This is a genomic window from Botrimarina mediterranea, assembly GCF_007753265.1.
In the GTDB taxonomy this organism is placed as follows: Bacteria; Planctomycetota; Planctomycetia; order Pirellulales; family Lacipirellulaceae; genus Botrimarina; species Botrimarina mediterranea.
Genome location: NZ_CP036349.1, coordinates 4,998,574 through 5,229,259, shown reverse-complemented (window position 1 = coordinate 5,229,259; position 230,686 = coordinate 4,998,574). Strand labels below are relative to the sequence as shown.

Annotated in this window: 180 protein-coding genes, 1 tRNA gene and 1 pseudogene (2 of these 182 running past the window's edge); 65 read left to right on the top strand and 117 right to left on the bottom strand. The window is 65.2% G+C overall.

Going from position 1 to position 230,686, the window contains the following annotated elements; translation table 11 throughout:
• Both alaS and Spa11_RS20090 read left to right on the top strand, forming a co-directional pair.
• Positions 1 to 649: the end of an alanine--tRNA ligase gene (alaS, locus tag Spa11_RS20095; protein WP_145116096.1), read on the top strand. Its footprint begins 2,195 nt before the window's first position; only the last 649 of its 2,844 coding nucleotides appear in the window; its start codon lies beyond the left edge, outside the window; it ends in the stop codon at positions 647 to 649.
• Positions 650 to 1,033: 384 nt separating this feature from the next.
• Entirely contained in the window at positions 1,034 to 1,432 is a 399-nt protein-coding gene (locus Spa11_RS20090; RefSeq protein WP_231933051.1) for a hypothetical protein, read from the top strand.
• Between the two features lie 44 nt (positions 1,433 to 1,476).
• Here the strand turns inward: Spa11_RS20090 and Spa11_RS20085 are convergent, their stop codons facing one another.
• Positions 1,477 to 2,964 (bottom strand): endo-1,4-beta-xylanase, encoded by a 1,488-nt coding sequence (locus tag Spa11_RS20085; RefSeq protein WP_197529538.1) that lies wholly within the window; start codon positions 2,962 to 2,964, stop codon positions 1,477 to 1,479.
• Positions 2,965 to 3,181: 217 nt separating this feature from the next.
• On the opposite strand from Spa11_RS20085, the gene Spa11_RS20080 reads away from it, so the two are divergent.
• Positions 3,182 to 4,072 carry a phosphoribosylaminoimidazolesuccinocarboxamide synthase gene (locus tag Spa11_RS20080; RefSeq protein WP_145116089.1) on the top strand — a complete coding sequence of 297 codons (891 nt, stop codon included), beginning with the start codon at positions 3,182 to 3,184 and terminating at the stop codon, positions 4,070 to 4,072.
• Positions 4,073 to 4,153: 81 nt separating this feature from the next.
• Here the strand turns inward: Spa11_RS20080 and Spa11_RS20075 are convergent, their stop codons facing one another.
• From Spa11_RS20075 to Spa11_RS20060, 4 genes are all read right to left on the bottom strand, one after another.
• The gene (locus tag Spa11_RS20075; RefSeq protein WP_145116086.1) at positions 4,154 to 5,257 is read right to left on the bottom strand and encodes a DNA integrity scanning protein DisA nucleotide-binding domain protein; all 1,104 of its coding nucleotides are present in this window, start codon (positions 5,255 to 5,257) and stop codon (positions 4,154 to 4,156) included.
• Positions 5,258 to 5,468: 211 nt separating this feature from the next.
• The gene (locus Spa11_RS20070) at positions 5,469 to 7,475 is read right to left on the bottom strand and encodes a hypothetical protein (RefSeq protein ID WP_145116083.1); all 2,007 of its coding nucleotides are present in this window, start codon (positions 7,473 to 7,475) and stop codon (positions 5,469 to 5,471) included.
• A 243-nt stretch (positions 7,476 to 7,718) separates the two neighbouring features.
• A complete protein-coding gene (locus tag Spa11_RS20065; RefSeq protein ID WP_197529537.1) occupies positions 7,719 to 8,405 on the bottom strand; it encodes a HEAT repeat domain-containing protein in 687 nt (228 codons plus the stop codon).
• Between the two features lie 157 nt (positions 8,406 to 8,562).
• Complete coding sequence (locus tag Spa11_RS20060) at positions 8,563 to 8,925, bottom strand: hypothetical protein (protein ID WP_145116078.1); 363 nt, start codon at positions 8,923 to 8,925, stop codon at positions 8,563 to 8,565.
• 509 nt (positions 8,926 to 9,434) lie between these two features.
• Between Spa11_RS20060 and Spa11_RS20055 the strand changes: the two genes are divergently transcribed.
• The 3 genes from Spa11_RS20055 (at position 9,435) to Spa11_RS20045 (ending at position 13,576) form a co-directional block, all read left to right on the top strand.
• Positions 9,435 to 12,098, top strand: coding sequence for a hypothetical protein (locus tag Spa11_RS20055; protein WP_145116075.1), 2,664 nt, complete (start codon positions 9,435 to 9,437; stop codon positions 12,096 to 12,098).
• 131 nt (positions 12,099 to 12,229) lie between these two features.
• Positions 12,230 to 13,156 carry an ABC transporter ATP-binding protein gene (locus tag Spa11_RS20050; RefSeq protein WP_145116073.1) on the top strand — a complete coding sequence of 309 codons (927 nt, stop codon included), beginning with the start codon at positions 12,230 to 12,232 and terminating at the stop codon, positions 13,154 to 13,156.
• 108 nt (positions 13,157 to 13,264) lie between these two features.
• Entirely contained in the window at positions 13,265 to 13,576 is a 312-nt protein-coding gene (locus Spa11_RS20045; protein WP_145116070.1) for a hypothetical protein, read from the top strand.
• A gap of 77 nt (positions 13,577 to 13,653) precedes the next feature.
• On the opposite strand, the gene mqnE is transcribed toward Spa11_RS20045, so the two are convergent.
• The 4 genes from mqnE to ubiE all read right to left on the bottom strand — a co-directional run bounded on the left by mqnE (position 13,654) and on the right by ubiE (position 17,620).
• Positions 13,654 to 14,799, bottom strand: a complete 1,146-nt coding sequence (gene mqnE, locus Spa11_RS20040; protein WP_145116068.1) for an aminofutalosine synthase MqnE — start codon at positions 14,797 to 14,799, stop codon at positions 13,654 to 13,656.
• A gap of 103 nt (positions 14,800 to 14,902) precedes the next feature.
• Positions 14,903 to 15,934, bottom strand: a complete 1,032-nt coding sequence (locus Spa11_RS20035) for a 4-hydroxybenzoate octaprenyltransferase (protein ID WP_145116065.1) — start codon at positions 15,932 to 15,934, stop codon at positions 14,903 to 14,905.
• Between the two features lie 171 nt (positions 15,935 to 16,105).
• A complete protein-coding gene (locus tag Spa11_RS20030; protein ID WP_145116062.1) occupies positions 16,106 to 16,792 on the bottom strand; it encodes a UbiX family flavin prenyltransferase in 687 nt (228 codons plus the stop codon).
• An 87-nt stretch (positions 16,793 to 16,879) separates the two neighbouring features.
• Complete coding sequence (gene ubiE, locus Spa11_RS20025; protein WP_145116059.1) at positions 16,880 to 17,620, bottom strand: bifunctional demethylmenaquinone methyltransferase/2-methoxy-6-polyprenyl-1,4-benzoquinol methylase UbiE; 741 nt, start codon at positions 17,618 to 17,620, stop codon at positions 16,880 to 16,882.
• A gap of 237 nt (positions 17,621 to 17,857) precedes the next feature.
• Between ubiE and Spa11_RS20020 the strand changes: the two genes are divergently transcribed.
• The gene (locus Spa11_RS20020) at positions 17,858 to 18,616 is read left to right on the top strand and encodes a 2-phosphosulfolactate phosphatase (protein WP_145116057.1); all 759 of its coding nucleotides are present in this window, start codon (positions 17,858 to 17,860) and stop codon (positions 18,614 to 18,616) included.
• Positions 18,617 to 18,760: 144 nt separating this feature from the next.
• Positions 18,761 to 20,368: a glycine--tRNA ligase gene (locus tag Spa11_RS20015; RefSeq protein WP_145117081.1), complete on the top strand. Its 1,608-nt coding sequence runs from the start codon at positions 18,761 to 18,763 to the stop codon at positions 20,366 to 20,368.
• A gap of 159 nt (positions 20,369 to 20,527) precedes the next feature.
• Here Spa11_RS20015 and Spa11_RS20010 read toward each other — a convergent pair whose 3' ends face one another.
• The 8 genes from Spa11_RS20010 to larB form a co-directional block, all read right to left on the bottom strand.
• The gene (locus Spa11_RS20010) at positions 20,528 to 20,896 is read right to left on the bottom strand and encodes a DUF5684 domain-containing protein (RefSeq protein WP_197529536.1); all 369 of its coding nucleotides are present in this window, start codon (positions 20,894 to 20,896) and stop codon (positions 20,528 to 20,530) included.
• A 240-nt stretch (positions 20,897 to 21,136) separates the two neighbouring features.
• Positions 21,137 to 21,886, bottom strand: a complete 750-nt coding sequence (locus tag Spa11_RS20005; RefSeq protein ID WP_145116055.1) for a hypothetical protein — start codon at positions 21,884 to 21,886, stop codon at positions 21,137 to 21,139.
• Between the two features lie 116 nt (positions 21,887 to 22,002).
• Positions 22,003 to 22,395 (bottom strand): transposase, encoded by a 393-nt coding sequence (locus Spa11_RS20000; RefSeq protein WP_197529535.1) that lies wholly within the window; start codon positions 22,393 to 22,395, stop codon positions 22,003 to 22,005.
• 58 nt (positions 22,396 to 22,453) lie between these two features.
• Positions 22,454 to 23,317, bottom strand: coding sequence for a transposase (locus Spa11_RS19995; RefSeq protein ID WP_145113967.1), 864 nt, complete (start codon positions 23,315 to 23,317; stop codon positions 22,454 to 22,456).
• Between the two features lie 165 nt (positions 23,318 to 23,482).
• The gene (locus tag Spa11_RS19990; RefSeq protein ID WP_145116051.1) at positions 23,483 to 24,469 is read right to left on the bottom strand and encodes a DHH family phosphoesterase; all 987 of its coding nucleotides are present in this window, start codon (positions 24,467 to 24,469) and stop codon (positions 23,483 to 23,485) included.
• A gap of 172 nt (positions 24,470 to 24,641) precedes the next feature.
• A complete protein-coding gene (locus tag Spa11_RS19985) occupies positions 24,642 to 25,589 on the bottom strand; it encodes a bifunctional riboflavin kinase/FAD synthetase (protein ID WP_145116049.1) in 948 nt (315 codons plus the stop codon).
• A gap of 75 nt (positions 25,590 to 25,664) precedes the next feature.
• Positions 25,665 to 26,564, bottom strand: coding sequence for an NAD(P)H-hydrate dehydratase (locus Spa11_RS19980; RefSeq protein WP_145116046.1), 900 nt, complete (start codon positions 26,562 to 26,564; stop codon positions 25,665 to 25,667).
• Positions 26,561 to 27,280, bottom strand: coding sequence for a nickel pincer cofactor biosynthesis protein LarB (gene larB, locus Spa11_RS19975; protein ID WP_145116043.1), 720 nt, complete (start codon positions 27,278 to 27,280; stop codon positions 26,561 to 26,563). The genes Spa11_RS19980 and larB overlap by 4 nt, the downstream gene beginning before the upstream one ends.
• A gap of 480 nt (positions 27,281 to 27,760) precedes the next feature.
• On the opposite strand from larB, the gene Spa11_RS19970 reads away from it, so the two are divergent.
• A complete protein-coding gene (locus Spa11_RS19970; RefSeq protein ID WP_145116040.1) occupies positions 27,761 to 28,978 on the top strand; it encodes a PEP-CTERM sorting domain-containing protein in 1,218 nt (405 codons plus the stop codon).
• 133 nt (positions 28,979 to 29,111) lie between these two features.
• Positions 29,112 to 30,668, top strand: a complete 1,557-nt coding sequence (locus Spa11_RS19965; RefSeq protein WP_145116038.1) for an exonuclease/endonuclease/phosphatase family protein — start codon at positions 29,112 to 29,114, stop codon at positions 30,666 to 30,668.
• A gap of 210 nt (positions 30,669 to 30,878) precedes the next feature.
• Here Spa11_RS19965 and Spa11_RS19960 read toward each other — a convergent pair whose 3' ends face one another.
• The 6 genes from Spa11_RS19960 to Spa11_RS19935 all read right to left on the bottom strand — a co-directional run bounded on the left by Spa11_RS19960 (position 30,879) and on the right by Spa11_RS19935 (position 39,698).
• On the bottom strand, positions 30,879 to 31,703 hold the full coding sequence (locus Spa11_RS19960; protein WP_145116035.1) for an ExeA family protein: 825 nt from the start codon (positions 31,701 to 31,703) through the stop codon (positions 30,879 to 30,881).
• Positions 31,704 to 31,733: 30 nt separating this feature from the next.
• Positions 31,734 to 32,561, bottom strand: a complete 828-nt coding sequence (locus Spa11_RS19955; protein ID WP_145116032.1) for a P-loop NTPase family protein — start codon at positions 32,559 to 32,561, stop codon at positions 31,734 to 31,736.
• Positions 32,558 to 33,445 (bottom strand): hypothetical protein, encoded by an 888-nt coding sequence (locus Spa11_RS19950; protein ID WP_145116029.1) that lies wholly within the window; start codon positions 33,443 to 33,445, stop codon positions 32,558 to 32,560. The genes Spa11_RS19955 and Spa11_RS19950 overlap by 4 nt, the downstream gene beginning before the upstream one ends.
• 214 nt (positions 33,446 to 33,659) lie before the next feature.
• Positions 33,660 to 38,552, bottom strand: a complete 4,893-nt coding sequence (locus Spa11_RS19945) for an Lhr family helicase (RefSeq protein ID WP_145116027.1) — start codon at positions 38,550 to 38,552, stop codon at positions 33,660 to 33,662.
• A 47-nt stretch (positions 38,553 to 38,599) separates the two neighbouring features.
• Complete coding sequence (locus Spa11_RS19940; RefSeq protein ID WP_145116024.1) at positions 38,600 to 38,851, bottom strand: DUF3253 domain-containing protein; 252 nt, start codon at positions 38,849 to 38,851, stop codon at positions 38,600 to 38,602.
• 4 nt (positions 38,852 to 38,855) lie between these two features.
• Positions 38,856 to 39,698, bottom strand: a complete 843-nt coding sequence (locus tag Spa11_RS19935) for an Fpg/Nei family DNA glycosylase (RefSeq protein ID WP_145116019.1) — start codon at positions 39,696 to 39,698, stop codon at positions 38,856 to 38,858.
• A 171-nt stretch (positions 39,699 to 39,869) separates the two neighbouring features.
• Here Spa11_RS19935 and Spa11_RS19930 point away from each other — a divergent pair, with 171 nt between their 5' ends.
• From Spa11_RS19930 to Spa11_RS19905, 6 genes are all read left to right on the top strand, one after another.
• Positions 39,870 to 40,502 carry a sigma-70 family RNA polymerase sigma factor gene (locus Spa11_RS19930; RefSeq protein ID WP_145116016.1) on the top strand — a complete coding sequence of 211 codons (633 nt, stop codon included), beginning with the start codon at positions 39,870 to 39,872 and terminating at the stop codon, positions 40,500 to 40,502.
• On the top strand, positions 40,499 to 43,309 hold the full coding sequence (locus Spa11_RS19925; protein ID WP_145116011.1) for a serine/threonine-protein kinase: 2,811 nt from the start codon (positions 40,499 to 40,501) through the stop codon (positions 43,307 to 43,309). The genes Spa11_RS19930 and Spa11_RS19925 overlap by 4 nt, the downstream gene beginning before the upstream one ends.
• Positions 43,306 to 44,787, top strand: a complete 1,482-nt coding sequence (locus tag Spa11_RS19920) for a hypothetical protein (protein ID WP_145116006.1) — start codon at positions 43,306 to 43,308, stop codon at positions 44,785 to 44,787. The genes Spa11_RS19925 and Spa11_RS19920 overlap by 4 nt, the downstream gene beginning before the upstream one ends.
• Positions 44,788 to 44,869: 82 nt before the next feature.
• Positions 44,870 to 47,836, top strand: coding sequence for a PSD1 and planctomycete cytochrome C domain-containing protein (locus Spa11_RS19915; RefSeq protein ID WP_145116003.1), 2,967 nt, complete (start codon positions 44,870 to 44,872; stop codon positions 47,834 to 47,836).
• 107 nt (positions 47,837 to 47,943) lie between these two features.
• Positions 47,944 to 49,416 carry a DUF1501 domain-containing protein gene (locus tag Spa11_RS19910; RefSeq protein WP_145115998.1) on the top strand — a complete coding sequence of 491 codons (1,473 nt, stop codon included), beginning with the start codon at positions 47,944 to 47,946 and terminating at the stop codon, positions 49,414 to 49,416.
• A 288-nt stretch (positions 49,417 to 49,704) separates the two neighbouring features.
• Positions 49,705 to 51,621 (top strand): metallophosphoesterase, encoded by a 1,917-nt coding sequence (locus Spa11_RS19905; RefSeq protein ID WP_145115994.1) that lies wholly within the window; start codon positions 49,705 to 49,707, stop codon positions 51,619 to 51,621.
• Here Spa11_RS19905 and Spa11_RS19900 read toward each other — a convergent pair.
• Positions 51,594 to 52,094: a DUF1569 domain-containing protein gene (locus Spa11_RS19900; RefSeq protein ID WP_197529534.1), complete on the bottom strand. Its 501-nt coding sequence runs from the start codon at positions 52,092 to 52,094 to the stop codon at positions 51,594 to 51,596. The genes Spa11_RS19905 and Spa11_RS19900 overlap by 28 nt on opposite strands.
• Before the next feature lie 115 nt (positions 52,095 to 52,209).
• On the bottom strand, positions 52,210 to 53,343 hold the full coding sequence (locus Spa11_RS19895; RefSeq protein ID WP_145115987.1) for an SGNH/GDSL hydrolase family protein: 1,134 nt from the start codon (positions 53,341 to 53,343) through the stop codon (positions 52,210 to 52,212).
• A 365-nt stretch (positions 53,344 to 53,708) separates the two neighbouring features.
• Between Spa11_RS19895 and Spa11_RS23485 the strand changes: the two genes are divergently transcribed.
• Positions 53,709 to 56,699 (top strand): autotransporter family protein, encoded by a 2,991-nt coding sequence (locus tag Spa11_RS23485; RefSeq protein WP_261342274.1) that lies wholly within the window; start codon positions 53,709 to 53,711, stop codon positions 56,697 to 56,699.
• A 264-nt stretch (positions 56,700 to 56,963) separates the two neighbouring features.
• On the opposite strand, the gene Spa11_RS19880 is transcribed toward Spa11_RS23485, so the two are convergent.
• From Spa11_RS19880 to uvrB, 4 genes are all read right to left on the bottom strand, one after another.
• Positions 56,964 to 57,902, bottom strand: a complete 939-nt coding sequence (locus tag Spa11_RS19880) for a homocysteine S-methyltransferase family protein (RefSeq protein ID WP_145115983.1) — start codon at positions 57,900 to 57,902, stop codon at positions 56,964 to 56,966.
• Positions 57,903 to 58,040: 138 nt separating this feature from the next.
• On the bottom strand, positions 58,041 to 58,202 hold the full coding sequence (locus tag Spa11_RS23350; protein WP_231933050.1) for a hypothetical protein: 162 nt from the start codon (positions 58,200 to 58,202) through the stop codon (positions 58,041 to 58,043).
• 175 nt (positions 58,203 to 58,377) lie between these two features.
• Positions 58,378 to 58,623 (bottom strand): hypothetical protein, encoded by a 246-nt coding sequence (locus tag Spa11_RS19870; RefSeq protein WP_145115974.1) that lies wholly within the window; start codon positions 58,621 to 58,623, stop codon positions 58,378 to 58,380.
• A gap of 164 nt (positions 58,624 to 58,787) precedes the next feature.
• Complete coding sequence (uvrB, locus tag Spa11_RS19865; RefSeq protein ID WP_145115971.1) at positions 58,788 to 60,869, bottom strand: excinuclease ABC subunit UvrB; 2,082 nt, start codon at positions 60,867 to 60,869, stop codon at positions 58,788 to 58,790.
• Between the two features lie 339 nt (positions 60,870 to 61,208).
• On the opposite strand from uvrB, the gene Spa11_RS19860 reads away from it, so the two are divergent.
• Positions 61,209 to 62,231: a DUF1559 family PulG-like putative transporter gene (locus Spa11_RS19860; RefSeq protein WP_197529533.1), complete on the top strand. Its 1,023-nt coding sequence runs from the start codon at positions 61,209 to 61,211 to the stop codon at positions 62,229 to 62,231.
• A gap of 182 nt (positions 62,232 to 62,413) precedes the next feature.
• On the opposite strand, the gene Spa11_RS19855 is transcribed toward Spa11_RS19860, so the two are convergent.
• Positions 62,414 to 62,713 carry a MazG nucleotide pyrophosphohydrolase domain-containing protein gene (locus Spa11_RS19855; RefSeq protein WP_145115962.1) on the bottom strand — a complete coding sequence of 100 codons (300 nt, stop codon included), beginning with the start codon at positions 62,711 to 62,713 and terminating at the stop codon, positions 62,414 to 62,416.
• A 118-nt stretch (positions 62,714 to 62,831) separates the two neighbouring features.
• On the opposite strand from Spa11_RS19855, the gene Spa11_RS19850 reads away from it, so the two are divergent.
• The 3 genes from Spa11_RS19850 to Spa11_RS19840 all read left to right on the top strand — a co-directional run bounded on the left by Spa11_RS19850 (position 62,832) and on the right by Spa11_RS19840 (position 67,607).
• Positions 62,832 to 63,581, top strand: a complete 750-nt coding sequence (locus Spa11_RS19850; protein ID WP_145115958.1) for an ABC transporter ATP-binding protein — start codon at positions 62,832 to 62,834, stop codon at positions 63,579 to 63,581.
• 221 nt (positions 63,582 to 63,802) lie between these two features.
• Positions 63,803 to 66,169, top strand: a complete 2,367-nt coding sequence (locus Spa11_RS19845; RefSeq protein WP_145115955.1) for an ABC transporter permease — start codon at positions 63,803 to 63,805, stop codon at positions 66,167 to 66,169.
• Between the two features lie 235 nt (positions 66,170 to 66,404).
• On the top strand, positions 66,405 to 67,607 hold the full coding sequence (locus Spa11_RS19840; RefSeq protein WP_145115951.1) for an efflux RND transporter periplasmic adaptor subunit: 1,203 nt from the start codon (positions 66,405 to 66,407) through the stop codon (positions 67,605 to 67,607).
• 106 nt (positions 67,608 to 67,713) lie between these two features.
• Here the strand turns inward: Spa11_RS19840 and Spa11_RS19835 are convergent, their stop codons facing one another.
• From Spa11_RS19835 to Spa11_RS19785, 12 genes are all read right to left on the bottom strand, one after another.
• Positions 67,714 to 68,508, bottom strand: coding sequence for an ABC transporter permease (locus tag Spa11_RS19835; protein ID WP_145115947.1), 795 nt, complete (start codon positions 68,506 to 68,508; stop codon positions 67,714 to 67,716).
• Between the two features lie 93 nt (positions 68,509 to 68,601).
• Positions 68,602 to 69,678, bottom strand: a complete 1,077-nt coding sequence (locus Spa11_RS19830) for a type 2 periplasmic-binding domain-containing protein (protein ID WP_145115943.1) — start codon at positions 69,676 to 69,678, stop codon at positions 68,602 to 68,604.
• 181 nt (positions 69,679 to 69,859) lie between these two features.
• Entirely contained in the window at positions 69,860 to 70,669 is an 810-nt protein-coding gene (locus tag Spa11_RS19825) for a PspA/IM30 family protein (RefSeq protein WP_145115940.1), read from the bottom strand.
• Positions 70,670 to 70,763: 94 nt separating this feature from the next.
• On the bottom strand, positions 70,764 to 71,489 hold the full coding sequence (locus Spa11_RS19820; protein ID WP_145115936.1) for a hypothetical protein: 726 nt from the start codon (positions 71,487 to 71,489) through the stop codon (positions 70,764 to 70,766).
• Positions 71,490 to 71,816: 327 nt separating this feature from the next.
• Complete coding sequence (locus Spa11_RS19815; RefSeq protein ID WP_145115932.1) at positions 71,817 to 73,331, bottom strand: phosphate ABC transporter substrate-binding/OmpA family protein; 1,515 nt, start codon at positions 73,329 to 73,331, stop codon at positions 71,817 to 71,819.
• A 128-nt stretch (positions 73,332 to 73,459) separates the two neighbouring features.
• A complete protein-coding gene (locus tag Spa11_RS19810) occupies positions 73,460 to 74,392 on the bottom strand; it encodes a vWA domain-containing protein (RefSeq protein ID WP_145115928.1) in 933 nt (310 codons plus the stop codon).
• Positions 74,393 to 74,812: 420 nt separating this feature from the next.
• Positions 74,813 to 76,663: a hypothetical protein gene (locus tag Spa11_RS19805; protein WP_145115924.1), complete on the bottom strand. Its 1,851-nt coding sequence runs from the start codon at positions 76,661 to 76,663 to the stop codon at positions 74,813 to 74,815.
• A gap of 362 nt (positions 76,664 to 77,025) precedes the next feature.
• Complete coding sequence (trmB, locus tag Spa11_RS19800; protein WP_145115920.1) at positions 77,026 to 77,694, bottom strand: tRNA (guanosine(46)-N7)-methyltransferase TrmB; 669 nt, start codon at positions 77,692 to 77,694, stop codon at positions 77,026 to 77,028.
• A gap of 98 nt (positions 77,695 to 77,792) precedes the next feature.
• Positions 77,793 to 78,575 carry a rhomboid family intramembrane serine protease gene (locus Spa11_RS19795; RefSeq protein WP_145115916.1) on the bottom strand — a complete coding sequence of 261 codons (783 nt, stop codon included), beginning with the start codon at positions 78,573 to 78,575 and terminating at the stop codon, positions 77,793 to 77,795.
• Between the two features lie 177 nt (positions 78,576 to 78,752).
• Positions 78,753 to 79,265, bottom strand: a complete 513-nt coding sequence (locus Spa11_RS19790) for a 3-hydroxyacyl-ACP dehydratase FabZ family protein (protein WP_145115912.1) — start codon at positions 79,263 to 79,265, stop codon at positions 78,753 to 78,755.
• 134 nt (positions 79,266 to 79,399) lie between these two features.
• Complete coding sequence (locus tag Spa11_RS23655) at positions 79,400 to 79,498, bottom strand: 50S ribosomal protein bL37 (RefSeq protein ID WP_369299134.1); 99 nt, start codon at positions 79,496 to 79,498, stop codon at positions 79,400 to 79,402.
• Between the two features lie 278 nt (positions 79,499 to 79,776).
• Positions 79,777 to 80,700: a hypothetical protein gene (locus tag Spa11_RS19785; RefSeq protein WP_145115908.1), complete on the bottom strand. Its 924-nt coding sequence runs from the start codon at positions 80,698 to 80,700 to the stop codon at positions 79,777 to 79,779.
• A gap of 432 nt (positions 80,701 to 81,132) precedes the next feature.
• Between Spa11_RS19785 and Spa11_RS19780 the strand changes: the two genes are divergently transcribed.
• The 6 genes from Spa11_RS19780 to Spa11_RS19755 all read left to right on the top strand — a co-directional run bounded on the left by Spa11_RS19780 (position 81,133) and on the right by Spa11_RS19755 (position 92,820).
• The gene (locus tag Spa11_RS19780) at positions 81,133 to 83,352 is read left to right on the top strand and encodes a BBP7 family outer membrane beta-barrel protein (protein WP_145115904.1); all 2,220 of its coding nucleotides are present in this window, start codon (positions 81,133 to 81,135) and stop codon (positions 83,350 to 83,352) included.
• A gap of 477 nt (positions 83,353 to 83,829) precedes the next feature.
• Complete coding sequence (locus Spa11_RS19775) at positions 83,830 to 87,396, top strand: aminotransferase class I/II-fold pyridoxal phosphate-dependent enzyme (protein WP_145115900.1); 3,567 nt, start codon at positions 83,830 to 83,832, stop codon at positions 87,394 to 87,396.
• 118 nt (positions 87,397 to 87,514) lie between these two features.
• Positions 87,515 to 87,787, top strand: coding sequence for a WXG100 family type VII secretion target (locus Spa11_RS19770; RefSeq protein ID WP_145115895.1), 273 nt, complete (start codon positions 87,515 to 87,517; stop codon positions 87,785 to 87,787).
• A 119-nt stretch (positions 87,788 to 87,906) separates the two neighbouring features.
• Positions 87,907 to 88,488: a hypothetical protein gene (locus tag Spa11_RS19765; RefSeq protein ID WP_145115891.1), complete on the top strand. Its 582-nt coding sequence runs from the start codon at positions 87,907 to 87,909 to the stop codon at positions 88,486 to 88,488.
• Complete coding sequence (locus tag Spa11_RS19760; RefSeq protein ID WP_145115888.1) at positions 88,485 to 88,709, top strand: hypothetical protein; 225 nt, start codon at positions 88,485 to 88,487, stop codon at positions 88,707 to 88,709. The genes Spa11_RS19765 and Spa11_RS19760 overlap by 4 nt, the downstream gene beginning before the upstream one ends.
• Positions 88,710 to 88,842: 133 nt before the next feature.
• Positions 88,843 to 92,820: an FtsK/SpoIIIE domain-containing protein gene (locus Spa11_RS19755; RefSeq protein ID WP_197529532.1), complete on the top strand. Its 3,978-nt coding sequence runs from the start codon at positions 88,843 to 88,845 to the stop codon at positions 92,818 to 92,820.
• 9 nt (positions 92,821 to 92,829) lie between these two features.
• Here the strand turns inward: Spa11_RS19755 and Spa11_RS19750 are convergent, their stop codons facing one another.
• The 3 genes from Spa11_RS19750 to Spa11_RS19740 form a co-directional block, all read right to left on the bottom strand.
• Complete coding sequence (locus Spa11_RS19750) at positions 92,830 to 93,180, bottom strand: hypothetical protein (RefSeq protein WP_145115884.1); 351 nt, start codon at positions 93,178 to 93,180, stop codon at positions 92,830 to 92,832.
• A 380-nt stretch (positions 93,181 to 93,560) separates the two neighbouring features.
• The gene (locus Spa11_RS19745; protein ID WP_145115882.1) at positions 93,561 to 94,607 is read right to left on the bottom strand and encodes an SDR family NAD(P)-dependent oxidoreductase; all 1,047 of its coding nucleotides are present in this window, start codon (positions 94,605 to 94,607) and stop codon (positions 93,561 to 93,563) included.
• Between the two features lie 189 nt (positions 94,608 to 94,796).
• Positions 94,797 to 95,726 (bottom strand): DUF1559 family PulG-like putative transporter, encoded by a 930-nt coding sequence (locus Spa11_RS19740; RefSeq protein WP_197529531.1) that lies wholly within the window; start codon positions 95,724 to 95,726, stop codon positions 94,797 to 94,799.
• Between Spa11_RS19740 and Spa11_RS23480 the strand changes: the two genes are divergently transcribed.
• Positions 95,725 to 95,850: a hypothetical protein gene (locus Spa11_RS23480; protein ID WP_261342272.1), complete on the top strand. Its 126-nt coding sequence runs from the start codon at positions 95,725 to 95,727 to the stop codon at positions 95,848 to 95,850. The two genes, Spa11_RS19740 and Spa11_RS23480, sit on opposite strands and share 2 nt — an antisense overlap.
• Before the next feature lie 338 nt (positions 95,851 to 96,188).
• Here the strand turns inward: Spa11_RS23480 and Spa11_RS19735 are convergent, their stop codons facing one another.
• On the bottom strand, positions 96,189 to 96,884 hold the full coding sequence (locus Spa11_RS19735; protein WP_145115879.1) for an aspartyl/asparaginyl beta-hydroxylase domain-containing protein: 696 nt from the start codon (positions 96,882 to 96,884) through the stop codon (positions 96,189 to 96,191).
• Between the two features lie 272 nt (positions 96,885 to 97,156).
• Here Spa11_RS19735 and Spa11_RS19730 point away from each other — a divergent pair, with 272 nt between their 5' ends.
• The gene (locus Spa11_RS19730) at positions 97,157 to 98,611 is read left to right on the top strand and encodes a sodium:solute symporter (RefSeq protein ID WP_145115877.1); all 1,455 of its coding nucleotides are present in this window, start codon (positions 97,157 to 97,159) and stop codon (positions 98,609 to 98,611) included.
• Between the two features lie 75 nt (positions 98,612 to 98,686).
• Here the strand turns inward: Spa11_RS19730 and Spa11_RS19725 are convergent, their stop codons facing one another.
• Together Spa11_RS19725 and Spa11_RS19720 are read right to left on the bottom strand one after the other, a co-directional pair.
• Complete coding sequence (locus Spa11_RS19725) at positions 98,687 to 100,174, bottom strand: matrixin family metalloprotease (protein ID WP_197529530.1); 1,488 nt, start codon at positions 100,172 to 100,174, stop codon at positions 98,687 to 98,689.
• A 214-nt stretch (positions 100,175 to 100,388) separates the two neighbouring features.
• Entirely contained in the window at positions 100,389 to 101,864 is a 1,476-nt protein-coding gene (locus Spa11_RS19720; RefSeq protein ID WP_197529529.1) for a serpin family protein, read from the bottom strand.
• A gap of 292 nt (positions 101,865 to 102,156) precedes the next feature.
• Between Spa11_RS19720 and eno the strand changes: the two genes are divergently transcribed.
• Both eno and Spa11_RS19710 read left to right on the top strand, forming a co-directional pair.
• Positions 102,157 to 103,443: a phosphopyruvate hydratase gene (gene eno, locus Spa11_RS19715; protein ID WP_145115869.1), complete on the top strand. Its 1,287-nt coding sequence runs from the start codon at positions 102,157 to 102,159 to the stop codon at positions 103,441 to 103,443.
• A gap of 262 nt (positions 103,444 to 103,705) precedes the next feature.
• A complete protein-coding gene (locus Spa11_RS19710; RefSeq protein WP_145115866.1) occupies positions 103,706 to 103,942 on the top strand; it encodes a hypothetical protein in 237 nt (78 codons plus the stop codon).
• A 64-nt stretch (positions 103,943 to 104,006) separates the two neighbouring features.
• On the opposite strand, the gene Spa11_RS19705 is transcribed toward Spa11_RS19710, so the two are convergent.
• A complete protein-coding gene (locus Spa11_RS19705) occupies positions 104,007 to 105,395 on the bottom strand; it encodes an arylsulfatase B (RefSeq protein WP_231933049.1) in 1,389 nt (462 codons plus the stop codon).
• Positions 105,396 to 105,654: 259 nt separating this feature from the next.
• Between Spa11_RS19705 and Spa11_RS19700 the strand changes: the two genes are divergently transcribed.
• Positions 105,655 to 107,352 (top strand): prealbumin-like fold domain-containing protein, encoded by a 1,698-nt coding sequence (locus Spa11_RS19700; RefSeq protein ID WP_145115863.1) that lies wholly within the window; start codon positions 105,655 to 105,657, stop codon positions 107,350 to 107,352.
• Between the two features lie 477 nt (positions 107,353 to 107,829).
• Here Spa11_RS19700 and Spa11_RS19695 read toward each other — a convergent pair whose 3' ends face one another.
• From Spa11_RS19695 to Spa11_RS19685, 3 genes are all read right to left on the bottom strand, one after another.
• Positions 107,830 to 109,284, bottom strand: coding sequence for a transglutaminase-like domain-containing protein (locus Spa11_RS19695; RefSeq protein ID WP_145115859.1), 1,455 nt, complete (start codon positions 109,282 to 109,284; stop codon positions 107,830 to 107,832).
• A gap of 315 nt (positions 109,285 to 109,599) precedes the next feature.
• Positions 109,600 to 109,761: a DUF3309 family protein gene (locus Spa11_RS19690; protein WP_145115855.1), complete on the bottom strand. Its 162-nt coding sequence runs from the start codon at positions 109,759 to 109,761 to the stop codon at positions 109,600 to 109,602.
• 54 nt (positions 109,762 to 109,815) lie between these two features.
• Positions 109,816 to 110,307: a pyridoxamine 5'-phosphate oxidase family protein gene (locus Spa11_RS19685; protein WP_145115852.1), complete on the bottom strand. Its 492-nt coding sequence runs from the start codon at positions 110,305 to 110,307 to the stop codon at positions 109,816 to 109,818.
• Positions 110,308 to 110,497: 190 nt separating this feature from the next.
• Here Spa11_RS19685 and Spa11_RS19680 point away from each other — a divergent pair, with 190 nt between their 5' ends.
• The 3 genes from Spa11_RS19680 (at position 110,498) to Spa11_RS19670 (ending at position 114,084) form a co-directional block, all read left to right on the top strand.
• Positions 110,498 to 111,535, top strand: a complete 1,038-nt coding sequence (locus Spa11_RS19680; RefSeq protein ID WP_145115847.1) for a hypothetical protein — start codon at positions 110,498 to 110,500, stop codon at positions 111,533 to 111,535.
• Positions 111,536 to 111,601: 66 nt separating this feature from the next.
• A complete protein-coding gene (locus Spa11_RS19675) occupies positions 111,602 to 113,131 on the top strand; it encodes a YeiH family protein (RefSeq protein WP_145115843.1) in 1,530 nt (509 codons plus the stop codon).
• Between the two features lie 116 nt (positions 113,132 to 113,247).
• Complete coding sequence (locus tag Spa11_RS19670) at positions 113,248 to 114,084, top strand: hypothetical protein (protein ID WP_145115840.1); 837 nt, start codon at positions 113,248 to 113,250, stop codon at positions 114,082 to 114,084.
• 161 nt (positions 114,085 to 114,245) lie between these two features.
• Here the strand turns inward: Spa11_RS19670 and Spa11_RS19665 are convergent, their stop codons facing one another.
• Complete coding sequence (locus tag Spa11_RS19665; protein WP_145115835.1) at positions 114,246 to 114,671, bottom strand: hypothetical protein; 426 nt, start codon at positions 114,669 to 114,671, stop codon at positions 114,246 to 114,248.
• Between the two features lie 220 nt (positions 114,672 to 114,891).
• Positions 114,892 to 116,028 (bottom strand): succinylglutamate desuccinylase/aspartoacylase family protein, encoded by a 1,137-nt coding sequence (locus tag Spa11_RS19660; protein ID WP_145115831.1) that lies wholly within the window; start codon positions 116,026 to 116,028, stop codon positions 114,892 to 114,894.
• Between the two features lie 252 nt (positions 116,029 to 116,280).
• Here Spa11_RS19660 and Spa11_RS23110 point away from each other — a divergent pair.
• A pseudogene (locus Spa11_RS23110) lies at positions 116,281 to 116,472 on the top strand (type II secretion system protein); the annotation flags it as partial.
• Positions 116,473 to 116,994: 522 nt separating this feature from the next.
• Complete coding sequence (locus tag Spa11_RS19650; protein ID WP_145115823.1) at positions 116,995 to 117,585, top strand: hypothetical protein; 591 nt, start codon at positions 116,995 to 116,997, stop codon at positions 117,583 to 117,585.
• A gap of 197 nt (positions 117,586 to 117,782) precedes the next feature.
• Here Spa11_RS19650 and Spa11_RS19645 read toward each other — a convergent pair whose 3' ends face one another.
• The gene (locus tag Spa11_RS19645) at positions 117,783 to 118,895 is read right to left on the bottom strand and encodes a hypothetical protein (RefSeq protein ID WP_145115820.1); all 1,113 of its coding nucleotides are present in this window, start codon (positions 118,893 to 118,895) and stop codon (positions 117,783 to 117,785) included.
• A gap of 150 nt (positions 118,896 to 119,045) precedes the next feature.
• Here Spa11_RS19645 and Spa11_RS19640 point away from each other — a divergent pair, with 150 nt between their 5' ends.
• A complete protein-coding gene (locus Spa11_RS19640) occupies positions 119,046 to 120,053 on the top strand; it encodes a sugar phosphate isomerase/epimerase family protein (protein WP_145115816.1) in 1,008 nt (335 codons plus the stop codon).
• A gap of 598 nt (positions 120,054 to 120,651) precedes the next feature.
• Here the strand turns inward: Spa11_RS19640 and hisF are convergent.
• The 5 genes from hisF to Spa11_RS19615 form a co-directional block, all read right to left on the bottom strand.
• Positions 120,652 to 121,443 (bottom strand): imidazole glycerol phosphate synthase subunit HisF, encoded by a 792-nt coding sequence (gene hisF / locus Spa11_RS19635; RefSeq protein WP_145115812.1) that lies wholly within the window; start codon positions 121,441 to 121,443, stop codon positions 120,652 to 120,654.
• Between the two features lie 23 nt (positions 121,444 to 121,466).
• Positions 121,467 to 121,877: a GNAT family N-acetyltransferase gene (locus tag Spa11_RS19630; RefSeq protein ID WP_145115807.1), complete on the bottom strand. Its 411-nt coding sequence runs from the start codon at positions 121,875 to 121,877 to the stop codon at positions 121,467 to 121,469.
• On the bottom strand, positions 121,874 to 124,420 hold the full coding sequence (locus tag Spa11_RS19625) for a glycoside hydrolase family 9 protein (RefSeq protein WP_197529528.1): 2,547 nt from the start codon (positions 124,418 to 124,420) through the stop codon (positions 121,874 to 121,876). The genes Spa11_RS19630 and Spa11_RS19625 overlap by 4 nt, the downstream gene beginning before the upstream one ends.
• Positions 124,421 to 124,474: 54 nt before the next feature.
• Positions 124,475 to 126,598, bottom strand: coding sequence for an ATP-dependent DNA helicase (locus tag Spa11_RS19620; protein ID WP_231933047.1), 2,124 nt, complete (start codon positions 126,596 to 126,598; stop codon positions 124,475 to 124,477).
• A 76-nt stretch (positions 126,599 to 126,674) separates the two neighbouring features.
• The gene (locus tag Spa11_RS19615) at positions 126,675 to 127,685 is read right to left on the bottom strand and encodes an ABC transporter ATP-binding protein (RefSeq protein ID WP_145115803.1); all 1,011 of its coding nucleotides are present in this window, start codon (positions 127,683 to 127,685) and stop codon (positions 126,675 to 126,677) included.
• Positions 127,686 to 127,888: 203 nt separating this feature from the next.
• Here Spa11_RS19615 and Spa11_RS19610 point away from each other — a divergent pair, with 203 nt between their 5' ends.
• Positions 127,889 to 128,716, top strand: coding sequence for a protein transport protein sec23 (locus Spa11_RS19610; RefSeq protein ID WP_145115799.1), 828 nt, complete (start codon positions 127,889 to 127,891; stop codon positions 128,714 to 128,716).
• Between the two features lie 111 nt (positions 128,717 to 128,827).
• On the opposite strand, the gene Spa11_RS19605 is transcribed toward Spa11_RS19610, so the two are convergent.
• From Spa11_RS19605 to secA, 6 genes are all read right to left on the bottom strand, one after another.
• Positions 128,828 to 130,150, bottom strand: coding sequence for a 3-deoxy-D-manno-octulosonic acid transferase (locus Spa11_RS19605; protein WP_197529527.1), 1,323 nt, complete (start codon positions 130,148 to 130,150; stop codon positions 128,828 to 128,830).
• A gap of 19 nt (positions 130,151 to 130,169) precedes the next feature.
• Positions 130,170 to 130,511 (bottom strand): hypothetical protein, encoded by a 342-nt coding sequence (locus Spa11_RS19600; RefSeq protein WP_145115791.1) that lies wholly within the window; start codon positions 130,509 to 130,511, stop codon positions 130,170 to 130,172.
• 105 nt (positions 130,512 to 130,616) lie between these two features.
• A complete protein-coding gene (locus Spa11_RS19595) occupies positions 130,617 to 130,913 on the bottom strand; it encodes a type II toxin-antitoxin system RelE/ParE family toxin (protein ID WP_145115788.1) in 297 nt (98 codons plus the stop codon).
• Positions 130,901 to 131,134 carry a hypothetical protein gene (locus Spa11_RS19590; protein ID WP_145115785.1) on the bottom strand — a complete coding sequence of 78 codons (234 nt, stop codon included), beginning with the start codon at positions 131,132 to 131,134 and terminating at the stop codon, positions 130,901 to 130,903. Before Spa11_RS19590 ends, Spa11_RS19595 begins: the two co-directional genes overlap by 13 nt.
• Entirely contained in the window at positions 131,131 to 131,376 is a 246-nt protein-coding gene (locus Spa11_RS19585) for a hypothetical protein (RefSeq protein ID WP_145115781.1), read from the bottom strand. The genes Spa11_RS19590 and Spa11_RS19585 overlap by 4 nt, the downstream gene beginning before the upstream one ends.
• 332 nt (positions 131,377 to 131,708) lie before the next feature.
• Positions 131,709 to 135,407, bottom strand: coding sequence for a preprotein translocase subunit SecA (gene secA / locus Spa11_RS19580; protein ID WP_145115777.1), 3,699 nt, complete (start codon positions 135,405 to 135,407; stop codon positions 131,709 to 131,711).
• A 537-nt stretch (positions 135,408 to 135,944) separates the two neighbouring features.
• On the opposite strand from secA, the gene Spa11_RS19575 reads away from it, so the two are divergent.
• Entirely contained in the window at positions 135,945 to 137,348 is a 1,404-nt protein-coding gene (locus Spa11_RS19575; protein WP_145115772.1) for a tetratricopeptide repeat protein, read from the top strand.
• Positions 137,349 to 137,754: 406 nt separating this feature from the next.
• Here the strand turns inward: Spa11_RS19575 and Spa11_RS19570 are convergent, their stop codons facing one another.
• The 3 genes from Spa11_RS19570 to Spa11_RS19560 all read right to left on the bottom strand — a co-directional run bounded on the left by Spa11_RS19570 (position 137,755) and on the right by Spa11_RS19560 (position 140,800).
• On the bottom strand, positions 137,755 to 138,237 hold the full coding sequence (locus Spa11_RS19570) for a hypothetical protein (protein ID WP_145115768.1): 483 nt from the start codon (positions 138,235 to 138,237) through the stop codon (positions 137,755 to 137,757).
• 321 nt (positions 138,238 to 138,558) lie between these two features.
• On the bottom strand, positions 138,559 to 140,343 hold the full coding sequence (locus tag Spa11_RS19565) for a DEAD/DEAH box helicase (RefSeq protein WP_231933046.1): 1,785 nt from the start codon (positions 140,341 to 140,343) through the stop codon (positions 138,559 to 138,561).
• Positions 140,330 to 140,800, bottom strand: a complete 471-nt coding sequence (locus tag Spa11_RS19560) for a hypothetical protein (protein ID WP_145115764.1) — start codon at positions 140,798 to 140,800, stop codon at positions 140,330 to 140,332. The genes Spa11_RS19565 and Spa11_RS19560 overlap by 14 nt, the downstream gene beginning before the upstream one ends.
• Positions 140,801 to 141,197: 397 nt before the next feature.
• Here Spa11_RS19560 and Spa11_RS19555 point away from each other — a divergent pair, with 397 nt between their 5' ends.
• The 9 genes from Spa11_RS19555 to Spa11_RS19515 all read left to right on the top strand — a co-directional run bounded on the left by Spa11_RS19555 (position 141,198) and on the right by Spa11_RS19515 (position 151,383).
• The gene (locus Spa11_RS19555; RefSeq protein WP_231933045.1) at positions 141,198 to 141,668 is read left to right on the top strand and encodes a hypothetical protein; all 471 of its coding nucleotides are present in this window, start codon (positions 141,198 to 141,200) and stop codon (positions 141,666 to 141,668) included.
• 255 nt (positions 141,669 to 141,923) lie between these two features.
• Entirely contained in the window at positions 141,924 to 143,063 is a 1,140-nt protein-coding gene (locus tag Spa11_RS19550) for a phenylacetate--CoA ligase family protein (RefSeq protein WP_145115761.1), read from the top strand.
• The gene (locus Spa11_RS19545; RefSeq protein ID WP_145115758.1) at positions 143,053 to 143,610 is read left to right on the top strand and encodes a hypothetical protein; all 558 of its coding nucleotides are present in this window, start codon (positions 143,053 to 143,055) and stop codon (positions 143,608 to 143,610) included. Before Spa11_RS19550 ends, Spa11_RS19545 begins: the two co-directional genes overlap by 11 nt.
• A gap of 28 nt (positions 143,611 to 143,638) precedes the next feature.
• Complete coding sequence (locus tag Spa11_RS19540) at positions 143,639 to 145,060, top strand: aldehyde dehydrogenase family protein (RefSeq protein ID WP_145115755.1); 1,422 nt, start codon at positions 143,639 to 143,641, stop codon at positions 145,058 to 145,060.
• 78 nt (positions 145,061 to 145,138) lie between these two features.
• The gene (locus tag Spa11_RS19535; protein ID WP_145115752.1) at positions 145,139 to 146,281 is read left to right on the top strand and encodes an iron-containing alcohol dehydrogenase family protein; all 1,143 of its coding nucleotides are present in this window, start codon (positions 145,139 to 145,141) and stop codon (positions 146,279 to 146,281) included.
• A gap of 70 nt (positions 146,282 to 146,351) precedes the next feature.
• Complete coding sequence (locus tag Spa11_RS19530; protein ID WP_197529526.1) at positions 146,352 to 147,467, top strand: outer membrane protein assembly factor BamB family protein; 1,116 nt, start codon at positions 146,352 to 146,354, stop codon at positions 147,465 to 147,467.
• Positions 147,468 to 147,473: 6 nt separating this feature from the next.
• Complete coding sequence (locus tag Spa11_RS19525; RefSeq protein WP_145115743.1) at positions 147,474 to 147,875, top strand: GxxExxY protein; 402 nt, start codon at positions 147,474 to 147,476, stop codon at positions 147,873 to 147,875.
• 52 nt (positions 147,876 to 147,927) lie between these two features.
• A complete protein-coding gene (locus Spa11_RS19520) occupies positions 147,928 to 149,223 on the top strand; it encodes a coproporphyrinogen-III oxidase family protein (RefSeq protein WP_145115740.1) in 1,296 nt (431 codons plus the stop codon).
• Between the two features lie 276 nt (positions 149,224 to 149,499).
• Positions 149,500 to 151,383 (top strand): two-component system sensor histidine kinase NtrB, encoded by a 1,884-nt coding sequence (locus tag Spa11_RS19515; protein WP_145115736.1) that lies wholly within the window; start codon positions 149,500 to 149,502, stop codon positions 151,381 to 151,383.
• 58 nt (positions 151,384 to 151,441) lie between these two features.
• On the opposite strand, the gene Spa11_RS19510 is transcribed toward Spa11_RS19515, so the two are convergent.
• From Spa11_RS19510 to Spa11_RS19475, 8 genes are all read right to left on the bottom strand, one after another.
• Positions 151,442 to 151,933 (bottom strand): HEAT repeat domain-containing protein, encoded by a 492-nt coding sequence (locus tag Spa11_RS19510; RefSeq protein ID WP_145115731.1) that lies wholly within the window; start codon positions 151,931 to 151,933, stop codon positions 151,442 to 151,444.
• Positions 151,934 to 152,021: 88 nt separating this feature from the next.
• On the bottom strand, positions 152,022 to 152,693 hold the full coding sequence (locus Spa11_RS19505; protein ID WP_145115727.1) for an ABC transporter ATP-binding protein: 672 nt from the start codon (positions 152,691 to 152,693) through the stop codon (positions 152,022 to 152,024).
• Positions 152,694 to 152,984: 291 nt separating this feature from the next.
• The gene (locus Spa11_RS19500; protein ID WP_145115724.1) at positions 152,985 to 153,416 is read right to left on the bottom strand and encodes an acyl-CoA thioesterase; all 432 of its coding nucleotides are present in this window, start codon (positions 153,414 to 153,416) and stop codon (positions 152,985 to 152,987) included.
• A 104-nt stretch (positions 153,417 to 153,520) separates the two neighbouring features.
• Positions 153,521 to 153,796 (bottom strand): 30S ribosomal protein S18, encoded by a 276-nt coding sequence (gene rpsR / locus Spa11_RS23340; protein WP_231933044.1) that lies wholly within the window; start codon positions 153,794 to 153,796, stop codon positions 153,521 to 153,523.
• Positions 153,797 to 154,045: 249 nt separating this feature from the next.
• Positions 154,046 to 155,386 carry a glycosyltransferase family 4 protein gene (locus tag Spa11_RS19490; RefSeq protein WP_145115720.1) on the bottom strand — a complete coding sequence of 447 codons (1,341 nt, stop codon included), beginning with the start codon at positions 155,384 to 155,386 and terminating at the stop codon, positions 154,046 to 154,048.
• Between the two features lie 140 nt (positions 155,387 to 155,526).
• Entirely contained in the window at positions 155,527 to 157,173 is a 1,647-nt protein-coding gene (locus tag Spa11_RS19485) for a sodium:solute symporter family protein (protein ID WP_145115716.1), read from the bottom strand.
• Positions 157,170 to 157,400 carry a DUF3311 domain-containing protein gene (locus tag Spa11_RS19480; protein WP_145115712.1) on the bottom strand — a complete coding sequence of 77 codons (231 nt, stop codon included), beginning with the start codon at positions 157,398 to 157,400 and terminating at the stop codon, positions 157,170 to 157,172. The genes Spa11_RS19485 and Spa11_RS19480 overlap by 4 nt, the downstream gene beginning before the upstream one ends.
• A gap of 356 nt (positions 157,401 to 157,756) precedes the next feature.
• Complete coding sequence (locus Spa11_RS19475; RefSeq protein ID WP_145115708.1) at positions 157,757 to 158,734, bottom strand: ferredoxin--NADP reductase; 978 nt, start codon at positions 158,732 to 158,734, stop codon at positions 157,757 to 157,759.
• A gap of 491 nt (positions 158,735 to 159,225) precedes the next feature.
• On the opposite strand from Spa11_RS19475, the gene Spa11_RS19470 reads away from it, so the two are divergent.
• Positions 159,226 to 159,969, top strand: a complete 744-nt coding sequence (locus Spa11_RS19470) for a PEP-CTERM sorting domain-containing protein (protein WP_145115705.1) — start codon at positions 159,226 to 159,228, stop codon at positions 159,967 to 159,969.
• On the opposite strand, the gene Spa11_RS19465 is transcribed toward Spa11_RS19470, so the two are convergent.
• The gene (locus Spa11_RS19465; RefSeq protein ID WP_145115701.1) at positions 159,922 to 160,365 is read right to left on the bottom strand and encodes a Dabb family protein; all 444 of its coding nucleotides are present in this window, start codon (positions 160,363 to 160,365) and stop codon (positions 159,922 to 159,924) included. The genes Spa11_RS19470 and Spa11_RS19465 overlap by 48 nt on opposite strands.
• A gap of 156 nt (positions 160,366 to 160,521) precedes the next feature.
• Between Spa11_RS19465 and Spa11_RS19460 the strand changes: the two genes are divergently transcribed.
• Positions 160,522 to 161,625, top strand: coding sequence for an alkene reductase (locus Spa11_RS19460; RefSeq protein WP_145115696.1), 1,104 nt, complete (start codon positions 160,522 to 160,524; stop codon positions 161,623 to 161,625).
• Between the two features lie 232 nt (positions 161,626 to 161,857).
• On the opposite strand, the gene Spa11_RS19455 is transcribed toward Spa11_RS19460, so the two are convergent.
• Entirely contained in the window at positions 161,858 to 163,462 is a 1,605-nt protein-coding gene (locus Spa11_RS19455; RefSeq protein ID WP_145115692.1) for a bifunctional GNAT family N-acetyltransferase/carbon-nitrogen hydrolase family protein, read from the bottom strand.
• A 337-nt stretch (positions 163,463 to 163,799) separates the two neighbouring features.
• Here Spa11_RS19455 and Spa11_RS19450 point away from each other — a divergent pair, with 337 nt between their 5' ends.
• From Spa11_RS19450 to Spa11_RS19440, 3 genes are all read left to right on the top strand, one after another.
• Complete coding sequence (locus tag Spa11_RS19450; RefSeq protein WP_145106905.1) at positions 163,800 to 164,657, top strand: transposase; 858 nt, start codon at positions 163,800 to 163,802, stop codon at positions 164,655 to 164,657.
• 194 nt (positions 164,658 to 164,851) lie between these two features.
• Positions 164,852 to 165,658: an Fpg/Nei family DNA glycosylase gene (locus Spa11_RS19445; RefSeq protein WP_145115688.1), complete on the top strand. Its 807-nt coding sequence runs from the start codon at positions 164,852 to 164,854 to the stop codon at positions 165,656 to 165,658.
• A gap of 125 nt (positions 165,659 to 165,783) precedes the next feature.
• Entirely contained in the window at positions 165,784 to 167,202 is a 1,419-nt protein-coding gene (locus Spa11_RS19440; protein ID WP_145115683.1) for a DUF1570 domain-containing protein, read from the top strand.
• A 424-nt stretch (positions 167,203 to 167,626) separates the two neighbouring features.
• Here Spa11_RS19440 and Spa11_RS19435 read toward each other — a convergent pair whose 3' ends face one another.
• From Spa11_RS19435 to Spa11_RS19410, 6 genes are all read right to left on the bottom strand, one after another.
• Positions 167,627 to 168,388 carry a response regulator gene (locus Spa11_RS19435; protein WP_315851336.1) on the bottom strand — a complete coding sequence of 254 codons (762 nt, stop codon included), beginning with the start codon at positions 168,386 to 168,388 and terminating at the stop codon, positions 167,627 to 167,629.
• A 108-nt stretch (positions 168,389 to 168,496) separates the two neighbouring features.
• Entirely contained in the window at positions 168,497 to 169,189 is a 693-nt protein-coding gene (gene phoU / locus Spa11_RS19430) for a phosphate signaling complex protein PhoU (protein WP_145115679.1), read from the bottom strand.
• Positions 169,190 to 169,287: 98 nt separating this feature from the next.
• On the bottom strand, positions 169,288 to 170,079 hold the full coding sequence (pstB, locus tag Spa11_RS19425) for a phosphate ABC transporter ATP-binding protein PstB (protein ID WP_145117071.1): 792 nt from the start codon (positions 170,077 to 170,079) through the stop codon (positions 169,288 to 169,290).
• Between the two features lie 107 nt (positions 170,080 to 170,186).
• A complete protein-coding gene (pstA, locus tag Spa11_RS19420; RefSeq protein WP_145115673.1) occupies positions 170,187 to 171,068 on the bottom strand; it encodes a phosphate ABC transporter permease PstA in 882 nt (293 codons plus the stop codon).
• Positions 171,065 to 172,012 carry a phosphate ABC transporter permease subunit PstC gene (pstC, locus tag Spa11_RS19415; RefSeq protein ID WP_145115670.1) on the bottom strand — a complete coding sequence of 316 codons (948 nt, stop codon included), beginning with the start codon at positions 172,010 to 172,012 and terminating at the stop codon, positions 171,065 to 171,067. Before pstC ends, pstA begins: the two co-directional genes overlap by 4 nt.
• 35 nt (positions 172,013 to 172,047) lie before the next feature.
• A complete protein-coding gene (locus Spa11_RS19410) occupies positions 172,048 to 172,971 on the bottom strand; it encodes a PstS family phosphate ABC transporter substrate-binding protein (protein ID WP_145115666.1) in 924 nt (307 codons plus the stop codon).
• Between the two features lie 318 nt (positions 172,972 to 173,289).
• Between Spa11_RS19410 and Spa11_RS19405 the strand changes: the two genes are divergently transcribed.
• From Spa11_RS19405 to Spa11_RS19395, 3 genes are all read left to right on the top strand, one after another.
• A complete protein-coding gene (locus tag Spa11_RS19405) occupies positions 173,290 to 174,081 on the top strand; it encodes an ABC transporter ATP-binding protein (RefSeq protein WP_145115661.1) in 792 nt (263 codons plus the stop codon).
• A gap of 63 nt (positions 174,082 to 174,144) precedes the next feature.
• Positions 174,145 to 175,662: a PDZ domain-containing protein gene (locus Spa11_RS23105; RefSeq protein WP_197529525.1), complete on the top strand. Its 1,518-nt coding sequence runs from the start codon at positions 174,145 to 174,147 to the stop codon at positions 175,660 to 175,662.
• A gap of 184 nt (positions 175,663 to 175,846) precedes the next feature.
• Positions 175,847 to 176,044 carry a cold-shock protein gene (locus tag Spa11_RS19395; protein WP_145115658.1) on the top strand — a complete coding sequence of 66 codons (198 nt, stop codon included), beginning with the start codon at positions 175,847 to 175,849 and terminating at the stop codon, positions 176,042 to 176,044.
• A 265-nt stretch (positions 176,045 to 176,309) separates the two neighbouring features.
• On the opposite strand, the gene Spa11_RS19390 is transcribed toward Spa11_RS19395, so the two are convergent.
• From Spa11_RS19390 to Spa11_RS19330, 13 genes are all read right to left on the bottom strand, one after another.
• The gene (locus tag Spa11_RS19390) at positions 176,310 to 177,101 is read right to left on the bottom strand and encodes a DUF726 domain-containing protein (RefSeq protein ID WP_145115654.1); all 792 of its coding nucleotides are present in this window, start codon (positions 177,099 to 177,101) and stop codon (positions 176,310 to 176,312) included.
• 203 nt (positions 177,102 to 177,304) lie between these two features.
• The gene (locus Spa11_RS19385; RefSeq protein WP_197529524.1) at positions 177,305 to 177,949 is read right to left on the bottom strand and encodes a PEP-CTERM sorting domain-containing protein; all 645 of its coding nucleotides are present in this window, start codon (positions 177,947 to 177,949) and stop codon (positions 177,305 to 177,307) included.
• 128 nt (positions 177,950 to 178,077) lie between these two features.
• Positions 178,078 to 178,764 (bottom strand): PEP-CTERM sorting domain-containing protein, encoded by a 687-nt coding sequence (locus tag Spa11_RS19380; RefSeq protein WP_145115646.1) that lies wholly within the window; start codon positions 178,762 to 178,764, stop codon positions 178,078 to 178,080.
• A 212-nt stretch (positions 178,765 to 178,976) separates the two neighbouring features.
• Entirely contained in the window at positions 178,977 to 179,951 is a 975-nt protein-coding gene (locus Spa11_RS19375; protein ID WP_145115642.1) for a hypothetical protein, read from the bottom strand.
• A gap of 69 nt (positions 179,952 to 180,020) precedes the next feature.
• Complete coding sequence (locus Spa11_RS19370) at positions 180,021 to 181,307, bottom strand: NAD(P)/FAD-dependent oxidoreductase (RefSeq protein ID WP_145115638.1); 1,287 nt, start codon at positions 181,305 to 181,307, stop codon at positions 180,021 to 180,023.
• Between the two features lie 102 nt (positions 181,308 to 181,409).
• Positions 181,410 to 181,961: a hypothetical protein gene (locus tag Spa11_RS19365; RefSeq protein WP_145115635.1), complete on the bottom strand. Its 552-nt coding sequence runs from the start codon at positions 181,959 to 181,961 to the stop codon at positions 181,410 to 181,412.
• A gap of 210 nt (positions 181,962 to 182,171) precedes the next feature.
• Positions 182,172 to 182,990 (bottom strand): thiazole synthase, encoded by an 819-nt coding sequence (locus tag Spa11_RS19360; RefSeq protein WP_145115630.1) that lies wholly within the window; start codon positions 182,988 to 182,990, stop codon positions 182,172 to 182,174.
• A gap of 140 nt (positions 182,991 to 183,130) precedes the next feature.
• Positions 183,131 to 183,331: a sulfur carrier protein ThiS gene (thiS, locus tag Spa11_RS19355; protein WP_145115626.1), complete on the bottom strand. Its 201-nt coding sequence runs from the start codon at positions 183,329 to 183,331 to the stop codon at positions 183,131 to 183,133.
• Positions 183,332 to 183,405: 74 nt separating this feature from the next.
• Complete coding sequence (locus Spa11_RS19350) at positions 183,406 to 183,978, bottom strand: hypothetical protein (protein ID WP_145115618.1); 573 nt, start codon at positions 183,976 to 183,978, stop codon at positions 183,406 to 183,408.
• Positions 183,979 to 184,158: 180 nt separating this feature from the next.
• Positions 184,159 to 184,842 (bottom strand): zinc metallopeptidase, encoded by a 684-nt coding sequence (locus Spa11_RS19345; protein WP_145115614.1) that lies wholly within the window; start codon positions 184,840 to 184,842, stop codon positions 184,159 to 184,161.
• A 77-nt stretch (positions 184,843 to 184,919) separates the two neighbouring features.
• Positions 184,920 to 185,414 carry a hypothetical protein gene (locus tag Spa11_RS19340; protein ID WP_145115609.1) on the bottom strand — a complete coding sequence of 165 codons (495 nt, stop codon included), beginning with the start codon at positions 185,412 to 185,414 and terminating at the stop codon, positions 184,920 to 184,922.
• Entirely contained in the window at positions 185,411 to 186,013 is a 603-nt protein-coding gene (locus Spa11_RS19335; protein ID WP_145115605.1) for a hypothetical protein, read from the bottom strand. The genes Spa11_RS19340 and Spa11_RS19335 overlap by 4 nt, the downstream gene beginning before the upstream one ends.
• 320 nt (positions 186,014 to 186,333) lie before the next feature.
• A complete protein-coding gene (locus Spa11_RS19330; RefSeq protein WP_145115601.1) occupies positions 186,334 to 188,307 on the bottom strand; it encodes an ATP-binding protein in 1,974 nt (657 codons plus the stop codon).
• Positions 188,308 to 188,475: 168 nt separating this feature from the next.
• Between Spa11_RS19330 and Spa11_RS19325 the strand changes: the two genes are divergently transcribed.
• The gene (locus Spa11_RS19325) at positions 188,476 to 189,627 is read left to right on the top strand and encodes a Fic family protein (protein WP_145115597.1); all 1,152 of its coding nucleotides are present in this window, start codon (positions 188,476 to 188,478) and stop codon (positions 189,625 to 189,627) included.
• A 139-nt stretch (positions 189,628 to 189,766) separates the two neighbouring features.
• Here Spa11_RS19325 and Spa11_RS19320 read toward each other — a convergent pair whose 3' ends face one another.
• From Spa11_RS19320 to Spa11_RS19310, 3 genes are all read right to left on the bottom strand, one after another.
• A complete protein-coding gene (locus Spa11_RS19320) occupies positions 189,767 to 191,653 on the bottom strand; it encodes an AAA domain-containing protein (protein ID WP_145115592.1) in 1,887 nt (628 codons plus the stop codon).
• Positions 191,654 to 191,866: 213 nt separating this feature from the next.
• Positions 191,867 to 191,940: transfer RNA gene (locus tag Spa11_RS19315), tRNA-His, on the bottom strand.
• Between the two features lie 375 nt (positions 191,941 to 192,315).
• Complete coding sequence (locus tag Spa11_RS19310; protein ID WP_145115589.1) at positions 192,316 to 193,695, bottom strand: hypothetical protein; 1,380 nt, start codon at positions 193,693 to 193,695, stop codon at positions 192,316 to 192,318.
• Positions 193,696 to 194,019: 324 nt separating this feature from the next.
• On the opposite strand from Spa11_RS19310, the gene Spa11_RS19305 reads away from it, so the two are divergent.
• Entirely contained in the window at positions 194,020 to 194,214 is a 195-nt protein-coding gene (locus Spa11_RS19305; protein WP_145115584.1) for a cold-shock protein, read from the top strand.
• A gap of 859 nt (positions 194,215 to 195,073) precedes the next feature.
• Here the strand turns inward: Spa11_RS19305 and Spa11_RS19300 are convergent.
• The 4 genes from Spa11_RS19300 to glnA all read right to left on the bottom strand — a co-directional run bounded on the left by Spa11_RS19300 (position 195,074) and on the right by glnA (position 200,119).
• Positions 195,074 to 196,672: a Ppx/GppA phosphatase family protein gene (locus tag Spa11_RS19300; RefSeq protein ID WP_145115579.1), complete on the bottom strand. Its 1,599-nt coding sequence runs from the start codon at positions 196,670 to 196,672 to the stop codon at positions 195,074 to 195,076.
• Positions 196,673 to 196,986: 314 nt separating this feature from the next.
• Positions 196,987 to 197,220: a hypothetical protein gene (locus Spa11_RS19295; RefSeq protein ID WP_145115574.1), complete on the bottom strand. Its 234-nt coding sequence runs from the start codon at positions 197,218 to 197,220 to the stop codon at positions 196,987 to 196,989.
• Between the two features lie 406 nt (positions 197,221 to 197,626).
• Entirely contained in the window at positions 197,627 to 198,418 is a 792-nt protein-coding gene (locus Spa11_RS19290; protein WP_145115570.1) for a hypothetical protein, read from the bottom strand.
• Positions 198,419 to 198,706: 288 nt separating this feature from the next.
• Positions 198,707 to 200,119: a type I glutamate--ammonia ligase gene (gene glnA, locus Spa11_RS19285; protein WP_145115565.1), complete on the bottom strand. Its 1,413-nt coding sequence runs from the start codon at positions 200,117 to 200,119 to the stop codon at positions 198,707 to 198,709.
• Between the two features lie 607 nt (positions 200,120 to 200,726).
• On the opposite strand from glnA, the gene Spa11_RS19280 reads away from it, so the two are divergent.
• A complete protein-coding gene (locus tag Spa11_RS19280) occupies positions 200,727 to 202,910 on the top strand; it encodes a glutamine synthetase III family protein (RefSeq protein ID WP_231933043.1) in 2,184 nt (727 codons plus the stop codon).
• Between the two features lie 325 nt (positions 202,911 to 203,235).
• Here Spa11_RS19280 and Spa11_RS19275 read toward each other — a convergent pair whose 3' ends face one another.
• A complete protein-coding gene (locus Spa11_RS19275; protein WP_145115557.1) occupies positions 203,236 to 203,709 on the bottom strand; it encodes a Uma2 family endonuclease in 474 nt (157 codons plus the stop codon).
• Positions 203,710 to 203,934: 225 nt separating this feature from the next.
• On the opposite strand from Spa11_RS19275, the gene Spa11_RS19270 reads away from it, so the two are divergent.
• From Spa11_RS19270 to Spa11_RS19250, 5 genes are all read left to right on the top strand, one after another.
• The gene (locus tag Spa11_RS19270) at positions 203,935 to 204,942 is read left to right on the top strand and encodes a serine/threonine protein kinase (protein WP_145115553.1); all 1,008 of its coding nucleotides are present in this window, start codon (positions 203,935 to 203,937) and stop codon (positions 204,940 to 204,942) included.
• 25 nt (positions 204,943 to 204,967) lie between these two features.
• Complete coding sequence (locus Spa11_RS19265) at positions 204,968 to 205,516, top strand: DinB family protein (protein ID WP_145115549.1); 549 nt, start codon at positions 204,968 to 204,970, stop codon at positions 205,514 to 205,516.
• Positions 205,517 to 205,839: 323 nt separating this feature from the next.
• A complete protein-coding gene (uvrA, locus tag Spa11_RS19260) occupies positions 205,840 to 213,090 on the top strand; it encodes an excinuclease ABC subunit UvrA (RefSeq protein WP_145115545.1) in 7,251 nt (2,416 codons plus the stop codon).
• 427 nt (positions 213,091 to 213,517) lie between these two features.
• Positions 213,518 to 214,408: a hypothetical protein gene (locus Spa11_RS19255; protein WP_145115541.1), complete on the top strand. Its 891-nt coding sequence runs from the start codon at positions 213,518 to 213,520 to the stop codon at positions 214,406 to 214,408.
• A gap of 757 nt (positions 214,409 to 215,165) precedes the next feature.
• The gene (locus Spa11_RS19250; protein ID WP_197529523.1) at positions 215,166 to 219,806 is read left to right on the top strand and encodes a G8 domain-containing protein; all 4,641 of its coding nucleotides are present in this window, start codon (positions 215,166 to 215,168) and stop codon (positions 219,804 to 219,806) included.
• Positions 219,807 to 220,654: 848 nt separating this feature from the next.
• On the opposite strand, the gene Spa11_RS19245 is transcribed toward Spa11_RS19250, so the two are convergent.
• The 11 genes from Spa11_RS19245 to Spa11_RS19195 all read right to left on the bottom strand — a co-directional run.
• Positions 220,655 to 221,035, bottom strand: a complete 381-nt coding sequence (locus Spa11_RS19245; protein ID WP_145115533.1) for a hypothetical protein — start codon at positions 221,033 to 221,035, stop codon at positions 220,655 to 220,657.
• Positions 221,036 to 221,770: 735 nt separating this feature from the next.
• Positions 221,771 to 222,166, bottom strand: a complete 396-nt coding sequence (locus tag Spa11_RS19240; RefSeq protein WP_145115529.1) for a hypothetical protein — start codon at positions 222,164 to 222,166, stop codon at positions 221,771 to 221,773.
• A 103-nt stretch (positions 222,167 to 222,269) separates the two neighbouring features.
• A complete protein-coding gene (locus Spa11_RS19235) occupies positions 222,270 to 222,926 on the bottom strand; it encodes a hypothetical protein (protein WP_145115526.1) in 657 nt (218 codons plus the stop codon).
• 112 nt (positions 222,927 to 223,038) lie between these two features.
• On the bottom strand, positions 223,039 to 224,325 hold the full coding sequence (locus Spa11_RS19230; protein WP_145115521.1) for a DNA polymerase III subunit beta: 1,287 nt from the start codon (positions 224,323 to 224,325) through the stop codon (positions 223,039 to 223,041).
• A gap of 1,126 nt (positions 224,326 to 225,451) precedes the next feature.
• Positions 225,452 to 226,444 (bottom strand): DUF1559 domain-containing protein, encoded by a 993-nt coding sequence (locus tag Spa11_RS19225; protein ID WP_231933042.1) that lies wholly within the window; start codon positions 226,442 to 226,444, stop codon positions 225,452 to 225,454.
• Positions 226,445 to 226,504: 60 nt separating this feature from the next.
• Positions 226,505 to 226,936, bottom strand: a complete 432-nt coding sequence (locus tag Spa11_RS19220) for a hypothetical protein (RefSeq protein WP_145115513.1) — start codon at positions 226,934 to 226,936, stop codon at positions 226,505 to 226,507.
• 115 nt (positions 226,937 to 227,051) lie between these two features.
• Positions 227,052 to 227,240, bottom strand: coding sequence for a DUF2292 domain-containing protein (locus Spa11_RS19215; protein WP_145115509.1), 189 nt, complete (start codon positions 227,238 to 227,240; stop codon positions 227,052 to 227,054).
• Positions 227,237 to 228,358 (bottom strand): sulfate/molybdate ABC transporter ATP-binding protein, encoded by a 1,122-nt coding sequence (locus tag Spa11_RS19210; protein WP_145115505.1) that lies wholly within the window; start codon positions 228,356 to 228,358, stop codon positions 227,237 to 227,239. Before Spa11_RS19210 ends, Spa11_RS19215 begins: the two co-directional genes overlap by 4 nt.
• Before the next feature lie 44 nt (positions 228,359 to 228,402).
• On the bottom strand, positions 228,403 to 229,284 hold the full coding sequence (gene cysW / locus Spa11_RS19205; RefSeq protein ID WP_145115501.1) for a sulfate ABC transporter permease subunit CysW: 882 nt from the start codon (positions 229,282 to 229,284) through the stop codon (positions 228,403 to 228,405).
• A 16-nt stretch (positions 229,285 to 229,300) separates the two neighbouring features.
• Positions 229,301 to 230,137, bottom strand: a complete 837-nt coding sequence (gene cysT / locus Spa11_RS19200) for a sulfate ABC transporter permease subunit CysT (protein WP_145115497.1) — start codon at positions 230,135 to 230,137, stop codon at positions 229,301 to 229,303.
• A 55-nt stretch (positions 230,138 to 230,192) separates the two neighbouring features.
• Positions 230,193 to 230,686, bottom strand: partial view of a sulfate ABC transporter substrate-binding protein gene (locus Spa11_RS19195; RefSeq protein WP_145115492.1) — the end only. It continues 565 nt past the right edge of the window; only the last 494 of its 1,059 coding nucleotides appear in the window; its start codon lies off the right edge, out of view; the stop codon is at positions 230,193 to 230,195.

The window sequence follows — 230,686 nt, the reverse complement described above, 5'->3', positions numbered from 1 at the left end:
GCAGCAAGAGACCGTTGTCGAAGCGGTTGGCCGACTGCTCGCGCGGCAACGGGTGCTCAAGAAGAAACTTTCGGGCGGCGGGGCGGTGAAGGCCGAGGAGGCGCAGCTGCGTGGCGCCAAGCTCGACACTTACGCCAAGCGGCGAGCCGCGTTGATGGACGCCGCGCGGCAACTATCGGTCGCTCCGGCGGAGGTCGCCCCGCGTTGTGCCGCGCTGATGGCGGAGATCGAGAAGCTCGAAGCGCAGGTGAAGCAGCGTGACGCGGCCGGCCCGCTCGACGCCGACTCGCTCTTGGCGAAGGCCGAGGTCATCAACGGCGTGACGATCCTCATCGCCGAGACGCCGGGCGTCGCGGCGCCGTTGATGCGGCAGTTGATCGACGCGGTGCGCCAAAAGACGCAGCCCGCCGCGGTGCTGCTCGCATCCGCCGAAGGAGACGACAAGGTCACGCTCATTGCCGGGATTACCAAGGACCTCCAAGACCGCGGCGTCAGCGCCGGCAAGTGGATCGGCCCGGTGGCGAAGGCGGTCGGCGGCGGCGGCGGCGGGCGTCCCGACCTGGCCCAAGCCGGCGGCAAGGACCCGAGCAAGATCGCCGAAGCGATTCTCACGGCCCGCGAAACGATCGTCCCGATGCTCGGCGCATGAGCCGGTAACGATCAAGCTGGGCGCCAGCAGTGCAGTGTTGGCGAACGTTTTGAACTTTCGAAGGGATGGAACAGCTCGCCAAAGTTCGCTGCGCCGAAAAGTCGCGTCGGTTGCGCTTGAATTAGGGCGCGCCGAAGCGCTATCGTTGAGATAGAGCGAACGGCGGTTCCTTTCACTGGAGACACCTCCCGCGGAGGCAGGTCTTCGGTTGCACGTTGCGCGGGATCACCCATGCAGCGACACTCGTCCCAGCGCGCTTGAGGTCTGTACCGGCGCGTTCACTCCAGGCGGAGGTGCGTTATGAGCGTTATCGAGAAAGCCCCTGGCGCGGCCACGTTGGCGCCAACCTGCCGTTGCGAAGTCGTAGAGCGTGGACCCAACTGGTTGTTCGTTCGTGTCGAGCTTAGCGGCGAGCCGTGCGGCGTAGGCGATCGGTTGTGGGAGATCGCCCGGAGCCAGTTCGTTTACCGCTTGGTCGTTGAGTTCAACGCCGACGCACACGCCGACGCGGTGTATGGCAGCAAGCTGGGGCACGAGCTCGGCGCGCTGTGCGACCGTCTCATCGAACGGGGTGGCGCCCTGAGGCTGTGCGGACTGTCGCCCGAAGCGGCCCACGTGGTGGTCAGCGAGTCGGGCTGCCCGCGGCTGCACAACCACGCCACGACCCACGACGCCGTGTGGTGCGGTCCACGCTGCGACGGCGATACGGCCGCCGAGCAAACCGTTCACGCGCGGTTCGACGAAGAGACTTGGCGTACGCCGCCGCGGCCGCACGCGAAGTGACTTTGAGGCGAGCCGGCGACGAACATCGCCGGCTCGCCATTCAGCTAGTGCAGCAATCGCTTGCGCAGGTCTTTGAGCACCCCGACGATCGGGTTCTCCGCTTTCGTGCGATGGTAGAGCCCGCCATTTGGCAAGCGGTGCGGGCCGCTGTCGGTCAGTTGTGACCAGACGACCACCTGCACCGCGTTCTTGGCGATCAGCATTGGCAGCCGGCGCCGCGCCCACTCGGCTTGGAAGTCGGGCGTGAGTAGCTTGTCCTCTTCGTTCGCAGCAACGACTTCGAAACGCGAGTCCGCCGCGGGGTCTTCGAGCGTGTCACTAGGGAAGGCGATCGACAGCATCAGCGGCGACTCAAGCCGCATGTTCCACAGGTCCACGAGCCGGCTGAAGGCCAGCGGGTTGCGGAGTTCGGTCCCGAACGGCCGGTAGCCGATGTTCATCTCCAGGTCGAAGCCGGCGATGCCGAGGTCGGCGCGTTCGAGCGCGTCAGCGAAGTCGAGCGGCGAAAGTTCGGTGGGCTTGGTGGCGCGGTACTCGCCCCACGGTTGCTCAACGCCGACGACGACGGGCGTCGAAGGGTCGAGTTGCCGCACGAGCCGCACGGCGCTCGCGACGATCTGCAGCCGCTGCTCGTCGGAGAGTGACAGGACCCGGTCGCGGTTGATCTTCGAGGCGATGTGCCAGAGCTGGACCTTGCCGCGGTAGCGCTGGACGGTGGCGCGGACGTGGCCGAGCATGAGGGTGGTGAGCGTCTCGACGTCGCCCTCCCAGAGGTAGGCCCAGTCGGGGACGAGCTTGTCGTCGAACTCCAGCAGCGGCCCGAGGCAGACCCGCATGCCCGACGATCGCGCCCACTCGAGCGGCTTGTCGATGTCGGTCCAGTCGCGGCGGCCCTCGCTCGGTTCGATGACGCCCCAGCCGGCCGACACGTTGGCGAGGTTGAAGGTCTCGGCGATCTTGCGGGCCTTCGTGCCGCGCGGCGCCCGGTCTCCCAGCCGCACTCCCAAGAGGGTCGTGAGTCGCTGGCCATCCTGCATCCGCATGGCGAGCGCTTGCTCGGCGTAGAGTTCCGCTAGCTGGCAGCAAGCATCGGCCGCGATCTTCAGAGCGGTCCGTGCCCGCACGGCCGCGGAGGCGGGGTCGACGGACTGCGACACCGCGGCGCGGCCGACGTTGCGCGTCGCGTCGCGGATCGCCCCCAACACGGACTCGGTCGTGCGGAGTCCGAGCATCTCCCAGGCGGCGAGCTGGTCGCGGAGGCGGAACACTAGGCCGCGTGCGAGCTCGACCTCGAGATGGTAAGGCTTCTCGCGCTCCATGAGCGACGACGTGCCCACCAGCCAGTCGCCATGCCCCGGGATTGGCCAGGGGATCGAGAAGCTGCCCGAGGAGTCCTCGGGGCGTTCGACGACGATCTGGTTGCCGCTGAGGATGGTGCGTCCGAAGGTCGGACCCTCATCGATGCCGGCGACGTAGGCCCGCGCAAGCCTGTCTTCGGTCAGCAGGCTTTGGTCGTCGGCGACAAACCGCATCAGGCCCATCGGGGCGAACTCTATGGGCGAAGGTGGGCCAATTCTCGGCGGGGCGGGCAGCGGCAGGGGGACTCGCGGGTCGGCCCCGCCGGGGCGCCTGCGCAAGTGCTGTCTAGCAAATACGTTAGTAGGCGGATACCACAGTAACAACCGCCCCGCGGGAAGCCGTGCGTGTCTTCCCATCCTCTAGGCTCCAACCTCCAGCCTCTCCGCCCCCGTGTCTTCCTCCGACCTGCCCGGCTACGAACCCCGCCGCGGAAAAGTTCGCGACGTTTATGACCTTGGCGAGCATGTCCTCCTCGTGGCGAGCGACCGCATCAGCGCCTTCGACTGGGTGTTGCCGACGGCGATCCCCGACAAGGGCCGCGTCCTGACGCAGCTCAGCCGGTTCTGGTTCGGCCGCCTCGGCGTCGCGGCGCCGGTGGGCCATCACCTCGTGACCTGCGACGTCGAGGCGATGCGGCTTCCCGAGGGCGCCAATCTCGAGCGGCTCGCCGGCCGGTCGATGCTGTGCCGCAAGACAAGCGTCGTGCCGTTCGAGTGCGTCGCCCGCGGCTATCTTTCGGGGTCGGGCTGGAACGAGTACCGGTCGGGCGGCGCCGTCTGCGGCGTCGCGTTGCCGGCCGGGCTGGTGGAGAGCGACCGCCTCCCCGAGCCGATCTTCACCCCGGCCACCAAGGCCGAGTTGGGCGAGCACGACGAGAACGTCTCCTACGACCGCATGCAGCGAGACCTGGGCGAAGGCTTGGCTAGGCAGCTCCGCGACGCGACGCTAGCGATCTACTCAGCCGGCGCCGAGCACGCCGCGACGTGCGGCCTGCTCATCGCGGACACGAAGTTCGAGTTCGGCCAAACGCCCGACGGCGAGCTGTTGCTGATCGATGAGCTACTGACGCCCGACAGCAGCCGCTTCTGGCCCGCCGACAGGTACCAACCAGGCGGGGCGCAGCCCTCGTTCGACAAGCAGTTCGTGCGCGACTGGCTGCTACAGTCCGATTGGGACCGAGAGAGCCCGCCGCCAATGCTACCGGACGACATCGTCCAGCGGACGCGGGCCAAGTACGTCGAGGCGTACGAGCGGCTGACGGGGGAGACGTTTGCGTGGTGACGAACCTGTAGGAGGCGTCTCCGACGCCGATTCGGCGCACCCTATCGACCAGAGCGTCCCACAAGCGACGCCTCCACTCATTCACCCGCCCGCGTCGGCAGCGGCGTCGTCGGGCTTGGTCTCGGCGGCCGCCTTGGCGGCCTTGCCGCGGGGCGTCTTCGACCGCACCTTCGAGGCCTTCTTCTCGGTCGGCTTCTTGGCGTCGGCGGTCGCGGCGGCCTTTTCTTTGTCGCCGTCGTGCTCGGACTCGAACTCGCGCCAGGTCATCGCCCGTTCGAGCGGCTCGATGCGGAGGACGACCTCGCCCCCTTGGAAGACACGCACGGTGCCGCCCGAACTGCTCACCGCGACGGCGATGGCTTCGGTCGCCTTGGTGATCTGCGCGGCGGTCCAGTGGCGGGCGCCGAGGCCCTTGGACAGCGTGATGTCGGTCGAGGCCGGGGCGGTGATGTGCTGGGCGGCGGCCACCACCGTGCCGTTTGCTGAGATGATGAAAGCGCCGTCCATCTGGGCGATCTCTTTGACGCCGTCGCGGACCTTGGCGTCCGAGATGCTGCGTTCCGACGCGGGGTAGCCCTTCACCGGGTCGAAGCCCATCGGCTTCGACAGTTCGAGCGTGCGCTTGTGGTCGCCAACGACCATCAGCGTGCCGATCGGCTTCCCCTCACGCCCTTCGCGGCCGATCTCGACCGCCAAGTCGATGACCGCGCGGATGGTCTCCATCGGGATCTTGGTCTCGATCCGCCGCAAGTCGCGCACGGTGAGGCGGCCGAGGTGCTCGTCGAGGTGGATCAGGCTGAGTGAATCGATGACGCCCGGGTCGTAGCTGCTGTAGAGAGTGACGACCTTGGAGCCGGGCTCCAGCAGCTCGTCCGCGACCGCTTCGAGGAGGGCCTGGGTGAGCCGCTCGAAGACCGGGGCGTCATTCATGCCCAGGAGGATCGTGTCGAATCCGGGGCCGTTGTCGTCGTCGTGGGCGCCCGCCAGCTGGTCCTCGGAGTCCGCCGCCACCAGCAGCGTGCGGCTGCCAAAAGCTTCTTGGAGCTTGGCCCAATCGATGGGCCGTTCGGCGAGGAACAGGATGGCGTCGGCCGAGTGCTGGTCGGCGAGACCCGACGCAGCGGCGCAGAAGCCCTCGAGTTGGGGCGTGAACCGACGGGGTGCGGTAGCTCTCGGGGGCGCCATTCGATCTTGGTAGCCGACTCACGTCCGTGGGGTCGCCAGAGCGAACGACCCGCGCGGAACGCGGGCAAATCCCGCGCCGGGAAGCCGCTCCGTTCCACCAGCCAACCATACCCGATCCGAGTCGGGGCAATCAATCCGAGAGCGCGGCTCGCTTCGAGTCACACCGGTGAATCGCCACCATAGCAAACTCGAACCATGCTCTTTCGAACCGCTACCGCCGGTTGTTCGACGACCTCGACGGGCCGAACAGCCCCAGGAAGCCGGACGGCTGCGGCGGGCTGTTGCGCATCACGCCACGATAAATCGGGTACTCGCGGTACAGGCTCCCCGTCGGGTCAACGGCGGCGAGGACCTGGGCGTTCTCGGTGTCGTGCGGCCGGAAGACCCGCTTGTCGTACAGCACCAGGGCGTGAAGCGCGTGGCCGATCGAGCCCAGATGCCAGTCCTTGTCGGCGTTGCTCGCCAGTAGCTCGGTGAGGTAGTTCACGGCGCGGACGGTGCGGTACGACTGTAACTCTTCGTCATTCTGGGTGTAGGCAAGCCATTCGAGGATATGCCCCGTTGTGCGGAGCCGGCGCTCGAGGTCTTCCTCGGCGCCGCGGCCCGCAAACCACTCGGTGCTGAGGCTGCCGTCCTCGTTCTGTAGTTGGAAGGCGTAGGCTTGGTACTGGTTCACGAAGCGTGCCGCCTCGGCGTATTCGCCGTCGAGCGGCTCGCCACGGGCCTCGCGCCGGCGGTAAGCCAGACTCAGGCCCGTCAACCGGTGGGTGCCGCCGCACGCGGCGCCACGGATCGGCTGGGTGCGTTCTTCTTTGATCAGCCGCGGGATGTCCCAGGTCTCGCCCTGGTCGTTGACCCAGGTGGCGTCCGACGCCAAGTAGTGCCCCAGGCCGATCAGCTTGAACGTCAGCTCGGTCTTGGCGTAGCAGCTGCGCTGTTCGGACTCGATCAGGTCGCTGATCGTGAACTCCTTGCCGCCGACTCGGATCGGGTAATCGGGGCTCACGTTGCACTGGGCGAGCATGGCCAGGAACTGGCCTCGGTGCCCCTGCACGCCGACACCGACCTCTGCCTCGAGCTTGCCGTCGCGGTTGATGATCATCAGCTGCTGCCGCTTCGACGGGCGGTTGAAGCAGAGATGACCCACCAGCGTCATGTAGGGGCCGTTGGGGCCGCCGTCACGCACGCGGCTGTGCAGTTCGTAGCCCAGCATCGCGTGCATCAACTCCCACGGGTCGTGCTCGACCGTGTTGAGCGGCTTGCGGTAGTAGAACGAAAGCACCGTTCGGAGTCGCGAACGCAGGTTACGCATGTTGCGACTGAGCGGCGCTGGCGGCTGGATCGCCTGCGGCGGAGCGACGGCGGGCGCCGCGGCGAGCGGGCGCGTCGGCGCTTGTTGTTGGGCTTGCGGTTCAGCTTGAGGCTGTGGCTGTGCAGCGGCTTGCGTGGTTGGGGCCGCTGCGGGCTTGGGTGCAGCGGGCTTTGGGGTGACTGGCTTGTCGGCGACCTGCTTGTCGTTGGGGGGCTCGACGAAGGGCTGGAACGTCGGCTTTTCGACCGGCGCCAGTGTTGCGACCGGGCCCTTATCGGCGAGGCCTTTGTTGGCGGGGCCCCGATCTGTAAGCGGGGCGGCCGGCGTCGCCGCTGCGGTCCCGGGCGAAGGGCGGTGGGCGCGCAGCGGCAGCATCGGCGCGTCAGCGGCCTTGATCGAATCGACCTCCTCGGAGTCCTCGGCGTCCTGATCGTCGAGAGGCGCCGACTCCTCCGCGGGGGATGTGTTGTTGCCGGGCGTCGGGGAGGCGGGTGGCGCCGGCTGCGTCTCACGGACTTGTGGGGCGACCAGCGTTGGGGCCGTCACGAGGGGCTTCAGGTGCGGCTCGGTTTCGAGCTGCTTCGGCTCTTTCGCATCGGGCGTGCTTGGCGCGGCTGCCTTCGTAGCAGCGGCAGGCGCCGGTTGGGGCTCGCTTGTCGCCGGACGCCAGCTGAGCGATGGCTTCGACGCGATCTTCGGCGTTGCGCCGGAGAGGTCGATCTCGTCTAGGACTTTAAGCGGAACGACGTCGGCCAAGTCCTGGTGAGGCGTCGCCAGCACGGGGCCTTCGACCGCCATCGCCCACGACGGTGCGAGCGCGACCGCTAGCACGGCACGAACGACGCGACGCGACGCCGCGAAACGGAAAACCTGACCGACCGGCGCAAAGCGTTCGGTGAAATGCATCGGCCCGCAGCCCCCACTTTGATGCGACGCTAGTCCGCTGACTCTGCTAGCAGTAAAGCCGACAACGGCTCCACTGGGCGCAAGGTCTGACGCGCCTAGCTTGGGGTATCGGACGGAGCGTCCTCTGACGACAGTCATTCAACCGTCGCGGATTGTCGCACGCCGTAATTCAGCGCGGCGGAGTGCGCGAGCCTGCCTACCGCGTCGATGGCGTGGTTTGAGCAGACCGGGAAAAGCGGCGCGCTAGAAGAAGGGAACCCAGTCAGGAACGCGAGCAGCGACAGAGGTCGGCTCTCGCGCGGGCGGGGCTTCGCCGCGTGCTAGCGCAACGTAGGCGGCGACATCGCCGCCGTAGTCTTTGCCGGTGGCGTTGCGCATCGCTTCGACGCCGACCAGTTGCATCGCGGGATTCGGGTCTTCCAATAGCGCAAGCAGTTGTTCGGGTTTGGCGCCGTTGGGTTCTAGCGCCTGTGCCGCAGCGACGCGGACGTCGAAGGACTCGTCTTGTCGAACAACGCCTGTGAGCGGCTCGACCGCGCCCGCGGTCGGGCGGCTGGCGAGTAGGCGGCAGGCCGCTTCGCGCACGAAGGGGCTCTCGTCCGAGAGGCCGGCGATCAACGTCTTGCCGGCGAGCGTTGTGTTGAACTTGGCGGCCGTTTCGAGAGTCGCCTGCCGCACGAGCGGATCGGTTTCTTTCTCGAGCGGCTTGACCAAGTCCTGAACGATCGTCTGCTGATCGGGGGTGTCTTCGCCGGTGGACTTCTCGGCGAGCTTACGGATCTCGTCCATCCGCTTGGCGGCGACGACGTAGGTGGTCCGTTCCGGTTGATAGAACGGATTCAGTCCAGCCATCCGCGGACCGCCAGACTGGCAGCCCGTCATAGCGACGGCGGCGAGAAGGACGAGCGGAGTCGGTGTCGAAAGTCGCATAGAGCGCGGGCCCTGCCGGAGGCTCGGAGTCGGGGCGCCGGCGCAAGAGGCGGAACCTCGGCGCACGCCGGCAAGCGGCGGGACCGTAGCAAAGCGGCTCATCGACCGCCACAGCAGTCGAACGGCGAAGTCACGAACGAGCTCCACCTGGTGCTAGCTAGCGCTGCGGCATGTAGTTCCCGCAGGCGGGGCACTTCGCGAACCACATCGGCACGGCATGGCCGCACTTGCACTTGGTGTGGTGGCGAATCACTGACGAGCCCAGCAGGCTGCCGCTGCTGCTGGCGTCGTCGTGCAACGCGTCGTCGAGGACCGAGGAGGCGTAGTCGGCGGGTGACGCGTTGTGGGCGCGGACCTCCTCGGCGACCGCCCGTCGGTAGCTGGCTTCGGTTTCCTGGGAAGTCAACAGGTCAGGCACCAAGACGACGACCTGACAGCGAGGGCAGAGGCCCTTCCGGCCGGCGTACTTGTCTTTGACCTTGAAAGTGTGCCCGTTGGAACACTCGACTTTAATGCCCATGGTAACTGCTCTCCAACAGCGTCAGCCGCGGGCGCGCCGGAGGGGCGCTACTAACTTGCGATGAAGTTAGACCTGCGAAGACGTTAGGCGGATAAGGGAGTAGGTTGCCTCTTCCCCGTCACGCCAAGTGTTGTGGAGCCTTCGTACGCAACGCTTCGGCTGCCATCGATCGCAGCTCGATCCCAGTCGTTGATCTGAGTCGCTACGGCATTGGTTGATGAGCTGGCCGTGAGATCGCTAAGCAAATGGCGACCCCACGGCTATCTGCAAACTAGCGATCCGGCCAACGAGATGCAAGGAAACTCGCGCGGGATTGGCTCTACCGCCGGGAGCAGCGTGCCTGGTTCGCCCGCGGATTGTGGCGATTAGTGGCTAAAACGATTCGGGGGCCGATTGGCGATCGCTTATAATACGCACTTGCGAAACGAGTTACGTCCCTAAGCAAAAGCAGGCGCCGGCGCGGCGACGGCACGAGAGCGAGACCTAGAAGCCAATTGACCGCGAAGCTGATGGCAAACTGCCCCGACCGCCTCGACCGCCCCGCTTGCTGCCGCTGGTGGTCGGCTGGCCGCCGCCGCTGGTGGGTCGTGACGCTGCTGCTGGCGATCGCTGCTTTGCAGTCGGGGGGGTGCAGCTGCCGCAGCGAGACGCCCGCCGAGAAGGCCGCCCGGCTCGCCAAGGAGCGGGCCGAGAAGATCGCCCTGGAGGAGAAGCGGCTCGAGGAAGAGCAACGCCGCCGGCCGCTGGTGCTGGAACCGGCCCGGACGCTGCCTGCCGGAGAGGGGTCTGCCGGAGAGGGGTCTGCCGGAGAGGGGGCCGCCGCTTTGTTCGCTAAGCCCGGCCACTGGAACGCGGTGCTCCAGCCCGCCAAGGCCAACGCCGAGGACTTTGACGGCACAGTCAGCTACGAGGTGGTCGGCAAGGACAACGCCTCGTTCGACACCCAGGGGTCTCCGCTGCGGCTCGTCAGCCGGCGGCCGCTGGTCGTCGCCCGCGAGTCGCGGAAGACGGTGGACGCCCTCTTCTATTGCCCACCGACGGGGGGCGAGACGCCCTACCTGCGTTCGATCGTCCGCCAGCGCCGCACCGACTCCCAGCTGCAAGACGTGACCCCGGCCCTGCGGCCGTTGGCGGACCATCAGTACCACCTCGTGGTGCTGGCGAAGGAGCCGCAGCGTTACGCGTTCATGGATTCGCTCCGTTCGGTGACGGCGACGCTCCCCAGCGCGATCGACCCGACGGCGATCGACGGCGCCAAGGGCCGTCTGAAGGCGGACAAGAACTACCGCGTCGTCGCCGTGCCGGCCGACGTGCCTTCGGGCGAGGTGGCGCTTCCCGACAACGCGCTCGCTTGGACGTCGATCGCGTACGTGGTCTGGGACGAGGTCGATCCCGAGTCGCTGCAGCCGGCGCAACGGGAGGCGTTGATCGACTGGCTCAACTGGGGCGGGCAGCTCGTCATCAATGGGCCCGACTCGCTTGACCAATTGCGCGGCAGCTTCTTGGAGCCGCTGCTGCCGGCGATGGCCGATGGCGCCGAGGAGATCACCGCCAAGCGGCTCAACGAACTAGAGCAGGGCTTTTCCATCGGCGACCGCGGCTCGCCGCTGAACAAGGAGGGTGCTTGGTCCGGCGTCGCCCTCGTGCTCGCCGACGGCGCGCAGCCCGTGCGTGGCACGGCGGGGCTGCTGGTGGAGCGCCGCGTCGGTCGCGGTCGCGTCGTCGTCACCGCGATGCAACTTGCCGATCGCCGGCTGCTCAGGTGGTCGAAGGGCTACGACAACTTCTTCAACGCCGCTGTCTTGCGCCGCCCGCCGCGACGCTTCGTGCCGCGCGACCCGGCTTTTAACGACTATGGGTTGGAGGAGGTCGAAGGCGAAGAGCCAGAAGCCTCGCCGATCGCGGTCGTCTGGGCCGAGGGCGAGCCGGTGCGTCTCGACCCGCTCCGCAACACGGGCTGGCGGGGATTCGTGCGCGACACCCACGCCGATCCCGAGCAACTTGCGCTGACGCTCGCTGCCGACGACGAGGCGGCGTCGATTTACAATTCCTCCGGTGAGGCGATCGAGTTCGCCAACCTCAAGCCGGCGCCCGTGCCCGGCGGCGCTGGCGCGACCAATGACTTTGGCGCCGTGTCGAGCGCCGTGCGGGCGACGCTCCGCGAGTCGGCGGGCGTGTCGGTCCCCGGGGCGAGCTTCGTCATCGGTTGCTTGGCCGTGTATCTCTTCGTCCTGGTGCCCGCCAACTGGGGCTTCTTCGCCGCGATTCGCCGGCCCGAGTTGGCGTGGGTCGCCGCGCCGCTGATCGCGCTCGCCGCCGGCTGGGTCGTCATCCAGCAGGCGCAGCTCGACATCGGGTTCGTGCGGGCGCAAACGGAGATCGGCGTTCTGGAATTGCAACCCGACACGCCGCGGGGCTTGCTGACGCGTTACACGGCGCTCTACAGCTCGCTGTCGACGATCTATGAGCTCGAGTTCGACGCCCCCACCGTCGCCGCGCCGTTCCCGAGCCGTGAGCGCGATGAGAAAGACTCGATGGTAAGCACGCCGTCGATTGTGGCGTTCGTGCGCCAGGACAAAACGCGGCTCCGCGACTTGGCGGCGTCGTCGGCGACGACGGAGTTCGTGCGTAGCGAAGAGATGTTCGACGTCGGCGCCGCGAGCATCGCCGGGTCGAGCACGCCGGGCGCGATTCGCCTGGCGAAGAACCCCAGCGGCGGGCCGCGGCTCGAGAACCGCACGGGTTGGCTCCTGGAGGACGTGGTCGTCGTTGGCCGGCCGGACGGACTCAAGGGCGAGCCGCACCTCGAGGGGTGTTGGCTCGGGGACTTGGAACCCGGGAGCGTGGCGAACGTCGTCTTCCTGCCGACGGCTTCAACGAGCGGTGGCGAGCTGCCCTTCGTCGAACAGCGCCGCGCCGCCGCGAAACTCCGCGATGACGACGCCCCAGCGCGGCTCAACCTCGACAACCTGTTGCGGCTGGCGCTCGACCCGAAGCACTTCGAGCCCGGCGAACGGCGCGTCGTGGCGCGGGTGTCGCAGGTGATGCCGGGCCTGGAGGTGACGCCGAGCGCTTCGCAGAAGAAGGGGGCGACGCTCGTCGTCGGCGCCCTCGGCTACGGCCCGCTGCCGGCGCCGCGGCAAGACATCAATGGTCCCCTGGACGTTAACTGAGCCTCTAAGAATGGGACGCGGATTTACGCGGATGTAACGGATTCCGTTGGATTAGATTTCAAGCGTCATCCTCGTCAATCCATTCAATCCCCGTAAATCTGCGTCCCATTCTTAAAGTCTAAAACAAGCGCATGATCGAGATCCGCAACTTCGGCAAGCACTACGGCGACTTTGTCGCGGTTGAGAACCTTAACCTGTCGATCGGCAAGGGGGAACTCTTCGGCTTCATCGGCCCCAATGGCGCCGGCAAGAGCACGACCATTCGATTCCTCGCCACGCTCTTGCGACCGACGCACGGCGAGGCGACCGTCGCGGGGCACAGTGTCACCGACGACCCGATCGCCGTGCGGCGGAGCATCGGTTACATGCCCGACATGTTCGGCGTGTACGACGGCATGAAGGTGTGGGAGTTCCTCGACTTCTTCGCCGTCGCCTACGAGGTGCCACGCAATCAGCGGAAGGCGATCATCGGCGACGTGCTCGAACTATTGGACCTGACACACAAACGCGACGACTACGTCAACGGCCTGTCGCGCGGCATGAAGCAGCGGTTGTGTTTGGCGAAGACACTCGTCCACGACCCGCCGGTGCTGATCCTCGACGAACCGGCCAGCGGCCTCGACCCGCGCGCGCGGCTCGAGGTGAAGGCGCTGCTCAAGGAGCTGCGGAAGATGGGGAAGACGATCCTCATCTCCAGCCACATCCTCACCGAGCTGGCCGACATCTGCACGAGCATCGGTATCATCGAACGCGGCAAGCTGCTGCTGCACGGGCCGATCGAGAGCGTCTACCGCAAGATCCAGCAGCACCGGCGGCTCGAGATCCGCTTCACCGGCGACCCGGCGGCGGGCGTGAGCCTGGTGCGGAGCGACCCGCACGTGCGCTCGCTGCAAGAGGGCCCGCGCGGCGTGACGATCGAGTACAGCGGCGGGGAGACGGACGTCGCCCGGCTGATGCAGACGCTCGCCGCGGGGCAGGTGGGGTTGGTGTCGTTCGCCGACAAGGAGCCGACGCTCGAGGACGTGTTTATGATGGTGACGAAGGGGTTGGTGACTTGATTGCGGAGTTCGGATTGCGGATTGCGGAATAGAGTAGGTCGGCCGAAATCAGCGCAGGGTCCGGCCTACTATTGCCGTCTCGAATCGGTCGGCGTTAGGGGGTCCTGAATGAAGAACTACTATGCCATTGTCGTGCAGCGGGCCGTCGTCGCCGGCAAGCCAACAGGTTCGATTGATGTGTCGGCCTACTATTTTCTTGCCGAGTCGAAGGAAAACGTTCGAGCTGCGATCCATTCGCAGCACCCCTTTTCGTACGAAGGGGCGGAAGGCGATGAGGTGATATGGGAGCTGCTCAGGATTCTGTCCATTGATGAACGCTCCGAACTCATTTCGGGTGACGAAGTTACGGGATTCATCACGTCAGTGGACGAATTAAGTGGGTTCGTTGAAGACCCCGATGATTGTCGTGATGTAACTTGAGTGAAGTAGGTCAGGCTGTGCCTGACGCCCTGCCAATCGTTGTGGGGTAGATCGTCAGGCACAGCCAGACCTACTAACTAAACGCCCGCCGTGATCTTCTCGCCGAGCGTGAACCCTGCGGCCGTACGGTCGACACGGCGGTAGAGCGTGTCGCGCTCGATCGGCTCGCGGCCTGCTTCGCGGATGAGGCGTTCGATGTCTTCGACGCTCATTACCTCGGGCGTCGTGGCGCCGGCGTCGTGGTAGATCAACTCGTGGCGCACGGTGCCGTCGATGTCGTCGGCGCCGTAGGAGAGGGCGAGCTGCGCGGTGCCGACGCCGAGCATGATCCAGTAAGCCTTGATGTGGTCGATGTTGTCGAGCATCAGCCGCGCGACCGCCATCTGCCGCAGGTCCATCAGCGCCGAGGGCTTCTTGATGTTGTGTTCGATGCCGAGCTTGTTGTTCTCGGGGTGGAACGCGAGCGGGATGTAGGTCTGGAAACCGTTCGTCTCGTCTTGCAGCTCGCGCAGGCGGACGAGGTGGTCGATGCGGTGGCGAGGCTCTTCGATGTGGCCGTAGAGCATCGTGCAGTTCGAACGCAGCCCCAGCTCGTGGGCCGTACGATGGGTCTCGAACCAACGGCGGGTGTCGGCCTTGTGCTCGCAGATTTGCCGGCGGATCTCCGGATGGAAAATCTCGGCGCCGCCGCCGGGCAGGCTGCCGAGACCCGCCTCGCGCAGGTCCTCAAGGACCCAGCGGATCGACTTCTTGGTGAGCCGCGCAAACCAGTCGATCTCGACCGGCGTCCACGCCTTGAGGTGCAGCGACGGGCAGTTGTCGCGCAGCAGGCTGATCACCTTGCGGTACCAGTCGTACTTCGCCTGGTGGTGCAGGCCGCCGACGATGTGCATCTCGGTGCAGCCGTTGGCGACGGCCTCGGCGCCGCGCTCGAGGATCGCGTCGTCCTGCATCCAGTAGCCCTTCGCCTCGCGGAGGTCGCTGCGGAACGCACAGAACGAGCACCGATAAACGCAGATGTTGGTCGCGTTGAGGTGCGTGTTGATGTTGTAGTAGCCGGCGTTGCCGTTCTTGCGCTCGCGCACGAGGTTCGCCAGCTCGCCCAGCTCCGGCAGCGGAACCTCGGGCGACTCGAGCAAGAGGCCATCGTCAAAGGTCAGCCGCTCGCCGGCTTCGACCTTGTCGCGGATAGGTTTTAGGACTTCGGAGGAAGTTCGGAGCATCTCTTACTCATTCATTTGGAACCACAGATGAACACAGATGCACACGGATGGGATAGCGGCGGGACTATCTGTGTTGATCCGCGTTCATCTGTGGTTCCTGTTTTTAAATTATTAGGTCTAGCGTTCCAACCGCGAGCAGGCCGAGGCTGATCACGGCGTTGACGTGGAAGAACGCTTGGTTGACGCGCGCGAGGTCGTCGGGTCGCACTAGCGAGTGCTCGTAGACGAGCAGGCCCGCTACGGCGGCGACGCCGCACCAGTAGACCACGCCGAAGGGTGGGTAGACCAGCGGCACGAGGGCTAGCAGCACGACGGCGACGGCGTGGCAAGCCGCAGCGAGCCGCAGGGCGCCGCGGACGCCGAGCTTAGCGGGGACGCTCCGCAGGCCGACCGACTTGTCGTACTCGTAGTCCTGGCAGGCGTAAAGGATGTCGAAGCCGCCGACCCAAGCCAGCACCGCGGCGCCAAGCACCGCGGCAGGCAGCAGATCAAGCGGATCAGCCATCACCGCCTCGCCGCGGATCGCGATCCAAGCCGCAATCGGCGACATCCCCAGCGCCGCCCCGAGCCAGAAATGTGCCAGCGACGTGAACCGCTTCGCGTAGCTGTAACCGCACAGCCAGGCGAGCACGGGGACGCTGAGAGCGAGCGGCAGCCAGTTGGGGAGGAACAGCAGTGTGCTGGCGATGAAGCCGAGTGAACTTAGTAGGGTGAATGCCGTGACAGCCCCAACGCTCAGAATGCCTGCCGGTAGGTGGCGCCTCGCGGTGCGCGGATTCGCGGCGTCGAGCTTGCGGTCCACCAGCCGGTTGAACGCCATCGCGGCGCTGCGGGCGAAGACCATGCAGAGGAGGATGCCGACAAGCTGCTTCAAAGCAGTGTCTATAAATCCAACCATCGATAAGTGAGCAATCTCATCCGGCATTCTCATGCCATTGATTGCCATCTCTGGCCTGTAAGCGATTCTGATCTGACCGCCTGATTCAGTTGTAACGTAAGGTTTACCCAAGCCTTCAAGTAGTTTGTCGGCCGTAAGCGTCCAAGCCATCAGCGCCGCCAACAGCGCGAACGGCAGCGCGAACAGCGTGTGGCTGAAGCGGATGAGCGACAGGAGGTGGGAGACGGTCTTGAACATCAAAAGCCCCGCAGGGGCGGCAGCGCGTAGCTAGGGGCGCAAGCCCCTGGAAAGCGGGTGGTTTCTCGTTGGAGCCCCGGAGGGGCGACAGCACTATTGATTGCGTCGTTGCTGTCGCCCCTCCGGGGCTTTGAATTCGTCGTCGCCGTTACCAGGGGCTTGCGCCACTGGCTACGCGCTGTCGCCCCTCCGGGGCTCTTCCCCCCAGCGTTTCATCAATGCGTTCCGTACGCCGAGTTGGTCGCAGATCCGTGCGACGACGAAATCGACCAAGTCGGCGATCTGCGTCACGCCGTGGTACCAGCCCGGGGACGCCGGCAGGATCACGGCGCCGGCTTCGGCGGCGCGGCGCATGTTGTCGATGTGCGTCAGCGAGACTGGCGTCTCGCGCGGGACGAGCACCAGCGGGCGGCGTTCTTTGAGATGCACCTCGGCGGCGCGCTGGATCAGGTTGCTCGCCGAGCCGCAGGCGATGGCCGAGAGCGTCGTGCCGCTGCACGGGACGATCGCCATTCCGGCCGAGAGGAACGAGCCGCTGGCCATCGGGGCCATGAAGTTTTGGTGGTGGTAGTATGAAAGGGTTCCGCGTTGGGACGTTGGTTCGTGGGGCGCACCGAGGGCTTGCGCCACCGGCTCAGATCGAAGGAGCAGGGGGAATTTATGCGGGGCGATCGATGCTGCATCGAAGTCGTTGAGGTCGAGCTTCACGCCCAGCTCTTGCTCGATCACGGCGGCGCCACTGGGGCTGATCGCCAGATGCACGTCTCGCCCCGCGCGAAGTAGCACATCCACCAGCCGCACGGCATAAGCCGCGCCGCTCGCGCCGGTGATTCCAACGATGATTGGGAGTTCACTCATTACTTCTTGCAAATCAACCACAAAGGAACGAAGGAACAAAGGAAGGCTTGATGGATCGTTTCCTTCGTTACTTTGTTCCTTTGTGGTTCACTTCTTTTCCCCGACGTACAAGGTTGCGATGCCGAGGGTTAGTGGGTGGTAGCGAACATTCGCCAAGCCCGCAGAGGTCATGCGCTCGGTTAGTTGTTCGTACTCGTAGAATCCTTTGACGCTCTCGGGGAGATACTCGTACGCGGCGGTGCTGTTGCGCATCACGGCTTGGCCGATGCGTGGCAGGACGTTGCGGAAGTACCAGCCGTAGAACGCTTTGAAAGGTTGCCAGCGCGGGGTGGTGAACTCGAGCACCGCAACCTTGCCGCCGCGGCGGCAGACGCGGGTCATCTCGCGCAGGCCGGCGTCGGTGTCGCTGACGTTCCGCAGGCCGAACGCGGCCGTGACGAGTTGGTAAGTGTCGCTAGCGAACGGCAGCGAGTTGGCGTCGGCTTCGACCCATTCGATACGGTCGTTGAGCCCGCGTTTGGCGCCTTTGGCCTTGCCGAGCTGGAGCATCTCGGGACAGAAGTCGGCGGCCGTGATGCGGAGCTTGCCTCTGGCGGCGCGGTCGTACGCCAAAGCGAGGTCGCCCGTCCCTGTGCACAAGTCGAGGATCGGCGCGTCCGCCAGCGGTCCGGTCGTCGCCGGAGGAACGATCCGCGTCGTCCGCCAGCGCCAGTAGCGATCGACGTTGCCGCTGAGCAGGTGGTTCAGCAGGTCGTACCGCGGGGCGATTTCGCCAAACATCCGCCGCACCCGGTCGCCGGACTTGTCGACAGCGGCAACGTTGGACATGGCAGGGGCGGCTACAGGGGAAGGGCACGACACAAGAACCGTGGGAGGCTGCCCAGTTTAACCGCCAAGACGCCATGAGCGCCAGGGATCGCCAAGGGGGGGGAAGTTGGAAGAGAATGACGAAATCCGAATGACGAATGACGAACCTGCCGGCAGCGGCACGTCCCTCCGGCAGGTTCGTCATTCGTGCTTCGTCATTCAGAAGCTTCGAAATCACCTGCGTAGCCACCGAATTCCGTGCCCAACAGCCTCTCCGTCCATTACTTGCCGCAGTTTGTCGCCGAGACCGACCTCGCCGGCGCGACGGTGGTCGTCATCGACCTGTTGCGGGCGTCCACGACGATCTGCCAGGCTCTGGCTTCTGGGGCGCGGGACGTGACGGCATTTTTGGAGGTTGGCGACGTGGTCCGCGCGGTGGAGGGCCTGGACCGTGCCGAGCTGGTGCTGGCAGGCGAGCGGCATTGCACGCGGATTGAGGGGTTCGACTTGGGGAACTCGCCGGCGGAGTTCACGCCGGACGAGGTTTTTGACCGTCGCGTCTTCTTCACGACCACTAACGGCACTCGCGCTTTGCAGCACGCACGGCTGGCGGCGAAGGTCGTCGTCGGAGCGGCGGTGAACCTGTCGGCCGTGGTGGACGCCATCGCCGCGGACGAGGCGGTGCATCTGCTCTGCGCGGGGACCAACGGGCACGTCACGCGCGAAGACCAGCTCGCCGCCGGGGCGATCGGCAGCGAGCTGCTGACCCGCGGCCCCCGTGAACTGAATGATCAGGCCCGTCAGGTGCTCGGCGAATGGCAAGAGCTGCTCACCACCGCCCGGGCCCTCGGCCGCAAGCCCAGCGAGCAGTTCACGCTCGAACTTCACGACACGGCCGGCGCCAAGAACCTGCTGGCGATCGGCATGGAGGCCGACCTGGCAAGATGTGCAGCCATCGACGCCCTCGACGTGGTCCCGGTCTACAACCCGACCGACGGCCGGCTTACCCCCCTTTAGCCGAGTGGGCCCCCCTCTAGCCGGCGCGAACGCTCCGCTAGACTGGCGGGTCTACTTAGTCCCCCTCCCCACAAGGGGGAGGGGATTACTACTTCCTCACGCCTCAAGCCTCACCTCTCACAAGCGAAGCGCCCTCCCATGGAAATGGAAAAGCTGGTCTCGCTCTGCCGCCGGCGCGGCATCCTCTTCCAGTCGAGCGAGATCTACGGCGGGCTCAACGGCTTCTGGGACTACGGCCCGCTGGGCGTCGAGCTGAAACGCAACGTCAAAGAGGCGTGGTGGCGCGACATGGTTAGCGCGCACGACGATCTGGCGACGCTCCCCGGCGCGCCGAGCCCGTACGAGATGACGGGCCTCGACTGCACGATCATCATGCATCCGCAAGTGTGGAAGTGCTCGGGCCACTTCGACTTGTTCGTCGACAAGATGGTCGACTGCCGCGAGACCAAGAAGCGTTACCGCTACGACCAGGTGCGCGGCCGTTGGGTCGAGGCGAAGGGCGAGAAGATTTTCGTCACCACTGTCGCCGAGGATGAAGGCCCCGAGATCGAACGGCGTGCGCTGAAGCACTTCAAAATCCGCTCGAAGGACGCCGACCAGCTCGCTTGGGACGGCCCGTTGACGACGCTCGACAAGATCGACCTCGCCGACTTCACCAAGGCGCTCGCGCCCGAGGCGAGCGAGCTCGGCACGTTCACCGATCCGCGGGACTTCAACCTGATGTTCCCGACGACGATCGGCGCGCTCGCCGGCGAAGAGGGCCGGGCATTTCTGCGTCCCGAAACGGCGCAGGGCATCTTCGTCAACTTCAAGAACGTCATCGACAGCTCTCGAGTAAAGGTGCCGGTGGGCATCGCGCAGATCGGAAAGTCTTTCCGCAACGAGATCACGCCGCGGAACTTCACGTTCCGTTCGCGCGAGTTCGAGCAGATGGAGATCGAGTTCTTCTGTCACCCCAGCCAGTCGGCCGACTGGTACAAGTACTGGCGTGACCGCCGGATGAAGTGGTGGCAAGAGATCGGCCTCGCCGGCGACCGGCTGATCCTCCGCGATCACCACCCGGACGAACTCTCGCACTACAGCACCGGCACGGCCGACATCGAGTACGCCTTCCCCTTCCTCCCCGAGGGCGAGTATGGCGAACTCGAGGGGATCGCGCACCGTGGCGACTTCGACCTCCGCAGCCACATGGAGGGCAAGCTCGACCCGAATAGTTGTCCGCTCACGCTGCAGCTCGGCGAGGACGGCAAACCGGTCCACAAGGGCTCGGGCCGCGACCTGACGTACCGCGACGACATGACCAACGAGCGGTTCACGCCGCATGTGATCGAGCCCTCCGCCGGCGCCGACCGTGGCGTGCTCGCGCTGCTGTGCGAGGCCTACACCGAGGACACCGCGCCTGACGACAAGGGCGAGGACCAGACGCGCGTGGTGATGAAGTTCCACCCGCGGATCGCCCCGATCAAGGCGGCCGTCTTCCCGCTGGTGAAGAAGGACGGCATGCCCGAGGTCGCCCAGGACCTCTACCGGGCGATCAAGAAGAAGTTCCCGGCGTTCTACGACGAGAAGGGCGCCGTGGGCCGCCGCTACCGCCGCCAAGACGAAGCGGGCACGCCCTACTGCATCACGGTCGATGGTCAAACGCTGCAAGACAACACGGTCACGATGCGCGACCGCGACACGCTCGAGCAGGTACGGCTGAAGCTCGACGACGTGGTCGCGGAGATCGAACGCCGCGTGACGGGGGAGTAGCCGCAGATAAACGCAGATAGACGCGGATGTCGCTTGGCGAGTTGAGTCAACTCGCCAAGGGGCATCGGCCTTTATCCGTGTGCGAGACCGCGACACGAAAGGGCAACGGCGACAGATACTCGACTCGACACACTCGAAGTCGATAGCAACTCCGTTGTCCTAGACGCGCCGTGGACCTTGGTAAACCGATTTATCGAAGCCAAGGATCGGCCAGAAGATGAACGGAAGAAACGCCAGACCCAAGCCGAAGAGCTCGCTCTTTCCGTAGTTCCTGCTGACCCCCATCGAAATTGCAGCCAGCGCAAAAAGGCCGACAATTGGGATTACCAGAAGGAAGACCCACCAACCTGATTTGCCTCCGATCTTGCACATCGCGTAGTAGTTGTAGATCGGAATCAAGCAACTCCATCCGGGCTCCCGGGCTTTGTCGAACGCCTTCCAGCTCCCGGCAACGTACACAAGAAGAAATGCGGCGATACCGCTAAGCACCATCAGCCCAGCCAACGTATCAATGGCATCCTGGTCCATCGTCAAGTCTCGTGGTGGCTAGTAGAGGGGACAATCTTGTCAGTCCCGCGTTATCTCGAGTGCTCGGCTGGTACCATAGCTACGAGCTTCATTTGCCCATAACGAGTGACACGACGGCCGAAGCCGAACACCGCGTGACGGGAAAGCAGCCGCAGATAAACGCGGATGCGTCTTGGTGAGTTGAGTCAACCTACCATGACGCATCCGCGTTCATCTGCGTCCATCGGCGGCTAACTCTTCTTACCGCAGCCGTGAGGCGAGGTGGTCGAGTTGACCGCGGAGGTTTCCTAGCAGCATCTCGGCGGGCGCTTCGCGCGCCAGGTCGGCGAAGTACGACGCGGCGGACGGACTGTGGCGGGCGGCGGACTCTTCGGTCGTGCGGCGGAGGCGGCGTAGCTCGTCGTGCATCAGCGACAGCTTGCCGGCGGCGTGGCGGGCCGCGTTCCACAGCGACGAGAGCAGCTGCAGCAGGCCGACGATCAACAGGCCCTGACCGCCGAGCGCCGCGGCGACCGCGGGATTCCAGAGGTCTTCTTGTCCACCGATAAGCGACCACGCGCCGAGGCCGATACCGAGGCCGATACAGGCGGCGCCCGTCGATGCGAGCAACCAGGCGAGCACCTGACCGCGCGTCGAGAACGCCGCTCGGGCTGGCATCGGCGTCACCGGCGGCGCAGCGCGGTGTTCGACCCGCCGCACCGGCGCGCGATGCGGCGCCGCGAGCGCTTCGCTCAGGGGTGTGTGGGCGATGTCGGTGCGGAAAGTGCGTGACGCCTCACCGGCGGAGACAGTGGCGTGGGCCGAGCGCAGCGTGCGGTAGATCGCGCGGCGGGCCTCGTCGCCATCGTCGTCGCCATACGAGTTAGCGTTCGCTGTCGGCTGCGATTCGCTCGCCGGCGGCGGCGTGCGTTGGCAGCGGCTACAGCGCGGGCCGCTCGCGCCGGGCAGGCCGATGGCGGGCGTGTCTTGCTGGCAGTGGCGGCACCACATAGCGGGACGACTCAGGGACGAGAGGACAGGGGCTCATCGTCTGTGGTCGGCGCGGCGGCGCGCGAAACTTTAACGGTTGCGATGGCAAAGGCAGGCGAGCCGTAAGCGTCACAGGATTATGCAACTAGTAGCTGAGGGTTCTTTGCGAGCGAGCGGGTTCCGGCGATAAGGAGCTTGGCCTGGACCCAGTGTCGGACGCGGTGGAAGCGTCGGACCCAGGCGGGGAGCGAGGCGAGCCCGCCGCCGAAGGTGACCAGCGTCCCGAAGGAGGTCTCGATCGCCGTCCGCTGGCGGTAGAGAGCCGCCCCGAACGCCGTCCCCAACAGCTCGATGCTCCGCAGCCGACTGGGCGAATGTCGTTGGTGGCCCAAGCCTTTCCCCTTGCGTTTCTTCGCCACCAGCTGAAACCCTTCGGCTTGGGCCGCGTCGTAGAGCGGGTTGGCGTCGTACTCGGTGTCCGCCAGCAGGTAACCGCCGCCGGCAAGCCCTTCGATCAACCAGCGGGCCACGCGNGCGGCGGGTGGTGAGGAACTGAACAATCGGCGGCGAGCCGTAAGCGTCACAGGATTATGCAACTAGTAGCTGAGGGTTCTTTGCGAGCGAGCGGGTTCCGGCGATAAGGAGCTTGGCCTGGACCCAGTGTCGGACGCGGTGGAAGCGTCGGACCCAGGCGGGGAGCGAGGCGAGCCCGCCGCCGAAGGTGACCAGCGTCCCGAAGGAGGTCTCGATCGCCGTCCGCTGGCGGTAGAGAGCCGCCCCGAACGCCGTCCCCAACAGCTCGATGCTCCGCAGCCGACTGGGCGAATGTCGTTGGTGGCCCAAGCCTTTCCCCTTGCGTTTCTTCGCCACCAGCTGAAACCCTTCGGCTTGGGCCGCGTCGTAGAGCGGGTTGGCGTCGTACTCGGTGTCCGCCAGCAGGTAACCGCCGCCGGCAAGCCCTTCGATCAACCAGCGGGCCACGCGTTTCTCGCTGACGTTCATCGGTGAGAGGTCCCAGGCCAGCGGCATCGGCCCATCGCCCCAGATCACATGCAGCTTGTAGCCCAGCTGCTTGCCCCCGGCGCCACGGCCGTAGCCCGCGTCGGGGTCCTTGCTCACCAGACTCACCGCGAGCGCCTTGCCATCGATCTTCTTGACGATCCCCTGGCCCAGGTTCAGCAGCCCGATCAGCCGCTGCTCCACGGCCGTCAGCAGCAGCACGCAAGCGGGCTTACGCAAGCGTCGGCTCAGCGTGCCTTGCGTCGGCAAAGGTTGAGGGCAGAGGTCGGTGGGCCAGTTCTCGGGGCACGCGGCCCAGGCGGTGGGGCGGTCGTGGACCACCGCCCACAGGTAAACCACCACGATGTCGCCGGTGGAGTACCTCCAACTCCCCCATCCCACGTCCAACTGTTTCACCAAACGGTACAATAACCGCCAGAGTTCGCGTTCCATCGGATCGTCTCCCCCTGCAAGGAATAGAATCTCTCCATGCAGAATGGGACGCGGACTCCCTCTTCGCCATCGGACCGTGCTAGCCCTTGCATAATCCTGGTCAGCGCCCGGCGTGAAGCGGGTACCAGGCGTACTCCGGGCGCTGACGCTTACGGCTCGCCGTTCTCAATCGTGAAACTGTTCGACGATCGCTGCTAGCAGCGCGGCCTTGGCTTCGGCGATTGTGCCGCGATAGCGGACGCCGGCCGCTTTGGCGTGGCCGCCGCCGCCGAACTTTTCCGCCACGGGACGCACATCGACGATGGTGCGGCTGCGGAGGCTCGCCTTGATGAGGCCCGGCTCCATGTTCGCTAGCAGCACCGCGACCTCAACGCCCTCGACGCTCAAGAGGCGATTGACCACGTCCTCGGTGTCTGCCTGCGCGGCGCCAGTCGCCTGGAAGTCCTCGTCGGTCGCTTGTCCGAACGCGACGCGGCCGTCGAGTTCGAGAGCGATGCTCTCCATGATGCGACCGTGCAGCCGTACTCGGGCGGCCGTGTTGCGGTCGTAGAGTTGCTGAAAGAGCTCGGTGGGGTTGGCGCCGGCTTCCATCAGGCGGGCGATGGTGCGGTAGGTGATCGGCGTCACCGACGGGAAGCGGAACCAGCCCGTGTCGGTGGCGATCGCCGCGAAGAGGGGCATCGCCGCCTTGGGCGAGATGGGGACTTTGAGGGCGTCCATTGCCTCGACGATCAGCCGGCCCGTCGCTTCTGCCGTGTCGTCCTTGAGGACCGTGGCGCCGAGGTCGTCGCCGCTCTGATGGTGGTCGATGACGAGGCGCTGCGCAGGCGACGAGCGGATCACGTCCGCCATGGCGCCGAGTTGCCCCCACGCGCTGGTGTCGCAGACGATGTGCGCGTCGGCCTGATGAACGTCTTCGACGGTGACGCCCTCGCCCAATACCTCGACGCGGCCCTCGACATCAATAAAACGGATGTGCTCCGGCGGCGCGTCGGCGTTGATGATCCGCACCCGCTTGCCGAGCGACTCCAGCGCGTACAGTAGGCCCAGCTCGCTGCCGACGGCGTCGCAATCGGCGCGGGTGTGCGACGTGAGCGCGAACGAGTCGCACTCAGCGACGAGCTTGCGGAGCGGGGTCCAGTCGATGGGCATGTCTTTCGTAGTTCGGTTTTACCACGGAGGCACAGAGGACACTGAGGAATGACCAATGAGCAAATTCCAATGACCAATGAAAAGCGCCAACTCCAAACATTGGTCATTGGGGCTTGGTCATTTGTCATTCATTTACTCTGTGTTGTCCTCCGTGCCCTCCGTGGCTCTGTGGTTAATAGTTTTTGGTAACGATGGTCTGAGTCGCGGCGACATCTTTCTTTACCTGCTCGACTAGTTCGTCGGCGGAGGCGAAAGTCCGGATGTCGCGTAAGCGGTCGAGGAAGTCAACTTCTACCGGGCGGCCGTAGACGGTTTCGTCGCAACCGATGAGGTGGGCCTCGACCTTGGCGTGGACCTCGCCGAAGGTGGGGTTGGGGCCGATGTTGATCGCGGCGGGCCAAACGCCCATGGGGCCGTCGCGACCGACGAGCCTGCCGACGCCGGCGTAGACGCCCTCGGCGGGGAGGATCGTGTCGATGCCTTCGAGGTTGGCGGTGGGGAAGCCGATCTTCGCGCCGCGGCCGGCGCCGTGGGTGACGATGCCGCGGATGCGATAGGGCGCCGTGAGCATCGTCAGCGCGCGGCCCACGTCGCCTGTTTCGCCGATGAGGCGGCGGATACGCGAGCTGCTTACCAGCTCACCCCCTTCGCTGTTCGGCTCGACGACGTCGAGGCTCATGCCCGCCTCGGCGGCGAACTTGCCGAGGAGCGCGACGTCCCCTTCACGGTTGTGACCGAAGAAGAAGTTCGGGCCTTCGACGAGCGCCTTGGCGGCCATCGACTCGCGGAGCACGAGATCGAAGAACTCGCGCGTGGTGAGTCGCAGCAGCGCTTCGTCAGTGGGGTAGGCGACGACGTGATCGACGCCGAGCTTCGTCAGCAGCTCGGCCTTCCGCTCGGTCCACGTGAGCGGCGGCGGGTACTCGTGGGGGCGCAGCACCCGCACGGGATGCGGGTCGAAAGTGAAGACCACCGCCGGTCCTTCGATCTCCCGCGCGCGGGCGACGAGCCGCTCGGCGATCTTCGCGTGGCCCCGATGGACGCCATCGAAATTACCGATCGCCACGGCGCCGCCCCGGGCGTCGGCTGGGAGGTCGGCGAGATGGCGGGTGATGTGCAACGGGGGAGGGACGAGGGGTTAGGGGCTGAAGGGGCTAGGGGATAAGGGGGAACGCGTCGCGGTGTGCGGCCCTCCTCAGATATCGGCGCTGAGTTGGGTTAGCTTCGTCGTTTGATTCCAGGCTTCGGGCAGGTAATCGAGGAGGTCGGTGGCGGTGAGGGCGATGACGCCTAGCTTCGCCGCTGCGAGGTCGCCCGCCAACCCGTGGACGTGGGCGGCGAGCCGGGCCGCGGCGAAGGCGTCGAGGCCTTGGGCGAGCAGCGCCGTGATGACGCCGGTGAGGACGTCGCCGGTCCCGCCGGTCGCCATGCCGGGGTTGCCCGTGGCGTTGACCGCGTAGCGATCGCCATCCGTGATGATGGTATGAGCGCCCTTGAGAAGGACAACGGTTTGATCGCCGCCGAGCGATTGGACGAGTTCGGCGGTGCGGTCGCGGCGTTCTTCGGGGTGGTTGGGGTCGCTAAGCGGCGAGCCGCTGAGCCGCGCGAACTCGCCGGCGTGCGGCGTCAGGACGCGCGGGCCAGCGGGAGCGGCGCGGCTCGAGCCCATCAGCGCCAGCGAGTTGAGGGCATCGGCATCGACGACCATCGGCGTGGGAAGCGTCCACATCGCTCCCACCAACGAGTTAATCGCATCACTGCGGCCGAGGCCGGGGCCAATGGCGGCGGCGTCGGCGTCTTCGAGGAGTTTCGCGACGGCTTGCCCGGCTTTATCGACGAGGCGTTCGCCATCGTCCGCCAACGGCTGCGTCATGTACGCCGCGCAGAACGAGGCGACCGTCGCCTGCACGCAGCGCGGCGTCGCGACGCTCACGAGGCCCGCGCCCGAGCGGAGGCAAGCCATGCCCGCGAGCGCCGGCGCGCCGGCCATGCCGAGCGAACCGCCCACCACCAGCGCGCGGCCGTAGTCGCCTTTGTGCGAGGTCGCGAGGCGATCTCGGAGCGCGGGGAGTGGGTCGTGCGTGACGTCGATCACTTGGGCGCCTCTTGTTGGCGTAAGGCGACGTGTTTCTGAGAGGCAATCAGGCCCGCCATGTAACCCGCCTTGAAGCCCGCGTCGATGTTCACCACCGCGACGTTCGACGCGCAGCTGTTGAGCATCGACAAGAGCGCCGCGACGCCGCCGAGGTTGGCGCCGTACCCGACGCTCGTCGGGACGGCGATCACCGGGGATGAGACATAGCCCGCGACGACGCTCGGCAGGGCGCCCTCCATGCCGGCGGCGACGACGATCGCGTCGGCGGACTCGAACTCGGCGAGCCGTTCGCGCAAACGGTGCGGGCCGGCGACGCCCACGTCGTTGACGCGGGTGACGGCCAGACCCATCCAGAGGAGCGTCTCGGCCGCCTCTTCGGCGACCGGGAGGTCGGTCGTCCCGGCGGTGATGACAGCGACTCGGCCGATAGGTTCAGCCGGGGCTACACCTTGGGCGGTGGCGTTGACGGTCCGGGCGATCGCGTTGTGCCGGGCGGAGGGGAACCGCTCTAGCAGCAGCGCCGCGGCGGCGGGATCGACCCGGGTCGCCAGGGCCGGCTCGCCCCGGCTGAGCAGGGCGGCAAAGACAGCGGCGATCGCCTCAGGCGGCTTGCCTTCGCCGTAAACCACTTCGGGATAACCACATCGACGCCGGCGGTCGGCGTCGAGGGTGACGGCGCCATCGGCGAGGGGCAGGCTAGGGGGGGAGTCGGCCATCCCGCCATCTTAACTTCTCGACGCCGTGCTGGAGCGGGGGAGTACGGGGGCGGCGGGGGAGAGGACACCGCGGGTCGGTTCGACAAGATTTGATGAATTTGCCGACTAGGGCGTCGCGTTTTGTGCTGGCCTTAGTTACTATCCAGATGCTCCACGCGCCGTGCCGCAAGGCCGTTCCGCGGAGTCCAAATCGCTTCGTGATGCGGCACGGAATAGTTCACCGCCACAGGTAATAGGCCCAGGAGGGCTTTCAGACTGGGCAGGGTGGGCTCCGCAACGATCGGGACGCACGGCGGTGTCCTAGCAGATTTGGCCCACCGATTCGTAGCAAACGCGTCTCTTGGAGTCGGCCGCGGCGTCGCCGCCCTTCTCTGGAACAGACCTCCCTCCGATTGCTCCTGCCTTAGAAGCGGTCCGCCGCTTTTCGTTCCCCCCATCAGCCCGTTTCCTGCTGAGCTATTTCTACCTCAGGGATTGACCATGACGTTCACTCTTGCGAAGTCGGCCGCACTGGCTGCTGTGTTGGCGTTGCCGCTTGCGGCGGGCGCCCAGACCCCCTTTGCCGGCGAGGACTTCGACGGCGGCGCGACCAACGGCGGATTCAGCTCGACCGGGCTGACCTTCACCCCGAATAACGACGGCACGGGCCGCCCACGTGGCACCTTTGGAACTGGTTCGGGGTCGATCTTCGACCGCTGGGGTGAGGTGAGCACCGCCGACGCGGACAACCTTCCCTTCGGTGTTGTCGACGAGTCTCTAGATGGGTTCCCGGGCGACACGGCGGGCTTTGTTTCCGAATTCAAGACGGATGACTTCGTTTTGGGCGTCGATACAGTCAACAGCAACAACCCCGATGGGTCGGGCGCAGTTTCGGCGTCCATGTCATTCGATATATCAGGCCGCTCGAACCTAGTCATGTCGATCGACATGGGCATGCTCGGCGACTTCGAAGAGGCCGACTTGTACGAGTTCAACTACTCGATCGATGGCGGCCCTTCACAGCTTGCCTTTCGTGTCCAAGGCAAGACGGGTCCGTTCTACTCATGGACAATGGACGACGGCACGTTTGTTGATCGATTCACGAACACGTTCTTCACTCCCGCCGAGTGGCAAGACCTGATTGACTTCGGACCGACCCCGGGCGTGATTGATTATCACCCGGACGACGACGGCACCAACGGCGACACCACCCCTCAAGATGGCATCATCTCGGTGAACTTCGCCAGTGGTCCCGAGGATGTCCGCGCCTACCTTGACGGCTCCTTCGACACGGCCGAGTTCAACCCGCCGAAGGACCCACTCGTGGTCACTACGGGTGACGGCTCGCTCGTTGAGGAGCAATTGATCGCGGACTTCGCTACCTATACGACCGCGTTGGTTGGATCGGGCTCGACGCTCACTTTGACGATCAATGGCGTCTCGGACGGCGGCGACGAGTATTTCGCTTTCGACAACATCCTCCTCAGCGAGGCTGCGGGTCTGACCGGCGACTACAACAGCGACGGCAAGGTTGACGCCGCTGACTACACCGTCTGGCGTGACGGCAATTCCCCCGACAGCAGCCAAACGGGCTACGACGCATGGGCCGATAACTACGGCGCCACGTCGACGCCGCCGGCTGTCTCGGTTCCCGAACCGACGTCGCTGGCGGTCCTCCTGTCGGCTGCGGCTGGCCTCTTCGCCGCCCGCCGCCGTTAAGACCTGTCGCTGAGGTCTTCGGCTTCGGCCGGGTTGTCGTTGTTGAGTCCAATCGAGGCGGGGCGATTCGTCGCCCCGCCTTTTCTTTGTTGTTTGCTTCCTGTTTCAGTGATCCGTGGTTAGCGTGGCGGGTATGTCTCAAGTGATTCGAGTGGCCGTTCTCTGCGCGCTGTTGGCGCCTGTCGTGGCGTCGGCGCAGCTCCGCGTTGTCACCTACAACACGCTTGACAAGCCGTTCGACTCGACGGACTTGGCTCTCGCCCGGACCGTCTTCGAGGCGATTGCGACTACCCCCCGCAACGGCATAGCCAAGCGGCCCGATGTCATCGGGCTGCAAGAGCAGCGGACGATTGCCGCCGGCGTCTCGACCGCCAGCCAATTGGCCGACGCGTTGAACGATCTCTTCGGAGTGAGTTCGTACCAGGTAGCCATCTCGGGATCGGGCAACGACTTGATTGCCGCCGTGTACGACTCGGCGTCGGTGTCGCTAGAGGCGAACGTCAATGTCTTCACGACCGGCCCGCGTCCAACGCGTCGACTGGAGTTCCAGCCCGTTGGTTACACGTCCAGTGACGCCACGTTCTACAACTACGTCAGCCACCTCAAGGCCGGAAGCGCTGCGGCTGATCGCAACCTACGTGCGGAAGAGGCTGAGCGTCTTCGCAACAACGCGGACGCCCTCGGCGCCGGCGTCAACATCGTTTACTCAGGCGACTTCAATATCTACAGCAACAACGAGTCGACCTACCTCAACCTGACGGCGTCCGGAAATGGCGAAGCCTTCGACCCGCTCGCGTTGTTGTCGTGGCCGAGTGCGGCGAACGCGCAGCACCTGACGCAATCGACCCGCACGACATCGATCGGCGACGGCGGCGCCACCGGCGGCAACGACGACCGTTTTGACTTGCAACTCGTCACGTCGAGCCTGCTCGACGGCGAGGGCCTCAGCTATATCGGCCCGACCTCAACCGGGATGTCGGGGCTCGAGCACTCGTACCAAGCGTTCGGCAACGACGGCGTGTCCTACAACCAGCGGATCAACAACACGTTTGTCGGCCGCTCGCAGCCGGCGGCGGTGCTCAACGCGCTGCACGACTTCAGCGACCACCTGCCGGTGATCGCCGATTACCAGCTCCCTGCCGTGCTCGGCTACGCGCTCGACGAGATTCCTCTCACGCTTGAGCAAGGCGAAGAGTTTGCCCTCGGGCTGACGGTCACGAACGACGCCGACGTCGTCGCAGCGGTCGGCGCCGACGAGCTCGACTTCTCGATCTCGACCTCGGGCTCGATCACCGGCGCGTTCGCGGGGGTCGCCGCGGCGTTGTCGGCCGGGCTCAGCTACGACCTTTCGCTTGACACCTCCACGCTCGGGCTGCGCTCCGGCATGCTGACGATCTCGTCGTTGAGCCAAGCCGCGGAGAACAGTCTGGTGCAGGTCCCGATCTCGTTTGAAGTGATCGCCGCCGCTTTGGCCGGCGACTACAACAACGACGGCCGCGTCGACGCCGCGGACTACACGGTCTGGCGTGACGGCAACTCGCCCGACGACACGCAGGCCGGCTACGACGTCTGGGCGGCGAACTACGGCGCATCGATTCCCCAGAGCACGAGCGTGCCGGAACCGACCAGCGTCCTAATGATGCTCGCGCTCTTGGTAGGGTCCGCTGGGCGGACCGCACGAGTTGCGTAGCCAAACGTTTCGGATAGCGACGGCGATCACACGAACCGGGGGCTAAGGCCCCGCGGCTGATAAGTCGCGTCCGTGGAGGTGTTGATCGTGGCGCCCCCCGCGACTAGTGCCACGAACTCGTAGGGTCCGCTGTGCGGACCGCACGAAAGATTCACCGCAGGAGAGTCGGCTACGACTTCATGCCACGAGTTACGGTCCGCCCAGCGGACCCTACGTCCCCACCGCCACTAATTCGCGGTGCACGGCGTTGAGTTCGACGGGCCCCACTTGGGGCTTCTGCTCGGCGAAGCCGACCACCAACGCCAAGTCACACAGCCGGTCGATGCGGCGGGCGTAGCCTCCGGTCAGCACGTGCAGCTGACGCAGTGCCTCGGCGCTAAACAGGTCGCGCGTCGCGCCGGCGGCCGTCAGGCGATGGCGGACGTACGCGGCGGTCTCGTCGGCGGTGAAAGCGCGGAGCAGTGTTTTTACGTCGAGCCGTTCATCGAGCGTCGGCTTCCGTGAGACAGCCGACAGCAGGCCCATCTGGCCCACCAAGAGCAGCGTGAACGCCGCTGAGGAGCCGCTGCGGAAGTTCGTGATCAGCCGCAGGGTTTCGAGCGCGCCGCAGTCTTCGAGCAGGTGGGCCTCGTCGATGACGACCAGCTGCCGCTCGCCCGAGCCGGCGTTCGCCTTGGCGAGCGCTTCGAGGCGGCGGACCGATTCTTCGATCGTCCCGGTCGGCGAGGTCGAGACGGCCGGCGCGCCGAGGCGTTCGGCGAGGTAAGCCAACAGGTCGCGGCTCGACATCTCGGGGAAGACAACGTGCGCGAGCCGCACACCGTCCGCTTCGAGCGCAGCCGCCAGGCGGTTCACCAACAGCGTCTTACCGACGCCGCTGGGGCCCGCGAGCGCCGCGGCGGCTCGGCCCTGCCGCACCGCGTAGAGCAGCTTCGACAGCGCGCCTTCGTGCGCCTCGCCCGGGAAGTAGAACGCCCCGTCGGCGCTCCCCGGGTCGAACGGCATCGCGGCGAGTTGCCAGTAATCCAGGTACATAGTGGAACCGGTGGTCCGACGCGCGAGGCGTCAGGCGAAGGGAGCAAAGGTCTCGACGACCCCGGCGATATCCAGAGCGGCGAGCTCGGCTTGCGCGGCGGCGATCGCTCGCTCGTCGAACGGCGTCGTGTCGGCGAGCAGCGTCTGCACGCCGGAGTCCCGCAGCGACGCGGCGCTGTGAGGGCCGCCCGCGTCGATGAGCACCAGCTCGTGCGACGCCGCTAGCCGCGCGCAAGCGTCAGCGACGGAGGTCGTGGTCGCACTTGAGCCGAGGGCGATGACCGACAGCTGGTCCTCGCGGCTATGGATGGCGAGGTCATCGATCGAAGCCGCCCGCGGCTGGGCGCCCCGACGGACGCCGAGTTGCGACGCAGCGCCATCGGCGGTGAGATCAAGGATCGCGGTCGAGCCACCGACGCTGCCGACGACGCGGGCCAGGGCGAGGAGCAGCGTCGTGGCGCCGACGCTGGGCTTGGCGCCTACGATCGCGACCTGGGGCGCCGCCTCGGGCTTACGGTGTGCGAGGGTCGAGAGCAACTCGACGAGTCCTTCACGCCCGGCGTGGGCGAGCTGCTGCGCGACCGCGGGCCAGCTCAGCGTCTCAACTTCGAGCGCGGCGGCAAACGGACCGTTTGCCGCAGGCGCGGAGGTCGGCGCCGCCGGCGCGAGCGCGGGCGTGCGGCGTCGCGCCAGGTGCTGCGACAGCGGCGCGGCCTGCTTCGTGGCGATCGGCTTGGCGGCGATCGATTTAGCGGCGGGGGGCGTCGCCGGCGCGGCGAAATGCGGCCCGCCGAGCGCCGGCGCCGTGGCGTTGGCTTTCTGCAGAGCGGCGATGAACGCGCGGTCGGTGCTGGTCATCGGGTCGTTGTCGGCGGGTAGGCGGGGACTTCGGCGACTTCGACGTGGTTATCATCCGCCGGGAGGACTTGGCCCGTGAGTTTCGCGCCAGCGGGTCCACGCCATGCCGAAGCGGGGCCCGCGGCCGAGGCGATCGGCGTCGTGGTGGTCGCCATCGACGTCGAGGGCGTCGCGCTGGACGGCGCGTCGATGGGACGCAGATCGCCGGCGGGCTGTGTCGCGACAGACGTGGGCCACGACGAAGCAGTGCTATTCGCCGACGAACCAAAGACGCTCGCCGAGACCAGCGAGTCGTCGGCGCCATCGGTCGAGACTTGCGGCGCGACGTTCACGTCGGAAGTCGTCTTCGTGCCCCCGCGCAGGAGCACGACCGTCAGGCCCATCGCGGCGATCACCGCGGCGAGCACGATGACGCGCGAATAAGGAACGATCGCCGATTCGAGGTTCAGCAGCCACGAAGCCCAGGGGTCATCGACGACGACCTCGGCGGTCGGCTGCGCTGCCAGTTGAGCGGTTGCGATGGGCGCCGGTGAAGGCCGGCTGGCGGCGGGCTCTTCGTCGTCGAAGGACGTCGGGGACACCGTATCGATGCGGAGCGTCGCCGCGGGATTGGTCGGCGACGGGCGGCGCTCGACTGGGCTCACGCCGATTGCCGAACCCGCCATGGCTAGATCGGCGCCCGACTCGCCGAGGTGCACGCCATGCAAGGGCGACTCGGCGGCGTCGAAGCGCTGGATCGGCTTCGGACGCGTCGGCGTCGAAGTCGGCGCGACGCGCGGCAGCTTCGCTAGCAGCGACGGACGCGGGGCGGCCGGCGCGGGGGCGGGCTCAGCCGCGTTGTCCCCGAGGGAGAACGTGTCGAACGTAACGTACGGGTCGGTCATGGCTCGGTCCCGATCCTCGGGAGACAGAAGGCGCAGGGGCGCCGCAGGCGACGCGTCCTATCCCTCTGTGATCGGGTCCGGTTGGCGAGACCTTGAGGATTGCTCCAACAGCGAGGGCGATGGCGGCGCCGCTAGCAGCGCAAATGTGAGCCGTCGGCGCTAGCCGCGGGTGGCGCCACGGAACGGTACACAACCCGCGGCTAGCGCCGACGGCTCAAGACGATTTGGGCTTCGCGCCGTAGGGGACGCGCTTCGTTCCCGCCATGAACTCGCTGCGGCAGAGCATGCCGCGGGTGGTGGCGACGAAGCCGGCCTTTGCTAGCACCGGCGCGAGCGGCGAGGCGATCGCCGAACCGCCATCGATTTTGGTGAGCAGGATGGAACGCTGCTCTCGCGCGCGGGCGGCGAGGGCTTTGGCGAGTTGCAGCGCTTGGTACCCGCGGTCGGGCTCGGCTTCGGCGAGGAACGTCGTGAGTGACTGGCCCGTCTTGTTGAGGTAACCGAGCGCCTGCCCGTCGCAGAGCACGACCCGGCAACCGGCGGCGCGCTGGGGTTTGCCGGCTTCGTCGCCGCCGGGCGGCGGGGGCCACGGGAGGGCGACGCCGTACGGGTTGGCCGGGTCGGTCGCGGCTAGCACGAAGGTCGGCGGCTCGTCTTCGCGCGGGCGCGAACGCAAGAGTTCATCGGCGCCCGGCGCGGCGAACTGGGCGCCCCCTTGCCCATCGACGAAGTAACCGCGGCGCACCTTGCCCGCTTCCTCCATCGCCTTGAGCACGGGGTAAACGGCGGAGAAGCCCCCTTCGATTTGCTCGCGGGCGATCTGGTCGCGCGTCAGCACGCCGTGGCGTTCGACGAGCTGTGCGGCGAGGGCGGCGAGACGCTCGGTCGAAGTGACGCCGCCGTGGAAGCGGGCGAGCAGTGACCAGCGCCCGTCGGCGCCGGGGATGCGTTGCCGCCGACGCGAACGGAAGCCGGTGCGCCCACGCTTGGAGTTGGCGCCGACGACTTCCTTGGACGCGCTCGCCGATTGAGCAACCAGCGCCCGAAGCGGCGCTAGCGTGTCGTTGGTCACTTCGCCGCGCCACACGAGGCGCCACAACGCCGCGAGCACGTCATTGGGGAACTCTTTGGTCGCGCGGGCGATCTCGTCGAAGAAGAGCGCCCCACGCTCGGCGAGCAATTCGCGCACCTTGCGTTCGAGGGCGTCTTCGGTGTCGTCGGCGGGAATTGGAAGTCTGCCAAGCAGAGCGTACTGATCCGTCAGGTAGAGCGCGATGCGGCCGTCGCTCTGCCCGAGGCTATCGACGCCTTGCCAGACGATCTCGCCGGCGAGGAAGAGCTCGTCGAGCAACCCCGCGCGGTACTCCTTGACGCGGCTCGGCAGAACCTCGCGCTCGAGGTCACTCGCTGGGAGCGGCGCGCCTTGGAGTTGTTCGATCGCGTCGAGGACGCCGTCGAGCCCCTTGCGCGGCTGCGTGACGCCTTGCCACACGGGGAGGAACCGCGCGAGCGCCTCGGGCGGGACGGCTTCGACCTCCTTGCGGAGCTTGGCGAGCGATCGGCGTTTGATGGTGCGGAGCACCGTGGCGTCGCACCACTCACGGCCGCGACGGCCGGGGACAAACTCGCCTTCGACGACGCGGCCGACGTCACGCAAGCGTTCGAGCGCCGCCCGGACTACAGCCTCGCCGAGGCCGAGTCGCCGGGCCACGTCGGCGGCGGAGAACGGCGCGTGCGTTCTTGCGTAGCGCGACACGAGATCGCCGACGGGATCGGCGACACGTTCCAGAAACGCCCCGGGCAGACCAGCGGGCGGGTTGACGCCAAGGGCGTCGCGGAGACGGGCTGCGTCTTCGCTGGCGGCGTAGCGCGCTTCGCCGGCGATCCGCACCGCGATAATGCGGCGGGTGTCGTTTAGCTCGGCGAGCCACGTCTCGAGGTCGCTACGCGTCACCGCTTCGTGGTCGCAGCGCGCCCAGAGCTCGTCGGCCGTCAGGTCGCCGAGCGAGAGTAGTAGGTCGTGCACCGCGTCGATGTGGCGGCAGTAGGGGTCGGCGAGCTTTTGGAGTTCGAGCCCGAGCTGATCGATGGTGTCGCCGTCGAGCAGCTCACGCAGCTCGGCGCCGCCCAAGAGCTCACGCAACTGGGCGTGGTCGAGCGCGAGCGCGGCCGCGCGGCGTTCGGCGAGTGGCGCGTCGCCTTCGTAAATAAAATTGCCGACGTAGTTGAAGAGCAGCGACGACGCGAAGGGCGACGGCTGTTGCGACTCGACGGTCTCGACCCGCACGACCCGCCTCTCAACGTCGCGCAGCAGCGATACGAGCCCCGGCAGGTCAAACACGTCACGCAGGCATTCGCGGTACGTCTCGAGCAGGATCGGGAAGCTGGGGTAACGCGACGCTACGGCGAGCAGGTCGGCCGACTTGCGGCGCTGCATCCAGAGCGGCTGCCGTTTGCCGGGCTGTTGCTTGGGCAGCAGCAGCGCGCGGGCGGCGTTCTCTCGGAATCTCGCGGCGAACATCGCCGTCGAGCCGAGCTGCGACGTGACGCGGTCCTCGACCTCATCGGCGCGCGGCAGGAAGAGCTCAGTCGGCGGCGGCTGGGGCGATTCGGGCAAACGAAAGATCATGCCGTCGTCGGTCCAGCTGTAATCGACCTCGCCGAGTTCTTCTTCGCGTAGCCGCGCGGCGACGGCGATGGCCCACGGCGCGTGGACCCGCGCGCCGAAGGGGGAGAGGATGCAGATGCGCCAGTCGCCGATCTCGTCGAGAAACGCCTCGATGATGATCGAGCGGTCGGTCGGCGGCTCGCCGGTGGCGTCGGCCTGGTCTTGCAAGTAGCGGACGAGATGCGTCGCCGCTTCGTTATCGAGCGCGTGCTTAGCGACGAGGCGGTCGGTCGCCGCGTCGTCACCGTCCTTGCGGAGCGTCTGCGTCAGTTCACGGGCGAGCTCGCCGATCGCCTTGCCGAACTCGAGCGGCCGTCCTGGGCCCTCGCCGCGCCAGAAGGGCATCTTGCCCGGCTCGCCCGGCGCCGGCGCCACGAGGACGCGGTCCTTGGTGATTTCGAGGACGCGCCAACTGCTCGCGCCGAGCAAGAAGATGTCGCCGGGGTGGGTCTCAAAAACCATCTCCTCGTCGAGTTCGCCGACGCGGCTGCCGCCCGTGCCGCCCGGGCCGTCGCCGACGAGGAACACACCATACAAACCGCGATCAGGAATCGTGCCGCCGTTGAGGATCGCGAGCCGCTGCGCGCCCTTGCGCGGCGACACCGTTCCACCGAGACGGTCCCAAGTGAGCCGCGGGCGCAGCTCGGCGAACTCGTCGGAGGGGTAACGGCCCGAGAGCAAGTCGAGCACGCCTTCGAATGACGTGCGTGGTAGATCGGCGTACGGCGCGGCGCCGCGGACCGTGCAGTAGAGTTCGTCGACTCCCGTGCCGTCCTCATCGACCATCGCGACGAGTTGTTGGGCCAGCAAGTCGAGCGGGTTGCGTGGGTAAAAGGTCTCTTCGACATGTCCTTTGAGCATCCGTCCCGTTGCGCCGGCGCAGGCTAGAAGGTCGCCGCGGTACTTAGGGAAGATGACGCCGCTCGATAGGAGGTTCACGCCGCGGCCGCTGCGGCCGATGCGCTGGATGCCCGAAGCGATGGTCGGCGGGGCTTCGATCTGGATCACGAGATCCACCGCGCCCATGTCGATGCCGAGTTCCAAGGAACTCGTCGCAACAATCGCCGGTAGCGCGCCGCGTTTGAGACGGTCCTCGATGTCGGCCCGGGCTTCTTTGGAGATGCTGCCGTGGTGAGCGAGGCAGATTTCTACGGGCGAGAAATGTTCGGGCGTCGCGCCGTTCTCGACGGCTTCGGCGTGCTTCGCTTGGAGTTCTTCGTTCGCCAACTCGTTGATCGCCGACGCCAGGCGTTCGGCGAGTCGCCGGCTGTTGACGAAGATCATCGTCGAGCGGTGCGCGCGGATCAGCTCCAAGAGCCGCGGGTGGATCGCGGGCCAGATGCTCGGCGCCGAAGGCGCCATCGCCGCGCCGTCGAATCGTGGCGGGTCGCGGGGCGGTTCGCCATTCGGACTAGCGCCGTTCAGGTTGGCGGCCATACTCGGCCAAGCGTCGTCGGCGCCGCCGACGCTGCCACCCAGTTGCTCGTACTTCGGCGCGAGTTGCTTCGCCATCTCTTCGACGGGCATCTCGACGCGCAGCTCGAAACGCTTCGGCTCGGTGGCGTCGACGATCCGCACCGGCCGCGGGCGGACGGGCTCGTCGGGGTTGGTCGTCGCTTCGGCGCCGCCGAGGAGGCGGGCGATCTCGTCGAGCGGGCGTTGCGTGGCGGAGAGGCCGATGCGTTGGAGCGGTTGGTGCGCTTCCTCCCCCGACTTGTGTCGGGGGCTCTCAAGGCGGCGTAAGCGTTCTAATCGCTCAAGCGTTAGGAAGAGGTGGACGCCGCGCTTGGTGGGGACCATCACGTGGATCTCGTCGATGATGACGGTCTCCACGCTGGTGAGGATCTCGCGCGCCTTGCCCGTGAGCATCAGGTAGAGCGACTCGGGCGTCGTAATCAATACGTCGGGGGGATCGCGGAGGATGCGGGCCCGTTCGCGTTGGTCGGTGTCGCCGGTGCGGATGGCGACGGTGGGCTCGTGGTAGTCGGCGCCCAAGCGACCCGCAACGGCGCGCATGCCGGCGATCGGGGCGCGGAGGTTGCGGTCGATATCGACGCCGAGCGCTTTGAGGGGCGAGATGTAGAGGACGCGGACGCCGCGCTTCGGCTTCGTCTTGTTGTGGGAGGCGTCTCCAGACGCGGATTTCGCGCTGCGTCGTCGGACGGAATGGAGCGCGTTATCGGCGTCGGAGGCGCCTCCTGCAGATGAATTGCTGCTCGCCCGTGGAGTGAACATCAACCGATCGAGCGCCGCCAAGAACGCCGCGAGCGTTTTGCCCGAGCCCGTCGGCGCGAGCAGCAGCGTGCTCTCGCCCGACGCGATCGCCGGCCAAGCGAGTTGCTGGGCGCGGGTCGGCGCGGGGAAGGCCTCGGCGAACCACGTGCGGGTCGGCTCGTGGAACGCGGCGAAGGGGTCGGCGGGTGATTGGGTGTTCACCATCGGCTTCTAAGGGACACCGCGACACGGCTTTGCACAAGCGGGTAAGTCTATTCCCGCGGCAGCCGCAGGCGCACGGGTCCCCGCGCCGAAGTGATATCGATGACCTGGCCACGCTGTGTCACTTCGATTCGTCCCTGGCTTGCAAGTTGGGCCGCGACGGCTCTGGTGGCTTCCATGAGTCGCCGCCAATTGTCGGGGCGGACTTGGCGAGCGGGCTCGGAGGGACAGATGGTCTTGCCAGGGACGCGCTGGCTGAGCAGCGACAGGATGGCCTCCTCGATCGACGCGCTTGTGTCCATGCCCTCACTCCTGGCAGTTCGAGCAGGCGAACACCTTCCTGCCCGCCATCGTCCAAGCGTCGATCCCGCCGCCGCAATCGGGGCAAGTGGGCTTCTTGTAGATTCGCAGCCGCTCGTCGCGCGTCATCCGACTGCGAGGTTTCCCGATCTCGGCAGGGTCGGCGATGATGATGCGATTGTGCTTCACGCCGATCCGCATCAACTCGATGAGTTTGTCCCAGAGGGCGTCGAACTCCTCGGGCTTGATTTGGTTGCCGGGACGGTTGGGATGGATGCCGAGGAGGTGGAGCGTCTCGCAGCGGTAGATGTTACCGACGCCCGCGATCACTTCTTGGTTCATGAGCAGCGCGCCGATCGACGTCTTGCTGCGCTGGATGCGGCGCCAAGCCAGGTCAGGATCGGCGTCGTCACGCAGAGTATCGGGCCCCAGCCGCTCGACGGCTCGTTGGTAACCGGCGGCGTCGAGTAGTTCGCACCGATTGGGGCCGTTGAGGTCGAAAGCCGCGGCGTCGCCCACAACCCGCAATCGCACAGCGCCGCGAGGTTCGGGCCAGGGGTCGGCGCCTTTGCGGTGGTGAAGGCGGAACTTGCCGTAGAGCCCCAAATGGAGGTGGAGGATGTCGCCCCGAGCTTTCGGGGGGTCGCCCGTTGGTGACCGTCTCTGCTTGGGCGTCCAGTGGTAGAAAATGTGCTTACCGACCGCTTCGACCCGGTCGAGCCGCCGCCCGGTTAGCCAGCTGGCGCCGTCGGCGAATCGCCCTTGAGGACTGGAAACCGCCAGCCGCTGCCCGGCGAACAGCTTGGTGTGGTCGCAGGCGACGCGGTGCAGGGTATGGCCTTCGGGCATCGGCAAGGGGGCCCGCGGGGGCCGTTTGGGAGATTCGTCCGCTTCCTAACAGCATTGCAAGCAACGACTTAACGGCAACCGGAGAAACCCGTCACGGAAATCCGCGTGACGAGTAAACTGGAAGCCGGCCTTTACCCACTGGAGCCTGTGTCTTCCTGAACGAAGCTACTCATGACGAGCACTTCTGGATCCCTCGCCGCTGACCTGTTAGCCGACGCCCGGCGGGGCTCGGAGACGTCGCTCGGTAAGCTCATGCAGCTGCATGCCAGCTACCTGAAGCTCGTGGTCGCGTCGCAGCTCGACGATCGGCTGCGGGCGCGGGTGAGTTCGTCGGACGTCGTGCAGGAGACCTTCTACGAAGCCCACCGTGACTTTCCCGCTTTCCGCGGCGCTACCCCCGAGGAGTTCTTGGGCTGGCTGCGGCGGATCCTCATGAACAACCTGCTGCGGGCGGTCGAGCTGCATCTGAAGGCCGCGAAGCGCGACGTCCGGCGTGAGGTTTCGATCGACCGCGCCCAAGGGCCGGGGGATCGGTCGGTCGCGGCGATCGCTTCGCAGCTGCCTCATGTCGGGGATTCGCCGTCGGCGTCGATCCAGCGGCGCGAGAACGCCGACGCGTTGGGGCACATGCTCAACTCGCTGCCGGACGATTACCGTGAGGTGATCCGCCTTCGGCATCAGGAGGGACTCGACTTTTCCGAGATCGGCGATCGGATGGGCCGTTCGTCCGGCGCGGTGCGGATGCTCTGGCTGCGGGGCATCAAGCGGCTGCGCGGCCTGCTCGACGAGGGGTCGGAGGGATGAAGACCGATCATTTACGATTCGATGACGCGACGCGTTCGTTCGCCGCTGCGCCTGCCGAAGTAGGACTCGCGGAGGTCTCGGACAGCGATCAACGGCTGATCGCCGTCCTCGACGAGTACGCCGCCGCGCTGCAGCGTGGCGACGCGGATTCGCCCGAAGAGTTTGCGAAGCATTACCGCGACTGTGGCGACGAACTCGTCGGCTACCTGGACGGGGTCCGCGCGATTCATGCCGCGGTCGAGTCGGCCCGCGACCGTGAGGGGGACCTCACCGGGCCCGTTCGAAACGGCGTCGCGATCGATGGCGGCGGCAAGAGCGCGTCCGATCCCGCCGGCGATCGCCCGCCGCGTTCGATCGGCGACTACTACATCGTCCGCGAAGTCGGCCGCGGGGGCATGGGCGTTGTCTACGAGGCCCAGGAGCAATCGCTGCGCCGCCGCGTGGCGCTGAAGGTGCTGCCGTTCGCCGCGGTGCTCGACCAGCGGCAGATCTCGCGCTTCCGCAACGAGGCGCAAGCCGCCGCCGGATTGCACCACACGAACATCGTGCCGGTGTTCGCGATCGGGCAGGAGCGGGGCGTCCACTACTACGCGATGCAGTACATCGAGGGGCAGACCCTCGCCCAGGCGATCGCCGAGTTGCGGCGTCAGGTGGGGGCGGGCTCGTCGCCCGACGCCACGACCGCGCCGGAAGGGACGCTCTCGGCGTTGACGCCGCTGCCGATGAGCGTCGCGCCGAGCGAAGCGCCGCCGACGCTGGGGCAAGACCCGGCGTCGCCGTCGTTCTTCCTCGCCGCCGCGCGACTCGCCGCCGACGCGGCCGACGCGTTGCAGCACGCGCACGACCTGGGCGTGGTGCACCGCGACATCAAGCCCTCGAACCTGCTGTTGGACGAACGGGGCAAGGTGTGGGTCGCCGACTTCGGCCTGGCGCGGATGCAGACGGACCTCGGCGTCACCGCGACGGGCGACGTGGTCGGCACGCTGCGCTACATGAGCCCCGAGCAGGCCCGCGGCCGCGCGGATCAAGTCGATGGCCGCACCGACGTCTACGCGCTCGGCGCCTCGCTTTACGAACTGCTCACGTTGCAGCATGCGTGCCCTGGCGAAGACCGCGTACGGCTGCTGGAGAGCCTCGAGCGCGACGACCCGATCTTGCCACGGCGGCACAACTCGGCCATCCCGGTCGATCTCGAAAACATCGTGATGCGGGCGATGGAGAAAGACCGCGACACACGCTACGCGTCGGCCGGCGAGCTCCGCGACGACCTGCTGCGATTCCTCGACGGCCGGCCGACGATCGCGCGCCCGCCAAGCGTGGCCGACCGTGTCGGCAAGTGGATGCGTCGGCGTCGCAAGATGGTGGCGATTGCCGCGGCGGCGATGAGCGTCGTGGCGGTGGTCTCGACCATTAGCGCCGTGCTCGTTGCGGTGGCGCTCGAAGAGTCGGAGATACACCGCGCGCATGCGGAGCGCAACTACGAGCACGCCTTCGGGGTGCTTAAGCACTTCAGCGGGAACTTTAGCGACCAGCTCGCTTCGATACCCGGCGCCGAGCAGGTCCGGCAAGAAGCGCTTGAATACACCCTCGAGCACTTCCATTACTTCTTGGAGGAATGGGGAGGCGATCCCCGGTTGGGGGTGGCTGTCGCCGAGACTCGCGTCCACGCCGCCGTGGCGGCGGAAGGGCTCGGCGATTTCGCCGAAGCCCGACGGCAATACGACGAGGCGGTCGTGTTGTTGGAGGCCTTGATCGCCGACCGGCCCAACGACGCCCAAGCGACAAACTGGCTCGCGCGTTGCCTGACCAACCGCGGCCTGCTCCTTTCGCAACAGGGCGACAACGAAGCCGCCGAAGCCGAGTTGCGTCGGGCGGTCGATCTGCGGCGCAGCTTGCTCAACGAATCGCCGAACGACCCGGCGTTGATGGCCGACTTGGCGGCGGCGCTTTCGGACGCGGCGACGGTCGCGAAATCCGATGTCGCCACGGCGCGACGCGGTCTGGAAGACGCGATCGAGCTGCTGGGCGTCGCGCGTCGCGTCGATCCGAAAAACACCGGGCACACCCGACGGCTCGCCGTCGCGCACAACTCGCTGGCGACGCTCTTGCGGCAAGCCGACCCGGACCGCGCCGCTCAAGAGTGTGACCGGGCCGTCGAGAAGCTGTCGGCTTTGGTCAAGGACCATCCCAGAAACGACATCTATCGCGCCGACCTGGCGCTAGCGCTAGGCAACCGCGGCGCGCTCGCCGCCGATCGGGGGCAGTGGGCCAACGCGTCGGACGCGTACCGCGACGCCGCGGCGGAGTTGGCGCTGCTCGTCGAGCATTCGCCGCTCGTGCCGCGGCACCGCAGCGAACTGGCCGTCGCCCTGGCGAGCGAAGGCGCGTCGCTAGCGCGGCTCGGCAAACGCCACCGGTCCGACGCGGCGTTCGATCGGGCGCAGCTTGAACTAGAAGCGATGGTGCAGGCGTTCCCCTCGACGGACCGCTATACTCGGAGCCTCGCGGCGCTGTGGAACAACCGCGGCGTCGTCCTGCGGGACAGCGGGCGGCTCGACGAGGCGGCGGACGCGTTCGCCCAGTCGGTGCGTCTGGAAGAAGAGCGGATCGCTAAGTCGGACGAGCCCGGACCGACGCTGCTGGCGATGCTGTACGCCAATCAGGTTCAGTTGTTGGGACGGATGGGCCAGGTGGAAGACGCCGCCCGCGTCCAAACCAAACGCGAAGTCTTTCTTGATCAATCGTCATCGGTGAATAAACATACGTCCACGCCGGCGGTAGCGTCCGGCAAGGAAGGCGCCCTATGACGCACCCCCGTTCGCCCCACTACCGCGCGCTGCGCTTCGAGCGCAACGAAGACCGCCGGTTGCTCAGCGCGACGACGGCGTCGACGCCCGAGGCGCCGGCGGAGGAGACGTTCACCTACCTGCCGATCGCTTCGACGGGCTGGTTGAAGTTGGACTCGGATTCGCAGTTGCCGGCGATCGACTTCTCGACGTCTGGCGTCACCAATGTCGTCACGCGCGGCGATGCTCAATTCACGCTGAGCGGTTCCCTCGTGCTGGGCGGCTTGAACGCCACGACGGAGTCCTTCCGGGGCGACCCGACTTCGGTGCGATTGTCGGCCGATAGCGCCGTGGACCGGGCCGGGCTGACCGTCGTTTGGGGCGGGATTCACCAAAGCCAAGTTGCGACGCCGCTGCTCAGCGGAGACGCCGCCGGCGACTTCGTGAACTTGGACCCGGCGCTGACCGAAGCGATTCTCGCCACCTTGCCCGACCGCGAGCTGACGACGGCGGATCAACGCTCGGCGTTCGCCGAAGCGCTGCAACGCTTGCTGAACAAGAGCGAGGCGTTCGTCGGCAACGGCCGTCCCAACACGGATGGCTGGATCGGCGACGAGTTTGATACCTACCACGGCGACGGTGACGGCGTCACGGACACGGACCTGGGTTCGTGGTCGCAGACCGACTCCAACACCGGGCCGGCGACGCCGACGCTCGAGGGATCGTTGACGCGCGGCGACGAAGGCGACGCCAACGGTTCGCCCTACAAGTTCAACCAAGAAGCCGACGGCCTCGGCGGCGGGTCGCGGCTGTTGTCGAAGCTGCGTGAATGGTTCCGCGACGAGGCCGCCCAGGCGGCGACCGAAAGCCTCGACAGCCAGACGGTGCGGTCCCGCACGGCGGCCGCCCCGCTGGAACGGGTTACGGCGACGCCCGCCCCCGCCGCGGGAGTCGAGGCGCCCGGCGCCGGGATGATCGACTTGGCGGCCCTCCTGCTGCCTGCCGGGGCGGAAGAGGCGCCTTCGGTCGCCCTCGCCGCGTCGAGCCGTCCAGCGGACACCGGCGACATGGTCTCGGCCCGCGACGCCGCTCTGGCGGTCGAGTCGTGGGTGCGGACGCTGCCGGTCCCCGCCGAGCCGGACGGGGTCTTCGAAACGATCGCCCCCCCGGTCCGGGAGTCGGCCGTGGGGGTGCGGGACGAGGCGCCGGTGAAGCCGGAACTGCCGCGAACCCAGGCCGTGAAGGACCGGGGTTCGGCCGCGATTGAGACGCCGCGCGACGGAGGTCACCAGACCCCCCTCAGAGGCTCTGAGAGGCACGTAGAGCGGCTCGAAGAGGGGGAGGCGACATCTAGGTCACCTTACGTCGCCGCGTGGCTTACGACGCTCCTAGGCGGCGCCGTGGTGTGGGCCAACCGCCGCGGGGGGCGGAGGGGGGCTGCCGATTGCATCGAGACCCCCCGGCGCGATTTAAGCCGGGGTGGCCATTCCGAGGCGTGAGTCAGCGGCGGATCGTGTAAAATGGGTGGGATGGCGTGGGACGAGTCCCCCCGCCGCCTCCCCCTTGTCCGCCCGCTAGGCCATGCCCCTCTCGACCCGACCGGCCGTCGCCTGCGCTGTCGCGGCTGCGCTAGGGGTCTTCGTGGCGGTGGGCTTCAGTGCGGCAGACGAGCCGCGGCCAGAACCCGCAGTCCCCGTCGCCTCTAACGACCCCATCAGCTTCAACAAAGAGGTGCGGCCGATCTTCGTGCAGCACTGCCTAGCGTGCCACGGCGGCGTGAAGCAGGCCGCGGGGCTGTCGCTGGTGACGCGCGAAAAGGCCCTGGCGCCGACCGACTCGACCGACGCGGTGATCGTGCCGGGCGAGGTCGAGGCGTCGTACTTGATCGATCGTGTCGCCGATCCTGACGACGAGATGCGGATGCCGCCGGCCGAGCACGGGCGGCGGCTGAGCGACGACGAGGTCGCGACGTTGCGCCGTTGGGTTGCGGAGGGCGCGAAGTGGGAGGCGCCTTGGGCGTTCCGCGCGCCGGAGCGCGTTGCGGCGCTGCCGGGGGCTGCCGCCACCGACTGGGGCCGCAGGCGTATTGATGCTTTTGTTTTGGCGAAGCTTGAGAACGAGGGGCTGGAGCCTGCCATCGAGGCCGACCGCGCGCAATGGTTGCGACGCGTTTCGTTCGACCTCGTTGGGCTGCCGCCAATCGAGGCGGAACGCGTCGCGTTCGAGAGCGACTTGGCGCCGGGGGCGTATGAGCGTGCCGTCGATCGGCTGCTTGCCTCGCCGCACTTCGGCGAGCGCTGGGCGAGCGTGTGGCTCGACCTCGCGCGCTACGCCGACACGATGGGCTACGAACGCGACCCGCACCGCGACATCTGGCCGTGGCGCGACTGGGTCGTGGGCGCGTTCAACGCGGACCTGCCTTACAACGAGTTCCTGCTCAAGCAGACGGCGGGCGACTTGCTCGACCAGGCGACGATCGCCGACCGGCTCGCTACCGCGCTGCACCGCAACACCCAAACGAACGTCGAGGGCGGGACCGATGACGAAGAGTTCCGCTGGGCGGCGGTAGTCGATCGCGTCGATACGACCTGGCAGGGCGTCCTCGGCATGACAATGGGCTGCGCCCGTTGCCACGATCATCCCTACGACCCGCTCTGGCAATCGGACTACTACCGCTTCGCCGCGTTCTTCAACTCGACGCGCGACGCCGACCTCACCGAGGACTGGCCGGAACTCGCCGTGCCGAGCGACCCGACACGTTACGACGAAGCCGCCGCGATCGACGCCGAGCTATCGAGCGTCCGCCAGCAGGTCTACGAGCTCGGGCGGAACGCCGCGCAGCGCGAGGGCGTGTGGCGTCCGCTATCGATCGAGAAGGCGGCTTCGACCGGCGAGACGCAGCTCGAAGTTCGCGCTAGTGACAATCGACCCGAGATCGTCGCGGTGGGAACGGTGACGGACCGCTCGATTCATACGATCGAGTGCGCCGCCCCGGCGGCGCCGATCGCCGCGCTGCGGATCGACGTGACGCCGCTCGACCCGGCCGCCGCGCTGAAGCTGCCCGAGTATGGCTTCATCCTGTCTCGGCTGCGTGTGCTGATCGATCGCGCGGACAATGCGGACGAAGGAACGCAGAAGGTCAGCGCGACAACGGAACCCAGCGCCGACGAAGCGACCAAGACGCCCGAGGAAGAGTTGCTCTTCGTCGAAGTCCTTGCCGACGAGGCCGAGGGGTTCTTCAGCCCCCTGGAGTCGATCAACGACAGCACGGGGGGTTGGGGCGCCTACACACGGATGCGCAAACCGCGGTGGGCGGTGTTTGTGCTCGACAAACCGGTGACGCTCGGCGAGGGGGACCGCCTGCGCGTCGAGCTCAAGCACGACATGGCCATCGACGGCCAGGGGCCGCTGGTGATGCAGCGTTTCCGGCTTGCAACGACCGACAACGCCACCGTCGCCGCGTTGGCGAGCGACCAGGCGTTGCGGAAGCTACGCGAACGGGAGCTCGAACTCGTCACCCAGCGGAAGGCGATCCCCTCGACGGCCGCGCCTGTGCTTGTCGAACAAGCCGACGCGTTCCGTCGCAAGAGTTTTATGCTCGACCGCGGCGCATGGCTGTCGCCGACCGAGGAGGTGAAGCCGGCCGTCCCCGAGGAGCTACCGGGCAAGGCCGGCGACCGCCTTGCCCTCGCGCAATGGATGGGTTCGAGCGACAACCCGTTGACGGCGCGGGTGATGGTCAATCGGGTTTGGGCCGAGTTGTTCGGCGCCGGCATCGTCGAGACGCTCGACGACTTCGGTTCGAGCGGCGCCGAGCCCTCGCACCCCGACTTGCTCGACGACTTGGCGGCGCGGTTCCGTGACGAGATGGGCTGGCGCATCAAGCCGCTGCTGCGTGAGCTGGTGCTGTCGGCGACTTACCGCCAAGACTCGCGCATAACGGCGGAGTTGGCGCAACGCGACTCGACCAACCGACTGCTCGCCCGCGGGCCGCGCGGTCGGCTGCGGGCCGAGATGGTGCGTGACCAGGCGCTGGTGCTCTCGGGGCGCTTCAACGCCAAACTCGGCGGCGCCCCGGTGATGCCATTCCAGCCCGAGGGCGTTTGGCGGAGCGTCTACAACAACCAGACCTGGGAGACGGAGAAGAGCGACGAGCGGTTCCGCCGAGCGCTCTATACTTACTGGAAGCGGACCGCGGCGTACCCGAGCCTGGTGGCGTTCGACGCCCCGTCGCGCGACCAATGCACGGCCCGCCGGCCGACAACGAACACGCCGCTGCAAGCGCTGGTGACGCTCAACGACCCGGCGTACGTCGAGCTTGCCGAAGGGCTTGCGGACAGGATGCTCGCGCGCCCCGCCGCGTCGCCTGCCGAGCGGATCGCTTGGGCCGCGGAAGAAGCGGCGGGGCGGGCGTTGCCGAAGGAGAGCGTTGACGAATTGGTGAAACTCTACGAAGAGTCGCTGGCGCGCGAAGGCGCGGATGAACGCTTCGCGCTGACGGTCGTGGCGAACGTGGTGCTGAACCTCGACGCGGTGTTAACGAAGTAAACTTGATCCAACTCCCTGGGCTTACGCCGCGGGGCTCGCATGAAGAATCTTCGGTGGGTCACGACCCACCCTACAAATCCCCGAGGCGTACGCCACGGGAGGAACGCATGAATCCGCTCCAGCACCTCCACCGCCTGAACGCCGAGCGCGTTACGCGTCGCCACTTCCTCGCCGGAGGGATGGCGGGCTTGGGGGCGTTGTGGTTGGGCGCGGAGCGGGCGCAGGCTTCGTCGCAAGCGATCACGATCGACCCGTCGCAGCCCTGGGCGCCGCGCGAGCCGCACTTCGCGGCGAAGGCGAAGCGGGTCATCTACCTGCACATGGCGGGGGCGCCGAGCCAGTTCGAGTTGTTCGACCACAAGCCCGAGCTGAAGAAGCTCGACGGGCAGAAGTGCCCGACAGAACTTCTCGCCGGGCAGCGCTTCGCGTTCCTGCGCGGCGAGCCGGTTCTGCTCGGGCCGCAGTTCCCGTTCGAGCAGTGCGGCGAGTCGGCGCAGTGGGTCAGCGATCGGCTGCCCGAGTTCAAGAAGTCGGTGGACCGCGTCACGTTCATCCGCACGATGACGACCGACCAGTTCAACCACGCGCCGGCACAGCTCCTCGTGCACACCGGCTCGCCGCGCTCGGGGAGCGCGTCGATCGGCTCGTGGGTGACGTACGGCCTGGGGAGCGAGAACCAAAACCTGCCGGGCTTTGTCGTGTTGCTCTCGGGCGGGAAGAACCCCGACGTGGGCCAGGCGGGGTGGGGGAGCGGCTACCTGCCGAGCGTCTACCAGGGCGTGCAGTGCCGCAGCCACGGCGACCCCGTGCTGTTTTTGTCGAACCCCGATGGCGTCGACGCCGATCTACGTCGCCGCACGATTGAGGCGATCAATCGCGTCAACCAAACCACGCACGACGAGTGGGGCGATCCCGAGACGCTGACCCGCATCGCGCAGTACGAGATGGCGTGCCGGATGCAGCTCGAGGCGTCCGACGCGATGAGCCTCACCAGCGAGTCGCCGGCGACGATCGAGGCCTACGGCGCCGAGCCCGGCAAGGAGAGCTTCGCCAATAACTGCCTCCTCGCACGGCGGCTCGCCGAGCGCGGCGTGCGGTTCGTGCAGCTCTTCGATTGGGGTTGGGACACGCACGGCACCAGCGAGGACGGCTCGATCGACATGGGCCTGACGAAGAAGGCCCGCCAAGTCGACAAGCCAGTGCATGCGCTGCTCACCGACTTAGAAGAGCGTGGCTTGCTCGACGAGACGCTTGTCGTCTGGGGCGGCGAGTTCGGCCGCACGCCGATGCGTGAGAACCGCGGCGGGCAAGAGATGGCTTTCCTCGGCCGCGACCACCACGCCAAGACGTTCACGATCTGGCTCGCCGGCGGCGGCGTGAAGCGCGGGCACTCGCACGGCGAGACCGACCCGATCGGCTTCGGTCCGACGACGCGCCCCGTCGAGGTGCGCGACCTGCACGCAACGATGCTGAAGCTGCTGGGCTTCGACCACGAGAAGCTCATCTACCCGCTCCGAGGGCTCGATCAGAAGTTGACGGGCGTCGAGCCGGCCCGCGTTGTTGACGACCTCATTGCATAAAGATTCGCGCCTTGGCGTGAGTCCTTGTTTATCAAGTTGTGTATTGCTCTTAACGTAGTCTTAGCGCGACCTTGCGCAGCGATGGTTGCACACGTGGCGAGTGTCGCGTAGGGTCGCTGTCGCTTGAGATGCGGCGCCGATAGGCGCCCTTGTGGGAGGGGTCTCCAGACCCCGATTACGCGCACCATTCCGTGTGCGGCTAAGAGGCCGTAATCGGCGTCGGGAGACGCCTCCTACCGTTGATGCGGCGCGGCTTCTGACAGACAGCAACCCTCGGAACGACATCGGATGAAGAAACTCTTGTTGGCGATGTTCGGTTGCTTGGCCTCGGTCGCGGTCGCCCATGAAGGGCACGACCACGACCATGCGGAGGACGCCGCCGCGCAGGCGAAGTACCCTTCAGCGCTGGTGCTGCCCGCGATCGAAGGGCCTAAGCCTTGGTCCGACAAGCCGCACCTCAATGATCCGGATCGGTTTCAGATCGCGATCATGACCGACCGCACCGGCGGACACCGTCCAGGCATCTGGATGGACGCGGTGCGAAAGCTCAACCTGCTGCGGCCCGAGTTCGTGATGTCCGTCGGCGACCTCATCGAGGGTTACACCGAGGACCCCCAGCGGATCGACGAGATGTGGGAGGAGTTCCTCGGCTTCATCGACGAGATGGAGATGCGGTTCTTCTTTGTCGCCGGCAATCACGACGTCACCAACCCACAGCTGCACAAGCGTTGGCGCGAGCAGTTCGGGCGCGAGTGGTACTCGTTCGACTACCGCGGCGTCCACTTCCTGGCGCTGTGTAGCGAGGACCCGGGCCCCGAGCACATCAGCGAAGAGCAACTCGACTTCATCAAGACCGACCTCGCCGATCACGCCGACGCGCGGTGGACGCTCGTCTTCCTCCACAAGCCGTTGTGGACTTACGCCGAGCGCGCGATCGCGAATGGCGACGAGGACCCGACCAATTGGAAAAAGGTCGAAGCGATGCTCGTCGATCGGCCGCACACGGTCTTCGCGGGGCACGTCCACCACTACGCGCAGTACCAACGCAACGAGCAGCAGTACTACGCGCTGGCGACGACTGGCGGCGGGTCGCTACTACGCGGCAATGAGTACGGCGAGTTCGACCACGTTATGTGGCTGACGATGGAGCCCGACGGCCCGCACGTGGTGAACCTGCGGCTCGACGGCATCCTGCCCGCCGACGTGGTGACCGAGGAGAGCGCGAAGCGCTTCGGCGCTTTCTTGCGGCAGGTCCGTGTCGAGGTCGAGCCGATCTTGATCGACGACCACACCGGCTTCTCCGAGGGCGAACTATCGGTGAAGCTCGACAACGAGTTCGCCGAGGCGGTGGAGTTGACCGGCCGCATCGATGGCTTGCCACTGCGGGGCCTAACCGTTGAGCCCGACGGCCTCAAGATCGCCGCCGACAAGAAGTCATCCAACGAGCAACGCATCCGCATCCGCTTCGACGAGCCGATCGCGTTCGAGTCGCTGCAACGCGGCACGTTTACGGCGATCGTCCGCAGCAAGCCGACGGGCGACGGGGCGCCGCTCTCGGCCGAGCGGGTGATCCCCGTGATCATCGACCGCCGCCACCTCTGCCCGTTCTACGACGGCGACTTCACGCTCGACGGCGAGATCGAGCCCTGGCCCGAGCCCGCCTACGAGACGCCCGAGAAGCCGCTGTTGATCGGCCAGATCCAAGACTGGACCGGGCCGAAGGACGGCTCGTTCGCGTTCACCGTCGCGCAGGACGATGAACGGCTGATCTTCTCGGCGAAGGTGACGGACGAGAAGCTCGTCGCCGGCGACCGCCTCCAGTGGCTGCTCGACGCCCGGCCCGACTCGCAGCGGATGGCTGACCCCCGGCAGCGCGGCGGCACGTACCGGTTCTCGGTGACGGCGCCCGACGAGAACGGCGAGGCGACCGTCCGCGCGTTCGCCAACCGCGGCAGCCGCCGGCAGATGAAGGGCGTGAAGGGCGCCGCCCGCCGCGTCGATGGCGGTTACGAGGTCGAGCTGACCGTGCCGCAAAACGTCCTCGCCCGTCATCAGGGCGGCCAGCGCTGGAGCGAGTTCCAACTCGCCGCCATCCAGAGCGACGTCGACGACCCCGACCGCCCCGCCGCCGAGATCGTCTGGCGCGGCACATCCGACGCCCGCGCCCGAAACGCCAACTACGCGCGGTTCGAGCGCGTGGACTGAGCGGCGACTTGAGGCGTTGGCGTCGGCGTCGGTTCCAAGAAACGGAGGTGGTGCTGCGCGTGGATGACCATCAGGCGTTTCCAGTCGTCGAGCGTCAGGCCATCCAACAAGACATAGGGCGGGATCGGTTCGCGGCGGTCGCGCGCCTCGGCGAGCGTCGCGAGGCACCGGTCGATCGCCGACTCGTCGTCGCGGGCTTCTGCCGGCAAGACCGGCTTCGGAGCCGGCGCTCCCGAGATCATCGCGCCGCGCCACAGCGTCCACCTCGCCAACGGCCAGACCATTTTTCTTGCTAGCCAAGGCAGCCGTGGCATGCTGCCGTCCATGCCCACACGCATCACCTTGGTCAGGTGGTCGCTCATCTGCGACAGGCTCCACCGTCCACGCGGCGTGTAGCCGTGGTCACGCAGGCGCTCGATCTCGGCGATCGCGTCGTCCAGCGTGGCGAGACGCAGCGTACGGAGCTTGGGCATAGGCTGTGGCGTTCTTTGAGTACAAAACCGGGGGCTAAGGCCCCGCGGCTGATAAGCCATTGCCTGAGAACATCAGCCGGCACGCCTTAGCGTCCGGTTCTTCGGCTCCCACAACCTAACGCCGCCGCCAACTCGCTGCGAGCGCTGCGACAACTAGCCACACCCCCGCCGGCTCCGGCACGGCGACCGCCGCGGCGCTCATCAGGTCGCGCCATAGCGTGTAGTCCGCGGCGTCAACGCGGCCGTCGCCGTTGCCGTCGGCGGCGAGCGACGGCGTTTGCCCGGCAAAGGCGTTGAACGTCGTGCCGTAAGCGGCTCGCCAGGCGTCGTAGTCGGCGGCGTTAAGCATGCCGTCGCGGTTGTAATCGCCCTCGGGCAAGACCGCTCGGATCGCCGCTTCGCCGAGCAGGGCGTGGGCCTCGCGCGTCGGGTGGACGCCGTCCCAGAAGACATACCCCGGGGCGCGGTCGTAAGAGCTGCCCGGCACGTCCTGTCCTCGATCGACCGTATTGGTGAAACCGAGCGACGCGGCGTTGTCGAGATAGCTGCTGAAGAGCGACTCGACATCGAGCCGGTGAATCGTAACGGCGGGATTCGTGGTTTCGAGGGTCGAGTAGACATTCTCGAGCGCGTCGTTGTAGGTCGCTGCCAGGCTGCTCTTGGTGGCGGCTTCGCTTGGGTTTGCGCTGTAGTCGGGCGTGAGCCCTAGTAGTGGTAGGTTCACGCCGAGCAACTGGCGAGCGCCGGCATTGATAAGGCGGTTGATTTGCGTCTGCACGACGCCCGCGGGCGTCGCGGGGTTGGTCTCGTCGGCACGCAAAAAGTCATTTGCTCCGATAAACACGACGAACAGCGTCTGCGGGTCGGGCGTCGCGCCGTCGATGCGATTGAGGTACCTAGTTACCTGCTCGCTGAGCGAGTTGATGAACCACCCTTCAAGGCCGCCGGGGCCGTTGGTCTCGGCGCCGCCATAGGCGAAGTTATCCCCGCCAACGCCGTCGCGCGTGAGCGTCCCGAGGTCGAGGCCCATCGAGAGCCGTTCGGCGTAGACCGGCCCGTTAGAGAATCGGCCCATGTAATCGTCGGTGTCGATGAACAGCGAGGCGATGCTCGATGAGAACGTGTTGCCCACGTCCGACAGGCTGTCACCGAAGACGATGAGGTCGGTGTAAGGGCCGGCGAGCGCACCGAGCGGTGCAAGTGCGCACGAGAGCAGTGCTAGCAACCAACGAGTGAGTAGCAGGTTCATCGAAGCAACGCGCGGCGGAGAGGGCGTCTAGTGGGAAACGCCTAGCATATCACGTCGCGCGGCGGCGCGTGACCGTCCTTCATGGCGGGGCATGAGACGAGTTGACGAAAAGTCGGCGGGGATTTCCGCAAGCGCGTCGCATGCCGTTCGTTTTTGCCGGTCCCCATTTCGTCAGTGGGGTCGCCCGGATGGGGGGACGATGGCAATGCCTATGCCAGCGGGCCGTTGCGCCACAACGCCCCTGGCAGCGAGCGCACCGTTCGATCGGTTCGCGAAGCGGTGTCGCAGGGAAGCGTTCGGGCCAGTGGGTGTCAGCGACTTGCGTCCCTAACCACACAGGCCAACCAGTTAGGGAAGTCACGACGATGGCGATCAATTTCCGCGAGCTGTTTGCGTTGCGCGCCAAACGCTGGATGGTCCCCGCCGCGACGATCGCGGCCCTCGTGGCGGCGGGCGCGCCGCCGGCTTGGGCGGCGGATTACTTCGTGACGAATGCAACGGACTCCGGCGCCGGTTCGCTGCGTCAGGCGATCCTCGACCTCAACACGGCCGGCGCGGGGACGCACAGCATCGCGTTTAGCTCGTCGCTGGGAACGATCAGCATCGCCAACGACTTGCCGCCGATCCTCGGCACTGGCCAGAACATCACGATCACCGGCAACGGCAACACAGTCGATGGCGGCACCCAGCACGCGCTGCTGTTCATCGGCGGCGGCGTGGTAGAGGTGAGCGACCTGAACCTCAGCAATGGCCACGCGCAGGGCGGAAAGGGCGGCGGTAGCCAGTTCGGCGGAACGGGCGGCGGCGGCCTCGGCGCCGGCGGGGCTCTGTTCGTCAACGACGGCGCGACGGTGACGATCTCTGGCGTTGCCTTTACCGGCAATCAAGCTACCGGGGGCAGTGGCGGCGATCCGGCGTCAAGTGCGGTCGGCGGCGGCGGCGGCGGCGGCTTCCGCGGCAATGGTGGCGACTCAGCACCTTTTACATCAGGCGGAGGTGGCGGTGGCGGGTTCGGCGCCCCAGGCGGCACGGGTGACTTGTTTGGCGATGCCGGTGGCGGTGGCGGTGGCGTCTCCGCTCCGGGCGGCAACGCTTCCGGTTCATCCGCCGGCAGCGGTGGAGGAGGTGAGGGCGGCTCGGGGTCCTCGTCGTCCATCCCGGGAACCAACGGCCAGACCTACGGCGGCGGCGGCGGTGGGGCCGCTGTCAATTTCTCATCGGGCAGCGCCGGCGGCGACTTTGGCGGCGGCGGCGGCGGCGCCGGTCTGAGCGATGGCGGCAACGGCGGTTTCGGTGCGGGCGGCGGCGGCGGCGGCGGCGACGGCGCCGGCGCCGGCGATGGCGGCAGCGGCGGTTTTGGCGGCGGCAGCGGCGGCCGCGCCGGCGATGGCGGCAACGGCGGCAACGGCATGGGCGGCGCCATCTTCGTCCGCCAGGGCGGCTCGTTGACCATCGTTGACTCAGGCGTCAGCGGCTCGCAAGTGACGGCTGGCCAGGGTGGCTTTAACATGTCTCCCGGTTCCAACGGCACTACCGCCGGCGCGGGCCTGTACCTCCACACCGGCACGACGGCGAACGTCGAGGTCACCAACGGACAGACCTCCACCTGGGCCGACGACATTTCCGGCGATGGCGGACTCATCAAGACCGGCGCGGGCACGCTGGTGCTAGGCGGCGCGAACACCTACGGCAGCGCCACGCAGGTTAACGCGGGAACCCTCGTCATCAACGGCACGCACTCGTCCGAAGTGACCGTCAACGGCCTCGGCGCCCTGGGCGGAACTGGAACCCTCAATTCGTTTATCTCCAACGGCACGGTGCGGCCGGGCAACTCGATCGGCACGCTTGCCGTCAACAACGACGCCGAGTTTAACCCCGGGAGCACCCTCCAGATCGAGATCAATGACGGCGGAACTACCGCCGGGGTCAACAACGACTTGATCACGGCAGTCGACTTCAACATCAACGGCGGCACGGTGGTGGTGATCTCGTCAGGGACCGCCTACACCGCCGGCTCGACCTACACATTCCTCCAAGCCGGTCACAACGTAAACGGCACGTTCGATAGCATCAGCGACGACCTGGCGTTCTTCGACGCGGTGCTTGGTTACACGTCCGACACGGCGTTCTTCACGCTTGTGGCGAGCCAAGCGGACTTCCACACCTTGGGCCACACCGTCAACCAGCGGTCGCTGGGCTCGTTCCTCGACCACCTCCACCACCCGCCGCACGACTTGCAGGGCCTAATCGACCAGATGTCGCCGATGTCGACATCGCAGGTGCTGATGTCGCTCGACCAGTTGACGGGTTCGATCTACGGCTCGTCGCTGACCGCGAGTCAGCAGCACGCGACGTTTTATCTCTCGCAGCTAGCGCAGCGGCTGCGTGGCCGGATGACCCCCGGCGACCCGCTGTCGAGCTCGGGCTACGCCGACGCGTCGGACCAACAAGGCGCCGATTTCATGCTGGTGTCGTACGTGCCGGGCGGCGCGAGCGCTGCTTCCTCGTACCCGACGAACGTGACCAACCACCGTGCGTGGGTGACGGGCTACGGCATGGGCGGCTCGGCCGACGGCGACGGCAACGCCGACGGCTTCGACTACGGCCTCGGCGGCACGCAGTTCGCCATCGAGAAAGCGATCGCCGAGAACTGGGCGGCCGGCTTCTGGGGCAACACGGCGTGGGGCCAACTGAGCGGCGACACGCTCGCGCAGTCAACGGAACTCGAGAGCTACCACTTCGGCGGCTACCTCGTCGGCTTTGACGGCTGCGATTACTGGATCGCGCTGGGCGGCGGCGGCTACAACCACACTGCCTCGAGCCGCAACATCGGCGTCGGCGCCGTGGGCGGCGTCGCGCAGGCGAACGTGGATGGCGGGCAAGCCACGGCGTACTTAGAACGGGGCCGTTCGTTCTGCCACGCCGGCTGGACGACGCAGCCCTACGCGGCGCTGCAGTACGTCTACATCGGCCAAGAAGGCTTCACGGAGAACGGCGCCGGTCCGGCGAACCTGACCGTCGACGCGATGGACTCGCACTCGATGCGCAGCATCGTCGGCGGGCGGATCTCGACCGACATCGCCCGGACCTGCTGCCGGACGCTAACGCCCGAGCTGCGCGCCGCGTGGGTCCACGAGTTCCTCGACACCAACCAAGCGTTCACCGCGTCGCTACCCGGCGTCGGCGGCGGCTTCGCCGTGCAAGGCGTTGACCTCGGCCGCGACTGGGCCCTCTTGGGAACCGGCCTCAACCTGCAGATGGGCGCCTCGACCCGCCTCTTCGGCGGATACGACCTGCAAGTCAACGACTACCAAGCGATGCACATCGGCTCGGGTGGTGTGGAGTACGTGTGGTGATGCTTTCTAGCGCTCTTCGTTTTGCCGTAGCGTCTCGCGCAGAGGCGCGGAGACAGCAGAGTTGAAGATCTTGAAGGCTCACGCAAAGGCGCGAAGTCGCGAAGGGCACATAGGTGCGCGTTCGTCTACAGTCGCGGTCTTTCTTCTGCCAATCTTTGTCTTTGCGCCTTAGCGGCTTTGCGTGAGTCTTCGCTGCCGACCCTCTGCGTCTCCGCGTCTCTGCGCGAGACGCTACGGCAAAATGAAGTGCGCTATAGCGATCACTTAGCCGAAACACGCGGCGGCGATTGCGGCGATATGGCGATGATCGGTCCCGCAACAGCCGCCGAGCACCGACAGGTGCGGCAGCCTCTCACGCAACGAACCGACGCGGCGCCCCAAGTCGTCCGGGTCGCCGTCGTCGAGTTCGGTCATTGCCTCGAGCTCGGCGTGGCTGAGCGTCGAGGCGTTGGCCCGTAATCCGTGGATGCGATTTGTCCAAGGCTTTGAGCCATCGAGCACCTCCGCAAAGTGCGTCGGGTGCGCGCAGTTGACCATGTAGTAGGCGGGCGAGGCGCCCGTCGCCTCGTCAACCTGTTGGATCGCTTCGTCGAGCGGTTGGCCCGTCGGCAGTCGGCCATCGGTCTCGACGGTGAGCGAGATCGCCACGGGTATCCCGGCGCCACGCGCCGCGAGCGCGACGCCGATCGCCTCCTCGACGTAGTTGAGCGTGTAGGCGGTGACGAGGTCCGCTTCCGTGGCGGCGAGCGTTTCGATCTGCGTGCGGTGGTACTCGGCCGCTTCGTCGGCGGTCATAGCAGAATCGGCAATGTAGCCGTCGCCCCGCGGGCCGACGGCGCCGCTGATCGGCAGCGTTATTTCGCGCGACTTCTGCTCACGATAGCCCGCCAAGAAATCGATCGCCGCACGATTGATGCCGGCAGTGGGGTCGGGCGAGCCGGTAACGCGGGCGACCCAATCGGGGCTCGCCCGCCAGGTCGCCGATTCGAGCAGCAGCCCAACGCCGTGACCGTCAGCGATTTGGAGGTGTTGATCGAGATAACGAGTCAGCAGCGCCCGGCCTTCCTCGCTATCGAGCACCGGGAACGACGCGAAGCAAGGCAGATCAATCCCTTCCTGAAAGATCAGGACGGTCTCCATCCCGCCGTCGGTCAGGATCGGCTGGCCGGCAAGCTGCGGCAGGGCGTGGCGGTAACGGGGCATGACGAGGCCTTGGGGGGTTCGGAAGGGGGCGTCCGATCCAAGGCCGGATTGTAGCGGCGGCGTCACGCAAAGTCGCGGAGGCGCGAAGCGGCGAAGCTGGCCTAAATTGCGACTGGGCGTCTAGGCGTGGGACAGCCCCTACTCCGCCAGCCGTCCCCGCAGGCCTCGCTTTGTCAGCAGTCGCTGCCCCGGCCGTCGAATGCCGAGGATGACGACCGTGTCATTCGTCACGGTGTAGAGGGCGCGGTTGATTCGGAGGCTTGCTGTCCGATTAATGACCTGCCGAACTTCGACATCCACCAGCGAGTTCTCCGGCGCCGACCGTGTGCCAGGGCATTGAGCCGTAGCGTCGCGAGCAACTCGACAAACCCTTCGAACCACTGTTCGGCGGTATCTGGGGCGCGTTCGGCGATCCAGTCGGTAGTCGCCCGCAACTCCGTTGCAGCCGTCGCCGTGTAACGGAGCTGGTACGCCATCAGTTGGCGCGCCAGCCGTGGCTCTGGCGGATGGCGTCGTTAGCGATATCAAAGTCTTCGGTGCGGCCGGCTTCGAGATCGTCGAGGCTGAGTTGCAAAGCGTCAACGCTCTGGGCAATCTCGGTAGGCAACGGGTGCTCGGATCGCCAGAGGGCAATCATCTCCTCGGGGAGCGCGCTATCGCCAGCGGCGAGCCGATTCGCCAAGAACTGGCTGAAACCGTGGAGGTCCTGCGTCGTGTCCATGGCTGATAGTTTAGTTTGCGTCGCCGAGTGAATGCAACAGAAGTGAAGCAGTCAACGCCACGCCAGCTTTGCGCCTTGGCGGCTTTGCGCGAGTCTTCTCGTAGTTCGGCCCTGGGCTGCCGCCCTCGGCTGAGGCTGATGTGTAGCGATGCGAGAAGTGATCGCTAGACGCCCTTCTTCGGCCGTGGCACCTTCGCCTTCTTCGTACCTCCGCGTTTTCCTTTGCGGTTTTTGCCGGCGCTCTTGATGCCCGCCTCGACGCTCTTGATGCTCTGGCCGATCGACTCACGCATCTTCTCAATCCGGTCGCGGAGGATCGCGGCGCGTTCGAACTCCATCTGGTCGGCCGCGTCGTACATCTCCTTTTCAAGCTCGTTGATGTACTCCTCGGTGACGTACTGCGTTTCGTCGTCGCGGCCCACGGCGGCGTTCGCGCGCTGATGGGCGGCAGCGTCGGACTCAATACCGCGGCGGATCGCCTTCTTGATTGTCTCAGGCGTAATGCCGTGCTCCTTGTTGTACTCTTGTTGCAGCGTCCGGCGCCGTTCGGTCTCGTCGATCGCCTTCTGCATGCTATTGGTGACCTTGTCGGCGTAAAGAATCACCTTGCTGTTGATGTTACGGGCCGCGCGGCCGATGGTTTGCATCAGGGAAGTCTCGCTCCGCAGGAAGCCCTCTTTGTCGGCGTCAAGGATGGCGACCATCGACACCTCCGGCAGGTCAAGGCCTTCCCGCAACAGGTTCACGCCCACAAGGCAGTCGAACTTCCCTAGTCGCAAGTCGCGCAACAGTTCGACGCGTTCGAAGGCGTCAAGCTCAGAGTGCAGCCATTTGCAGAGGACGCCTTTCTCCGTGAGGTAGGCCGACAGGTCCTCAGCGAGTCGCTTAGTGAGCGTCGTCACCAACACACGCTCGCTCTTCGCGGCGCGTTCCTTGATCTGTTCCAAGAGGTGCGGCACCTGCCCCCGGGCGGGCGATAGTTCAATGATTGGGTCCAATAGACCGGTGGGGCGGACGATCTGCTCGACTACTTCGCCGCCGCAACGCTCCAGCTCGAAGTCCGCCGGCGTCGCCGAGACATAGACGCACTGGCCCACGCGCTCTTGCCACTCCTCGAACTTCAGCGGACGGTTGTCAAGCGCGCTGGGGAGGCGGAAACCATGTTCGACGAGCGTCGTCTTCCGCGCGCGGTCGCCGTTGTACATCGCGCCGACCTGGCTGACGGTGGCGTGGCTTTCATCGACGAACAGCAGGTAGTCCTTGGGAAAGAAGTCAAAGAGCGTATTCGGCGGATCGCCCGGCGCCTTGCCCGACAGCGGCGCCGAGTAGTTCTCGATGCCCGGGCAATATCCCATTTCGAGCATCATCTCGATGTCGTAGCGCGTCCGCGCGGAAAGACGCTGGGCTTCGAGGAGCTTGCCCTCGTTCTTGAAGAACTCGAGGCGCCCCGAGAGCTCGAGCTTGATCTGATTGATCGCCTTTTCGATCCGCTCCTCGGGAAGCACAAAGTGCTTGGCCGGATAGATGTAGATCTGCTGGAGGTGGTCGATCGCCTGGCCGCTGGTGGGGTTGATGATCGACAGCTTCTCGACCTCGTCCCCCCAGAACTCGATGCGGTAGGCGAACTCCTCGTAGGCGGGCCAGATCTCGACCGAGTCGCCGCGGACGCGAAACTTGGCGCGTTCCGGGTCGGTGTCATTGCGGTCGTACTGGATGTCGATCAGCTTGGCCAAGACTTCGTCGCGATCGACGATGTCGCCGACCGCAAGTCCAACCATCATCGCCTTGTAGTCGTCCGGCGAACCCAAGCCGTAAATGCACGACACGCTCGCCACGACGATCACGTCCTGCCGGCTCACCAGCGAGCTGGTCGTCGCCAGCCGCATGCGGTCGATCTCTTCATTGATCGACGCGTCCTTCTCGATGTAGATGTCCCGCTGAGGGATGTAGGCCTCGGGCTGGTAGTAGTCGTAGTAGCTGACGAAGTAGCTGACCGCGTTGTTGGGAAAAAACTCCTTGAACTCGCTGTAGAGCTGGGCGGCGAGCGTCTTGTTGTGTGACAGAACCAGCGCGGGCCGCTGCAGCTCCTGGATGACGTTCGCCATGGTGAACGTCTTGCCGCTGCCGGTGACGCCCATGAGGCACTGCTCACGCTTGCCGGATCGTAAGCCATCGACGAGGGCCTTGATCGCCGCGGGCTGGTCGCCGGCGGGCTGAAAGTCGCTCTGGAGTTGGAACTTGGGCACGGCGAGAGATGGCGGAAGTCGGGTTGCGGATGGCGGAGAGGTCTTCGATTGGAACCTATCGAGGGGGTGGCGCGAACTGGCGAAGCCGCGTCAACCCGGGACAGCGCAGGAAGGTCTCGCGAACGCGTCTCGAATTTGCGGTCGGAACAGCACGTCTCTTTGCATCGTTGCGGCATTGCGTGAGACATCCCACCGTCTCCACGAGCTAGCAAAATCAGTAGCGTCTTCGGGGTCCAAGGCCGCGAGTCGTCTTTGTAGTCTAGGCGTTGGGGCCGCCCCGGTGTGTCTGTTCTTCACCGGAAACTGCGTGCCCTTTCTTCCTTTGAGGCACGGCTTGTTGTGACTACTTCGAATCGAAAGGCGTTCGGCTTCACGCTCGTGGAGCTCTTGGTGGTGGTCGCCATCATTGGCATCCTCGTTGCGCTGCTGCTCCCGGCGGTGCAAGCGGCGCGTGAGGCGGCGCGGCGTTCGGAATGCCAGAACAACCTCAAGCAGATCGGTCTCGCCTGTCTGAACTACGAGTCGTCACGCAACGGCTTGCCGCCCGCGTCGTCGAACTCTCCCGCCGAACGGCTCAATGGCCTCGGCTGGCAGGTCTACATCCTGCCGTTCATGGAAGAGGCCGCCGTCTCCGCGGACATTCACACGAATTACGCCGAAGACGCCGAGACGCTCGAGCTCGCCAACAGCACGGCGATCTCGCAGTACACGTGCCCCACCGACCCAGAGGTCGAGCAGGTCCGCGGACGCAAATACGATTTCCGTGTGATGTCGTACGCCGGCGTGCTCGGGTCTTACTTCAGCCGCTCGGGTGTTACCGAGTGCCTCCGCAGCCGTGGCGACCAATGCGTCGGCGACGAGGCGAACGTCAGCGGAGACTTCGGACCGGTGAACACGGACGGGCTGATGGTGGTTGACGCGTTGACGCCGCTCCGCAAGGCGATCGACGGGCTCAGCAAAACGGCGATGGCCGGCGAACGCTGGTACCAGCTCCGCACTTGGACGTTCGGCAGCTACTACAGCGCCAACGACACGCCCTCGGCGCCGGGGCCGCCGCGCGGGCCGCAGCAGAAGACGGCCGTCTCCGCGGCGAAGAACTTCGACCGCCGTATCCCGCCGAACGCCGACCTCGACCAAGTGGGCTACTATCGGCTGCACCTCGAAGAGGACCGCCCCGCGCTCCCCGCGGGAGCGGAGAAGTCGGTCCGTTACAACAACCTGCCGTTCGGCAGCTTCCACCCGGGCAACACGATGTTCGTGTTCGGCGACGGCAGCGTCCGCGGCCTCGCCGACGACATCGACATGGACGTGTACCTGGCGATGGGTTCGCGCAACGGCGAAGAGGTCGTGAGCGAAGAGTAAGGTTGTAAAATAACAGACGAGAATTCGCCCGTGGCTAGCGCGCTAGCCACGGGCTTTTTTATTGGCGGTAAACCTGGCTGCGGGAGGAGTCTCCAGACCCAGATTTCGCGCACAGCGCCGTGTTCGGCCGGGACACCGTAATCGGCGTCGGGAGACGCCCCCCACAGGCCGAGGTCTACCGGCTACGGCTTCTCTGAATCCGCGCAAACGCAAGCCATGCGCCCGCACCCGGGGCACCCGCTGCCGTACTTCGCTTGGATCGCCTCGGTGAGATCAACACCGGCGACGTTGGCGATCGTGGTGAGCCACGCCAGGACGTCGGCGAACTCGCCCTTCTGCTCTTCGAGCGTGCCTTCTCGGAGAGCCGCTGCTAGCTCACCGACCTCTTCCATCAGCCACATGAACGTCCCATCGACGCCCCGGGCGACGTCCTTCTCGTGGTACATGTCGCGGATGAGCTGCTGGAAGTCGCCGAGGTGCATGTTGGGGAGGGGCTAGGGGCTAGGGACGGGGGGCTGTGAGCCGTGTCGTTCCGACGCACCCCCACGCCGTTATACTACAGCGACCTCCCCGGCCCCAACGTCCCCGCTCTAGCAGCGCATGGCAGCTCGCAATCCCGCTGACAAGGCGCCCGACAGCGACGTGAAGCAGGCCGTCTTCTCGGCCCGGTCGGTCATAAAGACCTACAAGATGGGCGAGATCGAAGTCCACGCACTCAACGGCGTCGATCTCGACCTCTGGCCGGGCGAGTTCGTCGTCCTCCTCGGCCCCTCGGGGAGTGGCAAGAGCACGCTACTCAACATCCTCGGCGGTCTCGACGCGCCGACCTCGGGCGATGTTTTCTATCGCGGCGAAAAGCTGACGGCATTCAACGACACGGCGCTGACCCGCTACCGCCGCGACCACGTCGGCTTCGTCTTCCAATTCTACAACCTGATCCCGAGCCTCACGGCGCGGGAGAACGTCGCCCTCATCACCGAGATCTCCCCCAACCCCCTCGATCCTACCGAAGCTCTGAAGCTGGTGGACCTCGATGATCGGATGAATCACTTCCCGTCACAGATGTCGGGCGGCGAACAGCAACGCGTGGCGATCGCCCGCGCCGTAGCGAAACGCCCCGACGTGCTCCTCTGCGACGAACCCACCGGCGCGCTCGACGTTCATACGGGCGTCCTCGTGCTCGACGCGATCCAGCGCGTCAACGCCGAACTCGGCGCCACGACCGCCGTCATCACCCACAACGCCGTGATCGCCAAGATGGCCGACCGCGTCATCCACATCAGCGACGGCCGCATCGCCGGCGAAGAACACAACGCAACAAAGATCGCCGCCAGCGAGCTTGAGTGGTAGTTCTGCTTTTTTGAACCACAAAGTAACGAAGGAACAAAGGAAGCATACAGACAGATGTAGGGTAGGTCATGACCCACCAAGAACCCTAAACAAGCTCCGCTGCTGGTGGGTCGCGACCCACCCTACGGCTATCTGATCCTGATCTCTTTCCATCCATTAAATCTGCGTGCATCCGCGTCCCATTCTTCTTAGTGCCCCTTCGTGCCTTCGTGGTGCACAAAATGATCTCCGCGCTCGATAGAAAGCTGCTACGCGACCTGCGCGGGATGCTCGGGCAGGCGATCATGATTGCGCTGGTGGTGTCGGCGGGGATCGCCACCTGGATCGAGTCTCGCACTCTGCTGGCGTCGCTCGAGACCACGCGTGACCGGTTCTATGAGCGTCACAATTTCGCGGATGTCTTTGGCAAAGCGAAGCGAGCGCCGAACTCATTGAGGACGCGCCTCGCCGACCTGCCGGGCGTCACGCGGGTCGAAACCCGCCTTGTTGAGGGGGTCAACCTCGATGTGCCGGGGCTCGACGAACCCGCTGTCGGAACGTTGATCTCGCTACCCGAGGGACGCGAGCCTTCACTGAATCGCATCTATTTGCGCCGCGGCCGGTTGCTCGCTCCGGGGCGTGACGACGAGGTGCTCGCCAGCGAGAAATTTGTCGACGCCAACAACCTCCGTGTCGGCGATTCGGTCACGGCGATCCTCAACGGCCGCAAGAAGACGCTCCGCATCGTCGGCGTGGTGCTGTCGCCCGAGTACGTCTTCATGGTGAAGCCGGGAGACCTCGTGCCCGACGCGAAGCGCTTTGGCGTCTTCTGGATGCAGGAGGAGGCGCTCGAAATGGCCTTCAACATGGAGGGCGCCTTCAATGACTTGTCGATCGGCTTAGCCCGCGACGCCAATCTCGAACAGGTCATCTTCCAAGTCGATAATCTGCTGGCGCCCTACGGCGGCGTCGGGGCGTACGGCCGCAAGGACCAACTCTCTCACCTCTTGCTCACCAGCGACATCGACGGTCTCAAGGTCCACGGCACCGTGGCGCCGACCATCTTCCTGTCGGTCGCCGCGTTCCTCCTCAACGTCGTGCTCAGCCGCGTGCTCGCGCTGCAGCGCGAGCAGATCGCCGCGCTGAAGGCGTTCGGCTACTCGAACGTGCAGATCGGCTGGCACTTCTTGAAGCTGGTGCTGATGATCATCCTGCTCGGCGCCGCGATCGGCATCCCCGGCGGCGCGTACCTTGCGCGGGTGTTCACGCAGATGATCGCGCAGGTGTACCAGTACCCCGAGCTGATCATCGTCATCAAGCCGTCGGTGATCGCCACGGCCATCACCGCGGCCGGCGGCGCGGCGACGCTCGGCGCGATCGGCTCAATCTGGCGCGCCGTGCGGGTCGCCCCGGCCGAGGCGATGCGGCCCGAGCCGCCGGCGTCCTTCAAGCCGACGTTCTTTGAACGCATCGGCTTCGGTCGGTACGTGCCGAACGTCGCCCGGATGATCATCCGCCAGCTCGAACGCCGCCCGATGCGGAGCGTGATCTCGATCTTCGCCATTGCTTTGAGTGTGGCGATCATCGTCGTTGGGCAGTTCGTCCAAGACGCGATCGACTTCACGATGGAGCAGCAATTCTTCCGCGTGCAGGCGTTCGATATGATGGCGGCGACCATCGAGCCCGACTCGCCCGACATCCTGCACGAGTTCCGCAACGTCCCCGGCGTGCTCCGCGCCGAACCGCTACGCACCGTGCCGTCCCGGCTGCATAACGGGCAACGGCAACGCCGCGTGGCCCTGTCGGGCCTCTCGGAAGAGGGCCAGCTGATGCGGCTGGTAGACAGCTCGGGCGCAGTCTATGCACCACCGCGTGGCGGGCTGATGCTATCGCGGAAACTAGCGGCCCTGCTCGACGTCGAGCCCGGCGACTCGGTGCGGGTCGAGACGCTCGAAGGCAAACGCCCCGACGCCGACCTGCCTGTGGTCTCGCTGATCGACGACCTCCAAGGACTCAACGCCTACACGACGCTCGACAACCTCAACCGCTTCATGGGCGAGGGGCCGCGCGTCAACGCGGCTTACCTGCAGACCGACTCGCTCTACGAATCGCAAACCTTCCGAGAGCTCAAAGAGATCCCGAAGGTGGCGAGCGTTACCGTCAAACGCAACGCCTTGGAGAGTTTTCAAGACACGATGGCGAAGAACCTCGGTACCATGAAGAAGATCAACCTCTTCTTCGCCTGCGTGATCGCGGTCGGCGTTGTCTACAACAGCGCCCGGATCGCCCTCAGCGAGCGCTCGCGCGAGCTGGCGACGCTGCGCGTGGTGGGCTTCACCCGCGGCGAGATCTCGACGATCCTCTTGGGCGAGCTCGGCCTCTTGACGCTTGTGGCGCTGCCGTTCGGCTGGCTGATGGGCTACGGCTTCGCTTGGGGGCTGACGTCAATGGTGGACCAAGAGGTGTTCCGCTTCCCACTGGTGGTGGAGCGATCAACCTACGGAGTAGCAACCTCGGTGGTCCTCGCCGCCTCAACTGTCTCCGGCCTCCTGGTGCGACGCAGCCTCGACCACCTCGACCTTATCGCTGTCCTTAAATCACGTGACTAAAAGATGAACCGCCAAGACGCCAAGAGCGCCAAGGATCGCCAGGATGGAAGAAGCAGGAACACTTATTGCCGCTAATTAAGGCGAATGAGATGAAATCATTAGTGCTGATTAGCGGTGAGTAGTGTTCTTCTCTTCTTACCCTTGTAGCGAAAGAACAACAGGCATAAAGGGCCTTCAATGCGTCCATAAGATTCCTGGCGATCCTTGGCGCTCCTGGCGTCTTGGCGGTTACAAAATGCAAAATTGGCTCGGTAAAGCGTTCTTCCTCACCATCGGCGGGCTCGTCGTCGCGGGTCTCGTGCTCGCGTTTTGGCCCGAGCCGACGCCGGTCGAGATGGCGCAGGCGAAACGGGACACGGTGCTCGTCACCGTCGATGAGGACGGCAAGACACGCATCAAGGACAAGTACGTCGTCTCGGCGCCGCTGTCGGGGCGGCTCTTGCGGATCGACCTCGATCCCGGCGACACGGTCGAAGCGGATAAGACGGTGCTCACCGTGCTCGAGCCGCGCGACCCCGAGTTGCTTGACGCGCGGACGCTCGCTCAGACCGAGGCCCGTGTCCACGCGGCGCAGGCGCTGCTGGCGAAGACGGCGATCGAGATCGAACGCGCGATGATCGAGGCCGACAACGCCGAGTCGGAGATGATGCGAGTCCGTCAGGCCGCTTCCGGAGGCGGCCTGACGCAGAGCGAGCTCGAGACGGCCGAGACGCGTCACAAGATGGCTGCCGAGGGGATCCGTGTCGCGCAGTACGCCCGGGAGATCGCCGAGTTCGAGCTCGATCAAGCCAAGGCGGCGCTGATCCGCTCGCAACAGAACGGCCCGTCCGAGGTCGAAGAATGGGCCTTCCCTATCCGGTCACCGATCGACGGGCGCGTCTTACGCGTCTTCCAAGAAAGCTCCGCCGTTGTGACGGCAGGCACCCCGCTGCTCGAACTCGGCGCGCCCTCGGACCTGGAGGTCGAGGTTGATGTGTTGTCGAGTGACGCGGTGGCGATCCAGCCCGGCGACCGGGTGATCCTCGAACGATGGGGAGGCGCCAGGCCGCTCGAAGGCCGCGTGCGGCTGATCGAGCCGGCGGGCTTCACCAAGGTCTCGTCGCTCGGTGTCGAAGAGCAACGCGTCAACGCGATCATCGACCTAGTGGACCCACCCGACCAGCGCCGCGACCTGGGCGACGGCTTCCGCGTCGAAGCCCGCATAGTCACGGACGAAGCGAAGGACGTCGTCACCGTCCCCGCGAGCGCGCTGTTCCGTCAAGGCGACCGCTGGTCAGCCTTCAAGGTCGTGGAGGGCGTCGCGAAACTCACGCCCGTCACCGTCGGACGCCGCAACGACACCCTCTGCGAGATCACCGAAGGGATCACCGAGGGGGACACCGTGGTCATCCACCCGAGTGACCGCGTATCGGACGGCGTGCGGGTGAGAGAGTTGTAGGGCTACTTTGTAGGAGGCGTCTCCAGACGCCGATTACGCGCACCATGCCGATTCGGCTAGGACAACGTAATCGGCGTCGGGAGACGCCTCCTACAGTTGTAATTCCCTAAGCCCTGAACCACGGACAGAGCCAACGCCTCAGCCGAATCAGCACCCCGTCGATCACCAGCCCCGCGACCGCCAGGATCGCCAGATAGGTGTAGACGACGTTCATGTTCTGCAGCCGCGACTGCATCCGCAGCGTGTAGCCGAAGCCGACATCCGCCAGCGCGAACTCCGCCGCGATCAGGAAGACCATCGCCGGGCCGACCGAGAGCCGGGCGTTCTCGATGATCCTTGGCAGGATCTGCCGCAGCACCACTTCCCAGACCACTTCGAAGTGCGACGCGCCGAGCGTGTACGACTTGTTGATCGTGTGCTCATCGACGTCCTGCTGCGCCGCTTGAGCGATCGACTGGGCCAGCGTCGGGAAAATGCCGAACGCGATCAGCGCGACGAAGATCTGCACGCCGGTCACGCCGAAAAAGACGAAGTAGACCGCGAGCATCGCGGTGGGCGGGATCTTGGCGAAGAACGAGATCGGCGGCAGCAAGAGGGCCTCGACGGCAGGGAAGCACCCCATCGCCAATCCGACAACGAACGCCAACAGCACGCCGCCGCCCACGCCCAGGCCAAGCCGCCACGCCGACGCGCGCACGTCCTCGAAGAACTCGATGCCCCCCTCGTGGTTGATCATCCGCTGCCAGCCCTCGACGAACTGCGAGAGGTTGGGCAGCGTCTTGTTCTTCGGGTTGGCGACGTGCGCCCGGTGCGACATCCATGCGTAACCCCCCACCAGCGCCGCCACGGCCACGGCAAAGAGGGCGACGCGCGTCGTGCGGCGGATCGGTTGGCGGATCATACGATGAATTGACGATTCGCCCCTTCACTTAGCCCCCGGTCATTGACCGGGGGCTAAATAAGGGACACGGATTCCCGGCGCGACACGCGAAGTTCACTTCGCGTCGTACGCCTTCATATACGACGCATCAAAGTTGAGCTGCGCCGCCGCGTCACCAAAGCCCACTGTCGGCTTCTCGCTAACGATGTCGTGCGTGACACAGAACTCGACCACCGCGGGCATCGTCGTTCCTTGAAACTCCTCCTTCTCGAAGAGGCCAACCCCCGCGTCGGGCGTGGCGTACATCTTGGTCTCTTGGACGACGATCTCCATGTCCTCGGCGCCGAGGCTGCTGAACTTCTCACCCAGCGCTTTGAGCGTCGCTTCGCGCGTGTCGGCGGCGTCGAGTTGCTTATTCACTTCGTAGAACGCCTTCAGCACGGCTTCGACGCACTTGTCGGCGCCCGGCTTGCCGAGCGCGTCCTTGCCGACCACGACCATGTCGATGATCTCTTCGGGGATGTCTTTCGAGTCGAACATCCGCTTCGAGCCGTCGCGGTCGCGGAGCGTCTGCAGCACGAACGGGTTCCACACCATGATCGACTTCACCGCATCGTCCCCCGTCTGCATGGCGAGGGCGGCGTTCGCCGGGTCCATGTTCTTGAACTCGAAGTCATCCGGGTTCTGCCCGGCGACCTCGAGCCCGCGCTCGAAGGCGTATTGCGAAACGGACTTCTCCAGCCCGTAGGTCGGCGTTCCCTTCAGCGCCTCGATCGAATCGATCCCGACGGCGATGCACGCGTCGGCGCCGGCGCTGGTCGAGGTCGGCAGCACCGCGACCGAGTCACGTCCCGTCGCTGGGGCGAGCGCGTCCATGTTCGTGATGCAGACGGCGTCCACCGTGCCATTGGCGTACTGGCTAAGGCAAGCCTCGTAGTCGGCCTGCACCAGGACGATGTCAACGCCTAGCTCTTTCTCGATCGAACCCATCTCACCCTCGGCCTTGTTGAGCAGGCCCTTCTCATGAGCGACGCCGAAAACGCTCCAACTCGGATATTCGCTCCAAGCAAGACTGAGCACCGGCGCGTCCTTCGGCGGCGTCGCAGACGAGCCGCCAGGCGTTGTCGTCGACTGCTTAGTGCAGCCGGCAAGGGCCACGAGGACGAGTGAGCAAGCGAGTAGTGATCGCATGGCTTCTCCTGGTAGGGTCCGCTGTGCGGACCGTGGATTGGATTCTGCGGTGGTGAGGGTTCAACGACCAGATTGATTGTGGGAGGGGTCTCCAGACCCCGATGACGGTATCCATTCCGATGCGGGGTAGTGCGCGTAATCGGCGTCTGGAGACGCCTCCCGCAATTCAAACGACTCTTCGTCAGCCTTCGGGGATTCTTGTCTTATCCGCGGCGGGAGAATCCGTGTCGGGCTTCTGTGCGATGCCGATGAGGGCGTCGAACTCGTCGTTCGCTTGGCTGTCGGACGCGTACTGCAGGAAGTCGTTCTCGGCCTGCTTGGTGTCGAGGCCCGCCAGCTCGCGGCTCACCCGCGCCCCCGCCGAGGCCTTCTGCCGTAGTTCGCGCAACTCACGCAGCTCTTCGCTGGTCTTGTCGTCGGCGATGCCCGACATCAGGTCGGCGATTTCTCTCTCTTCCTTTGCCGAAAGGATCGTCGCGACGGCGTCGTGCTTCTCCTCGGCCAGCTTCTCCAGGTCGCGCATCTGCGTTTGGATCTGCACCTTGTGGCGGTTGACGTTCTCCACCAACTGCTCGAGGTCCGTCTCGATCTCCGCGACGCGAGCCTGTTTCTCGGCGAGGGTGCTCGAAAAGTCCTTGAAGGCCGCTTGGCACTTCAGGTACTCGGGGTCGTTGCGCGTCGCCTCGGGGTCGCCGTTGTGCTGCGCGGCCACCTGCTGCGCCTTCGCCGCCGCGCCCGCCTTGAGCTTCTCCAGCCGTTGGATCTCTTCGGTGAGGCCCTTGAGCTTCTGCTTCTTGGTCTCCTCCTGGGCGACCATTGCCGCGATCGCGTCCTTGTATTGATTGATCCGCGCGCGCTTCTCGTGGATGATCCGGTCGTAGTTCGCCGAGACCACCCCCGGGTTCATGCGGAGCGTCTCGCTCGCCTTGTCGATGCGGAACGTGACCAGGTACCAGACCGCACGGGCGTACTTGCCGATGGCTCGGAACATAGGAAGCCTTTAGGGGTTAGCTGTTAGCCGTTAGCGATTTGAAAGCAGTTAGCCCTGGAATAGCTAACCGCTAACAACGAATCGCTAACAGCTCCTACTCAAACTCTTTCTCGTCATAAACCCGCGACTCGCCTAGCGACTCCATCCGCTCGTCGGCGCGGCGGGCGACTTCGATCGTGGCGTCGAGTTCCTCACGGAGTTTAGCCAGGTCCTCGTTGTCATTGTTGTCGCGTTTGGCTTGCAGGGCGTTGTAGCGCTCGACCGTCCGCATCAGGTGATTCACCGTCAGCACCACCTCGTCCACCGCGGCGCTGCGTTGTTCGAGCAGCGGCGCCCGCGTGCCGGGGGGCAGCTTACGCGATTTCTCCCATAGCTCGTGCGAGTATTCCAGGTGCCGGACGGATGCGTCAAACAGCCGCCGCACGTTGTCGCGGATAGCGATCGTCGCGGCGCTGCGGGGCGGGTCCTCTTCGAACAGCTCGTGCAAAGCCCGCAACCGCCGCAGACACTCTTCGTCGCGCTCGTCGCTATCTTGGGTCAATTTCATCGCCAGGGCGTCGAGATGAGCCCGGCGGTCGGCCTGCTTCTTGGCCTCTTGGTAGTTGTGCGCCTGCTCGGTGAGCTTCTCGACGCCAAAGATCAACCGCGAAGCCTGGACCCCCGCGCCGATCAGCACCCCGGCGAGGCCGATCAGGTTGAGCGTCAGGTTCCCCCCCGCGCCCCAAGAGAGCATCCAGGCACTCAGGCCGGCCACGGTCGGGACGAGCGTCCACGGGGACACGAAGAGGTCGAGCAGCACCTTCTTCTTAACTTCGTCCATCAGGTGACGCGGTTCTCAACTCTTCTTGGTGGTGTGCGGATTGCAGGAAAGTAGATAGGGGGATGAATGGAGATAAGGGGGATGGACGTTGCAGGGGCGGGGTGATTCCGGATGGCGATCCTTTTCATGCTTGTGCTCTTGTAGGAGGCGTCTCCGACGCCGATTGCGGTGTCCTTGCCGTACTCGACATGGTGCGTCATCGGCGTCGGAGACGCCTCCTACAAGGACTCCCGTTGAAGGATTTTCTTGCCGAGCTACTAGCCCAATCAGAAGACCATCCCCCGTATCCCCCCTTCATCCCCCTATCTCCTTTCCTGCATTGCGTCCTCAATAGGAAGGCTCACCCAACACGAAGGTAACCGAAGTTTCGCCACTGGGGTCGACGCCGATCGCGCGGAGTCGGTCTTTATCGACGCCGTGGCTGACGAGGTAGCTCTCGACCGCTTTGGCCCGCTGCGACGCGAGCCGCTTGTTGGCCTCGAGGTCTCCCTGCCGCGACGCGTTGCCGCGGACCGTGACATAGTAACGGGTCGAGGCGAGCACGCCAGCGAGCGCGTCGAGCTGCGACTGACTCCGCTCGGTGAGTCGGTCGGTCCCTCTTGCGAAGACCAGCGTCGGCGCCCGGGCCGTGCCGACCGCCGTCAGCGCGTTCCACTGCTTGTCGGTGAGCGCCGGCAGCCGCACGCCGCGGACCTCCTCGCCCGAGGCGCCGGGCTGGAACCCCTGCAGGTCGTCCCACACCGACGCCAGATAGAGGTAGTTGGGATTGCCGTCCGTGGGGTCGGCCGCGATCGCCCCCGTCTCGATCAACACCGCCGTGATCGACGCGATCATGTCTTCCAAGAGCGGCAGCGACGCGCTGTCGGCCTTCCCCATGTGGGCGAGGTTCTCGCGCGCGTTCTTCCACCACACGCCGTCGACCAGCCGCTCGGCCTCTTCGCTGGTGAGCTTCGTCCCGCTCTTGGCCGCGTCGCGTTTCACGAGCTCGACGCGCGCCGCCTCCTCGCGAAACGCATAATTTGCTTGGAAGTAAGCCTTCACGACATCGACGACCGTGCCGCGGTTCTTCGCTACAAAATCGTCGCTTGCCACCAGCACGTCGGTGATCGCCGCCGGGAACCGCGAGCTATCGACCACAACGTGCACCTTCGGGTTCTTGAGCATCTGCGTGACGTACGGCTCCCAAAGCACGTACGCCAACCGATCGACGGGCCGCGCGTCCTTGTAACGCGCCACCACGGCCGCGGCGTCCTTCACCTTGGTGAACGGGTCGCTGGCGAGCTGGTCGAGTTGGAAACGCGACATCACCACCCGCGCGAGCGTCTCGCTCGGCGAGTCGGGCGTCAGCACGAACCGCGTGTCGGGGTGATTGAGCGCGTCGATGTTGGGGATCGTCTCCTTGTAGGCGACGATCGCGTCGGCGCCGACCGTCTCGTCGAGCAGCGCGACGATCGTTGCCGGCAGTTGCCCCGCGTCCGCGCTCGTCTTCACCAGGGCGTCGATCGTGAACACCGCCATATCGGCGTCGCCCCGGCGCAGCGCTTCGAGCCGTGCGGGGTAGTCGGCGCCGTCGTCGGTGATCGTCAGCCGGACGCCCGTCTTCCGCATCTCCTCGGCGAATTCCGGCGAACGCAGCACGGCGTAGCCGCTGAAGCCATCCAGCGCGAGCTTAACCTGCGAACGGTACAGGCTTTCGGATCCGCCACGCTGCCGCTCCTCGGCCTCACGCTCCGCTTGGGTCTTGGCGACCGCCGGCGCAAAGACGAACCGCCAGACGCCGACCCCAAACCCGAGGATGACGAGCCAGACGATCGCGACGGCGAGGAGTTTTGCTTTGGACAACGGTTTGTAGGGGAGAGCTGATGCTGTAGGAGGCGTCTCCAGACGCCGATGACGGTGTCTTGGATCGAGCCGGTGGCGGTTGTATTTAGCCCCCGGTCAATGACCGGGGGCTAAATGACGGGAAGTCGTTAGCGATAGCGGTTGGATTTCTTCTTGGCGGACAGCAGGCGGGTGACGATGAAGAACGCGATCACGAGGAAGATGAACAGCCGGGAGAATCCGCCGCCGTTCTCGGGCGCGTTGGGTTGGGGCGCCGGTTGTGGATTCGGAGCCGCTTGCCAAGGCGCTGGCGGCTTAGCGGCGTCGCCCCTCGCAACCACCCCCGTTCCGTTCAAGGGCGTGTTGGGCTGAGTCGCCAGCGCCGTCAGCGACGCGGCCGCGATCTCCGCCGGCATCGGGGCGAGGACCTCGAAGTCCGACTCTTGGAACAGGTCCTGCGCACGCCCCGAAGTCTCGCCGAGCACCACCGCCGAGATCGCCTGTTCGAGCGACGCCGGGTCCGTGGCGTTGCGGTAGGTATTCGCGCGGGTGGCGAGGCTGTGCTGCTGCGCCATCGAGACGCCGATCACGTCCACTAGCACGCCGCGCGCTTGTACTTCGGGCAGATAGCGCTGAACGAGATTGCCGTCGGTCGCCTCGCCGTCGGAGACCACCAGCAGCTTGTAGTCGCCGTAGCGGTTTGCTTCGCGCGCGGCGAGCAGCGCGTCGGTCGCCGTCTTCATCGCGCCGCCCAGCGGCGTCGGTCCGCCCGCCATCACGCGCTCGATCGCTTGTCGGGTCGCTGCCGGATCGACGGGCCCGAGCTCCAGCAGCCAATCCTGGCCGACCCGTGGCGGGTTGAGCAGCAGCACGCCCACCTCCGCGTCGGCAGGCGCGCGGTCGAGCACCGTTTGTAGCGAACGCTTGGCCGCGTCCATCCGCGTCCCGCCCCCCGGCATCCGCTCGGCCATCGAGCCCGAGTTGTCGAGGATCACCACGACGTGCAGCCCCGCATCGGCTATTGCCGCGGAAGCCAACGCCGCCGTGAGTATCGCGAAGCTAACCGCCAACCATCGGTGCATTGGGTTCGCTCGCTGTGAGGAAGTTGAACTTAGTGGAAAGCGACTCGTCGTTCACACCGACGACTAACGTCGCCGGCTCGCCGCAACTCGTTAAATCGCAAGCTCGCTCAGCGCTTTATCCCCCTCCCTTTCAGGGAGGGGCTAGGGGAGGGTCGGCGGCGTCCAGCGCATCCTCGCTCAAACAGCTATTGGTTCTTGAGCAGTTCGGTACACAGAGCTAACACAGCCCGAAACGTTTCACCCTCCCCCTCGTTTCCCGAGGAAGGGCCTCCCTGAAAGGGAGGGGGACCAAAGCGTCTCCTTGTTACGCCGCGCACCAATCGACCATCCCCAATATCTCCTCGCGATGCGGTTGCATGATCATGCGACGCATGTGCTGCAACGCTGCTAAGCCGCAAGCGCCCCCGTCCCCATATCCCCTCAGAAATCGAAATCCGACTCCTGCAGCGCCTCCGGGTTTACCTTCACGATCCGGAACTCGACGCGCATGTTCTGCTTCGCCTCGGCCATGCTTGTCGGCTTGGCGATCACGGGGTCGGAGATGCCGGCGCCCACAGGTTGCAGCTGCGACAGGTTGACAGCGATGTCTTGCTTGCGGGCGTAGGCGGCGATCGCTTGGCGGACCGCGTCGGCGCGGGCGAGCGATAGGTTTAGCGCCGCCTGCATCGTCTGCTGGGGGCTGTCGGCCGAGCCCTCGAACGCGCCGGTTTGAATCAGCTGCACCATCTGGTCCATCTGCGAGAGGTCGAGCTCGCGCGACTGGCCGCCCGAGTTGATGAAGTAGCGGTAGTCGCCCTGCGTGCCGGTGCGGCGGAGGATGCCTTTCTCCAGTCCCGCCTTCACAAGCTGCACCAGCGTCTTGGTCGGGTCGCTGTGGCCGCGGATCACGACCGCCGCGCCGCCGAAGGTGCTCGCCGACTTCAGCGCCCGATCGAACTCGGCGCCGTACCGATCGACCGAGAAGTCGGTCTGGTTGGGCTCGAAGGCGATCGTGAAGCTGACGATCGTGTTCTCGTCGAGGTCGTCATCGAGGAACTCGCCGACGCCCTCGCCCTCGACAATCATCTTGGGCTTGGCGTAGGCGACGCCCGCCATGACTGCGATCTTCTGGTAGTCGAGCCCCGCGGGGTCGAACCCATATCGCCCCTTCGCGTAACCCCACTTTGTCGCTAGGTCGAGGGACGAAGCCAGCTTGGCGTTGAAGCCGTTGAGGTTGCCCGACTGTTCGAAGAACGCGATCTGGCCCGGCAGGTTGACGAAGCGGCAATCGAGCAGCAATCCGTGCGCGTCGACCTCGAGCGTTGGCAGCACCTCTTCGCCGAAGATCGTCTGGCACATCGCGAGCAACTTGCGGTACTCCGGTGACAGCTTCTGAGACTCTTCGAAGCCGTCACGCAGGGGTTTCACCACATCGGCGCCGCTCAGATAGCCGGCGACGAACTTCTCGACGAAGGGCCGGTTCGCCTTGAACCAGTCGCTCCGCACCGCGTAGACGTCGGCGATCGAGCGCGACATGTTCTGCGTTGAGACCAGCACGTGGGCGCCGCTGACGGTCCCTTCGGCGCCGGTCCCCTTCGAGTCGAGGCCGCCGGTGAGGCCGATCATGTCGGGCGTGATCACACAGCAAGCGTCGATCGACGCGTCGCTGCGGAACTTCTCGGCCGCGCCGCTTGGTCCGGTGAGGTCTTTGACGAAGACGATCTCAACATCGTCGTTGGTGAACTGCGCCGCGGCGAGCGCGTCATAAAGCAGGCCGACGTGCGGTCCGCCTTGCTGACACGCGACGCGAACCTTCTTTCCTGAACGTTTGAGATCGTTCAGCGTCTTCAAGCCTTCCCGCGCGACGATGTGGTCGCCGGCGCTCCACGAGAGCTGCAGGATCACGACCGGCTTGGTGCGCGGGTCCTTGCCGATCACCTCGCTCGCTTGGGCGAGCATGCTGAACGTGCCGCGGAGGAACGGCGTCTTGCCGCCGACGTAGTCGCGCACTTGTTGGACGAAGTCGTCGCCCGCGGTGAGCTTGAGCTTCAGCCCCGAGCGGCCGTAGATCGAGTCGCCCGTCGTCTCGAGCCCGCCGTTGGCGTAGAACGTCGCCGCGTCGCCCCCCCACGTGATGTAGGGGACGTTCACGACGCCACGGTCCTGCACGGGTTGCACCGAGAGCGGCCCGGTGATGCCCGAGAACAACTCCTGCGCGACAGCCGAGCTGCCCAGGCAGACGGCGAGGCAAACGGCAAGGGCGAACGCAACAAAACGCGACCAGCGCGGCATGGCAGCGACTCCAAGGATTGAGTGCGACAGCGTCACCAAGCAAACGTCAGCACGACCAAGCATCAGCGCGGCGAGCCGGGAGCGTCAGCGACCGGAGGGCACCCGGCGCCCGCTTCCCTCCGGTCGCTGACGCTCCCGGCTCGCCTCCGTGTCGTAACGGCTCTTCGCCGACGACGACCGAATCTTGGGCTGATTTTACCGCACCGCGCGGCTAAAACCTAAGACGAAGTGAGAGGAGTTTTTGGCAGGAATTAGAGGAGCAACAGCATGGCTGGGCGGGGTGTTTACAGAACCGGGGGCTAAGGCCCCGCGGCTGATGAGCGCCCGCCACGATTAGCCGCGGGGCCTTAGCCCCCGGTTCTTCAACCGCCTAGCTTCACGAACTCCGACCGGTACACCGGCTCGCCGTTCTTCCGCGTGCGGCGTTCGAAGTGGGTGTGGAAGTCGAGGTCGTGCTCGCTCTCGGGTTCTTCCACGGGGTGCGGGCCCGTCAGCGGCAAGCGAGGCGACGCGGCGCGCATCGCGTCGATGATCTCGAGCGTCGAGACGTAGTACTCCTCGACGTCGGTCCAGAAGTGCAGCACGCCCCCCGGGCGCAGCGTGCGGCCGACGTCGGCAAGGAACGCCTCGTTCAGCACGCGGCGCTTGCGGTGCCGGGCCTTCCACCACGGGTCGGGGAAGTATACGTGCACCGCTTCGAGCGAGGCGTCGGGCACGAGCTCACGGAACACCCGCAGCGCGTCGCACGCCGCGATGACGCCGTTCGTGCGACCGTCCCGCAACAGGTTCGCCGCGGCGAAGCGGGCGTACTTGAAGGCGACCTCGATGCCCAAGAAGTTGTGCTCCGGGTTCGCCGCCGTCGCGCGGCGCAGGAACAGCCCCTTGCCGCTGCCGACCTCGATCTCGAGCGGACGATCCACGTCGAAGAGCGAAGCCGCGTTCTCCCACGGGTTCGGCAAGTCATCGAACGACAACAGCTTCCCGGTGAGGTCGAGACCTTCGTGAACGTTACGAACAGCGCGGCGGCCCATGAGGAGAGGGGCTAGGGGCTAAGGGGATAAGGGATTTGGGACAGAGCATCAGGGCGATTCCTTCCCTTAGCCCCTCAGCCCCTCAACCCCTAGCCCCTCTAAAAATCAAACATCTCGCGGCTCTCGGTCCGCCAGTCTTTGTCGGGGGGATGGGCGCCGATCGTCAGCAGCGGCATCAGCACCAGGCCGGCGACGAAGCCGCCGATGTGCGCCCAGAAGGCGACCGACGCGTTCACGTCGGCCGGGGCGCCGAGGCCCTCGACGCCCATCAGCATCTGGATCAAGAACCAACCGCCGAGCACGACCAGTGCCGGCAGGTCGAACAGGAGCGGGATGCCGATGAAGATCAGCGTCCGCACTTTCGCTGTTGGGAAGGTGATCGCGTAAGCGCCGAGCACCGCCGCCACCGCGCCCGACGCGCCGATGACCGGCTGCGTGCTCATCGGGTCGATCGCCCACTGCGCGAGCGTCCCCAGCAAGCCGCCGACGATGTAGAAAAACGGGTAGACGAACCGCCCGAGCCGGTCCTCGACGTTGTCGCCGAAGACCCACAGCATCCACATGTTCGAGAGCAGGTGCAGGATGCCGCCATGCATGAACATCATCGTCAGCAGCGTCGGGTAAACCTCTTCGGCCTTCGTCGAGAGCTGCACGACGAGCACCTGGTTTCCCGGCATCTGGTTCTGCGAAATGACCGGCGCCGGGTCGTCGAGCCGCGTTAGCCGCTGCGGCACGAAGCCACGCTCGTAGACCGCGCGGACGAATCCCTCGGGCCCGTTCTGGACCGACACCCAGAAGCAGAACACGTTGGCCACGATCAGCGCGATCGTGACGATCGGCAGCCGGGCGTGCGGGTTGCGGTCGTAGAGCGGAAAGAGCATGCGGGGCCTACGGCGGGACGGAGGCGATTCAACGCTGGGGCAGGGCGGTGTCTGTATGCTAACCGCAAACCGCTTGTGCGGAGGGGCGAGGGGCTAAGGGGATGAGGGGCTAAGGGAACGCGCAGGCGTTCCTCCGTCTTCCCTCAGCCGCTTAGCCCCTCAACTCCTAACCCTTTCCTACAACCCCGCAGCGCGGAGGGCTTCGACCGGGATCGGGATGCCGATCAGCTGGCCCTCGCAGACGAGGCCGCCCTTCACGAAGCACTCGAAGCGGCTGCGGATCATGCGTCCCTTGCGGGCCTGGATCAGCTGGTTGGCGATCACGAGTCGGTCACCCGGCACGACGGTACCGCGGAAGCGGACCTCGTCGAGCCCGCCGAAGCCGACCATCTCGCAGCCCAAGAGGTCGTACCGCTGCGTGAAGTACGACGCCAGCTGCGCCGCCGCCTCGCACATAATGACACCGGGCATCAGCGGCATGCCGGGCATGTGCCCGGGGACCCAGAACTCGTCCTCGGTGATGTCCTTGTAGCCCGCGACCGTGTTCGTTTCGAGGCACTCGTAAACGACCGCCGTCAGCTGCTCAATCGCGCCGCGTTGAGGGATCAAACGACGGATCTCTTCGATGCCAGCGACCTGCTGGCTGAAGTCGAGCGAGTTCGGGTCGAGTATCGGGTCCTTGGCCGGCACGGGGGCCTCCGATCCGAGGGATGGGGGACGCAAGCAAAAGCGAAACGAACCGCCAAGGGGCGATCCGTCGAGCGGGGCGGCAAACACCCCAGATTCAGGTCAAAGCGACGCAACGGCGTGGTTACGACCCGCTATCAGGTTTTCACCTTCTGGCGACGCGACTTGCGCGGACGGCTGCAAGCCGGGCGGGCGCCGTGGTTGGCCTTCTTCACTTTGCGATTGGGCTTGGCCATCGCTGGTTCCTTGGAGGTAGCTAGCTGGGTAAATAGGGGAGCCCCGTAATCTACCAGACACATTCGGCCAGGGCGAGGCCTCTCAACCGCATGTTTCTACGTGAGCCGTCGGCGCTAGCCGCGGGTGGAAGTGGCCAGTTGCTCAAGAGTCCAACGGCGGCGCCACCTGCGGCTAGCGCTGACGGCTCACACGGCCTTAGCCGCGGGCGCCAGCCAGCGGCCGGAGGTGGGATGCGGCCGCTGGCTACCGCCCGCGGCCGAGACCCCCGTGATGCCCCCTACTCGGCCAAGTCCCAAGCCGTCACCCATTGCTTGCCGGTCTGCCGCAGGCCGAAGCGCTCGCGGAGATGCTTGTCCATGTCGGTCAGGTGCCCGGCGCCATAGAAGACGGCGAACGACTTCTTCCCGGCGGCGACTTCGCGGTCGAGCACGTCCAGGGCGGTGCGGTTCCGCTCGTGGATCAGGGTGGTCCCCTTCTCGCCGCCGAAGCTGGTAAGCAGCCCGTCCAGCTGGGTCAGCTGCCCGGCGAGGGCCATCTTCATCCTCCGGGGACGGTCCTTCGAGAACATCGCCTTCATCAGGTCGAACTCGGCCGACTCACCCTTCGAGGCGGTCTTCGTCTGCTCGGCGATCCCCTGGCCCATCATCCGGAAGTAGAGCTTCAAGAACCCCTCGTCGCGGGCCTCCATCGTGGAGAACAGCTGCTCGGGCGACATGTCCGCATGGACGAAGTTGGGCCGGGTGTAGTCGACGATCTCCAATTGATGTTCTAAGTCCAGCAGCCCCTTCATGCCGTTTTGCATGGCCCCGAGCGGGTTGTCGCTGCCGACCCGGCCCCCCTTGGGGACGACGGTCCCCTCCGGCGCGACCAGCTCGAAGAGCACCGCGTCGTAACCCTCGAACCGCTTGTTGAGGTCGCGGTAATAGGCCCGGTCGCCGACATGGATGGCGCCCACAAGGTCCACTCGCACCGGCCCGGCGGCGCCGGGGGGCGTCCCCTCATAGCGGCCAATCGCCGTCTGAAGAGCCGTAACGCTGCCGTCCTTGTCCGTTAGCGACCGCACCCACTCGTCATCCCCACCCGCCGCTTGCGGCTTAGCGGGGGCCTCGGCGGTCGCCGCCTGCTTCTGACCCCAAACCGGCGCAGCCGCCGCCAAGGAGAGCAACAGCGGCAGAAAACGTCCCGGACGGCGGATAAACACGGCAGGGCCTCAAGGGGCAAGTAAGAGCAGGGGGCTACCTCCATTTCTACCACCCTCAGGGCCACGGGGTAGCGGGAAAGTACGACCGGGTGAGCCGTCGGCCCTCGGGCCGGTGGGACGAGGGGCTGAGGATCTAAGGGGCTAAGGGGCCGCGCAGGCGGCCCCCGTGTCTTTCCCTCAGCCCCTTAGAACCTCAGCCCCTCAGCCCCTCCTCTGCTGCCACCCGCGCTAGCGCCGATGACTCATGGCGCCGCTAGCGGCGCCAGCCTGTACGACCGAAAAAACCGGCAAGGTTTGCCACTGCCCCTCAACTGTTGCGACCGGCCTCACCGATACGAATAGCACAGACCGAACCGGGCGCTGCCGCGCAAGTGCGACGCGCCCGCCCTCTTCGCGATCATCCGAGCGAAATAGCCCGTGCTGAGGAAGCCGATGTCCGCCTCGCGTAAATGCCTGCTGGCCGCCGCCCTGTGTGGCGCCATGACGCCAACCGCTACGACCTGGGCCCAGGGTGGCGCCTATGGGGCTAAGGCGATTGTCGAACACAACGACCTCCGTTGGTTCGAGCCCGTCGAACTCGACATCGACGGCCAAATGCCGCACCGCACCGCGGGGTGGTTCGCCACAATCGACAAGCTCTACTGGGCGACGAACAATCCGCGAGTCGAGATCGGCCAGGAAGGCAAGACGGTCGACAGCGAGCGGATCTACCGCGCCCCCAGCAACGACCTGGCGCTCAGCGCGTTGCAGCAGATCGAGTCTCTCGACTTCATCGACAGCTTGTCGGAGAACCTCAGCTACACCGGCGTCCAGTTCGTGATCGCGAACACCAGGGGCACCGACTCGCTGACCGACGATATCAAGTCGCCGTTCGACACCTCGACCTTCACAACGGTGGCCGACCTCAGCGCCGCGATCACGGCCTTCAATACCGACGCCGCCAATATCGCGAACAACCTCACGGTCCGTGTCGGCGGTGAGCCCACTCCCTACCAAGTCCGTAACAGCATCCGCGACGCGATGCCTGACGCCGGTTGGGCTTGGGGTGAGCGGTACTCGTTCGGCTACAGCGACGGCGAACAGGGCTGGATGGTCGAAATCCTCGACGGGCCCGAGTCGAACGCCGGTGGCACCTGGGGCGCCGGCGAAGCCTCTCCGTACACCAGCCAATCGGGCACGGCCGTCTACGGTCCGGACCCGTACTACCTCGGCGACCTCGAGGACGACGACGGCGACGGCGAGGGCGACGGCGACGGCCCGACCAACGACCTCTTCGCCCTGGGCTTCGGCAGCGTTGCGGTCAACTTCAACCTGCCTACCCCCGACTTCCTGAACGGTTATCGCGACTACTTCAACAACTCGTCCGGCGCCGCTGGTGGCACCCAGACCGGCCCGATCATGTACATCGGCAACTACGGCGCCTTCGAGGACGACACCTCGCCGTTCGACATCACGGGCAACCCCGGCTTTACGGTGGTCAACGTCCAGGACGCCCTCACGGCAATCAGCACCTACAATCTGCAGGCCAGCGACCCGCCGACCGTGGACCCAAACGAGACCATCCTCCAGCAGCAAATCAATATCATTCTGGCTGACGTCAACCAAACCCAGACGATCATTAACGGGCTTGAAGACGAGGAGAACGAAGTACTCGATCTCTTGGCCGCTAACGTGTTCAACACGGTCGCTACCCTGCAAGCCGCTCAGAACGCGCTGGCCAACGCCAACGCCGGGATGGTGCCGCCGAACCAACTCGATGCCGAAATCGCCGCGGTGTCACAAGCCCTGGCCGCCTTCAATACGGCCTTGGCGGGAATTGTCCTGGAAGTCGAGGAAGGCGACGGCGAGGGCGACGGCACGGGCGACCTCGACACGCGTCTGGCCGACGACCTCGACGGCAACGGCCAGGCCGGCACCTTCCGCGTCCTCGCCGACATCGACGGCGACGGCGTCATCGAGCCGGGTGAGATCATCGCGATCATCAACAACTTCGGCGACCTCCACACGTTCAACATCTTCTTCGACCAGGTCACGATCCGTAACCGGACCGAGATCGATGGCGTCGAGCTGATGCGGATGCACGATATCTCGACCCGTCACAAGCTGGAGCAAGGACGGTTCGACGACATGCGGTTCACCTACGGCGTCCGCTTCCTGCAGATCAAGGACGACTTCTACTTCCAAGGCCTGGGGAGCATCCTCGGACGCACCTCGGTCGATACCGACGTCGAGAACCAGATCGTCGGCCCCCAGATGGGCCTTCGCTGGACCCGTGTCGATGGCCCCTGGAACTTCAGCCTCGAGGCCCGCGGCATGGTCGGCTACAACATCGTCGATGTCGATCAGTACGGCCTCTTCGCCGAAGAGGCGATCCCCGGCGCCCTCAACCGCTCGGCGACGGCTCGGACCACCGCCAGCGTCGACGGCAACCGCTTCGACGAGTTCTCGCCGATCGGCGAACTGCGGGCTCAGCTCAAGTACCGCCTGGCGGATTCGATCTCGCTCCAAGCCGGTTACACCGCGAAGTTCGTCGGCAACATCCACCGCGGCAGCACCGCCACGGCTTGGAACGCCCCGGACTTCGGCATCTACGACCGCAAGGGCGACCTGTTCACCAACGGTCTGAACCTTGGTGTCGAGTTCCGTCACTAAGAACCGCCAGCGGACATGACGACAACACGAGGGGCGGGCCGCCAACGGCCCGCCCTTTTTTTTGTTAGTAGCGGCCAGCTTCTTGGTCCCCAGTGGGCCCCTGATGAGCCGTCGGCGATAGCCGCGGGTGTAAGTGGCTACCCGTGCGCACCCGCGGCTAGCGCCGACGGCTCAAGCAGCCTGGCCGACCCGACGGGAAAGGCCTCGGCCGCCGCCTGCGGCACGTCTGCGGGTTACTCCGGCGGCGCCGGCTGGCTCGGCGCTTTCTCACCGCTAGCAGCAAACATGACGCTGGATCGGGCGTAAGAACGGACGATTCACTCCCGATGAGCCGCTAGCACGCTCTCCGTAGGATGCGGGTTGCCGTAGTGGGTAGCTGGATATTACCTAACCCATCCAGTTTAATGCGGCTTCCGAGCGACTGCCGATCCTGCGCGAGGCGCGGGGGGCAAGGCCTGTCCTCACGAAGAGAAACCCGTGTCGAACTACGATCCTACGTACAACTACGGGCTCACGCCCGACATCGTTGACCTCGTCGGCCTGCTGCGTCAGCGGGCGACCACGCTGGGTCAGCAGCGCGCTTTCACCTTCCTCATCGATGGCGAGCAGCAGCGCGAGCACCTGACCTACGCCCAGCTCGACGCCCGCGCCCGGGCGATCGCCGGCTACCTGCAGAGCCGCGGCATGGCGGGCCAGCAGGCCCTCTTGCTGTACCCGTCGGGCCCGCAGTTCATCGCGGCGTTCTTCGGCTGCCTCTACGCCGGCGTCGTCGCCGTGCCCGCCTACCCGCCGCGGCGGAACCGCAACCTCGAGCGCATCCGCTCGATCATCGGCGACTGCCAGCCGCAGATCTGCCTGACGACCGACGACGTCCTGGCCCGCATCGAGCCGGTCTTCTCCGACGCGCCCGACCTCGCGGCGCTGGAGTGGAAGTGCACCCGCGAGCTCGGTGAGGCCGAGGCCGCTCAGTGGACCGATCCAGAGATCGACCCCTTCACACTGGCCTTCCTCCAGTACACCTCCGGCAGCACCGGCGCGCCCAAGGGCGTGATGGTCAGCCACGGCAACCTGCTCCACAACACCCAGCTGATCTCGCGGTCTTACCAGACCCGGCCGGACGGCATGGGCGTCACGTGGCTGCCGCTCTACCACGACATGGGCCTCATCGGCGGCATCCTCCAGCCGATCTACTTCGGCCGGCCCACGCACGTGATGACGCCGACCCACTTCCTGCAGAAGCCGCTGCGCTGGCTGCGGGCGTTGTCCGACACAGGGGCGTCGATCAGCGGCGGCCCCAACTTCGCCTACGACCTCTGCGTCGAACGGATCACCGCCGACGAGAAGAAGTCGCTCGACCTCAGCCAGTGGGAGATCGCCTTCAACGGCGCCGAGCCCGTCCGCGCCGACACGATCGAACGCTTTACCAAGGCGTTCGCGCCGTGCGGCTTCCGGCCCGAGGCGTTCTACCCGTGCTACGGCCTCGCCGAGGCGACCCTGATGGTCACGGGCGGCGACAAGTGGCTCGCGCCGCCGATCCGCGCGTTCGACGCCGCCAAGATGAACGAAGGCGTCGCCGAGACCGTCGAAGCCGGCGCCGAGGGTTCGGTGCGGTTGGTCAGCTCGGGGCACAGTGCGCCCGACCAAGAGGTCGTCATCACCGACCCCGAGACGCTCGCCGAACAACTCCCGGGCAACGTCGGCGAGATCTGGGTCCGTGGGCCCAGCGTCGCGCAAGGATACTGGGGCCGTGAGGACGCGACGCGCGAGACCTTCGGCGCCCATCTGGCCGACGGCCGCGGGCCCTTCATGCGCACCGGCGACCTCGGCTGTTTCCATGTTGGCGCCAATGGGACGCCCGAGTTGTTCGTCAACGGCCGCCTCAAGGACCTCATCATCCTCCGCGGCGTTAACCATTACCCGCAGGACATCGAGCGCACGGTCGAAGAGGCCCACGAATCGCTGCCGGTCGGCGCGGGCGCCGCGGTGTCGGTGGGCGTCGATGGCGCCGAGCAGCTCGTCATCGTTCAAGAGGCGCCGCGCGACCGCGACGCCGACCTCGCCGAAGTCTGCGCCGCGATCCGCAGCCAGCTCGGCAAGATTCACGAGGTGAGCCCGCGCGAAGTGGTGCTCATCAAGCCGAACTCAATCCCCAAGACCTCCAGCGGCAAGATCCAGCGCCACGCCAGCCGCATCGCCTACGAAGCGGGTGAGCTCGAAGTCGTCGCTGTTGGCAAGACCGATGGCTCGGTCGAGGTCCACCGCGAGCGCCGCCGTCGAGATCACGACGATGCTCCCGTGGTGAAGGCGCCCGCTAAGCCGCAAGCGAAGGTTGAAGTCGCTACTTCCGCAGGCGCCGCCGCGTCGAGCGACGGCATCGTCGATCGCGTCATGGCCGTCGTCCGCAGCGTCGCCCAAGAGCGCGCCGCGAACCTGTCGCTCGACACCGACATCGCCGGCATGGGGCTCGACTCGCTCGAGCGGATGGAGATCGTCGCGGCGCTGGAGCAAGAGTTCGGCGGCCGCTTCAACGAAGAAGCCATCCTCTCGATGGAGACCTGCCGCGACGTCGTCAAGCAGGTCCGGGTGCTGCTGAATCTGCCCGAGGGAAACGACTCGGCCCCCGAAGGAAATCGTGTGGGGGAGTCCAGCAGAGGTTCGACCCTCCCGCCGCCAACCCCGGCGGGCCAAGCGAATCGCGTCTCCGGCAATGGATCGCCCACGCCGAAGGCGAAGAAGGAAGTGGCCGCCAGTGATTACATCTTCGCCGAGTCGGCCGAGTACCGCCGTCTCAAACAGACGATGGAGCTGGCGACCGCCTCGGGCCTGAAGAACCCTTACTTCACGCAGCACGAAGGGATCACCAACGACACCACCACGATCGGCGGCAAGAAGTACATCAACTTCTGCAGCTACAACTACCTCGGCATGTCGGCCGAGCCGTCGGTGATCGACGCGGGGCAGCAAGCGCTCGAGCAGTACGGCGCGAGCACCTCGGCGAGCCGCGTCGTGTCGGGCGAGAAGACGATCCACCGCGAATTGGAGAAAGCAATCGCCGACTTTATCGGCGTGGACGACGCCATCGTCATGGCGAGCGGCCACTGCACCAACGAGTCGGTCATCGGCCACCTCTTCGGCCCCGGCGACCTGATTCTCCACGACGCGCTGGCGCACAACAGCATCATCCAGGGCTGCAAGCTCTCCGGCGCTCTGCGGCGGGCCTTCCCGCACAACGACGCCGTCGCGTGCGGCAAGCTGCTCGAGCAGTACCGTCACGAGTACCGCAAGGTGCTGATCGTCATCGAGGGCGTCTACAGCATGGACGGCGACTACGCCGACATCCGACCGTTCGTCGAGCTGAAGGAGAAGCACAAGACGTACCTGATGATCGACGAGGCCCACTCGATCGGCACCATGGGCCCCACGGGCCGGGGCATGAGCGAGTTCTGGAACGTCGACCCCGCGCGGGTCGATCTCTGGATGGGCACCATCAGCAAGGGCCTCGGCAGCTGCGGCGGTTACATCGCCGCGAAGCGCGAGATCATCGAGTACCTCAAGTACACGGCGCCGACATTCGTCTTCTCCGGCGGCGTGTCGCCGGCGAACACCGGCGCGGCGCTCGCGGCGCTGCGTCTCTTGGACGCCGAGCCCGAGCGTGTCGCCAAGCTGCACGCCAACGCCGAGCTGTTCCTGACACTCGCCAAGAAGGCGGGCTTCAACACGGGACCGGCGAAGGGGACGGCGATCGTGCCGATCATCACCGGCGACTCGCGGATGGCGTTGGCGATGTCGATGGCCATGTTCGAGCGCGGAGTCAACGTCCAGCCGATCCTCCACCCCGCGGTAGAAGAGGCCGCCGCCCGGTTGCGGTTCTTCGTCACCTCGGCGCACAGCGAGGAGCAGATCCGCCGGACGATCGACCTCTTGGTCGAGTCCCGCGACGAAGTCGTGAAAAAGCTCGCCACGGCGGGCCCGGCGGCAATAGCCCCCATGCCGAGGGGCGAAACGATGATGGCCGCCTCGACCGGCGTCGCGACGCCCGCGTAAGCGGGGCCTCGTGTCGATGTGGTGGTATAATCGAGCGTAGTTCCTCCGGAAGCGTCAGCGCCCGGAGTGGACCCGGAACCCGCTCCCCACTCGACTACACCAGCCCCCGCGTCCCGCGATGTCCCAAGCAATCGTCGACCCGAACGAGCTGCGCCGCTTCGCCAACAACCTGCGGCGGTTCAACAGCGAGCTCGAGGAACGCATGACGTCCCTCGGCGCACAGCTGCACGCCCTGGGCACGAGCTGGCGTGACCAAGAGCACAAGAAGTTCGTCGAGGACTTCGAGCAGCAAGCCAAAGCGATCAAGCGCTACATCGAAGTCACCAACGAACACGCCCCGTTCCTGATCCGCAAAGCAGAACGGATCGAGGAGTATCTGCAGCAGCGCTGACGCTTTGGGACGAGGGGCTGAGGGACGGGGGACGAGGGAGTTTGTGGCGTACTCCCCCGGACTATCAGCTTCGTCTTTCCCTCGTCCCCCGTCCCTAACCTCTCGTCCCTCCCACTCCTATGCCCGCCCAGGTCCGGTCGTTCGACGCGATCCAGCTTGTCCGTGACGAGCTGTTGAAGTTTGGGCAGCGGTCCAACGATGGGATCGACGAGCTTGCCGGCGAGATCCGCCGGGTGGTGGATTGGGTCGAGCACGACCGGCCCGCGTACTGGAAGATGCGCGTCAGCAAGGCGTACGACGGCGTCACCGAGGCGAAGAGCGACCTGCACCGCTGCTTGATGTACCCCATCAACGACGAACAGCCCTCGTGCGCCGAAGAGCGCGCGGCGCTCAAGAAGGCCGAAGCCCACTTGGCGTACTGCCGTGAGAAGCAGGAGCGTGTCCGCAAGTGGGCGTTCACCCTCCGGCACGAGCTGCACGAGTACGAAGGCCGCATGGCCAAGCTGCGGTCGATGGTCGAACTCGACACGCCGCGCGTCGTCGCGATGCTCGACCGCACGATCATGTCGCTGGAGAAGTACATCAGCGGCTCGGTCGGCGGCCCGGCGGTTCGTGAGTCCAGCAGCGAGGCGGCCGAAGAGACGCCGCCCGCCGCTACTTCGGAAAAGAAGCCGCCAACCGATACCGGGGCCGACCCATGAAGACCTGCGACCTCGACACGGGCGCCAGCCGGCTCGTCCGCGGCATGAAAGAGCTCCACGCCGCCTGGGAAGAGGCGTCCGAGGACTGGAACGACGAGGTCTCCGCCGCCGTGTTCAAGGAGCACATTGAACCGATGGCGCCGATTGTAAAGTCTGCGCTGGACGCGATCGGCCGGATGCGCAACCTTCTCCAGGAGGCGCAGCGCGACCTGGAGGGGTGAGTCCTTAGCGGTCTGGTAGAGTAATTGGTAGCGTGCTCGGATCGCTCGACGCCGATTTAGCCCCCGGTCAATGACCGGGGCTAATTGCAACGCACCACCAAAACGCATCCCAACTCACAACGAGCCAATCCTCTTGTCGCTGCTCTCGACCCATCGCCAGATCGAACTGATGGCGGCGCTGCGGCGCGCGGCGACCGAGCGGCACGTCGAAGAAGAACGCATCGGCCGGGCGCGCGATCAGGCGCTGAAGGAAGCCGCCCTGCGGCGCAACAAGCGACGCCGCGACGTCGAGGAGGCCAACCGGGTCGAGCGCGAAGGGATCGACACGGGCGCCGATGGCCGCAAGTCGATGCTGCTCGCCTCGTACGAGGCCGAGCGCTCGCGCGTTCAAGCCGAGTACAAGTCGCGGCGCGCGAAGGCCGAGGCCTACGCAGCGCGAGTCCGTAAGGAGGCGGAGCTCGAGAAGAAAGAAGCCAACTGGGAGATCCTCACACTCTACGACGCGGCGCGAAAGAAGCCGCCGGAGAAGTTGAAGGACCTGCGGAAGCGTTTGGCCCAGCTACGCAGCGAACTCGACACGATCGCCTCCGAAGCGGTGGAGATCGCTCGCAGTCGCGGCGTTCGACAAGCGGAGCACCGGATCGGCGTCGCTCCGCCCGAGACGGAGATCGGCGCCGCGGAGGGCGAGAAACCCGCGGTTGACGACGCGACCTGCGCCGCCGCCGAGGCGGATCTCGCCGCCGCGATCAACGCCGCCCGCGACGCCGCCCAAACGCTCTATGACCAGTGGCTGCCACGGCTGCTCGGCGGGCCGCTCCCCGGCGGTGTGTTTCTTTTGGTGCTCGGCGCGCTGCTGCCAATCGCCGCGACGATGTTTGGCTGGGCCGACTGGCGCGTCTACGCGATCGGTGTGGGCGCCGCCGCGATGGCTTCGGCGGCGACTTACCTCGCCTTGGCGTCGAAGGCCCGCAAGCAGACCGAGGAAGGCTTCGCCGGCGCCAAGGCGGCGCTTGGCGACGCCGAGCAGAAGCTCTATGCGACGAACACGCTCGGCGGCTTGCGCGCCAAGCGCGAGTTGATCGAGCTGCGCGAGCGGCGCGACGCCGACCAGAAGGCCGCCGCCGAACGGGCGAAGCGGAAGATCGACGAAGCCGCGGCGCAGAGCGCGGCGGAGCTGACGCAGATCCAGCAGCACTTCCCGGCGAAGCTCGCCGAGATGCGCGACCGCCACGAGGCGTCGCTCGCCGACCTTCATCAAGAGAACACGTCGAGCGTCTCGGAACTGACGGCCCGTCGTGACGGGCGCGTCGCCCAGATCGACGCCGACTACGCCGCCGACGTGAAGACGATCGAGGAGGAGTACGAGGCGGGTTGGCAACAGTTGTTCGAGCGCTGGCTCACCAGCTACGACGACGTCCGCGCCGAGTTGCGCGACATGCGCGCCGAGTGCCAGCGGCTCTTCCCTGACTTCGCAACGACCGACTACCCAACCAAGCCGACCGGCGACGGGGCCGAGGGCTGGCGCCCGCCGAGCGAGCCGCCTGAGGCGATCGCGTTCGGCAAGACGGTCATCGACCTCGCCGAGATCGAGCACGGCCTGTCGGAAGACGAGCGCCTCCGCCCGCCAGAGACGCGGCTCGAGGCGCCGGCGCTGATGAACCTCGCCGAGCACCCGACGCTGCTGGTTACCGCCGGCGGCGAGGGCCGCAAGCAGGGCGTTGAGCTGCTGCGCGCGATGATGCTCCGCCTCCTCACCGCGATGCCGCCGGGCAAGGTGCGGTTCACGATCCTCGACCCGGTGGGTCTCGGCGACAACTTCCAGGCGTTCATGCACCTGGCGGACGCCGACGAGCAACTCATCAACGGCCGCATCTGGAGCCAGCCGCGTGACATCGAGGAACAACTCGGACGGCTCACCAATCACATGGAGACCGTGCTGCAGAAGTACCTGCGGAGCGAGTACGAGACGATCCACGAGTACAACGCCCAAGCGGGCGAGGTGGCCGAGCCGTTTCAGGTCGTCGTCGCGGCGGGCTTCCCGAATAACTTCAGCGAGCTCGCCGGCCGGCGCTTGGTGAGCCTCGTGACGGGCGGGCCACGGTGCGGCGTTTACACGCTGCTGGGCGTCGATAGCGGCGTCCGCATGCCGACCGACTTTCGACTCGATGAGATCAAAGAGAACGCTGCGTGGCTCGACTGGGAGCCTCAGACGCGGGGTGGCGGGCAGTTCGTCTGGCGGCGCCCGGCGCTCGAGCACTTGCCGCTCGAGTTAGCGAACGAGCCGCCGATCGAGCGTGAGATCGAAGTCCTCAAGCGCGCCGGTCAGGCGGCGAAGGACGCGGTCCGCGTCGAGGTGCCGTTCACGATCGTCGAGCCCCCAGCCGGGCAGATGTGGACCGAGAAGTGCGGCGACGAGCTGCGTATCCCCGTGGGCCGCGCGGGCGCGAAGAACCTGCAGTACGTGCGGCTCGGTAAGGGCACGTCGCAACACCTCTTGGTCGCCGGTAAGACGGGCTCGGGCAAATCGACGTTCCTTCATGCGCTCGTGACCAGCGCGGCGATGCACTTCAGCCCCGACGAGGTGGAGTTCTACCTTGTCGACTTTAAGAAGGGCGTCGAGTTCAAGTCGTACGCCACGCACCGCTTGCCGCATGCGCGGGTGATCGCGATCGAGAGCGAGCGCGAGTTCGGCCTCAGCGTGCTGGAGCGACTCGACGAAGAGTTGCGTGTCCGCGGCGAGAAGTTCCGTTCCGCCGGTGTGCAGAACCTCGCCGACTACCGGCTCAAGCGGCCCAACGAAAAAGTCCCGCGCGTGCTGCTGATCGTTGACGAGTTCCAAGAGCTGTTCGTTGAGGATGACCGCCTCGCGCAAGAGTCCTCGCTGCTGATGGACCGCTTAGTGCGGCAGGGGCGGGCGTTCGGCATGCATGTGATCCTCGGCACGCAGACGCTCGCCGGCGCCTACTCGATCGCTCGCAGCACGCTCGGGCAGATCGCGATCCGCGTGGCGTTGGAGTGCAGCGAGGCGGACGCCCACCTCATTCTCAGCGACGAACGCAACACGGCCGCGCGGTTCCTCAGCCGCCCGGGCGAGGCGATCTACAACGCGCAGAACGGCATGGTGACCGCCAACGAGCCGTTTCAGGTCGTCTGGCTCCCCGACCGCGAGCGCGCGGGCAAGCTCGACCGCATCGACGAGCACCGGCACGAACTCGATCTGCCGCGGCCCGAGGCGATCGTCTTCGAGGGGGACGCGCCGGCCGACCCGCTGAAGAACGTGCCGCTCGAAGCGTTGCTGACGGGCGCCGCCCCGCCGCTCAAGCCGGGCCGCACGCCGCACGCCTGGATCGGCGCCGCGGTGGCGATCAAGCCGCCCACCTCGGTCGAGTTAGGCCGCCACCCCGGCGCCAACCTGTTGTGCGTCGGACCCCACGAGGGCGCGGCGCTCGGCATGCTGACCACGGCGGTCGTCTCGCTCGGCGCCGCCGACCCGGCGGCCCGGCTGGTCGTCTTCGACGGCTCGCGTCCCGGCGAAGAAGCCGAGGGCGTCTGGCAGCGCGTCGGCGACACGCTGGCGGGCGACGCGAAGATCGTCGATCAAGCGGGCGTCGCCGCGACGATGAACGAGTTGTCGGAAGAGCTAGCGGCGCGCGAGGCCAAGCTCGATGACTCTTCCGCGCCTGCGCCCCCGCCGATCTATGTCGTGCTGCACAACGCGGGTCGCTTCCGAGAACTGCGTAAGCGCGAAGACGATTTCAGCTTCGGCATGTCGAGCGACGGACCGAAGAAGCCCGACGCGGTGCTCGGCGACCTCCTCAAGAACGGCCCGGCGCTGGGCATCCATGTGATCGTCTGGTGCGACTCGTACAACAGCGCCGGACGGCTGTTCGACCGCCAAACGATGCGCGAGTTCGCGCTGCGGGTGGTGATGCAGATGTCGGCGGCCGACTCATCGCACCTGATCGACAGCCCCGCCGCCAGCGACCTGCAGATGCACCGCGCGCTGCTCTACAACGACGAGACGGGCCAAGCGGAGAAGTTCCGGCCGTACGGGGCGCCGAGCGATGAGTGGTTGGAGCGGATGAAGGAAGCGGCGACGCAGCGGGCGTGAACTGTTGCGTCAGCTCAGATACCATTCGATCAATTCGACAAATGACTGCCAACGTGCTTTTATCTTGCCTGCTTCAAGTTCGTCGAGTTGGTTCACCGCTACATCGTAGACTTTGCCATCGACCTTAGAGTAAAGGATGAAGCCTTCGCCCTCTCCAGAGGTGAGGCACACAAAGTTCTCGGAGATTCCGTAAGTATCTCGACCAAAGTCGGTCGCTTCGATGATCTGTGACGTGGGTGAGCACAAGTCGAGAAGCTCATGCGATCGATTGCTCAGAACTCCGGAGAGATTGTAATTCTGGAAGAACTCTCGTACTTGTTGATCACCGCTGAGACCGAGCACGTCCAAGTATTCGGGCACTTTCGGGAGATCGTCCGACGATCGCTCTACGGCCCCCTTTTGGCCGCTCAATGCTAGCTTTATTGAATCTGGTATCAACTCTTTATCCTCCGGTTGCAGTTGCCCTTAGTTGGCCCCGCCTATCGTGAGCAGACGACCCAGCATGCCGTTTGACGAGTTCGAACGACTGTCGTGGTCGCGAAGCGACAAGAAGCGATGGGGTCTCGGTCACCTCCTGTGTTGCGCCCCCGACAATCGCTCGAAGGAATTTATCACAAAGGCATTCCTTTTCGCTCGCGATAGTCGGGGCCACCCTTGCATATAACTACGCCCCCTGCACTTAGCCCCCGGTCAATGACCGGGGGCTAAGTGGGCAACTAGTTGGGAAGTGTAATCAGGGACTATGTCGCGTCGGCTGGTCGCGGTCGTAACTCGTTGTTGCGTTTCGCGGCGGCTTCGGTGAGTTGCGTGAGGAAGGACGGGGACCACTCACTAAAGCTCTCGTAACCATACGCCGACTCTTTGCCGATGCCGCCCATCTCGGGGAGGAAGCGGTTCACGAGGGCCAGCGACTCGCGGGTAAGGCTCGGGAAGAGCGACTGGAGCGTGACGCCCACGTTCAGCGGACCCCGGAGGAGGACCTCGCCGTCGCCGTGGCGGCAGGCGTCGATCGTTTGTCGGGCCGCCGTCCGGGCGTCCATCGACGCGATCGGTAGCGAGTCGCCGATGCTGAACCAGGCGTACTCCTTGCGGTGCTGGCCTTTGAAGGTCGCGTTGCGCGGGCTGCCGGTCCGCATCAGGCTGGGGCAGATCGTGCTGACGAGGATGCCGTCCTTGGCGAGTTCGGCGCGCAAGCCGTTCGAGAGGCCGACGGCGGCGAACTTGCTGGCGGCGTAGGGCAGCATGTGCGGCACGGCGCGCTTGCCGCCCATCGAGGCGATATTGACGATCCGCCCAAAGCGTCGTTTGCGCATGCCGGGCAGCACGGCGCGCGTCGTGTGCAGGATGCCCCAACAATTGACATCCATCGACTTGCGGAAGTCTTCCTCGGTCATCGCGTCGAGCGGCCCGACCTCGATGATCCCCGCGACGTTGAACAAGAGGTCGATCGGACCCAGCGCCGCCTCGGCTTGGCGGACGGCCGCTTCGACTTGCGCCCGATCGCTGACGTCGCAGATGAAGGTCTCCACGACGCCGCCCCGTTGCCGCAGTTCGGACTCGGCGCTGAGCAAGTCGGCGTCGGTGCGGGCGAGCAGAGCGACCCGGACGCCCGCATCGACGAGCTCCCGCGCAAGCACGAGGCCCAGGCCACGCGACCCACCGGTGATGATGGCGGTCTTGCCGGCCAGCTCAATGCGGCGACTGCGACGCACCATCGCCTGCATGGCGACCACTGTGGCGGCACCCAGACCAGCGGCTGCTAAAGCGGATCGTGCGAGACGGTGCATGTCGAGCGGCTCCTGTACGTTACGGCGGAGCGACAAGTGGTCGCAATCTACCGAGCAGCCGGGAGCAAATTGCATGCCTCGACTGGTTGAGAGGGCCGTCCGTCGTCACTCGTTGCAACAGATCAACGGCTCGCCGCACGACCGATCTAGCCCGCCGCCGTAGCGCCGATCCGCGGTCCGCGTAGCTGCTCACTCGTCCTCAATCACTTCTCCGTCGGCGATCGATGCGAGCTTGGCGAGCGATTCCTTCGACGTGTCGTTGGAGAGCGGCTCGACGTGCCCGTCGAGATAGGCGAACAGCGTCACCCCGGGGTGTGGGCCGCCAAAGCATTCACGAGAGACCTCGCCATCATTCAATTTTACGCCCTCTGCCCGCAGACCGTGCGAAGGAACGCCGAGGACCGTCGTTGGATTGTCCGCCGCGAAGAATGCCGTGTCGCCCGCCCAGTAATCGAGTTTGTCCTCGGGAGTTCCTTCCGGAGCCACCGCGAGGTGGCGTTCGCCGATCGCGAGCGTGTGGGAGAGGCCATCAAGGACGCGCCGCGCCGCGACCTTCGAGTAGGTGAAGATCGGGCCCGCCTCTGCCGGGTCGAGGCGGTAGTCGAACGGCCGCGAGTCGTCCGGCGTTTCGGCGAGTCCCACCAGCAGCCGACGACCGGCGTTGGCCGCGTAGTCGCCCGACGCGCCGGCCTTACGCACGACTGACGTGTGGTCGTCATTGTCGAAGTCACGGTCGGCCGTCGGCGTGCGGCGGCTCGGGCAGTTGAAGACCGTCACCGGTGTCCGCATCGCGACCGCGTTGGCGTCGGCATCGACCCGCTCACCTTCGACGAATGCGTCGTGCACGGCGGTCTCTTCGAGCTGCGGCAACAACGCGAAGGCCCACGACACGCCGAACTGGCGGGTCTCGCTGCGTCCGCTGGGGAACGCGCCGATCTGATCGTGGTAGGACATGGCGGCGAGACTGAATTGCTTCAATTGACTTGTGCACTGCGAACGCCTTGACGCCTCGCGAGCCGCTTGCACGGCAGGAAGCAGCAAGGCGACCAGAATGCCGATGATGGCGATAACGACAAGGAGTTCAACAAGCGTAAAGCCAAGGCGGATCGCGCGGCGCATGGCGCACCTCATTGGATGGGGGCAGTGCGTCGCGAGAGCAGCGTACGACGCGGCGGGTTACTTTGAAGCGGCGACGTTAGTCGCCGTCAGAACGGCCAGCTACCCCTATGCGCTCGGCGTCTAAAGAAACAACGCAGGGCGTCCAACTCCCGTTAAGCGACGGTATTTGCGGCGCACAGGGGCCCAAAAGCCAACGTGCGCAGTCGCACACTAGAGCGATCTATCCACTTGACAAGCCCGCGATGAAAATCGCGTGCCTTTTGCACATATCGTTACGCGCGAGGATTTACGACACCGGTATCAACTCCGCATTGATCTTCTTGCGGAATAAGCGCCACACGCGGTCTAACTGCCGCTGTACTTTGAGTTGATAAAGTAGCGATAGCGATGGCGTTCTTGCTCTGCTGCCGTCCTCGGCAAGCGATGTCGGTTGTGGCGCTACCCGCGGCTAGCGCTGACGGCTCACAACTCCGGCGCCTTGCCTTCGGCGATCTTCTTGCCGTAGCGGCGTCGCAAGTACGTGCGCGTCACGAGGCGGTTCACTCGGTCGCGCACCAAGGGGAGCGGGCGGAAGATGTCGATGATCAGCACGACACGGACTTGGTCGGAGTGGTTGACGACTTCGTGTTCCCAGTAGTCGCAGAAGAGGAGGCCCTCGCCTTCCCGCCACGTATGCCAGTAATCACGCACGCGCATCTGCGGCGGGTTGTCGGTCGGCACGAGCAACGGCAGGTGGTAACGCAAGTAGCCCGCGTAGGGGCTCTCGTGGGCGGGGACCGACTTGTGCGGTTCGAGGATGCTGAAGAACGCCTGGAAGAGGTCCGGCGTCGCGTCGAGCAGCGCGCACGTTTGTGGGCAGCGGCGACGGTTCGCTTCGGGCTTGGCGCCCATCGCGTAGAGCATGAAGACGCGCCAGCTCGCGGCGCCGTCCGCCTCGGTCGAGAGGTGCGACCGCCCGGGGTCGATCTCGTGGTACTTGGGGATGTCCTGGCGGTCTGGCAGGATGCCGACCAGTTCGGAGCGGATCGCCGCGACGGTCTCGGGCGTCTCGAACCGCCGGAGGGCGGGCGCCACGGCGTCGATGTCGTAGGTGACCGGCCGCGAGTCGCCGCCGACGCCGCGCCAGAACCACCGGTTGAGTCGCTGTTGAAAGGTCATTCGAGATCACGAGCCCCGTCGAGAACCGCTACGCCGCCCGGCGCTTCTAGGCTAATTCGGCGATAAGCCAGGGTCGAGATGAACGAAACGGCGGCGGCCCCTCACGTCGGCAGAACGGCGGGAAAGGGGTCCGCTTTCGGCGTGTTGCCGGGGCAGCTTACGGTCTAGGCTACTGGCGTCGGCGGCGGTTGAGTCCTACGGGTTTTGATCCCAGCCGTGTTCGGTACGCCAGCCAGCCCACACAGCTCAAGCCTCACGCGCCGCGATTGACGATGCCCCAGCTCCCGTACCTCGACCTGTCGATTGTCGTCGCGTACTTGGCGGTGGTGTTTGCGGTCGGCGTGTGGTTCAGCCGCCGCACGGTCGATAGCGACGAGTTCATGACGGCGGGCCGGTCGCTCCCGGGTTGGGCGATCGGGCTGTCGATGTTCGGCTCGTATGTCAGCAGCATCTCGTTCTTGGCGAACCCCGGGAAGGCTTTCAGTTCGGACTGGAACGCGTTCGTGTTCTCCATCGCCGCGCCGATCGCCGGCGTCATCGGCGCGTATTGGTTCGTGCCGTTCTTCCGGAGCTCCCAAAGCGTTTCGGCGTACGAGCACTTGGAGCACCGATTCGGCCGCTGGGCACGCACTTACGCCACGGTCTGTTTCCTGCTGACGCAGCTCGCGCGGACCGGGACGATCATCTACCTGCTCGCGCTGGTTGTGGCGCCGCTGACGGGTTGGTCGATCGCGTCGACGATCGCGCTGACCGCGGGGCTGATGACGTTTTGCTCGTTCGCCGGCGGCATGTCGGCCGTCATCTGGCTCGGCGTGTTGCAGAGCATGGCGCTGGTGGGAGGCACGCTGCTTTGCTTGTTTGCCGTCGTCGGTCAGACCGACGGCGGGGTCGCCACGGTTGTCGAGCAGGGCTGGGAGGCCGGCAAGTTCTCGCTCGGCAGCTGGAGCCCCGACCTGACGGGACCGACGGTGTGGGTGGTGCTGCTCTTCGGTATGGTCACGCACCTGGGGAATCTCGGCGTCGATCAGAGCTACGTGCAGCGCTACCTGACGGCGAGCAGCGACCGCGAAGCGTCCCGCGGCGTGCATCTGACGATGGCGCTCTACGTCCCGGTGGCGGCGATCTTCTTCTTCATCGGGACGGCGCTGTGGGTGCTGTATTCGCAGCGGCCAGAGTTGTTGCCCTCAGACATCGCTGCGGACCAAGTGTTCCCGCACTTCATCGCGACGCGTTTACCGCCGGGCGGGGCGGGACTCGTGGTGGCGGGGATCTTCGCGGCGTCGATGGACTCGAACCTCAACGCGATGGCGACGCTCACGCTCTGTGATCTTTACAAGCCGTACCTGCGTCCCGAGGCGAGCGACCGCGAATCGCTGCTAACGCTGCGATTCGCGACGCTCTTCTGGGGCGTCGCCAGCGCAGCCGTGAGCTACGCGCTGATCGGCGCCGAGTCCGCGCTCGATGCGTGGTGGCTGCTCGCCGGCGTCTTCTCGGGCGGCGTGCTGGGGCTCTTCTTGCTCAGCATCCTCTCACGCCGGGCCACGAATTTTTCCGCCGCGGCGGCTACCGTGATCGGCGTGCTCGTCATCCTCTGGATGACCTTCTCAACTTTGGTCGAGGCGCCGTCCTACTTGCAGAATCCGCTGCACGCCAACATGACGATGGTCGTCGGCACGCTGGTGATCTTTTTGATCGGGGACTGGTTAGGCAAGCGTAGCGACTTGTAGGAGGCGTCTCCGACGCCGATTACGGTATCCATCCCGAGACGGCGTGGTGCGCGTAAACGGCGTCGGAGACGCCTCCTACAGATAAGGCTGCCGCCGGCGCGGGCGGCACATCGCGACGAACGCCAACACCAATGCGGTAGGCTCAGGAACCGCGACCCCAAGGCTGCTGAGCGTCTGGCCGTAGTGCGTCTGCCACAGCGCGAAGTCGGCGCCGTCGACGAGGCCATCGCCCGTGTGGTCGGCGCCGGTGTAGGCGGCGAGCGATTGGCCGTCTTGGTCTCGCCAGATGGTGTAGTCGGCGGCGTCGACGATCCCGTCGCTGTTGAAGTCGCCCGAGAGAGGCGGCAGCAGCGAAGCCGCCGACAGGTCGAGCTGGTAGAACTGCACCACCTGCTCTGTCGGCCCAATCGGGCCGCGGACGCGGGCGAAGTAGGTCCCCGCTTCATGGAGCGCGTAGTCGGCGATTGTTTCGACGACGCCCGCGGCGCCCAGTGCGGCCTCGGCGAGCAGCGTGACGCCATCCGTTGCGAACAAGGCCAGCGAGAGGTCGTTGGTGGTCGTGGTGGTAAAGACGGTGGCGCTCTGGTTGTAGGTGGCGCCGCGTGGCGTCATCGACACCGTCAGTCGCGTCGGTTCATCGATCGTGAACGAGAAGAAGTCGATGTCGTTCTCGTTCGCGATGCTGACGAAGTCGGTCTCCGTCGGGTCGATCAGGGCGCCGTTGCCGCCAGCGCCGATGGTTAGTGGCGCGCCCACTTCGAGATAGCCGAGCGGCGAAGCGAGCGCGGCGGTTTCGTTACGTCCGGCGGGCGCCTTCTCGAGCGCGTCACCGTAGAACCAGTGGATGCCGCGCAAGTCATCGTGTTGCGGGCCGTCGATTGAGGAGTCGATCGTCGGCTCGAGCAGGAAGTTGGCGTTGCTGCTGGTGGCGTGGTCGAGGCCGAGGCCGTGCCCCGCCTCGTGCATGATCGTGTTGCGGAGCAGGCGGTAGTCGTTCGCGCTGTCGCCAAGAATGCCGGCGAGGTCGTCGGTGTCGATCGCCATGTCGCCGCCGTCCGTGGCGAAGTAGTTGTAAGCGAGGGTGCCGCCAACGCCGTCCATACCGATGCCGCCGATCCGCACGTCGCCGCGGACGCCGGTCAGGCCGACGCCCGAGCCGTGCAGCTGCGCCGTGTCGTTCGGTTCGTAGATGTAGGTGACCCCCGAGAGTTCACTCCAGCGCGAGAAGGCTTGGTCGAAGTAGGTGAACCACGGCCGCTGCGTCAGGTCCGATCCGCCCGGCCCGGCGCCGAAGGCGGCGTCGAACTTGGCGATGAGGTCGCTCGACTTGGTTGCCGCGGGGTTGTCCGCGCGACGGACCGCTGTGCCGTCGGGGACGAAGCTCCAAGTGAGCTGAATGGGGTCGCCCGCAACGCCCGGCTCGCCACTAGCAAGGAGCTGCCAGCGCGAGGCGGCAGCGGTCCCGCCGGCAGGGACAAACGCCAACGCCGGGCAAGCCGCGATCGCCATCGCCAAGGCGGCGAGCCATTGCGGACGGACGAAACACGGCAGCGGTGCGATCACGGGAGCCAATCCTGGGGGGCGGCGCGGACTGCGGGGCGCCGGCCGCTCCATTATCACAGGCGACGCCCCCAGCGCCCCTGGTTAGGACGTTTCCTCGGGGTCTGTCCAGAGAGGTTCGCCCGGTCGGCGGCGGATTTATCCACCCAGACGGCGCAGGAGGCCCCTCAGGGAGGGGCTCCCATTACCTTGAATGCGGGGTCCCGATCTGACGGGCCTAACTCCGCATGCGGCCTGCTGCCGCTGCCAGAACGAGTCCGGCCAGGACGAACCCCGTCGGTTCTGGGACGGTCAGCTCGGCGAGACGAAGACCCCCGCCACCGCCGCCGGTGGGATCGCCCATCCGGCCGAGGAACAGCACGGCGCCGGTATGGGTGTCGCGGATCGCGAATAGGAAGGAGCGATCGACGGTGAAAACCGTCGGAGGCTCGTAAGGCTGGTAAGCGGAAGTGAGTACGACCGTGACCGCCGTCGCCGCGGCTGCCTCGGTTCCGGACTCGTTCACGTCGATGAACGTCTTGTGGTAGACGCCGCCGATGGAAAAGCCGCCATCCGCCATGTCGGAAAAATCGGCGCTACTGAACGCGGCTTCGACGCCCAGCTGCTTGAGCGGATCGTCGAGGCGCTCGGTTGATTCGAACGAGAATTTAGGCAGCGACACCACAACCTCTTTCGTCCGCATCGCGTCGATATCGGCCGCGAACTGTTCGGAAGAGTAGCTTGACTCCAGCGCTGTGAGGCCGTCGATCTCGTCGGGCAGAGCGATCACCATCGACAAGTCGTCGCCGGCGTAAGGCATCTCAAGCATCCGATAACCGTCGAAGTCGCCGTAGCGGAACTTATTCCGTTGGTGCATCGTGGGTACGAGACTCACTGCGCCATGGGCGTGGTAGAACGCCTCGTCCCGCGTCGCCGACTCGTGGAAGCCGTGCTTCCAGTCGCTGTTGAGATAGAGGGCGTTCACGAGCACGAGTGAGGTGGCACGCGAGACGGACCCGTCGGGAAGCAAGTTCTTGATACGGTCATTGGTTTGGTCCTCAACCCAGCCGTTGATGTGCTGCCGAGCTGGATCGGGGTTGTTGAAGAAATCGAGCCGCTCGACCGCCGCGCCGTATTGGTCGCGCGTGACGGCGAGAAAGTCGTCCTTCATCCGCAACTGCTCGCTGGCGAACAAGCGATTGACGACGCGCATCTCGCGCCCGTCGCGTTCGACGTTGAGGTCTTGGATCAGCGCGCCGAGCCCGGCGTGCGTGTCGGCGTCAAAGCCAAAGACCGCCTCCATCTCCGCAGCCGTCCGCCCGGCGGAGCCGGCGTAGGTCATCCCGAACGCGCTCTGGATGCTCATCGGCGAGACCAGCAGGTTGTCGTCGTCGCTCTTGGTCGTTCGCAGGTTGCGGAAGAGGTCGAACCCGAAGTCGTTCACTCCACCCACAGCCGACGCGGTCGCCGGCGAGACGGCGGGTCGAACGTGGGCCGGGAGGATGGGTTTGGTCGGCGGGGTCGGTTCAGACTGTCCCGGCCAGGTGACAACTGGCGGCTGGAGCTCCCCCGACCATTCCGGGAAGTCCCAAGACCCGTCGAGAAGCAGGTCGGGATTCTCGATCGTCGTCAAATCGAGATACGAGGGCTTCTCGAGAGACGCACCTTCACTAGCGAAGGCGGGGTTTACGACAACGGCAACCATCAATGCCATGGCGGCGAAACAACGTTGCGTTGAGACCAGAAGAGCCATGCCGATCGAACCCGAGGGAGAGCTTAGGAAAGGGGCTACCGCCTAAGAGGCCGACTATCACGTGCCGCGCAACGCTTGGGGGGGAGTTTTCTACGGGTTTTGGCCCGCTCGACAGGGGGCGCCCGGGGCCTAGAATGGCGGCTCTCTCAGCGGGTTCGGATGACGAGCGGGGGGGCCTCAGGCGGCCCCGGGCTCGCACGGCGAGCCGGCTCACCGCCCAACAAGCCTCACCCCAAAGCCTCAAGGCCCTCCCATGAGCACCATCGTCGACATCCACGCCCGCCAGATCCTCGACAGCCGCGGCAACCCCACCGTCGAGTGCGACGTGACCCTGTCCGACGGTTCGCAGGGCACCGCCGCCGTCCCGTCCGGCGCAAGCACCGGCGCCCACGAGGCCAACGAGCTGCGTGACGGCGACAAGTCGGTCTACATGGGCAAGGGCGTCCTCAAGGCCGTCGAGAACGTCAACGACATCCTCGCCGACGAGCTGATCGGCATGGACGCCCTCGACCAGGTCGGCCTCGACCAGCGGATGATCGAGATCGACGGCACCGCCAACAAGTCGAAGCTTGGCGCCAACGCGATCCTCGGCGTGTCGCTCGCCACGGCCCGCGCCGCGGCCAACTACTGCGACCTTCCGCTGTTCCGCTACCTGGGCGGCTCGAACGCCCGGCTGCTGCCCGCGCCGATGATGAACATCCTCAACGGCGGCTCGCACGCGGACAACTCGGTCGACATCCAAGAGTTCATGGTGATGCCGCTGGGCTTCGACAACTTCAGCGAAGCGCTGCGTTGCGGATGTGAGATTTTCCACCACCTCAAGAAGGTCCTCAGCGACAAGAAGCTGAGCACCTCGGTCGGCGACGAGGGGGGCTTCGCCCCGAACCTCGGCGCCAACGCCGAGGCGTTCGACGTGATCCTCACCGCGATCGAGAAGGCCGGCTACAAGCCCGGCGAGCAGGTTTGGTTCGCGATGGACTGCGCCGCCACCGAGTTCTTCGACACGAAGAAGGGCGTCTACACGATCGACGGCAAGGAACTCGACCCGGTCGGCATGACCGATCTCTTGGCCTCGTGGGTCGACAAGCACCCGATCTGCTCGATCGAGGACGGCTGCAGCGAAGACGACTGGGAAGGCTGGAAGCTCCTCTCCGACAAGATCGGCGACAAGTGCCAGCTGGTGGGCGACGACCTCTTCGTCACCAACGTCACGCGCCTGCAGCGCGGCATCGACGAAGGGATCGGCAACAGCATCCTCATCAAGGTGAACCAGATCGGCACGCTTACCGAGACGATCGACGCCATCGAACTCGCCCACGACAACGGCTACACGTCGATCGCATCGCACCGCTCGGGCGAGACCGAGGACAGCACGATCGCCGACCTGGCCGTCGCGCTCTCGACGGGCCAGATCAAGACGGGCTCCGCCAGCCGCAGCGACCGCATGGCGAAGTACAACCAGCTGCTGCGGATCGAAGAGCAACTCGCCGGCGCCGCGGTGTACGGCGGGCCGAAGTTCGTGAAGCGGATTAAGAAGTAGAACCGCTCGGGAAGAAATTCATCGCGAAGAGCGCCAAGAAACGACAAGGGCGGGCCGGCAGTTGTCGGCCCGCCTTTTTTTGTTGGCGTTCTGCTAGACGATCAGCTTTCAAAGCGACAGGGCTGCTTCCCTGTAGGAGGCGTCTCCGACGCCGATTACGCGCACCACAGCGATTCGGAATGGATACCGTAATCGGCGTCGGAGACGCCTCCTACAAACGAGCACAATTGCCTTATCTACCAAATCCGCTAAGAGTAAGGAAATGGATAAGCCTGATGACCTCGACGACGACATGCGCCCGGAATACGACCTTGAGAACATGGAGGTCATAGCCGTTGGCAAGTACGCCGAGCGGATCCGCAAAGAAGGTGTGAAGGTCACCATCGAGCGTACGGTCGCTTTCGACGAGGATGTCGAGAAGGCATTCCCCACCAGCGAAGCGGTGAATCAAGCGCTGCGAAGCCTGATGAATGCTCAGGCGCCTTCAACGACTCCGTAGCGGCGTCGATTAGTGTTCCTGTTCAACCATCCCGCTGCCGTTGAACGTTGGCGGCTGAACGGACTCATCGTTCAATCGCCCAGTCCTTCGGCGCCACAAACCCTTCCCGCCCTTCGGCGTACCCCGGCATTCGCTCCTTCGAGGCGAGTGCTTCGTACCGCTTGAGCGCCTCGCATAGTTCCGCTGCAACCTTGGGGTGCTCGTCGGCGATGTTGGTTGTCTCGTTCGGGTCGTCGGTGAGGTCGAAGAGCTTGCCGTCTTTGAGTTTCCACTCTTGGCTCACGATGGCGTTCTGGCCCAAGTAAATTGTGCGGTCGGGCGCGGCGGCTTGGCCGGTTAGCATTGGCAGGAGATCAACGCCGTCGAACGGTTGGTGCGATGTAGAATCGTCGGTCTTTGCGGCAGCGAGCAGCGTGGGGAGTACATCGACGTAGGCGGCAAGCTCCGTCGAGCGACGGCCGCCTTCGAACTTGGCGGGCCAGCGGACGATCGCCGGAACGCGGACGCCGCCTTCCCAAACCGTGTGCTTGGCGCCTCGGAGTGGTTTGTTGTTGCCGCCCAGTTGCACCTCACCGCCGTTGTCGCTGAAGACCCAGACGAGTGTGTTGTCGGCGAGTCCGCGCTCTTCGAGGCTGTCGAGCACGCGGCCGATCGCCGTGTCGAGCGCCGTGACCATCGCGCTGAAGGTGGCTCGCTTTGTGGCGCCGCGGCCCCGACGGCCATACTCGCCGCGATGGGGCAATCGCTTCTGGCCCTCCTCGAAGCCATACGCTTCGAGCGCGTCGGGCTCGGCTTGCAGCGGGGCGTGGGGCGCGTTGAACGGCAAGTAAAGCAGGAAGGGCGCGGCGCCGTCGGACGCCTCGATGAACCGCACCGCTTCGTCGGCCAGCAACGTCGTGGTGTAACCCTCGTCGCGGCTCGATTCAAAGCCGCGGTGCCAATCGAGCTCTCCTTCGCGGAGGTGCGTGAAGTAGTCGATGGCGCCGTTGTAGTGGCCGTAGAAGGACGTGAAGCCGCGTGACAACGGGTGATGGGCTCGCCGCGCGTGGCCCAGGTGCCACTTGCCGACGCACGCCCGGCGCTCGTAGCCCGCGGCGGCAAGCAACTCGGGCAGGCAAGCCTCGTCGGCAGGAATGCCGTAGTCGCGCCACGGCGCCATCACCGTGTTGCGCATCCCGAAGCGGTGCGGGTAACGGCCCGTCATCAGCCCGGCGCGGGTCGGCGTGCAGATGGGGCACACGTAGAAGCGATCGAGCTCGACGCCCTCGCGCGCCAGCGCGTCGAGACGCGGCGTGCGGATCGGGCTGCCGTGGTAGCCCACGTCGTTCCAGCCGAGGTCGTCCGCGACGATGACGACGATGTTTGGCGCCTCTTCAGCCGCGGCGCCCAACGCCAGCGCCGATTGGAGAAGCAACGCGAAAACGGCGGCGACTTTGGCGGATCGAGACATCATGCTGATAAACCCTGTGAGCCATATCCTTTTAGCGGAGCCGAGATGACTCGTTCAAGCTTAACACACCCAGGTCGGCGACGCCTCCGACGCCTTCCACGGTGAGCGACTCCATCGCTTTGCACCGCTTCCAACCTCTCGCACGCGTTAGAGAGGGACAGGCCACATGAGCCGGGTCTTCCTCAAATCTGCGGCGCGGGCTGGACGGCATGGCTATGATGGGCGGCAACTTGATCCCTTCCCGCTTAACCGTGGTGTGACCATGTTTCGCTTCGTACAGGGCGGCTTCGTGCAGGGCTGTTTGTCGCTGACGGCGGTGTTGGTTGCCGCGGAGTTGCGGGCCGAGCAGCTTGTCACCCTGCATTCGGGCGCCGAGGTCGTCGGCGAAGTCGCGTTCGAGGGGGATGACTTGGTCGTCCGCGTCGGCGGAGCGGCGCTCCGCTTGCCGCAAGCGAAGGTCGCACGGATCGCCGCTCACACCGCGATCGAGGGCCCCGCGGCCGACAACCGCGCGCAACGGCTGCTGCTCGAGTGGTTCGAGGGCCAGGCCCTCAAGGGGGACAACGAGGTCACCGACCCGGGCGTGCTCGCCGAGGCCAACCGCTTGGCGCCCGAGGACGCACGGATCGCTTACTGGTACGCCAAGAGCCTTGTCGGCGCCGGCGAAGGGCGTTTGGCGCGGGAGGCGTTCATGGAGCATCGCGCGGCGATTGTCGACGCGTACCCTGCGCAGTCGTCGGAGCTGCAGCGTCGCATCGCCGAGCGCTGCGCGATCGAAGAGCGGCCGACGGCGTTCGTGAAACGCTACGACCAAGTCCGCAAGCAACTCGGCAGCGGCGTCGGGCTGCCGTCCGACGAGACGCTGCTGGCCGCCGCTTTCCGCTTGGTCGATCAGAAGGGCGACGCGGTCCCTGTCGAGTCGCTTGCCCCACTGGGGAGTGATTCCCGCGTCGAGCCCTTCGCGGACGGTTGGTTCCTCTGCACCTACATGGCGCGAAACTCCTCGCGCGACGAGACGGTCAAGCTGCGGCTCACCGACCCGGCCTACGCCTCTCAGGAGTTCGAGATTCAAGGCGGCGCGACGACGGTTCGCGACGCCGGCGAACTGCGCGCCGAGAAGCGAGGCGACAAGGACTTGGTGAAGACGCGTTTCGCGATCCGCGGCGCCGACGGCGAGCCGCTGGCGGGCGCCAGGCTAACGCTCCGGCCCTCGCAACCAGCGCGGGGCGGTCCGTCGCTGATGCAACTGACCACGTCGTCGAGCGGCGTCGCCACGAAGGAGTTGTTCCCCGGCGATTACTTCGTCAGCGCGATCGCCAGCGACCACCTGCCCGACTCACAAACCTTTCGTGTCGAAGCCCCCAGCGGTGGGGCGGCCATGCGGGCGCCGGAGCCCGTTGAGTTGCGGATGGTGAAGGCGATTAACGGCGCCGTCCGGGTCGCTTGGCGGATCGTTGAAACCGACTCAGCTGACGAGAGTGACAAGGCCGACGAGAGTGACAAGGCCGATGAGGATGGCGAGGGTGACGAGGCCGAGCAGGTCGCCGACCTCAAACTCGTCAATGGGCAGTTCTCGCACATGGGGCTCCCCGGGATGTGGTTAAACATCCGGCAGTCGAAAGAGGGGCTCTTCTTCTTAGCCGCCGACCCACGCCTGATACACCGTCCCACGCCTGGCGGCGAGGCGTGGACGCGGGTGGTTGAAGAGGGCTTCGACGAAGTCGATTTAGGCAATCTCACGAAACTGAAGGAGACCGGCGACAAGCCCAAGCGGGTCGCCGTCGAACCGGCACGTGTCTTGATGCCGATGCCCTACCGAATGGGCTCGCCCATGGAACTCAAGCCCGGCAGCGTTTACGTGGGTAAGACTCCGCTAATGATCCCGGGCGGCGGTCCGCCGACGATCAAGATGCTCCGCTACAAGTTCGTGTTCGAGCCCGCCGACGACACGAAAGAGTAGCCGCCTCAAGACACGCTCGATCCACCGCAGCGTCTGAGCCGAGGGCTCGCGATTCTTTGCAACGTTGCCGCAAGTTGGAATCGTAGCGAAAGAACCGGACGTTAAGGCGTGCCGGCTGATCTGGTAAAGACTTATCAGCCGCGGGGCCTTAGCCCCCGGTTCGTGTCCTTTTGATCAACGCTACTCGTCAGGCGATAAATCTCTAACGGTCGCCGCCGACAATAAATTCTCGCCCCCCCGGCTCAGACGTTCACGGACGGCCCCCGGTCCGACCCCTCTGTCGGAGGGGGGTAGGGGGCCCGCGCCGACGCCCCCTGGCTTAGTCGTGGACAGGCGTTTAGAGCCGCGTAGAGGGTCGTTAGACGCGTTTTGACGCCTCGCTAAGGGTTTCCCAAGCCTCCCTTCCGAACGCCGTAGAAGGGCCTTCCAGAGCCTCCTAGAGGGGCGCCTGGGGAGCCACCCTTTTTGGGGGTCGTGTCACTCGACCCGCTTCGTCTCGACCTTCAGGTCCCACCGCCAGTCGTCGAAGTACAGGTTGTGGCCGTCGATCTCGATCTCTCCGCGCTGGAAGTCGTTCGGCTCGGCGCGGAGGCTTGTGGCGGGCGGGTCGAGCGGGCGGGCGTAGTCGAGGTTCACGATCAACCGGTACGGGTCCATGTGGCCGCAGAAGAAGTCGCGGACCTTGGGGTCATCCGACTTCTGCAACCCGTACGAAGCGTCCACCGGGAGCCAGCCCCACGGCTCGACATAGAACTCGGCCCAGTCGTGCATGTTCTCTTCGCCGGGCTTCGTGCCGAAGCCCGACTGCCACCGCGCCGGCACGCCGACCGCGCGGCAGAGCGTGACGAACGAGATGTTCTGCACGCCGCAATCGCCGCAGCGCATCGTGAGGCCCTTGAGCGACAGGCTCGGCACGGCGCCGTACTCCATCTCGCCGATCCAGGTGATGTTCTTCGAGACCCAGGTGAACAGCCGCTGCGCCTTGCGGAGCGGGTTGCTCTCGTCGCCGACGATCGAGGCGGCGAGTTGGCGGACTTCGGAAGTTAGCGCGATGTGCGGCAACCGTTCGGCGGTGTATTGGCGGTAAGTCTCGCCGCCCTGGCCGTAAGGCTTCACGGCGGCGGGGTCGAGGTCGGGGCAGTACGCAGCGGTGACGAAATCAAACTCGACCGCCAGCTCCGGCGGCTTCGCATCGGCGCCAATTGTCTCTTCGAAGTAGACGGTGCGGTGCGGCGAGCCATTCGGCGCGGTGTGCTTCACCTCCGGTGAACTGCTGACGAGTCGCACCTGCGATTGATGGCGATACTCCTGCGGGAACGGGAGCCACGCCCGCACCGTCGCCCCCGGGACGACGCGGTCGCACGAGTCCTTCACCGTCACCGTGTAGGTGACGTGGTGATGAACGGGATAAACCTCGTCGGCGCCGGTGCGCTCGCGCTCGGCGTAGACTTCGCGGATCACGCTCGGCAGGTCGAACCGCGGCTTGGGCTTCTCGCCCCGCGCTTCGAGCGCGGCGTCGCGGCGCCGCTTGGCGTCGTCGTTGAGCCGCGGCAGGTTGGACGCGCCGCGGCGGAAGTAGCGTAGGTCGCCGTCGATCACCCGGTGGTGCAAGTCGCCCGACTCGGTCCAGCGCTCGATGTCCTCGGCGGTTGCATCGGGAATCGTCTCTCGGACCTGATTCAGCACCTCCGCTTTGCTGAGGGGAAACTCCCGCCGCATGCGGCGGATGGTTTCGAGCTGCACAGCGGCGTCGCCGGTGATTGGCGCTGCAACATCATCGACCTGCGCTTGCAGCAGCGCCTCGGCCTTGGCGTACTCGCCCTTATCGACAAGAAACTTGATCGCCGTCTGGTTGGCGATCGCGCCGTTCATTTCATATGCAACCACCAGCAGGCAAGCCATCGCCGAGACTCGCACGAAAGTCTGAAGCACGTTATTCCTCACCCGATCGGACTTGTCGTCATTCAGCGAATTAGCCACCGCACAGGGCCGCCGTGCGCTGGCGTTGATTCTAGTCGGGCGTGATCGCTCGGTTTTGCTGCGGCCTAACGCTTCTGCGCAGAAGAAAAGCCGCCCGGAAGCGATGCTCCGGGCGGCATGGGGTCAGCGCGATATCGCTATCGGTTGCTTGTGCGCTCGTTAACCACTGAGCCACCGAGGACTCCGAGGACACATAGAGATAGCCCCCACTGTGCGTTTCTCCGTGCCCTCGGTGGCTCCGTGGTATTTCACAAGGCGCCCACGACCTTAGATCCGGCCCATCAAGACCAGGATCAGCACGATCACCAGCACGAGGCCCAAGCCCCCGCTGGGACCGTAGCCCCAGTTCCGGGCGTGTGGCCACGCCGGCGCCGCGCCGAGCACGAGCATGACAAGAACGATCAGCAGAATCAGACCGAGTGGGGACATGGCCCACCTCCTTTGATGAATGGTTAGACCCGTCCCTAGGACGAACTCCACAGCTTACGGCAGCTCAACCTTCGCGTTGACGTCCTCTGGGATCTCAGGTTCTTCACCCCGCCAGTAGGCTTGGCCCGCGCGGATGGCGTAGCTCAAGCCCTGTAGCCAGCTGTTGTCCCAATACTGCCCGTGTGTCGCTTTGACGTGCAGAAGCGCTAGCTTGGGATCATCCGGGCCGTCGGGAAACCAGACTTTCCATGATTCATTCCAGAGCTCATTGATCTTCGAACGGCTACGGTTGATCTCTGCGGGACCATTTAGAGTCAAATAGCGTCCCGAGTCTTGGAAGGCGACCAGCACATCGGGGTGGCTCTGAATGTCGTCCGTCTTAGGAGTATCGACCTGGGTGCAGAACCAAATGTCGGCGTCGGAATCAATCGCCGCCACATTCATCGGTCGCGCCGTGAGGACTTTGTCGGGCCCTTCGGTAACGAGCATCCCGACAGTAAAGGTCTCGAGGATGTCCTGGAATCGTTCGCGGGGAGGTTTGGGCATGTCTTGCTCCTGTTAGGGTTGTTTCCTCTATGGAGCAAACGGGGCGCCAACGGACAAGGGAATTAACGTGCGACAAAAAGCCCGCGATATTCATACCCGGCTGCCAGTTGGTGGGGTTACAATCCGCCCGGCGTCATATCGCTCCCTCGGGAGCATCGGCGGAAGCACCACTCTTCGGGAGACACAGGCAATGGCGATCGGACGTGCATTCGTGGGTCTGGCAGCGATCGCTGTCCTCGCATCAGCGGCGCTCACGACGGCGACTGCTGAAGAGCCCAACGAAGATTTCTTTACCGCGACGATCCTGCCGCCGGGTGTGCTGCTCGTCGAAGACGAGTTCGGTTCCTCCGGTGGCGCCAACCCCGACACGATCGTTGGCTCGCGCGGGTTCTTTGGCGATATCGAATTCTACGACGACGACGCCAGCCCCTACGGCGACGGTCATGCATCGGCTCTTTATGGCGTCCCCACCAACAGCGGGTCGATCGACTTTGCGGTGACCGGCTACCCCGACGAGTTCTTCTTCGGCGGGCACAGCGAGTCGGGCAACTACGAGGCCTACGTCACGGTGTTCGATTTCTTCGGCGATGAAGTCGATAACTTCACGATCTCGGGCATGCTCTCACCCGGCGCCGTCGATGATCATAGCTTCAACGATTTCGAGTGGCTGAACGGCTCTTACAATGTTGAGATCAACAACGCGCTCCAAGTCGGTGACGTCGACTTCTTTACCTACACCGGCCTGACTCCAGGCGAGGCGTTTACCGTTGAGACGCTCGACCCGACCGGCGCCGGCATCGACACCGTGCTCGCTTGGTTCAACGAGTTCGGTAGTCAGATCGCCTTCGACGACGACCATGACTTGGACACCTCGTACGACGGCAGGCTCTCTCTGATCGAGGGCGTTGTGCCGGAGGATGGAACGTTGACGTTCGGCGTATCGGGCTATCCTGACTACGACTTCGTCGGCGCCCACGACGAATCCGCTAGCTATGAGTTGCTCGTGACGATTCCTGACGAAGGCCTCGCCGGCGACTTCAACGGCGACTTGGTCGTCGACGCCGCCGACTACACCGTTTGGCGCGACCAGGGTGGTACGCCCACCGAGTACGCCGAGTGGGCCGACAACTACGGCGCGACGGCCGCGAGCAACGCGGTTCCGGAGCCGTCAACGGCGTGCCTGGCGTTGGGTCTGGCGGCGCTTGTAGCGAGCGGCGTTCGGCGATAAGACCTGCCGTAACGGGGCGGGATTCGTGACGCCCCACGCAGCTTGTCGCACGAGATCGACCCGTTGATGCCCAAACTCACTGAAGACTGGCTCGCCGTCGTGTTCGGCGGGCTACTACTGCTCATCTCGTTTGGCGCTGTGCTTGCCGCGGGAGGCGACGCCGGCGTCTTGAAGCCCTGGCTCACGACACCCGGCGCTTGGGAAATCTCGCCTCTCCCTGCGTTCGGCGTCAGAACGTTCGGCATCGCGGGCGCCGCGGCTGTGTTGGCGATCACGTTTGGCGCGGCGTCACGGCTGGCGGATGGGACGCCGCTGCGACGCTTCCTTCCGGCGTTCGGCGCTGTCTTCCTGCTCGCGCTGGTCGCGTATCTCGGCGAAGAGCAGAAGACCTTCAACTACTGGGGCCTCGCCTACCCGCTGTGGGCGATCGTGCTGGGGCTGCTAATCTCCAACACGATCGGCCTGCCCGATTGGGTGCGCCCCGCGGTGCGGACCGAGCTGTACATGAAGGTCGGCCTCGTGCTGCTCGGCGCCGAGGTCTTGCTTGGCAAGCTCTTGGCGCTGGGGCTGCCGGGCATCGCGGTGGCGTGGATCGTCACGCCCGTTGTGCTCTGCACGACCTTCTGGTTCGGCCAGCGCGTGCTGCGGATCGAGTCGCCGTCGCTCAATATGGTCGTGTCGGCCGACATGTCGGTGTGTGGCGTGTCGGCCGCCATCGCGACGGCCGCCGCTTGTCGAGCGAAGAAGGAGGAGTTGTCGCTGGCGATCGGCCTGTCGATGGCGTTCACGGTGGTGATGATGCTCGTGATGCCGCCGGTGATCCGCGCGATGGACCTGCCGCCGGCGGTCGGCGGCGCGTGGATCGGCGGCACGATCGACTCGACCGGCGCCGTCGGCGCGGCCGGAACGATGCTCGCATCGAAGGACGATCGGACGGCATTGGATACCGCCGTGACGATCAAGATGATCCAGAACGTGCTCATCGGCGTGGTGGCGCTCGGCGTCGCGACGTACTGGGTGACGGTCGTCGACAAGCGATCGAATTCAAACATTTTGGCGAGCCCCCGACGTGAGTCGGGGAAGGAGGCGCCGAGCAACACCCCCGATTTACATCGGGGGCTCGCCACCCCCTCAGGGTTCGCTGGCGCCCTTGCCGAAATCTGGCGGCGCATGCCCAAGTTCATCTTGGGCTTCCTCGGCGCTTCGATCGCCTTCTCACTGCTCAGCGAACTGCACCCCGACGGCGCGGCGTTGACAAAGGCGACGCTCACCGGCGCCACCAAGACGCTCCGCGGTTGGTGCTTCGCGCTGGCGTTCGCGTCGATCGGTCTGGAGACCAACTTCCGCCAACTCGCCGGCCCGCTCCGCAGCGGCAAGCCCCTGGTGCTCTACGCCTGCGGCCAGTCGCTGAACCTCGCGCTGACGCTGGCCATGTCCTGGCTGATGTTCGGTGTCCTGTTCCCACCCGCAACGCCGCCACAAGCAGCGACGACCGACCAACCAGGCCTCAACGTCGCCGAAGCCGGCGTCGATCCCTCGGCGATGTACTGGACCGATCACCCACGGGCGTGGGCCGTGTCGGATGGGAAGCGGTAGTTCTGAAGGCAATCGGTGACGCCCCTTCTTTTTGCTGTTCCAAGCGCCAGCAGAGTGCCGATCGGAACGGTTAGGCAGAGTTCGCCGGGGGGCGTCCTGACTTGTGAGTCTTGTTGATGTCCCGCCTATTGATGGGTGTCGCGATGGCGATTGCTTGCGTCGCAAGCGACGCAAGCGCCGGTCTTCAGAGCGCCATGGCCACGGCGCTGTCGGGCTTACGGGCGTCCGATACGACCACCGATCTTACGCCCGCGTCCCCACGCCTGCCTTACTTCTGGGACCTGGGGCCGGTTCCTGACGGGACGCTCTTCGTCGATCCGATCAGCTCGACCCACGGCGCAGCAGCTTACGCGGATGGTCCCCAGCTGACTTACGACCCGAGCACCGGAGCGGCGTCGCTGTTTGCGCCGCCGATGCTCAGCCCGGCGGATGAGTTTGGCATCCGGAGCTACCATTCGCCGCGAAGCGTGACCTTGTTGTTCGGCGAGTCGCGGGTCGCGAGTCCCGAGCTGCCGCGATTGACGTCGTTTGAAAGGCGCCTCCTCAGCGGAGTCAGCGAGGAGGCCTCGTTCGGGGCGAACGACTACGGGCCGGCGGGGTTCGAGCTCGCCATGGGCGGCACACACGCCGTCGCCGACGTGTTGGCGATCTCAACCTTCGGCGGCTTTCGGCTCGATTTTCCAAGGTTGCTCGAGCCCGGATTGGACGCCGCGACCTTCGCGGTTCCCATGCCTCCGACGCCCCAACCTGGCGGGCTAATTGTGATGTCGATCAACGCTCCGCTGCCGGCCGTCGGTGCGGTCGTCGAGTACGGGTACTCGCTTGGCTCGTTGGGCGCCTACTTCGGCGGGCAATCCGTTCTTGCCAAAGCCATTCTCATTCCCGAGCCCACGACGGCCGCCATCGGCTTTTGGGCGGTGATCTTCGTCGGCATGATGCGTCGTCGTTGCTAGCAAGAGAATGATACAGTCAAACGAAAAAAGCCCGGCGACGCGTTGGCGTCGCCGGGCTTCGCTGCTTCGTAGGCACCTTCGCCACGGGTTGCGGGCGGTTGGGGCCGGGCTCGGCGGATCGCTGCCGATCAAGCGATCGGGGCGAGCGGCCGGCACGCGGCTTAGTAGCAACCCCAGTAGCTGGTCACCATCGGCAGGCAGTGCGTGTAGGTCGTGACGACCGGTTGGCAGGAGTACAGCGGGCGGTAGCAGTGGTTGTAGCCGTAGTTCACATAGCGGCCGTAGTTGTGTCGGCCGTAGTTGAAGTGGCCGAAGTTGCGGTGGCCTCCCCAGCGGCCCCAGCCGCCGCCACGGTTGCCGCCGAAGCGACGGAAGCAGGCCTCGATCGCGTCGGAATCTTCGCCGGCCTCTTCGGCCATCTGGTCCATATCGAGGCCATCGAGGTCGATCGCTTCGACGTCGGCGGCCGAGTCGTTGATCGACGCCACGTCCATCGATGAGAGGTCGTCCATCAGGTCGCCGGCGAAGGCCGGACCGGTCAGGGCGAAGGCGGCAGCGAAGGCGAGAGCAAGGTTCTTGATCGACATGATTGATTTCTCCGGTTGGCAGCGAGATTGCGTTGGTAGGTCGTCTTCGGGGTCTGCCGAGCCCGTGAGGGCGACCGTTTGTTTCGTCTCTAACCGACGAAGCGGCGGCCGCCGGCGGGTGTTACCAACCGATTCGGAGAAACTTCACTAGCGGCGAGAAACGCCGAGGAAAGGGCCGTCAGGAACCGGAGCCCCGCACGAACCAACTACCAACTACCGCTCAAACGTCTTCTTCATGCCCAACCCCCTCGTCCGTCTCGAGGTCATCCTCCGAGTCGTAGGGCGGTTCGTCAGTAACGAGCAGGTTCGTCGCCAAGTCCCCAAGCACGCGGTTCAGCGGGTGACTGAACGGCAGGTTGCCGAGCGTCTTGACGATGCCCCGCGCGCCGGGGCCGGGCTGGCTCTCTTCGAGGACGCCGAGGTGGCAGATCGGGTCGCCCGGCGCGATCGACGGCAGCGTCACGACGCCGAGCACCATCGAGTCATGCTTGGCGTAGAGTCGTTCGATGACAGTGCCGACGAGGCTCGTGTTCGTGGCGACGGGGCTGCCGGCGAGGACGGTGTCGCCGGGGCCGACGTGCATCTGCAAGAAGCCGCCGTGGTCGGCGCGGACCCATTCGGTGCGGCGCACCTCGACTTGATACGGCGGCGGCACAGGCGGTTGGTCGATCATGCCCAAGTACGCCAGCACGTTCTTCACGCCACGCACCGCGTACTCGACGACCGTCGGCTCGACCTTCCAGACCTCGCCCCCTTCGAGAATGATCGTCGGCTTACCAACGAGACACGCCTCGCGTCGCAACGAACCCTCGGGCCCCTGACCATCGACAATGATCTCCGAGCCGAAGGCGCGCGCCAGCTCGGCGACGCGCGGGTCGGAGAGGTCGGCGCGTACGTTCGGGAAGTTGGTCCGCCGCACCGCCGCGGTATGCAGGTCGATCAGGTAGTCGCAACGGCCGACGATCTCGTCGAACAAGATCCGCGCGAGTCGGCTAGCGAGGCTGCCGCCGTAGGTGCCCGGGAAGCAGCGGTTGAGGTCGCGGCGGTCGGGCAGGTAGCGGCTATGGCGGTCGAACCCCAGCAGGTTGACGATCGGCGCCAGCATCAGCGTGCCGCGCTGGAGTTGCAGCGACGGATCGCCGATCAGCTGCCGCACGGCGCCCGTGCCGTTGAGCTCGTCGCCGTGCAGCGCCGCCGTGACGAAGAGCGCCGGCCCGTCTTCCAACCCGCGGCGCACAAAGACCGGGATCGGCAGCGTCAGGCCGGAGTAGCTTTCGGAGACGGCGAGCGATACCTCCACCGAGGTTCCGGGCGGGACAGTCACAGCGCCCCAAACGTGGGGCAGGGGGGCGGGCATCGGGAGGATTCGATTGCGGTTACGGATTTTCGGATAGCGGAACGGAAGCGGAGCGACAGCGAGTCGCGTCGTGCCGACGCGTTAGTAGCAAGCACGACTCACCGCCACCGAACCGCCCCTTCTACCCCAATCTAACAAACGCAGCGACGGCGAAAATTCCGCGGCGCCTAGGAACGTCATCCTGGTTGAACTGTCGGCGGGCGGCAGCGACGCCGCGCGCTCTCCCTTTAGGCCTCATGGGTCCCGCTCATTATGCGCCGTCACGGTTTCACGCTGGTCGAGTTGTTGGTCGTCATCGCCATCATCGACATCCTCGTCGCGCTGATCCTGCCAGCGGTGCAGGCGGCGCGCAACGCGGCCCGACGCACCGAGTGCCGCAACAACCTGCGGCAGGTCGGCTTGGCTTTCGAGCAGTACCTGCAAACGCAAGGCAAAAACCCGGCGTTCCCCGACTCGCCGCGACTACCGGTAACCGTCAATCCGCTCGATAGGCCGGGGCTCCCCGAGGTGATCGGCGACTACGCCGAGAACTCGGCCGACCTGTGGCGCTGCCCGAACGACCTCCACCGCGACGGCGCCCTGCAAGTTGACGCCGACGCCAACGACACCAGATGGTTGGCGATGTTTGGCCAGACGAGTCAGATCGGCTACTTCGAGACCGAAGGAACCAGTTACGAGTACCCCGGTGACCGCCTCGGCGGCAAGACGCGCCCGCAAGTGCTCGCCGACCGCCGCAGCGGCGAGCAACGTAGCTCGACACAGGTGTGGATCGTCTACGACTACGAGTCGGTCCACGGCCCGAAAGGACAGGACGGCTCGCGCAACTTCCTGTACCTCGACGGCCACGTCGATGCGATGGTCCTTGCCGAAGAGTGACGCAATCTTGAGCCGTAGGCGCTAGCCTCGGGTGGCGTTACGAAGAATCATCCGTCAGAAGGCGTTGAAACCAGCCTCGCAAAATCAATCATGGACAACAGAAAGAAATCCGCCATCGTCATCGTCGCTCTCTTGCTGATCGCACTCGGCGTGTGGGCGTTCCGCGGAGACGGAGTCGATCCCGCAGTCGCGGCGCTCGAGGCGCAGCGCGACGTGATGTTCTCTCCGAACGCCACCGACGCCGACCGCGCGGCGTTCCGCGCACAGATCGAAGCGCTCACCGACGAGCAGCGTCGGCAGTTCTTTGAGCGCGGGCGCCCTCAGATGCAACAGCAGATGCAAGAACGTATGAACGAGTTCTTCAACCAGACTCCCGAACAGTTGCGGCAGGAAGCGGCCCGGCGCGCCTCCGACATCATTGCCGACCGTGCCGCCCGTGACGATGATGCGGATCTTGGCCCTGGCGGTCCGCCCGACGGGCGAGGGCAGATGACCGAGGCCGAGCGCGACTCGCGTCGCAAGCAGATGCTCGACAGAATACCTTCGCAGACCCGCGCTCAATTCAGCGAGTTTCGCAAGATGATCAACGACGAACTCAAAGCCCGCGGCCAAGACGAGATGTCCGGCCGCGACATGCGCGCGATGATGGGTGGCCGCGGTGGTCGTCGAGGCCCAGTTTGATGTCGAGCGAAGCCCGGCCTTTGTCCCCCTCCCTTCCAGGGAGGGGCCAGGGGAGGGTGAAACGCGTCCGGCGGAGGAGCGATCAAGGTACCGTCACGACTTGCTTCGGAAATAAGATCAAGATCGTCACGGACAACAGCAGACTCTCCCCCCACTTGATTGGAGAACGGCCTCCCTAAAGGGGAGGGGATACGGGCTCACCGCGTAAGCCATAGAAACGGCGTCCCCGCTTCATCAACTCGCAGGTCGAGCCCCAGCCGCGCTTGCGAAGCCAAGTTGTCGAGCAGGCTCTTGTAGAACGTGCGCTTCTTAGGAAATCGCACCTCGACAGTCGCCGGGTTGATCGCGTTTGTTCGTAGCACGAACTGATCCCAAACCATCGGCAGCGGCTTGTCCTGCCACTTCACCCGTGGGCCGAGCGCCTCGAACGCCTCGGCGAGCGTGTAGCCCTCGACCTCAACGGTCAGGAATTCCATCAACCCCGGCGCCGTCTGCGTCGGCGTCCCCTCGGGCTTGTAACCCACGGGCCAAGGGTCCTTAGCGTCACGCAAAGCAACAACCCTTAAAATCATCGGCGAGCCCCCGGTGTTAACCGGGGGTGTGAATCGATCACGGCGCCCACCCCCGGTTAACACCGGGGGCTCGCCAATCGCCCTGGCTTCGGGCCGCAGCGCAAGCCCCTCCTGCTTCAGCACCGCGGCGAGCGCCGTCCCAACCGACAGCCCCTCGGTCGTCGCCGCGACTTCCGACTTCGTGCGAAGCACTTCACGCACCGCGCCATCGACCTCGATCTTCAACCGCGCTGCGCGCTCCGCCGCGTTGACGGCGTCGCCGAGCGTCGCCCCTGCGGGCAGCTTCGGCAGTGGCGTCTGCAGCCGCGTGAAGAGGTCGGTGAACTCGGCTTCGGTGAGGCCATACTTGCCGCGCGGGACGGTGACGGCCTCGGCGCCACGCGACGCCAAGCGGTTAAAGTACTCTTTCAGTTTCGCGCCGTCGGTGACGCGGAATCGCTCGGGCCCATTCGACCCCGGCAGCACCAGCTGGCCTTCGCGCGTCAGCACCGCATAGACCTTCACCAACGGCGTCCCACTCGGCGTTTCGCCCAGTTCCTCAATCCGCGGCTCGGCCGACCCGCCTGAAACGATCCGGGTCGAACCGGCCCCCGCCTCGTCTAGCCGTTGAAGCCACTCCCGCGGCGCGGTACCGTGCGGCGCCGCGAGGCTCGTGATCTCCACCGACGGACCGGCAGAAGCCGCCGCTGTGAGGAAGAAGCTGACCGCCGCGATTACAGATCCTTTTCGATTGCTCATAATTATAACTTTAGCACGGCTAGCGGCGGCAATGACGAAGCACGAATGACGACTGACGAACCTGTCGGCAGGGCTATCCCCCTCCGACAGGTTCGTCATTCGGGCTTCGTCATTCGTCAATTCCACCGGGTAGCCATCTGGAGAACCGAAATGCCGCGCCTTGTCACGCTCTTCACCGGCCAGTGGGCCGACTTGCCGCTCGAGACGCTCTGCCAGAAGGCGGCCGATTTTGGCTACCAGGGGCTCGAGCTAGCCTGCTGGGGGGACCACTTCGAGGTCGATAAGGCGATGGCCGACCCGGGATACGTCGATGAGAAGCGCGACCTGCTCGCCCGCTACGGACTCGAGTGCCACGCGATCAGCAACCACCTCGCCGGGCAGGCGGTCTGCGACCAGATCGACCACCGCCACCAGTCGATCCTCCCGCCGCGGCTGTGGGGCGACGGCGACCCGGTGAAGGTCAACCAGCGCTGCATCGAAGAGATGAAGCAAACCGCCCGCGCGGCGCAGCGCTTCGGCGTGAAGGTCGTGAACGGCTTTACGGGCTCGTCGATCTGGCCGTTCCTCTACTCGTTCCCCCCCGTGCCCGAGTCGATGATCGAGGAAGGCTTTGCGTTCTTTGCCGAGCAGTGGAATCCGATCCTCGATGTCTTCGACGAGTGCGGCGTGAAGTTTGCGCTTGAAGTGCATCCCACCGAGATCGCCTTCGATATCTACACCGCTGAGCGCGCGCTCAACGCGGTCGGGCGGCGTGAGGCGTTCGGCTTTAACTTCGATCCGAGCCACCTGATCTGGCAGGGCGTCGATCCGGTCGAGTTCATCCGTTACTTCCCGGACCGCATCTACCACTGCCACGTGAAGGACGCGATCGTCACGCTTAACGGCCGTAGCGGCATCCTCGCCAGCCACCTCAATTTCAGCGACCCCCGCCGCGGCTGGGACTTCCGCTCACCGGGCCACGGTGGCGTCAACTTCGAAGAGATCATCCGCGCGCTGAACGTTGTCGGCTACCAAGGCCCGCTCTCGGTCGAGTGGGAAGACAGCGGCATGGACCGCGACCACGGCGCCCGCGACGCGGCCGAGTTCGTCAAGAAGATCGACTTCGCCCCCAGCACAATCGCGTTCGACGCCGCGATGGCCGAACAGGGAGACGCCTAGGCGAGCCGGCGACGCAAGTCGTCGGAGGAACGGCGTCGGAGGTTTCGCGCAGAGACGCGGAGACGCAGAGAAGGAAGGTTCACTTATAGGCGCCAAGCTGAAAGGAATTTCGATGCTTCTTGCGAATGCAGAAGGCCCACAGACTTTCTTGCTCTTTCTCTTCTTGCCGCTATTTATCTGCTTATGGATCTTAGTTTCCTACATTGGCTCAGCTTTAGGCGGGTGGTCTGCACTGGCTCAACGATACCGCGAAGAGTTCCCACCGGAAGGTAAAAGTTATTGGATGCGTTCCGCTAAGATTGGCTCGATCTACTACAGATCATGTTTGGCCTTTTGTGATTGTGACAAAGGATTAGGGATCTCCATCTTGTGGATATTTCGGTGTGGGCATCCACCACTCTTCATCCCGTGGGAAGCGTTTCACAATGTCAGGCAGGAGAGTGAAGGATTCATCTCCTACACTGGAGCCGATGTCGGATGTCCAGCCTTGGCTCATGTTTGCTTGCCTCACTGGCTGGAGGAACGCATCAAGCAAGCCAACGTTGCGAAGGCCGACTGACCTCCTCTGCGTCTCCGCGTCTCTGCGCGAGACTTTCAACTAAGCCAGCATCCGCACCGGTACGCCGCGGTCCGCCATCAGGCGCTTCGTCTCGGCGATTGTGTACTCGCCGAAGTGGAAGATGCTCGCCGCCAAAGCCGCCGACGCTTTGCCTTCGAGGATCGCGTCGGCGAGGTGCTCGGGCTTGCCGGCGCCGCCGCTGGCGACCACCGGGATCCGCACCGCTTCGGCGACGGCGCGGGTGATCTCGAGGTCGTAGCCGTCCTTCGTGCCGTCGGCGTCCATGCAGGTGAGGACGATCTCGCCGGCGCCGAGCCGCTCGACCTCCTGAGCCCAAGCAACCGCCTCCAGCCCCGTCGGCTTGCGCCCACCGGAAACAAACACCTCCCAAAACTCCTCGTCCCCCGTCCCCCGTCCCCCGTCCCTCCGTACTCTTTTCGGGTCGATGTTGACGACCGTCGCGCAGGCGCCGAATGCCCGCGACACTTCGGTAATCAGTTCTGGCGTGTGGACCGCGGCCGAGTTGATGCTCACCTTCTCGGCGCCGGCTTGGATCAACCGCCGCACGTCGTCGAGCGTGCGGATACCGCCGCCGACGGTGAACGGCATGAAGCACTCCTCGGCCACCTTGCGGACCATGTCGGCCGTGATGTCGCGGCTCTCGTGGCTGGCGGTGATGTCGAGGAACACCAGCTCGTCGGCGCCCTCCGCCTCATAGCGCTTGGCGACATCGACGGGGTCGCCCGCGTCGCGGAGGTTGACGAAGTTCGTGCCTTTAACAACGCGACCACGGTCCACGTCGAGGCAGGGAATCACACGGGCGGCGAGCATGGAGGTGTTTGCGCAGCAAAGGATCAGCCCCAGCGGGGCAGGGTCCAGCAGGACTTATGTTGCGTCATGCCGATGCGTGGATAGTAATCCACCGCCGCCGGCGCGGCGAGGAGGATCAGCGAGCTCTTCGGCCCCGCCGCTTCGTGCGTGAGGCGGATCAGTTCTTTGCCGATGCCTTGCTTCTGGTAGGCGACATCGACGGCCAGGTCGGAGAGGTACGTGCAGTACGAGAAATCACTGATCGCCCGACTGACGCCCACCAAGTGTTCAACGTCCCAAACGGTGACAAGAATGCTCGCGCCGCGGAGCATCCCTTCGATCGTGGCGAGGCTGTCCACAGGACGCCGTGCGGCGAGCCCCGATCGCTCGAGCACGTCGATAAACTGGCTGGCGTCGATCGGCTCCGACGACGAGTAACGAAGCGTAGGACTCATGGCGTGGCGGCTTGCGGGCTGCCGAGCAACTCGTCCACGCGGGCGAACGCATACCCCCGGGCGATCAGCTCGTCGAGTAGCGGGCCGACGTGCGGCGGCATCTTGTCCTTGCGATCGCTGCCAAGGTGCAACAGCAGTAGGAACCCGTTGAGGCCGTCGGGTTCGCGCGCTTCAAAGTCGAGGATCTCTTGGGCGATCTGCTTCGAGGGGCGGAATGACCTGTGGCTTTCGGGCGCCCAGTCACGGTTCGAGCCGCTGCCGGGGGTGAAGTTGAAGAGCACACAGCCCATCTCGCCGGACCACTTCGAATGCTGATCGATGTAGTACTCGTAGGGCGGAATGAAGTAGACGGGCGAAGTTTGGCAGGCGCCAAGCTTACGCAACTCGGCGAGATTCGCTTCGAGGTCTTCTTTGAACTCACGCTCAGTGACGAGAGATCTGCTGCGGTCTTCCCATGGGGCGTAGAGCAAGTGGGCGTGCGAATGCGGGCCGAGATAGTGGCCGCCATCGATCATCCGCCGCAGGATCGGCGCCTGATCGGCCATGGCGAGATAGTCGCCCGTTACGAAGAACGAACCACGCAGCCCCCGATTCTCCAGCGCGTCGAGAATCGTCACGGCGCCTTCGCCGTACGAGCCGCCGGTAAAAACCATCGCCAGTCTTTTCTCATCGCGCGGCCCGCGGACAACGCCACCTTCCGACATCGAGAGTTGCTTTTGCCTCGCGCTGCGTCGCGGCGAGGTCGGGTCGGGCGTGCCGAAGTGAGCCATCAAATAGACGGCGCCGGCGGTGCCATCCATCGTTGGCTCGTTGGTCGAGTAGTCGCCGATGTCGTCATGGTAGACGACGAAATCGTTCTGGAACTCGGCGAACTCGTCGGGGTTCTCGAGGTGCAACCCCTTCAGCGAGTTGTAGACCTCCGCGTAGACGGGACCGTCGACGAGGCCGCCCGGCACGTCCATCTTGCCGAGCTTCCACAGGCTCGTGTGCACATCGATCGGCCGCTCGCCGTCGCGCGGGATGCCGGTGAACATCGAAGTTCCCCATGGGTTGCGCCCCAATAGCCAGTCTCGCTGCGCGAGCAGGTGGTCATGGTGCTGCCTGTCGCCCGTCATTTGTTCGTACAACAAGACTTGTGTTGCAAGGGCGGTCGCTAGGTTGTTCGAGCACCAGATGAACGGCACGCCAATACCGAAGGCGTTCTGCTCCGCCCGGGCGACGGTGGCGTCGATACCCGAGCGGTAATAGCCGGCGAGCTTCCCTTGGAATTCCTTATCCACAAGCGGATAGAGCGCAAAGTGCCCGATATTGATGAAAGGGTACATCTGGTAGTGCCCTGCTTTCTCGAGCGGCATCCACGACGTGTCGCCGATGATCTCGGCGTATCGCTTTGCGTCGTCGAGATAGTCGACTTCGCCCGTTGCTTTAAAGAGCTCGGCGGCGCCCCACTCCATGTCGTCGGCCCACGTGTCCTCTTCGTAGCGATACGGCGCGCCGTAGGAGTTGCCCTGCTGGAAGCCCTCGTGCCGCTTGCCGAGCGAGTAAACTTCCTTCGCCGCTTGCAGGCAGCGGGCCGCATAGACATGATCGCCGAGCTCGGTCCGCCAGATCCGCGCCGCCATCGTCATCGCGGCCGCGTAACGTCCGGCGAGGTTCGCCATACCGGTCGATTTGCTCTGATACTTGGCGAGGCCTTGCGGCTTACCATCGGCGGCGTAGGCGACCCGGTAGCTATTAGGCCCCCAGCCGTAATCCGACGAGTCGTCGTTGGGCCACTTCCAACCGTTGTGGTCGCGGTCGTCGGCGACTTGGTGGTAGAGCTCATCGGGCGTTGGATGGAGCTTGAGCATCCAGTCGAGCCCCCACTTGGCCTCGTCGAGCACGTCCGCGATTCCGTTCGCGCGCGGGCGCCCCATGTCATCGACGATGTCGCCGAACTTGTCGGGCTCAAGTTCGTACGCCAACAGCATCGCGGCGGTGGCGAAGCTGCTGGTGATGAGGTACTTGAGTTGGTCCCCGGCGTCGTGCCAGCCGCCCGAGGCGTCGATGAACGACTCCGCCGGCCGTGGCCCGTATGCCGTGCGGCCGTCGAGTCGATGACACGCCATGTCGAGGTACGGGTTGTAACCGCACCGCTGCTGCCGCATGAATAGCAGCAGGTCGGCTTGATGGTTGCCGTAAGCGTCGTCGCCGATGCGAAAGCTTGTTGACCTGGCGCCCGAGTCGAGCCGCAATTCGTAGTTACCCTCCGCCGTGACCTTCGAAAAGTCGGCGACGTAGTAATGTTCGAACTTCCCCCAACCCGGTGCTGGAGACGAAGCGAGCTTGCCCTCGTAGACGGATGCGCCAGTCTCTGAGTGGACGACAGCGAAGCCGTCTTCGACACGCTCGTGGGAGAAGACGACGGCGACCTTCGTGTCCGCTGGCAGGTACCCGACCAAATTGACACGAACATGAGACTTCGGCGACTCGCTATCAGCCGTCAGAGCAGGGCTCTGGCAAGCGACGATAGCCAGAAGTACAGCGATCGATCGAGGCAGCATCGGGGGGCGGGCTCAGGGGGAAGCACGAAAACACCCCTCGAAACTAGTCGCCGCTCACCGGGCTTTCAACGCGGCGCCGCTCTCGCGCCGGCAATCCGGCAGGCTTTCGAGGAAAAGACGGCCGTACGACTTCGTCTCGATCCGCGGGTCGAGCACCACAACGGTCCCGCGGTCGCGCTTCGTGCGGATCAGCCGGCCGAAACCCTGCTTGAACTTCAGCACCGCCTCGGGGAGTTGGTAGTCGTTGAAGGGATTGCCTCCCGAGGCGCGGATCGCTTCGAGGCGGGCCTCCAGGAGTGGCCTGTCGGGGACGCTGAACGGCAGCTTGGTGATGATCACCATCTGTAGGGCGTCGCCAGGAACATCGACGCCTTGCCAGAAGCTGTCGGTCCCAAGCAGCACGCTGCGCGGGTTCGCCTTGAACTCCTCGACCATCTGGCTGCGCGGCACGCCGTCCGCTTGCGACAACAGCCGCAGGTTCCACTCGGCGAGGAACGGCGTCAACGCGCTAGCGGTGCGGCGCAGATGCTCGTAGCTCGTGAACAGCACGAACGCCCGGCCGTCAGTCTCGGCGACGTGTTGCTCGATGCGGCGCACGCAGGCGCGCTCGTAGGCGGTGCGATCCTTCGTCGGGTCGGGCATGTCGGCATGTGTCACCAACCGCGCCTGCTCGGCGTAGTTGAAAGGGCTCCCGAGTTGGATCGTCTCGCACTGGGTTAAACCGATGCGCGACTGAAAGAACTCAAAGCGAGAGTCACCCGAGAGCCGAGTCGTCCCGACCTCGGGGCCCCGGGCGCCCGCTCCGGCCAGGGTCGGGTTGACTCGGCTCTCGCCCTTACTCGCCCCGACGGCAAGCGTCGCGCTCGTCAGCACCACCGTCGAGACCGTATCGAAGAGCTGCTCACGCAACGCCGGGCCGATATCGAGCGGCGCCGCGCCGAGCGACACGCGCGGCTGGCCGCGGCGCGACGTGCGGGCCTCCATCCAATAGACGGCGCCGTCGTCGGCCTGCGTCCGCCACGACTCGATCGCGCCGGCGAGGCCGTTGAGGCGGTCGTGTGCGGCGATGTAGTCCTGCCGCTCGACGTCGTTCTTGATGCTGTCGGCCGCGTGCTTTAGCCGGCGGGCGAGCACGAGCAACTCGGCGCCGAACGTGGCGTCCACAATCTCCGCCTTGTTGACGCGGCCATTGGGCGGCCCTTGCCGTGCGCCCCACTCCCACAACGCGCCGAAGAACTCGTCCGCCGCCGCCCGGCAATTGTCGACCTGCTGTTGTGCTTCAAATAGTTTCGGTCCAACGAGCAAGCCCTTCTGCGTGCGGTCGTTGTACAGTCGGTTGAGTAAATACTCGACCTGCCCCGCCGAGACGCCGAGCCCCAAGTGATCACCCGCGACGGCTTCGACCGTGTGCGCTTCGTCGAGGACGACGATGTCGTAGTCGGGCAGCAGACTCGCCCCCTGTTGCCTTAGCGCGATGTCGCTGAACAAGAGGGCGTGGTTGACCACCAGCACCTGGGCGTTCTGCATCCGCCGCCGGGCGGCGTAGTAGTGGCACTTGGCGTAGGTCGGGCAGCGGCGCCCCAGACAATTGCTGCTGTCGCTCTGCACCTCGTCCCAAACGCCCGGGTCGGGCGCACGGGCAAGGTCCGCCAGCGAGCCGTCGCCGGTCTCCGCCGACCATTTCTTGAGCTCACGCAAATCGGCAATCTGCTCGTCCCGATCAAACAGCGTCCCGGCGCGGTTCATGGCCGCGTCGAGGCGCCGTAGCGAGACGTAATTGCGCCGCCCTTTTACCAACACCGCCGAGAACTCCCGCGGGATGACCGCGTTCAACAGCGGCAGGTCCTTAGCGATCAGCTGCTCTTGCAAGGCGATGGTGTGCGTCGAGATCACAACGCGACGCTGCTTCTTCGGCTTCTCCGAGCCATTGGCGGAAGCCTGCGGTTGCGGCTCGCCTTGGTTCTCCGTCGCGGCGAGAATCGCCGGCGCGAGATAGGCAAAGCTCTTTCCGACGCCCGTCCCCGCCTCGGCAATCAGATGCCGCTTCCGCCGAATCGCATCCTCCACCGCCTCGGCCATCGCCAACTGCTCCGGCCGGTCCTCGTAATTGGACAGCCGCCGCGCGATCGCCCCCCCGGGACCAAGAATATCACGGGCTCGGAGGGGGGTAGTTTCCATACTTCCTTACGCTTTGTCCTTCAAACCCTGGGCCCTTTAACCCTGGCGATCCCTGGCGCTCCTGGCGTCTTGGCGGTTACACCTTCGCCAACTCTTGCGAGTTGCTGACATCCGTCGCCGTCGCGAACATCTCCGCGATCACTTCTTCCAGCGGTGGGTCTTCGACGCTCACGTCGGCGACCTGGTAGCTCCCCAGCACGCTCGACAGCACCGCGGCGATCTTCTCGCGCTCGACCTTGATCCGCGCCTTCGGCGGTTCGGCGGTAAGCAATTCGCCAAAACGCTCGAGGTCGGTCGGCATCTGATCATCGGCGAACTGCAATGTCAGGACCTTATGTCCGCTAAACCGATCGACGATCCCCGCCAGCGACCCGTCGTACATCAGCCGTCCATGCGCGATGATCACCACCCGTCGGCACAGCGCGGCGATGTCCTTCATGTAGTGGCTGGTGAGCAGCACCGTCGTTCCGCGTTCTTCTTGATAGTGCTTGAGGAACTGTTGGATGTTGTGCTGCGCGACGACGTCGAGGCCGATCGTCGGCTCGTCAAGGAACAGCACCTCGGGTCGGTGCAGCAACGCCGCGATCAGCTCCATCTTCATCCGCTCGCCGAGCGACAGTTCACGCACCGGCTGGTTCAAGAGCTTCGTCACGTCCAGGAGGTCGGTCAGTTCGGCGGTCGTCCGCTCGTACTCGTCGGGCGGCAAGCGGTAGATCTGCTGATGGAGCCGGAACGACTCGGCCGCGGGCAGGTCCCACCACAGCTGGTTCTTCTGACCCATCACCAGCGCGAACCGCCGGCGGTACTCGTTGGCCCGCTCCCACGGCGTGAAGCCCATGACGGTCGCCTTGCCGTCCGTGGGACTGATGACTCCCGACAGTAGCTTGAGGGTTGTCGTCTTGCCGGCGCCGTTGGGGCCTAGGAACGCGACGAACTCCCCCGCCTCGACGTCGAGGTCGATGCCGCGGACCGCCTCCACTTCGCGGAACTCACGGTGGAACAACCCCTGGAACGAGGCGAGCAGCCCCTCCTGCTTTTGATAGACGCGGTAAGACTTCCGCAAACCGCGGATCTCGATGATGGCCATGCGAAGATTGTAGAGGCCCCAGCGGGCGACGGACAGCGAGCCCTGAGGCGAGCCGTCAGCGTCAGCGCCCGGAGGGTTGCGGGTACCCGGCGCGCTCCGGGCGCTGACGCTCCCGGCTCGCCTACGCTCGCCGTCTTTGCCCCCCACCCCCACGCCGTTACGCTGGGGTCTCCTTTCGGCTTCCCACTAACCCGCGTCGCTGCATGAGTCTTCTGAACCGGCTGGAGAAGAGGCTGGGGCCCTACGCCCTGCCGAATATCACGCTCTGGTTCCTTCTCGGCCAGGTGATGGTCTACTTCGCCCAGTACGCGGGCCCGCTGGCGGACAACGGACGCGGGATGCGGATCGCGGAGCGGCTGTCGCTGATCCCCACGGAGGTGCTCGCCGGCGAGTGGTGGCGGCTGGCGACGTTCCCGTTCCTCGCGCCGCTCTCGCAGTGGCCGCTGCTGATCCTCTTCTACTTCTATCTCTTCTACCTGATCGGCACGACGCTCGAGAACGTCTGGGGCGCCTTCCGTCTCAACGTCTTCTTGCTGCTCGGCTACGTCGCCACCATCGCGGCTGCGTTCCTCACCGAGGCGATCCAGCCGGGCGCCGGCGCGTTCACTTACGAGTACGTCTACGGGAGCATGTTCCTGGCGTTCGCCCGGCTCTTTCCTGACTTCGAGATGATGCTGTTCTTCATCCTGCCGGTGAAGATCAAGTGGCTAGCGCGGATCCAGTGGTTCTTCTATCTGTTGACGCTCGTCTTGGGGACGTGGCCAGACCGCCTGATGGTGCTCGCCGCGGTCTTCAACTTCGTGGTCTTCTTCGGCCGCGATATCTGGCGAGACGCCAAGTACGGCCACCGCCGGATGCAACACAAAGCGAAGACGCTCAAGGCGCCCGAGAAGGTCGCCCACGAGTGCCGCGTCTGCGGCCTCACCAGCGCGATGGCGCCCAAGGCGTCCTTCCGCTACTGCTCACAATGCGCGGGGCAGTGCTGCTATTGCCCGGACCATATCCGGGATCATGAGCATGTGGTGGAATGACGAAGCGCGAAGCAAGAATGACGAAATCCGAATGACGAATGACGAACCTGCCGGTGGCGGCATGTACCCACCGGCAGGTTCGTCATTCGTCATTCGGATTTCGTCATTCCCCTATGCCGCCATTCGCTGCCGCGCCGCCGCTACGCCCATCAGTTTGTCGATCGCATCGGCGGTCCGTGCTGTGGCGCCGAGTTGCGTCGAGACGAGCGCCCTGGCGCGTTCGCCCAGCGCCTTCGCTTCTTCGGGCATCTCTAGGCAGGCATTGACGAACGCTTCCAGCGCCGCTTCGTTCTCGACGACGCGCGCGCCGTCGGCGTTGAGGAGCGAGGCCACGATGTCGCGGAAGTTTTTCGTGTTCGGGCCGAAGCAAGTCGCCACGCCGTAGGCGGCGGGCTCGATCATGTTCTGGCCGCCACGGCTGCCGAGGCTGCCGCCGACGAAGCCGAGGTCGGCCGTGCCCCACCACGCGCCGAGTTCGCCGACGGTATCGATCAGAAGGATCGAGGGGCTAGGGACGGGGGACGAGGGATTCAGTTGGCTGCGACGTTTCCAATCCAGACCGCTCTCGTTTAGCAGGCGGGCGACCTCATCGAAGCGCTCGGGGTGGCGGGGGACGAGCACGAGGCGTAGCTCGGGGTGTTCCTCGATCGCCTCACGGAAAACCCGCAAACAGATCGCTTCTTCTGGCGCCTGCGTGCTCCCCGCGAGCCACACCGTCTCGGTCGCGCCGAACCCGGCAAGGCGCTTCAGTTCCCGCGTCCGGGCGTTGCCCCGATTCGTCTCCGCCCCGTCGTACTTGAGCGACCCCGTGACGTGCGTGTTGCGCCGCTTCGCGCCGAGGTCGATAAACCGCTCGCGCGTCGGCACGTCTTGGATCGCAAGCAGGTCCACCGATCGCAGCGCCCGCTGCACCAGCGGCCGCACCTTGCGGTAACCGTTGTAGCTGTTCTCGCTGAGCCGGCCGTTGACGATGGCGACCTTCGCGCCGTGTCGCTTGGCGGCGTCGATCAGGTTGGGCCACAGCTCGAGCTCGGCGAGCAGCAGCAGATCGGGCCGGACACGCCGCATCGCTTCGTCCACCGCCCATGAGAAATCGAGCGGGCAGTAGAACACCGTATGAGCGGCGCCGTACTTCTTCCGCGCGAGTTCGTAACCCGTCTTCGTTGTCGTCGAGACGACGATCTCCCAATCGGGATGGCGCTGCCGCAGCTCGGCGATCAGCACGCCGAGCAGGTTCACCTCGCCGACGCTCACCGCATGCAGCCACACGCAGGACCGGTCGCCCGTCCGCACGGGGACACGGCCCAGCAGCTTCTCGGCGTACCCTTCGCGGTACTTGCCGGTTCGCCACGCCGACCAAGCGATGGCGGGTGATGCCGCCGCGATCGCCCCGGCGTAAGCGGCGTTGAGTGACCAGCGCGTCAGGCGAGACATTCCCTCTCCTCCGACCGACTTAGCGCGAGTAACGATCGCCGACAACCGATTGGTTGGCGACGGCCGCCTTGAACGCGTCGCCATCAAAATCGACGGCGGGCTTCGCGGCGGGCGCGGCGGGCGCCGAGTTGGCGTAGCGGTCGACGCTAGGCGTCGCCGGACGGGCCGCGGCGCCGGCGACCGGCTTGCTGACGCTCGTAGCCGCCGGCGTTGCCGATGGCGCCGCGGCTGCTGGCGCGGGCGTCGCGGCGGCTTGCGTGGCGCCTTCGGTGGGCGCCCCGCCCGAGCAGCCAGTGAACAGGATCAGGGCCGGCCCCACGGCAAGGACGCCGGCCGAAAGGCGATAGCGAGAGAAGGACATAACGCCACTCCATCGGCGAAGACGCGCCCGCGCGACCGAAGCGCAGCGCAACAGACGATTCGTAGCAGAATCACCGCGGCGGAGAGAAGAGCGATTCGCGGTCGACTAGAACCGCATCCGACGAATATCCATGGCGCCATGAATAACGGCTAGCACCCGAACACCGTCATCCGCATCCACTTCGTAAATGATCTGGTACTTGCCGTAGAGCTTGGACCGCACTTCGCGCGGGTCCCACTTCGGCAAGCGACCGCCGATCCGAGGATGATCGCCGAGCATCTCGACTTGCTGGAGAATCCCTTCGAGAGTGCGGACGGCTGCCTGAGGACTAACTTCTCCCAGGTAGCTATCAATCAGCTGCATCCAGTCGAGGGCTTCCTCGGACCAGACTACTTTCGCCACGACCGGACCCTCGCCACCGCGTCCTCGTGGCTCACCGTCCGCCCCGCATCGACATCCGCCAAGCCCCGCTCAACGGCACGGGCGGCGATGAGTTCCCGCAACAGCTCGTCGTAGGAACTATCCGCCGGCTGCCCTTCGATGATCGCGATCATCTCGTCACGAGGGAGCAAGGCCGATACGGCGACGCCGGTAGAGTCGGCAGGCGGATTCGTCGGAGTCATCTTCTCACCTGCGGTGCGCCGTAGAGGTTGTCCAATTGCATCGCCCGGTCAACGTCGATATGGACGCCTACGTCGGAGTAGTCTCCGGCCATTGTAGTCAGTGGCGGCGTCAATTCGAGCACCGTGACGCGCTGCTCCAACTCCACCAACTGTGCCCGCAGAACAATCACCCACGAAGCCAGGGCGACGACAAGCGCCAGCAGAGGCCCAATCGTTAGCAGCGTCGCAAGGCGGAATCGCATCGGCATGGTCGGCTGTCTCTATTTCAGGAAGGAGCCGCAGATGGACGCAGATAAACGCGGATGTCTAACAGGACGGAATATCAGGTGATCGGCAAGTCGATGCGCGGGACGGGCTGAAGATTCTCAGCTGGTGGGACAGAGACGGGCTGCTGCTGTTCGTAAAATTGCCGCTGGCGCTCGAGCGCTTCCCACTTCGAATGGCTAGCGTTCCAAGCGAGGAGGCCTTGCAGGATGCAGATGAAGCATAGGAAGTAATTTGTTCTTCTTAGTCGTCTGGCTTTCTCAGGCGAAAGCCATCCGTGTTCATCTGCGTCCATCTGCGGCTCCCTTCCTCAGGCAGCAGAACCCGACCCCGCCCGCAAGCAGCACTGCTTGTACTTCTTCCCGCTGCCGCAGGGGCACGGGTCATTGCGGCCGACTTTTTGGTCGCGGTTGCGGATCGGCTCGGGCTTGGCGTCGGACTGCGACTGCGTCGGGTCGTCCGGGTCGGCCTGCTGCTCTTGTTGGCTCGCGGCTTCGCTGAGCGTGCTGGCCGACTCGTGCTTGGCGGTCGCCTCGGCCCAGGTGTTCGACACGAAGTCCTCGTTGAGCTGCTCCATGCGGAACACCAGGTCGGTGACGTAGGCCCCGACCGAGTCCCACATCTGCTCGAACATCCGCATGCCTTCGCGCTTGTACTCGACCTTCGGGTCGACTTGCGCGTAGCCCCGCAGGCCGACGCTCGACCGCAGGTGGTCCATCGCCAGCAGGTGTTCCTTCCAACCCTGATCGAGCACTTGCAGCAACAGCTGCCGCTCCATGCGACGCATCTCGGGGCGGTAGCGGTCCTCGACCATCCGGTCCACGAGGCGCGTCGCTTCGGCGCGGGTGAGCTTGGCGAAGGCCGCCGTGTCGAGCGCGTCCCCCGTCTCGTTCTCGAGCCAAGCGGCGAACTCGGTGAGCTTCTCCTCGGCGCCGCCGATCGACGCCAGCGTCGCCTTCGAGTCGGCCGACTTGAACAGCATCTCGACGCGGCTCTGCGCGTCCGCCGCGACCTTCGCCGCATGGGCGTTCGACTCGCGGCTGTACTCGATGAGCTGCTGGCGGATCTCTTCGCGTTGCTTGCTCTTGAGGTCGTCCAACGAGACGTTGACGCCGAAGCGGCGCGACGACCAATCGACCAACCCGTCGCGGTCGAGCGTCTGTTGCTTGGCGCCGAAGCGGTACATCGCCGCCAGGACCGGGTACTCCGCCTCGCGGGCGTCGTAGGCCTGCTCGGTACGCTCGTGAGCGACCTGCTTGATCTGGTCCGGCTCCAGCGGGGCGAGCTCCGCCGGGTCGAGCAGCACGCCGAACTTGTCGCGCATCCAGGCGCACGCCGAATCAACGCCGAAGCTCGGCTTCAGCAGCGGCTCGCCGCCCGACAGATCGACCTTGGCGAGCGCTTCGTTGGCCCGTTCGATCAGTTCGGTCGAGAGGTGATCGCGGCCGACCTTCTTGAGGTCGCGGTCACGCAGGTTGAGGCCGAACCGGGCGTTGGCCCACTTGGTGATCGCGTCCCAGTTCCATTCCGCCTCGTCGTCGGCCGGCAGGTTCTCTTCGATGGCGTCGAAGATCTGCGCCTCGGCTTGGCGTTCGGCCTCGTCGTGGGCGAGGCGGTCGGCCTCTTCGAACGACAGGTTACGGAAGTCACGCGGGTCGAGCTCGACGCCGAACGCCTTGCCGGCGCCGGCGGAGAACGACTCGATGCCGTACTTCGCGTCGAGCAGCACGTCGAGGCGCTGGTCGATCTGCTCGTGGATCATGTCCAGCAGCAGGCCGCGGGTGTTGGCGCCGTCGAGGATCTGCTGGCGGTAGCCGTAGACGCGCTGCCGCTGCGAGTTCATGACCTCGTCGTACTCGAGCAGGCTCTTCCGCGCCTCGAAGTTCATCTCCTCGCGCTTCTTCTGAGCGCCTTCGATGCGGCGTTGGACCATGCCCGACTCGATCGGCTCGCCGTCCTTGAGGCCGAGCGACTGCATCATCTTGCGGACCCAATCGCCGAAGAAGATTCGCAGCAGGTCGTCTTCGAGCGACAGGAAGAACCGGCTCGAACCGGGGTCGCCCTGCCGGCCCGAACGGCCGCGGAGCTGGAGGTCGATGCGGCGCGCCTCGTGGCGTTCGGTGCCGATGATGTAGAGGCCGCCCAGCTCTTTGACTTCCTTGCCCTGCGTCTTCATGCCGAACTCTTGGTCGATCGACTTGACCAGTTCGTCCCACTCTTCGTTCGGCACGTCGAGGCGCGAGGCGTACTTCTCTTGCAGGCGGGCCCACGCCATGGTCTCGGGGTTGCCTCCCAAGACGATGTCGGTGCCACGGCCCGCCATGTTTGTGGCGATCGTGACGACGCCCAGCCGGCCGGCCTGCGAGACGATCTCCGCCTCGCGCTTGTGCTGCTTGGCGTTGAGCAGCTCGTGCTTGACGCCGCGTTGCTCGAGTAGCCGCGACAGCCGTTCCGACTTCTCGATCGACACGGTGCCGACGAGGATCGGCCGACCGGGGAGCTGGACGTGCTTGACCTTCGACTTCTCAAAAGTCTTGGTCTCTTTCTTCGCGGCGAGCTGAAGCTCAACCTCGGTATCCGTTTCCTTGATCAGCGTGCCGATGAACCACTCGCCGTTCTTCAGCTCGACGGTCGTGTGCTTGTTGACGCGCTCGATCTCGTCGGCGAGCGCTTCGAACTTCTCCTTTTCGGTCCCGTAGATCACGTCCGGGAACTCGATGCGTTGCATCGGCCGGTTGGTGGGGATGCCGATGACGTCGAGCTTGTAGATCTGCCAGAACTCTCCGGCCTCGGTGAGGGCGGTGCCCGTCATGCCGCTGAGCTTCTTGTACTGCTTGAAGAAGTTCTGCAGCGTGATCGTGGCGAGGGTCTGGTTCTCCTGCTTGATCTGGACGCCTTCTTTGGCCTCGACCGCCTGGTGCAAGCCGTCGGACCACTGGCGGCCTTCCATCAGGCGGCCCGTGTGCTCGTCGACGATCACCACGCGGCCGTCGGCGACAACGTAGTTCACGTCGCGCTTGTAGAGGTGGTGGGCCTTGAGCGAGTTGTCGATCAGGTGCGGCCATTGCATGTTGCCGGCCGTGTAGAAGCTCTCGACGCCGGCGAGCTTCTCCGCCTCGCGGACGCCTTCCTCGGTGAGGTTGGCCGTGTGCTCTTTCTCTTTAACCTCGAAGTGCAGGCCGGGCTTCAGCGCGCGGGCGACGCGGTCGGCTTTCTGGTACTTCGTGACGTCGTCTTGGGCCGGGCCCGAGATGATCAGCGGCGTCCGCGCCTCGTCGATGAGGATGTTGTCCACCTCGTCAACGATCGCGTAATGCAACCTCCCTTGCGCCTGCTGCGCGTGCTTCGGGAAGCGGTCGTCGCCGAGCGCCGCCACACGCATGTTGTCACGCAGGTAGTCGAAGCCGAACTCGTTGTTCGTGCCGTAGGTGATGTCGCAGGCGTAGGCGTCCTGACGCTCGTCGGGCTCCATCCCCGAGTAGATCGCGCCGACGGTGAGGCCAAGGTTCGTGAACAGCGGGCCCATCCACTCCATGTCGCGGCGGGCCAAGTAGTCGTTCACCGTGACGACGTGAACGCTCCCGGCGAGCGCGTTCAGATACGCCGGCAGCGTCGCGGTGAGGGTCTTGCCCTCACCGGTCACCATCTCGGCGATGGCGCCCGAGTGGAGGATCATGCCGCCGATCAGCTGCACGTCGTAGTGCTTCATGCCGAGGAACCGCGTGCCCGCCTCGCGGCAGACGGCGAACGCTTCGACCAGCAGGTCATCGAGCGTCTCGCCTTGCTCCAGCCGCTTGCGGAAGAGCACTGTCTGCTCGCGCAGCTCCTCGTCGCTCATCGCCGCGTACTTTGGCGCCAGGGCGTTGATCGCCGCGACTTTCGGGTCCAGCTTCCGCAGGTTGCGGGCGTTGGCCGAGCCGAAGATGCCCGTCACGGTCCGTTCAAAGCGGCCGAGGACCGCGTTGATGATCGTGCCGAGGGTTTCCCAGATGCGTTCGAGCAGCTCCATGGCGAGCCTGGACTAAGTAGCGGTGTGCGGGGAGAGGGAGGCGACGCTGGGATTGCGGTAGCGGAGGGAGCTCCAGGCTCACCTGCCAAACTGGCGGACCCTCCCGCACTCTCGCACCCTGGCGGGCGGTGTGGCGGAGGGGGGACGGTTCAGCGCATGCCTCGCGGCTGCGTCGCAAGCGTCGGCGGGGCCGATGGGCCCTGCTTTGTGTCGTAACTACTTGTGGAACAAAAGTTTATCGCAATTTGAAGGCAGGGTCAACGCTGGATTTAGCCACCCCCCTGGAGAGGTTGCCAACTCCGCATAACCGCTCGACTCGGCAGCCGATACGCCCTGCGGCGGGCTTTTCATGTGCAATGCCCGTTCCACCACCGTGCCCGAAGTCCAACCTTGCGGTAAGCTGTGACCACCAGACGGGGGGAACTCCGTCCTGCCGACCGGCGACTTAGGTGGCGGAAGCCGCCCTAAGTCTCGGCATCCCATCACTTTTCATGCGATAGCACCCGACCCTTCCAGGGCTTGCCTCAAGAGGACCCCATGTCCGCTGTCAGCCGAGTTTTCTTCCCGCTCCGCGTCGCTGCTGCGGCGGGCTTCGCCGCCCTCGTCCTGTCAGGGGCAGCCGTCGCTCAGCAGGCCCAGCCCGAAGCCGCCGAAGGCGCGATGGGGGCGATCGACATCGCCGCCCTCATCGGTGATAGCGTCAGCAACCCCAGCGACGCCCGCTACAGCGACGTCGCCGAGGCGATCCAACGGTTCCGCAACCGCGACCAGCTCTCGGCCCGCACGTTCCTCGAGCGAGCGGTGCAGAAGGACCCGAAGCTGCCGCCCGTCGGCGTGCTGATGGCCAAACTGCAATTGCTGTCGGGCAACGCCGCTGGCGTGCGGCCGGCTCTTGAGCAAGCCGTCCAAGAGGACTCGGCAGGTGATCCGGAGCCCTACCTGCTGCTCGCCGAAGAGGCCCTCGCCGGCGGGCGGACCATCGAGGCCGACGCCCTATTCGACAAGGCCGTCTCGATGATCCAGTCCTACGACGCCAACGCTAAGCGCAAGCGGCAGTTCGAGATCCGCGCCTACCGCGGCCGGGCCATCATCGGCGAGCGTCGCCAAGACTGGGAGCAGGCCGAGAGCGACCTCCGCAAGTGGATCGAGCAAGACCCCGAAGAGCCCAGCGCCTACCAGCGGCTCGGCCAGGTGCTGTTCCAGTTCCAGACCGACGCCAAAGACGCCGAGGGCTTCGCGGCTTTCAAGAAGGCCAAGGAGCTGAACAAGGAGTTGCCTAGCCCGTACGTCTCAGCGGCGCTGATGTACAGCCGCAACGGCAAGACGGACCGCGCCATGCAGTCGTTCGAGAAGGCGTTCAGCGAGAGCGGCACAGACCAGACGACGCTGATCGCCTACGCGCAGGCCCTCGTGAAGGCCAACCAGTTGCAGAAGGCCGAGACGGTGCTCAAGAAGGCTCGCGAAGTCGCCACCAACGTTGACAGCGTCTGGCTGCTGTCGGGCGTCACCGCCCGGATGGCTGGCGACAACAAGGCGGCCGAGCAGTACCTGATGCGCGCCCTGTCTCTGTCGCCGATGAACCGTGACGTGCTCAACCAGCTCTCGCTGGTGCTCTTGGAGTCCGAGGCCGAAGGCGCCAAGGCCCGCGCCTTGCAGTTCGCTCAGCTCAACCAACAACTGAACCAGAACAACCCGGACATCAACGTCACGCTCGCCTGGGTCCTGTTCCAGAACGGCGACGCCCGCAACGCCACCGCCGCACTCCGCCAAGGCCTGCAAGGCGGCGCGCTGAGCCCCGACGGCAGCTTCCTGCTCGCCAAGATCCTCCTCGTGCGCGACGACAAAACCAACGCCAAGCGTCTGCTCGAGTCGGCCCTCAAGAGCGACCAGGGCATCTTCGTCGAACGCAAAGAAGCCGAGCAGATCCTCGGCACTTTGTAGGGTCCGCTGTGCGGACCGTAGTTCTCGCGCAGAGACGCGGGAATTTGAACAATAAGTCTCACGCCAAGGCGCAAAGCCGCCAACAACGTGAAAACTCAAACTTCGCGCCTTTGCGTGAGTCCTCCGACCACTTACGTGGCCGGCTCGACTTGGTCCCTCTGCGACTCCGCGTCTCTGCGCGATTCGTTTCGGCCCGCGCAGCAAAAAAGGTCGTGACAGGCCGATCCGTCGACCTGCCACGACCTTTGTCCTGAAGCAAAACACGAGCCCGTGTTTCGCCCTCCCGTCTCCGTCATCGGCATGACGATCGGCGCGGGTAAAGCGAAAGTGACGCGCCCGGTCAGGAGGCTGGTCTGGCGGTGACGACTGGCGAATTTAGAGAAACTTCGCCGCCTGCGGAGGGTGACTAGTAGCCTCTCTCGGGGTCGATCATGATCTTCCGCTGCAAAGATTGCAGGGCGTCGATCCACACCCCGCCCTCCGCAGCAGGCGCCGCCGGCGCGGCAGGCAAGGGCGCCAGCTCTCGACGTGGCGGCGCCGTGGGGTCGATTGACACGACGCCTAGCACGACGGCGGTCTCTTCCTCCATCCCGTCCGGCAACCGCTCGACTTGGCCCAGCCGAGGCTCCGTGCCGCCGATGTACGGCGTCCGGCGGCAATGCAGGTCGTTGAGGCAGGGGCAGTTGTAACGCCCGTCACACTCACCGATGCGCTCGGGGTCCCCCTGCCAGTAGACGTTGTGGCTCCGCATCGAGGTCGAAGACGCCAGCGGCATGCCGTTGGTGTAGGTCGTCACCGGATTCAACAGGCAGTTCCCCGCCATGCTCATGCCAGGAAACGCAGCGACCGTCAGCGCGGTGCGCAGCACGAGAAACGTAGTGGCGTTCATACCATTGGTTCCGCAGGAGGCGGGGCCGCGCCGAGCGGTCGGCGGCGGCATGCGGGGGGAGGGCCCTCAAGCATTACCGCGCTGTCAATGGCAAGCGCGATGGGCGGGGAGCGAATAGCGACCGGCTGTGCGTCGCGAGCTTCGCTAAACGGATCTGATGGAAGAGTTTGCGCTTGAGTAAAAGGTTACGCAGAGGAAATATTCGCTCGTGGCGCCCTCTGGTTGCTGACGCTCACGGCTCGCCGGTGAGCGATAGGCGAGCCGTGAGCGTCAGCGGCCGGAGTGAATCACCAGCGACTCAAAACCCGAAACCGTAAACCCTTACGCCGCCCCGCGCGCCGAAGGCCCGCGTAGCGGAAACAACGCAAACAACTCGTCGCGCGATAGCCCCGCCGAGCCGGCGCCGACGCCGTCGCGGAAGACCTCGTCGAACAGCTCTCGCTTCTGTTGCAGCACCTGATCGATCCGGTCTTCGATCGTCCCGGTGGCGAGCATCCGCGTCACCGTCACCGGCCCCGCGGCGCCGATGCGGTGCGCGCGGTTGATCGCCTGGTCCTCGACGGCCGGATTCCACCAGCGGTCGAAGAGGAACACATAGCTGGCGAACTGCAAGTTGAGCCCCACGCTCCCCGCGCCGTAACTCATCAACAGCACGGGGCAGTTGGGATCGTTCTTGAAACGATCCAGCACCGCGTCGCGGCGCTTGTGCGGCACGCGGCCGTGGTACTGCTCGGTCTCGTAACGCAGGCCCGACTTGCCGAGTCGCTCGGCGATCCGCTCGACCGTATCGACCCACTGGCTGAAGACGATCGCCTTGCGGCCCGAGGCGACGCACTCTTCGAGGTCGGCTTCGAGTCGGTCGAGCTTCGCGCTCGCGCCGGTCACGGGGTCGAAGTTGCAGACCTGCTTGAGTCGCAGCACGAGCTCGAAGACATGGTGGATGGTAAGCTCGCGTCCCTCGGCGCCGTCCAGCTCACGGAGGCGGATGACCCCTTCGTCTTCGGCGCGTTGATAGGTCTCCCACTGTTCGGGCGAGAGGTCGATCGACGCGTCGTGGATCATCTTCGGCGGCATGTCGTCGAGCACGAGGTCCTTCGTGCGTCGGATCACGCTGTCGCGCACCGCGTCGCCGACAGCGCGCGGCGTCATGCCCGGACGTAACAGGCCCGGCGAGACGAACTCGAAGATGCCCACGAGGTCATCGAGCGAGTTTTCGATCGGCGTCCCCGTCAGCGCCCAACTGCGGCTCCGCACCAAAGCGCGGACGGCGGAGCTGGTTGCGCTGCCAGGGTTCTTGATGCGTTGCGACTCGTCGAGCAGCACGAGGTCGTACGGCCGCTCGGCCGCGATCGCCGCGTCGCGCACCAGCGTTTCGTAGCCGACAAGGGTGACCACGGAGGTATCGTTTCGCCAGGCGAACTCCCGCCGCGCCGGCGAGCCTTCGACGATCGTGACCGACAACTCCGGCGCCCACAGCCGCAGCTCGCGGCGCCAGTTGGTCACCAACGGCTTGGGGCACACCAGCAGCACCCGCCGCGCTTCGCCACGATGCGCGAGCACCCGCATGGCGGTGATCGACTGCATCGTCTTGCCGAGGCCCATCTCGTCCGCCACGACGGCGTGGGTCCGCGGGCACAGGAAGGCGACCCCCTCCATCTGGTACGGGAACGCATCGAACGGCAGCGGTAACGATTCGGCCCGCAACAACGCTTCGATCGGCGGCTGCAAGACGCACATCAAGCGGTCCTCAAGCTTCACCATATCCGCCGGCGGTCGCACAGGGGTGCGCCGCGCTGGGCGTTCGGTCGCTTCCGCGGCGTCGGTGCGGGGCTTGCGCGGCAGGCTTGGCGACATCTTGCCGGCGAGCCACGCCTGACCCTCCGGCAGCACCGCGCCGTGCGTCTTGATGGCGAGCGACGGCCGCGGCATCGACAGCACGTCGAGCACGCGACCACGCAGCGACGCGGCGTTGTACGAACGCGTTGGCGCGAGCGGCCGCACGCAGCCATCGCTTAGGTCTCTAGAAACGCAGTGCGAAAGCTCATCGCACGACCAGCTCGTGACCTGCACGCTCGCCGCCGGCGTGTCGGCGTCATGCGGCGGCACGTTCGTCGCCTCCGGTCACCAGGCGTTGCGCCTCGCGGATCGCTTCGCGGACACGATCAAAGGGCTCGGCCGGGTCGATGGCGTCCGCGAGCGCCGCTAGCGATTCGGGGAGCGACGCGTTGATCGGCGTTTCATCGTTAAGGATGATTGTCTCAACCCCCGCAGCGCGCCCGGCGCCGGCGGTCGGCTCGTCGAGCACCAGCAGCACCGAGAGCGGCAGTTTGCACTTGCCAATCAGGGCGCCGCCGATCTGCTCGCCGCAGACGAAGTCGCGTAGCGTCGGCCCGAACAGGATCTGCTGCGCTCGGCTCGGCTGGACCGGCTCGGTGCAATGGAACTCGAGCGGCCGGCCACGGTCGCAGACGACCAGCAGGCCGCCGGTGTAGCCGTGGAGGTCGTCCTCCACCACCAAGAGGTAGCCAAACGCAGCGGGTCGCGGATCACGAGGGGCCGTCACTCGGGAGTCTCGTCGGAGGTGGCAGGCACGGGAGCAGGCACAGCAGGGACGCCCCGCTAGCACGGTGGCGGCGTCGTCCCTCCGATAAAGAGATCGGGACGCGGGACCGACCCGCTTTAGGCGTCCGCGTTTTCGTTGCGACCCGTTCTATCGGCGCCAGCGGCGCCGCCGCTGGTTTGGCGGCAAGAAAAGCTCTTGAATGACCTCAAGTCGTCGCGCCGGATGCTGGATCGGCCCGACGGGCCTCGGTAGACTGGCTGGATCGCTGTCGCTGCCTCCCGAGGCGCCGACGGCGGCGCCCGGCCCCCATCGCAGGGGGTCGCCAGCCTCGCTAGCCAGCCAATCAAGCCCCGCCGCACTGCCGGCCGCGCTTTCCTCTAGTAGCCGTCGCCGTTTGATGAGCGAAAAAAGCCTGTTGCCGCACCTCTTTTCGCAGCTCGACGTGACGACCGGCGCCCAACGCCCGACCCACGTGACCGCCCAAGACGAGCAAACGGAGTTGCTGCGGGACGTTCTCGCCGCCCAGGACCGCACCAACGAGTTGCTAGAAGAGCTGGTGGGCGCGCTCACCTCTCAGCAGCGCCGCCGCCAGGAAGAGATGCAGCGCTGGCGCGACGCCAACCCGCAACTCGCCGAGAACTGCCGCGAAGCGGCCGAGGTCCTTAGCGAGGTGCAGGTCGATTACCTCGACCGCCTTACCGAAGACGTCAAAGACAACGGCTCGGAAATGGCCTACGGCGACTTCCTGCTGACGGAGTTCGTCGATCGCTACGGCCCGCGGTTGGCCCACCTCAACGGCGTCATCCAGGCGCTAGCCCAACTCGGCGGCTGCCAACCAGCCCCCGCCGACGAAGAGCAAGAGGACTAAGGTTCGGTCTGAGTTTCAAAAGCCGATTCCATGCGAGCCGGGTGGCGTCAGCCCCCGGAGTGAAACGCCGTTTCAAATAGGTCAATGGCCGAGTTCCTCCGGGGACTCACGTCTCCCGGCTCGCACGAAGCCCTTTCTGGCTTCGAACTCGGTATGACGGCTCGCGCCCGGTCTGCCCGGTCGGTTGCCGGCCGGGGGCCTCTCTTCTATCGTGCGAACGTCTGTTCGTTCGTTTTGGCCCCGCTGTAGTGCGCTATGTCCGCCGCTCCCGCCGTTTCTTCGGATGATCTGCCTTCGGACGACGCCGTCGCCCAGGCCCGCGCCGCCCTCGACGCCCATGCGGTCGAGATCGTGCAGTGGCATTTCCACGAATCGACGGGGTGTCCCTTCTGGCTGGAAAAAAAGAAGGAGCTGAAGTTTGATCCGCTCACCGAGGTGAAGTGCTTCGAGGACATCAAGAAGTTCCCTGACTTCGAGGACGAATGGCTCCGCGGCGGGCCCGTGCGGCGATGGGTCCCCCAGGCCTACGCGGACAAACCGATCTATGTCTTCGAGACCGGCGGCACGACGGGCATCCCCAAGAGCCGCATTGCGATCGATGATTTTAGGACCGACTATTCGAACTTCAGCGACACGCTCCCCGACAAGTACTTCCCGCCGGGGAGCAACTGGCTGATGCTCGGACCGAGCGGTCCGCGTCGGTTGCGGCTGGCGGTCGAGCACCTCGCCCAGCACCGCGGGGGCATCTGCTTCTGTATCGACCTCGACCCGCGCTGGGTCGTCAAATGCCTCAAGAAAGGCCAGATCGACCACGCCAACGACTACAAGAAGCACTGTATCGATCAGGCGATCACGATCCTCACCGCCGGGCACGACGTCCGGTGCATGTTCGGCACGCCGAAGCTGATCGAAGCCCTCTGCCTCGAACTCGAAGAGCGCGGCACGAGCCTCGCCGAGGCGGGCGTCACCGGCATCTTCTCCGGCGGCACCGAGTTCACGCCGCAGTGGACGAAGTTCTGCGTCGAAGAGCTCTTCGGTGGCCCGCCCGAGGAGAGCGGCGTCTACATGACGCCCACCTACGGCAACACGCTGATGGGCCTGGCGTGCAGCGAGCCCGTCACGAAAGCCAACGGCTACAAAATCACCTACCACGCCCCCGAACCGCGCGCGGTGCTCGAGGTCGTCGACTTCGACAAGACCGACGAGGTCGTCGGCTACGGCGAAACGGGCCGCTCGAAGCTGACAACGCTCACCAAAGAGTTCTTCGTCCCCGGCTTCCTCGAACGCGACGAGGGCGAACGCGAACCGCCCCACGCCATGTACCCCTGGGACGGCATCAGCGGAGTCCGGCCGTTCAGCCGCTTGGCGGGCGGGACAACCGTGGGTGTGTATTGAACTCGTGGGGGCAAAGTTTGGAGCAAGATCAATGAGAGGGGGGATCGGTGCGTGGTTGCAGCGTCTCGGGTATTTGTCGAAGTATCCGCCTCCCAGCAATAAGGCAGCTGGCTCAAGAGCAATTGCCGCGGTCTCTGTATGCGACGTAAGCCACATCTTCGAAAAGTATGGGCTTGATGCGGACAAACCCTCTTCAGAGTCTAGGCGTAAAGCCATGGAGGAATTGGAATCCTGGGCAATCAGCGGAGAGCAAGAAGCCCAAGAATCTCTAGCGGAATTGTATGCTGAACCAGGGCCACTCAGGGATCCCAGCAAGGCGTACTTCTGGTTTCACATCGCCTTCAGCTTCAAAGGAAACGGTTACTCGACCGAATTCCGCAACAAAGAAAAATCGCCACTCTACTGCGGACCTGTCGGCGACTTTCGAAATGAGGCTCAAGTGTGCGAATTGGTTGATGAATTGGGTCTGGCGCAAATCCAACTGATAGACCAAGAAGCACGCGCTTGGCTCCAAGCGTTTCAGGATTCGTTAGACGTACAATCTTGATTAAGAAGCAAACAATAGTGGTTTAAGAATGATCGAACTGAAATCCATCCGCTGGGGCGAGCCCTACGAGTCGCTCGAGGTGGACGAGGTCAAGCACTTCTACACGGGCGAGCCGGTCGCACGCGTGCATTGCGTCGGCGGCGGCATCATCCAGCGCGACGGGAAGAAGGCGAAGAACGCGCGGCGGGCACTGCAAGCCATTCCGCCGGCACAGTTGGTGAATCGGCTCAAGAAGGCGGGCGAGCTGTTCGAGTCAGGAACGCTCACCATCGGCGACACAAAGCAATCGCCGCAGGACTTCGTCCGCACTCAGTCGGCGACCACGGGCATGCCGATCGCGATGTGCCAGGCGAACGTCGGCAAGAACGCGTTCGTGATGAAGAACATCGACCGCATCCTCGACTGCCTGACGCGCGGACTGTCGCTCGACATCCTCGCTCGCGGCTACGGCGAGGAGAACCGGGGCGTCACCGTGAGCTATCAGGCAGAGTGTGACGCGCTCGGCGCCGTGTTGCCGTCGAACTCGCCCGGCGTTCACACGCTGTGGCTGCCGGTGATCGCGCTGCAGATGGGCCTGGTGCTGAAGCCCGGTTCGAGCGAGCCATGGACACCGTACCGGGTCTTCGCCGCGATGACCGAGGCGGGCATCCCGCCCGAAGCCTTCTGCCTCTACAACGGCGCTGGCGCCGACATCGGCGGAGCGATCCTGTCGAGCTGTCGCCGCGCGATGATCTTCGGCGGGCCGCAGACCGTTGCCCAGTACGCCGGCAACGAGAAGGTGCAGGTCCACGGCCCCGGCTACTCGAAGGTGATCTTCGGCGACGACTGCGTCGATGATTGGGAGAAGTACGTCGATCTGATGGCGGACAGCGTCTACCGCAACGGCGGTCGCAGTTGCCTCAACGCCAGCAGCATTTACGCGTCGCGCCACACCAAGGCGATCGCCGAGGCGATCGCCGCGAAGCTCGGCCCGATCGAAGTGCTCCCGCCCGACGACCCGCAGGCGGGCCTCGCCGCGTTCACGATCCAAGGCGCCGCCAAGTCGATCTGGGGATCGATAGAAAACGACGCCAAAGCCCCCGGCGTCACGCACGTCACCGAGCAATACGGCGACCGGCTCGTTGAACGCCCGCCGGTCGCCTACCTCCGCCCGGTCGTGCTGCACCACGCATCGCACGAGAGCGAGACCCGCAACAAAGAGCAGATGTTCCCGATGGTGAACGTCGTCGAGTGCCCGCAAGACAAGATGCTCGCCGCGATGGGCCCAACGCTGATCTGCTCGGCGATCACGAACGACGAATCCTTCCGCCGCGAGTTAATCAACTCGATCGACATCGACCGACTGAACCTCGGCCCAATTCCGACGCCGCAGGTGGATTGGTTGCAACCGCATGAGGGCAACTTGATCGAGTTCCTCTACCGCAGCCGCGCTCTCCAGGTAGCAAATTGATAAGTAACCACAGATGAACACGAATGGACACAGATGTTGTCCTATCCGTGTTTATCTGTGTCCATCTGTGGTTCCTCCATGAAGCCCTTCGATTTCCACTGCCCAACTCGCATCGTCTTCGGCCCCGGCCGAGTGGCGGAGCTGGGCACATTGACGGCGGAGCTTGGTGTCAAGCGGGCGATGGTGGTGTCGGATCCGGGTATCATCCAGGTAGGGCACACGGGACGTTGTGTTGAGTTGCTGAATGCCGCGGGCGTTGAGACGCTCGTCTTCGATGGCGTGCAGGAGAACCCCACAACCGACAATGTCGATCGCGGCGCCGAGGTCGCGCGCGACTATCGGCCCGACGCGATCATCGCCGTCGGTGGCGGCAGCAGCATGGACTGCTGCAAGGGGATCAACTTCGTCTACTCGTGTGGCGGGCGGATGCAGGACTACTGGGGCGTCGGCAAGGCCACGGGGCCGATGCTGCCGATGATCGCTGTGCCGACGACCGCCGGCACCGGCAGCGAAGCCCAGTCGTTCGCCCTCATCAGCGACGCCGAGACCCACGTCAAAATGGCGTGCGGCGACAAGCGTGCCGCGTTCCGTATCGCCGTGCTCGACCCCGAGCTAACACTGACGCAGCCGCCACGGGTCACGGCTCTGACGGGCATCGACGCGCTGAGCCACGCCGTCGAAACGCTCGTCACGAAGAAACGCAACGAGATGTCCCTCAACTTCAGCCGCACGGCCTGGCGGCTACTTTCGACGGGGCTAGAGCGGCTCATCGACGAACCTAACAATAGGGAATGTCGCGGCGACGTGCAGCTCGGCGCATGCATAGCGGGCCTCGCGATCGAGACCTCGATGCTCGGCAGCGCCCACGCCGCCGCCAACCCGCTAACCGCTGCTTTCGGCCTGCCGCACGGAGAAGCCGTGGGCCTGATGCTGCCGCACGTGGTGCGTCACAACGGGAGGCTCCCTGAAGTCGCCCAGGCCTACGCCGAATTGGTCGCAGCAACCGGCGAGCCGGTCGGCAATCCCGTTAGCCAGCTCGCCGACCACCTCGACTCCTTGCGACATCGCTTTGGCCTAGCGGGTAGAATCGCAGAACTCGGCGTCGCCCGCGAAGCGCTCCCCCAACTCGCGGCCGACGCGGCCCGTCAATGGACGGGTACGTTCAACCCCGTTGAAATGGGCGAAGATGACTTCCAACGTCTTTACGAAGCGGCCTTCTAGAAGTCTCACGCAAAGGCGCGAAGGCGCAAAGGAACTGAAAGTAAGAACCTTTGCGCCTTCGCGCCTTTGCGTGATCGTTGCTTTTCTGTTCTTAGGAAGTGTTGCCAACGCCGATTGGCCCTTCGCTCGGGGCGGGGCCGAATCGACTGGCGCCACGGACGTGTCATTGCCGGATGAGCCGCAGGTCGTGTGGACCTACGAGGCGGGCGAGACCTCGCTCGAAGCGACGCCGGTCGTCGCCGACGGCATGGCCTACTTCGGCGATTTCGATGGGACGATGCATGCGGTTCGTGTCGCGGACGGGTCGCTGGTTTGGAAGCGGGTGGCGAGCGAGAACGGATACACGTCGCCGGCGGCGGTGGACGGCGAGGCGCTGTACGTGCCCGACATGAACGGCGTGGTCGCTTGCCTCGCGACCGCCGACGGCGCCGAGCGCTGGTCGTTCGACGCCGAGTCGGAGATGTACGGCGGACCGCTGGTGCATAAGCTCGCTAGCGGCGAGTCGCTGGTGCTCGTCCCCACCGAGGCGGGCACGCTCCACGTGCTCGACGCGGCGACGGGCAAGGAGAAGTGGAGCTTCACAATCGACGCGCCGCTGCGGTGTACGCCAACGGTCGTCGGCGGGAACGCCTTGCTCGCCGGCTGTGATGGGAAGTTGCACACGCTCGATCTCCAGACGGGTAACGAGACCGGCGCTTGCGACATCGGCGACCCCACTGGCAACACGGCCGCGGTGGTGGGCAGCGTGGCCTTTTTCGGCACCGAAGCCGGCGCGTTCCTCGCCGTCGATGCCGCGGACCCGGCCAAGCCCGTTGTGAAGTGGACCTACCGCGACCAGCGTTCGCGGCAGGGCATCCGCACCGCCGCCGCAGTGACGAAGGACGCGGTGGTCTATGTCAACCAAAGCAAGGTGGTCTTCGCTCTCCACCCCGACAGCGGCGACATGCTCTGGAACTGGCGCACCCGCAGCGGCGTGGACGCCTCGCCGCTACTACTCGGCGACGGCAAGGCGCTTGTCGCCACCTCGCGCGGTCAAGCGATGCTGCTGCATCCGGTGAAGGGCGACCCGGTGTGGGAAGAAGACTTCGGCGGCGCATTCATCGCCTCCCCCGCTGCCGCGGACGGCGTGGTCCTCATGCCCAACACCGACGGCCGACTCTACGCCCTCGGTGGCAAGAAGGAGTAGCCGCAGATGAGCGCTGATGAAAGCAGATGGCCCCTTGAGGAAGTTACCGAGACCGTTATTGGCGCCGCATTCAAAGTATCGAATGAGTTGGGAGTGGGCTTTCTTGAGCGGGTTTATGAGAACGCTCTTGCTATAGAATTGCGGGAGGCTGGGTTAGTTGTCGAACAGCAAAAGCCCGTCAAGGTTCTCTATCGTGGCGTTATCGTTGGAGATTATCAGATCGACCTACTGGTAGAGAATCGTCTGGTGCTCGAACTTAAGCACGCGAGCGGGCTAACCGACGCCCACCTTGCCCAAAGCCTCAACTATCTCAAGGCAACAGGATACGAGCTCGCCCTTGTGATCAATTTCGGAACCTCAAGAGTCCAAGTAAAGCGAGTCATCCGCTCCCGCAATCATCACCAATAATCATCCGCGCCCATCCGCGCCAATCTGCGGCTAACTTAATCGGCGGCGAATCATGTCCGAAGCGACCAAGACCGAAGTCGGCTCCTACTTCATCAGCAACTACCCTCCTTTCTCGCAGTGGTCGAAAGAGGCGGTAGAGGACGCGGTGGCTGCGCTGGGGTCGCCGCCTTTAGCTGACACGCCGTTAGGGCTCTACTTGCACCTGCCGTTCTGTCGCAAGCGGTGCAAGTTCTGTTACTTCAAGGTCTTCACCGACAAGAACGCCGCGGAGGTCGAGCGTTATCTCGCCGCGCTCTCCAAAGAGATCGAGCTGGTGAGCAAGCAGCCCGTCATGGGGGGGCGTCCGTTCCGGTTTGTTTACTTCGGCGGCGGGACGCCCTCGTTCTTGTCGAGCCGTCAGCTCACACGCCTCGTCGATCGTCTGCGTGAGAACATCGACTGGTCGCTCGCCGAGGAAGTCACCTTCGAGTGCGAGCCCGGCACGCTCAGCGAGGCGAAGGTCGGCACGCTCAAGGAGATTGGCGTGACGCGGTTGTCGCTGGGCGTCGAGCACTACGACGACAAGATCCTCCGCGACAACGGCCGCGCGCACGAATCGATGGAGATCGACCGTGCCTGGCCCTGGATCGAGGCCGCCGGCTTCGACAGTGTCAACATCGACCTCATCAGCGGCATGGCGGGAGACACCACCGAGAAGTGGCAGGCCGCCGTCCGCCGGGCGATCGACATGAACCCCGGGAGCGTCACGATCTACCAGATGGAGCTGCCGTTCAACACGGTGATCTCCAAAGGCGTGCTCGCCGGCGAAGAGTCGCCGATCGCGCCGTGGCAGCAGAAGCGCGACTGGCTCGATTGGGCTTTCGACCAGCTGCTCGACGCCGGCTACGAGCAGTCGAGCGCTTACACGATGGTGAAGCCAGGCACGAAGTTCAGCTACCGCGACAATCTCTGGCGCGGAAGCGACCTCTTGGCCACTGGCATCGCCAGCTTCGGCCACGCATCGGGCGTCCACTACCAGAACCACCCCGAGTGGGAGCAGTACCTCGGCGCGCTCGAGGCGGGCCAGCTTCCGCTCGGCCGCGCGCTGCGGATTACGCCGCACCAGGCGCTGGTGCGTGAGATGGTGCTGCAACTGAAGAAAGGCCATATCGCGCCGTCGTACTTCCAAGAGAAGTTCGGCGTCGCTATCCGCGACGAGTGGGCCGACGTCTGGTCCCGCTACGAGGGGGACGGCCTCGTGACATTCGACGACGACGCGATCCACCTCACCCGGGCGGGCTTGTTGCGAGTCGATTCTTTGCTCCCGGCGTTCTTCGAGCCGGAGCACCAAGGGGTGCGTTACACCTAAGGTCTCATTGTTTGGACCTATAGTCGGTCTTCGCTGTGGGAAACCACCTTCGGTTTCCCGATAGGGCCGATTTGCGAACGGCGCGGAAGTAGGGATTTCGCTGTGTGGATAGCGACCATCTAGCGCACGCGACTGCGGGAATCACGTCGCTAGCGCGTTGCTGTTAGAGGCTCCGCGCCGAAGGCTGGACTTCTAACGCGGGGATCGCTACGCGACCTAAGTTTAGGCATTGCTTCCCCTAAGAATGCCGCCGGTCGTTACGCCGAATCGAACACGATGTTACCCCACGCCCTCGATCCCGCATCGTCGCTCCGTCGCCGTTACTTGCTCGGCAAGGTGGCGATTGTGTGTCTCTCCATCGCTTCGGTTGCTTCGCTCGAATGGGCGCTGCACGCTTGCAACCGCGACGCGATGATCTTCCAGACGGTGCTGGGCCAAGTGACGCAATGCCAACGCTTGGCTTCCGCGATCGACGCAATGCCGGCGGCAACGTTGCAACCGGACACTACGCCCTCTGGCTTGGAGTACACGCGGGTGCGCGACGAGCTCGTGCAAGGTCACGAGCGCCTAAAGTCACAACTAGCAACGTCGCTCATCGACAGCACCGCCCAGCGTGACTCCCTGCTGATGCGGCTCGACGCCGCCTTCGCGCGTCTTGCCAAAGTCGATCCGCAGAAAGCGCTCTCGGAAGCCGAGGCTGCCGACGCCGACTACCTGCTGCTTGTCGAAGAAGTCGGGCGGCAGTTCGTCGCAGAGACGGTAAACCGAACCGAGCTGCACAGCGGTGTCGGAATCGGACTGCTCATCGCGTCGCTGATCTTGACGGCGTTCGTGGCGGTGCTCGTGTTCGAGCCGGCGGTCCAGTCCATCCGCCAGTCCTACGACGCGATGGTGACGCGCAGTGGGGCGATTGAGTCCAAGAACGTCAAGGCCGAGGAAACCGCACGGTCGCTCCGCGAGTCGCTACGGTTCAACGACGCGATCTTGCAGACCGCCGCCGACGGCATCGTCGTTATCGACCGGCAGGGCAAGATCCTTTCGGCCAACCCCTCCGCGCATCGGATGTTCGGCCTCGAACCCGGCTCGCTCATCGGCTCGGAGGTGACGACGTTGATGGGCTCCTACGACCGTGAGCACCACCACGAATACATCGCCAAGTACGAGCAGACCGGCGCCAGCAGCGTCATCGGCCAAACGCGCGAACTGGTCGCCCGCCGCGGCGACATGGACTTCTTCCCGATCGAGTTGTCGGTCGCTGTGATGGAGTGGGACGGCCGCCGTGCCTACACGGGCTTTCTCCGTGACGTTTCGGAACGCCGTGATCTACAGAACCGGCTGGCTCAGGCGGAGAAGCTTGAGTCGATCGGTCGCCTCGCCGCGGGCATCGCTCACGAGATCAACACGCCGTTGCAGTTCATCAACGCCAACACACAGTATCTCGGCGAGGCGTTCCCATTGCTTGCCGAGGCCGCGGCCGGAGGCACGGCGACCCAGCCGGAGAAGCTCGAGAAGATCGCCTCTACGATCCAGGATGCGATCAACGACAACGTCGTCGGCATTGCCCGCGTCAGCGAGATCGTCAAGGCGATGAAGGAGTTCTCGCACCCCGGCGAGAAGTTGAAGTCGATCGGTTCGGTCAATACCTGTGTGCAGAGCGCGGTGACAATTACGCGAAACCGCTGGAAGGGCGTCGCGGACCTCGAGTTGCAACTCGACGAAGACCTCCCTGCCTGCGACGTGTACGTCGCCGAGTTGAACCAAGCGCTCTTGAACCTGATCGTCAACGCCGCCGACGCGATCGGCGAGGCCAACGGCAGCGAGGCCGAGCCAGGCAAGATCACGATCCGCACCTGGGCCGACGCGGAGACCGTGAATCTCGTCGTGGAGGATTCCGGTCCGGGCGTTCCCGACGAGGTCTTGGCGAAGATCTTCGACCCCTTCTTCACGACCAAGGGGGTCGGCAAGGGAACCGGTCAGGGCCTATCGATCGCCCGCGACATCATCGTAAAACTGCACGGCGGCGTCTTGGCCGTCGAGAACCGTCCCGAAGGGGGGGCCAGCTTCACGATCCGCCTGCCGCTGAGCACGCAGCCGTCGCCGCTCCCCGAAGAAGATCCCGCCGCGCCGAAGTGCCCCTTCGCCAAAGCGTCGCTCGCTTGATTGTTGCGAAAGGTTGAACCCAAAAGGCTAGGTTCGCGGCGCCCAACCGTCGCTTGGGCTAGCCGCCCAGGTTCGCCAGCGCGGTTGAGGCGAGTCGCTTGATGCGCGGCGTGGGTCCCGATTCGGCGATTGCACGGAGCGTCCCCTCGGCGGGCTTCGCGTCGGCGCCGAGTTTGCCGATCGCCCACACCGCGCGCTCGCGAACCTCATTGAGGGCGTCGTCGTTCTTCGCGGTTTCCTCGAGCGGCGCGAGAAACGGCGTGGCGGCTTCGCCCGACCGGCCGAGCATCGTCGCCGCCCAGTACGCCACGTTCTCGTCGGGCGACGCCACCAACTTGGCGAGCTCGGGCAATTGCTCAACCGGGGGCGGGCCTAGCTCTTCCAACGTCCCGATGCAGAGGTCCACCAGCGCGGGGTTGCCACAGGCGGTCACCAGCGCCAGCGCGGCGGGCGAGGCGTCGGGGCCGAGCGTCGCCAGTTCTTCGGCGGCGGCCACCCGGCGGGAGGGCTTGTCGGTCAGCAGAGCCACGGCGAGTTGATCGACATCCATTTTTAAGGAAGTTGTCGCGGATCGGGTTTCTACGAGTGAGATTCGTCACGCCGGCCCCGGTTGCTTCCCGTCGGCCAGCAGCTTTCCGTTAAGACAGTAGCTGTCCTTCGCACAGGCGTGCCGTGCGGCCCATGCGGGCGGCGAACTCGGGGCTATGGGTGGCGGCGATTAGCATGCCTTCTCGCTCGCTCTGAATCGAGAGCAAAACGTCGGCGACCGCGTCGGCGTTGCGGCCGTCGAGGGCGCCCGTTGGCTCGTCGGCGAGCAGCAGCAGCGGGTCGCGAACCAAGGCCCGGGCGATCGCCGCCCGTTGCCGCTCGCCGCCGGAGAGCTGGGCCGGCCGATGCGTAAGCCGCTCACCGAGCCCGACGCGACGCAGCAGTTCGGCGGCCCGGTCGGCGTCTTCGCTGGTCGCCTTGCCGTCCGACAACAGCGGGGCGAGGACATTCTCCAGCACCGTGCACTGCGGCAGCAGGTAGTGGTCCTGGAAGACGAAGCCGATCGACTTTGCTCTGAACCGGGCCTGCTGGCGTTCGCTAAGCGAAAACGGATCGACCCCGCCGATCTGCACCGACCCGGACGTGGGCTCATCGAGCGCTCCCAGAATCGCCAGCAGTGTGCTCTTCCCCGAACCGCTCGGTCCGACGACGGCCAGGCTCTCACCCCGGCTCAACTCCAACTCAACCCCATCCAGCACCACCAGCGGCTCCGCCGGCGTGGGGTAACTTTTCGAGAGGTGATGAACGACGAGATCAGGCATGCCTCTATTTTGGCGTCGCTTGCAGGGAAGGAGATAGGGGGGATGTTGGTGATAGGGGGGATCGCAAGCGGACGGCGGAGCCGTTCGCTGATCAGAATCAAACGCATCTTGCGTCGCGCTTGGCTATTTGGAGATTAGGCGCCAGCCGCATAGCGGCTGCCCGCGCAAATCTCTTCAGAACAGAGAGCAAGTGACTGCGGGTGAAGGATGGACCCTACGCAGGACGTTGAGAATCGCTCCGCGATCCCCCCTATCACCAACATCCCCCTATCTCCTTTCCTAACCAACGCCTCACTGAGCGTACCGGCGCAGGAGGGCGACGATGTCGGCGGGGATCGGGATCGGTTGGGGCTTGGCGCCGTCGTGGAGGCGGCAGCAGACGCTCGTCATCTCGCCGACGGCCAGCTCTTCGCCATTGCGGGAGAGGTGAAAGCCGTAGGTGACGCTCGTCGTGCCGAGCTTCTGGACCACCACGTCGATATCGACCTCGTCCTCGCAGCGCGCCGGGCTGTGGAAGTCGCAACGGGCGCTGACGCGCGGGAAGCTGATCTTGGCGTCGCCGCCGTCGGGGTCATTGATGCCGAAGACTGAGAGACCCAGGCTCCGCAGCAGGGCGTGCTCGGCGCTTTCCATAAAACGGAAGAAGGCCGAGAAGTGCATGATGCCCGCCATGTCGGTGTCGGAGAACTCGACCATCCGGCGTGTGCGGAAGGGGGCGGGCATAGCTCAAAATCCTGCACAAGAAATGCAACTGGCCGCCGCTGAACATCGCCAGCGACGGCCAAAGTTGCTTGAATCAACTATCCGACAATTAGTCGGCCCGATAATCAGTCGGCAATGTAGGGCATCAGCGCCATGAAGCGAGCCCGCTTGATCGCCGTGGCGACCGCGTGCTGGCTCGAGGCGTGGCAGCCGCTCTTGCGACGGCTGACGATGCGGCCGTGGCGGTTGGTAAGCTTGGTGAGCAGCTCGATGTCCTTATAGTCCACGTACATCGGCGTCGGCTTCACGCCATCGACGTACAGCGGGTCCTGGCGGACCGTCTTGACCTTGTTGCGACGCTTGGTGGGGGCGCGGCGGATACGCTTTTTGCCGAAGGCCATAACAGTAACTAGCGGGTGCAGGATGGACGCATAAGGCCGCTCCCGGAGCGGTCGAGCCCCATATCTTAGCGGCATCGACGGGGGGCACAAGGGCGGCAGGGCGGGCGTTTTTGGGGCGGGGACCAGCTTGGTGGGTCGCCGCGGGCTGCCGGCTACGGCTGCGAACCACGGAAGAAGAGCCATCTGGTTGGGTCGAAGCCGCGGGCGGAAGCCAGCGGAGCCTCGCCAAGACGCTCCCCCTCTAACCCTCTATCGGCTCCCCACCAGCCCCCGATACACCGCCAAAGTCTCGTCCGCCATACGGCCCGCATGGAACCGCTCACGCACCGCTGCGGCTCCGGCCTGTCCGAAGGCCCGTCGCGCCGAAGGGTCGCTCAGGAGCCGTTCTAGAGCCTCTGAGAGGCCTTCTGGGTCATGTGGCCGGTGGAGGAGGCCCCCGCCGGTCGTGGCGACCATCTCCGGAAACGACCCGTGCTCCGGCAGCACCACCGGCACGCCCACCGCCATCGCCTCCAGGGCCGGCAGCCCCTTGGCTTCGGCGTAGACCGTCGGCGTGCTGAACACGTCCAGCGACGCCAGCAGGGCGTACTTCTGGGCCCGATCGAGCTCGCCGTGATAGCGGAACCGCCCCGCGAGCGCCCCGAACTCCGACTTCTTCCGCAGGTCGATAAGGTAATTCCGATCCCCCGCGCCCAGGTAGCCGCCGGCATGCAGCTCAAACGCTAAATCGGGCCGCCGCTCCGCCAACCGCTCGCAAGCCTCGACCAGCAAGTGCAAGCCCTTCTCCCGACAAACCCGCGCGAAGTACCCCACACGAAGCGGTGCTCTATCCGCGTCACCCACCGCACTTAGCCCCCGGTCATCGACCGGGGGTTCGTCCCGGTAAACGCGCCCTACCACGCCCGCCAAATCCAACCCATGCGGCACCACATGCACCTTATCCCGCTCCACCCCCAAGTACCCCGCCATGAAGTCGGCGTAGTACCCATTGAGCGCCGTGAACCCCGCGACCTCCGCCGCCCGCTGCCGTAGCAGCGCCCGGGCTTCTTCGTAGTGCGGCGCCGTCAGCCCTTCGAGGAACAGGTCCTCACCACTCAACGCACAAACCACAGGCGGCCCGCAGCGCAGGGCGATTCGTCGGGCCATCCCCAGCAGCATCGAGTTCGACAGGTGCACCACGTCGGGCTTCGCTTCATCGACGAGCCAATCGACGAGCTGATCGAGTTGCCGGGCTTGGTTCCCTTCCTCGCCCCGGAGCATCGAAACCGTGAGCGCTCCGAGCTTCGCCGGATCAACGCTTCCCGCGCCGCTGGTGGCGAACTTGAGGAACCACTGGCTATCGACAAGGTTCTCCAGCCACCGCGGCGCGCGGCGGAACCAGGGCGACACCTGCTTGAGGTACGAGTTCACCCCGCCAAAGAAAACGCGATCAACCGGCGCGCTCGGCTCGTCGGTCCGCAGCGGCGTGTAGGTCGGCACGAGAAACACGTCCTCGCCCTTCGCCCGCAGCGCGTTGGCGAGCGTGTTGTCGTGCAAACAACTCCCGCAATACATCCCTGCGGCGCCGGCGGCTAGGTAGGCAATCCGCATAAGTAGGGAACCACGAAGGCACGAAGGACACGAAGGGAGCTACCGTTCCAGCATGCCAAGTATTCATCAACAACGAGCCAGAATCCATCGATGGACTTCATCGTGGTTGTTGTCCTTCGTGTCCTTCGTGCCTTTGTGATTCAATTCTTCACGGGGAAGAACTTCGCCAAAGTCGCTTCCGAAGGCTTGGGCGTCAGCAACGACACCACTACCAGGGCGAAGGTCGACGCCAGGAACATCGGCACGACGGGCATCACCTCGTACGTCGCGCCGCCGAGGGGGACGGGGATCGCGTAGGCCTCGTCCCGGGCGTAGTCCGACGCGTCGAGTAGGTAGAACCACACGGCGATCGTCGTCAGCACGCTGGCGTAGGCGCCCCACTTAGTGAGGCCCCGCCAGTAGAGGGCGGCGAAGCAGAGCGGGAACAGGCTCGCAAAGCCGCTGAAGCACCATACGCCCAAGGCGAAGACGGCGCCGGGCTCGAAGAGACTCAGCGTGTACGTCACCGCGACGATCGCGACGATGAACGCCCGGGCGATCCACGTCACCTGCGTGTCGGTGAAGCGGTCCTTGCCCGCGTAGTGCTGGGCGACGTCGGTCGTGAACATCGTTCCCAAGCAAAGGAACTGGCTATCGAGGCTCGACATGATCGCCGCCAGCACGCCCGCCGTTAGCAGCCCTGCGAGCAGGTCGCTGCCGGTGCTGCGGACCATGAAGGCGAGCACTTTGTTGGGGTCGGCGGCGACCGGCGGCGGCACGTTCACCAGCGCCCCCGCGGCCCACGCCCCCATCAGAACGCACGGCGCCCAGACGATCATGATGAAGATCGGGTGCATCACGACCGACAGCTTGAACGTCGAAGCCCGCTTCGCCGTCAGCCAGTGCTGGAAGAGGTGCGGGAACATCCCCACCGACAGCGGCACGAGCATGTAGGTGAAGAACTTCGTGGGCGAGATGTTCCCTTCGCGGATACGCTTGATGTCGGGGATGCTGGCGCTGAGTTTCTTGAGATTGGCGACAAAGCTGTCCTCGCCGCCGAGCTGCTGCGTCAGCAAGTAGAACATCACAACGCCCAGCACCATGAAGACCGAGGTCTGGAACCCGTTGGCCCACGCCGTCCCGCGCATGCCGCCAAAGAAGACGTAGCCGAGCACGACGGTGCAGATCACTAGTGAAGCGATGTGCCGCGGCAGGCCGCCCTTCGAGCCCGTGGCGCCGGCGAAGCCGTCGCGCTCGCCGGTCTCGGCGTTGAGCGAGCCGTCCTCGAAGAACGCCGGGAACGTCCCCTCGGCAAACGTCGCGCCCTGCACCTCGCCATCGACGACGCGGCCTTGGGTGACGACGTTGATGAAAATGCCGCTCGCCATCACGCCGATCAGCAGATACGGGATCACCAGCGCCACCAGCACCGGAAACAGCACCAGCCCGATGCGATCGCTCTCCAGTCGGTCGCGGAAGAACTGCACCTGCGTGCGATAGCCATACTTGTGGCCGAACTGCCAGAGCTTGACGCCCAGCACGAAGAAGCAGAGCGAATGGATGATGCCGCTGGACGAGGCGAGCATGCCGTAGACGCCGACCCCGCGGCTGAACGACTCGCCGGTCGAACCCACCAGAGCGAACGCCGTCATCGTTGTGCCGAAGACGGAGAGCAGCAGCAGCACCGGCCCGATCGAGTGGCTGGCGAGCAAGTAGTCCTTGCTCGTGCCGCGCGACAGCCGGCTGGCGAAGGCGCCGAGCGTGATCAAGACGGCCAGGTAGCCCGCGATGACATAGAGCTGGGTCACGGCTTGGCCTCCTGCAGCGTCTCTTGTGGGGGCGTCTCTTCAAGATCGGCGGGCCAGCAGTACCTTGTCGCCAGCCACCAAGTGAACCCGGCGCCGAGCGAGATGCCCACGTGCCACAGCAGCGTAATCGGGACGATTCCCAGCACGAGCCGCGTGTCGTTCCAGAACCACACGTCTTGGTGCAGCACGATCAAGAGGAGCACGAGGCCCCAAACCACTTTGTTCATCGCCGCCTCGGGAGGAAGCCTAGGGGTGCGAGCCGCTAAAGATAGCAAGCCGACAGCCGATTGGGCGCCTCAGTCTGCGAAATGACCAAGGACCAAGCCTCAAGGACCAACGAGTGTGAGGCGGGCCACATAGCTTCGGAGCGACTAGGGCAGCGAAGGGCCTAGATAATATTTACCACGACGGGCACGAAGAACACGACGAACGATATCCGCTGCAAACCCCCTAGCTCACTCTTACGGTAGAGGAAGGTGGCTGGATAGAGCGGAGCGGTAGCTCCCTTCGTGTTCGTCGTGTCCGTGGTGGTGAATCTCCCCGGCATTTGGTCATTGGGATTTGGGGATTGGTCATTCCCTGTTCACCAGTACTTCTCAAAGTGCACGTTCCCCGGTGACTTCGGCTCGTCGGCTTTGAAGCCCATGCCTTCTAAGACCTCGACCGCGCCGCGGGGTGAGGGGTAACGGCCGTCGGGGTGGCCTTCTTTGTGGGGGATGCCGATCATCGCGGGGTTGCCGCAGAGATAGACCTTCGTGTTGGCCGGATCGAGGTCGAAGCCGAGCTGCGCCGACGCGGTCGGGCCGGCGAGCAGGTCCTGCACATAGACGGCGCCCGTGTAGCCCGGGTCGCCCGTGTTGCGGTTCTCTTTTTCGCGCGTCGTCAGCGGGATGTAGCGGTACTGCGGATACGCTTCCATTAGGCGGTGGTGCTCGGCCAAGTAGCCGAGGTCCGCACGGTAGCGCACGCAGCAGATGCTGGCGATGCGGCCCTGGTGCCCGGCGGCGAGGAGCTTGGCGAGCATCGCGTTGTGGGGCGCCTCGCCCGTGCCGGTCGCGGCAAAGACGACGTTGTCCGTCGGCTTGAGATCGCCCAGTACGAAGTGACCCTTGGGGCGCGGGCCCATCTCGAGCCGGTCGCCGACCTTCGCCAGGAAGAGCCGCGGCGTCAGCGCGGGCGGCGCCTTCGGGGCTTGGGTCACCAGGGCGACGTAGAACTCCGGCTCGTGCTCGGGCCCCGCGGCGGCGACGCTGCCGTCGTCTTCAAGCAGGCGGCAGCTCACCGAGTACGCACGCTTGGCGAGCCGGCGGATGGTCTTGTCGTCGTGCTCGTCGGGGTCGGCCCGCTCGTGGCGTGGCTCCCAGTTGCCCATGCCGAGCGTCGTGTACTGCCCCGGTTCGTAGCCGAGCGGCTCGCCGCTATCGAGCCGCACCCGCAACCGCACGAGGTTGTCGTTCACCAGGCTGAAGTGCGTGATCGTGGCGTTGTAGTGTTCGGCGCGGAGGGCGGCGACTTGCTCATCAGAGAGACGAGGCTCGTCGGCGAGGCGAGGGGTCCCCATCAAGCGTTCCTGCACAGGCGAGAGAAGCGGCGGCGAGAGCCCCTTGGCCCTCGCTGTGGGCGTCAAGATAGCCCACGCCGCGGCGCACGACCATTGCGGTCGGCTACGATCCAAGGCCCGCCGGGCGATTGCCGGACAGCGGTGAGGATCGAGACGCCCGGCCGCCCGCGCGTCATGCGACGGGCGAAGCCGGGACTCCTCGTTGCGGGGCGCCCTAAGGGCAGGCAGGGCACGCCGGCAAAGATCATGCAGCGAATCTGAAGGGCGCCTCCCGATTCCGTCCGCTTGGCCTCTTCTGGTTTTAATAGCGGCTGGCGGGGCCTGGGGATTACACCCGTTTGGCGATAAACCGGAGAAATTTCGGCTACCGGAAAAAGCCATTCACGGAGCGGTCCGGGCTAAAGCTGGCTCGCTACGGGCGGCTGGAGTATCGTGGCGTCGGGCGCACGCCGGGCGGACGGGCGCCGCTTGTCCCCTCGGATGCGAAGACGATGCCCATGCGTGTCACGGCGTTTTGCTTGGCGATGCTGCTCCCCGCGCTTGCCGGCGCGTTGAACCCCGTCAGCTGGTCTCTCGACGAGACGATCAATCGCGGCCAGACGTCGAAGTTCTGGACCTCGCCGACGTCGATCGACCTGGGGCTCGAGAGCTACTCGTACGATTACGAGATCACCCGCGTCGAGGCGACCGTTTTGTCGATTGTCACGGTGGACGTGACCGACCAGATTGCTCAGTCGTTCGACCTCACCGGCTCCGGCGGCGCCCCAACCTTACCGGCGACCCTGCTCGACGCGTCGCTCAACGACGCGTCCACCGGCACGATGGCCGACGTGCTTATCTATGTGGACAGCAGCGGCTTCGGTCGCGCCGACTTCACGAACATCGTGCTCGGTACCGCTAATGTCCCGATCTTCGGCAACCGCAACATCGACAGTATCCGCGTCGAGGCGACGATCACCCTCAGCGGTGTGCTGCCGCCATTGCCGGGCGATTACAACGGCGACGGCCTCGTCAACCTAGTTGACAACGGCGTCTGGCGTTCGAGCTACGGCGCGACGGGCGACCAACCCGCCGACGGCAACCACGATGGGAAAGTCGACGCCGCCGACTACACCGTCTGGCGCGACGCCTTCGCCGCGCGTTTCAGCGCCGTTGCTGTTCCCGAGCCAACGACCGTGACGCTCGTGCTACTCGCCAGCGGCTGCGGCCTCCTCGGCCGGCGCCGCTTCCTCTGATGCCGCGGCCGCTGTCTCGGGGGCGATGAGGTCGGAGTCGAACACCCGCACCTTCGACCACAGCGGCTTGCCAACCTCGATGAGCTTGAGGTGCTGCGGGTGCGTCGCGTAGACGTCGTGCGCCGCGCGGTCCTTGAACACTACGTGCAGGGCGATGTCGAAGTCCTTGTCGTTCACGTCGCGGTCGAGGTCGTCCGCCAGGGCGCCGACCGAGAAGTAGGTGATGCCCGGGATCTTCGCCAAGTACTTGTGGCAGAGCCCTGCGAAGTGCGTGCGGCTCTTCGGCGACGAGTCGTTGAGCTTGAAGAAGACCATGTGGGCCTGCTCCGCCGCCAAAGTGGGGGCGGCGACCAGCAGCAAGGCCAGGACGAGGGCGAAGCGACGGAGGGCGAACATCGGTGCGGGCTCCTGCGTATCGGGGCGGTGAGAAGGGCGTCGGACGCCAGTTGGAAGGGTACCCGCAACCGGCCGCCGACGCCACAATCCTCTCGCCCCCGCCGCGGTCGATCCACAAGCCGCAAACCCCCCGCCAGCTCCCCGGAGTCCGCCATCATGGCCACTAGCCCCCTGTTGCAACCGCTGGACCTCCAAGGCCTCCCGCTCAACAACCGCGTCGTCCTCGCGCCACTGACCCGCGCCCGCGCTGGCGAAGAGCGCATCCCGAACGATCTGATGGCGGAGTACTACGTCCAACGATCGGGCGCCGGCCTGATCGTTACCGAGGCGACCACCATCAGCCCGCAGGCCAACGGTTGGACCCAGTCCCCCGGCATCTATACCGACGAGCACGAAGCCGGGTGGCGTAAGCTCGTCGCCAAGGTCCACGATGCGGGCGGCGTGATCTTCAACCAGCTCTGGCACATGGGGCGCTCATCGCACTCGTCGTACCACGACGGCTCGCTCCCCGTCGCGCCGTCGGCGATCAAGATCGAGGGCGATGCCGCACGCACGCCAAGCGGCAAGCTCCCCTACGAGACGCCCCGCGCGGTGGAGACCGAGGAGATCCCCGGCATCGTCGCCGACTACCGCCGCGCTGCCCAGCGCGCCCGCGACGCGGGGTTCGATGGCGTCGAAGTCCATGCGGCGAACGGTTACCTCATCGATCAGTTCTTGCAGTCGAAGACCAACCACCGCACCGACCAATACGGCAGCTCGGTCGAGAACCGTTTGCGGTTCCTCGAAGAAGTCGTGACCGCCGTCACCGAGGTCTTCCCCGCCAATCGTGTCGGCGTGCGGCTGTCGCCCAACGGCGTCTATAACGACATGGGGTCGCCCGACTACCGCGAGCAGTTCACCGCGGCGGCGAAGTTGCTCGATCGCTTCGGGCTCGCCTACCTACACGTGGTCGACGGCGTTGATCGCGGCGCGCACGACTTCGGCCCGCCAATGACGCTTGCCGATTTCCGCGAAGTCTTCAGCGGCCCGCTGATGGGGAACTCCGGCTACACGAAAGAGACCGCCGAGGCCGCCATCGCCCGCGGCGACGCCGACCTCATCAGCTTCGGCCGGCCGTTTATCGCAACGCCCGACCTTGTCGAACGCTTCGCCAACGGCTGGCCCCTCAACCCGCCCGCCGAGATCGCCGACTACTACTCGCACGACGCCGAGGGCTATATCGATTTCCCAACCTACGCCGAAGCCCAGCAAGTGGCTTGAGAGCGGTCGATCCTTCGATTGGCGAGACCCATCTTTGTGGAAGGGGTCTCCAGACGCCGATTACGCGCACCATGCCGTATTCGGCTAGGAAACCGTAATCGGCGTCTGGAGACGCCTCCCACAATCGGTTGCATTCAATTAACCACTGAGACAACGAGGGCGCTGAGGACAGCACAGAGAGGCGAACTATGTGCGTCCTCCGTGCTCTCTGTGGCTCTGTGGTTAAAACTGCTTACCGCACCTGGATCGTCTCGATCCGCATCGTACTGCTCACCTGATAGAGGTCGTCGCGGCGGTCTTGCAGCGGGCGCACGGTGCCGATGTCGCGCTGGATCGCCAGGTCGTTGAGGTCGAGCTCGGCGATGCAGACCGACTCGTTGTTCGGCTCGCCCTCGGCAAGGACGCCGTCCTTGGGGAACGAGAAATCGCAGGGCGTGCAGACGGCGGCCTGCCCGTACGTGATCAAGAAGCTGTTCACCTGCGGCAGATTACCGACGCAGCCGGCGAGCACCACGTAGATCACGTTTTCGATTGCCCTCGCCTGCGCGCAGTGCCGGACGCGGTGGTAGCCCTTGCGCTCGGTCGTGGCGAACGGTACGAAGAGCACCTCGACGCCTTGCTTCATGAGCAGGCGTGACAGCTCGGGGAACTCGATGTCGTAGCAGACGAGAATCCCGATGCGTCCCAGCGGCGTGTCGAACACCCGCAGCACGTCGCCGGGCTGCATGTCGTAGTAGTTGCGCTCGCTGGGCGTCATGTGCAGCTTGGGCTGCGTGTAGACGTCGCCGCTGGGCGTGAACAAGTGCGCGACGTTGAGCAGGTCGCCTTCCTCGTCGATCACCGGGTGCGAACCCGCGATAAAGTACAGCCCGTGCTTGACCGCCATCCGCTTGCAGAGCTCGACGTACTGGTCGTGCATCTTCGCGATCTCGCGCACCGCCTCGTGCGTGTCGATATCCGACGGCAGCAGCGTGAACAGCTGCACCGTGAACAGCTCCGGCAGCAACAAGAAGTGGCAGTGGAACTCCTTCGCGGCGTCGGCGAAGAACTCGACCTGCATCTCAAACTGCGCCCAGTCGGTGAGCGGCCGCAGTTGGTACTGGCAGGCGCAGACGCGGATCTTCCGCACCGGCCGGCGGATCGGCGCCCCCGCGATCAGCCGCCGCGCCGGGTCGAACTCCGGGTTGGGCATCTCGAGGAATGTGGCGTAGTTCATGCTCTCGCCGTCGCGCAGGTACCCGTAGTGGATGCCGCGCACCGTGTAGCCCGCCTTGAGGTGCGCCGAGAGGGCCTGGTCGCGGAGCTGCCCCTGTTTGACGGCCTCGACGTACTGGATCGGCTTGAGCCGCTTGGCGTGCTCGGAGTACCCAGGCAGCCGACCGCCCGCGACCATGCGCCGCAAGTTGAACCGCGTCAGCAGCGCCTTGCGACGCTTGTAGAGTCGGGCCGCCAAACCCTTGCCGCGCCAGTCGGGCACGACCGCGATGTCGGCGCCATAGAGCGTATCACCCGCCGGGTCGTGCGTGCCGAAGGTGCCGACGCCCGTGATCTCGTCGTACGAGTGCCACGGCGACTCGTCGTCGAGGATCACGATCAACGAGCTGGCGTAGCCAACGATGCGGCCGTCGATCTCGGCGAGAAACTGCCCCTCCGGGAAGGCGGCCAGCTGCATCCGCAGCTTCCGCTCGTCCATATAGGTCTCTTCGGCCATCCCCGGATAGCACTCACGCTGGACAGCGACCAGCGCCGGGATGTCCGACTCTTCCCACCGCCGAATCCGCACGGGGTCACCGGCGTCGCCGAAGTCGAGGCCTTCCACGGATTGGTCGTCAGCCATGATGAGGTCGCAGATAGTACGGTAAGAATGCCTGCAACTGACTATCGGCAACGGAGTCAAACTGGGCAAGACAAAACGGCGGTAACGCTAGCAGAAGTCTCGCGCAGAGCCGCGGAACCGCAGACGGCTAGAGGCGAGCCGGCCATGCAAGTGGTCGGAGGACTCACGCAAAGCCGCCAAGGCGCGAAGGAGGCGCTAGGTGCGTATCTTGGTGAGGCGAAGCCGAGCTCCGCGTCCCCCTCCCTCCAACAACGTTATGCAGTTGCTAGCAGGGGTTAAACGAAGGGAGTTCGCGTTCTACTGAATCTCTTTTGGGACCAACCAAGGGAGAAGCCAGATGGAACGCGAACTCTGGGAGCAACTGTACGCGATTGCCAGGCGGCTGGACAACGCTTGGTCGGGCGGGTTTTACCGGGCGTCGGAGGTCGTGGCGGTGTTCTTATGGGCGGTGGTCCACGACCGGCCCACCAGCTGGGCCTGCCAGCCCGACAACTGGCCGCCGCAGCTATCGGTTCCGTTCCCGTCGCAATCGACGATGAGCCGCCGGCTACGGAGCCGTGGCGTGAGGGAGCTGCTGGGCCGTCTGGAGCAGGCGTTGGGGGGCGACCCGCGGCGCTGGTGGTTGCAACGGATCGACAGCAAGCCGCTGCCGATCGGTTCCTACAGCAAGGACCCCGACGCGCGCGTGGGGCGGGCGGCCAACCGCTTCGCGAAGGGCTACAAGCTGCACGTGGTGTGGGGCGAGGGCCCGCTCCCTTCGGTGTGGCGGGTGGAGCCGATGAACACGGGCGACGCGACGGCCGCTCGTCCGCTGCTCGAAGAGCTGCCGGGCGAGGGCTATGTGACGGGGGACCGTCAGTACGACAGCAACCCGCTGCACCGCGTGGCTTCGCCGCGTCATCAGATCATCGCCCAGCAGCAGCGGCCGGGGCAGGCGTTGGGGCATCGCCGCCACGAGCCCAGCCGTGTGCACTGCCTGGAGATGCTCCGCCGTCCCTTCGGACAAGCCGTGCTCGCCTTCCGCGACCCGATCGAACGCTGCTTCGGCAACCTCACCAGCTTCGCCGGCGGCCTGGGCCCCCTGCCAAGCTGGGTCCGACGCCTTCACCGCGTCCACCTCTGGGTCCAAGCCAAGCTCCTCCTCAACGCCCTCCGCGTCCTCAAACGACAAAAGCTCGTGATAGCAACTGCATAACGTTGTCCAAGGGAGGGGGATCAACGACGCTCCGCGTCGATTGTCCGCTAGCCGAACCTGCGCCTGCGCTTGTACCGGCCTGCCTTCCTGACTCCTGATTACTGATCCCTGACTACCGCTCCACCACTCAGCGGATTGACGCCCCGAACCCCTGTGCGATACCTGTAGATGGAGACTCACCCAGGAACGCACGGATGCCGGAAGGAGACACTCTCTACCGCGTCGCCGCCGCGGTGCGACCGGTGCTTGCTGGGCGGCGGGTGAAGGCCGCTAGCAGCTCGGATCGCACGACCGTCGATCCGATCGACGCCGCTTCGCTTGTTGGCCATGTCGTCACCGAGGTCGACGCCCGCGGCAAGCACCTGATGCTCTCGTTCGACGACGAACGGGTCGTCCATATCCACCTCGGCATGGACGGATCGGTCCACGTCTACCCGCTAGGCGAGCCGTGGCGCAAGAAGCCCTCCAGCGCCGCGCTGGCCCTCTCCACGGACGAACACACGATCGTCTGCTTCAGCCCGAAGCTGCTCGAACTTGTGACCGTAACCCACTTGCGCCGCAATGGTTACTTGCAACGGCTCGGCCCCGACCTGATGCGCGAGGACGTCGATCTCGGCTCGGCGCTGGCACGGATGCGGGTGCACAACGCGGCGCCGATCGGCGAGGCGGTGATGAATCAGACGATCGCGGCGGGGATCGGCAACGTCTACAAGAGCGAGACCCTCTTCGCCGCCCGCATCAATCCCTGGACGCGCATCGGCGAGTTGAGCGACGAACGGCTGCTCGACTACCTGCGCGAGTCGCACCGCTTGATGCGGATCAACCGCGGACCGGGCCGGCGCGTGACCCGCTTCCGCGATGACGGCGGCCGCCACTGGGTCTACGGCCGCACGGGCCAGCCATGCTATGTCTGCGGCGCCCCGATCACCGTCCGCCGCCAAGGCGACGCGGGCCGCACGACCTTCTGGTGCGCGAAGTGCCAGCCGCCAGCCCAGGCATGAGCCGTCGGCGCTAGCCGCGGGCGGTGTTATCGAATCGCTCTCACAACGACCGTAGGCAGGTTCGATTCGCTCGCGCTTCGGAGCTACAATGAAGGCCTCTCCCCACCGCACGAGGCGCTGAATCCATGCCGTTACGCTGGTTCACTCTGCTGCTCCTGCTCACCGCTACGCTCGGCGTGGCTCAAGAGCCCGAGTCGTCCGACGCCGACAAGCCCCGAGTCGCGCCGGCCAATACGGGCGACTATAGCGGCTTGGCGATCCCCGACGGCGTTCAACCGACGCCCCCCGCAAGCGAGTTCGCGATCTACAGCGGCCGCGTCGTCCGCGTCCTCGGCGAGGTCGGCGACCACCGCGTCGTGATGCTCCCCAGCGGCGTGCTCACTTCGGTCGCTCGCAGCGACACGAAGCCTAGCGAGGGCCCCTTCGTCGCCGCGACGCGCGAAGAGTTGATCGAACAACTCAAGTCCGAGGGCTTCGACAAGTACAAGTTCGAGTCGGCGGGCTACTACCTCTTCGTTTACGATTGCTCCGAGGCATACTACCTGCACACGAAGTCGATCCTCCAGAGCATGCTCGCCGGCGTGGTGAAGCAGCTCGCCGCTTGGGGCGTCAAGCCGCAGCGGCCGGAGGCGCCGATGGTGGTGATCATCACCTCCAACCGCACGACGTTCGACGCCATCATGAAGGTGCCCGAGGATTTCGCCGCGTACTACAACGGCGTCAGCAATCGCGTCGTGTTGTATGAGGACGACAAGCTGTTCGATGCGGCGCCCGAGTTCGCGTTAAAGCAGGGCGCCTACGTCGTCGCTCACGAGGCGATCCACCAGCTGCTGCACAACACGGGGATTCAGCACCGGCTTTCGGACTGGCCGCAGTGGTTCAGCGAGGGCGTCCCGGAGTACTTCTGCCCGTTGCGGGTCCAGTCATCGCTGACTCGCACCGGCGGCGATGAACTGCCGACCCGCACCGTCAAGTGGAGCGAAGCGGGCATGGTCAACGACCTGCGGATGCACGACCTCCTACGCACGCAACCCGCGAACGGCGGCCTCGTAAAGACGACCGTCGCCGCGCCGAGCCTCACCGCCCACGGCTACAGCGTCGCCTGGGGGCTGACGCACTACCTAATCGAGCGTAAGCCCGAAGCGTTCAAGGCGTACCTCGCCGACATGCGCAAGTCCCCGCCCCTCTCGGCGATCGCCGCGGAGTCGTCCCGCGCGCCCGACCCGCTGTTCGTCAAGCACTTCGGCGACGACTTCGCGGCGATCGAGAAGGAGGTCCAGCGGCACCTCACCAGCCGGAAGATGCAGTCCGCCTACACCGACCCGTATGTCAACCAGACGCACTACGTCGTCAGCGTTACCTACAAGAAAGGCCGCGTCTACTACACCACGGCAGGCATCATGCTCTCCCCCGCCGGCGCGCGGGAGTGGACCACGAGCAAGAAGCAATCCCTAGCCGAAGAGGGGATCGACGCCCACGTCGTGACCCGCGAATGCCGCACGGCGCGCGAGGCGGAGTTTCATATGCGGAAGATCATGAATTAGCCGTGATGTCTCGCGCAGAGACGCGGAGACGCAGAGAAGTCCATAGCGAGCCGACCACGTTAGTGGCCGGTGGAACCACGCAAAGACGCGACGACGCAAAGAGAATTGAGGGCGGGGCTTTCTTGGTGAGGCGAAGCTGAGCTGTTGGTTCCCCTCCCTTTTTTTAGGGAGGGGCTAGGGGAGGGTAAAAGGTGTCGATCGGATAGAGGTTGGTGTACTGGATTATCAAGGAGCAAAGGCACACGATGCGAGGATACGCCGGATACCGCCGACCGTCCCCTAACCCCTCCCTAAAGAGGGAGGGGGAAAATACGACGCTTCGCGTCTTCGCTTTGCGCCTTAGCGCCCTGGCGTGAGTCCACCGGCCACTAACGTGGTCAGCTCGCCACAACTCTCTGCTGTCTCCGCGTCTCTGCGCGATACCTCAACGCACACCGGCCGGGTCGCGGAAGCGATAGCCCACGCCGCGTACGGTCTCCACAAGGTCGGCGTGGTCGCCGAGCTTCTTGCGGAGCGCGCGGACGTGCACGTCGATCGTCCGTTCGAGCACTAGCGAGTCGCCGCCGAGCGCCGCATCGATCAGTTCGCTGCGGCTGAAGACGCGGCCCGGTTGACGGATCAGCGCCTCGAGCAGGCCGAACTCGCTGGGCGTCAGGTCGAGCACCTCTTCGTTGGCCGTGACGCGGTGGCGTTCGCGGTCGACGAGGACGCCCTGGCTGACGAGGATGTCGCCGGGTTGGGTGGGGCTGGTGACCCGGCGGAGCAGGGCCTTGATGCGCTCCAGCAGCACCCGCACGCTGAACGGCTTGGCGACATAGTCATCGACGCCGACCGAGAAGCCCGCCACTTGGTCGGTCTCCTCGCCCTTGGCGGTGAGCATCAGCACGAGCTGCTTCTTCGTGACCGGGTCGGCGCGGATGCGGCGGCAGATCTCCAGCCCGTCGATGATCGGCAGCATCAGGTCGAGCACCACGAGGTCCGGCGAGCGGAGCTTCGATTGGTTGAGGCCGTCCTGGCCGTCGTAGGCGACGTAGGTCTCGTACCCGTCCTGACGGAGGTTGTACTCGAGCACGTCCGCCAGGGAGCGGTCGTCTTCGACAACAAGGATCTTTGCCTTGGCCATCGTTCGATCGGCGGTTCGCAGCGGGGCAGCGGTGGGATAGTTAGCGGGGTAGGCGGTGACCACAGGGGGCCTCCAGGTCAAGCAATTGAAGAGTTCAAGCGCAGCGGTTCTCTAGCGTCGTCGCGGCTCGGCGAGTCGAAAGCATGGCGTGTCGAACTCTCGGAGCGTCGGCTACTCAGCGGGGGGCTGCTGGGGAGCCATCGGGCTGGGATCGCGGCGGTGGCGGGCGATCTCGCCCTCCACCAGGTAGATCACGTCCTCGGCGATATTCGTGGCGTGGTCGCCGATCCGCTCGATGTGCCGCGACGCGCTGAACAGGTGCAGTGCGGGCTCCACCAAGTGGGGCGAGTCGCGGATGATCTCGTAGACGCGGTCGATGACCCGGCGGTTGAGGTTGTCGATCTCGTCGTCCTGCCGACGCACCCGCCGTGCGGCGGCGGCGTCGAGCTCGACGAACGCGTCGAGCGCGTCGCGCACCATCGCGATTACCGCCTCGGCCATCCGATCGAGAAAGTCGGGGAGCGGCAGCTCGGGGTAAGAGGCGATCGCGTCGTTGCGTTCGCCGACGTTGACCGCCAGGTCGGCGATCCGTTCGAGGTCCGCGTTGGTCTTTAGCACCGTCGCCACACGCCGCAGGTCGACCGCCACCGGTTGGTGCAGAGCGAGGATCTTCAGGCACTCTTCCTCGATCAACACCTCACGGCGATTGATCTCCGGCTCGCGCGCTTGCAGCTCCTCGGAGAGCCCGAGCTTCCGCGCGCAGAGGCCGTGGCACGCCATGCGGATCATCTCTTCGACCAGGGCCGACTGCGCGAGCAGGTCCTGTTCGAGGGCGTCGAGGTCGCGTTCTAGATGGATGGACATGGGGGAGCTGTAAGCGGTTAGTCGTTAGCGGTTAGCAGTTAGCAAAAAGTGGAGTGTCCAGCCGTCAGCTAACAGCTAACGACTAATAGCTAACCGCTTTACCCAAATCGCCCCGTGATGTAATCCTCGGTCTGCCGCTTCTTGGGGTTGGTGAAGAGGTCGGTCGTGGGGCCGGCCTCGATCAGCTTGCCCTCGAAGAAGAAGGCGGTCTGATCGCTGACGCGCGCCGCTTGCTGCATGTTGTGCGTGACGATGACGATCGTGTACTGCTCTTTGAGTTCGAAGATCAGGTCCTCGATCCTCGAGGTGCTCGCCGGGTCGAGCGCGCTGGCCGGTTCGTCCATCAGCAGCACCTGCGGCTCGGTCGCCAAAGCGCGGGCGATACAGAGCCGCTGCTGCTGGCCGCCGGAGAGGGCCAGCGCCGAGTCGTCCAGACGGTCCTTCACCTCGTCCCACAAAGCGGCGTGGCGGAGGCAACGCTCGGTGATCTCGTAGAGGCGGGCCTTGTTCCGCTCGCCGGCGACGCGCGGGCCGTAAGCGACGTTCTCGAAGATCGACTTCGGGAAGGGGTTCGATTTCTGGAAGACCATGCCGACGCGCTTGCGCAACTCAACCACGTCGACGCGCGGGGCGTAGATGTCTTGGCCGTCGAGCGTCAGTGAACCTTTGACCCGCGCCTCGTCGATCATGTCGTTCATGCGGTTCATGCACCGCAAGAGCGTGCTCTTGCCGCAGCCCGACGGGCCGATGAACGCCGTCACGCACTTCTCGGGGACCACCAGGTCGATCCCGAAGAGCGCTTGCTTGGGCCCGTAGAAGAAATCGACGTCCGTGACGTTGATCTTCGTGGGCGCGTCCGCCAGCTCGTCGGCCGAGCGGCTCGGCCGCATCGGGTCGATCGCCGGCGCGCTGAGCGTCGGCTTGGGGCGGCGGATGGCGACGGTTTCGGGCATCGCTTGCGAGGGGGTTGGTTGGTCTTCAGCCATCGGCATTGGGTTTACCACTTGATCCGTCGGCCGTACTTGGCTCGAACGAGCACCGCGCCCGTATTCAGCACGATCAGCACGGCGAGCAGCACGACGATCGCCGCCGACGCCAGCCCGTGGAACTCTTCTTGCGGCCGTTCGGCCCAGTTAAAGATTTGCAGCGGCATCGCGGAGAACTCGTCGCTCAGCGATTGCGGCACGAAGGCCACGAAGGCCACTGCGCCGATCGCCACCAGCGGCGCCGCTTCGCCGAGCGCCCGCGCAATGGCGAGGATGACGCCCGTCATCACGCCCGGCAGGGCCGCCGGCAGCACCTGACTCCAAACCGTCTGCCAACGCGTCGCGCCCAGCGCGTACGACGCTTGGCGGATGGTTCCCGGCACAGCGCGCAGGGCTTCTTGTGTCGAGAGGATCACGATCGGCAGCACCACCAGCGACAGCGTCAAAGCCCCGGCGATGACGCTCCGCTCCAAGGCCATGCCGCGGACAAAGAGGCCGAGGCCCAAGATGCCGTAGACGATCGAAGGCACGCCGGCGAGGTTCGAGATGTTGAGCTGCACGAGCTTCTTCCACCAGCTCGAGGCGACGTACTCTTCGAGGTAGACCGCGGCGCCGACGCCGGTGGGGATCGAGAACAGCGCCGTCAGGCCGATCAGCCACAGGCTCCCCATCAGCGCCGGCAGGATGCCCGCCTTCGCCGGGTCGCGCGACGGGTACGACGTGAGCAGCGTCCAGCTGAGCCACGGCAGGCCGTTCATCAGCACATCCACCAGCAACCACACCAGCGCCGCGATGCACAGCGCGGTCGCTAGGGCGCAGAGCCAGCCGAACAGCTTCGAGCCGAGATAGCTGCGCTGCGCTTCGAGCGAGTTGGGATCGGCCTGGGGGCTCATTCGTACTGCTCCCGCATGCGGCTGAGGATCCACTGGGCGATCAGGTTGATCGTCATCGTGATGCAGAACAGCGCCAGGCCGACGGCGAAGATCGTGCGGTACTCGATCGAACCGGCGGGCGTGTCGCCCTTGCTGACCTGGACGATGTAGGCGGTCATCGTTTGAACGCTCTCCAGGGGGTTGAGCGTCAACTGCGGCGTGGCGCCGGCGGCGAGCGTGACGGCCATCGTCTCGCCGATCGCCCGCGAAATCGCCAAGAGGAACGACGCCATGATGCCCGATAGCGCCGCCGGGACGACGACCTTCACGGTGACGTCGTACTTCGTGGCGCCCAGCGCGAACGCCGCCGACCGCAAGTCGCGCGGCACGCTTCGCAGCACATCCTCGCTGAGCGAGATGATCGTCGGCAGGATCATCAGCCCCACCACGATGCTCGCCGACAAAGCGTTGAAGATGCTGTCCGATTGAAAGATCGCGCGGACGATCGGCGACACCGTCGTCACCGCCAGCACGCCGTAAACGACCGACGGGATGCCGGCGAGGACCTCTAGCAACGGCTTCACGACCTCACGCACGGGGGTGGGGGCGTACTCGCTAAGGTAGATCGCGGCTCCGAGGCCCAGCGGCGCGGCGATCAAGATCGCCCCGCCGGTCACCAGCAGCGTGCCGCAGAACAGCGGCAGGATGCCGAAGTGCTGCGGCTTGATCAGCGGCGCCCATTCGGTCCCGAAGAGGAACTCGATCGGCGACACCTCACGGAAGAACTGCAACGACTCGGCCAGCAGCACCACGACGATGCCGACCGTCGTCAGCACCGACAAGCCCGCGCAGGCCGCCAAGAAGACGTGGATAGCGGCCTCCCAACCGCGGCGTGCGACGCGGCTGTCGGCAGGCGTGCCCAGCGCCGGCGAACCGGGCGGGAGCGAGGCGGATTCCGTAGCCATCGACATCGAAAAAGGATTCGCTGAGGGCGGTGGTGCTACTTAGCCGGCTTGGCGGCTTCGAAACGCTTCTGGTTCTCGGCCGCGACCTCGTCCGACACGGGGACGTAACCGACTTCTTCCGCCATCTTGCCGGCCTGGTCGAGGTAGAACTCGACGAACTCCAGGCCCTCGGGCTTGGTGAGCAGGTCGTTGCGGACGTACAGGTACAGTGGCCGCGACAGCGGCGCGTACTCGTTCGAGCGGATCGTCTCGAGCGAAGGACGCACCGGTTCGGCTTCGCCCTGAGCGACGCCGATGAGCTTCAGCTTGTCCTCGTTCTCGGCGTAGTAGGCGAAGCCGAAGTAGCCGAGCGAGTACTTGTCCTCAGCGACGCCGGTCACCAGGACGTTGTCGTCTTCGCTGGCCGCGAAGTCGCTACGGCAGGACTTGGCCTCGCCGACGATTACTTCCGTGAAGTACTCGAAGGTCCCCGAGTCGGTGCCGGGGCCGTAGAGCTTGATCTCCTCGTCGGGCCACTCGGGATTGAGCTCGTTCCACTTCATGACGGGCGAGTCATCGAGCGGCCGCCAGATTGAGGCCAACTGCTCGACCGTGAGCGTGTCGCACCAATCGTTCTCGGGGTTCACGACGATCGCGATCCCGTCAAAGGCGACCGAGAGCTCGGTGTAAGGGACCTTGGCGGCGGCGAGGGCCTCGACCTCTTCGGGCTTGATGCCGCGCGACGCGTCGCAGATGTCGATCTCGCCGGCGGTGAACTTCTTGAAGCCGCCGCCCGTGCCGGAGAGCCCGACCGTGACGCGGACGCCCGGCCTTTCCTCCCGGAACTCCTCGGCGACCGCCTCGCTGATCGGGTAGACGGTGCTCGACCCGTCGATCTTGATGCTCTCCTGGCGGCCACAGCCGGCAAGGATCGGGAGGCTAACGAGCACCGCGGCACAGAACCGAACGCCTGACTTCATCACCGAGGATCGTCCTCATGGTCGGGAGGGTACTTTCGCGCCGCCGGGCGTCCTCACCCGCCGGCTTGGGGAATAGAGTAGGGGGCGAATGTGAAGACAGTATTAAGAAATTGTGAACTGCTAGCGGGGGCCGGCGGGGCGCTCCCCCCGACCCTAACCACACTGGCCCCGGCGGACTATCGTTCCAAGCGACGCGGGGCCGGGATTTTTGCCTCCAATCCTCATTTAGCCCCCGGTCAACGACCGGGGGCTAAATGAGAAGTCACGCCAACCCCGCCGCGGCGGCAAAGCCGCCCAATCCGCCGCGAAAACCGCACCATGCCCCTCTCGCCACCCCCCGAGCCCTTGGTCCAACTCCGCGGCGTTGGCAAGTCGTTCGGTGGCACGACGGCCCTGGCGGGGCTCGATCTGACGGTGGGGCAGGGGGAGTTCGTTTCGCTCGTCGGGCCCTCGGGCTGCGGCAAGAGCACGGCCCTGCGGCTCGTGGCGGGGCTCTCGCAGCCGACCAGGGGCGACATCCATTGGGCGCCGGGCGTCGCTGAGGGACGCGCCGGGCGCGGACGCGACGTGGCGTTCGTCTTCCAAGAGCCGACGCTCCTCCCCTGGTCGCGGGTATGGGCGAACGTCTACCTACCGCTCCGCCTGCGGGGTGAGAGCCGCGCGGCGGCCCGCGACCGCGTCGATGAGGCCCTCGCCCTGGTGGGCCTCGCCGACTTTCACGACGCCTACCCCCGCGAACTCTCCGGCGGCATGAAGATGCGTGTCGCCATCGCCCGGGCGCTGGTGACACGGCCGCGGGTGCTGCTGATGGACGAGCCCTTCGCCGCCCTCGACGAGATCACCCGCACACGCCTCAACGACGACCTGCTGCGGCTGTGGGGCGAGCAGCGGTGGACCGTGCTCTTCGTGACGCACAGCGTCTACGAGTCGGTCTTCTTGTCGCAGCGCATCGTGGTGATGGCGGCCCGGCCTGGGCGGATCATCGACGAGGCCCACGTCGCCGCGCCCTACCCCCGTGAAGAGGCATTCCGCCGGACGACCGGATACGCCGCGGCCTGCGAACGGGTGTCGAACTCGCTGCGTCGTGCGGTCGAAGAGGCCGGCGGCTGACAAACCGGCACGGCGGTTGCTTTCGGTCGAGGTAGTGCCCTCGTCCCTACCGGAGCAGCCCCGATGTCCCCTTCGATCAATAACCCGGCCAACAACGAAGTTCTTCCGGCCTCGCTGATGGCTGCCGCCGTGTTGGCGGTCGCTGTCGCCGCATCGACCTTGGTCGCTCAGCAACCAGAGCGCCCGCCCGCCCGCCAATCCGCCAACGAGCCGGTGGTGAATAACGCTGATCCGCAGGCGGTTGAGGAAGACGTCGCCGCGCCGATTTACGGGCTGTCACTTGAGGAGAGCGACGATGGCCGGGTCCTCATCAAGGCGGTCGAGCCCGAGTCACGCCCTTGGAAGGCCGGCTTCCGCGAAGGGGACTACCTCGTCGCGGTCGGCGAGATGAAAGACGTGCCCTATGACAAACTCTTCGAGAGTCTCCGAGATACGGCGTCGGAGACCTACGACGGCGAGGCCTTCAACGTCACCATCCTTCGCGACAACCGTCGACACACGCTCGAAGTCCCCGGGGCGGGGCGTTCGCCCGAGGACATACGGAAACTCCAGTCGAAGTCGGAGAAGGCGATTGAGGAGAAGCTGGAGCCCGCAGGACCGACGATGGACAGGTACGCCACGGAGTCGATGCCGTCCACGGCCGACATCGAAGAGTACCTGAAACTCGCTCGGTTAGCGAAAGAGGAAGATCTGTCCGCCCGCGATCAGCGTCGCTTCGGTGAACTGGCGACGGTCGTTGTTGGCGGCGGCTTTGGTTGGGGCGGCGTGGGCGGCGTCGCGGGCGGTCCCCCGTCGGGGACGACGACCGTCTCGCCGGGGCCCTCTAGCGGCTCGAACTGGCAACGCCCCGGGGCCGACGGCCAGCCGGTCGACGCCTTCGACGGCTCAACGGCGACCGACACCGGCGCGCAGGTCCCGGAGTCTGGCATCGGTACGGGCGAAATGGACGGCACGGCGACGCCTGGAACCGGCATCGGTGACGGTCAGCCGACCCCCGGGATGCAGCAATCGAACCCCGCTGAACAAGGGGCTCGCGCCCAGCAAGTCCAGAGGGCCCGTCAGCTCGGGGCCGAGATGCAGCGGCTTCAGGCGATGCAAGCGGCTGGCGGCCGCATGACCGCGGCCCAAACCCGACGGTTCGCCGCTCTGCGTCAACTCTCGCAGTTCGCCAACACAACCCAAAACGCCGACCCGACGCGCTACTCCCCCGAGCAGATGCAGAGCCTGCAACGAGCCGCGCAGTCCGGCGCGCTGACGCCGATGCAGCGCCAAAACCTGCTGGGGATCCAGCGCAATCAGCTCATGTCGGAGTTCGCCCGTTCGGCTCCCGGCGCGAACCGGAACATGCCCGCGAATCCTGGACTACGGAATCCAGGCCTCAATAACCGCGGTCTCAACAACCCGGGACTGAATAATCCCGGTCTCGGGAACTCGGGGCTCAACACGCCGCAGGGAGTCGGTAGCGGGGGGGCCGCCGGCGCTGGCGCCGGCACGGGGGCAGGCGCCGGAGCTGGGGCAGGCGCCGGAGCTGGGGCAGGGACCGGCGCCGGGGCTGGCAGTGGTATCGGTGACGCCAATTAATCCGGCGCTACCCCCTCTGGTGAATGGCTAGGCCCGCCTGAGGGGGCGTGAATCTCGTAAATCCTTCCAAATATTTCTCCCATTCTCGTCAGAAGTCGCTACTCTCAGAGTCTTGTGCGACGCAACACCGGGCATTGGCGCCCAGATTTCGTTCGTCGCAATCTTTTTAGTTCTGAGAACTGTAATGGCTGAAGGCACGATCAAGCGGCTGACTGACAAGGGTTTCGGTTTCATCGACACCGGCTCGGGCAAGGACATTTTCTTCCACCACTCGAATGTGGAAGGCGTGGCCTACGACGACCTCCGCGAAGGACAGCGGGTTTCCTACGAATCGGGTCAAGGCCCGAAGGGTCCTCGCGCGGAGCACGTTCGCGTTCTCTAGGAACCGGACGCAGTAACGCACACCAATCGAAAAGCCGCCCCGGCGCCATCAGGCCCGGGGCGGTTTTTTTCGTTGGCGCCTGGAGTAGGACGGGCCGTGCCCATGGACATGCGTTTAGAAGGCCACAGAGGGCCCATACGGGCGTTTCGACGCCTCGCTAGGGGTTTAGGCGGGTCCCCGCCTCCGACGCCGTAAATGGCGTCCTGGAGCCTCCTGGGTGACCCCATCGTCAGGGGGGTGTCGACACAACTCCCGCAGGAACGGCTCACGGCTCGACGGCCGGCGTCGCCTCGGTCTCCGGCGTTGCTTGGCATGCCGTCCACACTTTCGGCAACAGCTCGGCGAGTTGCGTCCAGTGCGCGACGTGCGACACGTCCGCCGACGCATGGTTGACGACCTTCGACACGCCGTCGACGACGACGTCCGGCAGCGGGCGGCAGCCGATCCGCCGCCGCAGGTCGGGCGTCATCCGCAGGATGCGGTCGCGCGGCGAGTAGAGGTTGTAGAGCGTGCCGTGGATGCCGCGGACGCACTGCTCCCAGTCGGCCGCGTCGAGGTCCGCGGCGCCGGCGAGCAGCACGACGTCGCTAATGGTCAGGTCGGCCGCGTGCGCTCCGCGGAGCGTCTGGTGCACGACCCGCGCGCCGAGCGAGTGCCCGATCAAGTTCACCGGCCGGCCTTCGGCGATCTCAGCGATCAGCGACGGCAGCTCACGGCCGACTTGCTCGGCGCGGCGCTCCATCCTTTTGAACTGCGCCACCTCGTGGAGGCCAATGACTCCCGCGTCGATTAGCAGTGACATCGGCGACAACGCGTAACGGATCCGCCCAGCCTTGGCCGCGGCGCGCAGTCCCGTGAAGGTCGCCGAATCGCCCCAGCTCCCCGCCATCCAGCGGAACAGGTAACTCGCCCCCGTAACCCCGGTGCGTTGCACTCGCAACCGCGCCGCCTCGACCTCGGCGGGCGAAGCCATCGAGCGATAGCCATGCACAAAGATGTTGACCCGCGAAGCGCTCGTCTGCTCAGAATCAACGGCGATCAGTGCGGGCGCGGGCATGCAAAGAAAGAATGGGACGCGGATGAACGCGGATCAAAGGGATGAACGCCGATGATTTCTAGTCTATCCGCGATCATCCGAATAATCCGCGTCCATCCGCGTCCCATTCTTAATCCTACCCGAGCGCCATCATTGGCTCGTCGCCGGTGCGCGGCGCGGACGCCATCTTCTCGAGCCAGGGGTCGAGCGTGCTTAGTGGATCGCTACGCCGCCCGACGCCAGCAACCGCAGCCTAGCAGTCCCATAGCGCCGACCAGCAGAGACGATGGTTCCGGAACTGCTTGCAGCGAGCCGACGATGACGCCGGACGAGCCGTATGCCGTAGCGCTTTCCAATATCTCTACCGTTAGAGGAGGAAAGAAAGGCGATGGTCCGGTGGAAATTGTTGGCATCCGCAGATGCACCCAGCCGAACACATTGCGAGGAAGGAAAGTGCCCGGCTCCGAAGTCGCAAAGGCCAAGTAGAAGCTGGGGCTTGAGAGTGACGATCCAGAGTGGTAGCTGAAGTCAATCAGCTGAGTAGCCCCACCAAACCCAACGAACGCCCAATCGTCAATCGCTGCATTGGTGAAGATATCTCCTTCCCTGACAAGATACCAATCGGACCCTTCGTCGAGATTGACGGTGAAGTTGCTTATCGCGATATCGTAGGTCCCGGGATGTGTCTGCACATCAAGATCGAACCAAAACGAAGTAAAGTCGCCCGCTAGTGTTTGCTTTACGGTGAGTTGAACATCACGTACGGGGAAAGTATCAAAATTCAACTCAACGGTGTCGGCTGTCACAACCGGCGCCGCATACGCCTGCCCGGCAAGGACGATTGCAATCGATAGGATGGCCAGGCGCATCGGTGCGTTCCGAGGGATGAGAGATTCTGCCGCCATCATACTACCCACCATCTCAGCCCCATGCCATCGTCGGCTCATCGTCGTTCCGTGGAACAATCGCCTGCTGCTCAAGCAAGCCTATTGGGTGGTTACGCCGTTCGTCGCCGGCAACCGCAGGCCAGCAGTCCCATCGCGGCAATCAGCAGAGACGATGGTTCTGGAACTGCTTGCAGAGAGCCGATGACGATCCCGCCTGAGTCAAAGGCGGTGGCGCTGCCAAGCAATCGCAGTCGGTTGGGCGGCAATGACGGAAAGGGATAGGGGTAAAACTGTAACTCTACCCAGCCGTAGATATCGCGTTCTGGGAAGTCCTCGAAGCCCAGAGAAGTTGCAAAGCCGAGATAGAAGCTGGTTTGCCAGTTCTGGAGTGGAAAAGGGTCAACTCCGGGGATAGGCCAGTTGGACCAGTAACTCGGATCAATGGTGGCGCTTGTGATAGAAGTGGGGCCCGGCCCTACTAGCCGAAGAAAAGTGCCGCTCGCAATGGCTTGAGGCGTAAAAGAATCCCCTTTGCGAACGAGATACCAATCAGACCCTTCGTCGAGGTTGACGCCGAGATTCTTGAGAACAGGAATTGAAGTAAGTGGATCGAACTCGCTGTCGAAGAAGAAGGAGGTATGGTCGTTCAGGGTAGATTCTTGATAGACCGCTAATTGATGGCTACCGATCTGGGCTTGTCCATCCGTGTAGAAGTCAACCGAATCGGGTATGACGACTGTCGCGGCGCCTGCCTGGGCAGCAGTTAATACCAGCGCAAGAAGGATGGCCAGTCGCATGGGCAAGCTCCGAAGCTAGAGGAGTTTCAACACCCTGCATCCTACCCACCAGTTCTCCCCAACGTCATCATCGGCTCGTTGTAGGCCCACGGCGAGGACGCCATTTCTCAAGCCACGGTCCGTTTGGCGCTATCCATGGCGCCGCGCCGGATCCGCTCTGCGCTTGTTTCGGCTTACACTACAATGCTTTCGCCCTACACTACCAACGAGAACTAGTGTTTCCCAGGTTTCAGAGACGCCGTGGCGGCTCCCAATACGACAATCGTCAGGAGAGCAGCGCTCGTAGGCTCAGGAATTGACGCGACAACAAAATGAAACGGTAAGCCATCGGATTCGAAGTCGAAGCTTCCCCGCTTGAACCCCGCACGTGCGATGAAAGTAGCTTCGGTAAACGTCGACAGCAATTCAGGTTCAGAGAGGTTCGTCGGGAGTATGTCGCCCAGGCTATAGCGACCGGGATAGATGGCGTCCGCGATGAGGCCGATTGACGACGCGTTGGGCAGAGAGAGGCCGTCGGTGGGTGTCGTGTACTCCTCCGGGTCGAAGAGGCCTGCAGAAGAACGGAGCAGAAAGCTCGCGATATAGCCGCCGCTGGGACCAGTCGTATCTAGCACGACCTCTCCGCTCCAGGGACGATAAACCAGCTTTGCAGCAGATGCCCACTGCACCATATCGGGGTCGAAGAGGTCCCAGCGGTTATCGAACTCACGGCCGGGGTGCCCGTAGATAAACTCGGGTGCGAGCGCCGGGGTTCCCGTTCCGATGGCATCTACATAAGTAACGCCGCCCAAGGCGATATCGCCGAGGCTAAAGGTCGTCCTCTTCACACTGAAGAGGTCTTGCCAAGTCTCAGAGCCAATTCCGGTTGGCAGCACGTTGCCTATGGTCACCAGTCCGCGGATGTCCGTGGATAGCGAAGCGTCCGATAGAACCAGCGATTCAGTCGTGTAGAGCGTCGAGTTCGAAAGGCGAACTTGATTTTCGCTATTGAACCGAATGTCGGTTTGATGGGGATTCAGCCCAAAGCCGTAGGTGTGGATGCCACCTGTGCGAGTCTCGGCGGTATCGAGCGATACGTTACCCGTAAGCGGGTCATAGTAGACTTTCAAAGTAGCGGAGGCTGAGGCGCCGAATGCGTACAAACCAACGAACACTATGACCGCGGCAATCTGCGAATGAAGGCGCATGGAGAAACTCCGCTGAGAGTGAGGTTCGCAAAGTACCGTACTCCATTGTAGTTGGGCTGGCAATCGTTTTCAGCCGAGCGCCATAATTGGCTCGTCGCCGGTGCGCGGCGCGGACGCCATCTTCTCGAGCCACGGGTCGAGGTCGGCGAAGAGGGCGGGCATGTCGGGGCTGAACATCTTGCCTACCAAGAGGTCGGTCAGCGGGCCGGCGTGGTGCGGGTACTCTTGTACGAACTTGCCGACGCGGAAGTTGCCCGAGTAGAACGAGTTCACCAGCTTGCGGACCCACTTGGTTCCCTCGGCGAAGGTCGGCGCCCAAGCGCCGAGGCGTTCGGCCGAGAGGTCGCCGCTTTGCAGGGCATCGACGACACACTCGCTCGCCATGTCGGCCGACTTCATCGCGAAGTAAACGCCCGACGAGTAGACCGGGTCGATGAAGCCCCAGGCGTCGCCCACTAGCACCCAACCGGCGCCGGCGGCTTGCTTGGTCGTGTAAGAGAACTCCTTGGCGACGGCGAGGTCGTCGAGCGCTTCGGAGCCTTCCAGGTAGCCGCCCAGCACGGGGCAGTTGGCGATCTCTTGGTTCAGCACGTCGTTGGGGGCGCCGCGGCCCTTCAGTAGGTAGTCGTTGTCGCCGACCACGCCGACGCTGACGATGTCGTTCGACTGGGGGATGTACCAGAACCAGCACTTCTCGTCTTGCGTGTGCATGATGAGCGTCTTGACGCCGCCGCCCGACTCGTCGCGCTTGGCGCCGCGGTAGTGCCGCCAGATCGCCGCCTTGCGCAGATGGCCGTTCATCTCCTTCAGCGCGAAGCGGTTGGCGATCAGCGACGACTGCCCCGTCGCGTCGATGACGACGCGGCTGGTGATCGTCCGCTCGCCGTCGGCGGTGCGCAGCCGCACGCCGGTCGCCCGCGCCGTCGCGGCGTCATCGCCATCGAACAAGACCTCGAGCACCCGCGTCTGGTCGTGGCACTCGGCGCCGAGCTCCGTCGCGTTGTCGAACAGCATCTGATCGAACTCGGGCCGCTCGACGTGCCAGGTCTCGCTCGAGGCGTGGTCGTAGTGGTTGCGGAAGAAGAACGGCTTCGACTCGTGGCCGGTCGAGTTGACGAACTGCACGCCCACCTTCTTCGCGCAGCGGCTGGCGGTCAGCTTGTCGAGCACGCCGAGCTTCTCAAACGTCCAATAGGTCTCCGGCATGAGCGACTCGCCAACGTGATGGCGCGGCATCCGCTCACGCTCCACCAGCAGGGTTGAGAACCCCTCCTTAGCGACCAGCCCCGCCGCCGTACAACCCGCCGGCCCGCCGCCAAGAACAACACAATCGTAAGAGTCGGATTTTGGGCTCATAGATTTTGAACCACAAAGGAACGAAGGAACAAAGTTTCGATCGACAAAACGAGCTACTACTTCTGTCTTCCTTCGTTCCTTTGTTCCTTCGTGGTGAATACTTTACGGTCGGACGATTTCGAGGAGTTCGACAGCCGGGCGGCCTTCGACCAGGATCCGGGCGCTGCGGCCGTGGACGATGGTTCCCTGGGGGAGGTCCAGTTCGCGGGCGAGCCGCGGGCCGGCGGCAATGCGCCAGAGGGCTAGCAGCTCGACTTCGCGGAGCAACTCCGCCCTTATCAGGATACGCCCCAGCGGCGTTTCGCCCACCTCGATCTGGCGCCGGACCTCGGCGGGCAGCCCCGTCAGGTCGATCCGCATGATCCCCGACTGCACCACCCGCCCGTCCGACTGCCGTGATAGCAGGCTGTGGCGGGCGTAGCGGTCGGGCTCTCGGACCTCGCCCTCGACATGGACGTTGACGAGCGACTCGTGCCAGGCCTCGAGCGTGATTGTCATGTGCCCCGAGTGGGCCAGCAGCGTCAGGTAGTCGCCCGGCAGGTCGGACTCGCCCACCGGCGTGATCGACCCGAGTTCCGCTAGCGGCTCGAAGAACGCCTGTGCGAGCCCGAGCATGTCATGGAGGCGCTCACCGCTCTTCTCGGGGTAGATCATGCTGCAATTAGTCCCTACCGCGCCGCGGCGGGCAAGCGTGGCGACAGGGTGGGGGTTAGCTGATTCACCAACGAGGGACTCACCTTCCGATAGGCGCCTTTACTGAGGGATGGGTCTCCAGACCACGATTACGCGCACCAGGCCGTTTCCGGATGGAGACCGCAATCGGCGTCTGGAGACGCCTCCCACAAAAATAAATCGGTAGCCCCATCAGTCCTGCGGCTGCCAGGTGATGACGCCTTCGTCGGGGCTCGATGCGGTGGCGTACAGGCGCTTGGGGATGCGGCCCGCCAGGTAGCTGTCGCGGCCCGCTTCGCACGCCGCCTTCATCGCGCCGGCCATCCGCACGGGGTCCTTGGCGTGGGCGATCGCGGTGTTCAAGAGCACGCCATCAACGCCCAGCTCCATCGCCGCCGCCACATCGCTCGCCGCGCCGACGCCCGCGTCGATGATCACCGGGTAGGTCGGATCGTTTTCCTTGAGGTACTCCAGGCAGATCTTGATGCTATTGGTGTTGAGCACGCCCTGGCCCGAGCCGATGGGGCTCCCCGCGGGCATCACGCTCACGGCGCCGGCGTTCTTGAGCCGCTTGGCGACAACCGGGTCGTCGCTCGTATAAACGAGCACGTCGAAGCCATCGGCCACCAGCTGCTCGGTCGCCTTCACGGTCTCGACGGGGTCGGGGAGCAGCGTCCGCTTGTCGGCGAGGCACTCAAGCTTCACCCAATCCGCGCCGGGATTACCGAGGTCGCTGAGGATCTCACGCCCCAACCGCGCGACGCGCACCGCGTCCTCGGCGCTAAAGCAGCCAGCCGTGTTCGGCAGGATCGTGTAGCGCGACGTGTCGACGAAGTCGAGCAGGTTCCGCCCCTCAGCGTCGATGAGCCGCTCCCGCCGCACCGCGACCGTGATGCAATCACACCCCGATCGCTCCAGCGCCTCGGCCATCAGTGCGTAGGTGGCGTACTTGCCGGTGCCAACGATCAGCCGGCTGGAGAGGGTGTGGGCGCCGACGCGGAAGGAAGACATGGGAAAGGGGAAAGGCGAAAGTTGAAAGGGGAAAGCCAAGCAGCTAGAGGATCATCGCATTCCACAGGGGTCGTTAACAGCGCCCCACGGAATCCCACTCCGCTCATTCCACTTTCCCCTTTCCGCATTCCCCTTTAACTTCAGCCGCCTCCCACCAGCGTCACCACCTCCACCCGATCACCAGCGGTGAGGCTGGTCGTCGCATGCTCGGCGCGGGGGATGACGTCGAGGTTCCGCTCGACCGCGACGCCCTTCATGCGGACCTCGAGTAGTTCGAGCAACTGCGCAACCGTCACCCCCTCGGGGACGTCGCGCGGCTCGCCGTTGAGGTGGATTTGCATAGCAGTGGGCAGTGGGCCATCCCATTTAGCCCCTGGTCATTGACCGGGGGCTACGTGGTGGCCCACTTCGTTTCTCATTGATCCCGAACAAACTCGTTCCGCAAACTCGCCTTGGCGAGCGGGATAAACGTGCCGACCTGGGGCTTGCCCGCCGTTTGGTTGGCGCGGCTGTAGGGGATGCCGTAGGCGACGAGCTGGCCGCTGGTGGCCTCGACGACGTAGAGGATGCTCTGCGCCATGCGGCCCGAGCCGCGGGCCTGCTGGTCGCGGGCGAGGCCGGTCACCATCAGGTACTTGGGGTTCTGCACCGCGCCGGTGTTGAAGTCGTTGGCGATGTTGTACTGATAGTACGCGTTGAAGCCGGAGCCGCGGCTGTTGACGACCGTCGCCTTGAGGTCGCCGGTGAGGAAGTCGAGGAAGAAGAGCCCCTCGGTGCCGTCCTCAACGACCCCGGTCGCGATGACAAAGTTGTCGTGCGAAGCGGTCGCCATGGCGTGCACGTCGATCGGCGGCAGCGTGAGCGCGGGCTCGCTATGGCGCGTCGCCAGCACGCCGGCGGCGACGCCCGTGGCGAGGCAAGCGACAGCGACAAGCCAGAGACTGATCGACGAGAAACTGGCCGACGAGAAATTGGGGGAGGCCTTCATCCTGCGGGGCTCCAGTGGAGAGAGGTTGCTATCAGGATCGTACCTCGATCGAGCGACTGGGAACAAGCGGAAGGCTCGCTGCTGCTGCCGGCAATGCAACCGTAGGGTGGGTCGCGACCCACCATGCCCCCCGAGTCCGCTCTGCTTCTGGTGGGTCGCGACCCACCCTACGGGGCGACCTCAGCGGTTGCTGCTGCCGGCGAACCGCCACACGTAGTACAGCAGGATCATGATCGATTGCAGCGTGCCGGCGACGTAGGTCCACGCCGCGGCGTTCAGCACGCTGTTGACGTGGGACATCTCTTGCTGCGGGACGATGCCGTAGCTCACCAGCTGCGCCTTGGCGCGGTTGCTGGCGTCGAACTCGACTGGCAGGTTGATCAGCTGGAAGAACACCACGGCGGAGAACGCGGCGATGCCGGCCCACAACAGCGCAGGGAAGTTGAGCATGGCGCCGCCGATGATCATCAAGCCGCCAAGCCCGCCGCCGAAATTCGCCGCGGGGACGGCTAGGTTGCGGATCATCAATGGGCTGTAGTTCTTGGCGTGCTGCAAGGCGTGGCCCGCTTCGTGGGCGGCGATGCCCACGGCGGCCATCGTCCGCTCGCCGTAAACGCCCTGGCTGAGCCGCAGGACGCGGTGGCTGGGGTCGTAGTGATCGGTGAGCTCGCCGGGGATCGCCTCGATGCCAACGTCCTGCAGGCCCGCCGAGTCGAGCAGGTGCCGCGCCGCCGCGGCGCCGCTCAGACGAGCTGGGACCTGCGAGGCGGCGGCGTATGCCGCCTTGGTGCGGCCCTGTGCCCATAGCGCCAGCACAAAGGCGGGCGCGATGAACACGAAATACATCGGGTCGAAGTGGATCATTTTGGGTGGTTCGAAGGTTGGCCTGAGACGGCGTTGCGTGGCTATCAGCTCACCAGCACGCCCAACTCACCATTACGCTAGGCAGCTGGCGCCGGTTCGGCTTCCTGCAGGGCGGGATTGGCGGGTTGGGGCGTTTCGGCCGGTGGTTCGTCGGGCGCTTCGTCGGCTGGCATTTCGTCGGCTGGCGGCGGTTCTTGGCCGGGCGGTTGCGGCGGCGCCTGGAGTTGCGGCAAACCCGGCGCCAATTGCATTTGCGGCAGCAGCTGCTGCAACAGCTGCGGGATCGAGATCGACTGCTGGGGCCCGAGCGATAGCACCGGCTGGCCGCGCTGCAGGAATCCCAGGGCTTCGATCTTGCCGCCGACAATGTGCCCGTTGCCGATCCCGCCGACATCGAACCGCAGCTCGTTGCCCGTCAGCGCCGCGGCGGGGCGACCCTCGTTGTCCACCAACAGCAGCTGCTCGCAGACGATCTGCTTGGCCTGCGTCTGCTTGGCGAGCTTGTCGCGTAGCGCCGACCCTAGGGCGAGGAACAGCAGCGGGTAGACGATCCAGCGTTCGCGGTCGGTCACGGCACGGCCTTGGGGAGAGCCTCGGGGGTCGTTTGGGCGGCCGCCGTCGCGGCGCCAGCGGCGGGCCCTTCGTCGCCGGGGCGGCGGAAGAGCAAGCGCCCGAAACGCCGGTCGGCGTTCTGTTCGCGGAGCACAAAGCCCTCGCCATCGACAGGCCGCAGCGCCTCGACGTCGTACCGCCGCGTCTCGAAGGTCTGCTTGCCGTCCACTTCGCCGCGCTCGACGCTGATCTCCAGTACGCCGCGGCGGCCCTCGATCGAGGACAGTTGCCACTCGCCCACCAGCGGCTCGCCGCCGGCGAGGCTCATGCGTGCGGCGCCCGAGTCGTCGAGTTCCAACTCAACCCGCACGCTGTTGAACGCCTCCAGGTCGGTCGGCGGCGTCTCGGCGGCGGCCTCGGCGATCGCCGGGTCGTCGGGGTCGGACTCCCGCGTCGGCCATTCGCGGACGGTGCGCTCGGCGGCGGACTCCGGCCGGCCAACCCACCGGCCGTCGAGCCGCTGCGAAAGCGACAGCGGCGTATCGCACCCCATGAAAAGGACAGCGGAGACTAGCGGCAGTAATCGTGGCAACAGAGGCGGCAGGGCGGGGCGGTTCATGCCACGAAGTCTAGGGCGGAACGCGGCCGGACCGAAACCCAGGGTCGTTGCTTCGGCGCCCTCGCCGGTGGTTCCCTCCGGTCGCTGACGAGCATCTTGCCGGTCTTGGCGATCAAGAGGTTATGTCGAACGCTAGGCAAAGAACCGGGGGCTAAGGCCCCGCGGCTAATAAGCGCTCGCCCGTAAGTTCAGCCGGCACGCCTTAGCGTCCGGTTCTTCCACTTACGACGATGGATGCAAAGTGCTTTTGCGCTCCCGGCTCGCCAGCGAGCAAAAGGCGAGCCGGGAGCGTCAGCGACCGGAGTGCAGCACGAGCAACTTCAACCCGGGCTAACGAACCTCACGACGAAGTAAATCGCCACGAAGATCACCATCACGACGAGCGCCAGCTCCACCACCAGCGCAATCCATGCCGACAGCGGCAGCACCGGCGCGTCGGTCGAAGCCGCGCCACTTGCCGCGGCGTGCTCGCTGTACGCCTCTTGCCATTTGGTGCGGGCTTCGACGGGCTTCGAAAGCTTTCCTCCGGCGCGTCCCGCGGCGGCGAAGACCGAGCTGGTGCGGCGCTGCGTCGCCTTCTTGTTCGCCATCGCGAAGATCAAATCAAACAGCCGGTAGAGCACCTCGATCCCGCCGAGCGGCAGCTGCAGGATGCTCCCGAGGAGTTCCGACTCACGCTTCTGGAGTTCGCGCCGCGTGGCTTCGACCTTCTTGGCGTCGACAACGGGCTGTGGCGTCTCGAGGTTCTTTTGGTCGGGCTTCGGATCGGGCGCAACCTCGGGCGGAGCTTCGTTCGGATCGGTCCACACCGCCGGCTCGAGTTGCGCGGGCTTCTTCGTCGCGCGCTCTTCGCCGACGAACTTTGCCCGCACCGGGTCCATCAACTTCTTGATCTGCCCCCGCGACAGCGGGCCGGCGAGGTACGACATGGCCCACCGGGTTTGGAAGACCCGCGGCTCGTCTTCGTGGACGTTGTTGAGCAGGAACACCCGGTTGCCGAGCGCGGCGAGCGTCTGCTCCATCTGTTGTTTATTGAAAACGCTCCCCGCTTGCGCCGACGCGCCTTCGAGCCCCTCCATGACGCGCATCTTGTCGCGCTCGGTCTGCAGACGGCCGAGGAACCAGGCGCCGGTGTTCGAGAGGCCCTTGTAGTCGAGGTCCACCGGGTTCTGCGTCGCCAACACGATGCCGACGCCGAACGCCCGCGCCTGCTTGAGCAACGTCAGCATCGGCTCCTTGCTCGGCGGCTTCTTCGACGGTGGGAAGTAGCCGTAGACCTCGTCCATGTAGACCAGCGCCCGCAGCGAGCTCGTGCCGGCTTGCGTGCGCGTCCAGGCGAGGATCTCGTTGAGCAAGATCGTCACAAAGAACATCCGCTGTGCGTCGTCGAGGTGCGCGATCGAGATGATCGAGTGCCGCGGCTTCACAACGCCGTCGGGTCCGGGCGGCGAGTAAAGCAGCTGCTGCACATCGAGCGGTTGCCCCGTCATCCAGCCGGCGAACGAGGGGCTCGCCAGCAGGTTGTTGAGGTCCATCGCCAGCTTGGTGCGTTCCTTTTCCGGATAGAACGTCTCGAGGTCCATGACACCGACCGTCGTGAACGGCGGCTTCTGGATCTCACGGATCATCTCGGCGATCGACAGGTCCTGCCCGTTGTTCCACGCCGTCGTGAGGATGTTCGATAGCAAGATGTGCTCACGGCTCCGCACCGGGTCGGCGTCGATGCCGAGCAGTGCGAGCAACCCCGACACGGCCGACTGAACCCGGCTGCGGAACGCGTCGGTGTCATCAAGAAGCGCTTGAGGCGGCGCATCAAAACTCTTCAGCACGGTCATCGGGATGCCGTGCGAGGCGCCGGGCGTGAAGATAAGTCGCTCGACGGCGTCGTCGTAACGCTGGACGCGCTCGGGGGACTCGTCCCAACTGGCGAGTCCGTTCTTCCACAGCTGCGCCGTCTCGGCAGCCAATTCGGCGGGCGTGATCCCTTTGCGGTCGGCGACGGCCGGATCGATCCAGGGCTCGAAGTTCTCCGCCGCCAGCTTGGGAAACCCCAGCAGCAGGTTCCCCAAATCCCCCTTGGGGTCGATGCAGATGGCCGGTACGCCATCCAGAGCGGCCTCCTCCAACAGCGACAGGCAGAGCCCCGTCTTGCCGCTGCCGGTCATGCCAACGCAGACGGCGTGCGTCGTGAGCTGCCCCGACTTGTAGAGCAACGGCGTCGCCGAGTTCTCCCCCGTCGCCAGGTCGTGGTCCCTGCCCAGGTAGAAGTGGTTGGGGCTGTCGATGTCGGGCATGGGAGCTGTCGATTGGAATTGTAAGTCGTTGTTGGGAATGATCTTAGGCGCGGAGGACTCCAAATAAAAATAGCAAGATTGGAATTTTCGGCCTATTATTCCAATCTCTGGCGGCACTTTGGAATTGTCGGCAATCTGCTGACGATCACTCCGCCAAGCGAGTTCGACATGGACCCCTCCCTGTTTACCAGCCAATCGCCCGGCGATCTCGTCTCGATCGAGACCGTCTGGGGGAAGGACTACGCCTACGTCCCGCACCCGCTGCCGCCGGCTTGGGAGTTTCCGATCGAGGTCTGGCCGCTGCTCAACGAGGCGACCAACCGGCTGAGCCTGCTGGAGGGGATCGGGAGCACGCTACCGAATCCTGGTCTATTGCTACGACCGCTCCGTGACCGTGAGGCAATCCGCTCATCGGAGATCGAGGGGACCTACGCCAACCCCCGTGAGTTGTTGCTGTTCGAACTCAAGCCGCGGGAGTCGCAGTCGGCGGAAGACCCGGCGAATGACCAGCGCGAAGTGCTGAACTACCGGCGGGCTTTGGAACATGCCGAGCAGACCGAGCTACCGCTCTGTCTGCGACTGCTGCGCGAACTGCACCACATCCTGTTGACAGGCGTGCGTGGCGCCGACCGCACGCCGGGTGAGTTCCGCCGTCTGCAAGTGGCGATCGGAACCAAGGGACGCTTCGTGCCGCCGCCGCCTCACTTGATTGGGGACCTGCTATCACCGTTCGAGGCGTTCTTGCATCGCAAGGATCGACCGTACCATCCTTTGGTCGATTGCTTCTTGGCGCACTATCAGTTCGAGACGATCCACCCGTTCGCGGACGGCAACGGCCGTGTGGGTCGGCTGTTGTTATCGATCATGGTGCAGCAAGCTTGTGGACTGTCGAAGCCGTGGTTGCACCTCAGCGAGTTCTTCGAGAGCCGCCGTGAAGAATACTACGGCGGACTGTTCGGCATCAGCACCGATGGCGATTGGAGCCGCTGGATCGCGTATTGCCTGAAAGGCGTCGCGTCACAAGCGACGACAACGGTCGAACGCTGTAAACGACTTCTGAATGCCCGTGAGGACTTCAAGAACCGCGCTCAAGCGATCGGTGGATCGGCGCGGCTGCAAGGGATTGTCGATGGCGTCTTTGAGTCGCCATTGGTGCGGATCACCGAGTTGCGCGACCGCTTCAACATCGACTACAAAACGGCGCGCACCGACGTTGAAAAGCTTGTTGCAGCCAAGATCCTTGCTGAGCTGCCAGACCAGTACCCCAAGACCTACTACGCCCCCGAGATCTTCGCCATCGCCTACGAAGGCCTTGAGTAGGGTCCGCTGTGCGGACCGTCGTTGGCGGCAGGCATTACACCGCAACTCCGCTTCCTAACGGGCGCGGCTCGAGCCGCGCCCGTTAGGAAGCGGAGTTGCAACCGGGACAACGTCAAATCTACGGTCCGCATAGCGGACCCTACTCGCCGAGTTCCCAGACGCTTCGATACGCGCCGGCGGTTTGGAAGTGCTCTAGCAACGCCGCGTAGAACGGGTCGCCGCCGAGGGTGGCGCTGTCGCCGACGATACGCAGCGCTCGGCGGGCGCGGGTTAGTGCGACGTTCGTGCGGCGGGTGTCGGCGAGGAAGCCGATCTCGCCGATCGCGTTGCTGCGGACCAGCGTGATCAGGACGACCTCCTTCTCACGGCCCTGGAAGCCATCGACCGTATCGACCTCCAGGCCCTCGACACGCAAGCGGTTGCGGATCAAACGGACCTGCGCGGCGTACGGAGCGATCACCGCGATCTGCGACGGCTCGACGCCCGCTTCGAGAAACGCCTGCACCTGATCGACGGCCCACCGCGCTTCGCGGGGGTTGCGCTTGCTCTGGCCGTCGGGCTCAAGCTCCTCGTCCCAGCCGGCGCCGGCGGTGTCCCAGAACTCGATGACCGGCGCGGGTTCATCGCCGGGGACGAACGTCGGCAGTCCTTCGAGTTGATGGTCGCGCACCGACTCGTCGGCGATGAGGTCGCCGTCGTAGAACTGTTCGTTCGGAAAACGCATGATCGCCTCGTTCATGCGGTACTGCACGGTGAGGCGGCGGAAGAGCGATTCGCCGTGCTGTGTGACGAGCCGTTCCATCGGGCTCACCGCCAGGCCTTCGCGGGCCGCTTCCCGGGACACAACCGTCGGCGGCAGTTGGCAGTGGTCGCCGGCGAGCACCATCCGCTCGGCCCGCAGCGCCGCTTGCCACAGCGCCGGCTCGGCCGCTTGGCCCGCCTCGTCCACGACGACCAGATCGAACCGCCGGTCGCCCAGCAGGTCTTCGTCGATCGTCAGCGTCGTGCAGACCACGTCGGCGCCGGAGAGGACCTGTTGAACGATGTGCCGTTCGAGTTGCCGGGCGTGGCGGCGCAGCTCCTTGGCTTCCTGGTAGTGATCGTTGCGGCGTTGATGGGCGTTGCGGGCGCGGGTGGGTTTCGACGCGGCGCGCATCAGCGACTCCGCTTCACGATACATGTCGCGGACGATCGCCGTCCCTTCGTCGGCCTCGACCAGCTCATCGAGCGTGTGCCCCCGCAGCGCCTCGAACACCCGCGCCGGGTGGCCGACGCGCACGACCGAGGGTTCGAGCGGCACCAGCTTTTCGAGCAGGTTATCGACGCCCGTGTTGCTGGCCGCACAGGCGAGGACCTTTTCGCCACTACGGACGGCTTGGGCGATCAACTCGGCGAGCGTCGTCGTCTTGCCGGTCCCGGGGGGCCCGTGAATCACGGCGACGTCGCGGGCCGAGAGAGCGAAACGCACTGCGTCTTGCTGCGGGCCGTTGAGCCGGGTGACGAAGTCGTACTTGTGTTCGGGGTTGAAGCGAGGCTCATCGATGCCGATGAGGATGTCGCGCAGCCGACGCGTCACGCCGGTCGCCATCCGCGCCCGGGCCATGCCGCCGAGCTGACGCAGCCGCGTCGATTCATCCGGCGCCAAGTCGATGCGGAAGTGCTTGCCGGCGGGCCAGTCGTCCAGAGCGACTTCGATCGCCGTCGAGCTGCGACGGCTAACGACGCCCGTGAAGCCCGCCTCGTGCGGCCGGTCCTCGTCGCTCACCACGACCGGCGAACCGACCTTCAGCCGATTCATCGGCAGCAAGGCGTCGCCCCCCTTGGCGAAGTCCACCAGTTCGCGCCCGCCAAGGCCGGTGCGGTTGTCGACGCGGCGGAGGTTGATGATCGTCTCGCCCGACCGCTCGGGGTTGCCGCCCCGCTCGGCACGGCGCCGCTCCGCCATCCGGGCGCGTTCGGCCTCCCCCTCCATGGCGAGCCAATGCTCAAGCTGATCGAAGTAGCTATCGGGGGTCGCCCAGGGCATCGATGAGAGAGGGCTTTCCACCAACGAGAGGAAGGAGAGCCCACGACGCCCTTTTCAATTGTCGCCGTCGTGGGAGGGGAGCGGGTACCAGTAGCACACCGACGACTAACGTCGCCGGCTCGCCGCGAATCGCGATGGAACGCGAACAGCTATTGCCGTTCATCGAGCGTGGCGAAGTCTTGGCGTTAGCCAAGCTGAAACCGCCAGGAAAGGGGTGGCTGATGGGTCTCGAACCCACGACCTTCGGAATCACAATCCGACGCTCTAACCAACTGAGCTACAGCCACCATTTGTCTACGGCCGCCGCCGGCGTTTGGCCGCGAAGCGTAGCCCAGAGATCGTATCGGCACGCCTTTGCCGCGGTCAACGGGTCGGCGTTTGTGGAGGGGCTGAGGATTTGAGGGGCTGAGGGAATGAACGGGTCCGCTTGCGCGTCCCCTTAGCCCCTCAGCTCCTTAGCTCCTCAGCCCCTCCCCCCATCAGCGACCCGTGCGGTGCAGCAGGCCCCAGACGGCGGCGCCGCCGACGGCTAGGCCACTGGCGAACGCGACGGCTAGCGAGGGGAGGTCGAACGAGGTCAGGTGGGCGAGCAGGGCCATGGTGTTGGCTATCCGTGAAGTTGGGCCGTTAAGCTGGGAAGTTGTGTGGGGGAACCACCAAGACTAGTGATCCGGCCCGGCCGGGACAAGTTCGCCCAAAAACCGCCGGTAGTCCTCGTCGAGTTCGGCGGCGGAGCGGCCCGTCTGACGGACGATCTCTTCGCCGTCGGGACGGCCGCTGTAGACGGCTCGCAGCGTGCGGACGAGGGCTTCGCGGTCCGCAGCGGCGTGTGGGCCGTGGCGGAACATCGCTACGAGGCCGGTCGCCTGGGCGTAGATCGGGGCGAGGTCGTCGCGGCGCTGCAGGTCGGTCTGGCCCATCGCCGCCAGCTCGGCCAGCGGCAGCACCGGGCCGCGGGCCACGGCCGAGGGGAGCCGCCCCTGGGCCGGGTTGCCGAGGGTGTAAGTGGCTGGCTCCTGACCCGGGGCGAGCAGCTCGAAGTAGCAGGCAGCGCCCTCGACCAACCAGAAGTTGGCGTCGCGCCCCGCGCCGCGGCGGCCGGGGCCGTTCTCGGCGAACAGCTGATGGGCCGCTTCGTGGTAGAGCGTCGCCCGGGCGAGCTGGAGCTCGGCGGCGTCGGCGCCCTCCGGAGGGGCGAAGAAGTGGGCTTCGCGGCTGTCGTCGAAGTAGATGCCCAGGGTCTCGGCGATACGCGGCTGGCGGCGGCGGAGGTGCTCGACGTAGCCCCGCTTATCGCGGTGGTAGTAGACCCGCATCGGCCGCGACCGCTTGCGGGCCATGCGGTCGCCGGCGAAGAGGGCGCGGACTTCGCGGTCTTCGAGCCAGTAGCCGGCGAAGGCCTGCCGCCAGACCTGGAAGAGGCCCTCCAGCTCGGCCGCCAAGCGGGCGCCGGCTTCGAGCGAGTGGTTGGTCGTGACGGCGAAGTGGTCGGTGCGGACGGTCCAGCCGTCCTCGATCTCGGTGTGGCGGGCGGCGTCGATCTCGGCGGTCACCCAGCGACGCCCGTAGAGGCGTTCACCGGCCTTGTAGCGGGCGTTTTCGTCGTCGGTTAGCCAACCATACTGGGGCCGCCAAGAGGCGTTTTTCAAGCCATTGAACGCCTCGTACGGGGTGCGCCAGACCCCCTCGACCAGCTCGTAACCGAGCACCCGCCGGGCGTCGGGGTGGTCGGGGTCGGCGTGCAGCGTGCGGGCGGCGAGGTCGAAGGCCTCGGAGGAGGCGCCGGCCTCGGCGGCGGCTTGGGCCTGGGAGAAGAGGGCGCTGGCGTCGATTGGGGATTGCGGATTGGGGATTGCGGATTGAAATGGGGGGGCGTGTTCCGTTGAGGAATCCGCCTTCCGCAATCCCCAATCCGCAATCTGCCCGAGCCCCTCCGTGTAGACATCCGGCGCAATCGGCACAACCTGGCCGAGCCAAGTCTGGGCCGGGGCGAGGCTCGCCGCTAGCAGCAGGAGGATCGGTGGCGCCACAAGTCTTGCCATGCTTTCAGTTTAGCTCAGGGGGGCGGCGAGCCGGGTAGAAGAAAGGACCCAAAAACACCTCTAAAAACAGGGCAAACTTTTGGCCAAGAAAGTTTGACCCCCGGGGCACTCTGCCTTAGATTGCAGCCGGTTTGGGTCGCGATTGCGGCCCACCGAAATTGACCCCTGCGTTCCGCTTCGCCGCCGCCCGTCTGGAGCCCCCAGCCTGTTCCGCAGAAGGCTCCCCCGAGAGACGACGAGGTTTTTTCCTGAGTTGGGCCGCCGCAAGCAGCACGGTGCGGCCGCCACAAGCGACTGTTTTTGCGTGCTCTGAGAGATGATGAGTTGACTGGTACGGTAAAGAAGCTGACGGAAAAGGGTTTTGGTTTCATCGAGGGCCAGGGGGGAGACATTTTCTTCCACTGCTCGGCAGTGCTCGAAGGTGGTTACGACAGCCTGCGTGAAGGTCAGCAGGTCGAGTACACCGAAGGGCAAGGCCCGAAGGGTCCCCGCGCTGAGAACGTCAAAGCGATCGACTGATCGCCGAGGCGGCTCAGAAGAGTGACAATCGAATCAACGCCGCCCGGCGCCGCTCCCATGCGACGCCGGGCGTTTCGTTTGAGTCTCGCTGAAGGTTTCGCGCAGAGACGCGGAGACGCAGAGAGACAACGGCGAGCCGACCACGCAAGTGGCCGGAGGAATCACGCAAAGGCGCGAAGGCGCAAAGGATTAGAGCTTGTTGCGACCACGTTTGCAGAAAACCTTGATCGAGTGCTGGAAGGAACTTGTTGAGAATGAATATTCCCAACGTCGTGTGAACTCGGAGCGAAGCCTTCAAGCGGCGTATTGGGCAAAGCTTAATGGTGCGCTTAGTCCTAAAACGCATCGCATCTTTATCGAGCCTCGACTTTCGCCCGACGATGGGACAACTAGCCTCTTCCCCGACTTGGTGATCTGCAACTCGCAACGCGTCGTCGCTATCGTCGAGTTGAAGTATCAGCCAAGAGCGAAGCCATCGACCGTCAAGGATCTTAACTCGCTGACGGCTTTAGCGCATGCCGAGAACGTCGCTCTAACGGCTGACCACCGGTTCGCGGGTCCGCAATCAAAGCCACGCCCATACGCATTGAACGATAAGGTGCTCTACGTCTGGGCAGGCATTCACCGTCAGACGCCCGAGGACATAGTCGGCGCGTCACCCATCATCTGCCCTTCCTTGCTGGAAGGCCGATTCCTCTGCCTCAGAGCCGTCACATCACGGGACGCGGCGCCAATCATTCGATTCGAGCAGTAGGACCTTTGCGCCTTCGCGCCTTTGCGTGAGTCCACCGACCACTAACGTGGCCGGCTCGCCATCAACCTCTCCGCGTCTCTGCGCGAAACTTCCCGGCGCGAATCCTTACGGCGTCACCACGAACTCGACGCTCCGGCCGAAGACGCGTTCGAAGAGGTCGACTTTGCGGCGCGCCGCCCAGAGGTCGACTTCGGCGTCGCCCGTGGCGCGGATGGCGATCTCGACGGTGGACTTCGTGACCTTCACCGCCACGTCGTTCACTTGCTGCTGGTGCGTGCGGTCGAGGGCGAGCGCCAATCGGAGGATCGCCGCCAGTTTGGCGACGCGTTCTTGGTCCTCGACGCCCAGCGCCGCGAACGGCTTGTGCTTCTGCTTGGGGCGGGAGCCGCGGTGATAGCGGGCGACGTTCGCCACGACGCGGAGGTCGTCGCGCTCGAAGCCGGGCAGGTCGCTGTTGATGATCAGGTGGTAGCTGTGTTTGTGGTGCCCGTCGTAGTTGACGAGGTAGCCGACGTTCGACAGCACGGCCGCGGCCTCGATCAGCGGCTTGTCCGAGACCCGCAGGCCGAGCGACGGTTCGAGCTGCGTCGCTAGTTCTTCAAGCAGCTTCGACGCCATCCAGGCGACCTGGCGGGCGTGCGGCAGGTCGGTGCCGCAGCGCTCGGCGAAGCGCTCGACGGCTTCTTGGCGTTCGGTGGCGGTGAGGGCGCGGCCGCTGGTCTTCGACGACTCGACCATCGTTAAGAGGAGCCCGTCACGGACGCCGCCGGTGTGGACCTGCACCTCGTTGACGCCGAAGTGCTTGAGGATGCGGTCGATGACCATGAGACCGGCGACGATGATGTCGGCGCGCTTGGGGTTGAGGCCCGAGACCTTCGAGCGTTCTTCGAGCGTCATCCGCGCCAGGTCGGCGATCAGGTGGTTGAGGTCGGCGCGGTTGACGCGGTAGCCGCGGGCGGTGGCGTCCTCGCCGGCGCCTTCGCGGCCGAGCATCATCCACGCCAGCGCCGTAAAGGTGCCGCCGGCGCCGTAGACCATCGCCGGCGCTAGCGGCGGCTTGCGGGCGTGGCGGCGGAGCACGTCATCGATGTGGCGCTCGGCGCCGTCGATCTGCTTCGCGGTGCACACGCCGGTCAGGCCGCAAGCCTCGGCGACGCGCACCGCGCCGAGTCGGGTGGCGTAGACCTCTTCGACAACGCCGCCGGCGGCGAGCACGATCTCGGTGCTCCCGCCGCCGATGTCGGCGACGGCGACCGCCTTATCCGACACGTCGAAGGCGCGGGCGACGCTGAGGAACGACAGCCGGCCCTCTTCGCGGGGCGGGATGATATCGACCTTGAGGCCGAGCTCTTCTTGGATGCGCTGGCAGAACTCCCGGCCGTTGGCGGCGTCGCGGACGGCGCTGGTGGCGATGGCGCGGATGTTCGCGACGTTGTAGCCCTGGGCCATCGTCACGAAGCTGCGCAGCGCGGCGATGGTGGCCGCCATCGTGTCGGGACAGAGATGCCCCGTCGCGGCGAGCGACGCGGCGAGCCGGGTGTTCTCACGCTCTTCGTCGAGCACCTGGTAGCCGCCATCGACCGCCCTGGCGACGACGATGCGGACGCTGTTGGAGCCGATGTCGATCGCGGCGAGGCGGTCGTTGGCGGTCGGCGTCGCGGTGGCGCCGTCAGTGGCGTCGGCGGTAGCGCTGGGCTGGGTCACTCGGTTGGCGTCCTGCGGCGTGGAGGGTCACCACTAGGATAACGCGCAGCGGGGCGGCAATCTGCGTGCCTCGTCGAATAAGTTCACCACGGAGGCACGGAGGGCACGGAGGGCACGGAGAGGGGAAGAATGATCAATGACCAAGCCTCAATGACCAAGCCTCAATGACCAATGAAGGGATCAGGAGTCAGGAAGTCAGTATTCAGGAAGAGGTCGGAGCGGTAGCTCCTCATTGGTCGTTGGTAATTCTGTTAATCCCCTTTGTGCGTCCTCCGTGCTCTCTGTGCCTCCGTGGTTAATTTAGAAGAAGACGCTCACCGATCCGTGAACAGCACCCTGCACATGTAGAGGGCGGTCTTGAAGAGGAGGCTGACGGTGAACGCCCGACTCACCTTCGGCGTTGGTTGCGGCGCTGCGGCTTCGCGGAGCAGGTCGCCGCAAGTCGTGTCGCTCTTGGATTCCAGCGTGGCCCAAAGGCGCAACTCGTTCGAGCAGTTGGCTTCGAACGGCTGATGCGGTTGGTCGTATCGCCAGGGTGGTGGGACCATGGCTGTGGACTCCGGGAGCGGGAAAGACGCTCGACGGGACCAACGACAACCCGTTTCGGTTCACCGTAGACGAGAATTTCCTGGGCCAGATCGCTGATCGAATGGCCTTTTATGCTTACCACCGAGGCACAGAGGATACGGAGTAAAGCACAGAGGGAGCCAACAAATGACCAAGCCCCAATAACAAAATGACCAATGAAGGTATCAGGGTTCAGGACAAGGTTGGGGCGGTAGACCTCAATGGTTATGGCGACTTGGTCGTTGGTCACTTCCGAATAATCCACTCTCTGTGCGTCCTCCGCGCACTCCGTGCCTCGGTGGTGAACCCAACGCAACAGCGGTCGCCATCAAAGACGGCGGCCGCTGCGGAGAGAGGTGATTGCTTGATGGGCTTGAGGGGCGCCGTTTAGCGGCTGGCGACCATGTCGAGTTGCTCGTCGATGCCCCAGCTTTGGGCTTCGAGCTTGAGGCCTACGAGGAAACTCTGGCACTCGAAGTAGTCACGCATTTCGACGCCGAGGGGTTCGCGGTTATCGCGGAACGCGCTCCGCAGCGCTTCGACGGCTTTAGCCACCTCGTCGCTATTCTGGCGGGCGTACTCGGCGCCGTGCGAGGCGAGTCGGGAGACGATCTCTTGCACGTCGTTGCGTTGCGACTCGAACTGCGGCGCGGTGAGGGCCGCGGGCCAAGTGATCTCTCCGGTCAGGCGGTTGAGCTGGGTGCTGGGGACGTGGTAGACGCTGCGGAGCACGGTCTGCTCACGCTCTTCGCGACGCTCACGGGCTTGGTCGAGCCATTCCCACTTGCGGAGTTGGTCTTGGCGGAAGTCTTCCTTGAGGGCGTTCTTGCGGGCGAGGAACGTCTGGGTGCGGATGACTTCGTTCCGCATTTCGCGGGCGTGGGCTTCGGCGAACAAGATCCGCGCTTGAGCGAGCGACATCTGGCCTTCGGTATAGGCGCGGATGAGCGACGCGTAGCCACGGGCGGCGCCTTCGTAAGCCGTGGAGGCGTGGTGCTGGATCGCGCTGGGGGGCGTCGGCGCATAGCTCGGCGTCTGGAAGGGCATCGACGGGACCTCGCCCGAGTACTTATCGCTCGCCATCGACCACGTCGAAACTTGAGCTTCGGCGGGCTTCGTGGCGAGGGCGACGAGGGTTCCGACCACAAGGGCGGCGGCGAAGGCGAGCAAGGCGCGCATGGCAGGGTCTCCGGACGACTGAGGTTGGCAAGGCGGAGGGTTGGCAAGGCAGAAGACAGCGCCAACCACCGACGCTGCTTCCCTTACAACGCTAGGCGTAAAAGGCGCGCACGATGTGACACGAAAAATAGAAAGAAAAATCCCCAACCCCCTTGGAGAGGGTTGGGGAGGCGAGAGTGGTTGGTGGCGCGCCGCGGGCTGCCGCTTACGGCTGAGAGCGCACCGCAGGTTTGCTAGCAGGGGGGTCCTAGCCGTGGGCGGTAGCCCCCGGTCCGCCCCGCAATGCGTTCAAACGTCGTAGTACAAACAGAACTCATACGGGTGCGGCCGCAGGTTGATCGCCTCAACCTCGTTCTTGCGTTTGTAGTTGATCCAGGTGCTGATCACGTCCTCGGTGAAGACGTCGCCGCGGAGGAGGAACTCGTGGTCCTTCTCCAGGGCGTCGAGCGCGTCGGCGAGCGAGCCGGGGGCCTTGGGGACTTGGGCAAGCTCTTCGGGCTCCAGGTCGTAGATGTTCTTGTCGAGCGGCTCGCCCGGGTGGATCTTGTTCTGGATGCCGTCGATCGCGGCCATCGTGATCGCCGAGAAGGTCAGGTAGGGGTTCGCGCTGGGGTCGGGGCAGCGGAACTCAATGCGCTTCGCCTTGGGGCTCGGGCTGTACATCGGGATCCGGCAAGCGGCCGAGCGGTTCCGCTGGCTGTAGGCGAGGTTGACCGGCGCCTCATAGCCCGGGACCAGCCGCTTGTAGCTGTTGGTCGTCGGGTTGGAGAACGCCAGGATCGCCGGGGCGTGCTTGAGGATGCCGCCGATGGCGAACAGCGCCTCGTCCGAGAGGCCGGCGTAGCCGCTGCCGGCGAAGATCGGGTTCTCCCCCTTCCAGAACGAGATGTGGGTGTGCATCCCTGAGCCGTTGTCGCCGAACAGCGGCTTGGGCATGAAGGTCGCGGTCTTGTTGTGCTGGAAGGCGACGTTCTTGATGATGTACTTGTAGAGGCACACCTGATCGCCCATCCGCACCAGCTCGTCGAATCGCATATCGATCTCGCATTGGCCGGCGGTGGCGACCTCGTGGTGCTGGGCCTCGATGTCGATGCCGCTGTCGATCATCAGCTGCATCATCTCGTTGCGGATGTCCATCAGCTGATCCGCCGGCGGGCAGGGGAAGTAGCCCTCCTTGTGCCGCAGCTTGTGCCCGAGGTTCGGGCGCTCGTCGGCGCCGCGGTTCCACTCGGCCTCGGAGCTGTCGATCGAGTAGAAGCCTTGCGACGGCGTGTGGTCGTAGCGCACGTCGTCGAAGATAAAGAACTCGGCCTCGGGGCCGATGTAGACGGTGTCGGCGATGCCGGTGGACTTGAGGTAGTTGACGGTCTTGCGGGCGACGTTCCGCGGATCGCGGGTGTAGTCTTCGCGGGTAATCGGGTCCTGGATGTTGCAGATCATCACGATGGTCGGCAGCTCCGTGAACGGATCGACGAAGGTCGTCTCCGGCACGGGCATTAGGAGCATGTCGCTCTCGTTGATGGCCTGCCAGCCGCGGATGCTTGAACCGTCGAAGCCAAGGCCGTCTTCAAAGGTCCCCTCGTCGAGCTTGCCGGCGGGGATCGTGAAGTGTTGCCAGATACCGGGGAAGTCCATGAAGCGGAGGTCAACGGCCTTGATGTCCTTCTCACGGATCATCGCCAGCACTTCTTGGGGGGTCATCTTGGTCCCTAGGTGGAGGGGGTCGAACGGACGGGAATGTGATTTGCCACTTCCATCGCGGCTGAATCGGTAGACAAGGAGGTCAAACCGCGGTTCGACGCGCTGAGCGGCGGGCGTCGTTGTCATACGACGACACAGCTGTTGATCGCGAAAACCAGCGGTTTCAACTCAGACCATACCCCTACGGGAGTCCTTCGGGGAAGTGTCGCGACCCGTCGAAAGCGCCCGCTAGTTCGACAAAGGAGAAGTCGGACGGCGCCGCGAATCTGCGCTTGCACAGCGCGCCAACTAGGCACGTTGCGCGAAGTCGAGGGCGAATCGCCCGCGTTTTGAGGGTGGCTGCAACGACGGTATCGGATTTGCTATCATGCGCCGGCCTGGTTGCGAGGCTCCACGGTCCGGTCCCTGGAGGCGGTCACCCCTGGGTGATGGCCTCCACCTTCTGGGGCTCCGGTCGCGTCGCCTCAACGTCCTTCCCTTCTGACGGTCCTGCCTCCCTCGCTTGTCGCGTTGCCGCTCCCCGGCCTGAGGGGAGAGATCGCTTCCGGCAGTCCCGGGTGACGGACCCCTCGTACAAGGCAAAGTGAGTCCTCTGAGCATGGAAACCATGACCAAGAACGGCGCGACGAGTGTGAACCCCCGTAAGTCGGCCGTGGCGGCGGCGACAAACTACAAGGCGCCGGCGGTTCCGCTGGAATTCCTCGAAACGACGCCGGAGTCGGTCTTCGGCGCGAACGTCTTCAGCAAGTCGGTGATGAAGAAGCGTCTGCCCAAGACGATCTACAAGTCACTGATGCAGACCATCGAGGCGGGCGCCAAGCTCGACCCGACCGCGGCCGACATCGTCGCCTCGTCGATGAAGGACTGGGCTGTTGAGAAGGGCGCCACGCACTACACGCACGTCTTCTACCCGCTGACGGGCGGCACCGCCGAGAAGCACGACAGCTTCATGGCCCCCACGGCCGACGGCGGCACCATCGCTCATTTCAGCGGCAAGGAGCTGATCCAGGGCGAGCCCGACGGTTCGAGCTTCCCGACCGGTGGCATCCGTGCGACGCACCGCGCCCGCGGCTACACGATCTGGGACGTCACCAGCCCGGCCTACATCCTCGAGAATGAGAACGGCACAACTCTTTGCATCCCGACGGCGTTCGTGTCGTGGACCGGCGAAGCGCTCGACAAGAAGACCCCCGTGCTCCGTAGCATGCAGGCGCTCGACGCCCAGGCGCAGCGGATCCTGAAGGTCTTCGGCCACACGGCCGAGGCGTTCGTCGCTTCGACCGCCGGTCCTGAGCAGGAGTACTTCCTGGTCGATCGCGGTTTCTTCTACTCACGCCCCGACCTGATGACCGCGGGCCGGTCGCTGTTCGGCGCCGCCCCGGCGAAGGGGCAGGAGTTCTGCGACCACTACTTCGGCGCGATCCCCGAGCGGGTGCTGGCCTTCATGCTGGAGGTCGAGCGTGAGCTGTACAAGCTCGGCGTGCCGATCAAGACGCGTCACAACGAGGTCGCGCCCGGTCAGTACGAAATCGCCCCGGTCTTCGAGACGGCCAACCTCGCCAGCGACCACCAGCAGCTCTGCATGATGCTGTTGAAGAAGGTGGCGAAGAAGTACGGCATGGAGTGCCTGACGCATGAGAAGCCCTTCGCGGGCCTCAACGGCAGCGGCAAGCACCTCAACTGGTCGCTGGGCTCTAGCGCCGTCGGCAACCTGCTCGATCCGGGCGACACGCCGCACGACAACGCCCAGTTCCTGGTGTTCGCCGCGGCCGTGATCCGCGCCGTGCACAAGCACCAGGGCCTGCTGCGGGCCGTGATCGCGTCGGCGGGCAACGATCACCGTCTGGGCGCCAACGAGGCCCCGCCCGCGATCATCTCGGTCTACCTAGGTGATCAGCTCGGCGACGTGTTCGAGCAACTCAAAGTGGGCGGCGCCAAGTCGTCGCTCCCCAAGGGGACGCTCGAAGTGGGCGTCGATACGCTGCCGCCGCTGGACAAGGACGCCGGCGACCGCAACCGCACCAGCCCATTCGCATTCACCGGCAACCGCTTCGAGTTCCGGGCCGTCGGCTCGAACTTCTCGATCTCGGGCCCGTTGGTGGCGATGAACACGATCGTCGCCGAGTCGCTCGACTACTGCGCGACGAAGCTCGAAGCCGATATGGGTGGCGACCAATCGAAGCTCAACAGCGCGGTGCAGTCGTTGCTGACGGAGATCATGACCGAGAGCAGCTCGGTCATTTTCAACGGCGACGGCTACTCCGAAGAGTGGCAGACCGAGGCCGCCAAGCGTGGCTTGCTCAACCGCAAGACGACGCCCGAAGCCCTGCAAGGCCTGCTGGAGCCCCACGTCAAGGAGATGTTCTCCAAGTACAAGGTGCTCAGCGAGCGTGAGTTGGAGAGCCGTTACGAGATCTACGCCGAGCAGTACTGGATGACCGTCGAGGTCGAGGCGCTGCTCTGCAAGAAGATGGCGAAGACGATGATCTTCCCGGCGGCCATCCGCTTCCAGAACGAGTTGGCCAGCACCTGTGCGAACCTGAAGGCCGTCGGCTATTCGTTCGACACCGACACGCTCGACAAGGTGACGGCCCTCGTGAAGCTGCTCCAGGACGCGATCACGCAACTGGACAAGGCCACCGAGGACGGGTACCACGACATCTACAAGTGCTGCAACGAGATCCTGCCGGCGATGCTCGAAGTGCGTAAGTACGCCGACGAGCTGGAGACGATCGTCGCCGACGACCTCTGGCCGTTGCCGACGTACCAGGAGATGCTGTTCATCAAGTGACGGTCAACAAGTGAACGGGGCTTAGCGGCCAATCACTTGTGAAATAGAGATGTCGAACCGCGGCGGTCTCAACCGAGGCCGCCGCGGTTTTTTTGCTGGCAACTTGATTATTTACCACAGAGCCACGGAGGGCACGGAGGACGCACAGAGTTTTGCATTACCACTGTGCTTTTCTCCGTGCTCTCCGTGTCTCTGTGGTTAATCCGTCTGTAGCCGATTGCGCGCACCATGCCGACAACGTTTGGTGCGCGTAATCGGCGTCGGAGACGCCTCCTACAACTTTCGTAGCGCCCGGCCGTGTCCTGGACAAACACGCAACGACGTGTCAGACGATGTGCGAAGGAAAGCCCGGCGCTAGTTTCGATTCGGCAAGCTGCCCGCTGAGATCGAAGAACTCCATCTTGCCTGTCTTGTCGCACGACCAAACCTCGACCGCGCCCGCGGCGAGGTAGAGGGCCCGCTTCTCGTCCATCTCCGCCCGGGAGTTCCGCGGCGAAAGCACCTCGACACAGATTTCGGGCGCCACGGTCATCGGCGTCGTGTCACCGTGGACGGCGAAGTGTGCATCCGATTGCCAGACGACATCCGGCACCTTCACCCCTTCGGCCGTCTGGACCGAGCATTCGACGAACGCCTCGCCTCCGGAGAGTTCTCGTTCTAGCCGTTTAGCCAGGCGGACCTGGATGCGACCATGCCAATTCGACGCCGGGCTCATGAGAATATTTCCGTAACGGTCCTGCTCAATCTTGAAAGGCAGGTCTTGCAGGTACGGGTTATCGACGATCTCGGACCAGTCCATCGCCTCGGGCTCCGACTCAGGGGGCAGCGGTGACGCTTCATGGTTAGTATATCCTGCAGCGGGAGTGGCCGGAGGGCCTGAGCGAAGGATCAAGGAACGCTTGCGCGTCCCCTCAGCCCCTCAGCCCCTAACCCCTTCTCATCAACCCAAGTTGCTCCTTCCGGCGCAGGGCGTCACACTGCTGGCTAGCCGTTTCCCCTTTTCCTCGCCCCGGGCCGCCCGCGGATGAGCCAGCAAAAGCTCCGCTTCTTGCCGACCAAGGCGACCTTCGAGCTCGGCGAGCAGCTCGGCACGGGGACGGTGGGCGTCGTCTACAAGGCCACCAGCCCCGACCTGCCCGAGCCGGTCGCCGTCAAGTTGCTCAACCCGAACGTCTCGGGCGATAAGAACATCGTCGATCGCTTCGAGCGCGAAATCGTCGTGATGGAGCGGCTCAAGCACCCGCACATCGTCCGCAATTATGGCGGCGGCCAGATGGACGGGCAGCTCTTCTATGCGATGCAGCTGCTCGACCGCGGGTCACTCAAGGACCGGCTGCGACGCGGGCCGCTCGCCTGGCCCCAGGTGGCGGCGTACGGCGTGCAGATCGCCTCGGCCCTGCAGCACGCCCACAACCACGGCATCGTCCACCGCGACCTCAAGCCGAGCAACTTGTTCTACGACCGTGAGGGGAACCTCGTGCTCGGCGACTTCGGCATCGCCCGCGACCTGCACGCCCAGGCCGACATCACCGAACACGGCATGACGGTCGGCACGTTTAGCTACATGTCGCCCGAGCAGATCACGGCCGACGCCCGCATCGACGGCAAGGCGGACCTCTACTCGCTGGGGTGCCTGCTGTTCGAGATGCTCACCGCCCGGCCGCCCTACCAGGGGGCGACCTTTGCCCAGGTGTGGGACCAGCACATGCACGCCGAGCCGCCGAGCGTCCGCGCCGCGCAGACCGAAGCGGGCGTCCGCGTCACGTGCCCCGAGTGGCTCGACGAGTTGATCCGTAAGTTGCTGGCGAAGAAGCCGCACGAACGACCGTTCAACGCCCGTGCGGTGGAAGGCGTGCTGCTGCAACACCTGCTCGACGAGTTCGGCGAAGAAGAGGCCAAAAAGCTGACGAAGCTCGACGCCCTGCAATCAGCGACCTTCGACGAGGGCCCCAAGCCGCGGATTTGGGTGGTATGGGCCGCGCTCGCGGCGATGCTGGCGGCGCTGGCTTGGGCGGCGTCGCTGAATGGGTGACCCCTCCTTACGCAGGCACGCCATCATGAACACCGACAACGAGAAGAATCCCAGTTCTCTATGGCTCGAAGAAGTTTCTAGTGTGTGGCGACGGAACAAAGAGTTCGCCGACGAGGCGATTGCCCAACTCAGCGACGAGCAGATCCGCCGATCACTCACTGCTGAGACGAATTCCGTCGCCATCGTCATGAAGCACGTCGCGGGCAACCTACGTTCCCGCTGGATAGGCTTTCTAACCTCCGACGGCGAGAAGTCCGACCGCAATCGCGACTCGGAGTTCGTCGATGACTACCCGGACCGGGACTCGATCTTGTCGGATTGGGAAGATGGCTGGCGAATGCTCTTTGAAGAGTTGGCCGCGCTGGCGCCCGAGGACTGCCAACGACTTGTCGAAATCCGCGGCGCTAAGCTGACGGTACCCGAAGCGATCCTGCGGTCGATCTGCCATTGCTCGTACCACATCGGGCAGATCGTACAAACGGCGCGGATCGTGGCCGGCGACGACTGGCGGACGCTGACGATCCCTCGGGGCGAGTCCGAAGCTTACAACCGAGAGCGGTGGGGTCGGGGTTAGAGTCGGTTGCTTAATCGTCAACCGTGAGCCTGCTAATCCCCCCGGACTTCCGCCGGCGGATCGTCGGGGTAATCAAAGGGCTCTACTTTCAGGCAACCAGCCAACGCCTTGAAGTACTCCTTCGGCTACCCGTTCTCGTCAAGCTCACGGGCGATAGCGTGCATGCTGGCGTGGGGGGGTGGCAGGGAACGGAAGCAACCAGAGTATACTCTCCCCCCAATTCGCACGCAGCCGCTTCTCCGATCTGTACAACCGTTCTAAAATGCCGGGTCGCCCTCCCCGAATCTACCCCGCCGCGTCGCGGCTCGGAGCCGCCCCGCCCTATGCCCGCTTCCGACATCGTCATCCGCGGCGCCCGTGAGCACAACTTGCGTAGCGTCGATGTGACGCTCCCCCGCAACCAGCTGATCTGCCTGACCGGAGTGTCGGGCAGCGGCAAGAGCTCGCTGGCGTTTGACACGCTCTTCGCCGAAGGCCAGCGCCGCTACGTCGAGAGCCTCTCGACCTTTGCACGGCAGTTTCTTGGGCAGATGCCCAAGCCCGACGTCGATCACATCTCGGGCCTGAGCCCGTCGATCTCGATCGCCCAGAAGCAGTCGGGCAACAACCCGCGCTCGACCGTCGGCACGATCACCGAGATCTACGACTTCCTCCGGGTGCTCTACGCCCGCGTCGGGCAGGGGCACTGCCCGAGCTGTGGCGACCCGATCGCCGCGCAGAGCCGTGAACAGATCCTCGGGCGCATCCTGGCGCTCGAAGCGAAGACGCGCTACATGGTGCTGGCGCCGGTCGTGCGGCAGCAGAAGGGCGAGCACCGCGACCTCTTCGAGGACCTCTTGAAGAAGGGCTTCGTCCGCGTCCGCATCGATGGGCAGGTCTACGACCTAACGGCCGCCCCGCAGCTCGACCGCCAGCGTCGGCACGATATCGAGGTGGTCGTCGATCGTCTCGTCGCCGGGCCGACGATCCGCGGCCGCTTGAGCGAAGCGGTAGAGACGGCCCTGCGCGTCGGCGGTGGGACGATCATCGTCGCGATGGACGCCGGCGAGAAAAAGGAAGTCCCCCAGATCGACGAAGCGTCGGAGGAAGGCCCGCGCAGGGGGAAAGCCAAACGCAAGCAAGTCGGCGTTCAGGAGGGCGACATCGTCCTCTCGGCCGACTTCGCCTGTGTGAAGTGCAGCCTGTCGTTCAGCGCGCCGACACCGCAGCTGTTCAGCTTCAACAGCCCGCAGGGGATGTGCCTCTCGTGCGACGGCATCGGCGAGATGTACTCGTTCGATCCGGCCGCGCTGATCGAAGACGAGACCAAGTCCTTCGCCGGCGGCGCGCTAGCGTTAATCGGTCGCTGGCGAGACCTAGGGCGTTGGAAGCGGCACATTTATCAGGGCGTCGCCGACACGATCGAGCGGAAGCTCCACCTCGAAGAGGGGACGCTCCTCGAAACGCCGTGGAACGAGCTCGCCGAAGAGCACCGTAACGTCTGGCTGTGGGGCGCGGGCGACACGCACATCACCTACACCTGGAAGACAGGCCGCGCCACGCAGAAGTACGGCGGGCAATTCGAGGGCATCATCCCCGAGTTGCTCGAGAAGTACCGCACCTCGCAGAGCCAGATGCAGATCCGGCAGCTCGAGAAGTTCATGCGGGTGATGCACTGCCCCGACTGCGACGGCCGCCGACTCAACCCACAAGCGTCCGCCGTACGGCTGACAACGTCGAGCGAGCGCTTCCCGAACGGCTCGGCCGTCAAGACGCTGCCCGACGTGTGCGGCCTGTCGATCGACGACGCCAGGGAGTTCTTCCAGGGCCTCGTGCTCAGTAACTCGCAGCAGTTCATCGCCACCGAGGCGCTGAAAGAGATCCGCGGCCGGCTTGGCTTCTTGGCGGACGTGGGCCTCGGCTATCTGTCGCTCGACCGTACTGCGCCGACGCTCTCCGGCGGCGAGACGCAGCGTATCCGCCTTGCCGGGCAGGTGGGCTGTGGCCTCGTGGGCGTGACGTATGTGCTCGACGAGCCGTCGATCGGCCTGCACCCCCGCGACAACGTCAAGCTGATCGAGACGCTTGAGCGTCTGCGCGACCTCGGTAACACGGTTGTCGTCGTCGAGCACGACGAAGACACGATGCGCGCCGCCGACCTGCTGATCGACTTCGGCCCCGGCCCGGGCGTGAAGGGGGGCGAGGTCGTCGCCGTCGGCAACGCCAAAGAGGTCTCCAAAGCCGATCGCAGCCAGACCGGCGCGTTCCTCAGCGGGCGGCGGAAGATCGAGGTGCCGAAACAGCGAAGGATTAAGGCTGCGCCGAATGTCGAAGCCCGAATGACGAATGACGAAAAGCAGGGGAAGTCGCCTGCCGATCCTTCTTCGTCATTCGTCATTCGTCATTCGTCCTTCGACGGCCCCCGTCTCAGCATCGTCGGCGCTCGCCACAACAACCTCAAGAACATCACTATCGACATCCCGCTCGGCGTCTTCGTCTGCGTGACGGGCGTGTCGGGGTCGGGCAAGTCGTCGATCGTCAACGACATCCTGATGGAGTCGCTGCGCCGCGACCTGATGAAGGGGAACGGCGAGCCGGGAGAGCACGACCGCATCGAGGGGGTCGAGCACCTCGACAAGGTGATCGCGATCGACCAGTCGCCGATCGGCCGCACACCGCGTTCGAACCCCGGCACCTACATCAAGGTCTTCGACGACATCCGCAACCTCTACGCGCAGCTCCCCGAGTCGAAGCGGCGGGGCTACAAGGCGGGGCGCTTCAGTTTCAACGTCGCTGGCGGACGCTGCGAGGCGTGCGACGGCAACGGCGCCAACAAGCTGGAGATGGACTTCTTGGCCGACGTTTGGGTGACGTGCCAGGTCTGCGCGGGCAAGCGGTTCAACCGTGAAACGCTGCAAGTCGAGTACAAGGGCGCTTCGATCGCCGACGCGTTGGAGATGGACATCGTCCAGGCGATGGAGCACTTCGAAGCGATCCCGCAGATCCATCACAAGCTCTCGACGCTCCACGACGTGGGCCTCGACTACCTGAAGCTCGGCCAGCCGTCGCCAACCCTCTCCGGCGGCGAGGCGCAGCGCATCAAGCTCGCCAAGGAGCTGGTGAAGAAGTCCACCGGCAAGACGCTCTACGTCCTCGACGAGCCGACGACCGGCCTGCACTTCGCCGACATCGACATGCTGCTGAAGGTGCTGCACAACTTCGCCGATCAAGGCAACACGGTGCTGGTCGTCGAGCACAACCTTGATGTCGTGAAGACAGCTGACTGGATCATCGACATCGGTCCCGAAGGCGGAGCGGGCGGTGGTGAGTTGATCGGCGCCGGCACCCCTGAGCAAATCGTTGCTCAGATGTTGGAAGCAGGAAGTGGGAAGTCGGAGAAAGGAAAGAAGCCGGCGAGCACAAGCGGCAGCTCCCACATCCCCCATCCCACATCCCACTTCCGCTCCCACACCGCCGAAGCACTGGCCCCGCTCCTCAACGGCGCCGGCCATGTCGTCGCGGCCAAATCCAAGAAGCGAGCGGCCAAAGAGGTCAAGGCGATTGAGGTCCGTGGGGCGTCGCAGCACAACCTGCGCAGCGTGGATGCGACGATCCCCCGCGATCAGATGACCGTGTTCTGCGGGCCGAGCGGCTCGGGTAAGTCGTCGTTGGCGATGGACACGATCTACGCCGAGGGGCAGCGGCGTTACGTCGAATCGCTCGGCAGCTACGCCCGCCAGTTTGTGGGGCAGTTGCAGAAGCCCGCCGTCGAACACGTCGAGGGCCTGTCGCCGGCGATCGCGATCGAGCAACGCACGGTGGGGCACACGCCGCGATCGACGGTCGGCACCGTGACGGAGATTTACGACTACTTCCGCGTCATGATGGCCCGGCTCGGTACGCCGCACTGCCCGGACTGCGAGACGCCGATCGGCACGCAGACCTCGGACGACGTGACCGACAAGCTCTTCACCGAGCCCGAGGGGACGAAGCTGCAGCTGATGGCGCCGATCGAGCTGGGCGCCGGCGACTCGTACGCCGACTTGTTCAGCGACCTCTTGAAGACCGGTTACCGACGTGTCTGGGTCGATGGGCAGACCTACGAACTCGAGGACGCCCCGAAAATCGACCGCCGCCGCAAGCACGACGTCGCGGTCGTGGTGGACCGCATCACGATCCAGAAGCAGGCCCGCGGGCGTATCGCCGAAGCGGTTGAGGCCGCGCTCGGCTTGGGGCGTGGCGTGATGTTCGCGGTCTATCCCGACCCCAACAAGCCCGAGGGGAAGTGGGCCGTCCGTGTCCATAGCCAGCACCTCACCTGCGAGTCGTGCGGCCGCAGCTTCGAGCCGCTGACGCCGCACAACTTCTCGTTCAACAGCTCGCTGGGTTGGTGCGGCGCCTGCGAAGGCCTTGGCACGCAAACCGGCGCGAACCCCGCGGCGCTCTTGCGCGACGAAGAGCTGACGCTCGCCGAGGGCGCCGTGCTGCTGTGGCCTTCGCTCAACAACGACCTTGCCCGGGCGATGCTCACCGCGCTCGCCGACCACACCGGCATCCCACTCGATGTCCCCTATCGCAAGCTCACCGCCCGCCAGCGCCGCACCCTGCTCTATGGCACGAAGGACGAGTGGGTCTCGGTCGAGGCGAGCACTGCCAAGAGTGGAGTTAACATCCCCGCGCTGAAGTTCCAGTTCAAAGGCCTCTACCCCGCTCTCGAAGAAGCCTCCAAACTTTCGCCGCATTTGCGGACGACGCTCGAACATCTTGTCGATGAGATCGAGTGCAGCGAGTGCGGCGGCAGCCGATTGCGCGGCGACGCGTCGTCGGTGCGGTTCCGCGGGCTGACGATCGAGCAGATCGTGCGTTCGCCGCTCGGTGAGCTGATCGAGACCGTGGCCTCGTGGGAACTCGACCAGCGCGAACGCAAGATTGCCGGCGAGATCGTCCGTGAGATCCACAACCGGCTGACGTTCCTGGTGGACGTGGGCCTAGAGTACCTGACGCTCGGTCGTCAGGCGCCGAGCCTGTCGGGCGGCGAGTCGCAGCGTATCCGTCTGGCGAGCCAAGTCGGAAGCGGCCTGGTAGGCGTGCTCTACGTGCTCGACGAGCCCACGATCGGCCTCCACCCCCGCGACAACACACGGCTCATCAAGGCGCTGCACAAGCTGCGCGATCTTGGCAACACCCTGCTGGTGGTCGAGCACGACAAGGACGTGGTCGCCTCGGCCGACAAGTTGATGGACTTCGGCCCCGCCGCAGGGCGCAACGGCGGGCAGGTCGTCGCCGAAGGAACGCCCGCCGCCGTGTCGAAGAAGCGCGGCAGCGTCACCGGCCCTTACCTGAGCGGCAAGAAGTCGATCCCGGTGCCGACGAACCGACGGATTACTGCTTCGCAGAATGACGAAGCACGAATGACGAATGCCGACAAGAAGAGAAAGTCGGCCGCAGATACTTCTTCGTCATTCGACATTCGTCATTCGTCATTTGACGGCCCGCGTCTCCGCGTCGTCGGCGCCCGCCACAACAATCTCAAGAACATCACCGTCGAATTCCCCCTCGGAACCCTTATCGCGGTCACCGGCGTGTCGGGGTCGGGCAAGTCTTCGCTGGTGAACGAGATCCTTTACAACCAACTCGCCCGGTCGCTGCACCGGGCAGGCACCGTCGCCGGCGCGCACGACCGGATCGAGGGGCTGCACCATATCAACAAGGTGATCCGCGTCGATCAGTCGGCGCTGGGCAACTCGCCGATGTCGAACCCGGCCACGTACACCGGCGTGTTCGATCTGATCCGTCAGCTCTACGCGCAGCTCCCCGAGGCCAAGCTCCGCGGCTACCAGGCGCGGCGGTTTAGCTTCAACGTCGCTGGGGGGCGCTGTGAAGAGTGCGAGGGCGCCGGGCAACGCTGCGTAGAGATGCACTTCTTGCCCGACGTGTGGGTCGAGTGCGAGACGTGCCGCGGCCAACGCTACAATCCCGAGACGCTTGCCGTTCGGTACCGAGAGAAGTCGATCGCCGACGTGCTGGCGATGAGCTGCGCCGAGGCGCTGGAGCTATTCAGCAACATTCCCAAGATCCGCCGCGTCTTGCAAACGCTGTGCGACGTCGGACTCGACTACGTCCAGCTCGGCCAATCGGCGCCGACGCTCTCGGGCGGAGAAGCGCAGCGTGTCAAGCTCGCTGCCGAGTTGTCGCGACCCGACACCGGGCAGACGCTCTACCTGCTCGACGAGCCCACCACGGGTCTGCACTTCGACGACCTAGCGAAGCTGCTCGAAGTGCTGCACCGCCTCGTCGATCTCGGCAACACCGTGGTAGTAATCGAGCACAACCTCGACGTGATCAAGCAGTGCGACTGGCTGATCGACATTGGGCCCGAGGCGGGGAAGGGGGGCGGGACGCTGGTCGGATGTGGCACGCCGGAACAAATCTGCGGCGAGCCGGGAGCGCCAGCGACCGGAGTGAATCGCCAGTCGACAATCCAAACCGCTGCAACTCCGGGCGTTGACGCTTCCGGCTCGCCATTTTCTCACACCGCCGAAGCCCTCCGCCCCATCCTCGCCGAAGGCCCGCACAAGAAGCGCGCCGTCTACAAGCCGCAGGACGAGACACAGGCGGGGGACCTCGACCTCGATTCGGTCGGCGACGGCGTCGCGATGCCGTGGGAGGCGGACGGGCGGCGCTGGCACGTCAAGGAACGCATCGGCCGCGACGGCTCACCGTGCCGTTGGGACGGGCGGATCCTCGACGAGGTCGAACGCCGCATCCAGGACCTGGGCGACTTCGCGCCGACCAACTGGAACCACCGTTCGGTCGTGGAGGTCACCGGCCAGAAGAAGTCGGACGGCTGGTTCTTTCACGCCCTGACCGGCGAGCGCTGGCTGGTGAAGCTCAAGTTCCGCACCGGCAAGCGGACCTTCAACCGCGACACCCTAGCGGCCGAGCTCGACCTGCCGCCGCTCAATGAGATGGACGACATCGAGGCCTACGGCTCGACGTCGCGGGTGCAGTGCAAGAATCTGCGCGGCCCTTGGCAAGAGGTTCAGGTTGCCGCCCACACGTTCAAGGAGATCGACAAGCCGGAGTTCTGGAAGATGATCGAGCAGGCGGTTGCCGGCTTCGAGAAGTTCGTCGGGCGCGAAGAGAAGAAGCCCGAGGACCTGATGCCCTGGAAGGTGTTGGGCCAGAAGTGGCACCTCGCCCGCAAGGGCTTCACGCCAGGCAAGAAGGTGAAGTGGGATCCGGAGTTGCTCGAAGACCTGCTGGAACTGATCGCTGAGGCGACGCCGGGGGGCGAGTACCTGTGGAACAACAAGGTGCTGGTGCACCGGATGGTCCCGGGGCAGCCCGACCCATGGGCGACGATCGTCACCAAGCGGGCGGAGAACGTGGAGCTGGCGCTGAACGGGCCAAAGGGCGCCGTTCAGCTCGGGCAGTTCGCCGCCCTGGCCAGCGACGCCGAGCTCGACACACGTCGCGAAGACCGCGACACGGTCCGTCTGCGGTTCGACTCGCCCGACGCGCTGACGAGCAGCGAGCTGCCCGAGTTTATCCATAGACACCTCGAAGTGAGCGTCAGCGGCGCGGGGGCGTGAGCGTTATCGCGTTGTTCCCATTGCAGTAGGTCTCGCGCAGAGACGCGGAGATGCGGGGGGTAGGAAACGAAGACTCACGCAAAGCCGCAAAGGCGCAATGACAGTTTCTCTTAGAAATCAGCTCAGCCGCAAACGATCTCGCCGTAATGCGACCTTTGCGGCTTAGCGCCTTAGCGTGAGTCTTAAAGACATCCGGCTCTGCGTCTCCGTGTCTCTGGGCGAGACTTCCCGACGTTATTCGCTGGATCAGCGTGAGGAAAGAAGCGCTACGGCTAAGTTAAGCACGCTCAAAGATTGTGCGAAGAATTGCTCCTTGAACCCAATACATTTCGTGAGGATCGCGCGCGCCGTGCGTCGAGCGTCCAAGACGATGAAGTCTTGGCGAAGATCGTTGCCCGCTAGCGTGCAGACGGTCTAGCTTGACGCCATGACCCACGCGCCCTTCGCTGTTGTGTTAACGCTGCTCGTCAGCGCCGTCGTCTCTGCGCAGGAGCTTGCGCCGGGGCAGAAGCTGGTTGGCAAGCTACCGGCCGGCCCGGCGGCGGAGAACTCGGGCATCGTCGCCAGTTGCAATCACGACAACCTGTTCTGGATGCAGAACGACTCGGGCGACGAACCCCGCATCTACGCGGTGCGTCGTGACGCGACCGGCTACCAAAGCGAGCGTTACCCCGACACGCCGGGCGTGCTCATCGGCGGCGCCATCAACTGCGACTGGGAAGACATCGCCGTGATGGAGGACGGCACGCTGGTGGTGGCGGACGTTGGTGACAACCGCAACGACCGCCGCGACCTCTGTGTCTACCTCGTCCCCGAGCCGACGCCCGCAGCGGGTCGCACGACGTTCATGAAGAAGGTCTTCATCCGCTACCCCGAACGTGCCAGCACACCGGCGCCGCGGGACGACTTCAACTACGACTGCGAGGCGGTCTTCTCGCTGGGCGACAGCCTGTACTTTCTCACGAAGCACCGCAGCGACACGGCGACGAAGGTCTACCGGCTCAGCGACATTGCCGAGGGGCTGACGCACGAGCTTGAGTTGCTGGGCCGCTTCGAACTGGGCGGCCAAGCGGTCGGCGCCGACGCCCTTCCCGATGGCTCGAAGCTGGTCGTAACGACGTACGACACGATCTGGCTCTTCGACGTGGAGGAAGCCGACGACCCACTGCGGAAGCCCGTTGCGCGGTTGCCATTCAACGGGGATAACGTCGAGGCGGTCTGCTTCGATGGCCCTGAACGGGTGCTGTTCGCGGACGAAGCCACGGCGCTTCTGTACTCAGCGGACTTGGCAGACTTCGCGCCGTATGAAACGGAGTGACGCCGGGCCTACGCGGCAGCGGGTCACGGCCCAAGCGAGCGAACCGGAAATCCGAAAACCGATCGGCTAAGCAATAGACATCCCGCCGCAAGAAGAATCTAAAGGGATGTACCTTTCCGTCGCGGTTGTCTTCTACCTGGAAGGCTGACCCGACAGCAGCCCTCAATAAGCCCTCAATAGCCCGACCCTTCTCGCTAAAGGGCGGCTCGCTGCATCGGTTTTCGTCGCGACGGAATGCAGATGCCTGCCCAGAATGGGGTTGTCAGAAGAAATTGTCGATAAAACCGACATTTTTCCATTTGCTGAGAGTCGGAGATTTGGTTGAATCAAGCGCCGCGGACGAGTCAACACTCCTCACCGTCGCTTGACGCCACCGCCCGGCGCTCCAAGCCGACATCGGCTCGCCCTTCGCACCTCGTGGGGCAGGTTGAAGCAACCGGTCCACGAGAAGAACTGCTCGACGTGATTTTCACAGGCAGGTAGTCAAACCCCTCCGCAGTACGAGTCACCCCCAAGCCGCGCCCCCTCTGTAGAGGTTTCGACCCATTTTTGCACTAGGCCCGCTCGAAGGAACCGCCTAGTACGGTGCGAAATCCGCACTCTACCCGTCTATCGCCGGCGAGCAGGATTGCTTGTCCGGCGCCAATCTCGGAACGGACTATTCCAAGCGATGTCTTCTTACTTCCATCACTGGCGACGTCTCAAGCAGCTTCTCAAGACTGGCCGTAGCGCTCGGCGTCAGCGGACTCACCGCCGTATGACCGCACAGAGGCTTGAGGACCGGTGCGTTCTGTCGGTTTCCCCGGCAACGCTGGAAGGCTCGACGATTGTTGTCGTGGGCGGTGACGAGGCCGACAGGGTTACGGTGGCGGAGGGCGCTCTCGGGGAGATCGTCGTCACCCATGTTGAACTCGGCAAGCACTATACGGCTTCGTTCTCGAGTTCATCGGTCTCGTCGATCACCTTCACCGGCAATGGCGGGAACGACCGGTTCACGAACCTCACGTCGCTCGCCTCATACGCCGATGGCGGCGACGGCGACGACACGCTAATCGGCGGCGCTGGAGCGGACACCCTTCTCGGCGGGGCCGGCAACGACAGGCTGGAGGGCGGAGACGGCAATGACTCGCTCTTCGGTGGGGATGGCGTCGACAGCATTCACGGCCAGAGAGGGGAGGACCACCTCGATGGCGGCGCCGACAACGACTTTGTCTACGGCGGTGACGACTCCGACACCATTCAAGGCGGAGCGGGTGACGACTATATCGAGGGCGGGTCGGGAGACGACCGGATCGCGGGCGGTTTGGGTAACGACTTGCTCCGCGGCAACGAGGGTGAGGACTACCTGCAAGGCGACGCGGGAGATGACCGCCTCGAAGGCGGCGAAGACAACGATACGCTACACGGCGGTGAAGGTGTCGATCGCTTATATGGTCAAGCCGGAGATGACTACCTCGACGCCGGCGCGGGCAACGACTTGCTCGATGGCGGTGACGGCGAAGACTTGATGTATGGCGGCGACGGCGACGACCTGTTGGAGAGCGGCGAGGGCGACGATTACCTCGAAGGTGGGGCCGGCAAAGACCTGCTCCGTGGCGCCGGGGGCAACGACACCCTGGTGGGAGGGGATGACGACGATCGCCTCGAAGGGGACGACGGGGACGATACGCTCGATGGCGGCTCTGGCGCCGACAGTCTATCGGGCGGCGCCGGAGCCGACTGGCTCAATGGCGGCGACGGCAACGACACGCTCTATGGCGGTGACGGTGAAGACGTCATCAGCGGCGGCGATGGCGATGACTACGTTGAGGGGGGCGCCGACGACGATCAGCTTTATGGAGGAGAGGGCAACGACACTCTGCGCGCCGGCTCTGGCAATGACTACGTGCTCGGGGAGGGGGGGGACGACCGGATTGAGGGCGGCGACGGCACGGACGTCCTCTTCGGCGGCGACGGCGCCGACGTCATCCATGGAGAGGCGGGCGCAGACCGGATCGAGGGCGAGAATGGCAGCGACTTCCTCTACGGAGGCGACGGCGATGACCTGATTCTCGGTGGCGCCGGCGACGACTACGTCGATGGTGGCGTGGGGAGTGATGTACTCCGTGGCGGCGACGGCAACGACTACCTACTCGGCAGGCTCGGCGACGACCTCCTGTCTGGTGACGATGGCGACGACCGACTTGAAGGGGGCGATGGTGACGATGTCCTATCCGGCGGCGCCGGCGTGGACGTAATCCATGGCGAGGCGGGCGCTGACCGTATCGAAGGCGAGGCGGGGAGCGACTTCCTCTACGGCGGAGATGGCGCGGACGTCATTGATGGCGGCGCAAATGATGATTACATCGAAGGAGGCGCCGGCGACGATGTTATCAACGGCGGCGAGGGCAGAGACATCCTCCGCGCCGGCGACGGCAACGACTTTGTGATTGGTGGGGGCGGGGACGACGACATCGAAGGCGGTGACGGCGACGACTTTCTTTCCGGTGGCGATGGCGCGGACAGTGTTCACGGTCAAGCCGGTTCGGATCGAATCGACGGGGGCCTAGGCGTCGATACGCTGTACGGCGGTGACGGCGACGACTTTGTGACCGGCGGCGCCGGCGATGACTACATCGACGGCGGAGCGGGCAACGATGTTCTACGGGGCGGTTCTGATAACGACCTCCTCCGCGGCGGCCTGGGCGCCGACTCCTTGTTCGGCGACGCCGGCCAGGACCGTCTCGAAGGAGAAGACGGCGCCGACATCTTGCACGGTGGCGACGATAGCGACTCGCTTATCGGTGGAGACGGGCGCGATTTCCTCATCGGCGGCGGCGGCGCCGACACGATCAATGGCTCGGCAGGCGACGATCTGGTGATCGACGGCTCAACGGCCTACGACGACAACCTGACAGCGCTCCAGGCCGCGCTCGCGATGTGGGATAGTAATCTCGGCTACGACCAGCGGGTCGCCATGCTGACCGGTCACCACGGGCCGGCCCGGTTCGTCGCGCACGAGACCGTCTTTGCCGATGACGCGTCCGACCAACTCGAGGGCGGAGCTGGCCAGGATTGGTTCGTCTTGTCCGCCTTCAACGGGGTCTACAACCCGTTGGGCATCGAGATGGAACACGACCATCACGACAGCGGCGGGCATCATCACAACGAGATCCTGCTCGACTCGCTGCCTACGGTTGAGGGCTTTGCGCTCATTGACTCGATGGACCGCATGCTCGGTGTCGAGGCGAATGAGATGGTCGACTCGTTGATGAGCCATGGCGACGATCCCTCCAAGCTGCGAGAGCATCTCAGTCTCTTCCAGCTCGTCCGCTACGCCGATGTCTCGCACACCGCGGTGAAGAACGGCGCCTGGTCCGACCCGGCGACCTGGGAGGGTGGCCGTGTGCCAACGGCCGGCGCGAGAGTGCTGATTCCCTACGGCGCCCACGTCATGGTCAACGCCCGCTTGCAACCGGAGCTGAAGTCGGTGCGGGTGGATGGGACGCTCTCTTTCGCGACGGGGGTCAACTCCGAACTCCGGGTCGACACGATCGTTGTTGCGCCCACCGGCAAGTTTGAGATGGGTACCGAGGCCGCTCCGGTCCAGCCCAATGTTACGGCGAAGCTCGTCATCACAAGCGATGGGCCGATCGATGCCGAAGCCGACCCGTTCTTGATGGGGCGTGGCCTTGTGACCCACGGCGCGGTCGAGATGTACGGCGCCGAAGTGACCGGATTCGTCGCCACCAGCGGCGCGCTCGTCGCCGGCACGACGTCTTTCCAGCTCGCTTCAACGCCGGTGGGATGGAAAGTTGGAGACACGATCGCGATCGCCGGGACCTCCGCGGGTGGCGGGGAAGAAGAACTTCGCGTCATCCGCGCGATCAGCGGTCGCCTGGTATCGATCGACGCGCTCGCGTTCAACCACGTCCCGCTCGAAGCGGGCCTCGAGGTTCACGTCGCCAATCTGACGCGGAACGTCGTGATCGAATCGGAATCGAACATCAACAGTCAACGCGGCCACACGATGTTCATGCACAACCGCGACGTGCACATCAGCTACGCCGCGTTCAACGGTCTCGGCCGCACGGACAAGAGCTTCACGCTCACCGATCCGCAGGTCGATAGCGACTGGAACCTCGTCGATGGAACCGGCGACAATACGCGAGCGCGGTACGCGGTCCACTTCCACCGCAACGGCGTCACGTCCACGACTCCGCCATCAACCGTGGTCGGCAGTGTTGTGAATGGCGGTCCGGGCTGGGGGTTTGTCAACCACAGCAGCTACGTGGATTTCACGGGCAACGTCGCCTACGGCGTGAACGGCGCTGCGTACGTGTCCGAAGTAGGCGACGAGATTGGCTCGTTCGATAGCAATATCGCCCTCCACACCACGGGCACGACAGAGGACGTCCATAGCCGGGTCTACCGTCAAGACTTCGGCTTCAACGGCGATGGTTTCTGGTTGCATAGTGCGGCCCTGACGGTCACCAACAATGTCGTATCCGGCTCGACCGGAAGCGCGTTCTTCTACTACACCCGTGGTCTGCGTTTCGGAGGGGTCGAGACCCCGTTCCTTGCCGAGAATCTGGATGACCCTTCGCTCGCTGGCGGCGATTCGACGCTACCTGCGATGAGCGTGCCGATCAAGCAGTTCGAGAACAACGTGGGCTACTCGTCGAAGGTCGGCCTCACCTTCCGGTACAACCTGTGGCGGTCGGAGCATGGCGCAAGAAGCGTTCTTAGCGATTCGACGTTCTGGAACAACACCACCGGCGTCTCGCTTCCGTACGCCAACCGGACGATCCTGCGTGACTTCACGGTGATTATCGATCCAACGGCCAGCACCACTTTTGGCGTCGAGGGCAACGGAGATACGCAGGATATCTACTACGACAACTTGCGCGTCGAAGGCTACCGCCTGGGGCTCTACCTCCCTCAGAGAGGCGTGAACGTCGTCGACGGCGGGCGTTTCATCAGTCGATCGATGAACATCGTGGCGTACCCCGCCGTCATCCCAGAGGGGTTGCAGGTGCTGATCACCGGCGACATCCACTTCGGAAGTGTGGGCGACTCGCGCGCGAAAGACGTAGCGGCGATTTTCCGAACGCAGAACGTCACCGGCGATCCCCTCGTCGTCTTCCACCCGGTGGCGTTGACGCTGCAGTACGGTCCCTACTCGAACCATCGGCTCTACTTCCCGGTCCAACGAGCCGACGCCGTTCCGTTCCCCGAGCCGTTGCAGGGGGTCCCGTCGGCATACGTTGGGCTGACGCAACAACAACTCTACGACACCTTCGGATTGGCGGTTGGTGGAGAGATCGCGCCTGAGGACGCCATCTCGACCTCTGATACAGCGGGCCTGGTTTCAGCGAGCGGCAGGCGCGCCTTCCGAGCCCCGCAGCGAGCCTCATGACCGGCGCCCCGGTACTTTGCGGGGCGATTCGATCCGGGGCGGACCAAATCCAGGACGGAATTGGGCAAAAGACTGACTTGGAGGCGACCGCTAAAAAATCGACGGCCCGTTAGCGAACAAGCCTTCAAGGCTCTCGCAGAAAAGCAGTACCCCGTAGGGGGGCCGAACAACCAAAGCAATCATCGACTGGCAGTGGTAAAGCGGCCGCAGGTGACGCAGCATGTGGAGCGCTCGACGCTGAACTAGCGACTATTGCAGACGCTTGGCCACACTTGGCCGATGACGTGCGTCGCTGCGTGCTAACAATAGTTAGAGAAGCCTACGCGTCGGTGAAGTGAACAGTTGCTTGCGCGAGTCCCTCTGCTTCGAGTCTTGCCGTCGCCTTCAACAGACGCGGCTAGTGATTCAGCAGCGAAGTCTTGCTTGCGGCTGCAGCGCCTTTACGCCCCCACGACTATCGAAACCGAAAAAGGGCACAGTGGTCCTTTTCAGAGGGCCGCTTTATAGCCGCACGGGCCGCGTCAACAACTGCCGCATCGAAGTTGAGCAAGGCGATGGCCATTCGTCGATCGACGCAGGCGAGTGAACGAAGGAAAGACGTCTTTGGCGGCGAGTGCGTCAACACCGGGCTGGACCGCGTCCGCGCCGGGGCGACGCTCAAGATCACATGCCCGTTCGTCAACTCGGGGCAGATCTACCTCGAATCGGGCGCGATCCTCGATTGCCCGGCGGGCATTACCAACAACCCCGGCCGATTCGCCCCAGCCCGTGCTGCCCAGCGGCGTCGGTCGGCGACGAGGGCGCGGGGACGATCCCCGCGGCGTGCGCCAAAGAGATCACCGCATGATTCAGCCGCCCGCCGCATGGCGGTCGAGCACGGCCCGCCGGGCCAGGTCGCGGGCGGCGCGGAGGCCGTCGCGGATCGCCTCGAGGTCGGCGGCCGAGGCGGCCGGGTCGCTCTCGTTGAGGAGGTATCGCACCCGCTCGCTCACCTGAAAGACATGGGAGCGGACGCCGCCGTGCTTGAGCCGTTCGTGAGCCGCTTCGAGCAGCGTCAGAAACCGCCGCCAGCCGGGGTTGTCCCACTTCTGCGTCCGGTTGCCCAGCGCCAGCGCTTCGATAAGCTCGGCGCCGCCGGGGAACTCGGCGCGGATCGCCCGGTTCAAGAGGGCCGACTGGCGGCCGGGTCCGTAAGCGGCGGTGAGCGACGGCCAGGGGCTGCTGGGCATGGGCGCGGTGGGGATCGAAACGGGCCGATCGGCGGAGGCGGTCGCCAAAAACGAGGACCAAAAGTGCTGGGGTTTGTACTGAATCGTAGTGGGTTCCGTTACGAGTCGCATCGGGCAAAGCAGGGGTGAGGGGCGAGGGACGGGGGACGCGGGAAACGCCCGCATTAGCAGGGGTGGAAAAGCGCTGAATCTCGTTGCCCCGCTGAGGGGTGAGGGATTTTGCAACACGCGTCGCGACCGCCTAAACAGTGGGTGGCGCCGCTGATTAAATGGGCGGCCGGAATTATTTCGGGAAATATTTCCCGCGCGGCCCGTTGCGACCTAGCCACCCGCCCCCGGCGGGCCGGTAGGCTTGCGGAATGGAAAGCAACCACGACAGCGCGGCGCCCTGGACCGTCTCGCCGCTGGTGCTCGCGGCCGAGCGCGCGGACGAACGCCAGCGCCTGGCGGCCCTGGCGGACAGCGGGCGCGAACCGTAGCCCCGTCCGTCGATCCTCGAGGGATTGGCGCCGGCCGATAGGTTCGCGTTGGCGCAGCGCCTGGCGGCCCTGGCGGATCCGCGGGCGTGACGCGTCGATAGGGGCGCAGGCGGCCGCCATGCGGCCCGCTAGAGATTCGCGGGCCCGGCGAGTAGAGAGAACGCCAGGCGGTCCGCGCCGCCCCGAGGGCGCAACGAAAAACGCCCCCGCGGGATCCGCGGGGGCGTGGCGTGGTTCGGATTGTGGGCGCGGGGCGCTAGACGATCGGCGTTGTATCGTACGGCGGCGCCAAGGCGTCGAAACGGCGCCGCCAGTCGTCGAGTGACGCGCCGAGCATATCCCGCGACAGTCGCGGCCGCGCCTCGACAATGGCGAACGCCTCACGCAACGCCACGCCGCGGGCGCCGCGGCTGGCATGCCAGGCGAGCAAGTGAACCGCAACGGCCCGCGTCTGCGCGGGGCAGTCGTCGCAGCTCTTCCGCGAGACGCCGTCGAAGTAGCCCGCGAAGAAACGGAGAACGCCCGCGAGCTCGCGGCAGTCGTCGCGCCAGGGTGGATCGGTGGGCGCGGCGTGGTGGCCGGCCAGGCGCTGCAGACGCGCCGTTGCGTAGCGGGCATTGTCGATCGGGACCGAACAGGGCTTGCGTGTCATCGTGAGACCTCGAGGGGTTGAATAGCTGCCGCCAGTGTGGCGGTAGCGAGACCGGCGGCGGGTTGCGAAACCCGCTCACGCTGTCGCCGGTGGGGGGGCGTGTCTACTCGCCGAAATAGAAGCAAGAGCAGTAAGCGTCGAGCGTCGACGCGTCGACGTCGAAATACTGGCGCCAGGGGGTGAACCAGTCTTGAACCTCGAGCCGCGGCGAGCTCGGCTCGCCGTGGTGATCGATGTCGCCAAGGATCCGCACCGCGGGCCCGCCCGTAGCGAGCAAGAGCTCAAAACTAGTCGCTTCCCATTCGCCGTCGGTCCGCTCGCCGAAAATGCGCAGGGAGAGCGGATCCTCGAGGATCCGCTCCCGGGCGTCGTCCGCGTCGTCGCAATCGCCGGCGGCCGCCTCGAGCTCGGCGAGCTCTTCCGCTTCGTCGGGATTCTCGACCGCCCAGCGGGCCGCCAGGGCGGCCCGGGCCGTGGGCTTATCGGTCCGCTCGAGCTCGGCTAGCGCCTCGAGCTCGGCGAGCTCGCGGGCCGCGTCGGGATTCGCGGCCCGCCAGGCGTCGGCGCCCGCGTCGTCGTCGTCGCGCTCTTCCTGCAATTCCTCGAGCCGCTCGCCGAGCGATTCGCCGAACGCCTCAAGCTCTTCGCGGAGCTCCGCCAGGCGGTCGTAATCGCATTCTAATGCCGCCACCATATCGGCGATCGACTCGGCCGCGCTGGCGCCGATCGCCTCGAGCTCGGCCGCTTTCTTATCGTCCATCGTGAAACCTCGAGGGGTAAGGGAAACGCGGCCGCCAGGGTGGCGGCGGCGAAGGGGGCGGCGCGGAATTGAACCGCGCCGGGGGGCCGCCTACGGCCCGCCCCCGGGGGCGCTAGTTGCGGTCGCGGGCTAGCGGCATCACGACCGCTAGCGCGTTGTGGGCGCGGAGCACGACGGCGCTGTCGCAGTCGACCGTTTCAACCTCGACCGCTTGGCGCTTGTCGAGAACGGCCAGGAAGTCGAGAACATAGCGCGGGTCGAGCGTAACCTCGACCGTGCCGCAGCTTGGCGTGACAGCCGCCAGGCGTCGCGAGAACGTGCAGCGGCGGGCGTCGCGCGGCCCCTCTTCGACCTCTAGGGCGATCGCTTGGCTACCGAACGTGAAGTCGACGCCCCGATTCTCTTCGGACGTCGCGACCTTGGCGGCCTTGAGCGCCGCGGCGAGCTCGCCGACGGTGGCCGAGACCTTGAACGACTCCAGCCGCGACGGCACGACGTCGCGCCAGCGCGGATAGCGGCCCTCGAGTAGGCGGCTGGAGAACGTGAACGACTCGGCCGAGAACGTCACCGCGTCGCGCGTCTTGGCGAACGTGACGCTATCCGTGCGGCCCTTGAGCGCGGCCGCTAGCGTCTTGAGCGACCGCGCCGGGGGGATCGTATCAACGCCCGAGAACGCGCCCTCGGCCGCGTCAAAGTCGACGACATCGCAGGCGATGCGATGCAATCGGCGCCCGTCGGTGCCGATCGCCAAGAGCGTAGCGACCGGCGCCAAGCCAGCGGCCCGCCGCGTCTCCGCCTCGAGCTCGGTAGGCGGCTCGAGTTGGAAGAGCGAACCGCCGAGCGCGTAGCGGCTCGACTCGGTATCGGTGGCGCCGATCGTCCCGCGGATCAGCTCGAGCAGGCTTGCCGCGTCGACGTTCACGGCGCCGAGCCAATCGGCGCCCGCCGCCACGGGCGCGGGGTAATCATCGACTGTCACGCCGGCGCCGGCGCCGGCGGGCGTGAGCTCGGCGAACGTATTGTCGCCGACAACGTGAACGCGGCCGCGGTAGGCGTCCAGCTTGATGACGACGTCGGCCGAGTCGCGAACGACCGCCAAGAGCTCGCGGGCAGGCGCCAGGAAGGCGCCCGATTGCGAGACGTCGCAACGCGTCACGTGCACCGAGAGCGATTGCTCTAGGTCGGTAGCGTATACCGTCACCCCTTCCGATCCCGAGAACGCCAAGCGGACGTTCTGCAGAACCGGCTTAGGGGAGCGACGCGGGGCGACCTTGCAGGCGAGCGTAAGCGCCTCAAGCAGCGCCTTGCGATCGCACGTGGCCACCGCGGGGGCGTCGTGAGCACGACCGGCGGGCGAGACAGCAACGACAGAGGCAGCGCAGGAAGTAGCGACGGACATTGTAGAGCTCTCCAGATAGGCGGCCGCCAGTGTGGCGGCGGCGGGATAATCGCGGGCCGTTGTGGCCCGCTGACGTGGTCACTCTTTCGACTGTCGGGGCGATCGTCAATAGCTTCGCCCCGCCCCTCGATAGGCCGCAGGCGCGGCCTCTGGTGGCCCTGCCGAGGCCGTAGGCAGGGGCGCCCCCCCTCGGGTCCTCCGCCGGCCCCCTGGGCGGTGGGTGAAACCCGCGATCGAGGGAAGTTCATGTGCGGCGGGCATCACTTTTCGACTAGTAGTAGTATGACTCTGCCCATCAAACCCCTTGTTTTATAGAGTTTGTGACCTCTTAGAGTCATAGTCGCCCTGCCAACGAAGTACGTCCGATTCGTTCCGATGCGGTTTAGTGTCTAAGTGCCTCCGGACCCTGTCTGGGTCCTCGGCCGCATTGTGGCCGCCGACCGCCTACGCGAATGCGGGGCGGTTAGGGACACCGTTTACTTCACCGAAAGTGAGCTCTAGCTACGCGGCAGTCGAGAAGTGCAAGTAGGTCTCTCTGATGACTGCATGGATCAAAGCCTGTTGCCAATCAGATACTGCGCGACCAATCCATTCGGCCTTCTGCCAGCTCCGGGATGGTGAAATATTTGGACCGACGAGGATCTCTGCAATACGCAAGGTTGCCACGACGTTTCGCACTTATGCACATTGGACCTAGTTGGCATTACCACTCAGCGCGTCGGTGCTACACAGTTCTGAGCGGCGAGCCAAGGCGGTGGAAGAAGGTCGTACTCGGGACCATCGGTGTCCCGACTGCGCCGTCAGATCGACCGCGGCCGGGTCCGTCCAAGGTGAATTGGTTGACGGACCAGCTCGGTGAGTTGGCTGAAGCTCGAATTCAGGTCGAGTGATGCAGCCGCCATTTGGAAAAAATTGCTTAAACGAAGAAGTCGGTCGGGCCAATGTGGTGCAGCTGGCATTGCAAAGCAGACGAGAAGTGTCGGCCTAAGTGCTTTCTTAACGGGCCGCTCACGGTGTCGGGCTAGCTTTTAATGAACAAGCGCACAGAAATGACGTAGAGGCCGCGGCGAACTAGTGAGTCGCCGCGGCCTCTACGGGCTTTCTCTCGACTAGGCGTGCTGACAGATCAGTCCTTCGAGATCTCACCACCGGCTCGGGACACCAGGCGGGCGTACTGACGGATGTCGAGGTCTTCGTTCAGCGAACGCACCGAGCCGTCGCCCATAGCGTGGTTAGCGATGCTCGGGTGGAACGCGTACGTTTGACTGGTACCGAACGTGCTCTGCACCGGGTGGGGGTAGCCACTTTCGACGATGTCGAAGCCGTTGGTCGCGTTGATCGCACGCGGGCCGACCTGCGCCGTCCCGTCGGCTGCTACACCGACCACCAGGATGTCCGAGGCCGGCCGGCACCAGCCGCCGCCGTTGACGCGGGCCTGCACGAGGTCTGAAGAAATCTTCTTGCCTTTACGGTAGAGGTAAGGGCGCCCTGCCGACTCGGCGAGCAATACCGTCTTGGACAGCCCATCGGTGACGTTGCGGAACGACGACTTGGGATTGTTGTACTCCATGATGCCGGGCTCGTCGTTCGCGAGGCCGTCGGCGTTGTTGGTCCGGTCCACCAGATCAGCCTCGAGTAGCCGCTTATCGACCCACACCGTCGGGGAGTAGTCGGTGGGGACGCCAACCTCGGGTGTCCAAGGGTTGACCTCCGGTAGACCGTCCAGCCGATTGGGGCTCTCGGGAGTCGAAGGGCAGTTGAGCACCGAGATCACGGTGTTCACGGCGGGTCGGTTGTCGATGTGGCCCCAGTTCTTATCGAGGTCGAAGGTGTTCCGAACATTGCCCTCTTCTAGATAGAACAACAGATGGGTCATCGCGGCGATGCGCGGCGCCGTTGTCAGTCCCACCGGCCGGGCGCTGACCGGGACGGCGTTCTTGGCGTCGTGGTGCAAGTGGACGGCCAACGCGAGCTGCTTCAGGCCGTTGATGCATTGCGCCCGACGGGCCGATTCACGCGCCGCCTGAACGGCGGGCAACAGAAGCGCGACCAAAATCCCTATGATCGCGATCACAACGAGCAACTCCACTAAGGTGAAGCCGCGACGGACTGGTTTCATGACAAATCCCTTCATTCAGTTGTTACAGGGGTAAACGATCGAGAGAGTCTGGAGGTCTCGTCACAGCCGAATGGGGTCCAGCTTGTTGTCGCCCGCCGCGATGCGGACCCGCAGGTTTGACGTTTGCGGCGAGGCGTACTTGCGCGGGATGACATTCGGCCCCGCGACGATCTCGTCGCCGCGACGAATGAGGCGGTTCCATTGAACCGTGACGACATACCCCCCTTCGGGATCGCCATCGCCGCCATTGAAGGTCGATACCTGGAGCTGCCCCTCACGTGTCACAACGCCACGCGGCGCGGGGACATCTTCGGAAGGCGTCACCGGGTGGAACGCGATGAACGCGCCCGGCGTCGGCTTTCCCTGGAACGTGATCGGGGCTTCGACTGGATAGGTGGCGACGGTGAGCGGCGCCGAATCGACACAGCCGACAAACGCCAGCGGGCTCAGCAGCGACAGCGCGATCGAAAGGCGCGAACGGAGAGGCGACATGGCGAGACAGTCCTGGTCATGCTTCGCCTCCGGATGTCCGGTCGGACTTGAGTGGGGAGAGAGCCCTCTGCCGATGCAGTGGGGCTGATAAAAGTGCGGCAACAGTTCGTGCCGCTTACTCGGCGGGTTTCTGCATTCGCAGGCGGCGTTTCTCGGTGCGTTCGATCTGAACGACCACGCCGTCCTGCACCACGACTTGCACAACGCCGAAGTGCAGGCCACGCAGAGCGTCGGCGACCTCTTGCAGCTCGTCGGGCGTAGGGCCGATGTGCCGCGTAGCGTTGATGCGGGTTGACTGGGTCACGATGCGACGGACCTCGCGGGTGTGGTGAGCTTGCCTTCATGTCCGACGGCGGAACCATCGAGGAACACCTTCGCCTGCTTCGGGTAGAGGTGAACCAGTTCGTCCTCTTGGAGCGAGAGTTCGCGTAACTCGTCGAGCGTCATTTCCACGAGCACCGGCACGCCGTCGAGCGTCGTCAGCGACACGCGGCCGAGCGAACCGGCCGTGTTGATCCGGCGAATGGTCGCCGCCAGGCTGGGGTCACCGTTGGGGCGCCGACGGACTTCGAGGTCGTGGGGGCGGAAGTAAACCCGCGCGGGCGCCGCTTCGTCGCTGCGGTAGTTGGGGAACTCGACGCGTAGCGGACCCGCCGTTGCGAACCCAGAGACCGCCCGGCCGTGGAACATGTTCACTTGGCCGAGGAACTCCATGACGAATTGCGTCTGGGCGTTGTGGAACAGTTCGTCCGGCGAACCGTCTTGCTCGATCCTACCATGGTTCATCACGACAACGCGGTCGGCGACTTCGAGGGCCTCTTCCTGGTCGTGCGTAACAAGCACCGTGGTCACGTGCATCTGCTCGTGCAGACGACGCAGCCACTGCCGCAGGTCCTGCCGCACCTTGGCGTCGAGCGCACCGAACGGCTCGTCGAGCAGCAGAACCTTCGGCTCGACGGCAAGCGCCCGGGCGAGCGCCACACGCTGCCGCTGGCCGCCAGAGAGTTGCGACGGGAACCGATTGCCGAACTGCTTCAGCTGCACGAGTTCGAGCAGCCGTTCAACCTTTGCTTGAATGCGATCGGCGGGAAGCCGCTCACTGCGGGGCTTCACCCGCAGGCCGAAGGCGATGTTGTCGAACACCGTCATGTGGCGGAACAGCGCGTAATGCTGGAACACAAACCCCACACGGCGCTCGGCGACCTTGGCTTCAGAGACGTCGCGGTCATGAAACAGGACCGACGTACGCGAGTCATCGTCGGGCGTTTCGAGCCCCGCGATCAATCGCAGCAGCGTCGTCTTGCCCGAGCCCGACGGGCCCAACAGCGCGACCAACTCGCCGCCATTGATGCGGAGGCTGACGTCGTCGAGCGCCTTGAACGCACTGAAGGACTTCGAGACGTGACGGACTTCGATGCTCATGATGAATTCTTCCTCGTGCGGGCGTCGGCTAGACGCGTTGTGTTTTAGTGGGAGTCGCCGCGGGTCTCGCGGCTCAGACGCCATTCGACGACGCTCTGCAGCGCGAGCGTCACCAGCGCGAGGAGGGCTAGCAGCGACGCCACCGCAAACGCGGCGACGAAGTTGTATTCGTTGTAAAGAACCTCGACGTGCAGCGGCATCGTGTTGGTGCGGCCGCGGATGTGGCCCGAAACCACCGACACGGCGCCGAACTCGCCCATCGCCCGGGCGACCGACAGGATCACGCCGTACAGCACGGCCCAGCGGACGTTTGGCAGCGTGACGCGCCAGAAGGTCTGCCATCCGCTGGCGCCGAGCGACAGCGCGGCGAGCTCTTCGTCCTTGCCTTGCTCTTGCATCAGCGGGATCACTTCGCGAGCCACGAACGGGAACGTCACGAAGATCGTCGCCAGCACGATCCCCGGCACGGCAAAGATGACCTCAATGTCATGCTCCGCCAGCCAAGGACCGAACCACCCCTGCGCCCCGAAGAGCAACACGTAGACCAAGCCCGACACAATCGGCGACACCGCAAACGGCAGGTCCACCAGCGTCAGCAGCAAGCTTTTGCCGACGAACTCGAACTTGGCGATCGCCCACGACGCCGCCAGCCCGAACACAAGGTTCAGCGGCACGGCGATCGCCGTCACGAGCAGCGTCAAGCGAATCGCGGAGTGGCAGTCGGGATCGGTGAAGCTAGCGAAGTAAGCGCCGAGTCCTTTGCGTAACGCTTCGGCGACGATCGCCGCGAGCGGAACGAACAAGAACAGGGCGAGGAAGGTTAAGGTCAGACTGATCAGTGTCCAACGCGGCAGGGCTTCTCTCCAATCAATCGAGCGGGATCGGGCGGCTTTCGTGGGCGCCGCGATCGTTCCGACAGAGGTCATGGCGTTCATGTGATCTTTAGACTCCCGCCAGGTGACGACGGCCTGACAAACGCTGCAAGAGGTTGATCCCCAGCAGCAGAGTGAACGACACCGCGAGCATCACTACGGCAATGGCGGCGGCGCCGGCTGCGTCGTATTGCTCAAGCTTGGTAACAATCAGCAGCGAAGTCACTTCGGTCTTCATCGGCATGTTGCCCGAGATGAAGACCACCGAGCCGTACTCACCGATCGCCCGAGCGAACGCGAGCGCGAACCCCGTCAGCAGCGCCGGCAAGATGGCGGGGAGCGTCACGCGAATGAAAGTTTGGATCGGCGTGGCGCCGAGGCTCGCGGCCGCCTCTTCGACTTCCCTTTCGAGGTCCTCGAGGGCGGGTTGGAGCGTCCGCACAACGAAGGGCAAGCCAATGAACACCAGCGCCACGACGATCCCCGTGGAAGTAAAAGCGACTTTGATGCCAAGCGGTTCGAGCCACTGCCCGATCCAGCCGTTCTGCGAGTAAACCGCCGTCAGGGCGATACCCGATACGGCGGTCGGCAGAGCGAAAGGCAAGTCCACCAACGCGTCGATCAGCCGGCGGCCCGGGAAGCGGTAGCGGACCAGCGTCCAGGCCACCGCTAAGCCGAAGGCCGCGTTGATAACCGCAGCGATGAACGCTGTGCCGAACGTGAGCCAGTAAGACGCCATCACTCGCGGGTTGAACGCCGCCGCGATGAAGTCGTTCCAGCCCAGGCCGGCCGCCTTGAGGAACAGGGCGACCAGCGGCAGCAGCACAATCAAACTCAGATACAGAACCGTGTAACCGACCGTGAGTCGGAACCCGGGCAGCGCGGCGATAGCGGATGTGCGTGACATGCGTCGCCCTCCCTAGCGGCGGAAGACCTTGTGGACAGTGCGAGAGAGAGGAAGATCAAGGCTGGTAGATCGCGTCGAACACGCCGCCGTCGACGAAATGCTTCTTCTGCGCTTCTTGCCAGCCTCCGAACTCGTCGTCTACCGAGAACAGTTCGATTTCGGCAAAGCGCTCGAGGTCGGCCTTGTCGGCGTGCTCGGTGCTCTGGGGACGATAAAAGTGCTTGGCGGCGAGCTTCTGGCCTTCAGGGGCGTACAAGCCTTGCAAGTAGGCATTGGCGGCTTCAAGCGCGCCGTGGGCCTCGGCGTTCTTATCCACGACGGCAACCGGAGGCTCGGCGAGGACACTCACCGAGGGGACAACCATCTCGACCTCACCTTCACCTAGCTCACGCAGAGCGAGCAGCGCCTCGTTCTCCCACGTCAGTAGTACGTCGCCGATCTCCCGCTGCACGAACGTCGTCGTAGCGCCGCGGGCGCCCGAGTCGAGCACCGGGACATTCTTGAATAAGGCGCTGATGAACTCCTTCGCCTTGTCTTCGTTCTTATCGT

What these genes read in the sequence shown, in the direction of transcription:
- Spa11_RS20085 (WP_197529538.1), bottom strand. Translation starts at nt 2,964, where the DNA reads ATGCGGTTTGTCGCCGACGACCAAAGCCTGCTGACCGAAGACAGGCTT.
- Spa11_RS20075 (WP_145116086.1), bottom strand. Translation starts at nt 5,257, where the DNA reads ATGGCGCCCCCGAGAGCTACCGCACCCCGTCGGTTCACGCCCCAACTC.
- Spa11_RS20070 (WP_145116083.1), bottom strand. Translation starts at nt 7,475, where the DNA reads ATGCATTTCACCGAACGCTTTGCGCCGGTCGGTCAGGTTTTCCGTTTC.
- Spa11_RS20065 (WP_197529537.1), bottom strand. Translation starts at nt 8,405, where the DNA reads ATGCGACTTTCGACACCGACTCCGCTCGTCCTTCTCGCCGCCGTCGCT.
- Spa11_RS20060 (WP_145116078.1), bottom strand. Translation starts at nt 8,925, where the DNA reads ATGGGCATTAAAGTCGAGTGTTCCAACGGGCACACTTTCAAGGTCAAA.
- Spa11_RS20055 (WP_145116075.1), top strand. Translation starts at nt 9,435, where the DNA reads ATGGCAAACTGCCCCGACCGCCTCGACCGCCCCGCTTGCTGCCGCTGG.
- Spa11_RS20050 (WP_145116073.1), top strand. Translation starts at nt 12,230, where the DNA reads ATGATCGAGATCCGCAACTTCGGCAAGCACTACGGCGACTTTGTCGCG.
- Spa11_RS20045 (WP_145116070.1), top strand. Translation starts at nt 13,265, where the DNA reads ATGAAGAACTACTATGCCATTGTCGTGCAGCGGGCCGTCGTCGCCGGC.
- mqnE (WP_145116068.1), bottom strand. Translation starts at nt 14,799, where the DNA reads ATGCTCCGAACTTCCTCCGAAGTCCTAAAACCTATCCGCGACAAGGTC.
- Spa11_RS20035 (WP_145116065.1), bottom strand. Translation starts at nt 15,934, where the DNA reads ATGTTCAAGACCGTCTCCCACCTCCTGTCGCTCATCCGCTTCAGCCAC.
- Spa11_RS20030 (WP_145116062.1), bottom strand. Translation starts at nt 16,792, where the DNA reads ATGAGTGAACTCCCAATCATCGTTGGAATCACCGGCGCGAGCGGCGCG.
- ubiE (WP_145116059.1), bottom strand. Translation starts at nt 17,620, where the DNA reads ATGTCCAACGTTGCCGCTGTCGACAAGTCCGGCGACCGGGTGCGGCGG.
- Spa11_RS20015 (WP_145117081.1), top strand. Translation starts at nt 18,761, where the DNA reads ATGGAAAAGCTGGTCTCGCTCTGCCGCCGGCGCGGCATCCTCTTCCAG.
- Spa11_RS20010 (WP_197529536.1), bottom strand. Translation starts at nt 20,896, where the DNA reads ATGGACCAGGATGCCATTGATACGTTGGCTGGGCTGATGGTGCTTAGC.
- Spa11_RS20005 (WP_145116055.1), bottom strand. Translation starts at nt 21,886, where the DNA reads ATGTGGTGCCGCCACTGCCAGCAAGACACGCCCGCCATCGGCCTGCCC.
- Spa11_RS19995 (WP_145113967.1), bottom strand. Translation starts at nt 23,317, where the DNA reads ATGGAACGCGAACTCTGGCGGTTATTGTACCGTTTGGTGAAACAGTTG.
- Spa11_RS19990 (WP_145116051.1), bottom strand. Translation starts at nt 24,469, where the DNA reads ATGCCCATCGACTGGACCCCGCTCCGCAAGCTCGTCGCTGAGTGCGAC.
- larB (WP_145116043.1), bottom strand. Translation starts at nt 27,280, where the DNA reads ATGGCCGACTCCCCCCCTAGCCTGCCCCTCGCCGATGGCGCCGTCACC.
- Spa11_RS19970 (WP_145116040.1), top strand. Translation starts at nt 27,761, where the DNA reads ATGACGTTCACTCTTGCGAAGTCGGCCGCACTGGCTGCTGTGTTGGCG.
- Spa11_RS19965 (WP_145116038.1), top strand. Translation starts at nt 29,112, where the DNA reads ATGTCTCAAGTGATTCGAGTGGCCGTTCTCTGCGCGCTGTTGGCGCCT.
- Spa11_RS19960 (WP_145116035.1), bottom strand. Translation starts at nt 31,703, where the DNA reads ATGTACCTGGATTACTGGCAACTCGCCGCGATGCCGTTCGACCCGGGG.
- Spa11_RS19955 (WP_145116032.1), bottom strand. Translation starts at nt 32,561, where the DNA reads ATGACCAGCACCGACCGCGCGTTCATCGCCGCTCTGCAGAAAGCCAAC.
- Spa11_RS19950 (WP_145116029.1), bottom strand. Translation starts at nt 33,445, where the DNA reads ATGACCGACCCGTACGTTACGTTCGACACGTTCTCCCTCGGGGACAAC.
- Spa11_RS19945 (WP_145116027.1), bottom strand. Translation starts at nt 38,552, where the DNA reads ATGGTGAACACCCAATCACCCGCCGACCCCTTCGCCGCGTTCCACGAG.
- Spa11_RS19940 (WP_145116024.1), bottom strand. Translation starts at nt 38,851, where the DNA reads ATGGACACAAGCGCGTCGATCGAGGAGGCCATCCTGTCGCTGCTCAGC.
- Spa11_RS19935 (WP_145116019.1), bottom strand. Translation starts at nt 39,698, where the DNA reads ATGCCCGAAGGCCATACCCTGCACCGCGTCGCCTGCGACCACACCAAG.
- Spa11_RS19930 (WP_145116016.1), top strand. Translation starts at nt 39,870, where the DNA reads ATGACGAGCACTTCTGGATCCCTCGCCGCTGACCTGTTAGCCGACGCC.
- Spa11_RS19925 (WP_145116011.1), top strand. Translation starts at nt 40,499, where the DNA reads ATGAAGACCGATCATTTACGATTCGATGACGCGACGCGTTCGTTCGCC.
- Spa11_RS19920 (WP_145116006.1), top strand. Translation starts at nt 43,306, where the DNA reads ATGACGCACCCCCGTTCGCCCCACTACCGCGCGCTGCGCTTCGAGCGC.
- Spa11_RS19915 (WP_145116003.1), top strand. Translation starts at nt 44,870, where the DNA reads ATGCCCCTCTCGACCCGACCGGCCGTCGCCTGCGCTGTCGCGGCTGCG.
- Spa11_RS19910 (WP_145115998.1), top strand. Translation starts at nt 47,944, where the DNA reads ATGAATCCGCTCCAGCACCTCCACCGCCTGAACGCCGAGCGCGTTACG.
- Spa11_RS19905 (WP_145115994.1), top strand. Translation starts at nt 49,705, where the DNA reads ATGAAGAAACTCTTGTTGGCGATGTTCGGTTGCTTGGCCTCGGTCGCG.
- Spa11_RS19900 (WP_197529534.1), bottom strand. Translation starts at nt 52,094, where the DNA reads ATGCCCAAGCTCCGTACGCTGCGTCTCGCCACGCTGGACGACGCGATC.
- Spa11_RS19895 (WP_145115987.1), bottom strand. Translation starts at nt 53,343, where the DNA reads ATGAACCTGCTACTCACTCGTTGGTTGCTAGCACTGCTCTCGTGCGCA.
- Spa11_RS23485 (WP_261342274.1), top strand. Translation starts at nt 53,709, where the DNA reads ATGGCGATCAATTTCCGCGAGCTGTTTGCGTTGCGCGCCAAACGCTGG.
- Spa11_RS19880 (WP_145115983.1), bottom strand. Translation starts at nt 57,902, where the DNA reads ATGCCCCGTTACCGCCACGCCCTGCCGCAGCTTGCCGGCCAGCCGATC.
- Spa11_RS19870 (WP_145115974.1), bottom strand. Translation starts at nt 58,623, where the DNA reads ATGGACACGACGCAGGACCTCCACGGTTTCAGCCAGTTCTTGGCGAAT.
- Spa11_RS19855 (WP_145115962.1), bottom strand. Translation starts at nt 62,713, where the DNA reads ATGCACCTCGGCGACTTCCAGCAGCTCATCCGCGACATGTACCACGAG.
- Spa11_RS19850 (WP_145115958.1), top strand. Translation starts at nt 62,832, where the DNA reads ATGGCAGCTCGCAATCCCGCTGACAAGGCGCCCGACAGCGACGTGAAG.
- Spa11_RS19845 (WP_145115955.1), top strand. Translation starts at nt 63,803, where the DNA reads ATGATCTCCGCGCTCGATAGAAAGCTGCTACGCGACCTGCGCGGGATG.
- Spa11_RS19840 (WP_145115951.1), top strand. Translation starts at nt 66,405, where the DNA reads ATGCAAAATTGGCTCGGTAAAGCGTTCTTCCTCACCATCGGCGGGCTC.
- Spa11_RS19835 (WP_145115947.1), bottom strand. Translation starts at nt 68,508, where the DNA reads ATGATCCGCCAACCGATCCGCCGCACGACGCGCGTCGCCCTCTTTGCC.
- Spa11_RS19830 (WP_145115943.1), bottom strand. Translation starts at nt 69,678, where the DNA reads ATGCGATCACTACTCGCTTGCTCACTCGTCCTCGTGGCCCTTGCCGGC.
- Spa11_RS19825 (WP_145115940.1), bottom strand. Translation starts at nt 70,669, where the DNA reads ATGTTCCGAGCCATCGGCAAGTACGCCCGTGCGGTCTGGTACCTGGTC.
- Spa11_RS19820 (WP_145115936.1), bottom strand. Translation starts at nt 71,489, where the DNA reads ATGGACGAAGTTAAGAAGAAGGTGCTGCTCGACCTCTTCGTGTCCCCG.
- Spa11_RS19810 (WP_145115928.1), bottom strand. Translation starts at nt 74,392, where the DNA reads ATGCACCGATGGTTGGCGGTTAGCTTCGCGATACTCACGGCGGCGTTG.
- Spa11_RS19805 (WP_145115924.1), bottom strand. Translation starts at nt 76,663, where the DNA reads ATGCCGCGCTGGTCGCGTTTTGTTGCGTTCGCCCTTGCCGTTTGCCTC.
- trmB (WP_145115920.1), bottom strand. Translation starts at nt 77,694, where the DNA reads ATGGGCCGCCGCGCTGTTCGTAACGTTCACGAAGGTCTCGACCTCACC.
- Spa11_RS19795 (WP_145115916.1), bottom strand. Translation starts at nt 78,575, where the DNA reads ATGCTCTTTCCGCTCTACGACCGCAACCCGCACGCCCGGCTGCCGATC.
- Spa11_RS23655 (WP_369299134.1), bottom strand. Translation starts at nt 79,498, where the DNA reads ATGGCCAAGCCCAATCGCAAAGTGAAGAAGGCCAACCACGGCGCCCGC.
- Spa11_RS19780 (WP_145115904.1), top strand. Translation starts at nt 81,133, where the DNA reads ATGTCCGCCTCGCGTAAATGCCTGCTGGCCGCCGCCCTGTGTGGCGCC.
- Spa11_RS19770 (WP_145115895.1), top strand. Translation starts at nt 87,515, where the DNA reads ATGTCCCAAGCAATCGTCGACCCGAACGAGCTGCGCCGCTTCGCCAAC.
- Spa11_RS19765 (WP_145115891.1), top strand. Translation starts at nt 87,907, where the DNA reads ATGCCCGCCCAGGTCCGGTCGTTCGACGCGATCCAGCTTGTCCGTGAC.
- Spa11_RS19760 (WP_145115888.1), top strand. Translation starts at nt 88,485, where the DNA reads ATGAAGACCTGCGACCTCGACACGGGCGCCAGCCGGCTCGTCCGCGGC.
- Spa11_RS19745 (WP_145115882.1), bottom strand. Translation starts at nt 94,607, where the DNA reads ATGCACCGTCTCGCACGATCCGCTTTAGCAGCCGCTGGTCTGGGTGCC.
- Spa11_RS23480 (WP_261342272.1), top strand. Translation starts at nt 95,725, where the DNA reads ATGGCGCACCTCATTGGATGGGGGCAGTGCGTCGCGAGAGCAGCGTAC.
- Spa11_RS19740 (WP_197529531.1), bottom strand. Translation starts at nt 95,726, where the DNA reads ATGCGCCGCGCGATCCGCCTTGGCTTTACGCTTGTTGAACTCCTTGTC.
- Spa11_RS19735 (WP_145115879.1), bottom strand. Translation starts at nt 96,884, where the DNA reads ATGACCTTTCAACAGCGACTCAACCGGTGGTTCTGGCGCGGCGTCGGC.
- Spa11_RS19730 (WP_145115877.1), top strand. Translation starts at nt 97,157, where the DNA reads ATGCCCCAGCTCCCGTACCTCGACCTGTCGATTGTCGTCGCGTACTTG.
- Spa11_RS19720 (WP_197529529.1), bottom strand. Translation starts at nt 101,864, where the DNA reads ATGGCATTGATGGTTGCCGTTGTCGTAAACCCCGCCTTCGCTAGTGAA.
- eno (WP_145115869.1), top strand. Translation starts at nt 102,157, where the DNA reads ATGAGCACCATCGTCGACATCCACGCCCGCCAGATCCTCGACAGCCGC.
- Spa11_RS19710 (WP_145115866.1), top strand. Translation starts at nt 103,706, where the DNA reads ATGGATAAGCCTGATGACCTCGACGACGACATGCGCCCGGAATACGAC.
- Spa11_RS19705 (WP_231933049.1), bottom strand. Translation starts at nt 105,395, where the DNA reads ATGATGTCTCGATCCGCCAAAGTCGCCGCCGTTTTCGCGTTGCTTCTC.
- Spa11_RS19700 (WP_145115863.1), top strand. Translation starts at nt 105,655, where the DNA reads ATGTTTCGCTTCGTACAGGGCGGCTTCGTGCAGGGCTGTTTGTCGCTG.
- Spa11_RS19690 (WP_145115855.1), bottom strand. Translation starts at nt 109,761, where the DNA reads ATGTCCCCACTCGGTCTGATTCTGCTGATCGTTCTTGTCATGCTCGTG.
- Spa11_RS19685 (WP_145115852.1), bottom strand. Translation starts at nt 110,307, where the DNA reads ATGCCCAAACCTCCCCGCGAACGATTCCAGGACATCCTCGAGACCTTT.
- Spa11_RS19680 (WP_145115847.1), top strand. Translation starts at nt 110,498, where the DNA reads ATGGCGATCGGACGTGCATTCGTGGGTCTGGCAGCGATCGCTGTCCTC.
- Spa11_RS19675 (WP_145115843.1), top strand. Translation starts at nt 111,602, where the DNA reads ATGCCCAAACTCACTGAAGACTGGCTCGCCGTCGTGTTCGGCGGGCTA.
- Spa11_RS19670 (WP_145115840.1), top strand. Translation starts at nt 113,248, where the DNA reads ATGTCCCGCCTATTGATGGGTGTCGCGATGGCGATTGCTTGCGTCGCA.
- Spa11_RS19665 (WP_145115835.1), bottom strand. Translation starts at nt 114,671, where the DNA reads ATGTCGATCAAGAACCTTGCTCTCGCCTTCGCTGCCGCCTTCGCCCTG.
- Spa11_RS19660 (WP_145115831.1), bottom strand. Translation starts at nt 116,028, where the DNA reads ATGCCCGCCCCCCTGCCCCACGTTTGGGGCGCTGTGACTGTCCCGCCC.
- Spa11_RS19650 (WP_145115823.1), top strand. Translation starts at nt 116,995, where the DNA reads ATGGACAACAGAAAGAAATCCGCCATCGTCATCGTCGCTCTCTTGCTG.
- Spa11_RS19645 (WP_145115820.1), bottom strand. Translation starts at nt 118,895, where the DNA reads ATGAGCAATCGAAAAGGATCTGTAATCGCGGCGGTCAGCTTCTTCCTC.
- Spa11_RS19640 (WP_145115816.1), top strand. Translation starts at nt 119,046, where the DNA reads ATGCCGCGCCTTGTCACGCTCTTCACCGGCCAGTGGGCCGACTTGCCG.
- hisF (WP_145115812.1), bottom strand. Translation starts at nt 121,443, where the DNA reads ATGCTCGCCGCCCGTGTGATTCCCTGCCTCGACGTGGACCGTGGTCGC.
- Spa11_RS19630 (WP_145115807.1), bottom strand. Translation starts at nt 121,877, where the DNA reads ATGAGTCCTACGCTTCGTTACTCGTCGTCGGAGCCGATCGACGCCAGC.
- Spa11_RS19625 (WP_197529528.1), bottom strand. Translation starts at nt 124,420, where the DNA reads ATGCTGCCTCGATCGATCGCTGTACTTCTGGCTATCGTCGCTTGCCAG.
- Spa11_RS19620 (WP_231933047.1), bottom strand. Translation starts at nt 126,598, where the DNA reads ATGGAAACTACCCCCCTCCGAGCCCGTGATATTCTTGGTCCCGGGGGG.
- Spa11_RS19615 (WP_145115803.1), bottom strand. Translation starts at nt 127,685, where the DNA reads ATGGCCATCATCGAGATCCGCGGTTTGCGGAAGTCTTACCGCGTCTAT.
- Spa11_RS19610 (WP_145115799.1), top strand. Translation starts at nt 127,889, where the DNA reads ATGAGTCTTCTGAACCGGCTGGAGAAGAGGCTGGGGCCCTACGCCCTG.
- Spa11_RS19605 (WP_197529527.1), bottom strand. Translation starts at nt 130,150, where the DNA reads ATGTCTCGCCTGACGCGCTGGTCACTCAACGCCGCTTACGCCGGGGCG.
- Spa11_RS19600 (WP_145115791.1), bottom strand. Translation starts at nt 130,511, where the DNA reads ATGTCCTTCTCTCGCTATCGCCTTTCGGCCGGCGTCCTTGCCGTGGGG.
- Spa11_RS19590 (WP_145115785.1), bottom strand. Translation starts at nt 131,134, where the DNA reads ATGACTCCGACGAATCCGCCTGCCGACTCTACCGGCGTCGCCGTATCG.
- Spa11_RS19585 (WP_145115781.1), bottom strand. Translation starts at nt 131,376, where the DNA reads ATGCGATTCCGCCTTGCGACGCTGCTAACGATTGGGCCTCTGCTGGCG.
- secA (WP_145115777.1), bottom strand. Translation starts at nt 135,407, where the DNA reads ATGGAGCTGCTCGAACGCATCTGGGAAACCCTCGGCACGATCATCAAC.
- Spa11_RS19575 (WP_145115772.1), top strand. Translation starts at nt 135,945, where the DNA reads ATGTCCGCTGTCAGCCGAGTTTTCTTCCCGCTCCGCGTCGCTGCTGCG.
- Spa11_RS19570 (WP_145115768.1), bottom strand. Translation starts at nt 138,237, where the DNA reads ATGAACGCCACTACGTTTCTCGTGCTGCGCACCGCGCTGACGGTCGCT.
- Spa11_RS19555 (WP_231933045.1), top strand. Translation starts at nt 141,198, where the DNA reads ATGAGCGAAAAAAGCCTGTTGCCGCACCTCTTTTCGCAGCTCGACGTG.
- Spa11_RS19550 (WP_145115761.1), top strand. Translation starts at nt 141,924, where the DNA reads ATGTCCGCCGCTCCCGCCGTTTCTTCGGATGATCTGCCTTCGGACGAC.
- Spa11_RS19540 (WP_145115755.1), top strand. Translation starts at nt 143,639, where the DNA reads ATGATCGAACTGAAATCCATCCGCTGGGGCGAGCCCTACGAGTCGCTC.
- Spa11_RS19535 (WP_145115752.1), top strand. Translation starts at nt 145,139, where the DNA reads ATGAAGCCCTTCGATTTCCACTGCCCAACTCGCATCGTCTTCGGCCCC.
- Spa11_RS19525 (WP_145115743.1), top strand. Translation starts at nt 147,474, where the DNA reads ATGAGCGCTGATGAAAGCAGATGGCCCCTTGAGGAAGTTACCGAGACC.
- Spa11_RS19520 (WP_145115740.1), top strand. Translation starts at nt 147,928, where the DNA reads ATGTCCGAAGCGACCAAGACCGAAGTCGGCTCCTACTTCATCAGCAAC.
- Spa11_RS19515 (WP_145115736.1), top strand. Translation starts at nt 149,500, where the DNA reads ATGTTACCCCACGCCCTCGATCCCGCATCGTCGCTCCGTCGCCGTTAC.
- Spa11_RS19510 (WP_145115731.1), bottom strand. Translation starts at nt 151,933, where the DNA reads ATGGATGTCGATCAACTCGCCGTGGCTCTGCTGACCGACAAGCCCTCC.
- Spa11_RS19505 (WP_145115727.1), bottom strand. Translation starts at nt 152,693, where the DNA reads ATGCCTGATCTCGTCGTTCATCACCTCTCGAAAAGTTACCCCACGCCG.
- Spa11_RS19500 (WP_145115724.1), bottom strand. Translation starts at nt 153,416, where the DNA reads ATGCCCGCCCCCTTCCGCACACGCCGGATGGTCGAGTTCTCCGACACC.
- rpsR (WP_231933044.1), bottom strand. Translation starts at nt 153,796, where the DNA reads ATGGCCTTCGGCAAAAAGCGTATCCGCCGCGCCCCCACCAAGCGTCGC.
- Spa11_RS19490 (WP_145115720.1), bottom strand. Translation starts at nt 155,386, where the DNA reads ATGCGGATTGCCTACCTAGCCGCCGGCGCCGCAGGGATGTATTGCGGG.
- Spa11_RS19480 (WP_145115712.1), bottom strand. Translation starts at nt 157,400, where the DNA reads ATGAACAAAGTGGTTTGGGGCCTCGTGCTCCTCTTGATCGTGCTGCAC.
- Spa11_RS19475 (WP_145115708.1), bottom strand. Translation starts at nt 158,734, where the DNA reads ATGGGGACCCCTCGCCTCGCCGACGAGCCTCGTCTCTCTGATGAGCAA.
- Spa11_RS19470 (WP_145115705.1), top strand. Translation starts at nt 159,226, where the DNA reads ATGCCCATGCGTGTCACGGCGTTTTGCTTGGCGATGCTGCTCCCCGCG.
- Spa11_RS19465 (WP_145115701.1), bottom strand. Translation starts at nt 160,365, where the DNA reads ATGTTCGCCCTCCGTCGCTTCGCCCTCGTCCTGGCCTTGCTGCTGGTC.
- Spa11_RS19460 (WP_145115696.1), top strand. Translation starts at nt 160,522, where the DNA reads ATGGCCACTAGCCCCCTGTTGCAACCGCTGGACCTCCAAGGCCTCCCG.
- Spa11_RS19455 (WP_145115692.1), bottom strand. Translation starts at nt 163,462, where the DNA reads ATGGCTGACGACCAATCCGTGGAAGGCCTCGACTTCGGCGACGCCGGT.
- Spa11_RS19450 (WP_145106905.1), top strand. Translation starts at nt 163,800, where the DNA reads ATGGAACGCGAACTCTGGGAGCAACTGTACGCGATTGCCAGGCGGCTG.
- Spa11_RS19445 (WP_145115688.1), top strand. Translation starts at nt 164,852, where the DNA reads ATGCCGGAAGGAGACACTCTCTACCGCGTCGCCGCCGCGGTGCGACCG.
- Spa11_RS19440 (WP_145115683.1), top strand. Translation starts at nt 165,784, where the DNA reads ATGCCGTTACGCTGGTTCACTCTGCTGCTCCTGCTCACCGCTACGCTC.
- phoU (WP_145115679.1), bottom strand. Translation starts at nt 169,189, where the DNA reads ATGTCCATCCATCTAGAACGCGACCTCGACGCCCTCGAACAGGACCTG.
- pstB (WP_145117071.1), bottom strand. Translation starts at nt 170,079, where the DNA reads ATGCGGCCGAGCCGCTCGGCCGACGAGCTGGCGGACGCGCCCACGAAG.
- pstA (WP_145115673.1), bottom strand. Translation starts at nt 171,068, where the DNA reads ATGAGCCCCCAGGCCGATCCCAACTCGCTCGAAGCGCAGCGCAGCTAT.
- pstC (WP_145115670.1), bottom strand. Translation starts at nt 172,012, where the DNA reads ATGGCTACGGAATCCGCCTCGCTCCCGCCCGGTTCGCCGGCGCTGGGC.
- Spa11_RS19410 (WP_145115666.1), bottom strand. Translation starts at nt 172,971, where the DNA reads ATGAAGTCAGGCGTTCGGTTCTGTGCCGCGGTGCTCGTTAGCCTCCCG.
- Spa11_RS19405 (WP_145115661.1), top strand. Translation starts at nt 173,290, where the DNA reads ATGCCCCTCTCGCCACCCCCCGAGCCCTTGGTCCAACTCCGCGGCGTT.
- Spa11_RS23105 (WP_197529525.1), top strand. Translation starts at nt 174,145, where the DNA reads ATGTCCCCTTCGATCAATAACCCGGCCAACAACGAAGTTCTTCCGGCC.
- Spa11_RS19395 (WP_145115658.1), top strand. Translation starts at nt 175,847, where the DNA reads ATGGCTGAAGGCACGATCAAGCGGCTGACTGACAAGGGTTTCGGTTTC.
- Spa11_RS19390 (WP_145115654.1), bottom strand. Translation starts at nt 177,101, where the DNA reads ATGCCCGCGCCCGCACTGATCGCCGTTGATTCTGAGCAGACGAGCGCT.
- Spa11_RS19385 (WP_197529524.1), bottom strand. Translation starts at nt 177,949, where the DNA reads ATGCGCCTGGCCATCCTATCGATTGCAATCGTCCTTGCCGGGCAGGCG.
- Spa11_RS19380 (WP_145115646.1), bottom strand. Translation starts at nt 178,764, where the DNA reads ATGCGACTGGCCATCCTTCTTGCGCTGGTATTAACTGCTGCCCAGGCA.
- Spa11_RS19375 (WP_145115642.1), bottom strand. Translation starts at nt 179,951, where the DNA reads ATGCGCCTTCATTCGCAGATTGCCGCGGTCATAGTGTTCGTTGGTTTG.
- Spa11_RS19370 (WP_145115638.1), bottom strand. Translation starts at nt 181,307, where the DNA reads ATGAGCCCAAAATCCGACTCTTACGATTGTGTTGTTCTTGGCGGCGGG.
- Spa11_RS19365 (WP_145115635.1), bottom strand. Translation starts at nt 181,961, where the DNA reads ATGATCTACCCCGAGAAGAGCGGTGAGCGCCTCCATGACATGCTCGGG.
- Spa11_RS19360 (WP_145115630.1), bottom strand. Translation starts at nt 182,990, where the DNA reads ATGTCTTCCTTCCGCGTCGGCGCCCACACCCTCTCCAGCCGGCTGATC.
- thiS (WP_145115626.1), bottom strand. Translation starts at nt 183,331, where the DNA reads ATGCAAATCCACCTCAACGGCGAGCCGCGCGACGTCCCCGAGGGGGTG.
- Spa11_RS19350 (WP_145115618.1), bottom strand. Translation starts at nt 183,978, where the DNA reads ATGAAGGCCTCCCCCAATTTCTCGTCGGCCAGTTTCTCGTCGATCAGT.
- Spa11_RS19345 (WP_145115614.1), bottom strand. Translation starts at nt 184,842, where the DNA reads ATGATCCACTTCGACCCGATGTATTTCGTGTTCATCGCGCCCGCCTTT.
- Spa11_RS19335 (WP_145115605.1), bottom strand. Translation starts at nt 186,013, where the DNA reads ATGAACCGCCCCGCCCTGCCGCCTCTGTTGCCACGATTACTGCCGCTA.
- Spa11_RS19330 (WP_145115601.1), bottom strand. Translation starts at nt 188,307, where the DNA reads ATGCCCGACATCGACAGCCCCAACCACTTCTACCTGGGCAGGGACCAC.
- Spa11_RS19325 (WP_145115597.1), top strand. Translation starts at nt 188,476, where the DNA reads ATGGACCCCTCCCTGTTTACCAGCCAATCGCCCGGCGATCTCGTCTCG.
- Spa11_RS19320 (WP_145115592.1), bottom strand. Translation starts at nt 191,653, where the DNA reads ATGCCCTGGGCGACCCCCGATAGCTACTTCGATCAGCTTGAGCATTGG.
- Spa11_RS19310 (WP_145115589.1), bottom strand. Translation starts at nt 193,695, where the DNA reads ATGGCAAGACTTGTGGCGCCACCGATCCTCCTGCTGCTAGCGGCGAGC.
- Spa11_RS19295 (WP_145115574.1), bottom strand. Translation starts at nt 197,220, where the DNA reads ATGGTCCCACCACCCTGGCGATACGACCAACCGCATCAGCCGTTCGAA.
- Spa11_RS19290 (WP_145115570.1), bottom strand. Translation starts at nt 198,418, where the DNA reads ATGCGCGCCTTGCTCGCCTTCGCCGCCGCCCTTGTGGTCGGAACCCTC.
- glnA (WP_145115565.1), bottom strand. Translation starts at nt 200,119, where the DNA reads ATGACCCCCCAAGAAGTGCTGGCGATGATCCGTGAGAAGGACATCAAG.
- Spa11_RS19280 (WP_231933043.1), top strand. Translation starts at nt 200,727, where the DNA reads ATGACCAAGAACGGCGCGACGAGTGTGAACCCCCGTAAGTCGGCCGTG.
- Spa11_RS19275 (WP_145115557.1), bottom strand. Translation starts at nt 203,709, where the DNA reads ATGGACTGGTCCGAGATCGTCGATAACCCGTACCTGCAAGACCTGCCT.
- Spa11_RS19270 (WP_145115553.1), top strand. Translation starts at nt 203,935, where the DNA reads ATGAGCCAGCAAAAGCTCCGCTTCTTGCCGACCAAGGCGACCTTCGAG.
- Spa11_RS19265 (WP_145115549.1), top strand. Translation starts at nt 204,968, where the DNA reads ATGAACACCGACAACGAGAAGAATCCCAGTTCTCTATGGCTCGAAGAA.
- uvrA (WP_145115545.1), top strand. Translation starts at nt 205,840, where the DNA reads ATGCCCGCTTCCGACATCGTCATCCGCGGCGCCCGTGAGCACAACTTG.
- Spa11_RS19255 (WP_145115541.1), top strand. Translation starts at nt 213,518, where the DNA reads ATGACCCACGCGCCCTTCGCTGTTGTGTTAACGCTGCTCGTCAGCGCC.
- Spa11_RS19250 (WP_197529523.1), top strand. Translation starts at nt 215,166, where the DNA reads ATGACCGCACAGAGGCTTGAGGACCGGTGCGTTCTGTCGGTTTCCCCG.
- Spa11_RS19245 (WP_145115533.1), bottom strand. Translation starts at nt 221,035, where the DNA reads ATGCCCAGCAGCCCCTGGCCGTCGCTCACCGCCGCTTACGGACCCGGC.
- Spa11_RS19240 (WP_145115529.1), bottom strand. Translation starts at nt 222,166, where the DNA reads ATGACACGCAAGCCCTGTTCGGTCCCGATCGACAATGCCCGCTACGCA.
- Spa11_RS19235 (WP_145115526.1), bottom strand. Translation starts at nt 222,926, where the DNA reads ATGGACGATAAGAAAGCGGCCGAGCTCGAGGCGATCGGCGCCAGCGCG.
- Spa11_RS19230 (WP_145115521.1), bottom strand. Translation starts at nt 224,325, where the DNA reads ATGTCCGTCGCTACTTCCTGCGCTGCCTCTGTCGTTGCTGTCTCGCCC.
- Spa11_RS19225 (WP_231933042.1), bottom strand. Translation starts at nt 226,444, where the DNA reads ATGAAACCAGTCCGTCGCGGCTTCACCTTAGTGGAGTTGCTCGTTGTG.
- Spa11_RS19220 (WP_145115513.1), bottom strand. Translation starts at nt 226,936, where the DNA reads ATGTCGCCTCTCCGTTCGCGCCTTTCGATCGCGCTGTCGCTGCTGAGC.
- Spa11_RS19210 (WP_145115505.1), bottom strand. Translation starts at nt 228,358, where the DNA reads ATGAGCATCGAAGTCCGTCACGTCTCGAAGTCCTTCAGTGCGTTCAAG.
- cysW (WP_145115501.1), bottom strand. Translation starts at nt 229,284, where the DNA reads ATGACCTCTGTCGGAACGATCGCGGCGCCCACGAAAGCCGCCCGATCC.
- cysT (WP_145115497.1), bottom strand. Translation starts at nt 230,137, where the DNA reads ATGTCACGCACATCCGCTATCGCCGCGCTGCCCGGGTTCCGACTCACG.